Source organism: Paracoccus lutimaris, from assembly GCF_003337565.1.
In the GTDB taxonomy this organism is placed as follows: Bacteria; Pseudomonadota; Alphaproteobacteria; order Rhodobacterales; family Rhodobacteraceae; genus Paracoccus; species Paracoccus lutimaris.
In genome coordinates this window covers 167,562-394,626 of record NZ_QPJL01000001.1, presented here as the reverse complement: position 1 = coordinate 394,626, position 227,065 = coordinate 167,562, and the positions used below count along the sequence as shown (strand labels likewise).

Below are 227,065 nucleotides of genomic sequence, written 5' to 3'. Positions count from 1 at the left end.
GATGCCGCTGTTGCTGGGGGTCCTGACCTCGATCGCGACCGGGGCGCTTTGCGGGCTGATCTCGGGGACCTTCGTTGCCAAGATGAAGATCCCGCCCTTTATCGCCACGCTGGGCATGATGCTGATGCTGAAGGGCCTGTCGCTGATCGTGACCGGCACCAAGCCGATCTATTTCAACGACACGCCCGGGTTTTCGGAAATCGCCCAAGGCTCGCTGATCGGCCGGATCGTGCCGGCATTCCCGGTCCCGAACGGGGTGCTGATCCTGTTCATCGTCTCGGCTGCGGTGGCGTGGATCCTGGGGCGCACGGTGCTGGGGCGCTATACCTTTGCCCTTGGCTCGAACGAAGAGGCCGTGCGGCTGTCGGGCGTCAATACCGACGCCTGGAAAATGGCGATCTATGCGCTGGCGGGCGGGATCTGCGGCATCGCCGGCCTGCTGATCGCCAGCCGCCTGAACTCGGCCCAGCCGGCGCTTGGCCTTGGCTATGAGCTTGAGGCGATCGCCGCGGTGGTGATCGGCGGCACCAGCCTTGCCGGCGGGCGCGGCACCATTCTGGGCACGCTGATCGGGGCACTGATCATGTCGGTGCTGACCAACGGGCTGCGGGTCATGTCGGTCGCGCCGGAATGGCAGACCGTGGTGACCGGCGCCATCATCGTGGCCGCCGTCTATGCCGACCAGCTGCGCCGGGGAAGGGCGGGCTGAGCGGGGGACGACGGGACGACAGACTGAAAAGACGTGAACATAAAGGGAGGAAAATCATGTTCACCAGAAGAACCCTGTTTGGCGCGGTTGCCGCGCTGGCGCTGATCGGTCCCGGTTCGGGGGCGTTTGCGCAGGACAAGATGCTTGTGCCGCTGATCTCCAAGGGCTTCCAGCACCAGTTCTGGCAGGCGGTGAAGGCCGGGGCCGACAAGGCCGGCGCGGAACTGGGCGTCACCGTCACCTTCGAGGGGCCGGATAACGAAACCCAGGTCGACAAGCAGATGGACATGCTGGCGGCGGCTCTGGCCAACAAGCCCGTCGCCATCGGCTTTGCCGCGCTGGACAGCCAGGCGGCGATCCCGCTGCTGCGTCAGGCGCAAGAGGCCAAGATCCCGGTCATCGCCTTTGACTCGGGCGTGGACAGCGACATTCCGGTGGCGCTGGCCTCGACCGACAACGTCGCCGCAGCCGCCCTTGCCGCCGACAAGATGGCGGAACTGATCGGCGATGCGGGCAAGGTCGCGGTCGTGGCCCACGACCAGACCTCGCGCACCGGGGTCGACCGCCGCGACGGCTTCGTCAACCGCATGAAAGAGGCCCATTCCGGCATCGAGGTCGTGGCCATCGAATATGGCGGCGGCGACCACCTGAAATCGACCGAGATCACCAAGGCGCTGCTGGCCGCCCATCCCGATCTGAAGGGCATCTTCGGCACCAATGAGGGCTCGGCCATCGGCGTGGTGAACGGGGTGCGCGAGCTGGGCAGCAAGGGCATCACCATCGTCGGCTATGATTCCGGCAAGGCCCAGACCGACGCGATCCGCGAAGGGCTGATGGCTGGCGCGATCACCCAGAACCCGGTCGGCATCGGCTATGAGACCGTCAAGGCCGCTGTCGCCGCCGCCAAGGGCGAAGCCGTCAGCGCCAATATCGACACCGGTTTCTACTGGTATGACAAGTCGAATATCGACGCGCCGGAAATCGCCGCCGTCCTCTACGAGTGACCGATATCACTGCCGGGGGCCGCGTCCTGTGGCCCCCGGACCTGACCGCCGATCAAGCAGAAAGCAGAAAAGGGGCGCGCATGACACTGAACGGGCTGACCATCACCGGGCTGCGCACGGTCGATGTGCGCTTTCCGACCAGCCAGCATCTGGACGGCTCGGATGCAATGAACCCGGACCCGGATTATTCGGCCGCCTATCTGGTGCTGGAAACCGATGGCGGGCTTGAAGGGCACGGCCTGACCTTTACCATCGGGCGCGGCAATGAAATCTGCATTGCGGCCATTCAGGCGCTGCGGCCGCTGGTCGTCGGGCTGACGCTGGACTGGATCGCCGCCGATATGGGCCGGTTCTGGCGGCATGTGACCAGCGACAGCCAGCTGCGCTGGATCGGCCCCGACAAGGGCGCGATCCATCTGGCCACCGGCGCCGTGGTCAATGCGGCATGGGATCTGTGGGCCAAGGCGGCGGGCAAGCCGGTCTGGCAGCTGGTCGCCGACATGTCGCCCGAGGAGCTCGTGCGTTGCATCGACTTCCGCTATCTGACCGATTGCATCACCCCCGAATGGGCGCTGGATTTCCTGACCCGGCAGGCGCAGGACAAACCCGCGCGCATCGCCACACTGAAGGCCGAGGGCTATCCCTGCTATACCACCTCGGCGGGCTGGCTGGGCTATGACGATGCCAAGCTGCGCCGCCTGTCCCGCGAGGCGGTCGATGCGGGTTTCCGCCACATCAAGATGAAGGTCGGCCGCGATCTGGATGACGATATCCGCCGCCTGACCATCGCCCGCGACGAGGTCGGACCGGACGTCAAGCTGATGATCGACGCCAACCAGGTCTGGGAGGTGGATCAGGCCATCGACTGGGTCCGCAGGCTTTCCTTTGTGAAGCCGTGGTTCATCGAAGAGCCGACCAGCCCCGACGACATCGCCGGCCATCGCAAGATACGCGCCGGCGTCGCCCCGGTGCAGGTCGCGACCGGCGAGATGTGCCAGAACCGGATCATGTTCAAACAGTTCATCATGGAAAGCGCCATCGATGTCGTGCAGATCGACGCCTGCCGTCTGGGCGGCCTGAACGAGGTCCTGGCGGTGATGCTGATGGCGGCGAAACATGACCTGAAAGTCTGTCCGCATGCCGGGGGCGTGGGTCTTTGCGAATATGTCCAGCACATGTCGATGATCGACTATCTGTGTATCGCCGGCACGCGCGAGGGCCGGGTGATCGAATATGTCGATCACCTGCACGAGCATTTCCTTGACCCCTGCACGATCCGCGATGCCGCCTATATGCCGCCCGAAATGCCCGGCTTTTCCATCGAGATGCGGCCGGAAAGCCTGGAAACCTATCGCTTTCGGGGTGCCTGATGGACCTGCATCTGCAAGGCAAGGTGGTGATCGTGACCGGCGGCGCCTCGGGGATCGGGGCGGGCATCACCGAGCTTTTGGCCGAAGAGGGCGCGCGCCCGGTGGTGATCGCGCGCCGTGCGCCCGACCCGGACTGGCTGACGCGGCATGGCGCCGATTTCGTCATGGCGGAGCTGTCGGATGACCGGGCCTGCACCGAGGCGGTGGCGCAGATCCGCGCCCGGCACGGCGCCATTCACGGGCTGGTCAACAATGCGGGCGCCAATGACGGGGTCGGGCTCGACAAGGGGCCAGAGGCCTTTCGCGCCAGCCTGAACCAGAACCTCGTCCATTATTACACCATGGTGCACCTGCTGCGCGACGATCTGCGCCGGACCCGCGGCGCCATCGTCAATATCAGCTCGAAAACCGCGCTGACCGGGCAGGGGGGCACCTCGGCCTATGTGGCGGCCAAGGCGGCGCAGCTGGGCCTGACCCGCGAATGGGCGGCCGAATTCCTGCCCGACGGCATCCGCGTCAACGCCATCGTCGTGGCCGAGGTGATGACGCCGCTGTATCGCCGTTGGCTGGACACGATGGAAAACCCCGAGGCCGCGCTGGCGCGCATCACCGCCCGCATTCCCCTGGGCCAGCGCATGACCACCGCGCGCGAGATCGCCGATTGCTGCGCATTCCTGCTGTCGGACCGCGCCAGCCACATGACCGGCCAATGGCTGTTTCCCGATGGTGGCTATACCCATCTCGATCGCGCTATCATCCATCCGGAACACCATGGGGGCTAAAACATGCTGAAGGGAATCGACCCGCTGATCAGCCCGGACCTGCTGCAGGTTCTGGCGCGCATGGGGCATGGCGACACGATCGCCATTGTCGATGCGAACTTTCCTGCGGCCTCGGTCGGCAGCCGCACGGTCCATGGCCAGCCGCTGCGCATCGATTGCAGCGTGCCGCGCGCCGTGCAGGCGGTGCTGTCCCTGATGCCCATCGACGGGTTTGAGCCGGATTCGGTCGTGAGCATGCAGGTGGTGGGCGATGCCGAGGCCATCCCCGAGGTCGTGGCCGAGGCCCGCCCGCTTTTCGCCGCCGAAGGTCACGGCACCACCGGCGTCGAGCGGTTCGAATTCTATCGTCTGGCCGGCGCCGCCTTCGTGATCCTGCACACGACCGAAACCCGGCTTTACGGCAATTTCATCATCCGCAAGGGCGTGGTCGAGCTTTCCGGCTGACTGCCGGAACACGGCATCAGCGGCGGGCGAGGCGAGGGGCCGCGCAAGATGGCCCTTGCGGTTCCCGGCTCCTGGCCCCGTTTCGGGGGCGGTCTCAGCCCATGCCCAGCGGGTCCTGCCGCTTTCGGGCGCGATTGGCGTCGATGCGCGCGCTGGCGATGGCGATCAGTCCCCAGCTCAGGCAATAGCTGCCGCCGGCCAGCAGCACGAACCAGCCCGGAATCGGCCCGATGGCCGCGCGCTCGAGCAGCTCGCCGACCGAGGAGACCGAGGTCGGATGCACCATCAGCTTGCCCATATAGGCGGCGGTCTGGATCAGCAGGATCCAGAAATAGTTGCGCCGGATCCGGCGCCCGACCGCCGTCCACATGCTGACGTGATAACGCGGATGCAGATAGTCGTCGGCCAGCCGATCCTGCCAGTGCTGGTCCAGATGCAGGTCGCCGTCGCGCAGCAGGGGCGCCACGAAATGCAGCTCGATCCAGCGGCAGCGGGCACGCCAGACGTTGAAGTAACGATAGCGGCGCGCCTCGAGCATCAGGAAGAAGATGATCAGGATGCCGACCAGCACCAGCGGCAGAGGCGAGGCCTGCGGCGAGGAATAGGTGATCGACAGCGCCACGCCCAGCGTCACCACCGACCAGTTGGTGGTGGTGTCGAGCCGCGTGCGCCAGATGGTCGAGCGATAGACCTCGCCCCGGTAAAGATGCGCCATCACGCCCAACTCGGCTGAATCGAGCTGCTTGCGCTCTGTCGCCGGCCTGTCCATCGGCTCCCCTCCTGCCCTTGGGAAAGCTTGCACCCTTGGCGGGCCTTTCGCAAGCCGTACAAAGGCTTGGGCTGATCGGGCATCGGGCCGCGCCTGGCGAGCCGCCCCCGGTATCAGTGGAAGTCGCGCGATTTTGGCAGGATGCGGACCTGGCGCGGATGCGTGCGCCGGGGCGCGGGCAGGCCGGCGGCGCGGTTCCCTTCGGGCAGCGTCGCGGGCACCTCGCCCGAAAGGCGCAGCAGCGCCTCCGAACGGTCGCCAAGCCAGGTCGCGACGATATGGGTCACGCCCTCGGCGCGCTGCAGATGGCCCCTGACCTCAAGCAGGCGGGCCGACATGACCTCCTTGCGGAAGGCGCGGAAGGTCTTTTCCCAGATCACCAGATTGGCGACGCCGGTCTCATCCTCCAGCGTGACGAAGCAGACGCCCTTGGCGCTGCCGGGGCGTTGGCGGATCAGGACGATCCCGGCCATGCGCAGGGCCGCAGCCTGGGGCAGGCGGGCCAGGTCCGTCGCCGCGACATAGCCCTGTGCGCTCATGCTGGCGCGAAGAAAGCGCATGGGATGGGCTTTCAGGGACAGGCGCAGGGTCTGGTAATCGGCGGCGACATGTTCGCAAAGCGGCATGGCGGGCAGGGGGACGGCCGGCTCGCCGCCTTCGTCGCGGGCACCAAAGAGCGGCAGGTCGGGGGCATCGCGCAATGCGCGCGCCTGCCACAGCCCCGCCCGCCGGTCCAGCCCCAGCGAGCGCAGCGCATCCGCCGCCGCGATCAGCCGGATGCTTCGCGCATCCAGCCGCGCGCGGGATTTCAGATCGGCCAGATCGGCAAAGGGCGCATCGCGCGCATCCGTCAGCCGCGCTGACGCGGCGCCGGACAGGCCCTCGATCTGGCGCAGGCCCAGCCGCAGGGCAAAGGTGCCGTCGCAGGGCTCAAGCGTATTGTCGCGCTGGCTGATGCCGACATCGACCGGCAGCACGGTCACGCCATGTTCGCGCGCGTCCCGCACGATCTGGGCCGGAGCGTAAAAGCCCATCGGCTGGCTGTTCAGCAGCGCCGCTGCGAAGGCGGCCGGATAATGGCATTTCAGCCAGGCCGAGACATAGGCCAGATGCGCGAATGCCGCCGCATGGCTTTCGGGAAAGCCGTATTCGCCAAAGCCCTTGATCTGGTCAAAGCAGCGCTGCGCGAATTCCGGCTCGTAGCCGCGCTCGACCATGCGTCCGACCATCAGGCTTTCCAGCTGGCCGATGGTTCCGCGCGACCGGAAGGTGGCCATGGCCTTGCGCAGCATGTTCGCCTCGGCCGAGGAAAAGCGCGCGGCGACCATGGCGATCTTCATCGCCTGTTCCTGAAAGATCGGCACGCCCAGGGTGCGGTTCAGGATGTTTTTCAGCTCATCGGGATCGCCGTCGCGGGGCGAGGGGTAATCGACCGTCTCGATGCCCGCGCGGCGGCGCAGATAGGGATGGACCATGTCGCCCTGGATCGGGCCGGGGCGGACGATGGCGACCTGAATGACCAGATCGTAAAACACCTTGGGCCGCAGCCGTGGCAGCATGTTCATCTGCGCCCGGCTTTCGACCTGAAACGTGCCGATGCTGTCGCCCTTTTGCAGCATGGCATAGGTCGCCGGGCAATCGGCCGGGATATCGGCCAACGTCAGGGCCGGACCGTAATGGCTGCGGATCAGCTCAAAGCATTTGCGGATGCAGGTCAGCATCCCCAGCGCCAGCACATCGACCTTGAGGATCTTCAGCTCGTCGATATCGTCCTTGTCCCATTCGATGAAGCTGCGATCGGCCATGGCGCCATTGCCGATGGGCACGGTCCGGGTCAGCGCCCCCTCGGTCAGGATGAAGCCGCCGACATGCTGCGACAGGTGCCGCGGCATGCCGATCATTTCCTGCGCCAGCCGGATCGTGCGCGCCAGATGCGGATCGCTCATGTCCAGCCCCGCCTGTCCGGTATCGGCGGCCTTCATGCTGTCGCCCCAGCTGCCCCAGACGGTATCGGCCAGCGCCGAGGTGACATCCTCGGACAGGCCCATGACCTTGCCCACCTCGCGGATGGCGCTGCGGGGACGGTAATGGATCACCGTCGCGCAAAGCCCGGCGCGGTGGCGGCCATAGCGGTCATAGATGTGCTGGATGACCTCCTCGCGGCGCTCATGCTCGAAATCGACATCGATATCGGGGGGCTCGTCGCGGTCCTCGCTGATGAAGCGCTCGAACAGCAGCTCATGGGTGTTGGGATCGACCGGGGTGATGCCCAGCACATAGCAGACCGCCGAATTCGCCGCCGAGCCGCGCCCCTGATACAGGATGCCCTGAGCCTCGGCAAAGCGCACGATCTGGTGGATGGTCAGGAAATATTGCGCGATCTTCTTGCGGCGGATCAGCGCGAGCTCTCGCCGGATCGTGGCCGCAACCTTGTCGGGCACGCCTTGCGGATAGCGCCATGCCGCCCCTTCCCAGCTGAGCCTGGTCAGATGGCGCTGGGGCGTGCTGCCCCTGGGCACGCTTTCGCGGGGATATTCATAGCTGAGTTCGTCCAGCGAAAAGCGGCAGTCATCGGCGATCTGGCGCGTGGCGCGGATGGCATGGGGCCAGTCGGCAAAGAGGCGCAGCATTTCGGCGGGCGGCTTCAGGTGCCGCTCGGCATTGGCGGCCAGGCGCAGGCCGGCCCGCGCGATGGTCGTGCCTTCGCGAATGCAGGTCATCACGTCCTGCAGCGGGCGGCGTTCGGGGGTGTGGTAATGCACGTCATTGATGGCGATAATCGACAGGCCCGCGGCCCGTGCCGCCCGGTCCAGACGGTTGATCCGTGCCCGGTCGTCACCTCGGTAAAGCCAGCTTGCCGCGACATGGCTCAACTGGGGCAGGCGGGCGGCAAGCTCGGGCAGGGGCGCCAGATTTTCGCCCGGCAGCCAGATCAGCCGCAAGCCTTCTGCATGGGCAGCAAGGTCATCAAGCCCAAGGTCGCAGATGCCCTTTTTCTGCCAACCGCCATCCAGATCCTGCCGTCGCCCTTTTGAGATCAGCGCCGTAAGCCGTCCGTAAGCCGCGCGATCGGTTGGATAGGCCAGAAATGCCGTGCCATCCTTGAGCACGATCCGCGCCCCGATCAGCGGGCGCAGGCCCAGCTTTCTGGCCGCCGCATGCAGCCGCACCACCCCGGCCAGGCTGTTCAGGTCGGCAATTCCCAGCGCGTCATAGCCAAGCGCCTGCGCCGCCAGCGCCAGCTCATGCGGATGCGAGGCACCATGCAGAAAGCTGAAGGCGCTGGTCACCGCCAGTTCGACATATTCCGCGCGCGGGTTTGGCGCCGGATGCTCGGGCAGGGTCAGGGGGGTGCGGGGATGATGGTCGGGCATCAGGCAAAGATCCCGTGCAGGAACCAGCGCGGGGCGCCGCCGCGGCCGTCATGGACCAGCCCCTCGCGATAGATCCAGAGCCGCAGCCCGCTGGGGTCCTCGACGCGGAAATAATCGCGCAGCCGGGTGCCGGGCCGGTCGCGCCACCATTCGGGCGCGATGCGTTCCGGCCCGGCATGGCGGGCGACGCGCAGGGTCTGGCGGCGCCAGATGAACTGCGCCGGCGGCCCCTCGGGGATGGCGTAAAGGACACGGATTTCCTCGGGTGGGGTCAGCAGGCGCAGGGGGCGGTCGGGGCGTGGCGGCGGCGCGGGCCGGGTGGCCAGCGGCGGGGCGGGGGTCTCGGCGCGTTCGGGGACATGGCTTTCCTGCGGCTCGGGACGGCTGAGGGCATGGGCGCCGAACCGCGCCGTCAGCCGGTCTACCAGCCGCGCCAGCTCCAGTGCCTCGGCGCGGCTGCCGTCAAGACCGGGCTGGGCCTGTGCCAGCGGCTCGACCGCCTCGGCGCTCAGCCGGATCAGGTCAAAGCCATAGCCGGGGTCCAGCCGCTCGAGCTTGCCGTCGAAAAGCCGCAGAAGATGCCCGGCCTCGCGCGAGGGGGCGGCCATGGCGGCGCGGATGTCGCGCCGCTCGCCATCGACGCGGAAGACCGAAAGACAAAGCCGCCGGCAGCCGCGATCTGCCGCCGCCATCCGGGCGCAAAGATCGCCGATCAGCCCGGGCAGCCAGTCCGTCGGGTCCATCACCGGCTCGGCCAGCCGCGCCTCGGCCAGAAATTCGGGTTCGGGTTCGGGTGCGTCCAGCGGTTCGGCCAGATGCCCCAGCGCCTGATCCAGCCGCAGAAGCGGGTTGTCGGCCGGGATCATGCGGGCAAAGCGGCGCATCAGCGACAGGCGCGGGATCGCCGCCAGATCGCCGATGGTCTTCAGCCCCAGCCGGCGCAGCAGCAGCAGGGTCTCGTCCGAAAGCCGCAGCCCCGCGACCGGCAGGGGCGCCAGCGCGGGCAAGGGCGCGCCGGAGCAGATCGCGCGTTCCGGCCCCAGCCGCGCCATGGCCCATGCCGCGCCACGCGTCGGCGCCAGCGCCAGCCGCGCGGCATGGCCGGCAAGCGCCAGGCGGGTCTGGATATCGGCAAGCATCCCGGCTTCGCCGCCGAAAAGATGCGCGGCCCCGGTCGTGTCCAGCACGATGCCGTCATCGCCATCCGGCGCGCTGTAAGGCCCCCAGCGCCGCGCCCAGAAGGCCAGCCGCGACAGCAATGCCGCATCGCCCGCCGGCTCGGCATCCGTGACTCGCAGATCGGGGCAGATGGCGCGGATATCGGTGACGCGTGCCCGAAGCCGCGCCCCGGCTGCAAGGGCGGCGCGGTTCGCGGCATGGATCACCGGGCCATGCGGGCCGGGCGTGGCCAGGGCCAGCGGTGCCTCTTCGGGCCAGGGATCACCCCGCGCGGCGGCGCGGCGCTGCCAGCTCTCGATCGCCAGATGCGGCAACCAGATCGAGACGATCCGCCGCCCGGTCATGGCGTGCCTCCCAGATGGCGGGGCGCACGTCGCGGGCCCGGAACAGCTCGGCTCGCCAGCGCGGATCCCCCGGCGCCTGCGGATCGTCCGGATCGGGGGCCGAGGACAGGGCGGTCAGCCGCCAGCGCATCCGCGCCGCGCTGGCATCCGGGCGGGCAGCATGGCGGATCAGCCAGCAGGGAATGCCCGCCGTCTCGGCGCGCAGGGCAAGGCGGCGGCTGGCGGTGAAATCCAGCGCGCGGGGGCTGCCATGGATCTCGCCGACCACGGCGGCCAGGGCAGGACTGGCCAGCCCGTCCTCGAGCGCGCTCAGCACGTCCGCCGCGCGCACAAGGTCCAGCCGCAGCATCTCGCGGCCCATGCCGGGCAGGAAGGGGGCGCCGGTCTCGATCCGGCTCAGCCGGTCCTGCGCCCAGAGGATGCGCCCCGGCGGCAGGGCGGCACGCACGAATCCGGGCGCCGCCCCGTCCAGAGGCCGGGTGCCAAAGGCTTCGGACAGGATCGGTGCCGCCAGTTGCGGCGCGGCAGGGACCGGCGCCCGTCCGAAAGGCGCCACCCCCGACAGGAAAGGGCGAGCGGACATGGATCAGCCTGAATGTTCTTTATTTGTTCTTATTCTCGGCGGCGCAGATTGTCAATCAGAGCCATATGTCCGATTTGCGGGACGGCCGCGATCTTACGAAAGGATGATGGCCCGCGAAGGACCGGCCGGCAGCGGCGGCACTTCCGAAATGTGACGGGATGCGCAGCCTCAGCCGCGCATCCCGCAATTCATACCGATCATGCCGGCCCGCTCAGTCGAGCGAGACCTGGAACTCGTCCGTGGGCAGGGTGCGCATGAAGCGCTCGGCGATCTGTGAGATGACGATCTGCGGACGGAGCCGCTCGATCAGGTCGAAATCCAGATTGGCGGACCAGACGAAATGCACATCGCGATAGGTTTCGGCCAGCATGGCCGTCAGCAGATGCGGACGGAACTCGCTGTAGGAATCGCCAAAGAGCAGCAGGGTCTCGGGGCGCGCGTCGGGGCTGTCATTGCGCAGATGGACATGGCAGCCGACGAAACGCGGCTTGCCCTCGCGAAAGCCGGTCTGCTCGTTATAGCGCACCGGCTCGTTTTCGGAGACGCGTTGGGCATCGCGCTTGACGATGGTGAAGCGCGCCTCTTCCTGAAGCGGCGGCGCAAGCTTCTGGCCCAGATCCATGGACATCAGCTTGCCGCCGCTCTTGCGGTCCGAGAAGTCGCGGGGCGTGGCCCCCAGGATGGCGCAGAGCCGGCGATAGGCCACCTGGCAGCCAAACGAATTCCAGTGGCTGTCGGTCCGGTAGAAGACCGGCGCCTCTTTCCCGGCCTCGCGCAGATCAGAAAGGATGTCGATATTCAGCCCGTCGCCCGGCAGGCGCGCGGCGATGAGGCTTGCCGGATGGCGGTCGAAATTCGGCAGCGGCACGCCCGCCATGTCGGGCAGCAGCGACAGCTTGTCGGGCACCGTCATATGCCGGTAGGTCGCGCCAAGCGCCTCGATCCGGTCCCGGCGCGCGGTCAGCAGATCGACCCAGTCCTGCACGTCCTTGTCGGTGAAGTAATCCGGCTCGGTGTAATAGCGATGTACCTCGTTCGAGCCGTCCCAGAGAAACAGCCAGTCATCCTTGCCGACCAGCACGCCATTCTCGGTCCGGACGCTGGTGTCCGGGGCGCTTTTGGCGGCGAGCTCTTGCATCCTTGCGCCGCCGCCATGGTCGGAGCTGCCGGTGGGCATGGCGACCGGGGCGGGTTTGGCTGCCGCAGCCGCCTTGACCAGATCGGCATTGCGGTTCCGCAGCCCGGTCAGGTTGCAGAAGGAATTGTAATTGGCGCCGAAGATCTTGTTCAGCCTGGCGATCGTTGCCGGCTCAAGCGGCAGGCCGCTCTTGTCGCCCTGATGGCTGTATTTGCGCTGGTTGAACCCTTCGCTGCGGATCGGATCGACGCCGACATGCCGGAAGACCCGCTCCATGGTTTCCTGCGGCTGCTGCGACAGGTCGTCATTGTCCACGACCATGAAGCGGTCGCCGAAAACCTTCCTGTAGTTGTGGGCCTTGCGGAAATAGAGGCTGAAATCGATGCATTGCATCAGATAGAAATCGATGGGGTTGATCTGGCCAAGCGCCAGTTCCAGATCCCGCGAGAAGAATTCGTCGGCGGACATTTCCTGCAGCGCCGGGATTTTGTTGACCTTGCGGAAATGGTTGAAATGCGAGACCGCGCGCTCGACCGGATCGCGGGCCAGCATGATGACCCGCGCGTCGGGGTTGTAGCTCTCGATCCGGGCCGGCAGGCCCATGCTGGTGGCCATGTCGAAATAGGTGGGGCTGGCATCAAGATAATGCTGGCCGGCGGGCAGGTCCTTGAAATGGTCGTGATACCAGTCAAGCCCCTTGGTCTCGAACAATGTGAAGTAATGGATTTCCTTCTTGGTCCCGGCATGAATTTCCGGGTGCAAGGCCATGAATTCATGCAGGACCGTGGTCCCGCCCTTCATCGTGCCGACGATGAAGATATCGGGCCGGTTCACGGGCGTGGTTTCCGTCATGGGGGTCGCCTTTCCTTTCCGGCTCTCGGTTTCGGGCGCGGTTTCGCGCTGTACGCCGAATTGCTGCTCGAGCTCGGCGATATAGGCGGCGCTGCGGTGGTCGCGCTGCGGGTCCGCCCCGATCAGCGCGCGCGCCTTGCGCTGCATGGCGATGATCTCGTCCAGTTGGAGGGCATTGAAATTCGAGATGGTGACGCTGGACTGATGGCGGCGGTGATAGTTCTTCGACAGCGCCGAATAGGCGATGTCGCCCTTGGCCAGAAGGTTCAGATAAACCGCCCAGTCGCCGGCAAAGCGCAGCCCCTCGATTTCCTCGCGATGCGCGGCAAAGACCGCGCGCAGCGCGTCCGTCCGCATCACCACCGCCGAAGCGTTCAGGATGGTGTTTTTCAGGAACAGCGCCTGTTCGATCTCGGCCTGGCCCGAGGCGAGGTAATTGCGATCCCATTTTCCGGGTGCGACGCCATTGGTGTAATAGCGGTAATCGGCGGCCAGCGGGTTGCCCTTGCCGTCGATCTGCGCCGATTCACAATAGGACAGCACCACGCCCGGCGCCTCGAAGCCGCGCATGACCGTGGACAGGAAGTCCGGCGCGGCCAGATCGTCGGCCTCGGCGATCCAGATGTAATCGCCGCGCGCCAGCTCCAGCCCCTTTTGCCATTGCTTGAAGACATTGCCGGAATTGGCCCGTCCCGGCACGAAGCGGATCGGTGCCGGGCTGGATGCGGCGATCTCGGCGATGATCTCGGGGCTGCGGTCGGTCGAGCAATCGTCCAGAACGATGATCTCCAGGATCGGCATGTCCTGTGCCGCGACGCTTTCGATGCGGTCGCGGATATAGTCCTGATAGTTGTAGCTGGGAACGATGACCGAGATCCGCGGCACCGGCTTGCCGCCCAGCTTCAGAAGGTCAAAGGCATATTCGGTAAAGCTGGTCTCGTCGGCGATATGGCGGGCGGCGGCAGCTACCATCGCCTCGCGCGCGGGGGCATCGACAAGCAGATTTGCGGCGGCCTCGGCCATGGCCTGCGGATTTTCGGCGGTGACGGCCACCGCCAGACCGCGCGCGGCCAGATCCTCGGAGCCGGTGACGCCCGCGAACATGACCACTGGCAGCTCTGCCGCCATCGCCTCCAGCACGACCGAAGGATAGGGGTCCTCGCGCGAGGTCAGCAGGAAGAGATCGGCGGCCGCATAGAAGCGCGCCGGATCGGGCTGGCGGCCGGGGAAGCGGACGTGATCCGCGACGCCCAGCTGTTTCGCCAGCGCCGCGACACGCGGCAGCTCGTCACGGTCGGCATGGCCGATCCAGATCGCCTCGGCGGGGATGCCGGCCTTGCGCATTTCGGCCAGGGCCTGCACGAACAGATCGGCGCCCTTGCGGTGATCGATATAGCCCACGCCCAGAACCAGCGGCGCGCCGGCCGGGATCGCATATTCGGCGCGTAGCGCGTCGCGGGCGACCGGGTCGCGGGGCGCCGGGCGCAGATAAAGACCCTGCGGGCGCAGCGCGGGACGGGTCACGGCCTGTCCCAGCGCCTCTTCAAACTGCGCCTGCACGATGCGGGCCGGAAAGACCAGCGGCGCGTCAGCCACCGCCAGGGCCTGCATCTGCCGCTTGAGGTCCATCTGCGCATAGACCGAGCGCATCTCGTGGATCAGCGCCACCGGGCTGTAGCCGGCTTCTTGCAGCAAGGGCGCGACGCTGCCCGAAACGGTGGTGTTGACCACCGCGACCTCGCCATGTTCCGAGCGTAGTCCGCGCAGCAGCCGCAGCGCCTCGTCGCGCTTGCTGGCCAGATCGGGCAGCTGCGCGACCTGCGCCACTTCGGCATAGTCCTTGACCAGCGAGCCGCCATCCAGCAGCACGATCTTGACCGTCAGCCCGGCCTGCCGGTAGCTGCGCGCCAGATTCAGCAGCAAAAGCTGCGCGCCATGCGGATGCGCGTCATGGCCGATCAGCGTGACATGCCTGGGCGTGGCATGCGGGTCCAGCGCATCGCGGGTGGTTTCGAGCCACGCATAGCCAAAACGGGTGTCGGGCTCGAGATGCGCGCCCTCGGCCCATTCGTTCCAGGCGTTGCAGAAGATGATGCGCTCATCCGGGGTCGGCGCGTCGGCCAGCGTCCGGGTGATCGCATTGCCAAGCCAGGTCGCATATTCGCCGGGCGTGTTGTTGAGAAAGATCGCGCCGCCCTTCTTGCGCCGCGCGGTATTGTCCCAGGCCGGGCAGACCGAGCGGATCAGCCGGTAATCTGGCTGCGGATAGTCGCGGCTGCGATCGACATAGAAATTCCAGTCATAGACGATGCCGTTGAATTCCGGGTCCAGCCCCTCGATCCGGTCGGTCAGCACCGTGGGCGAGGCGTTGTTCGGCGGAAACTCGATCGCGGCGTCGAAACCATAGACCCTGGGATCGGCCAGTTCGAAGGACTGGGTATAGGCCAGATAGATCTCGCCGATGCCGTTCTGCCGGCACCAGTTGCGCCAGCGCCCGGCGGTCGCGGCCGCATCGGGCAGGGCGCTCGGGCGATAGACCAGCACCAGGGGCTTGCCATTGATGCGGATATAGCGCGGGTCGCGCAGATAGGGGCCCAGCTCGGCGATGAAGGCCAGATCATCCGCGGGCGAATGTTTCTGGCCCATGATGATTTCGGAATCCTTGCCGTCCCAGCGCCGGGTCCAGTTCTCATTGGCCCAGCAGACACAGAAGGGGAAATCCAGTTCCGGGTTGTTCAGCCAGTTCTCGACCGGCTTTTCCAGCAGCCGCTTGCCGCCGAACCAGTACCAGTAAAAACAGAAGCCGCCGAGGCCATAAAGCTTGGCCAGCTCGATCTGGCGCTTTTGCGCCTCGATGTCGGTCAGGTCGTAATAGCCCAGGTCCAGCGGTTCATGCGGCTGGTAATGCCCGGGAAACATCGGCTTGGCGGGCCGCACATTGGTCCATTCGGTAAAGCCCTTGCCCCACCATGCGTCGTTTTCGGGAATGGCGTGGAACTGCGGCAGGTAAAAGGCGATCAGCCGCGCCATCGGATCGGTCAGATCGGTCTGGATCCGGCGGGGCACGAAATGATTGGCCGTGTCCACCTCGACCCGGTTGCCGGCCGCCGAGGCGCGGCTTTCGGTCGCGGATTGCGTGGCCGAGCGGAAACGGTCGGCTGATTGCGCGGGCCTGGCGCTCTTGGCCTGCGCCGGCGCGGGCATTTCGAAGCGCACGACCTGAACGGCCTGCCATTGCTGGTAAAGCGCGGTCGAGCCGAACATCCGGCGCCCCAGCGACGAGGAAAAGAGCCGGTTCTTCCACTGGACGCGTTTGCTGGTCGAGATCGGCAGCAGGCGCCAGATGGCCAGCGCGATGCCGCGGGCGATGCCGCGAAGCAGGCGCAGCACCTTGCGGACCGCGCGCCCGAAGAAGCGCAGCGGCCGGGTGATCCGCCACGAACTGCTGCCATAGACCTCGCGCAGCATGTTGGTCAGATTGTCGATTTCGGCCAGACGGTCCTTGACGCCCTGGGCGTAATGGCCCGACTCGATCTGCTTGGCGCGCAGGGCTTCGCGCAGTCGCTCGGCCTCGGCCTGGCGATCCGCCGCGACCGTGGCAAGATCGGCGGCGTCGGTGCGAAGCTCCAGCAGGTCCTGCTCGGTCCGGGTCAGCTTTGCCGTGGCCGCCTCGAAATCGCGGCCCAGTTCGGTGAGCGTCTCGCCAAGCCGCGTGGCCTCGGCCTCGGCCGCGCTGCGGGCGGTTTCGCTGCTTGCCACGCGAAGCTCAAGCCCGCTGCGCGCCTCATTCGCGGCGACAAGCATGTTCTGGCGCTCGGCGACCTGCGATCTGAGATCGCTGATGAACAGATCGTTCTTCTGGTTTAGCTCAGAAACGATGTTATGCAGCTCCCAGATGCCCTGAAGGTTGTGCTGCAGATCGGTGTTGCGGTCGATCAGGCGGGCATTTTCCTGCTTTTGCGTCTCGGCCTCGGTGCTGGCGGCGGCGAGCGCGGCGCGGGTGTCGCGGATCGCGGGCTGGGTCAGTTCGACCAGCTCCTCGAACTGCGCCGAGACGGCATCCATCGTGGCCATGGCCCCGGCATCGGCGGGATCTATGGCGAAGCTCTCGCAGGCCTCCAGCACGCGCAGCGCCAGACCGCGCGCATATGCGGTCTTCTCAAGGTCCTCGGAGGTCCATTTGTTGTGGCGCGCGCCGCGGACGATGGCCTTGTCCGCCTCGGGGGCGATCCGGTCCAGATTGCGCGGCCAGTCGATGCCCAGATCCTTGGACATGCGCTGGAAGTTCCCGCGCCAGTCGTCAAACAGCGCCTCATAGGCGATGAAGCTGCGCTTGCAGCCGCGGCTGTCGCGTTCGGCATCGATGCTGTGGCGCAACCACAGCAGCACCCCCTCGCGCAGGCTGATGCCGTCGCGGGCCAGAAGCGAGCCGGCGACCTCAAGCGGGTTGCGATAGGGAACGACGATCAGCGGCTCGATATCATCGGCGCGCAGCGCGCGCAGGATCGGCGGCAGCAGGCGGCAGGTGCGCGGTTCTTTCAGGACCAGCAGCGCCTCGTCGCCCAGTTCCTTCTGCACGAAGCGCCGCAGATCCGAGACATAGGTGGCGATCACATCGCCCGGCGCGGCCTCAAGGTCGATCCGCGACCATTCGTCCCAGGCCTTGCCCAGATCGCGCAGCAGCCTGTCGTCGCGATCAATCATCCATGTCGATTCGAAATGGCCGAATTCATTGCCCGGATTCGCACCCAGCAGCTCGCTCGGAAGCTTGGCGCCGGCAATGCTGAGAAGCTGTGTCACCACACTGGTTCCTGAACGATGCATCCCCAGAACCAGCAGGCACTGACGGGTGGTTTTCACCTTTTTCGGGGCTCTGGAACGTTTTGTGGCCAATGTATTTCTCGCTGCTCGGGACGGGAGAGTGCTAATCTCTCTGTTCCCGCCGTGCAAGCCGCGATCACCCGCATCGGCAGGCATTCCCGCAGGGAAGGGGCGGCCTGCTCAGGCCCCGGGATCGCGGTATTCGTGGGGAGTGCCCTGCCAGTCGCGGATCAGCCAGCGCCCCGGCGCGGTTTCATCCAGATAACCCGGCCCCAAGGGCACCTTGCCATGGCCGCCCGGCAGATCAAGGACATATTGCGGCAGGCAGGTGCCCGAAATGCGCCCGCGCAGGGCGGCCATGATCGCCTGCCCCTCGGCGATCGAGGTGCGGAAATGGCTGGTGCCGCGCGCCAGATCGCAATGATGCAGGTAATAGGGTTTGACGCGGTTGCGGATCAGCGCGCGGAACAGGTCGGCCAATGTGTCGGCATCGGCATTGACGCCGCGCAACAGCACGCTTTGGGACAGCAGGGGAATGCCCGCATCGGCCAACCGCGCCAAGGCGGCGCAGGCATCGGGCGTCAGTTCATTGGCGTGGTTCGTGTGCAGGACCAGCCAGACCGCCAGCCTTTCAGTGCGCAGTGCCGCGACCATGGCCGCGTCGATGCGGTCGGGGGCGACCACCGGAATGCGGGTATGGATGCGCACCACATCCAGATGCGGGATTTTTGTCAGCCGGGCCATCACGGCGGCGATGCGGCGGGGCGACAGCACCAAGGGGTCGCCGCCGGTCAGGATCACTTCATGGATGGCGGGGGTGCGGGCGATATAGTCCAGCGCCGCGGTCAGGTCGTCTTCGGGCAGGGTGCCGTCCTCGCCCACCACCTCGCGGCGGAAGCAGAAGCGGCAATAGACCTCGCAGGTCTTGGTGATGTGCAGGATCACCCGGTCGGGATAGCGATGCGTCAGGCCGGGGACGGGGCTGTGGATGTCGTCGCCGATCGGGTCCAGCAGTTCCTCGGGGCGGGTGTCCAGCTCGCGCGCATCGGGGACGAATTGCGCGGCGATGGGATCAGCGGCGGTGCCGGGCCGGGCGGCGGCCTGCATCGCCGGCGTCATGCGGATGCGGAATTCCGAGGCGACCTCTTCCAGCACTGCGGAGTCATCGCCGGGGGCAAGGCCCGCCTCGATCATGGCGGAAACACTGGTCAGGGGACGCATTGGGGGACGCTGGGGCACGGCGGCCTCGTTGGGGTGCAAAGGCGGGCGTCTAACGCAAGACGGCCCGCCCTTGCAAGTTTTCTCAGGCGCGGGCGGCGGCGCGCATCGCCGCGCGGCGGGCAACGCGCGCGCGGATCGCCTCGACATCGGTGATCGGGGTCGCGGCGAAAAGTTCGCGCGTATAGGGGTGCTTGGGGTCGGCAAAGACCGCCTCGCGCGTGCCCTGTTCGACTGCCTCGCCCCGGTTCATCACCAACACGTCATCGGCGATATAGCGCACCACCGACAGGTCATGGCTGATGAAGACATAGGCCAGATTGAACTCTTCCTGCAGATCCGCCAGCAGGTTCAGCACCTGTGCCTGCACCGACAGATCCAGCGCCGAGACCGGCTCGTCCAGAACCAGCAGCGTCGGGTTCAGCATCAGGGCGCGGGCGATGGCGATGCGCTGGCGCTGCCCGCCCGAGAACATATGCGGATAGCGGTTGAAATGCTCGGCCGGCAACCCGACCTTGACCAGCATCTCGCGCGCCCGGTCGCGGCGTTCGCTGGCGGGCGTGTCGGTGTTCAGAAGCAATGGCTCCATCAGCACGTCGCCGATCTTCTGGCGCGGGTTCAGCGAACCGTAAGGGTTCTGGAACACCATCTGCACCTTGGAGCGCATCTCGCGGGTCAGCTTTTCCTTGCCGATATCGATGGGCTTGCCTTCGATCAGCAATTCACCGCCGCTGGCCTGATCGATCAGTGCCACGATCCGCGCCAGCGTCGACTTGCCCGAGCCGCTTTCGCCCACGATGGCCAGCGTCTTGCCGCGTTCCACCGTAAAGCTGATGCCCTTGACCGCATGAACGGTCTTTGCCGGCCGCGTCAGCGAACCCGCGATATGGTAATCGCGCAGGATGTTCCGGCCTTCGACGACCACGCTCATGCCGATACCTCGCTGTCCAGAAAGCTGGCCACGGTGGGCAGCCGGTCGCCGGTGGCGTTTTCGGGCAGGGCCGAAAGCAGCGCGCGGGTATAGGGGTTCTTCGGGTTCTCGAACAGGCTCAGCACGTCGGCCTCTTCCATCTTCTTGCCCTTGTACTGGACCTGCACGCGGTCGGCGGTTTCGGCCACCACGCCCATGTCATGGGTGATCAGGATCAGCGCCATGCCAGTTTCCTCTTGCAACCGTATCAGCAGGTCGAGGATCTGCTTCTGGATGGTCACGTCCAACGCCGTTGTCGGCTCATCGGCGATCAGCAGGCGCGGATTGGTGGCAATCGCCATGGCGATCATCACCCGCTGCGACTGCCCGCCCGACATCTGGTGCGGATAGGATTTCAGCTTGCCCTCGGGGTCGGGCAGGCCGACCTGATTGAACAGCTCGATGGCGCGGGCGCGGGCCGCTTTGCGCGAAAGCCCGGCGTTGAAGCGCAGGACCTCCTCGATCTGGTAGCCGGCCGTGAAAGACGGGTTCAGCGAGGCGATGGGTTCCTGAAAGATCATCGTGATCTCGCGCCCGATGATCCGGCGGCGTTCTCGCGGGGTCATGGCCAGCAGGTTCTGGCCGTCAAAGGTCATCTCATCGGCGGTGACGATGGCGGTGTCGGGCAAAAGCCCCATCGCCGCCAGCATCGAGACCGACTTGCCCGAGCCGGATTCGCCCACGATGGCCAGAACCTCGCCCTTGTCGACGCGGACGTCGATGCCGTCCACGGCGGTAAAGCTGCCGGTCGAGGTGGCAAAGCGCACGGTCAGATTGCGGATGGTCAGAATCGACATGGCTCAGCTCCGCTTCAGTTTCGGGTCAAGCGCGTCGCGCAGACCGTCGCCCATCAGGTTGATTGCCAGCACCGAGATCAGGATGGCGAGGCCCGGGAAGGTCACGACCCACCATGCGCGCAGGATGAATTCGCGCGCTTCGGCCAGCATCGTGCCCCATTCCGAGGCCGGGGGCTGTGCGCCCATGCCCAGAAAACCCAGCGCGGCGCTGTCCAGAACGGCGCTGGAAAAGCTCAGCGTCGCCTGAACGATCAGCGGCGCAAGGCAGTTCGGCAGGATGGTTTTGAACATCAGGCGCAGGTTGCTTGCGCCCGCAACACGGGCGGCGGTCACATATTCGCGGGCCTTTTCGCCCATCACCGCGGCGCGGGTCAGGCGGGCGAAATGCGGCTGATAGACGATGGCGATGGCGATCATCGCATTGGTCAGGCCCGGCCCCAGAATGGCCACCAGCACCAGCGCCAGCAGCAGGGATGGGAATGCCAGCACCACATCCATGACGCGCATGATGACGCTGTCCACCCAGCCGCCATAGAAACCGGCGACCAGCCCGATGATGACGCCGCCGATCAGGGCGATGGCGACGACGACGATGCCGATGAACAGCGAATATTGCGCGCCATAGATCAGCCGCGACAGCATGTCCCGGCCGACCGCGTCGGTGCCCAGCAGAAAGCCGGCGCGGCCTCCCTCTTGCCAGACCGGCGGGACCAGCAGGGCGTCGCGATACTGCTGGTTCGGGTCATGCGGCGCGATCAGCGGCGCGAAAATGGCGGTCAGCACCAGCAGCACAAAGACGGCAAGGCCGATGACGGCGCCCCGGTTCTGGCTGAAATAGAACCAGAAGTCCTTGAGCATCTGCCGGCGAATGGCCGCGTCCGAGATTTTGACGGTTGTATCGGTCATTTGTGGCGGATCCTCGGGTTGATGAGACCATAGGTCAGGTCCACAAGCAGGTTCACGATCATCACGATGCCGGCGATCAACAGCAGCCCGCTTTGCACCACCGGATAGTCGCGGCGCGAGATCGAATCGATCATCCATTTGCCGATGCCCGGCCATGAGAAGATCGTCTCGGTCAGGATGGCGCCGGCCAGCAGCACGCCGACCTGCAGGCCGATGGTGGTGATGACCGGGATCATGGCATTGCGCAGCGCATGGACGCCAATGACGCGCGAGGGCGACAGACCCTTGGCGCGGGCGGTGCGGACGTAATCCTCGCCCATGACCTCAAGCATGGCGGAGCGGGTCTGGCGGGCGATGACCGCCAGCGGGATCGTCGCCAGCACGATCGAGGGCAGGATCAGATGGCTGAGCGCCGACATGAACGCGCCGTCCTGCCCCGACAACAGGCTGTCGATCAGCATGAAGCCGGTGACGGGCGGAAAGAAATACATCAGCGAGATGCGCCCCGAGACCGGCGTCCAGCCAAGGATGCCGGAAAACAGGATGATCAGCAGCAGTCCCCACCAGAAGATCGGCATGGAAAACCCGACCAGCGCCCCGGTCATCGAGATCTGGTCGAACCACGAGCCGCGCTTGATCGCGGCCAGCACGCCCACCGGCACGCCGATCAGCGTGGCGATCAGGATGGCGACCAGCCCCAGCTCGACCGTCGCCGGAAACAGCGTCAGGAACTCGGCCAGAACGGGCTTCTTGGTGACCAGCGAATTGCCCAGATCGCCATGCGCGAGCTGGTTCAGATATTGCAGATATTGCTGCCAGATCGGCTTGTCATAGCCAAGCTGGGCGGTGATCTCGGCGTAACGCTCGGGCGAGACGCCGCGTTCGCCGGCCATCAGCAGCACGGGATCGCCCGGCAGCAGGCGGATGAAGCCAAAGGCCACCAGCGTGATCCCGAAGACGGTCGGGATCAGATAGAGAAGTTTCGAGAGGATGAATTTTAGCATCGAGCCCTAACCTAAGGGCCGTGCGGGGGAAGTGCCCCGCACGGCCGCAAGAGTTGATGTCGCTTTGGCCTTATTCGGTCAGGTCGACGGTATCGAAGGTATAATCACCCAGCGGCGACTGCACGAAGCCGGTCACGTTCTTGGCCATCGGCACGTATTGGGTCGAATGCGCAAGCGTGGCCCAGGGTGCCTCTTTCTTGAAGATGACCTGTGCCTCTTCGTAAAGCTTGACGCGCTCGTCATGGTTCGAGGTCGCCTTGGCCTTGGCGATGATATCCGAAAACTCCTTGTTGCACCAGAAGGCGCGGTTGGCACCGCCCGGCTCGGCCGAGGCGCAGCTCAGCAGCACCGACAGGAAGTTGTCCGGGTCGCCATTGTCGCCGGTCCAGCCCAGGATGACGGCGCCCTTGCGGCCCGCTTCCATGGATTTCTTGAGGTATTCGCCCCATTCATAGCTGACGATCTCGACCTTGACGCCGACCTTGGCCAGATCGCTTTGCATCAGCTCGGCGGCGCGGCGGGCGTTGGGCATGTAGGGACGCTGCACCGGCATCGCCCAGATTTCCATGCTCAGGTCCTTGACGCCGGCTTCCTCCAGCATCTTCTTGGCGGCCTCCGGGTCGAAGGCGTCGTCCTCGATGGCGCTGTTATAGGACCACATGGTCGGCGGGATCGGGTTCTTGGCGACCTCGGCATTGCCCTGATAGACGGCCTCGATCAGCGCCTTCTTGTCCAGCGCCATGTTCAGCGCCTTGCGGACCTCGGGCTTGTCGAAGGGGGCGACGGTGGTGTTATAGGCCAGATAGCCCACGTTCAGGCCGGGCTGTTCATCGACTTTCAGGTTCGGATCGGCCTTGATGTCGGCCAGATCGGCGGGCGCCGGATAGGGCATCAGGTGGCATTCGCCGGCCTTGAGCTTTTGCAGACGCACCGAGGCATCGGGGGTGATGGCAAAGACCAGATCGTCGATCTTGGGCGCGGTCCCCCAATAGTCGGCGTTCTTCTGGTAACGGATCACCGCGTCCTTCTGATAGGCCACGAACTTGAACGGGCCGGTGCCGATGGGGGCGTTGTTCAGGTCTTCCTTGGTGCCGGCCTTGTCCAGCGCATCGGCATATTCCTTGGACACCACCGCGACGAAGGGCATGGCGATATTGGCCAGGAAGGGCGCTTCGGGGTGGTTCAGCACGAATTTGACGGTGTTGTCGTCGACCTTTTCGATGGACTTGATCAGCTTGTCCATTTCCATCGACGAATAATATTCATAGGTGATGCCGGCGATATACTGGTGCCACGGATCGTCGGCATTGGCCTGACGATTGAAGGTGAAGATCACGTCATCGGCGTTGAAATCGCGGCTCGGGGTGAATTTCTCGTTCGAGTGGAACTTGACGCCCTTGCGCAGATGGAAGGTGTATTCCAGCCCGTCTTCCGAGACTTCCCAGCTTTCGGCCAGCGCGGGTTCGATTTCGGTGGTGCCGGGCTTGAACTGGACAAGGCGGTTATAGACCGCATGGCCCGAGGCGTCGAAGGTCGTGCCGGAGGTATAGGGCGCGGGGTCGAAGCCCTCGGGCGAGCCTTCCGAGCAGTAGACGAAGGTTTTCGCATGCAGGGGTGCGGCGGCCATCAGGGCCAGCGCGGAAGCTGCAAGGAACCGGGTTGAGAAGATCGACATATTGCCTCCCATGTCTAGATTTATTCTCTGTGCAAAGATGCAAACCAATCCACGCTAAAGGTCAAGCCTTCTGCCATTGGGATAGGCAGATTTGCCCAAGTGACGCGACGAAACGACGAAGCGGCGGCCATGTGGCGCGCGTTCTGCCCGTTTTCGCACCATGCGGTTTCGCTGCGGATGTCCCGGCATCGCGCGGCGCGCGGGTGCTGGACCTTTGACCCCGCAGGATGCAATGGATAGGGCTGTCCGCACAGACGAGGAATCCATGCCCTTTACCATTGCCATCGACGGACCCGCCGCCTCGGGCAAGGGAACCATCGCGCGGGCGCTGGCCCTGCGTTTCAGCTTTCATCATCTGGATACGGGGTTGCTTTACCGCGCCGTGGGCGCGCGCGGCGGCGATCCGATTGCCGCCGCCAACAGCCTTTCGCCCGAGGATCTGGCGCGCGGCGATCTGCGCAGCGCCGAGGCCGGGCAGGCCGCCAGCCGTGTCGCAGCCATCCCCGAGGTGCGCGCGGCGCTGGTCGCGTTCCAGCGCGCATTCGCGCGGCAGGAACCCGGCGCGGTGCTGGACGGGCGCGATATCGGCACGGTGATCTGTCCCATGGCCGAAGTGAAGCTTTACGTCACCGCCAGCGATCAGATCCGCGCCCGCCGCCGCGCGCTGGAACTGGGCGCGGACGAGGCGCGGATGCTGGTCGAACTGCGCGAACGCGACGCCCGAGACGCGGCGCGCGACGTGGCGCCGATGCGCCCGGCGGATGACGCGATCCTGCTCGACACCAGCGAGATGAGCATCGAGGCCGCCGTGGCCCGCGCCGTCGAGACGGTGCGGCAGGTGCTTGCTTGAGCAGGCAGGCGGGGCAGGGCGCCTTGCCGGGGTCGCCGGGCGCGGCGGCTGTCGCGGCGCATGACGATGCCTATGCCCGCTATCTGGGGCGGCGGCATTTCGGATCGCTCGACGGGTTGCGCTGCCTGTGCATTCTGGCGGTGATCTGGCACCACAGCCCGCTGATGGATCCGGCGTCATCCGTGCAACTGCTGACGCGCGGCTTTGTCGGCGTGGACATGTTCTTTGTCCTCAGCGGTTTCCTGATCACCACGCTTTTGCTGCGCGAGGAACGCGACAGCGGCACGATCTCGCTTTCGGCCTTTTACTGGCGGCGGGCGCTGCGCATCCTGCCGGCCTATCTGCTGCTGCTGACCGCGATGTCGGTCTACTGGATCGGCGTCAAGGATCGGCACGAATTGCTGCCACTGGTGCCTTACTACCTGCTTTTCCTGGCGAATTTCCTGCGCGAGCAGATCCCGCTGATGTCGGTCACATGGTCGCTGTCGGTCGAGGAGCAATTCTATCTGCTCTGGCCGCTGACCATGGTGCTGCTGCCGCTGCTGGCATGGCGGCGGATCTTGCTGCTTTTGGGGGTGATCGCGGTTTTGCTGGCATTCGCCCTTGGCGCGGGCGCGGGAGGACTGCCGCGGCTCCAGACCCAGCACGCGGTCTTTGTGCTGCCGGTCATGTCCTTTGCCGCCTTGCTGAGCGGCGCCCTGGCGGCGGTGCTGCTGGATCAAAGGGCGGGCTTCCGGCTCTTATGGGCGGTCTGCGGCCATCGCGCCGCGTCGGCGGTTTTTCTGGCGCTGCTGCTGCTCTGGCTTCACGTCTCGCCTGAAAACCTCAAAAGCTGGCCGGGGGCGGTGATGTGCCTGCTCATGGCGCTGTTTCTGGTGTCGCTGGTGATGCGCGAGGACAATGCGCTGAGCCCGCTGCTGCGCTTTGCCCCGATCCGCCGCATCGGCGAAATCAGCTATGGGATCTATCTCTATCACCTGATCGGCCTGCATGTCGCCAATGAGCTGGTCGCCCGGCTGCTGCCGCAAGGGAACGGTGCCAATGTGCTGACAACGTTGATTTATCTGCCGATCACGCTGGTCATGGCCGAACTGAGCTTTCGCCTGTTCGAGCGCCGTTTCCTGATGCTGAGGCGGCGCCATCGCGGCGGCAGGCGCGGCCCGGTCCTTTAGCTGCGGTGAGCACACGCGGCTTGGGGTAAAACGGGGGTGAAAGCCTTGCAAATCCCCGCGATCACCGCTATACGGCGCCGGTCGGAACAAGAGATGGGGCCAGAACAGGCCGCTTCAGACAGGGTCGGGCCCAAGCCGCGACCCTTTCGCGCTTGACCCGGCGTCTACAAAAAGACCGGCGGAGACAACCGCCAGGCCGGAAAACCATGTAAAGGAAACTGGATATATATGTGCGCTAAAGCGACCATGGAGGAGTTCGAGGCCCTCCTGAACGAAAGCCTCGCCATTGACACCCCGGACGAAGGTTCGGTTGTCAAAGGCCGTGTCATCGCCATCGAAGCGGGGCAGGCCATCATCGATGTCGGCTACAAGATGGAAGGCCGCGTCGATCTGAAAGAATTCGCAAATCCCGGCGAAGACGCCAAGCTGGCTGTCGGCGATGAAGTCGAGGTCTATCTTGACCGCGTCGAGAACGCCCGTGGCGAAGCCTCGATCTCGCGCGAGAAAGCCCGCCGCGAAGAAGCCTGGGATCGTCTGGAAAAAGCCTATGCCGCCGAAGAGCGCGTCGAAGGCGCCATCTTTGGCCGCGTCAAGGGTGGCTTCACCGTCGATCTGGGCGGCGCTGTTGCGTTCCTGCCGGGTTCGCAGGTTGACGTGCGCCCCGTGCGCGACGCCGGCCCGCTGATGGGTCTGAAGCAGCCCTTCCAGATCCTGAAAATGGACCGCCGCCGTGGCAACATCGTCGTGTCGCGCCGCGCCATCCTGGAAGAAAGCCGCGCCGAGCAGCGCGCCGAAGTCATCGCCAACCTGACCGAAGGTCAGACGGTCGAGGGCGTGGTCAAGAACATCACCGAATACGGTGCCTTCGTTGACCTTGGCGGCGTTGACGGCCTGCTGCACGTCACCGACATGGCATGGCGCCGCGTCAACCACCCGTCCGAGATCCTGTCGATCGGCGAAACCGTCAAGGTTCAGGTCGTCAAGATCAACAAGGACACCCACCGCATCAGCCTGGGCATGAAGCAGCTTCAGGCCGATCCGTGGGATACGGTCGCCAGCAAGTTCCCGATCGGCTCGGTTCATTCCGGCCGCGTGACCAACATCACCGATTACGGCGCCTTCGTCGAACTGGAAGCCGGTGTCGAAGGTCTGGTCCACGTCTCGGAAATGAGCTGGACCAAGAAGAACGTCCACCCCGGCAAGATCGTCTCGACCTCGCAGGAGGTTGACGTCATGGTGCTGGAAATCGACGAAGCCAAGCGCCGCGTGTCGCTGGGTCTCAAGCAGACCATGCGCAACCCGTGGGAAGTCTTCGCCGAGACCCATCCGGTCGGCACCGTCATCGAGGGCGAAGTCAAGAACATCACCGAATTCGGTTTGTTCATCGGCCTTGAAGGCGATATCGACGGCATGGTCCACCTGTCGGACATCTCGTGGGATGCCCGTGGCGAGGACGCCATCCAGGACTTCCGCAAGGGCGATGTGGTGAAAGCCGTCGTGCAAGAGGTCGATATCGACAAGGAGCGCATCTCGCTGTCGATCAAGGCGCTTGAAAACGATCAGATGGCCGAAGCCGTCGAAGGCGTGAAGCGTGGCTCGGTCATCACCGTCACCGTGACGGCGATCGAGGAAGGCGGCATCGAGGTCGAATATAACGGCATGAAATCCTTCATCCGCCGTTCCGATCTGGCCCGCGACCGTCAGGACCAGCGCCCCGAGCGCTTCCAGACCGGCGACCACGTCGATGTCCGCGTCACCAACATCGACACCAAGACCCGCCGTCTGGGCCTGTCGATCAAGGCCCGCGAGATCGCCGAGGAAAAAGAAGCCATCGACCAGTATGGCAGCTCGGATTCGGGCGCCTCGCTGGGCGACATCCTGGGCGCCGCGCTGAAAAGCAAGGGCTGATCCCGGGACACGAAGACTTTGCGCCTCCGGCTTGTCCCGGGGGCGCTTTTGTTTTCTAATGGGCGAACTGCCCGGTTTGAAAAAATAACGCAACCATTTCAGAAGGCCAGCGTTCTGTGATTGATTGCTGCGCGCCCCTCATTACAATCGGCGTGGCAGAATGATTGTTGGAACAGCCAAGATTCAGGAACCACAATGATCCGATCCGAATTGATCCAGAAAATCTCTGAGGAGAACCCTCACCTGTTCCAGCGCGATGTTGAGCGCATCGTGAATACGGTGTTCGAGGAAATCATCGATGCCATGGCGCGCGGCGACCGGGTCGAACTGCGCGGCTTCGGGGCGTTTTCCGTCAAGAAGCGCGACTCGCGTCAGGGCCGCAACCCCCGCACCGGCGAATCCGTCAGCGTCGAGGAAAAGCACGTGCCCTTCTTCAAGACCGGCAAGCTTCTGCGTGAGCGGTTGAACGGCGAGGCCGAATAGGCCAGATTGGCCAAAGCGGCTTTTACGGGGTTGAACCATGCGCACGATCCGGATCTTTTTCGTCGTCACTCTGGCGATCGTGCTGATTTTGGTGGCAACGGCGAACCGCGCCCCGGTGACGGTCAGCCTGTTGCCGGAAAATATCGCGGCCTTCACCGGCCGGGCATGGACCGTGACCTTGCCCGCCTTTCTTGCGCTGTTTCTGGCCATGGTCTTTGGTGTCCTAGTCGGGTTGGTCTGGGAATGGCTGCGCGAGGCGCATCTGCGCGCCGAATCAAAGACCCGCGCCCATGATCTGGCGCGGTTGCAGCGTGAGGTGGGCGACCTGCGCCGCACCCATGCCGCCCCCAAGGACGAGGTTCTGGCGATTCTCGACGAGGCGGGGGCGCGCAAGCCTGCCCCGGCCTCGGGCAATACGCTGCCCGCGCCGCGCTGAACCATGTCCACTACCGTCAAGATCTGCGGGCTGACCTCGCCCGAGGGGGTTGCCGCCGCTGTGTCGGCCGGCGCCCGCTATCTGGGCTTTGTCTTTTTTGCCAGATCCCCGCGCCATGTCACGCCCGAACAGGCGGCGGCCCTGGCGGCCGAGGTGCCTTTGGGCATCGCCAAGGTCGGGCTCTTCGTGAACCCCGATGACGCGCTGTTGCAGACCGTGCTGGCGCAGGTGCCGCTGGACATGATCCAGCTTCACGGCAGCGAAAGCCCGGCCCGCGTCACCGAGGTGCGGGCGCTGACCGGCCTGCCGGTAATAAAGGCCGTGGGCGTGGCCGAGCCGCGCGACCTTGATGCGCTTTGGGATTACGGTCTGGTCGCCGACATGCTGCTGATCGACGCCAAGCCACCGAAAGATGCGGAACTGCCGGGCGGCAACGGGCTGGCCTTTGACTGGCGGCTGCTGGCCGGGCGCCAGATCCTCAAGCCCTGGCTGCTGGCCGGTGGCCTGACCCCGGAAAACGTCACCCAGGCGCTGCGCCTGACCCGGGCGCCGGGGGTCGATGTGTCCTCGGGTGTCGAAAGCGCGCCGGGCGTCAAGGACCCCGAGCGCATCCGCGATTTCATCGCCCGCGCCACGGCGCCGCTGCTGTGACCGCGTCAGCGCTGGGTTTTCGCCCGGCCACGCGCGCCGATGTCCCCGCCGTCATCGCGCTTCTGGCCGATGACATGCTGGGGCAGGGCCGCGAAACCGCCGATCTTGCCCCCTATCTCGCCGCTTTTGATGCCATGCAGGCCGAGGGTGCGAACCAGTTGATCCTCGGCGTGATCGGCGCGGAAATCGTCGCCTGCTACCAGATCACCTTCATCTCGGGCCTGTCGCTTTCCGCCGCCCGTCGCGCCCAGATCGAAGGCGTGCGCGTCGCCTCGGATCGTCGCGGCCAAAACATCGGCGAGGCGCTGGTCCATGACGCCGAGACCCGCGCCCGCGCCGCCGGCTGCACGCTTTTGCAGTTCACCACCAATCGCAGCCGCAGCGACGCACATCGCTTCTATGACCGGCTCGGCTTTACCGCCTCGCATATCGGATATAAGAAATCCCTCTGACGGGCTTCTTTCATGCCCAAATATCCATAGGACCGCGCCCGGGGAGAGCCATGGCCGAAGATCTCATCAACAGCTTCATGACCGGTCCGGACGAACAGGGCCGCTTCGGCATTTTCGGCGGCCGCTTTGTCAGCGAGACGCTGATGCCGCTGATCCTTTCGCTCGAGGCGGAATATGAGCGCGCCAAGACCGATCCCAGCTTCTGGGCCGAGATGGACGACCTGTGGGAACACTATGTCGGCCGCCCCAGCCCGCTTTACTTCGCCCCCCGCCTGACCGAGGAGCTGGGCGGCGCAAAGATCTATCTGAAGCGCGAAGAGCTGAACCATACCGGCAGCCACAAGATCAACAACGTGCTGGGCCAGATCCTGCTGGCGCGGCGCATGGGCAAAAGCCGCATCATCGCCGAGACCGGCGCCGGCCAGCACGGCGTCGCGACCGCGACGGTCTGCGCCCGCTTCGGGCTGAAATGCGTGGTCTATATGGGCGCCCATGACGTCGAGCGGCAATCGCCCAACGTCTTCCGCATGAGGCTTCTGGGGGCCGAGGTGGTGCCGGTGACCTCGGGCCGCGGCACGCTCAAGGACGCGATGAACGACGCGCTGCGCGATTGGGTGACCAATGTGCGCGACACCTTCTATTGCATCGGCACCGTGGCCGGCCCGCATCCCTATCCGGCGATGGTGCGCGATTTCCAGTCGATCATCGGCCGCGAAACCCGCGCCCAGCTTGCCGCGCAAGAGGGCGAGGGGCGCCTGCCCGACAGCGTCATCGCCGCGATCGGCGGCGGCTCGAACGCCATGGGCCTGTTCCATCCCTTCCTTGACGATCGGTCGGTGCGCATCATCGGGGTCGAAGCCGGCGGCAAGGGCGTTGACGCGCGCATGCAGCATTGCGCCAGCCTGACCGGCGGCCGTCCGGGCGTCTTGCACGGGAACCGCACCTATCTGCTGCAAGACGGCGAGGGCCAGATCCTTGAGGGCCATTCGATCAGCGCCGGTCTCGATTATCCCGGCATCGGCCCCGAACATGCCTGGCTCAAGGAACAGGGCCGGGCCGAATATGTCAGCGTCACAGATGACGAGGCGCTGGCCGCCTTCCAGACGCTGTGCCGGCTGGAAGGAATCATTCCGGCGCTGGAACCCAGCCATGCGCTCGCGCATGTCATCAAGATCGCCCCCGACCTGCCGCGCGACCATATCATGGTGGTGAACCTGTCGGGCCGGGGCGACAAGGACATCTTCACCGTGGCCAAGCATCTGGGCCACGACATCCAGGGCTGAGCAGAGGCGGGGGCGTGATCGCCCCCGCTTTCGCCTATTCTGTTTTCGCTTATTCTGCGGCGCGTGCCTCGGCCACCAGTTCCGCCAGATCGGCGGTGCTGAGATAGCCAAAGACGGCGCGCTCACCGATGACGAAGCTGGGCGTGCCGACCAGCCCGATCTCATCGGCCAAGGACAATGAGCGGTCGATCTGCGCGGTGATCCGGCGCGATGTCATGTCACGCTGCAGACGCTCGACATCCAGCCCGACCTCGCGCGCGACGCGCAGGACGGATGCCTCTTCGGCCTTGCCCTTCATCGACATCAGCGCCTGATGGAACTGGGGATATTTGCCCTGTTCCTTGGCGGCCAGCGCCGCCATCGCGGCATAGCGCGAGCCCTCGCCAAAGATCGGGATCTCATGGACGACCAGCTTCAGCTTGGGGTCGGATTTCAGCAATGCGGCGACCTCGGGCATGGATTTGCGGCAAAAGCCGCAATTGTAATCCGAGAACTCGACCAGCACCGTCTTGCCCCGGGGATTGCCCATGACCGGGGCATCGGGGTCATTGAAGACCGCATTGCGGACGGCGGCGATTTCCTCGTCGCTGCGATCCTGCGCCGCGACCGGCGCCGGAAAAACGGCATAAAAAAGCGAGGTGGCAACGGCGGCGATTGTGCTGCGCATGCGGCTTCCTTTCCTGTGGCCCCCATTGAAAGCCATCACAGGTCCCGATGGTCAAGCGCCAGCGCATGATATTTCCGTGCCCCGGGTGGCGGAAAGGGCGCATGAGGCGCGCCCCGCCGCAGGGATCATTTCCAGATCGGCGCGTGCCGGTTCACGTCCTTGTAAAGCAGATAGCGGAAATTTCCCGGCCCCCCGGCATAGCAGCATTGCGGGCAGAATGCGCGCAGCCACATGAAATCGCCGGGGCCGACCTCGACCCAGTCGCGGTTCAGGCGATAGACGGCCTTCCCTTCGATCACGAACAGCCCGTGTTCCATGACATGGGTTTCGGCGAATGGGATCGAGCCGCCGGGGGTGAAGGTCACGACCGTGATATGCATGTCATGGCGCATATCCGTGGGGTCCATGAAGCGCGTCGTGGCCCAGCTGCCATTGGTGTCGGGCATCGGTATCGGCGCGATCTCGCGGTCGCTGGTGATGATGACATCGGGCTTATCCAGCCCCTCGACCACTTGCCAGCGCTTGCGCCACCAGTGAAAGCGCGAGGTCTCGGCACCGTTTTTCACCGACCATGCCATGCCCGCCGGGATATAGGCGAAGCCGCCCGGCGTCAGCTCATGGTCGCGGCCGTCGATGGTCAGGGTGATGGCGCCGTCGGTGACAAAGATCGCCGCCTGCACGCCCGCGTCATCCTCGGGGCGGGCTGAGCCGCCGCCGGGGGCAAGCTCGACGATATACTGGCTGAAGGTTTCGGCAAAACCCGACAGGGGCCGCGCGATGATCCACATGCGCATGCCCGTCCAACCCGGCAGGAAGCTGGTAACGATGTCGCGCATCGTGCTGGCGGGGATGACGGCATAGGCCTCGGTAAAGATGGCGGTGTCGGTCGACAGGTCCGTTTGCGGCGGCAGGCCAGCGAAGGGTCCGGCATAGGTTCTGGTCATGGGCTTCTCCATGGCGGTTCAGTTCGTGCCCAGAAGCTGCTGCAGGCGCAGGGTGCCGATGCGGGCCACCTGACGCTCGGCCTCGGCGCGTTCGGTCCGGGTGTCATTGTCGATGCGGGCGCGCATGGCGGCCATGATCCCCGGCTTGTCATGGTCGCGCACGGCGATGATGAAGGGAAAGCCGTGCTTGGCGACATAGGCGGTGTTCAGGCGGTCGAATTCGGCCCGTTCGCCATCGGTCAGGCTGTCGAGCCCGGCGCTGGCCTGTTCCGAGGTGCTGTCTGCGGTCAGGCGCTTGGCGGCGGCAAGCTTGCCGGCCAGATCGGGGTGCGCCAGCAGCACGCCCAGCCGCTCCTGATCGCTGGCCGCGCGGAAGATCTGCGCCATGCGCGCCGCAAGCCCGCCCGCGGTGTCGTGGATGGCGCCCATTTCGGCGTCCCAGACCCGCTCGGCGATCCAGGGCGAATGCTCATAGATGCTGCCGAATTTCTGGACGAAGGCGTCGCGCTCCATCTGCGAGGGCCGCTCGCGCGACTGCCAAGGATGGGTCTTGGCCCAGTGCCGGGCGATATCCAGACGGGTCGCGAACCAGACGCCCTGATGGGCGCGGGCATGTTCGATGAATTTCTGCACCGCGATGGCGCGGCCGGGACGGCCCACCAGCCGGCAATGCAGCCCGATCGACATCATCTTGGGCGCGCCGGCCGCGCCTTCGGCGTAAAGCACATCGAAGCTGTCGCGCAGATAGTCAAAGAACTCGACCCCGGTGCCAAAGCCCTGACCGCTGGAAAAGCGCATGTCATTGGCATCCATCGTATAGGGCACCATCAGCTGCGCCCGGCCCTGATGGACATGCCAATAGGGCAGGTCGTCGGCGATGGTGTCGGCCAGATATTCAAAGCCGCCTTCCTCGCAGCCAAGCGCGACCGTGTTCATCGAGGTGCGGCCCTGATAAAAGCCGCGCGGGCGCTCGCCGGTGACGCGGGTATGCAGATCGACGGCACGGGCGATATGTTCGGCCTCGACCTCGCGGGGGATGTCGCGATAGTCGATCCATTTCAGCCCGTGGGTGGCGATTTCCCAGCCCGCGGCCTGCATGGCGGCGACCTGTTCGGGCGCGCGCTCCAAGGCGGTCGCGACGCCGTAGACGGTGATCGGAATGTCCTTCAAGAGCCGGTGCAGCCGCCAGAACCCGGCCCGCGCGCCATAGTCATAGATGGATTCCATGTTCCAGTGCCGCTTGCCGGGCCAGGGCTGGGCGCCGATGATTTCGGACAGGAACGCCTCGGAGGCGGCGTCGCCATGCTCGATGCTGTTTTCGCCGCCTTCCTCGTAATTCATCACGATCTGGACGGCGATCCGGGCATTGCCGGGCCATTGCGGGTCAGGGGTGTTTTCCCCGTAACCGATCATGTCGCGGCTGTATCGCATCCTTGCGTCCCTTTCCCCAATCTGGCCCTGCTTTCACACATCATCATGCGGGGGTTATAGGCAATGGCGAAATTCTATATACAGAACACGAAATTCATTGAAAATCATGATCTTCAAATTTCAATTGAAACTCTGTCGCCAGACCCGGGATTTGCGTTGAAGATCGATGCCTCTACTCTGTCCGCTGCGGCGCTGTCGTCGCCCAAGGGGAGGAATAATGCTGGAAAAGCAATTCGGGCTAGCGGCCCATGGCACGAGCGTCAGGACCGAGGTGATCGCCGGGATCACCACCTTTCTGACCATGGCCTATATCATCTTCGTGAATCCGGACATCCTGTCCTCGACGGGAATGGACCGGGATGCGGTCTTTGTGGCCACCTGTCTGGCGGCGGCGCTGGGATCGGCGATCATGGCGCTCTGGGCGAACTGGCCCATCGGCATGGCGCCGGGCATGGGGCTGAACGCCTTTTTCGCCTTTACCGTGGTGGGGGCGCTGGGGTTCACCTGGCAGCAGGCGCTGGGGGCGGTGTTCATCTCGGGTCTGGTGTTCCTGTTTCTGTCGGTGACCGGCATCCGGCGCTGGCTGATCGCGGGGATCCCGACCTCGATGCGCAGCGCCATCGCGGCGGGGATCGGCATGTTTCTGGGGCTGATCGCGCTGAAGAATGCGGGCATCGTTGTCGATCATCCGGCCACGCTGGTGGGGCTGGGCGATCTGACCCAGATCGGCACGCTCTTGGCCATCGCGGGGTTCTTCATCATCGCGGCGCTGGACGCGCTGCAGGTGCGCGGCGCGATCCTGATCGGGATTCTGGTGGTGACGGTGCTGTCGATCATGCTGGGGGCGAGTGCGTTCGGTGGCGTGATCTCGATGCCGCCCTCGATCGGGCCGACCTTTCTGCAGCTGGATATCGCCGGCGCGCTGACGGTCGGGATCTTTCACGTCATTCTGGTCATGGTGCTGGTCGAGGTCTTTGACGCCACCGGCACGCTGATTGGCGTCGCCAAGCGCGCAGGTCTTTTGACCGAGGGGCCGGCCCATACCAACAAGAACCTGGGCCGGGCGCTGATGGCGGATTCGACGGCGATCCTTGCGGGGTCGGTTCTGGGCACGAGTTCAACCACCGCCTATGTCGAAAGCGCCTCGGGCGTGCAGGCGGGCGGGCGCACCGGGTTGACGGCGCTGGTCGTCGCCGGGCTGTTCCTGCTGGCGATGTTCTTTGCGCCGCTGGCCGGCTCGGTTCCGGCCTATGCCACGGCGCCGGCGCTTTTGTATGTCGCCTGCCTGATGCTGCGCGAGTTCGAGGAGATTTCCTGGAGCGACGTGACAGAAAGCGCGCCCGCGGTGCTGACGGCGCTGATGATGCCCTTCACCTATTCCATCGCCAATGGTCTGGCCTTTGGCTTTGTCAGCTATGCGCTGATCAAGCTGCTGACTGGACGCGCGCGCGAGGTGCATCTGGCGACCTGGATCGTGGCGGGGCTGTTCGTCATCCGCTTCGCGTTCTTTGTCGAATGAATAAAGCGGGGGCTGTCTGCTGGACGGGAGCCGAATATTCCAGAACGCGGAACGCGATCGACTGGAATGATCCCGGCCAATCAGCCCCCGGTCCCTACCGCGCCAGATCGCGCGGCCGCAGCATCAGCCACAGCAGCGCGCCACCCGCCAGCACCAGAAACGGCAGCATGGCCAGGTTGACCGCGTTCCAGCCCTCTTGCGGCGACCCGCCCATACAGTTCATCAGCCCGCCCGAGGACAGCGAGGCCAGAAACACCCCGGCAAAGACCACGGCGTCGTTCAGCCCCTGCACGGTCTCGCGCTCTTCGGGGCGATAGGCGCGGGTCAGCATCGAGGTCGCGCCGATATAGCCGAAATTCCAGCCCAGCCCCAGCATCGCCATGGCGATGAAGAAATGCGAAAGCTCAACGCCCGCCAGCGCCACCGCGCCGGCACCGGCCAGAATGGCCAGTCCCAGCATGACGATCCGCGCCGCGCCGAAACGCGCGATCAGGTGTCCGGTAAAGAATGAGGGCGCGAACATCGCCAGCACATGGCCCGAGACGATATTGGCCGCGTCCGAGGTCTGGAACCCGCATCCGACCACCGCCAGCGGCGCCGAGGTCATCACCAGGTTCATCAGCGCATAGGACACCATTCCGCAGATCATCGCCACCGCGATCTGCGGCACCCGGATCAGCGTCCCGACCGAGCGGCCCTGCGGCCCTCCGGCGACGGGCGCGGGCGGGCGCGGAATGTCGAGGAAGGCGAACAGGACCGGCCCCAGCAGATTCAGCCCGATGATCGCGGCATAGGTGGGCAGAAACGGGATCGCCGTCAGATCCGAGGTCATCCTGACCAGTGCCGGCCCGGTGATCGCGGCCGCAAGCCCGCCGGCCAGCACCCAGGAAATGGCGCGGGACTGGAATTCCGGCGGCGCACAATCGGTCGCGGCAAAGCGGTAGAAACCCTGCGCCGCCATATAGATTCCGGTCAGCAACCCACTTGCCATGAAAATCCAGAAATTGCCGACCATCAGCGCATAGGCGGCGCTTGCCGCCCCCAGCGCCCCCGCGCCGCAGGCCAGAACGAACCCCGCCCGCCGACCGTGCCGGCGCATGAAGGCCGATAGCGGCCGCGCCGACAGCGCCGAGCCAAGGATGATCATCGACAGGGGCAGGGTGGCGATACAGGGGTTCGGGCTGAGCATCTGGCCAGCCAGCCCGCCGACGATGAAGATCATCGACATCTGCGCGCCCAGGATCGCCTGCGCCAACAGCAGGACGACGACATTGCGCCGCGCCCGGCGCATTGGGTCCTCTTCGGGCGCGGTCATGTCGGACTGGGCTCTCACGGCATCATTTCAGAGCGCGGGCTTCGCGGGCGCGGGCTTCGATCGCGGCCCAGCTTCCGGCGGCAACCTCGGCATCGGGGCTGATCCAGCTGCCGCCGACGCAGATCACGTTCGAGAGCGACAGATAGTCCCGCGCATTCGTGGGCGAGACGCCTCCGGTCGGGCAAAAGCTGACCTGCGGCAGCGGGCCGCCCAGCGATTTCAGCATCTTGGCGCCACCTGCGGCCTCGGCCGGGAAGAATTTCAGCATCGAATAGCCCCATTCCATCGCCCGCATCACCTCGGAGGCGGTGGCCGAGCCGGGCAGCAAGGGCAACTCGGCCTCTTCGCAGGCCCTGACCAGACGTTCGGTCGCACCGGGCGAGACGGCAAAGCTTGCCCCCGCATCCTTGGCGCGCTTGACGTCATCGGGGGTCAGGACGGTGCCGGCGCCGACATGGCCGCCCGGAACCTTCGCCATCTCGCGGATGACATCCAGCGCGGCTTGGGTGCGCAGGGTCACTTCAAGCACCGGCAGGCCGCCCGCGACCAGCGCCGTCGCCAGCCCCTCGGCCTTGCTGGCATCGGCCACGACCAGAACCGGGATCACCGGGGCAAGCTCGCACAGCGCGCGGGATTTCTGCGATTGAATCTCGGGGGTCATGGCAACACCTTCGTGATGGGGAAAGGGGGGCGATTTCGCCCCGCAGATTGCGAAATTTGGGGCGCTAACGCAAGCCGGGTCAAACGCCTGCGCGCGCGTCTTGCGCCGGGTTTCGCCTAGCCGCCAAAGCTGCTGCGGCTGCCCGAACGCGCGGTGGCGCCCGCGCCGAAACCGCCGCGCTGACTGACCTGTGAGGCCGTCATCGGCGGCTTGCCGATGGTCGAGGGCGCGCGCTGGAAGGTCGAGGCCGCGACCTTGCCGGTGCCGCGATTGCTGGCGAAGGTCTGGTCTCCCTTGGGCGTCGAATAGCCGCCCGATGCCGTCCTGACCATCGGCTGCGAGAAGATGCCGCCGCCGCGCGACAGCATCGAACCCATCATGTAACCCACCAGCAGCGGCATGAAGGAAAACCCGCCGCCCGAATTCTGCGCTGCCGGATCGCCTTCGCATTGGCCGGCGCCGTGTTCCTTTTCGCAAAGTTCCTTGGATTCGTAGCGCGGGGCGGTTTCCAGATGCTCCTGTTCGGCGGCGGCGAAGTTCTTGCGGCAGTCTTCCTCGGTGAACCACAGGCCGTTTTCCTTGCTGGCGGCGACGCAGCTTTCCAGATCGGGAAAGCTCTGCGCATCTACGCGGTCGTCCTCGCAGGCGGCCAGGGCCAGCGTGGCGGTTCCGGCCAGAACCAGCGCCACATGGCGCGAGCGTTTGCGGATGGAATGGATCTTGGTCATGACTCAGCCCTCGATGAAATGCGGCTTGAAGCGCGACAGGTTGTGGGTGATGCGCGAGTGATCCTCGCGCAGGCCAAGGCCCCGGCAGGAGCGGCCGATGATCCATGCCCCCAGAATCGGGTGGAAGCCGCCGAAATCGGGCAGCCGCGCCAGCCCCTGCACGATCATCGGATGATGCGAATAACTGTCATCCTGGGTCTGGGCGATCTCGCGGCCGTTTTCCCAGATGCTGACGCCGGCGCCCTCGCGCGAAAAGATCGGCTTCAGCACATGGCCGCGCGCCAGCTCGTCCCGCGCCGCGTCAAAGGCCGCGGCGACAGCGGGGGCAGGGGCGCCGCCTTTCAGCGCCTCGGCGATGTCTTCAAGGAAAAACGCCGGTAACAGGTTCGGGTGGCCGGGGAACATCTGCCACAAAAGCGGCAGCAGGCCCTTGTTCGACAGGATCGCCTTCCATGGCGGTTCGATGAAACGGGTCTGGCTGCTTTGCAGATGCGGCGCGAACTCGTCGCGCAGCATGTCCTCCCACGGATAAAGCTTGAACAGCGTGCCGATGACGCGGGACTGGTCGTCGGCGAACTGCCCGTCTTCGGTCAGGCCGATCTGCGCCAGCGGCGTGAACTGCGCGCCCAGATCCGCCTCGCGCGCGGCCCAGGCCAGGGTCTCGACGGTGGCGTAATCCTCGGGATTGTCGGGGTCGCCGGCGAAATGCACGGTCTCGCCGGGCTGGCAGATCTCGGCCCAGCGTTCGACCAGCGCCTCGTGGATGCCGTTGAACTGGTCGGTCTCGGGGCCGAGCACGCCCGCCTCTTGCTGCTGTTCGAACCACAGCCACTGGAATGAGGCGGATTCGTAAAGCGCGGTCGGCGTGTCGGCATTATATTCCAGCAGTTTCGCCGGGCCGCTGCCGTCATAGGCCAGATCCATGCGGCCATAAAGTTCCGGCTCGTTATGGGCCCAGCTTTGGGCGAGCAGATCCCAATGGGCGCGCGGAATGCCCAGGCGCGTCAGCCAGACCTCGTTCCCGATCACCTTGGCCACGGCTTCGCGGCACATGGCATGCAACTCGGTCGAAGGGTCCTCGATATCCTGTTCGATCTCGCGCAGGGTAAAGCGATAGGCGCTGGTTTCGTCCCAATAGGGCTCGCCCTCCATGTCGGCGAAGGTAAAGCCCAGTTTTTCGGCTTCGTCGCGCCAGCCGGCGCGCTCGGGCAGGTCGATCTTGTCCATGGTCACTCCTTCATTCCGACATGAAGGACGCAGGACCCGCGTGCAAGCCCGGCTAGCAAAATTTGATCCCGCCGGGGCCATGTAGCAAGGGGTTGCGACAAAGAATAGTTCGCGCCCAGCTCTTGTAATTCCAGTCTCGGAAAACCGGGGTAACAACAGGGAAGACCCATCATGCAGAATCGATTCCCGCTTCGCGCGCTGCTTATGGCATCGGCCGTGTCCATGACGGCACCTGTGTCCGCCGCTTATGCCGGGACCCCGGCCGACACGCTGGTCGTCGCGGCGTAGATCGACGATATCATCAGCATGGACCCGGCGCAGAGCTTTGAATTCTCGGGCCAGCACGTCATCAACAACCTTTACGACCAGCTTGTCGATTTCGACCCGATGGACATGCAGGCCGGCATCAAGCCCTCCATCGCCTAGGGCTGGGAGGTCGGCGAGGACGGCAAGACCATCACCTTCACCATTCGCGACGGCGTCAAGGTCCAGTCCGGCAACCCGGTCCGCGCCGAGGATGCGGCTTGGTCATGCAACACGCGGTCAAGCTGAACAAATCCTCCGCCTTCATCCTGACGCAATTCGGCCTGACGCCGGAAAATGCCGAGAAGATGGTGACGTTCGAGGGCAACCGCCTGACCCTGAAGCTGGACCAGCCCTATGCGCAATCCTATGTGCTGAACTGCCTTTTGGCCGAGGCCGCCTCGGTCGTCGACAAGGAAACCGTGCTGAGCCATGCCGAGGGCGAGGATTTCGGCAATGCCTGGCTTTCTACCAATTCCGCAGGCTCCGGCCCGTTCTCGCTGGGCGGCTGGCGTCCCAACGAGATGGTGCAGCTGGCCGGCAATGCCGAATATTTTCAGGGCGCGCCGGCCATGGCGCGGGTGATCGTGCGCCATGTACAGGAAAGCAGCGCCCAGCGGCTGTTGCTGGAGCAGGGTGATATCGACGTGGCGTGGAACCTGACCCCCACCGATGTCGATGGCATCGCCGGCAATGACAAGCTTGCCACCGGCAATGAGCCCAAGGGCCGCATCCTTTACATGGGCCTGAGCCAGAAGGACCCCTTGCTGCAAAATCCGGCAGTGGTTGAGGCGCTGAAATACCTCGCCGATTACAAGGGGATAGAGCAGAGCTTCCTCAAGGGGAAATGGAAGACGCATCAGAACTTCCTGCCCGAAGGCTATCTGGGCGCCTCGGACGAAAATCCCTGGAGCTATGACGTCGAGAAGGCGAAAAAGATCCTCGCCGATGCCGGCGTCAGCTCGGGCACCGTCAAGACCGTCGTTCGCGACATCCCCGAATATGTCAATGTCGCGCAGACGCTGCAGAACGCCATGGCGCAGGCCGGGCTGACGCTGGAAATCCAGCAGATGACCGGGGCGCAGGTGCTGGACGCTTACCGCGCACGGCAGGTGCCGATCTTCCTTGGCGAATGGGGGCCGGACTATGCCGACCCGAACACCAATGCCTCGACCTTTGCCTATAACCCGAACAATGCCGACGATGCCGGCATCTCGCAGCTCGCGTGGCGCAATTCCTGGGCGGTGCCGGATGCGATGAACAAGGCCACCATTGACGCCACGCTGGAGGGCAATACCGACAAGCGTGTGCAGATGTATCTGGATATCCAGAAGGAGTATCGCGAGATCGCGCCGATCATCCCGCTGTTCCAGAAGATCGAACAGGTCGGGATGCAGAAGAACGTCCAGCACTGGACGAGCGGCGGCGCGGTCAGCTCGGCCATGTATCGTCAGGTCACGAAAGGGTAACGGGTGAGCCAGACCGACACAGCCAGCGGCGGGGGGCAGGGTCTGCCCCCCGCCAACACGCCTCCCGCCAACACGCCGCCCAAGGCCGAGGCGCCGTCGCATCGGGGCGCGCGGCTGCGCAGGCGCGCGCGCAGCCTTGGCGGGCTGGTGCTGTCGCTGGCGCTGACGCTGCTGGGGCTCTTGCTGATCACCTTCATCATTGGCCGCGTCATGCCGATCGACCCGGTGCTGAAGGTGGTGGGCGAGCGCGCGACGCAGGCGCAATATGACGCGGCCTATCAGGCGATGGGCCTCGACAAGCCGATCTGGCAGCAATTCCTGCGCTATGTCTCCGAGGTGCTGCGGGGTGATTTCGGGCGCTCGATCTCGACCGGGCATCCGGTGTCTGAGGACCTTAAGCGGGTGTTTCCGGCAACGGTCGAACTGGCCACGCTGGGCACGCTGATCGGGGTCTGCGTGGGCGTGCCCCTGGGCGTGATCGCGGCGGCGCGGCGCGGTGGCTGGATCGACCAGATCGCCCGCGTGCTGGCGCTGGTCGGCTATTCCATGCCGATCTTTTGGCTGGGGCTGATGGGGCTTCTGCTGTTTTACGGCATCCTTGGCTGGATCGGCGGGCCGGGACGGCAGGGCATCATCTATGACGGCATGGTGCCGACGGTGACCGGCATGATCCTGATCGACAGCCTGATCGCTGGCGACTGGGGGGCGTTCCGCGACGCCTTCAGCCATATCGTGCTGCCCGCGAGCCTCTTGGGCTATTTCAGCCTTGCCTATATCAGCCGCATGACCCGCAGCTTCATGCTGGAACAGCTTTCCTCCGAATATGTCACCACCGCCCGCGTCAAGGGCCTGTCGGAAGCGCGCGTGGTCTGGGGCCATGCCTTCCGCAATATCCTCGTGCCGCTGATCACGGTGATCGCGCTCAGCTTTGGCGGGCTGCTCGAAGGTTCGGTCCTGACCGAGATCGTCTTCAGCTGGCCCGGCATCGGCCAATACATCACCAAGGCGCTGCTGGCGGGCGACATGAACGCGGTTCTGGGCGGTACGGTGCTGGTCGGCGCCTGTTTCGTCGGCCTGAACCTGATTTCGGACCTTCTTTACCGCGTTCTGGATCCGAGGGCATCATGACCGATATCCCGACCCGCGAATGGCTGCTTTCCGACGCGCCCCAGACCCGCGCACAGGCGCGGCTGGGCGCGATCTATCAGGGCTGGCTGACATTTCGCGCCAACAAGCTGGCGATGTTCGGGCTGATCATTCTGGTCCTGCTGCTGCTGATGGCGATCTTCGCGCCATGGCTCGCGCCGAAGGACCCGTTCGCGCAGGATCTTGCCGGGCGGCTCAAGCCACCATCGGCGGCGAACTGGCTGGGCACGGACGCGCTGGGGCGCGATATCCTGTCGCGGCTGATCTATGGCTCGCGGATCACGCTGTTCATCGTCGGCACCGTGGCGCTGGTCGCGCCGGTGATCGGACTATTCGTGGGCACGGTCGCGGGCTTTGCCGGGGGCTGGGTCGATCAGGTGCTGATGCGCATCACCGACATCTTTCTGGCCTTTCCCAAGCTGATCCTCGCGCTGGCCTTTGTCGCGGCACTTGGGCCGGGGATCGGCAATGCGGTGCTGGCGCTGGCCATCACCTCATGGCCGCCCTATGCGCGGCTTGCCCGGGCCGAGACGCTGACCATCCGCAATGCCGATTACATCGCCGCCGCGCGGCTGCAGGGGGCGGGCCCCTTGCGGCTGCTGATCGGCCATGTCTGGCCGCTCTGCATCTCGTCGATGATCGTGCGGGTGGCGCTGGACATGGCGGGGATCATCCTCTCGGCGGCGGGTCTCGGCTTCCTTGGCCTTGGCGCGCAACCGCCGATGCCGGAATGGGGGGCAATGATCTCGGACGGGCGGACCTATATCCTTGATTTCTGGTGGGTCGCGGCCATGCCCGGCATGGCGATCTTTATCGTCAGCCTGGCCTTCAACCTCTTGGGCGACGGGTTGCGCGACGTCCTCGATCCGAAAGGGGCCAAGGAATGAGCCCGCTTCTGTCGGTCCGCAACCTGCGCGTGAGCTTCCCGACCCGTTCGGGCACGTTCGACGCCGTGCGCGGCGTCAGCTTCGATCTTGGCCGCGAAAGGCTGGGGGTCGTGGGCGAATCCGGTTCCGGCAAGTCGATGACCGGCCGCGCCATCCTTGGCCTTGTGCGCCCGCCCGGACGGGTGACGGCGGACCGGATGGAGCTTGACGGCCAGCCGATCCTGAATCTGCCCGAACGCCAGATGCGGGCCCTGCGCGGCGCGCGCATCTCGATGGTCATGCAGGACCCCAAGTTCAGCCTCAATCCGGTCATGACCATCGGCCGCCAGATCACCGAGGGCTATCGCCTGCACACCCGCACCACCCCGCAGGCCGCGCGCGACAAGGCGCTTGAAATGCTGCGGGCGGTTCAGATCCGCGACCCCGAACGGGTCTTTGACGCCTATCCGCACGAGGTTTCGGGTGGCATGGGCCAGCGCATCATGATCGCCATGATGCTGGCCCCCGACCCCGAAATCCTGATCGCCGACGAACCCACTTCGGCCCTCGACGTCTCGGTCAGGAACGAGGTCCTGCGCATCATGGACAAACTGGTGCGCGACCGCGGCATGGGCCTGATCTTCATCAGCCATGACCTCAACCTCGTCGCCGAATTCTGCGACCGGGTGCTGATCATGTATGCCGGCCGCGTGGTCGAGGAACTGCCCGCCCATGACCTGAAAAACGCCCGCCACCCCTATACGCAGGGCCTTCTGAACAGCCTGCCGCGCCTCGACCATCCGGTCGAACGCCTGTCGGTCCTGCAACGTCAGGACAGCTGGCGCGACGAGGAAATCGCCACCCCATTCCCCGGAGGCCTCTGATGCATCTTTCATGCCCAAATATCCTCCGGGGGTCCGGGGGTGGAAAACCCCCGGCGCCAGGGCCGATCCCATGCTGAACATCGACCATCTCGACGTCTGGTTCGGCGACCCGCCCGAACGCGTGGACGCGGTGAAATCGGCAGGCTTCACCGTCGCACAGGGCGAAAGCTTCGGCCTTGTCGGCGAATCCGGCTCGGGCAAATCGACGATCCTGCGCGCGATCACCGGGCTGATCGGCACATGGTCGGGCCTGATCGAGGTCGATGGTGAAAAGGTCAGCGGCCAGCACCGTTCGCGCGCATTCCACAAGACCGTGCAGATGGTGTTTCAGGACCCCTATGCAAGCCTGCATCCGCGCCACTCCGTGGACCGCGTGCTGTCCGAGACCCTGCATCTGCAGGGCATGGACCAGATCGACGCCCGCATCACCCGGCTGCTTGACTCGGTGGGCCTCGGCAAGGGGTTTCGTTTTCGCTATCCGCACCAGCTTTCGGGCGGTCAGCGCCAGCGCGTGGCGATCGCGCGCGCATTGGCGGCCGAGCCGCGGCTTTTGCTGCTGGACGAGCCGACAAGCGCGCTGGATGTCTCGGTGCAGGCCGAGATCCTGAACCTGCTCACCGATCTGCGGCGGGAACGCGGCCTCACCTATGTCATGGTCAGCCATGACCTCGCGGTGGTGGCGCATATGTGCGACCGTCTTGCCGTCATGCGCGGCGGCGAAATCGTCGAGGTGATGGAGGCCGCACGCCTGCGCGCCGGGGATCCCGCCTCGGATTATGCGCGTGCGCTTCTGGCCGCCAGCGCCGGTTTCGCGCGCGAAGGTGCGCCGGGATAGGTTCAGCCCGGCAGGTCCAGACTGGCCCGCAGCCCGCCCAGACCAGATGCGCGCTCCAGCCCCAGCCGCCCGCCATGCAGCGCGGCCAGATCGCTGACGATCGCCAGTCCCAGCCCGGTGCCGGGCGGGCCGTTTTCGTCCAGCCGGGTGCCGCGCGACAGGGCCTGCGCATAGTCCTCTTCGGACATGCCCGGCCCGTCATCCTCGATGGCGATGAGCAGCCGGTCCGTGCCCTGCGCCCGGCCCGAGATGCGGATCCGCCCCGTTGCCCATTTCACTGCGTTCTCGACCAGATTGCCGATCATCTCTTCAAGGTCCTGACGCTCCCCGGCAAAGGCGAGGGAGGGCGGCAGTTCGACCTGCACCGTCAGCCCCGAATCCGTGATCGGGCGGCGCAGGACCAGCAGGATATCCTCGACCACCGGCGCGACCGGCGTATGGCTGCCCAGAAGCCGCGCCGCGCCCGAGCTGCGCGCGCGCCGCAGGTGCCAGCCGATCTGGCGGTCCATGCGCGCGACCAGCGCGTGGCCGGGATGATCCGGGGGCAGGCTGTTATCCAGCGCCGCCAGCGGCGTTTTCAGCGAATGCGCCAGATTGCCGACATGCTCGCGGGTCCGCGCCAGCACCTTGCGGTTCTGCTCGATCAGGGCGTTGATCTCATGCGCGACGGGGCGCAGCTCGGCGACGCGGGGCAGGGGCAGCGCCTCGGATCTGCCGGCGCCGATCTCGCGGATGTCGCGGCCCAACCGGTCCAGACTGCGCAGTCCCGCCGCGACCTGAAAGAAGCTCGCCAGCGCCAGCGCCAGCCCCAGCACCGTCAACGAGATTGCCAAGGGACGGCGCAGCCGCGCCATGCTGTCGTCGATCTCGGCCTGCGGGGCAGTGACGGTCACCGCCAGCGCGCCGCTGCTGTCGGGCAGCGTAAAGCGATAACGGGTGACGCGCAGCGCCGCGCCGTCCGGGCCGATCCCCGCCCCGCCGGAAAAATCCGCGTCCGGCGGGTTCAGCACATTGTCAAACAGTGAGGGCGACTTGGCCACCACCCGGCCATCCTGTGCCAATTGCCAGAACCAGCCCGAAAACGGGATCTGAAAGCGCGGATCGCTGGGGGCGGGGCCGGCATTCAGCCGCCCGGCATCGTCGATGGTGGCGCCGGCGATCAGCGTATCGGCCACGGCCGAGGTCTCGGCATCGAAGCGGCCGGCGATGAAATCCTCAAGGATGGCGGCGATGGCCAGATAGCCCGCGACCAGCGCCACGCCCGTCAGCACCATCGCAAGGCCGATCAGCCGCCCCCGGATCGAATCGCGCGGCAGGATCAAGACGCGCTCCGCAGGACGTAACCCTCGCCGCGGCGGGTCTCGATCAGACCCTCGCCGATCTTCTTGCGCAGGCGGCCGATCACCACCTCGATCGATTTGAAATCGCGGTCGGCGGCGGCGTCGTAAAGATGCTCGGACAGTTCCGTGCGGCTGACGATGCGGTTCTGGTGGTGAATCAGGTATGACAGGATCCGGGTCTCGAAGCTGGTCAGCTTCAGCGCCAGACCGTTGCGGGTGATGACGCCCAGCTGGCTGTCCAGCTGCAGCGGCCCGGCCTTGATGACGGCCTGCGCGTGACCGGCGGCGCGGCGCACCAGCGTCTGGGCGCGGATCACCACCTCCTCGAGCCGGAAGGGTTTGACCGCATAATCGTCGGCCCCGGCGCGGAACCCTGCCACCTTGTCGGTCCAGTCGCCGCGCGCGGTCAGGATCAGGACCGGCATGGTCACGCCGCCCTGCCGCCAGCGGGTCAGCACCTCGATGCCGGGCAGACCGGGCAGGCCCAGATCCAGCACCGCCAGATCATAGCTTTCGGTCGCGCCCAGAAACTCGCCTTCGGTGCCATCATGGGCGATATCGCAGGCAAAGCCGCCGTCGCGCATGGCGCCGGCCAGTTGCCCGGCCAGCGCGGGGTCATCCTCGACGATCAGGCATTTCATCGGTCATGTCCTTTCCGCCGCGCCTTGGTCAGCCCGGCACCGGCAACCTCGAGAAAAGCGCCGCTGCGCGCGTCGATGCGGATGCGCAGCACGTCGCGCGCGGGCGTCAGCATCCGCAGCTCATGGACCAGCGCCACGCCGCGATCTCGCTCATGCGGGGTGGGGCCGGTCAGGCGGGCGGCGATGATGCGGCCCTCAAAGCGGGCGCTGGCGATCTCGATCGCGCGCCGCAGCGGGATCAGGCGATATTCGTTGTCGTCAAGCCTGTCGAATTCGGGCGCCCAGCCATGCCCGGGATCGTCCGGGAACTCTGCCCCGCCATCGCGCGGCCCTGCCGCCGCCGGCAGGGCTGCCGGCAGGGCCAGTGCTGCGCAAAGCGCGATCAGGGGCGTGCAGAGACGGGTCATCGTGCCTATCTAATGCGGCAAATCCAAACGAATGCCAAACGGACTGTTGGCCTTTGGTTGGTAGAGGCCGGGGTATTTCCCGATTCGGAAGGGGCACCGAACCAGTCCCCGAGTTTGGAAGGAACCAGAAATGAGCAGAAAACTGACCACCTCGATCGCACTGACGGCATTGCTGGCGGTGATGGGCGCAAGGGCTATGGCGCAGGATGGCGCGCCGGTTCCCCCTCCGGCGGCCTCGACGCCCGCGCCAACCGTGGCGCTGCCGCAGATCTTGCAGGATGCCGGCCTGACCGATGTAAGCCGAGACGAATTGTGGCGCGGCGGCACCCGCATCCAGGCCACGCTGCCCGATGGCGCGAAGATCGGCGCCATGCTGGCCGAGGACGGCACCCTGCGCGGCCTGCGCATGCAAGACGATGCGGCCGTGCTGCCGCAATCGCTGGTCGACAAACTGGTGCCGCAGGCGGTGCGCGACAATGGCGTCTATGCCCAGATCGACAAGCTGGGTGCCGTCTTTACCGATGAGCGCGGGGTGATGCTGGCCGGCACGGACGCGCAGGGCAGCGAAGTGCGCGCGGCCTTCGCACAGGACGGCACGCTGATCCGCTTTGGCCGCGGCGATGGCGAGATGGAACTGGGCAAGGATCGTGGCCGGGGTCGGGATGGCAAGCATGGTCATCGCTGGCACAAGGGCGGCCATGACGACGATCACGGCAGGCATGACAGGCATGGCGCAACGCATGACGGCAACCGTGACTGGGAAGATCACGATGACCATGACGGGAAACGCGAGGGGCGCCGGGGACCGCCTCCGGGCGACATGCCGCCGCCGGACATGCCTCCGCCCGGCGACATGCCTCCGCCGCCGCCCGCGCCTGACCAGCAGGGCGCCGCGCCGATGCCGCCGGTTGACGGCGAGATGCGTCAGGGCGCGGCCACGCCGCTGAGTGTCGATCCGGGCGAGATGCGCATGGCCTTGACCGAGGCCGGCTATAGCGGAATCGGTGAAATCACCCAGAACGGCCCGCGCGTTCTGGCCATGGCCACCAACCCCGAGGGTGAGCCGGTCGCGGTCGAGCTGGATCCGCAAGGCGAAGTGCTGCGCGAAATCAATCGCTGATTGCTCAACAAAACCCCGTCTGGCCGCGCGAAATCCGCATTCGCGCGGCCAAACCGTGCCGACTTGTCCACAGCTCTCGGCAAGAGACTGCCCTTTTGTGGCGAAAAGGCTTGCCTGAGACGTCCTGCAATGCGAAATCCCACGGAAAACCGGGGTCTTCAGACCCCTGCTAATAGGTGGGCCGATGCATCGTCGTGATTTTGTCATTTCAGCCGGGGCCGCCATGACGGCCGTCAGTGCTCTTTCGGCCTCGCTGGGCAGCGCCCTGGCGCAGGAAACCCCTGCGACCGCTGCGCCCGAAGCCGGTGTCGACACCTCCGAGCCCGTAGCCCCGAAACCCTTCGGATTCGAGGATGTCGCCGAGATCGCCCGTGAAATGGCGGCAAATCCGTTCAAGTATCGCGATGCCGAACTGATCGGCACCTTTGGCAATCTGACCTATGACCAGTATCGCGGCATCCGTTTCCGCCGCGACCGCGACCCCTGGGCTGGGGGCGATTTCGCGCTGGACCTGCTGCCGCCCGGCTCGATCTTCCATGAGCCGGTGGGCATCAACCTGGTCGAGAATGGCGTCGTCATCCCGATCAAGTTCGATCCGCGCATGTTCGATTTCGACCCGGCGCAATATCCCGATGGCGTCGATTACGAGACGCTGGGCGACATGGGCTGGTCGGGTTTCCGCATCCGCGCGCCGCTGAACCGTCCCGATGTCATGGACGAGGTCGCGGTGTTTCAGGGCGCGAGCTATTTCCGCGCCGTCGCGCGCGGCACGCTTTACGGGCTTTCGGCGCGCGGTCTGGCCATCGGCACCGGCAGCCCCGAGGGCGAGGAATTCCCGATGTTCCGGGACTTCTGGATCACCAAGCCGGGACCGCGCGAACGCTCGGTGCTGATCTATGCGCTGCTGGACAGCCGCTCGGTCTCGGGCGCGTTCGAATTCCGCATCACAGCGGGCGCCGAGACGGTCTTTGACACCCGCGTCGCGCTGTTCCCGCGCAATGACATGAAGAATGCGGGCGTTGCGCCGCTGACCTCGATGTACTGGTTCGGGCCGACCGACCGCTCGCGCGTCGATGATTACCGCCCGGCGGTGCATGACAGCGACGGCTTGCAGATGCTGACCGGCAAGGAGGAACGGCTGTGGCGGGTGCTGTCGGGGCATTCGACGCTGCAGACCTCGGCCTTTGTGGACGAGAACCCGCTGGGGTTCGGTCTGGCGCAGCGCGCCCGCGACTTTGAAAGCTACAAGGATGCCGAGGCGCGCTATGAGATGCGGCCCTCGGTCTGGATCGCGCCGCAGGGTAATTGGGGCAAGGGCACCGTCAACCTGATCGAGATCCCGGTCGAGAACGAGTTCAACGACAATATCGTCTCGTATTGGCTGCCCGCCGACACGCTGCTGGCGGGTGAGCGTTACGACTTCAACTATGTCATGAGCTTCTCGGCTGAAATCCCTGACAGTGCTCCGATTTCCCGCGTGGTTGAAACCATGTCGGGCATGGCGATCAACAACCCGGCCTCGCGCACCTTCATCGTCGATTTCGATCTGGGCCTGTTCGGCGCCGAGGATCCGGTGCCCCATATCTGGGCCTCGGCCGGACGCATCGGCCACAGCTATCTGCTGCGCCTGCCCGAGCAGCGCCGCATGCGGCTGGCGATCGAATACCTGCCCGAGGGCGCCCAGCTTGCCGATATCTCGGCGGTGCTGAACGGACCCGACGGTCCGCTGAGCGAGACCTGGATTGCCCGCTGGACCCGTGAGTGACCGAGGTGAGTGCGATCGAAAACAATCCGGATGCCGTCATGGTCGCCGTGGATTTGCCGCTTTCGGCCGATGAGGGCTGGGACGATACTGTGCCGCTTTCCGCCGAAAGCGCCGGAACGCCCCCCGAGGCGCCGCTGGAGATGCCCGTGCAGGAGTTGCGCGGCCGTCCGCCCCATGGGCCTGATGCCGGCCTGCCGCGGCTGAGCACCATCGCCGCGCGGGTCCTGGCCTTTGGCGGCGCCGGTCTGATCGGCTGGATCGGCTGGAGCCAGATGGTGCTTGCCTTCGGTGCGCGGATGACCTTCCTGCAGATGGTGCTGCTGGTGCTGTTCGCGCTGACCTTCACCTGGGTCGGATTTTCGTTCTGCTCGATGATCGCCGGGCTGTTTGCGCGGCGGCTGATCACGCCGACAGGGGCGAACGCGGCGCGCATCGCCGTGGTCATGCCGGTCTATAACGAGGATTCGGCGGTCACGGCGGGCCTCCTGGCGGCGCTGGCGCGCGACCTTTACCGCGTGGGGCTGGGCGAGCGGGCCGAGATCTTCGTCATCTCGGACAGCCGCAAGCCAGATGCGGTGCTGCGCGAGATGGCGGCGCTGAGCCGCTTGCGGGATATTTCGCCGGTGCCGGTCTGGTATCGCCGCCGGCGCGACAATCGCGGCCGCAAGGCCGGCAACGTCGCCGATTTCGTGCGCCGCTGGGGCGGGCGCTATGACCAGATGGTGGTGCTGGATGCCGACAGCATGGTCGGCGCCGCCACCATCAAGGCGCTGTCGGCGCGGATGAATGCCGATCCGGCGATCGGACTGATCCAGACCATGCCGATGCTGGTCGGCGGCCAGACCATCTTTGCCCGGCTGACGCAATTCGCCGGCCGCATCTATGGCCCGGCCATTGCCCGTGGCGTTGCTGCCTGGTCGGGCGACAGCGGCAACTTCTGGGGCCATAACGCCATCATCCGGGTCAGCGCCTTCGCGCAATGCTGCGGCCTGCCGGAACTGCCCGGAAAGCCGCCCTTTGGCGGCGCCATTCTCAGCCATGATTTCGTCGAGGCCGCGCTTTTGCGCCGTGCCGGCTGGAAGGTGCGGCTGGATCACGACCTGCGCCAGAGCTTCGAGGGCAGCCCGCCCTCGCTTCTGGACATGGCCGTGCGCGAACGCCGCTGGGCGCAGGGCAACCTGCAGCATGCGCGGCTGATCTTTTCGCGCGGTTTCACCTGGATCAGCCGGGTGCATTTCATCGTCGGTATCCTGGGCTTCCTGATGTCGCCGATCTGGCTGGCGATGATCCTGGTGGGGTTGACGCTTTCGGCCAATGTGCTGCTGTCGCGGCCGGATTACTTCCCGCAGACCTATCAGCTGTTCCCGGACTGGCCGACCTTTGATCCGGTGCGGATGCTGTGGCTGTTCATCGCCGCCATGGCCTTCCTGCTGGTGCCGAAATTCATCGCCACTTTCCGGGCCTGGCTGCGGCCGCTGGCCAAGGATTCGGGCGGCAATGTGCGGGTTCTGACCTCGTCGCTCTTCGAGATCGTGCTGTCGACGCTGATCGCGCCGGTGCAGATGCTGATCCAGACCCGGCAGATCTTCGAGATCCTCGGCGGTCGCGATTCCGGCTGGGAGGCGCAGGTCCGCGCCGGGCAGATGCCGCCTTGGGGCGTGGTGCTGCGCCGCCATGCGATCCATGTCATCACCGGTCTGGCCACGCTTCTGGTGCTGGCGGTGCTGTCGCCCTGGCAGCTGGTGTGGCTGTCGCCGATCCTGGCCGGGCTGATCCTGTCGCCGCTGACCTCGCGCTGGTCGGCCAGCCCGGTCTTTGGCCGCTGGGCGCGCCGTCAGGGCCTGCTTGTCACCCCCGAGGAACGCAACCCGCCGGAAATCCTGACCGCCGCCAACGCGCTTGGCTTCCGCATCGCCGGGAACCTGCCGGCGGACGGGATCGCGGCGCTTGGCCGGGATGAGATCCTGCGCGCCCGCGTCATGGCGCTGTTGCCCGAAGCCTCGCCCGAGCCGGCAGCCAAGCGGCTGGATGCGATTGCCGCCGAGGCCAAACTTGCCTGCGCCACCACCCAGGCCGAGGCGCTGGACTTTCTGTCGGCACCCGAGAAGCTGGCGCTGGTCGAAAGCCGCGCGCTGATCGACAGCTTTGCGAAGCTGACGCGATGAACCGCATCGCGGCGCTCGATATGCTGCGCGGATACGCGCTGGTCTGCATCATGCTGGACCATATGCCGATCGGGGTGCTGCGCAACGTGACGCTGTCGAATTTCGCGGTCTTTGACGCGGCCGAGCTGTTCGTGCTGCTGTCGGGCTTTCTGGTCGGCATGGTCTGGGTCAAGGTCGAGGCCAAGGAGGGCCGCTTTGCCGCGCAGAAGCGCTTTCTGAAGCGGGCGGTCCAGGTCTGGCTGGCGCTGGTCATCGGCGCGGTCATCCTCGCGCTGTTTTCGGCGCTGCTGTTTGCGCTGCACATGAACCACACCGCCGTCTGGTTCCAGTATTCGCAGTGGATCTTCGAGCATCCGCTGGGCTATCTCGCCACGGTCGGGCTGATGTGGATGCAGCCGAACCTGATGGATGTGCTGGCGCTTTACGTCCTGCTGATCGCCACCGCGCCGGTCACCGTGCCGTTCCTTCTGCGTTATCCGCTGCTGGCGCTGACGGTCTCGGTCACGATCTGGTTCTTTGCCGAGCCGCTGAACGCGCTGGTGCCGAACCAGCGCCCGGGGCCGGGTCTGTTGTTCAATCCCTTTGGCTGGCAGCTTCTGTTCTTTGTCGGTGTCGCCATGGGCGCTTTCCGCAGCCGGATCATGCCGGTCCTGCTGCGCTGGCGCGGGCTGATCACGCTGGCCTCGGTCGGCATCCTGCTGTTCAGCCTTGCCATTGTGCTGGCCTGGCGGATCGGCGCCCCGGCGAAAGAGGTCAGCGATTTTCTCAAGCTTATCCACGGTCCCATCGACAAATGGCCGCTGGACGGGCTGCGGCTGATCGCCATTCTGGCCGCAAGCTGGATGGTGGCGGTGCCGCTGGCGCGGCCCTTTGCCTGGATGGCCGCGACCCGTCTGGGCGAGGCGCTGGCCGAGATCGGGCGCGGCGGGCTGTTCTCATTCGTGGTCTGCGTGCTTTTGTCGATCTGGGGCGATGCGGTGCAGATGACCGCGCCGCAGGGCATGGCGGGCCTGTTCGTGCGCATCGGCATCGACATCTGGGTCATGGTGGCGCTTTGGGCGGCGGCGGCGACCTGGATGCGGCGCGAGATCTGGATCGGGGCTTTGCGCAAGCGACTGGGCTGGCGCTGAGGCGCCGGGCCGGTCATTCTGCGCCCGGAAATGACGGAGTGGACATGAAACCGGATATCGAGATCGCGCGCGAGGCCAGAAAGCTGCCCATCGCCCAGGTGGCCGCGCGCCTTGGCCTGAGCGATGCCGATATCCTGCCCTATGGCCATGACAAGGCCAAGATCGCCCATGAGGTCATCGCCGGTCTGGCGGGGCGCCCGCAGGGCAAGCTGGTGCTGGTCACCGCGATCAACCCGACCCCGGCGGGCGAGGGCAAGACCACCACCACCGTCGGGCTTGGCGATGCGCTCAACCGCATCGGCCAGCGCGCCACCGTCTGCATCCGCGAGGCCTCGCTGGGGCCGAATTTCGGCATGAAGGGGGGCGCGGCCGGTGGCGGCATGGCGCAGATCGTGCCGATGGAGGACATGAACCTGCATTTCACCGGCGATTTCCACGCCGTGACCAGCGCCCATAACCTGCTGTCGGCGATGATCGACAACCATATCCACTGGGGCAACGCGCTGCGGATCGACCCGCGCCGCATCACCTGGCGGCGGGTGATGGACATGAACGACCGCGCGCTGCGGCAGGCGGTGATCGGCCTTGGCGGGCCGGCGAACGGCCATCCGCGCGAAAGCGGCTTTGACATTACCGTCGCCTCCGAAGTGATGGCGATCCTGTGTCTGGCCTCGGATCTGGCCGATCTGCAGGCGCGGCTGGGCCGCATCGTCATTGCCGAGACCTTTGACAAGACCCCGGTGACGGCCGGGGATATCGGCGCGGATGGTGCGATGACGGTGCTCTTGCGCGACGCCTTGCAGCCGAACCTTGTGCAGACGCTGGAAAACAACCCGGCGCTGGTCCATGGCGGGCCTTTCGCCAATATCGCCCATGGCTGCAATTCGGTAACCGCCACGCGCACCGCGCTGGCGCTGTCGGATTACGTCGTGACCGAGGCCGGTTTCGGTGCCGATCTGGGGGCCGAGAAGTTTCTGGACATCAAGTGCCGGCTTGCCGGCCTGTCGCCCGATGCGGTGGTGCTGGTCGCGACCGTGCGCGCGCTCAAGATGAACGGCGGCGTCGCCCGCGCTGATCTGGGGGCCGAGAACGTCGCCGCCCTGCAGGCCGGCTGTGCCAATCTGGGCCGCCATATCGAGAACATGCGCGGCTTTGGCCTGCCGGTCGTGGTGGCGATCAACCATTTCACCACCGATACCGAGGCCGAGATCGCGGCGCTGCAGGATTATTGCCGGACGCATGGTGTCCGGGCGGTGCTGTGCCGGCATTGGGCCGAGGGTGGCGCCGGGGCCGAGGATCTGGCCCGCGCCGTCGTCGAAATGAGCGCCACGCATACGAATTTCGCCCCGCTTTATCCCGATGAGATGCCGCTTTGGGACAAGATCGAGACGATCTGCAAGCGCATCTATCGCGCCGACCATGTCGAGGCGGCGCCGGGCGTCTGCGAGCGGCTCGCGGCCTGGCAAAAGGCCGGTTATGGCCATCTGCCGGTCTGCATGGCCAAGACCCAATATTCCTTTTCCGCCGACCCGAAGGCGCTTGGCGCCCCCGAGGGTTTCATGATCCCGCTGCGCGAGGTGCGGCTTGCCGCCGGCGCGGGCTTCGTCGTCGCCATCTGCGGCGAGATCATGACCATGCCGGGCCTGCCGCGCGAACCCGCCGCCCTGCGCATCGGGCTGGACGGGCAGGGGCAGGTGCAGGGGCTGTTCTGAATGCGCGCCGGGCTTCCCATCGCGCTGCCCGGGATGCGGGTGGGCCTTTTGGGCGGGTCCTTTGATCCCGCGCATGAAGGCCATGTCCATATCACCGAAATGGCGCTGCGGCGGTTCCGGCTGGACCGGGTCTGGTGGCTGGTGACGCCCGGCAACCCCCTCAAGGCGCATGGCCCGGCACCCTTGGCCGAGCGCATCGCGCAGGCGCGGCGCATCGTCCATGACCCGCATGTCGAGATCACCGGCATCGAGGCGCAGCTTGGCACGCGCATGACCCGCGACACCCTTGCCGCCCTGCAGGGGCTTTATCCGCGCGTGCGCTTTGTCTGGCTGATGGGGGCCGACAACATGGTCCAGTTCGACCGCTGGGACAGCTGGCGTGAAATCGCCGCGCGTGTCCCCATCGGCGTGATCGCAAGGCCGGGCTGGCGGATGCCGGCGCGGTTTTCGCGCGCCGCGCGCATGCTCTGGCGCGACCGCCAGCCCGAGACGCAGGCCGGGCAACTGGCCGACATGGTGCCCCCCGCATGGGCGCTGATCAACGTGCCGCTGAACAAGCAAAGTTCCAGCGCGATCCGAAAACGCCTGCAAAGGACAAAGACATGAACAGGCTTTCCCGCCGAGGTTTCCTGACGGGGCTTGGACTTCTGGCCCTGACCCCGCAAGTGCTGCGCGCCCAGACTGCGCCACTGGCCGACCCGGCCGTTGAGGGCGTCCTTGCCTATGCGGCTCTCGACCCGGCGACGGGCGAGGTTCTGGCGCAGCGCGCCGCCGATCTGGCGCTGCCCCCGGCCAGCACGCTGAAATCGGTCACCGCGCTTTATGCGCTGGACCGGCTGGGCGAGGGGCATCGCTTTGCCACCCGTGTCATTCGCGCCGGCAACATGCTAATCCTTGCCGGGGGCGGCGATCCGGTTCTGGATACGGATGCGCTGGGGGAACTGGCCGCGCGCGTGGCCGAGGCGGAAAAGGCCAGCGGCCAGCCCGCACCCACGGCCTTCATGGTCTGGGGCGGCGCGCTGCCCCGGATCGAGCGGCTGGATGCGGCGCAGGACGAGCATCTGCCCTATAACCCGACGATCTCGGGGATGATCCTGAACTTCAACCGCGTGCATCTGGACTGGCGGCGCGGCAAGCAGGGCCATGAGCTGTCCTTGCAGGCCCGCGGGACACGGCTGTCGCCGCGCGCCTATACGATCGCGATCGAGCCGGTCAGCCGCAACCTGCCGCTTTTTGCCTATGACGGCAGCGGCAAGCGTGAAAGCTGGACGGTGGCGCGCCCCTCGCTGGGGCGGGCGGGCAGCCGCTGGCTGCCGGTGCGCCGCCCCGAGCTTTATGCGGGCGACGTGTTCCAGACGCTGTGCCGGGCGCGCGGGCTGGTCCTGCCCAACCCGGCGGTGATCGAGATCCTGCCCGAGGGCACCGAGATCGCCCGCCATGACAGCCCGCCCCTGCGCGAAATCGTGGCAGGGATGATGGAATATTCGACCAATATCACCGCCGAGATTCTGGGGCTGGCCGCCAGCGGCGCGGGCGATATCCCGGCCTCGGCGCGGATGATGGAGGAGTGGCTGCGCGGGCAGGGCATCGCCGGCAGCTATGCGTTCCACGACCACTCCGGGCTTTCACCCGCAAGCCGGATGAGCGCGCTGGCCATGGCGCAGACCATTGCCGGGCCGGGCGGCGCCCGGGACCTGCGGGGCGCGATGAAGGAGATTCCGCTGCGCGACGCCAGGGGCAAGCGCATCGACAGCCCGATCCACATTCAGGCCAAGACCGGGACGCTGAATTTCGTCTCGAACCTGGCGGGATATGCGCAAGAGGATCAGCGCCATCTGGTCTTTGCGATCATGGCGACGGATGAGGCGCGCCACAGCGCCAGTCAGGGCAAGGAACTGCCCGAGGGTGTGATGGGCTGGACCAAACGCGTGAAAGCCGCCCAGCAGGGGCTGATCGAGGGCTGGTTCGCCGCCGGTCTGGCGCGGCCCGTCATGCCGGAACCGCTGCTCATTGACGCGCCCTTGCCGCTGAGCATGCCGGACCCGGCCCAAAAATCCGTGCCGCAGGTCATGCAGTTCAGCCCCTCGGTCATTCCGGGGACGGGGATCTTTCGCTAGGTCCTAGAGCACCCGGTGACGTGCGCGGGCGGTGAACTCGATCGCGCCGGCATGCAGGCGGTCGATTTCAAGCTGGTCGCGGATCTCGGCCAGCATCTCGGTCTCGACGCCGCCGGCACGCCCGTCCGAGGCCGCGACATCGCAGGCCAGCACATAGGCGGTGTTGAACAGCTTTTCGGGCAGCGCCTCGCGCACGAGGCCGAACAGCGCGTCCAGCCCGTCCTCTTCCTCGAACAGCGAGATCACCGTCTGCGACACCGGGCGGATGCGATCGATGTCGTAATTGGCAAATACCGGCGTGTGATTGACCGCGCGTTCGATGGCGACCAGCTCGGCCGTGCGCAGGTTCTGGTCCGAGGCCGAAACCGCCACCATCACCGCGATCAGCGCGTCGCAGGGGGTGAATGAAGGAAGGTCTTCGGACATGGCGTCTCTCCTTGGGTTTCAGGGTAATTATTGACCATGCCTCAGGGTTTCAATACGGGGAAGTTCTGAATAACGGAGACCCGAAATGACCGCCCTGCGTGATGCCGCGATGAAATCGAAAGCCTGGCCCTTTGAAGAGGCCCGCCGCGTGCTGAAACGCTATGAGAAAAAGGACCCCGACAAGGGCTATGTCCTGTTCGAGACGGGCTATGGTCCTTCGGGTCTGCCCCATATCGGCACCTTCGGCGAGGTGGCGCGCACGACGATGATCCGCCGCGCCTTCGAGATGATCTCGGATATTCCAACGCGGCTTTTCTGTTTCTCGGACGATCTGGACGGGATGCGCAAGGTGCCCGAGAACGTGCCGCAAACCGAGATGCTGCGCGAGCATCTGCAGGAACCGCTGACCACGGTGCCCGACCCGTTCGGCGAATATCCCAGCTTTGGCGCCCATAACAACGCCATGCTGCGCCGCTTTCTGGACACGTTCGGGTTTGAATACGAATTCATCAGCGCGACCGAATTCTACAAATCCGGCCAGTTCGACGCCACCCTGCTGCTGGCCGCCGAACGCTATGATGCGATCATGGAGATCATGCTGGCCAGTCTGCGCGAGGAGCGCCAGCAGACCTATTCCTGTTTCCTGCCGATCAGCCCGAAAACCGGGCGCGTGCTTTACGTCCCGATCAAGCATGTCGATGCAAAGGCCGGCACCATCACCTTCGACGAGGACGGCGTGGAAACCACGCTGCCGGTCACCGGCGGCCATGTGAAGCTGCAATGGAAGCCCGATTTTGGCGCCCGCTGGGCGGCGCTGGATGTGGACTTTGAGATGTATGGCAAGGATCACAGCACCAATACGCCGATCTATGACGGCATCTGCGAGGTTCTGGGCGGCCGCAAGCCCGAGCATTTCAGCTATGAGCTGTTCCTTGATCAGCACGGGCAAAAGATCAGCAAATCAAAGGGTAACGGGCTTTCCATCGACGAATGGCTGACCTATGCGGCGACCGAGAGCCTCAGCTATTTCATGTATCAAAAGCCGAAGACCGCGAAGCGGATGTATTTCGATGTCATCCCCAAGGCGGTCGACGAATATCACCAGCAGCTGCGCGCCTATCCCGAGCAGACGCCGGACCAGCAGCTTGCCAACCCGGTCTGGCATATCCATGGCGGCGACGTTCCCGCCTCGGACATGGTGGTGCCGTTCCAGATGCTGTTGAACCTTGCCTCGGTGGCGGGGGCCAAGGACAAGACCGGGCTTTGGGGCTTTATCCGCCGCTATGCGCCCGAAGCCAGCCCCGAGACCCATCCGACGCTGGATCAGGCCGCCGAATTCGCGGTGCGCTACTTCAACGATTTCGTGGCGCCGACGCGGGTCTTCCGCGCCCCCACCGAGATCGAGCGTCGCGCGCTCGAGGATCTGGCTGGCCGTCTGGCCGCATGGGACCAGCCTGCGGATGCCGAGGCGTTGCAGACCATGGTGTTCGCCATTGGCCGCGAGCACGGGTTCGAGCCGATGAAGGACTGGTTCCAGGCGCTGTATCAGGTGCTGCTGGGCGCCGATCAGGGACCCCGCTTTGGCGGCTTCATCGCGCTATACGGCGTGACCGAGACTCGCGCCCTGATCGAGCGGGCCCTGGCGGGTGAGCTGGTCGGCGCCGCAGCTGATTGATATCGCAATAAAAAACTGCGTTGCGTGCGGAGCCGTTGCGCCGCACGCATGGTTAACCGCTGATTAACAAGAGATTGCCAAATTCCTAACGGAGCGCGTGGAGTTCTGCCCCGCGGATCTGGATAGGGGAAATTTGGCATGACCATAGCGATTATCGGCAATCAGGCATTGATGCCGCGTCCGTTTCAGGCGGGGCTGAACTTGTGGTCGCGGACCGACGGCAGGGCCGGATCGCCGACCTGGTCGGGCGCGGCAAATGCGGCCATCGTTCCGGCGGACGAGGATTTCAGCACCTGCCTGGAAATCCTCAAGCTCGAGACCACGACCTCGATCCGCTACATGCGGCGCACGCCGATGAACCCGGGCAACTACCTGCGCATCTCGGCCCGCGTCAAGGCCATCGCCGGAAACCTGCCGCAGGTGCGCATCGCCGCCTTTGCGGGCGATGCCAGCGGCGAAAACATCACCCGGGTGAACCAGCTGGGTCCCGTCGTGACCTTGCCGGGCTATGGCCAGGTCGTCGAGGTCACGGCCATTGTCGGCTCGGGGCGGCGCGAAGGCGTCGACATGCCCTGGGGCCGCGACGCCACCTTCGGGCATTTCGGGCTGGACCTGATCGGCGATAACGGCGGTTCGATCCGCATCGAGAACATGGTGATCGAGGATGTCACCGCCGCCTTCCTGCCCAGCATGCTGGACTGGGTCGATGTCCGCGATTTCGGCGCGGTCGGCGACGGCGTGACGGACAACCACGCGGCATTCCTCGCCGCCGACCGGGCGGCCGGCAACAGCACGGTTCTGGTGCCCGAGGGCCAGTATTACATCGGCTCCAGCCTCAGCATTGGCGCCTCGGTCCGTTTCGTCGGCACGCTTCGGATGCCGCGCACCGCCCGGCTGGCACTGATGCGCAGCTTCGATTTCCCGACCTATGCCGCGGCCTTCGGCGACGAGACCGAGGCGATGAAGCGCGCGATACAGGCACTGTTCGGCTATACCGACCATAGCGTTCTGGATCTGGGCGGGCGCTGCGTGCATCTGAGCGAGCCGATCACCATTCCCGGATCGGCACCGGGCCTGACCGCATTCGCCAACCGCCGCGTCATCACCAACGGCCAGATCTCTGCCGTGCCCGGTCCGGCCTGGAATACGACCACCGTCACCTCGAGCGGCACCTATGATCCGGCGCAGGCCCTGACCCTGAGCAATGTCGCCAATGTCGCCAATATCGAGATCGGCGCCCGCATCAGCGGCAATGGCGTCGGGCGCGAGGTCTATGTGCTGGGCAAGAACGTCGCCGCGCGCACGCTGACCCTGTCGCAGGCGCTTTACGGTGGCGCCGGAACGCGCAGCTACACCTTCCAGCGCTATCGCTACGCCTTCGACTTCTCGGACATGGAGCATCTCAGCCGGTTCAATTTCGACGATGTCGAATTCGTGCTGGACGGCAAGGCCAGCGGCGTCATGCTGGCCAAGACCGGCAACATGAACTGCTTCCGCGACTGCTATTTCACCCGGCCAAAGGATCGCGGCATCACCTCGATCGGCTCGGCCTGCCAGGGCCTGCTGCTGGCGCGCTGCGACTTCCTTTCGGACGAGATGGAGGATCTGGCCCAGCACCGCACCACGATCGCGCTGAACATCAACAACAACGACGCCAAGATCCACCACAACCGCTTTGTCCGCTTCGCGCATTTCATGGTGGCGGCCGGCGGCGGGCATATCATCGAGGGCAATCACTGGTTCCAGGGCGACAGAGCCCAGAACGGCGTGCGTTTCGGCGGTCTGGTCCTGACCCAGCCCAATGTCCAGTGCAACATCACCGGGAACTACATCGACAACTGCTCGATCGAGTGGACCAACGAGCACAACCCCTATCCGGATTTCGGCGAGAACGAATATTCCTTTGGCGGTCTGACGATTACCGGCAATACCTTCCTTGTGTCCAACACCACGCTGGGCTTCAGCTGGCTGGTGGTCAAACCCTACGGCACCGGGCATTTCGTCCATGGCATGTCGGTCATGGGCAACGTGTTCAAGTCGCTGAACAACAAGATCCAGCGCATCGAAAAGGTGGATACGACCTTTGCCGACCTGAACTACCAGCGCATGCGCAATATCCAGTTCCAGGGCAATACCTTCAATGGCGTGAACACCTATGTCGCGAACCCCGTGGACATCAGCCATACCCAGGCCACGGCCGCCAGCCGCTGGGTGCTGACGATCAATGCGCAACTGCCGTTCAACGGCCAGGCGCGCAACATCGAATCGGTCATCGCGCGCAGTCCGATCACCAACAGCGCCGGCGCCCGGATCTCGGAAATGCCCTGGGTGCAGACGCAGCTGGGTACGACCGGGCGCCAGGTCGCCTTCAACTGGACCACGCCCACCAAGGGCAGCCTGAGCTTCAGGGTCCGGGTCGACAACCCCGACTGATCCTGACCCGGATCGATGCAGAAAAGCCCCCGGCGGTCATTCCGCCGGGGGCTTCAGCATGTCCGCGGGTGTCAGGCGGTAGGCCTGTCCAAACCCGGCATTCAAAAGCCCCGAGACCGGCTCGATCCGCCAGAAGCTGAAATCGGGCAGGTCGATATAGATCCTGGCCTTGGGGTCATGGGCCAGCCAGCGCGCCTTGCGTTCGGCATCCGCCGCCGCCGACACCGCGCGCCCCATCACCGACAGCCGTGCATGGGTCATGGCATCGCCCCGGCCCGGCTCATCCGCGACCAGCAGCCCGGCGCGCGGATCGCGGGCCAGCGCCCGGCTATGCGCGGCCAGCCCCGACAGCAGCGCCAGCGGCGTGCCATCCGTGTCGGTCTGGACCGCGATGCGCGTCACCAGCGGCAGACCGTTTTCGGCGTCGAGCGTGCCAAGGCTTGCGTGGCGCATCGTGGCAAGCAGGCGCCGCGCCAGCGTGCGTGCCTCGTCGTCGGTCGGTCGGATCGGGTCTGGTTTCATGGTGGATTTCTCATGGCGCCAACGGGTTCATTCGGTATCGTCCTTATAGGGGCGCGCTGACATTCCTGTGAACGATTTACAAAAACCACCTGTGGAAGGTCAATAAATTTACAGAATTCTCGTTGTAAAAAAACAGTTTACGAGAATTATGAAATTGTATTAACTTTCCGCGCAAGATGGTTTCGCAAGCCGTCGCGGGCACTTCAAGACGAGTGCGGGCGCCCCCGGTGAAACCCTGTCGCGAATAGAGGAGGCCAGCCATGTCCGTTGAAAACCTTGCCAAACATCCGATACCGCCCGGTTTCGGGAATGCCCGTGTCCAGCCGGCGGATTATGACCGCCTCTATGCCGAATCGATCTCGGACCCGGTGGGGTTCTGGGGGCGCGAGGGCAAGCGGCTGGACTGGATCGAGCCCTATACCAAGGTCAAGAACACCGATTTCAGCCTGGGCAAGGTCTCGATCAAGTGGTTCGAGGACGGTGTGCTGAATGCCAGCGTGAACTGCGTCGACCGGCATCTGCCGACCCGCGCCAACCAGACCGCGATCATCTTCGAGCCCGATGACCCGAACGCGCCCGCCCGCCACATCACCTATGCCGAGCTGTCGGACAAGGTGAACCGCATGGCCAATGTGCTGCTGTCGCAGGGCGTGATGCGCGGCGACCGGGTGGTGATCTATCTGCCGATGATCCCCGAGGCGGCCTATGCGATGCTGGCCTGCGCGCGGATCGGGGCGATCCATTCCATCGTCTTTGCCGGCTTCTCGCCGGACGCGCTGGCGAACCGCATCAACGATTCCGGCGCGAAACTGGTCATCACCGCCGATACCGCGCCGCGCGGCGGCCGCCGCACCGGGCTGAAGTCGAATACCGACGCGGCGCTCTTGCATTGCTCGGACCGGGTGCGCTGTCTTGTCGTCAAGCATACGGGCGATCAGACCACCTGGGTCGACGGCCGCGACGTCGAAGTGCTGGCGATGATGGAGCAGGTCAGCCCCGACTGCCCGCCGCGCCCGATGAATGCCGAGGACCCGCTGTTCATCCTTTACACCTCGGGATCGACCGGCAAGCCCAAGGGGGTGGTGCATACCACCGGCGGCTATCTGGCCTTTGCCGCGATGACCCATGAATATGTCTTTGACTACAAGGACGGCGACATCTTCTGGTGCACAGCCGATGTGGGCTGGGTCACCGGGCACAGCTATATCGTCTATGGCCCGCTGGCCAATGGCGCCACCACCCTGATGTTCGAGGGCGTGCCCAGCTATCCCGATGCCGGCCGCTTCTGGGCAGTCTGCGACAAGCATCAGGTCAATCAGTTCTACACCGCCCCCACCGCCATCCGCGCGCTGATGGGGCAGGGCCCGGAATGGGTCGAGAAATACGACCTTTCCAGCCTGCGCGTCCTGGGCTCGGTCGGCGAGCCGATCAACCCCGAGGCCTGGAACTGGTACGACAAATATGTCGGCAAGGGCCGTTGCCCGATCGTCGACACCTGGTGGCAGACCGAGACCGGCGGCCACATGATCACCGCGCTGCCCGGCGCCATCGAGACCAAGCCCGGCTCGGCCACGCTGCCTTTCTTTGGCGTCAAGCCGGTGGTGCTGGATGCCGCCAGCGGCGAGATCCAGCAGGGCAACGGCGTCGAGGGGGTGCTGTGCATCGGCGACAGCTGGCCGGGGCAGATGCGCACCGTCTGGGGTGATCATGAACGCTTCATGGAGACCTATTTCCAGCAATATCCCGGCTATTACTTTACCGGCGACGGCTGCCGCCGCGACCAGGACGGCTATTACTGGATCACCGGCCGCGTCGATGACGTCATCAACGTCAGCGGCCACCGCATGGGCACGGCCGAGGTGGAATCGGCGCTGGTCGCCCATCCGAAAGTCGCCGAATCCGCCGTCGTGGGCTATCCGCACCCGCTCAAGGGGCAGGGCATCTATGCCTATGTCACGCTGATGAACGGGGTCGAGCCCAGCGACGAGCTGCGCAAGGAATTGGAAACCTGGGTCCGGACCGAGATTGGCCCCATCGCCAAGCCAGACCTGATCCAGTGGGCACCCGGATTGCCCAAGACCCGCTCGGGCAAGATCATGCGCCGCATCCTGCGCAAGATCGCCGAAGACGATTTCGGCGCCCTAGGGGACATCTCGACGCTGGCCGATCCCGGCGTCGTCGACGACCTGATTGCCAACCGCATGAACCGGGGCTGAACCCCGGTCCGTCGACACCCTCGCGTGGGCATCCCGCCCGCGCGTTCCAACAGGAGCCAAAGAACATAAATGGCAGTTACCGAAGCACATGATATCGACCGCTCGCGGCCGATGACGCGCGAGGAAAAGAAAGTCATCCTCGCGTCTTCGCTGGGCACTGTTTTCGAGTGGTATGATTTCTACCTCTACGGATCGCTGGCGGCGATCATCGGCGCCCAGTTCTTCACCTCGTTCCCGGAAGCGACCCGGAACGTGTTCGCGCTGCTGGCATTCGCTGCCGGCTTCATCGTGCGCCCCTTTGGCGCGCTGGTCTTCGGCTCGCTCGGCGATCTGGTCGGGCGCAAATACACCTTCCTCATGACCATCATGATCATGGGCCTGTCGACCTTCATCGTCGGTCTGTTGCCCGGTTATGAAAGCTGGGGCATGGCCGCGCCGATCATCCTGATCGTGCTGCGCATGCTGCAGGGCCTGGCGCTTGGCGGCGAATATGGCGGTGCGGCGACCTATGTGGCCGAACACGCGCCGATGAACCGCCGCGGCTATTACACCAGCTGGATCCAGACCACGGCGACCATGGGTCTGCTCCTGTCGCTGGTCATCATCCTGCTGGTGCAATCCTATGTGAACGGCAATTACGAACCCGTGCCGCAATTCTCGAATGGCGAGCCGCTTCTGGGTCCGGATGGCGCGCAGGTCATGCTTGAGCCCTTCAAGGCCTGGGGCTGGCGCATTCCGTTCCTGGGCTCGATCTTCCTCTTGCTGATCTCGCTTTATATCCGGCTGCAAATGGAAGAAAGCCCGGCCTTCAAGCACATGAAGGAAGAGGGCACCCAGTCCAAGGCACCGCTGAAGGAAGCCTTCGGCCAGTGGAAAAACGCCAAGATCGCCCTGATCGCGCTGTTCGGTCTGGTCGCGGGGCAGGCGGTGGTCTGGTATTCGGGCCAGTTCTACGCGCTGTTCTTCATCAACAACGTCGTCAAGCTGGACCAGTTCACCTCGAACGTGCTGGTGGCATGGTCGCTGATCCTGGGCACTGCGGGCTTCGTGTTCTTCGGCTCGCTTTCGGACAGGATCGGGCGCAAGCCGATCATCCTGGCAGGTTGCGCGCTGGCCGCGCTGACCTACTTCCCGGTCTTCAAGGCGATCACCGAAACCGCCAACCCGGCGCTGGCCAATGCGCAGGCCAATACCGAGATCAGCGTCAGCGCCGATCCCGAGACCTGCTCGTTCCAGTTCAACCCGACCGGAACCGCCAAGTTCACCTCGCCCTGCGACATCGCCAAGGCGATGCTGGCCAAGTCGTCGGTGAACTATACTTCGGTGGACGCGCCGGCGGGCACGCCGACGACCGTCACCATCGCCGGAACCGCGATCCCGGTCTATGACGGGACGCTGACCGGTGACGAGCTGAAGGCCGCGAAATCCGCCTATGAGAAAACGGTGAACGCCGCCCTGACCACGGCCGGCTATCCGATCGATCCCAAGACCAATACCACGGTCGCCAAGGCGGACCATTTCTTCGACATCTTCAAGGCCCAGAACATGAAGCTGGTGCTGCTGATGACCTATCTGATCGTGCTGGTCACGATGGTCTATGGCCCGATGGCCGCAGCACTCGTCGAAATGTTCCCGACTCGGATCCGCTATTCCGGCATGTCGCTGCCCTATCACATCGGCAACGGCTGGTTCGGGGGTCTGCTTCCGGCGACCGCCTTCGCGATCTCGGCCCAGTCCGGCAATATCTACGCTGGCCTGTGGTATGCGATCGTGGTCGCGGTGATGACGGTGGTGATCGGGCTGATCTTCGTGTCGAACAACGGCCACCGCCGCAGCCTGTTCGGTGACGATCCTGAGCATCAGGTCCACCAATCGGGCTACAAGGACGCACCGGACTCGAAGGGCTGGTGATCGAAACACAAGGCCCCGGCGCGAAAGTGCCGGGGCCTTTTGGGCTTGCCCGTCCCCGCCGCCGGGACCGGGCGCGGCGAACCAAAATGGCGGCGCCTGCAACTGAATGAGGAGGACGAAGGACATGAACGACAAACAGGCCGCAAACGCCTATTGGCGGGCCAATGTGCGGATCATCTGGATCTGCATGGCCATCTGGGCACTGGTATCCTACGGATTTGGCATTCTGCTGCGTCCGCTGGTGTCGGGCATCAAGGTCGGAGGCTCGGATCTGGGCTTCTGGTTCGCGCAACAGGGTTCGATCCTGGTCTTCATCGTGCTGATTTTCGTCTATGCGGCATGGATGAACAAGCTGGACCGCGACCATGGCGTCGAGGAATAGGCCATGGACCAGTTCACGCTTAACCTGATCTTCATCGGCGCGTCCTTCGCGCTTTATTTCGGCATCGCGATCTGGGCCCGCGCCGGCTCGACCGCGGAATTCTATGCGGCGAACCGGGGCGTGCATCCGGTGATGAACGGCATGGCCACCGCCGCCGACTGGATGTCGGCCGCCAGCTTCATCTCGATGGCCGGGCTGATCGCCTTTACCGGCTATGACAACTCGACCTACCTTATGGGCTGGACCGGGGGCTATGTGCTGCTGGCGATGCTGCTCGCGCCTTATCTGCGCAAGTTCGGCAAGTTCACCGTGCCGGAATTCATCGGCGACCGCTTCTATTCCAAGACCGCGCGAATCATCGGCGTGATCTGCCTGCTGATCATCTCGATCACCTATGTGATCGGCCAGATGGAGGGCGTCGGCATCACCTTCGCCCGCTATCTCGAGGTCAGCAAGGAAACCGGGTTGTGGATCGGCGCGGCGGTCGTGTTCGCCTATGCGGTTCTGGGCGGCATGAAGGGCGTGACCTATACGCAGGTCGCGCAATATATCGTGCTGATCATCGCCTATACGATCCCGGCGGTCTTTATCTCGCTGGCTCTGACCAGCAATTTCCTGCCGCAGCTGGGCCTCTTTGGCAGCCATGACGGCTCGGGGATGGAGTTCCTGACCAAGCTCGATCAGGTCGTGACCGATCTGGGCTTCAAGGCCTATACCGAGCATAACGGCTCGACCCTGAACATGGTGCTGTTCACGCTGGCGCTGATGATCGGCACGGCGGGCCTGCCCCATGTTATCATCCGCTTCTTCACCGTGCCGAAGGTGTCGGATGCGCGGTCCTCGGCGGGCTGGGCGCTGGTCTTTATCGCGCTGCTTTATACGGTCGCCCCAGCGGTCGGCTCGATGGCGCGTCTGAACCTTTCGACCACCATGTGGCCCGGTGCCGCGACCGGCGAAACCTATTCGCAGCCGGCCGTGTCGCTGGCCGATATCGAGACGAAACCCGAACTGAACTGGATGCGGACCTGGGCCAAGACCGGCCTTTTGAAATGGGAGGACCTGAACGGCGACGGGTTGATCCAGTATTACAACGACAAGGCCACCGAGGGGCCGGCCGCCGAAATGGCCGCCGCGCAGGGGCTCAAGGGCAATGAACTGCCGACGGTCAGCAATGACATCATGGTTCTGGCCAATCCCGAAATCGCCAACCTTCCCGGCTGGGTCATCGCCATCGTCGCCGCAGGCGGTCTGGCGGCGGCGCTGTCCACGGCGGCGGGCCTGTTGCTGGCAATCTCGGGCGCGGTCAGCCACGACCTGATCAAGGGCGCGATCAACCCCGGCATCTCCGAGAAATCCGAGCTGCTGGCGGCGCGGATCTCGATGGGGGTGTCGATCCTTGTGGCAACGCTTCTGGGTCTGAACCCGCCGGGCTTTGCCGCGCAGACAGTGGCGCTGGCCTTTGGCCTTGCCGCCAGCTCGATCTTCCCGGTGCTGATGATGGGCATCTTCTCCAAGCGCGTGAACAAGCAGGGCGCGATCTGGGGAATGATCGCGGGCATGATCTCGACGCTGGTCTATATCTTCACCTACAAGGGCTGGTTCTTCATCGCCGGCACCAACATGCTGGAAGACACCGCCGCCAACTGGATCTTCGGCATCGCGCCGGCATCCTTCGGCGTGGTGGGCGCGGCGATCAACTTTGCCGTGGCCTATATCGTCTCGGGCGCGACCGAAGAGCCGCCCGCGCATGTGCAGGAACTGGTGGAATCGATCCGCGTGCCGAAAGGCGCCGGCGCGGCCACCCATCACTAAGTCAAAAGGCCGCGCCTTTCGGGGCGCGGCCACCTTTGACCCGAAGGCGAACATGTCCCAGATCGTCAAATTCCTGTCCACCATTCACCCTTACGACGCCCTGTCGCGGGACGAGCTGGCGCGCGTCGCCAGCTTTTTCAGCCGCAGGGACTGGCAGGCGGGCGAAACCGTCTATCGCCATGGCGAGGCGCTGGAGGGCATCTTCCTGATCGAGGATGCCGGGGTCGAGGTGACCGACCGCGCCGGCGCCCCGGTCTCGACCCTTGGCCGCGGCAACAGCTTCGGCGAGCGCGGGCTGATGCGCGACGGCCATGCCGCGACCAATGCCCGCGTCTCGCGCGGCGGTCCGATCCTGATGCTTGAGGCGCGCGAATTCCGCCGCCTGCTGGGCGCGAACGCGGCCTTTTCGCGCTTTTTCAATCGTGGCACCGGGCGCGAGGCGCAGAGCGCGGGCGCGCAATTCGCCGATCTCAGCGTCGCCGACCTGCTGGCGGGGCGCAGGCCGGTGACCTGCCCCCCCGAGACCCCGATTGCCGAGGCCGCGCGGATCATGCGCGCGGCGCATGTCTCGTCTCTGGGGGTGACCGATGGCGACGGCGCGCTTCTGGGCATCGTCACCCTGCGCGACATGTCGAACAAGGTCGTGGCCGAGGGCCGCCCCGGCACCGATCCGGTGCGGGCGATCATGACGGCGGACCCGCTGACGCTGGCCCCGCAGGCGCTTGGTGCCGATGTGCTGGGCATCATGGCCGAGCGCCGCATCGGCCATCTGCCGATCACCGAGGGCGGGCGGCTGGTCGGCATGATCACCCAGACCGACCTGACGCGGGTGCAGGCGGTCTCGGGCTCGGTCCTGATGCGCGAGATCGCCGCTGCGCCCGACAGCAAGGCTCTGGCCGAGGCGACCGCCCGCATCCCCGAGCTGCTGCTGGCGCTGGTCGCCGCCAGCCAGCGTCACGAGATCATCACCCGCCAGATCACCGATATCGCCGATGCCGTCACCCGCCGTCTGCTGGTCTTGGCCGAGGCGGAACTGGGCCCGGCGCCCGGCCCCTGGCTCTGGGCGGCCTGCGGCAGTCAGGGGCGGCAGGAGCAGACCGGCATTTCCGATCAGGACAATTGCCTGATCCTTGGCCCCGGCATGGACCCCGACCATCCGTGGTTTACAGGTCTCGCGCGCTTTGTCTGCGACGGGCTGAACACGGCGGGCTATGTCTATTGCCCCGGCGAGATGATGGCCACCAACCCGCGCTGGCGTCAGCCGCTTGAGGTCTGGCAGGGCTATTTCCGCGGCTGGATCGACCGCCCCAGCCCCGAGGCGCAGATGCTGGCCTCGGTCATGTTCGATCTGCGCGGCATCGCCGGCGACACCAGCCTTTTGCGTGCCTTGCAGGCCGAGACGCTGGCGGCGGCGGGACGCAATTCGATCTTTGTTGCCCATATGATCGCCAATTCCCTGAAGCACCGCCCGCCTCTGGGCCTGATCGGCGGCTTTGCCACCATCCGCTCGGGCGAGCATCGCAACCAGATTGACATGAAGATGAACGGGGTCGTGCCGGTCACCGATCTGGGCCGGGTCTATGCCCTGCAGGCGGGGCTTGCGCCGGTCAATACCCGCGCCCGGCTGGTCGCGGCGGGCGAGGCGGGGGCGATCTCGGCCTCAGGCGCGCGGGACCTGATCGCGGCCTATGACCTGATCCAGTCGCACCGGCTGGAGCATCAGGCCCGCCGCATCCGCGCCGGCTTGAGGCCGGACAATTTTCTGGCGCCATCTGACCTGCCGGATTTCGAACGCAGCCACCTGCGCGACGCCTTTGTCGTCCTGCGCACCATGCAATCGGCCGTGGGCCATGGAAAAGGAGCTCTCGGATGATGAGCGGAATGGCCTGGGATATCATCGGCATGTTCGCCGTCGGGGTGGGCGTCGCGGCGCTGGCCTTTGCGGGCATGCATGCGCTGCGCAAGCTGGGGCTGGAGCTGCCGCGCTGGATCCTGCCGGCGGCGGTCGGGCTGGGCATGCTCAGCTTTACCATCTGGAACGAATACAGCTGGTATGGCCGCGTCACCGGCCAGCTGCCCGACACGGTCGAGGTTCTGGAAACCGGCAGTGGCGGCAAGGCCTGGCGGCCCTGGGCATTCGTGGTGCCGGTGGTGAACCGCTTTGCCGCCATCGACCGCGCCGGCCTCAGCGGTGAGACAGAAGGTCTCAGGCGCGGGCAGGTGCTCTTTGTCGAGCGCTGGCAGCCGACGCGCTATGTGACGCTGGATTTCGATTGCGCGGGGGCCCGGCTGCGCGCCGTGGCCGAGGACCGTGCCAGCGACTGGCGCCCCGGCACGGGCGATCCGGCATTCGCCGCGATCTGCGGCAAGGAGGGGTGATGGCGCGCATCCTGATCGTCGAGGACGAGGACAATATCGCCGTCGCACTGGAATTTCTGATGACGCGCGATGGCCATAGCCACAGCCGCCTTGCCTCGGGCCGCAACGTGCTGGCGGCGATTCGGCAGGACCGCCCCGATCTGGTGCTTCTGGACATCATGCTGCCCGATGTTTCGGGCTATCAGATCGTCGAAGAGATGCGCGCCGATCCCAGCCTGCGCGATGTGCGGGTGCTGATGATGACGGCGCGCGGCTCGGTCATCGAACGCAAGAAGGGGCTGGCGCTTGGCGCCGATGGCTTCCTGGCCAAACCCTTTGAGCTGTCCGAATTGCGCAGCGAGATCGCCCGGCTGCTTGCTCTGCCATGCTGAACCGGCTGTCCCTGCGGTTGCGGGTATTTCTGATCTTTGCCGCGTTGGCTGCGGGGCTGCTTGTGGTCCTGGCGGGGGCGCTGCTGGTCGCGTGGCGGCGGCTGGCCGGGGCGGGCGTCAATTTCATGAGCGATGCCACACCCGGTGCCACCGGAGCGCTGATGGCCGCGGCGGCCATCAGCATTTTTGGCACGCTGGCGCTGGTAGTCTGGGTCTGGTTCCTGTTCGACCAGAACGTCGCCCGGCCGATCGAAACCCTGGCCGGCGGGTTGCGCACCGGCGCCGCCCCCGATGCCGCCGAGGGGCGCTATCTGGCCGATCTGGCCCCCGCCGCGCGCGAGGCGGCCGAGGCCCGCGCCCGTTCCGCCGAGGCCTTGGCTGAGGCGGTTCAGGTCCATGTCGATGAGCTTGCCCGCGACAAGGCGATGCTGGAAAGCGTCCTCTCGGATATCGGGGCGGCGGCGCTGATGTCGGATGCCGACGGGCGGGTGGTGTTTTTCAACGCCGCCGCGCGGCAGGAACTGCCGGGTCTGGTCCTGGGGCGTCAGCTGATGCGCCATTTGCGCCCCGCCGCGCTGAACGCGGCCGAACGCCGGCTGGAATCCAGCACCCATATGGCCACCGATCTGACCGTGCTGACCCGCGATGGCCGGCGGCTGACCGGGCGGATGCGCGCGGCGGGTTCGGGCCGGGTCCTGATCCTGCGCCCGCCCGCCGCGCCGCGTCGGGCCGAGGCGCTGGAAAGCCTGCGCCGCCATGCCGCGACGCTGGTGCCGATGCTGGATGCCGCGCAGGACGCCCTGCCGCCCGAGGTCCGCGCCGCGATCCGGGCCGAGGGGGCGGCGCTGATTGCCGCCCTGCGCGCGCTTGGCCCCGACCATGGCGCCGCACAGGTCGATGCCCGCGCGCTGGCCGCCTCGGTCGAGGGGGTGCTGCTGGGCGAGATCGCCGATCTGTGTCTCAAGGCCGATGGCGGGGCGCTGGCGGCGCTGCTCAGCGATCTGGCGGCGCGGCTGCGCACCAGCGGCCGGCTGGCCTCGCTGGAGATCGCCGCCGGCGAGGGGCTGGCGGGGGGCGAGTCCTCGGGCGAGGCGCTGGTCTCGTTGGTCTGGCAGGGGCCGGCGCTGTCGATGGCGCAGCTGGATCAATGGCTGGCCTGGGCGCCCGACCCGGACCGGCCCGGCGAAAGCGGTACCGCGATCGCCGCCGAGCTGGGCACCGGCCTCTGGACCGAGGCGCAGCGCGGCGGCGGGCGCATCGTCATGCCGCTGCCAGCCCGCGCCGATATCTGCGAGATCGCGCCCGAGCTGACCTATCAGACGCTCATGGCCACGGGCGACGAAACGCTGGCGGGCCTGACCTGCGTGGTCTTTGACACCGAGGCCACCGGGCTTAGCCCGAATGACCGCATCGTCCAGATCGCCGGGCTGCGGATCATGGCCGGGCGCCTGACCGGCGAACGCTTCGAGACGCTGGTCAATCCGGGGCGTCCGATCCCGCCCGGCTCGACCAAAATTCACGGCATCACCGATGCCATGGTCGCTGGCGCCCCGGAGATGACCGAGGCCCTGCGCGCCTTCCACCATTTCGCCGAGGATGCCGTGCTGGTCGCCCATAACGCCCCCTTCGACATGGGCTTGCTGCGGTCGGCCGCGCGCGAAACCGGGATCGAGTTTCCCAATCGGGTGCTCGATACGGTGCTGCTTTCGGCGATGCTTTGGGGGCAATCGGCACCGCACGCGCTGGATGCGCTGGCCGAGCGGCTGGGCGTCGTCATTCCGCCCGACCGGCGCCACACCGCCATGGGCGATGCCGAGGCGACAGCCGAGATATTCCTGCGGCTGATCCCGGCTCTGGCCGCCAAGGGCCTGGGCGATCTGGACCGGGTCCGCGACGAGGCCCGGCGGCACCGGCGCCTGATCGCGGATGCCAACAATATCCCGCGCTAGGCGCTTTGTGCAAAGGACGTCAGTTCCTCGGGTGGCAGCGGGCCGGGGAAATGGCAGGCGGTCAGATGCGCACGGCCCCGCAATGCCGGGCGTTCGCTGGCGCAGATCGCCTGCGCGCGCGGGCAGCGGGTGCGGAAGACGCAGCCCGAAGGCGGGTTCATCGGTGAAGGCAGCTCGCCCTTCAGCGGGATAATCCGCTTTTTGCGCTCCAACTGCGGATCAGGGATCGGGACAGCGGACAAAAGCGCCTGCGTATAGGGATGGCAGGGATTGGCATAAAGCGATTCCGCCTCGGCCAGCTCCATCACTCGGCCCAGATACATGACCAGCACCCGGTTGCTGATATGCTTCACCACCGACAGGTCATGCGCGATGAAGATCAAGGCCAGCCCAAGATCGCGCTGAAGTTCCGCCAGCAGGTTGATGACCTGCGCCTGAATGGATACGTCCAGCGCCGAGACCGGCTCGTCGCAGATCACCAGCTTGGGTTCGACGATCAGGGCGCGGGCGATGCCGATGCGCTGGCACTGGCCGCCGGAGAATTCGTGCGGATAGCGGTTGATCTGGTTGGGCAACAGGCCGACGCGGTCCATCATGTCCTTGACGCGGGTTTTCACCTCGGTCCGGCTTAATCCCTTGTGATGGGTGGTCAGGGGTTCGGCGATGATCTGGCCCACCGTCATGCGCGGGTTCAGGCTGGCCAAGGGGTCCTGGAACACCATCTGGATTTCGCTGCGGTATTTCAGCATCTTGCCGGGCGACAGGCCGATCAGGTCGGTGCCGTCCTGCCAGACCGCCTGACCCGTCGCCGGCACCAGCCCGATCAGCGCCCGCGCCAGCGTCGATTTGCCGGAACCGGATTCGCCCACCACGCCCAGCGTCTCGCCCGGCATCAGGGTGAAATCGACGCCGCCCACGGCGTGAAGCTGGCGCGGCTTCGTCCAGGGCATGCCTCCGGGCGCCGGCAGATCGAATGTCACGCGCAGATCGCGCGCGGTCAAAAGCGGCTTAGCGGTCATGTGCGCTCTCCTCGGGGATGAGGTCGGATAGCTGCTGCGCCTCGTCCAGATCGGCGGCGGCGGGTTCGGGCAGGTCGGGCAGGGGCGCATGGCCGGCCCGCACGACCTCGATTTCGACATGGCAGGCGCGTTCGCGGCCCGGCGCAAAGCCTTGCAGGGGCGGCATGACCTGCTGGCAGATCGCCAGCGGATAGGCGCAGCGCGGGGCAAAGGGGCAACCGGCGGGCGGATGCGTCATATTGGGCGGGCTGCCGGGAATGGCGGAAAGCTTGTCGCCCTTTTGATCGACGCGAGGGATCGCCGCCAAGAGGCCCTGCGTATAGGGATGGGCGGGGTCGGCGAACAGCGGATCGACGGACGCCCGCTCCATCACCCGGCCGCCATACATGACCATGACGCGTTCGGCCGAGCCGGCGATGACGCCCAGATCATGGGTGATCAGCACCATCGCCATGCCGAAATCGCGCTGCAGATCGGCCAGAAGCTCCATGATCTGCGCCTGCACGGTGACGTCCAGCGCGGTTGTCGGCTCATCCGCGATCAGCAGGTCGGGCCGGCAGAGCAGCGCCATGGCGATCATCACCCGCTGCCGCATGCCGCCCGAAAACTCGTGCGGATAAAGCCGGATGCGGCCTTTCGCGTCGGGGATTTTCACCGCGTCCAGCATGGTGGCGGATTCCGCCACCGCCTGCGCCTTGCCCATGCCCTTGTGCAGCATCAGGACCTCGGCCATCTGGTCCGAGACCCGCATATAGGGGTTCAGGCTGGTCATCGGGTCCTGAAAGACCATGGCGATGCGCCGGGCGCGGATCTTGTTCAGAACCGCAGGCGGCGCGTTCAGGATCTCGGTCCCGTCGAAACGGACCGAGCCGGTCGCGCGACCGTTCCTGGCCAAAAGCCCCATCAGCGCAAAGGAAAGCTGGCTTTTGCCCGAGCCGCTTTCGCCGACGATGCCCAGCGTCGCGCCCCGTTCAAGGTCCAGATTGATGCCGTTGACGGCCGAGACCTCGCCATCGGTGGTGGCGAAACGCACGTTCAGATCGCGGATTTCCAACAGGCTCATCTCAGCGATCCTTCGGGTCAAGGGCATCGCGCAAGCCGTCGCCGACGAAGAAAAAGGCAAACAGCGTGATGCAGAAGAAAAACAGCGGAAAGGCCAGTTGCCACAGCGTGCCGTAGTTCATTGTCCCGGCCCCCTCGGAAATCAGCGCCCCCCATGAGGTCAGAGGCTCCTGAACGCCAAGGCCCAGAAAGCTGATGAAGCTTTCCGACAGGATCATCAGCGGCACCAGAAGCGTGGCATAGACCGCAACGACGCCCAGCAGATTCGGCACGATATGGCGCAGGATGATCTTCCATGCCGGGACGCCGGTGGCGCGGGCGGCCTCGATAAATTCCCGGTTCTTGAGGCTAAGGGTCTGACCGCGCACGATTCTGGACATTTCCAGCCATGAGATCAGGCCGATGCCCAGAAACAGCATCGAGAGCGAGCGGCCAAAGACCACCAAAAGCAGGATCAGCACGAACATATAGGGGATGGCCAGCAGGATATCGACGGTGCGCATCATGATCGCGTCCGTCCGCCCGCCGACATAACCGGCGGTGGCGCCGTAAAGCGTGCCCACGATCACGGCGATGGCCGCGCCGATCAGTCCGACCATCAGGCTGACCTGCGTGCCCTGCACGGTGCGCGAGAAGAGGTCGCGGCCCAGATCGTCGGTGCCGAAGTAATGGCCATTCTCAAGGCTGGGCGCGCCCAGTTGCGCGGCCTGACCGATGACGTTGAAGTCCATCTCTTCGTTCGACCAGACAGCAAGGGTGTTGCCGAAAATGGCGAAAAGCGCCACCAGCGCCAGCACGCACAGGCTGACCATGGCGGCCTTGTTGCGGCGAAAGCGGCGGCGGGCATCGGCCCATGGGCTGCGGCCCTTGACCTCGGTCTCGGACATGCGCGCGGCAAGCGATTGCATCTGTTGGCTGTCGATCATGGCTCAATACCTGATCTTGGGGTCGATCCATGCGTAAAGCAGGTCCACCACCAGACTGAAAAGAATGGTCAGCGCGCCGACAAGGATGGTGATCCCCATCATCACCGCGTAATCGCGGTTCAGCGCCGAATCGACGAAGCTGCGCCCGATCCCCCCGGTCGAGAAATACATGTCCACCACGACCGAGCCGGTGATCATGGTGACAAACGCCGGTCCAAGATATGAGATCACCGGCAACATCGCCGGTTTCAGTGCGTGGCGCAGGATCACCGCGCGTTCGGGCAAGCCCTTCGCCCGTGCCGTGCGGATGTGGTTTGAGCTCAGCACCTCAAGCATGGACGAGCGGGTGATGCGCGCAATCGAAGCCATGAAGCTGGTCGAAAGCGCGATCACCGGCATGATCCAGAAGATCGGGCCGCCCCAGCCGCCGCCCGGCAGCCAGCCCAGCCACAGTGTAAAGACCAGCACAAGGATCGGCGCCATGACGAAATTCGGCAGCACCTGCGCCCCGATCGACAGGCCGACGGCGCAATAATCCAGCCAGGTGTTTTGCCGGATCGCAGCGGTGACCCCCAGCGAGACGCCGACCGCGACCGCGACCACAAAGGCGATGCCGCCATAGGTCAGCGTGATCGGGAAACCGGCGGCAATGATCTGGTTCACCGAGCGGTCGGGATAGATGAAACTGGGGCCGAAATCGAAATGCGCGACGATGCCCCAGACGTAATTGACGATCTGGCGCCACAAGGGATCGTCCAGCCCGTATTTCGCGTTCAGATTGGCCAGCACCTGCGGCGGCAGGGCGCGCTCTTGCGTGAAGGGGCCACCGGGGGCGGCATACATCAGCAGAAATGACAGAACGATCAACAACAACAGGGTCGGAATGGCGACGGCCAACCGTCGCAGGATGAAACCGAACATGTACAAGGTCCCGATTAGGTGCCGGACAATCAGTTTCGGCAAAAATTGCCGTAAAGCATAAGCGCATCTGAGCGGACGGCCCCGAAAAGCGGGACCGTCCCCAGAGCTTACATCAGCCGGGCTTACTCGGCCACGCGGTACATGTCCTTGGCGTACCAGTCATTCATCACATTGGCCTTGGGCCAGCCGCGCAGATCGGCCTTGACCATCATCGGCTTGGCATAGTGATAGACCGGGACCAGCGCCATTTCCTTGATCAGCAACTCCTCGGCCGCCTTGTAGATCGGCGCGGGGTCGGCTGCGGTCTTGGCGTCGTTGAGCAGCTTGTCATAATCGGCATTCGAGAACTTGCCGTTATTGTAGCCATCGGTGCGGAAGTAATCCACGAAGGTCGAGGGCTCGTTATAATCCGCGCACCATGCATAGCGCGCGACCTCGAAATCCTGGTTCTGCAGGCGGTCGGTATGGACCTTCCATTCGTAATTCGCCAGCTCGACCTGCACGCCGATCTGTTTCCAGAACTGCTGCACGGCGACCGCCAGCTTCTTGTGGTCGTCCGAGGTATTGTACTGGATCGACAGCTTCAGCGGCTTGTCGGGGCCGTAACCCGCCTCGGCCAGCAGGGCCTTGGCCTTTTCGACGCGCTCGGCCTGGGTCCATTTGGACATTTCGATATCGGGCGCCTGGAAGCCCTCGGTCGCCCAATGCGTCCACCAATAGGCCGGCTTCTGGCCGCCCTGCAGCACCTTGTCGACGATGATGTCGCGGTCCACCGCATAGGACAGCGCCTGCCGCACGCGCAGATCCTTCAGCGCCTCGGGACCCTTGTCCGAGAGGTTGAACAGATAGGCATAGGAACAGGCATCCGGCACCGAGACTGCCTGATCGGGATATTCCTGTTGCAGGCGCGGGAACTGGCCGGCCGGGGTGCGGTCCATCCAGTCCAGCTCGCCCGCCAGAAGGCGGGTCAGGCCGATATTCTGGTCGTTCACGGTGACAAAGCGCACCGTGGTCAGGATGGTATTGGCGGCATCCCAGTAATTGTCGTTCTTGCTGAGCACCGCCTGCACGCCCAGATCATGCTGATCCAGCTTGTAGGCGCCATTGCCGACCAGCTTGCCGGCTTCGGTCCAGTTGTCGCCTTCGGCCTCGATGACCTTTTGCGGGGCCGGGAAGGTCGAGGGATGGGCCAGCGTCTTCAGCAGATAGGGCGTCGGCGCGGTCAGCCTGACCTCGAGCGTCTTGTCGTCGATGGCCTTGATGCCCAGCTCCTCGGGCTTTTTCTCGCCCTTGACCACGGCGGGGGCGTTCTCGACATTCATCAGCTCCATGAACCAGGCATATTCGCTGGCCGTGGCCGGATCGGCGATGCGGCGCCAGCCATAGACGAAATCGCCGGCCGTCACCGGATCGCCATTCGACCATTTTGCGTCGCGCAGATGGAAGGTATAGACCAGCTTGTCGTCGCTGACCTCATAGCTTTCGGCGACACCCGGCACCATGGCGCCGTTGATGTCTTCGTTCATCAGCCCCTCGAACAGCTGGCGCAGCGCGTCCGAGCCCTCGCGGTCGGTATTCTTGTGCGGATCCAGCGACTTCAGCGCGTCGAGAATCCAGTAGTTCATCTCTTGCTTGTCGGCGAGTTTCTCGCCCTCGGCGGGCTTGGCGGCAAAGGCGGGAACGGCAAGACCCATAACAAGGGCGGTGGTGAGGAACAGACGAGTCATGGACACCTCTCTCAATCTCTGGATGCGCGGAGATCGCGCAAGAATGGCCAAAATTGCCGTGGATATGCAGCTTGGGCAAGCGTGATTAACGCTTTCCCCGACGACATGGCTGTGAAAGAACATCCGCCATGATCAGCAATTCACGCATCATTCTTGTCACAGGTGGTGCCCGTTCGGGCAAATCTGTCCTGGCCGAGCGGATCGCCGGTCAATTTGACATGCCGCGCATCTATATTGCCACCGCGACGGCGGGTGACGAAGAAATGTCGCGACGCATCGCCCGGCACCGCGAAATGCGCGGGACGGGCTGGCAGACGGTCGAAGAATCGCGCGATCTGGGTGCGGCGCTGGCCGCGACGGACGGGCAGGGGGTGCGGCTGGTCGACTGCCTGACGCTCTGGCTGGCGAATCTGTTCGAGGCGCATGACCCGGACACGGAAACCGCGCGGCTTTGCGCCGCGCTGGCGGCGCAGAACAGCCCGGTCGTGCTGGTCACCAATGAGCTGGGCCTTGGCATCGTGCCCGAGAATTCCCTTGCGCGGCGCTTTCGCGATGCGCATGGCTTGATGAACCAGGCCGTGGCTGCTGCCTCTGATCAGGTCTGGATGTCCGTCAGCGGTCTGCCGCTGCGGCTGAAACCGGAAAGAGAGAGCCCGTGAAGAATTACGACGAAGCTGCCGCCGAAGCCGCCCGCGACCGTCAGGACGAGTTGACCAAGCCGCCCGGATCCCTTGGCCGGCTGGAAGAGCTGGCGATCTTCATGGCCGGATGGCAGGGCCGCGCCCAGCCCCGGATCGAACGCGCGCAGGCGCTGGTCTTTGCCGGCAATCACGGCGTCACCGCGCAGGGCGTGAACCCCTATCCCGTCGAGGTCACCGCGCAGATGGTGGCGAATTTCGAGAATGGCGGCGCGGCGATCAACCAGCTGTGCCGTCTGGCGGGCGCGGAACTCAGGGTCGTGGCGCTGGATCTGGACCGCCCCACCGCCGATTTTACCCGCGGCATGGCGCTGGAGGTGCCCGATCTGGTCGCCTCGATCCAGACCGGCAAGGATGCCGTGGACCCCAAGGCCGATGTCATCATTCTGGGTGAAATGGGTATCGGCAATTCCACGGTCGCGGCGGCGCTGGCGGCGGCGACTTTTGGCGGCAAGGCCGCCGATTGGGTCGGCCCCGGCACCGGCGCCGACGAGGAGATCATGGCCAACAAGCTGCGCGCCGTCGAGGCGGGGCTGAAACGGCACAAGGGCGCGGCCACGGCGGCCTCGATCCTCGGCTCCTATGGCGGGCGCGAGCAGGCGGCGATCTGCGGCGCGGTGATCCGCGCGCGCGAGCTGGGCATCCCGGTGATCCTTGACGGCTTCATCTGCACGGCGGCCGCGGGCGTTTTGATGGTCAATGACCGCAATGCGCTGGACCATTGCCTGATCGGCCATGAAAGCGCCGAGCCGGGCCATCGCCGCCTGCTGGCCGCCATGGGCAAGGAGCCGGTGGTGACGCTGGACATGCGGCTGGGCGAGGGCTCGGGCGCGGCGGTGGCGCTGCTGATCCTGCGCGCGGCGCTGGAATGCCATAATGGCATGGCGACCTTTGCCGAGGCGGGGATTGGTTAATCCGGTTCACGAACTGGCCACGGCGCTGATCTGGCTGACGCGGCTGCCGGTCGCGCGGCTTCTTCCACGTGATCTGGCGCCATTGGCGCAATCGGCCTGGGCCTTTCCGCTGGTCGGCATGGTGGTGGGGCTGGTCGCGGCATTGCCGCTGGTCGCGGGGCTTTCTCTGGGGATGCCCGCCAGTGTCGCGGCGCTTTTGGGCATCGGTGCGGCCATCCTGACCACCGGCGGGCTGCATGAGGACGGGCTGGCCGATTTCGCCGATTCCGCCGGCGCCACCACGCGCGAACGTAGGCTTGAGATCATGCGCGATTCGCGCATCGGCAGTTACGGCGTGCTGGCGCTTGGCTGTGTGCTGGGGCTGCGGGTTGCGGCGCTGGCGGCGCTGGCCGGGCAGGGCGCCTGGGTGGCGGCGGCTGCGCTGATCGGGGTGGCCGGGGCCTCGCGCACGGGAATGGCCCTGGGGCTGGGGCTGATGCCGCCCGCGCGCATGGACGGGCTGGGGCGGCAGGCCGGACGGCCCTCGCGCGCCGGCATGCTGATCGCGCTGGCGCTGGGGGGGCTTGCGCTGGCGGCGCTGTGCAGCGGGTTTCCCGTGCAATCATGGCTTGTGGCGGGGCTGGCGATCGCGGGCGCGCAGCTTTGGCTGGCCGCCCGCGCCATGCGCACGATCGGCGGCCAGACTGGCGATGTTCTGGGCGCGATGCAGCAGCTGGGCGAGGCCGCCGGGCTGGTTGCGCTCACAGTTTTCGGAGGGCGCTAGAATCTGCTTGGGAACCCCGCTCCAACGGTGCTTTTCCTTGACCAGATATGGCCGATCCTCCATACGAAAGGACTATATGAAGAGGCCGGATCAACGGCCGCCCGCTGCAAAAACCGGCGGGAAACAAGGGGAGGTTGACATATGGGCGCCCTGTTGGGGCTTTCGCGCGGAATCGACCGCGTCAATACATTCATAGGCAGGAATGTCAGCTGGCTGATCCTGGTGGCGGTGCTGGTCAGCGCCGCCAACGCGGTCATTCGCAAGGTGTTCAACATCTCGTCGAATTCCTGGCTGGAACTGCAATGGTATCTTTTCGGCGCGGCCTTTCTTGGCGCCGCCGCCTATACGCTGAAAGAGAACGAGCATATCCGCATCGACATCATCTACGGGATGTGGTCGCGGCGCACCCAGCACTGGATCGACCTGATCGGGCACGTGCTCTTCCTGATGCCCTTCGTCACGCTGATGGTCTACTTCCTCTACCCCTGGGTCATACGCTCGTATGTCAGCGGCGAGGTTTCGACCAACTCGGGCGGCCTGATCCTGTGGCCGGCCAAGGCGATGCTGCTGATCGCCTTTGTCATGCTGTTCTGGCAGGGCATTTCCGAAATCATCAAGAAGATCGCGATCATGAACGGCGTGATCGACGACCCCAACCCCTTCATCTCGCATCACGAGGCAGCCGAGCTTGAAGGCGCGGCGATGGTCCGCGAGATGGAGGCTGGATTGCACACCGGCGACAGCCGCGAGGAGAGCCGTAAATGATGGAATTCATTGCGCTGAACATGGCACCGATCATGTTCGCCTCGCTCGTGCTGTTCTTGCTGTTCGGCTATCCGGTGGCCTTCGCGCTGGCGGCAAACGGGCTGTTGTTCTTCGTCATCGGCGTCGAACTGGCGCCCTTGTCGGGGGGGGCGATCAACCTCAGCTGGCCGCTTCTGAACGCCATGCCGGAACGCTTGTGGGGGGTCATGTCAAATGACACCTTGCTTGCGATTCCATTCTTTACCTTCATGGGCATCGTGCTTGAGAAATCGGGCATGGCCGAGGACCTTCTGGATACGGTCGGCCAGCTTTTCGGCCCGATCCGCGGCGGTCTGGCCTATGCGGTGGTGATCGTGGGCGCGCTGCTGGCGGCGACCACGGGCGTTGTCGCGGCCTCGGTGATCGCGATGGGCCTGATCTCGCTGCCGATCATGCTGCGCTATGGCTATGACCGGCGTATCGCCACCGGCGTCATCGCCGCCTCGGGGACGCTGGCGCAGATCATTCCGCCCTCGCTGGTGCTGATCGTTCTGGCCGACCAGCTGGGCCGTTCGGTCGGCGACATGTATACCGGGGCGCTGATCCCGGGCCTGGTGCTGACCGGCCTTTACATGCTCTACATCTTCGTGATGTCGATCATCCATCCGAACCGCCTGCCGGCCCTGCCGGCCGAGGCGCGGACGCTGGGCTCGGGCGTGACCTCGCTGCTGGTCGCGATCGTGGCGACGGTGGGCCTGTCCTATCTGGCCTTCCTGTGGCTGCACCCGACGCAGGGCAAGGATGCCGACATTCTGGCCCCCGCGCTTGGCGTGATCGTGATCTATGTCTTCGCCGTGCTGGACAAGAGCCTGAAGCTGAACCTGATGTCGCGTCTTGCGCAGCAGGTCATCATCGTGCTGATCCCGCCGCTGGCGCTGATCTTTCTGGTGCTGGGCACGATCTTCCTGGGGATCGCCACCCCGACCGAGGGCGGCGCCATGGGGGCCGTCGGCGCGCTGCTTCTGGCACTGGTCAAGGGACGCCTGAACTATGACGTGGTGCGTCAGGCGCTGCTGGCGACGACGCGGCTTTCGGCCTTTGTCATGTTCATCCTGATCGGGGCGCGGGTCTTCTCGCTGACCTTCTATGGCGTGAACGGGCATATCTGGGTCGAGCATCTGCTGACCACGCTGCCGGGGGGCGAATATGGCTTCCTGATCGCGGTGTCGGTGCTGGTCTTCCTTCTGGCCTTCTTCCTCGACTTCTTCGAGCTGGCCTTCATCATCGTCCCGCTGCTGGCACCGGCAGCCGAGGCGATGGGGATCGACCTGATCTGGTTCGGCGTCCTTCTGGGCGTGAACATGCAGACCAGCTTCATGCATCCGCCCTTTGGCTTCTCGCTGTTCTACCTGCGTTCGGTGGCGCCCAAGGCGCCTTATCAGGACAAGGTGACCGGCCTGACCATGGCGCCGGTCACGACCGGGCAGATCTATTGGGGCGCGGTTCCCTTTGTCTGCATCCAGATCGCGATGATCGCCATCGTGATGTTCTTCCCGGGCATGGTCATGCACTACAAGGGCGCGCCGATCGACACCTCGAACGTCAAGATCGAGATCCCTGCGGGTGGCGGTCTGGGCGGCCTTGGCGGCGGTCTGGATGGCGGCCTGGGTGGGCTTGGCGGCAATCCCTTTGCACCGCCGGGCGCTCCGGCTGCTCCGGGCGCGGCTGCTCCGGGCCTTCCGGCTCCGGGCGGTCTGGGCGGCGCGCCGAATTTCGGCGCTCCGGCAGCCCCGGCCGGTACGGCGCCGGCGACCCCGGCACCTGCGGCAGGCGGGCTCGACCCGCTGGCAGGCCCGCCCCCGGGGCTTGGCGCACCGGCCCAACAACCGGCCCAGGAACCGGCCCAACAACCGGCCCCGCAGCCCTCGAACTGAGACGCGAAACGAAAATGAAGAAAGGCGGCCTTCGGGCCGCCTTTCTTCATTCGTTCACCACCCGATGGAACGCATCCCGGAGGACATGAAAAAGCCGCCGCAAGATGCGGCGGCTTTTCCGGTTCCGTCAGATGCTTACAGCGTGCCGTTGCGCTGCTGGATCATCATGAAGGTGTCATAGGTGTATTCGGCGGTCTGGTTGTAGAGATACCAGTCCGCACGCGCCGTTTTCAGCGAATCCCAGATCTTCTTGAAGGCCGGGTTCGCGGCTTCCATCTCGGCATAGACCTCATTCGCGGCCTTGAAGCAGCCGTCCAGGATCTCGGGGCTGAAGGGGCGCAGCTGCGCGCCAGCAGCCACCAGCTCTTTCAGCGCGATCGGGTTCAGGTGGTCATACATCTGCAGCATGTTCGCATCCGCGGCCTGGGCGGCGGTGTGCAGCAGCGACTTGTAGTTCTCGGGCAGCGCTTCGTATTTTTCCTTGTTGAACAGGAAGTGGACCGTCGGGCCACCTTCCCACCAGCCGGGATAGTAATAGTAGGGCGCGACCTTGTAGAAGCCGAGCTTCTGGTCGTCATAGGGACCGACCCATTCGGACGCGTCGATCGTGCCCTTTTCCAGCGCCGGATAGATGTCGCCGCCGGGGATCTGCTGGGGCACTGCGCCCAGACGCTCGAGCACCTTGCCGGCAAAGCCGCCGACGCGGATCTTGAGCCCCTTCAGGTCTTCAAGCGTGTTGATTTCCTTGCGGAACCAGCCGCCCATCTGGGCGCCGGTATTGCCGCCCGGCAAGCCGTAGAGGTTGTGGGTGGCGAGGAACTCGTTGAACAGGCCGATGCCGCCGCCATGATATTGCCAGGCGTTCATCGCCCGCGCCGACAGCGCGAAGGGCACGGCCGAACCAAGCGCGAAGGCCGGGTCCTTGCCCCAGCTGTAATAAGCGACGGTGTGGCAGGCCTCGACCGTGCCCTGGGTCACAGTTTCCTGTGCCTGCAGGCCGCCAACGATTTCGCCAGCAGGGAAGACCTGAATCTGAAACTTGCCGCCGGTCGCTTCCGAGATGTGCTTGGACAGCACTTCCGCGCCGCCATAGATCGTGTCGAGCGACTTGGGGAAGGACGAGGTCAGGCGCCATTTCACCTCGGGCATTTCCTGCGCGATCGCGGGCGCGGCCAGTGCGGCACCGGCAGCGGCGGTCGCACCGCCGACCGTGGCACGGGTCAGAAACGCGCGCCGGTCAAGCTTGTTGGTCTTCTTCATAAGTTCCTCCGCTTTGATCGACCTTTTTCATGCGGCCGATTGCGGCAGATGTTTGCACGCGTTTTCCGGTCTGTCGAGATGCAAGCGCAGCAATTTCACCCTGATCGGCGTCGGATCGGTGTTGCCCATACGTCAACTTGGCGTTGAAAGCGGCATGGCCGATCTTGTGGTTAACGCAACGCACTACCCAAGTGCTTTGGGGCCGCCTATACTGAGTGCGGTTTGGGGCTTTGAGGGAACAAGGGATGCGCTGCCCGTTCTGTGGAAATGTCGATACCCAGGTCAAGGATTCGCGTCCGGCCGAGGACAATGTGGCCATCCGGCGCCGGCGCTTTTGCCCGGCCTGCGGCGGGCGCTTCACCACCTATGAACGCGTGCAGCTGCGCGATCTGGTCGTGGTCAAATCCAGCGGCCGGCGCGAGGATTTCGACCGCACCAAGCTGGAACGCTCGATCCGCATCGCCATGCAGAAACGCCCGGTCGAGCCCGAGCGCATCGACCAGATGATCTCGGGCATCGTGCGCCGGCTGGAAAGCATGGGCGAGACGGACATCCCCTCGAAGGTCATCGGTGAGATCGTGATGGAGACGCTGGCCCGCATCGACACCGTGGGCTATGTGCGTTTTGCCAGCGTTTACAAGAACTTCCAGGCGGCGGACGATTTCGATAAATTCGTCTCGGAACTGCGCCCGACCGCGCCCGAAGAGTGAGCGACGCCCGCCACATGCGCCACGCCTTGGCGCTGGCGCGCCGGGGTCTGGGCAATACCTGGCCCAATCCGGCGGTCGGCTGCGTGATCCTGCGCGGCGGCGTGGTGGTCGGACGCGGCTGGACCCAGCCGGGCGGGCGCCCCCACGCCGAGGTCATGGCGCTGACGCAGGCGGGGCCCGCCGCGCAGGGCGCCACCGCCTATGTCACGCTTGAGCCCTGCGCCCATCATGGCAAGACGCCCCCCTGCGCCGAGGCGCTGGCGCGCGCCGGAATTGCCCGCGTCGTCAGCGCCTTGACCGATCCCGATCCGCGCGTCACCGGGCGCGGCCATGCGATTCTGCGCGCTGCCGGCATCGAGGTGACCGAAGGCGTCTGCGAGGCCGAGGCGCGGGAATTGCAGCGCGGCTTTCTGACGCGGGTGGTGCAGGGGCGGCCGATGCTGACGCTGAAGCTGGCCAGCAGCTTCGACGGCCGGATCGCCACCCAATCGGGCGAAAGCCAGTGGATCACCGGCCCCGAGGCGCGCCGCCATGTCCATGCGCTGCGCCTGACCCATGACGCGGTGATGGTCGGCGGCGGCACCGCCCGCGCCGACCGTCCGGCCCTGAACGTGCGCGGCTTTGGCGCGGTTCGCCAGCCCGTCCGCATCGTGGTTTCTGGCGGAGCGCTGCCAGATCTGCCCGTCGAGGACGCCGATCACGGCCCGCTCTGGCAGGTTTCGGGCACGCCTGCGGCCTTCATGGCTGAACTTGCCGCCCGGGGCCTGACGCGGGTCTTGTGCGAGGGCGGCGGGGAACTGGCCGCCAGTCTTTTGCGCGCCGGTCTGGTCGATCAGCTGGTCGGCTATACGGCGGGTCTGGCGCTGGGGGCCGAGGGGCGCCCGGCCATCGGCGCACTGGGGCTTGAATATCTGGCCGATGCCCCGCGCTTTCGGCTCGTCGAGACCCGGCGGATCGGTCTCGATCTGATGCATCGCTGGCTGCGCGCCTAGCGCCGCCAGATCCAGGCATAGCTGCTGAAAATCCCCTGCGTCTTGGCCAACAACCGCAAGGGCGCGCCACCCGGCGCAAAGCCGGGATCGGCCAGCCGTGCCAGCGCCACCTCGGGCGGGCAGGGCAGGCGGCTTACCGGATCGAAATAGCGCGGATAGGCGATCAGCGCGGCATGGATCAACTGCGCAAGGCTGGCCTGCGTCAGCCGCCGTTCCGGCACCGGCCCCAGATCCTGCGTCAGCCCCCAGCCGGCATAAAAGGGCGCGCCCAGCGTCGTGACCGGCAACCCGCGCAGCATGGCCTCAAAGCCCATGGTAGAGGTGATGGTGATGATGCCATCCACCCGGGCCATCAGCGCCGCGGCGCTGGCATCGCGCGCGACCACATCGGCCAGCGCGGTCAACTGAGCCTTGGGGATCAGGCCGGGACGCAGGCCGGCCTCGACATCGGGATGCGGCTTGTAGATCAGCACCGCATCTGGAAACTCGGCCCGCGCGCGTGTCAGCAGCGCCAGATTGCTGTGTTCGGCCCCTGCGCCAAGACGGATCGAGGCGTCATCCTCGACCTGACCCGGCACGAGGATGCGGCGGCCCGAGGGCAGTTCGGGCAGCGGGCCGCCGAGGTTGTATTTGGTGACGCCGGCCTTGGTCAAAGCCTCTGCAAGGGCCAGCGCGCGCGCCTCGCCGCCCGGCGGCAGCGGTGCGGCCATCAGCCTCTCGAACCGGCTTTCGCGGCTTGGATCGTAATAGATGCCCAGATCGTCGGCGACCAGCGACAGCGGCGGCACCAGCGCCGCGCCCAGCCCGCGCGAGCGGATGAAGCCATCCTCGACCCGCCTGGCGCCCGGCACCTCGGCGGCGCGATTGGCCCAGGCCAGCGTGACACCGGCTTGGGGACGGTCGGTAAAGCGCACCCCGGTGCCATTGCCGAAAAAGCGCGCGACAAAAGGACGTTTCCACAGCCGCATGCCATAGGCGAGATGACCGGCATGATCCTCGCGCCAGGCGCGGGTTTCGGCCTCAAGCTGGCGCAGGGCGCCCTCGAAATCGGTCAGGCAGTCGCGGCAGGGATCATACCAGATGGGAGCGATCAGGTGGCTGGCGGCAAACAGCGCCTCGATGGGCGCGGATCGGCGGCGGGGCAGGCTGTGCTGATCGTTGCTGAGGCCCCAGCCGGCATAGAAGGGGCGGCCAAAGATGCGCGGGCGGTGGCCGGCCAGCATCGCCTCGTAACCCAGCTGCGAGGACATGACATAGACCCGCGCCGCCCCCTTGAGCAGCGCCCAGGGCGAGGTGGGGTTGGTGCAGAATTCCTCGCCGGGCCGCAGGTCCTCGGGCGCGTAATGGCCGGGGCGCAGATTTGCGGCAGTCTCGGGGTGCGTGCGGATGACAAGGCGTTGGCCGGGGTTTTCCTCCCGCGCCACCGTCAGCATCTCAAGAAATTCGGCGCGCCCTGCGCCCAGCAGCGAGGCATCGCCGCGCGTCTGGTCGATCACCAGCACATATCCCGGCGGGGGCGGTTCGACACCCGGCAGGTGGGCATTGTATTTCGACAGATCCGCCGCGATCAGCCGGGCCATGGCCGCACGCGCATCATCGTGGCGCGCCTGCGCCTCGGGCGAGGTGACAAGGGTTTCGATCAGCGAAGGCCGTTCGGGGTCGAAATGCAGCCCGTAAGGGTCGGCGATCAGGCCGATGGGGCCGCGCCGCGCCACCCGCCCCTGCGCCCGCCCCGGCAGGACCGAGCGCAGAAAGGCATCCTCGACCCGCAGCAGCTGTGCGCCACGCCATGCGGCAAGCGCGGTGCCGCGCCACGCGGTCGGACTTGCGCCCCAGATGCCGATCCAGTCCCCGGGTCCCGGCAGACCGATGCTCGGCACCCATCCGGCCAGCGTCAGGATGCGCCGCAGGCGAGGCCGGGTCAGGAAGCCGCCGTTGCAAATGAAAAGCCGCCGGGTTCCCCCGGCGGCTTCTGTCCTTTCGCCCATCGCTTAGCGGAAGGCGCTGTCGGCCGTGCCGACATCCGTCGCCGTGCCGAGGATCGAGTTCATGATCTTCTGCCATTGCACGAAGGGCGCCTCGGTCACATAGACCGTGTCCTCGTCGCGGATGACAAAATCACGGGCGATGAACATGCCGTCAGGCTTGGCCAGGTTCAGCACATAGGCAATGCGCTGGTCGCCATAGATGTCGTTGCGGCCCAGCACGGCGCGGGCAATCGCCTGCGGCTCGGTGCGCATGATGAACACGCCCTTGGGGTCGGCCAGCAGCGTCGAAAGCCCGCCGACCATGGCCACGGCCTCGATGGCGTTGATCTGATCGTTGCCCAGCGGCACCTTGGTCTGGCCGCCCAATGCACCCAGCGCGGTGAAGCTGCGCTGGTCTTCCTCGACCAGGATCACGTCGCCGGGGCGCAGCGCGATGTCATTGCGGTTGTTCGAATAGAGATCGCGCAGCCAGACCTTGCCGCTGGAGGCGCCGCGTTTGACGGTGACCACCGCGACCTCGGGCTCGATGGTGACGCCGCCCGATTTCGACAGCATGGCCGACAGGGTGCGGGTCGGACGCTCGATCGGATAGACGCCTTGCGCATTGACCTTGCCCATGACCGAGACGGTGGCACCGTCGCCGGCGACGCGGGTCACCATGACCTGCGGGTCGGGGGTCTGGGTTTCCAGCTTTTCCGTGATGATGCGGCGCAGCTCGTCAGGGCTGTTTCCCGCCGCCATGATGCGGCCGGCATAGGGCACGAAGATGTAGCCCTGGCTGTCCACCTGCAATTCGGTCAGCTGGGTCGAGCTGGTGCCCATCGAGGCCAGAAGGCCGTCATCGACGTTTTCCCAGATCGACAGGCCCAGCACGTCGCCGGGACGCACGACATCGGCGCCGACCTGACCGGCATTGCGGAAATCCGAGCCAAAGCCATAGGCGGGCGAATAGTTCGCGGCGCGGTTCACGCGATCATCGACATCGACGATATGGCTGGTGCCCCCCTTGGCGGCCGCGCCCGACATGATCTCGCCCCTCGTCGGACCAGAGCGGGGAAGGCCACATGCGGATACAAGCAGCGCCGCGCCAAGCAGCACCACCGCCGTCATACGCGCGACGATCGGACGCGACGGCAGCATTGCGGCGCCGGTCCCATCGGGCGAAATATGATATTGGGTCAAACTTAATCTCCTGTCCTCGGCCGCGATTCCCGTGTCCGCGGTCATATTTTGCGGGCAAGCTACCGCAGCATGCCACGGTTTTCCATATTATTGACCGCATTATTCATCTTTACTGTCCATCTGTTGCCGATATTTCCCACGTCCGGCGAAAAGCGCCTGATAGGGATCCTCCGGAGCGAGCATCATGTCGACCACGATGCGCAAGGCATGCGTCCGCGAGCGATTCGCGTAATATCCCCCCGGCACCTGGCTGCTTTCCAGCAGAAAATCGCGATAGCGGCGATAGATGGCGGGATCCGGGCGCAATGGTTCCCGCAGGAACTCGGCCAAGCTCTGCTCTGAAACGAGGCCCGGCTTGTCATAGACGGCGCGGCCCATCGCCTTGACCGGCAGCCCGCGCCACAGCGCCTGTTGCGCCGAGGTCGAATTCACCGTGACCGTCGCCCGCGCCTGATTGAGCAGCCGCGCCAGCTTGCCGCCGCGCACGAAATGCACGCGGTCCGCAATCCCCAGTTCCTGCGCCTTGGCCCGGATCGCCGGCCGGATGCCGCCGCGCCCATCCTCAAGCGGATGCGCCTTGAAGACCAGCCGGTGATGGCGAGGTGCCGAGCGGGCGAATTCGGTCAGCACCTCGTCGGTGAAATCGGCCATGCGCGCATAGGGGGAATGGGCGACGAAGTTGGAATCGTGCTCAAGCTGCATGAGCACGAGGATATAGGGAAAGCCGCCGCGCTGGACCTGCGCGGCCTCGACCATGCGTGCCAGCGCGTCGACGGGCGTCATCAGAAGCCGGCGCAGGTTCAGCCGGAATTCCTGCAGCACGCCGATCCGGCGATGGGTGCGATAGCCCGGATAGCGGCCATTCGCCAGCAGGACGAAGAAGTGGTAAAGCGCGCCATAGAACTTGTGCTGGCGCATGTCGCCCCAATGCGCGGGCGGGCGGTTCATCTCGCCGGGGCGGCCGCTCAGGGCGTTGCTCATCTCGGGTAGCGGGATCCGCATCAGCGCCGAATGACCGTTCGAGCCGTTGCGTTCATAGGTGATCCAGAACGGGCGCAGATAGCCCTCCTCGAAGACATGCAGCACCAGCCCGTGATCCTGTGCGGCCTCGCGCGCGGCGGCGTGGATCGGGCGGACATCGCCGTAAAGCACGATATCGGTCACGCCCTTTTCGGCGATGATGCGGCTCAGATGCGCGGGCCATTCCTCGGGCGTGCCCTGATGGCGGATGAAATGCGCCTTGTCCGACCAGAAGAACTCGTCCCCCGCATTGAACCCGACGCGCCACACCTGCGCGCCGGCATCACGCAAAAGCGCGCCGACGCGGCGGAAGAACGGGCCATGCGGGCCTTGCAGCATCAGGAAGACCCGCCGTTCGGCGGGCAGGGCCGCAGCCGCCGGGACCGGGCCGCGCGGACTGTCTGCCGCCACGCCGGAGGGATCAGGCATGTCGGGTGCGTCCGGCAGCGGCGATGGCTCGGCAGAGCTGCGGATATGATGTAGCTTTGGCATGTTCCTGGGTTGCGGAATCAACGGGATGGTTACTCAAAAAGCGCAGCAAGAACGGGGGTGCCGCCATTGTGGTGATTGCATGAAAGCCCTTGACTGTCACGGCAATTCCCCGATTCCGGCTAATGCGCGTTAACATCCGTTGCAGCTTTGCTTGCAGATCGGGGGCCAAGCGCCTAGTTCTCTGCCAACACCGCAAAGGGGGCATCGATGTTCACCGGCATCATCACCGATATCGGCAAGGTCGCGCAGGTCCAGATGCGCGGCGACATGCGGGCGCGGATCGCCTGTCACTATGACATGGCGGGCGTCGATCTGGGGGCCTCGATCGCCTGCGACGGAGTCTGCCTGACGGTGATCGACAAGGGGCCCGACTGGTTCGATGTCGATATCTCGGCCGAGACGATCAGCAAGACCAATATCGACACCCATGGTTGGCACGAGGGCCGGCCGTTGAACCTTGAACGCGCATTGAAGGTCGGCGACGAACTGGGCGGCCATATCGTCAGCGGCCATGTCGATGGCACCGCAGTCATCGAGGAAATGCATGACGAGGGCGACAGCACCCGCATCACCTTGCGCGCGCCGCGCGAGTTGGCGCGCTTCATCGCGCCCAAGGGGTCGGTGGCGCTGAACGGCACCTCGCTGACCGTAAACGAGGTCGATGGCGAGCGGTTCGGGGTCAACGTGATCCCGCATACCCAGCAGGTCACCACCTGGGGCGCGGTCAAGGTCAGCGACCGGGTGAACCTTGAAATCGACACGCTGGCGCGCTATGTCGCGCGGCTGGCTGAAGCGGGCTGAAGCGTGGCGGGGATCGGGCATAATCGCGGTCCCGGCATGGGCAGCAGCTTTCGCGCCCATTGCTGGAGCGTGGCCCGGCGCGAGCTTTTAGGCGCGCGCCTGCCCATCGAGGTGGTGCGGCTGCAGGTGAATCGCGCCAAGGCGCTGGGGCTGGAATACAAGACCTATGCCGGCGTGCGCGCCACCACCGGACGCGATCTGGTGGCGTTTCTGTATTCCTCGAACGCGCTTGGTGTCTTTCGGATGACGCAGCCCGTCGACGCCGCGACGCGCGACCGCATCGCCCTTGTCGCCGCGTCACCGCATCTGGGATGCAGCCCGGGCCTTGCGCCGGATGCGCTGGGGGCGCAGATCGGAGCGGTCTCGGCCCGCGCGCTTGCGCCCTTTGGCACCAGCTGGTCGGCGATGCGCGACGAGATGAAGGGCTGGCTCAGGGCGCAGGGCCTGCCCGGCGATGCGGTGCTGATGATCGGCGAAACCGAGCATGAGCGGGAAATGATGACGGCCGGCGGCCTTGCGGGATTCATCCCCGGCCAGCGGTTCTTTGCAGGAGTGGCGGATGCAATATGAAACCCCGGGCCCGGTCGAGCGTGACTGGTCGGACGTAATCTCCTCGACCGAGGAGATCATCAACGAGGCTCGCAATGGCCGCATGTATATCCTTGTCGATCACGAGGACCGCGAGAACGAGGGCGATCTGGTCATCCCCGCGCAGATGGCCACGCCCGATGCGATCAACTTCATGGCCACCCATGGCCGCGGGCTGATCTGTCTGGCGCTGCCGGGATCGCGCATCGACGCGCTGGGGCTGCAACTGATGAGCCCCAAGAACTCCAGCCGGCATGAGACCGCCTTCACCATGTCCATCGAGGCGCGAGAAGGCGTCACCACCGGCATCTCGGCCCATGACCGCGCCCATACCGTCGCGGTGGCCATCGACCCGACCAAGGGCGCGGTCGATATCGCGACGCCCGGCCATGTCTTTCCGCTGCGCGCCCGCGAGGGCGGCGTTCTGGTGCGCGCCGGCCATACCGAGGCCGCTGTCGATGTCTCGCGCCTTGCCGGGCTGAATGCCTCGGGGGTGATCTGCGAGATCATGAACGAGGACGGCACCATGGCGCGGCTGCCCGATCTGGTCGCCTTCGCGCAACGCCACGGGCTCAAGATCGGCACGATCAGCGACCTGATCTCGTATCGCCGCCGCCATGACAACCTGATCGCCGAGCGTGCGCAGCGCGCCGTCCATTCCATCCATGGCGGCGACTGGATGATGCGGGTCTTTGCCGACGAGACCTCGGGGGCCGAGCATATCGTGCTGACCAAGGGCGACCTGACCGCCGAGGGTCCGGTGATGGTGCGCATGCATGCGCTGGACCCGCTGCATGACGTGCTGGGCATCGGCCGCGAGGATGCGGGCGATCTGTCGGCCGCAATGGGCCTGATCGCCGAAGAGGGCCGGGGGGTCGTGGTGCTGTTCCGCGACCTGGAAAAAGCCCTGCCGGCGCAGGGCGAGGTTTCGCCCCATGTGCTGCGCCAATACGGGCTGGGGGCGCAGATCCTGTCCTCGCTGGGCTTGTGCGAATTGATCGTATTGACGAATTCGGCGCCGGTGAAGGTGGTCGGGCTTGACGCCTACGGACTTTCCATCCATTCCACGCGTCCGATTCCCAAGGGATAAGCCATGGCCGCCAGCATCGAACATTACCAATTGCCGCTTCCCGCCTTCAGGGACGCGGTGCGCCTGCTGATCGTGGTCTCGCCCTATTACCGGCAGATCGCGGACGGCATGATCGAGGGCGCGCGGGCCGTGGCCGCCGCCGCCGGTGCGACGGTCGATCTGGTCGAGGTGCCCGGCGCGCTGGAAATCCCCACCGCCATCGGGCTGGCCGCCAGCCGCAACCTTTATGACGGCTATGTCGCCTTGGGTTGCGTCATTCGCGGCGAGACGACGCATTACGACACGGTCTGCAATGACAGCTCGCGCGGGATCACCCTGCTGGGGCTGCAGGGCCATTGCATCGGCAATGGCATCCTGACGGTGGAAAACACCGATCAGGCGGTGGTGCGCGCCGATCCCAAAGGCCAGAACAAGGGCGGTGGCGCCGCCGCCGCCGCGCTGCACCTGATCGCGCTGAAACGCGGCTGGGCCGGGCAGGGCGTTGCAGCGGCCGCAGTGCCGCGCGACGTGACCCGTCTGGCCGGCGAAATCGACGGGCCGAGGGGCGCATGAGCGGGCAGGGCGACAAATCCCGCCGTTCGGGCGGCGACCGCGAGGCTCGGCAGGCACGCGCCGCCGCGGCCCGGCTTTATGCCGTGCAGGCGCTGTTCCAGATGGAGGCCTCGGGCCAGTCGGCGGACCGTATCCAGCGCGAATTCCTGAACTGGCGCATCGGCCGTGAGGGCGAGGATGACGATATGGTCTCGGTTGACGCCGATGACAAATTGTTCGCCCGCATCGTCGATGACGCTGTGAACTGGCAGGGCAAGATCGACCAGATGACCGACCGGGCGCTGGTGGCGAAATGGCCTATCGACCGCATCGATCCGGTGCTGCGGGCGCTGTTTCGTGCCGCCGGGGCCGAACTCGTCACCCCCAAGACCCCGCCCAAGGTGGTGATCACTGAATATGTGCGCATCACACAGGCCTTTTTTGCCGAGGGCCGCGAGGCGAAATTCGTCAATGCGGTCCTGGACCACATGGCCCATGAGGCGCGCCCCGAGGCATTCTGACGCGCGCGCCGGTTTTTCATTCGGACCCCGGTGATTTGCTGCTAGACTGCCGGGACGTGACCAGTGTCCCGGGGGGTAGCCCATGCCCAAGCTTGTCAGGCTTTACATTCTGAGCATTGCCATCGGGTTCGCGCTGGCGGCGGTATTTACCGGCCTGCTGGTGGCGCTGGATGTGGCCGGGCTGCGGCATCTGATGACCACGACGCATGGCGGCTGGATCGCCGTGCTGATGATGGTCTTTTTCCATGGCATCCTGTTTTCGGGTGTCCAGTTCGCCATCCGTATCATGCTAATGGCCGAGGATGACGGCCCGACGCAGGGCCTGCGGCAGCGGATCTGGCGCTTTTCGACGCCGCTCCGCGTTTCCGCCGCCGCGCGCAAGGACTGACTCTGCGGCGTCAGGGGCAGCGCGCTGTTCGGGCGGGCGTCGCGGCAGGGTCTTGAAAATCATGGGAAATCGGGTGGCGGGAACCGCAGCGACCGTGGCAGCGCTAGTTTCCCCGAAAGCCTGGATGTCCAGGTGGGAGCCGGGTAACGGAACCAGGGCCCCGTCAGAGCCAGCCCCCTCGGTGAAATTATAGGCCAGTGGAAAAAGAGGCCACACACGAGAAGAGCAGAAGCCCGCCAGTTCCGTTAGATAGGACGCAGCCGGCGGTGCTGCAAGGGGCATGCGGGGCGGGTCGGGCTGCTTGCAGGATGTTTCCGTTTCGTTCATCATATGGCGATGCGCCGATCCGACATGCCCCCACCCGGGAACCCGTCCCAAACCCCGGCCGAGATCCTGCCGGCCCAGCCCGGCCAACGTCTCGCAAGGGGGGTGATGCGGATGCTGCATGGCCTTGGCCACGCACCGCTGGCCGAGTTCGTGCCGGCGGGCGGGTTGCGGGTCGATGTCGTCTCGATCACGCCCAAGGGAGAAATCTGGGTGGTCGAGTGCAAAAGCTGCCGGGCGGACTTTGCCGGCGACCGGAAATGGCAGGGTTATCTGGAATTCTGCGACCGCTTTTTCTGGGCGGTGGACAGCGATTTTCCCGATGAGCTGCTGCCGGAGGAAACCGGTCTGATCCGCGCCGATCCCTGGGATGCGGCGCTGGTCCGGATGGCGCCCGAATCGCGGCTGCCCGGCGCCCGGCGCGCGCGGCTTCTGCGCGATATTGCGCGCGTCTCGACGACGCGGCTGATGGCGCTTGTCGATCCGATGGGGGTCAGCGGCGCGGCTTCTTAGCGCCTTTTCCCGAACCGCCGCCCTTGCCCATGCTGCGGGCGGCTTCGGCGGCGGCCAGCAGTTCCTCGGCGATTTCCTCGGCTTCCTCGGGGTCGAAATCCAGCGGCAGATCGACGTTCTCGGCCTCGACATAAATCCTGACCATGCCCTGATCGGTGGGGCCGATCTGCAGGTTTGCGGCAATATCGCTCTGGCTGTTGATGCTCATGCTGGCTCTCCCGGCCTGTGGCGTTCCGATCTGAGGGCTTTCCTTAACGCGCTTGGGAAAAAGCGGCAAGTCGGGCTTGCACCCGCGCGGGGCTGGCGTTAGATAGCCGCCAGTGCCGCCTTAGCTCAGTTGGTTAGAGCGCTAGATTGTGGATCTAGAGGTCCCCCGTTCGAGCCGGGGAGGCGGTACCACCTCCCCCAGACAGCATGACGATCCGGCGGCATCATCGCGCGAAATCGGCCCGCCGATGGAACGATCGCGCCGCTTGGCGGTTTTGTTCGCGAAGACAGAGCTACCCTTGAGAAAGGACATGTCATGGCGAAATACGAAGCCAGTGCCGAGGAACTGAAAGCCCAGGCCCGCGAGGCCGCGGATGAGGTTGGCAAGCAGGCCCGCCGCGTCGCCGACGAGGCCCAGCACGCCGCCGAATCGCTGCGCGAAAAAGGTGCCGAATTCGCCGAAAGCGCCCGCAAGCACAGCCATGAATATGCCGAGCGCGCCCGGGACGAGGCCCGCCGCATCTATCGCGAGGGCGAACGCTATGCCGCCGATCTCGCCGATCATGCCGACGATTATTATGTCGAGGTTTCGCGCGCGGTACGCCGGCACCCGGCCAGGGCGCTTGGCATCGCCGCCGGCGTCGGCTTTCTGCTGGGCCTGATCATCGCGCGCCGCTGAGAGTCCCGCCAATGTTCATCTATGGCAGGAAGATGCAGCTTGCCCTGACGGACAAGCTGCGCCGTGGCGGGCTGATGGCCGGGGCAGGGGCGGTGCTGCTGGTCGGCCTCGGCTTCCTGCTGGCCGCGTTGTGGACCTGGCTTGCAACCTATCTGGAATGGGGGCCGCTTTGGGCCTCGCTGGCGATCGGGGCGGGTTTCGTGTCGATCGGCTTTGTCCTGATGCTGATGGCCGCGCGGGAAAAACACCCGACGCCCAGCACGGACGAGCTGCGCGCCGAGATCGAGGAGCGCGCGAACCTGATGGTGGATGCGGCGCTGGACAAGGCTTCGCAAAAGGCGACGCGGCTTATGGATGCGGCCGGGCAGCGCGTGCAGACGCTTTCGGATCGGGTGGTTTATGGTGCCGACCGTTATGCCGACCGGGCCGAGGCGCAGGCGCAAGCCGCCGCGCAGCGCATCCGCGAGGCATCCGACAGTGGATTGAAGGTAGCGTCCGAGACGCTGGAGGATGTCACGGCGCGGGTAAAGCATTCGAATACCGCGGCCATCGCACCGCTGATCGGGGCCTTCGCGATCGGCCTGACCCTGGCGTCGCGGCTGCGCAACAGGCATCGCGGCGATGACGATTGGGACAATTCCGGCAATGGGGCGTAGCGCCCTCGAATTCAGGTCGGATTTTCGCTTCAACGTCTTGAAATCAAAAAGCCCCGCAGTGCGGGGCTTTGACTTTCGGCTCAGGCGTTCGCTTCGCGGATCTTTGCGGCGGCGTCCTTGTCATAGGCGATGCCGGCCTTGTCGAGCAGCTGGTCCAGCTCGCCCGAAAGGGTCATCTCGGTGACGATGTCGCAGCCGCCGACGAACTCGCCCTTGATGTAGAGCTGCGGAATCGTCGGCCAGTCCGAGAAGTCCTTGATGCCCTGGCGGATGCCCTCATCGGCAAGCACGTTCACGTCGCGATATGCGACATTCATGTAGTTCAGCACGCCTGCGACCCGGCTCGAGAAACCGCATTGCGGCATTTCCTTGGTGCCCTTCATGAACAGGACCACGTCATTGCCGTCGATGGTGTCCTGAATCTGCTGGCGGGTATCGCTCATCTGCTTGGTTCCTTGATTTGGCGGGCAGGGCGTTCCTGCCGCCCTTGTGGTGATTTCAGTCGGGCGCCTTGGTGGTCAGTGCCAGCGCGTGCAGCGCGCCTGAGGGGCCATCCATCTTGCCTTGCAGCGCCGCATAGACAGCGCGCTGTTGCTGCACGCGGTTCTGGCCGCGGAAGCTTTCGTCGATCACCTCGGCGGCATAGTGATTGCCGTCGCCCGCAAGGTCATTGACCGTGATCTGCGCATTGGGAAATGCGGCGCGGATCATTGCTTCGATTTCATGGGCTTCCATCGCCATGGCGCGTCCTTTCGCTGTTGACCCAGATTTAGGTCATGGCCATGCGCATCGCAAGGTCGGGACCGGGGGTGATCGCAGCGATGCCTTTGAAACAGCGGTGGCGACAGGCATGGGTCATCTTTGGCCGGCCAGGGTTTCGCCCGAATTTAAGTTGTTCTGAATCCGTAGCGGATATGAGATTGTCATGGCAGGGACTGCAAGCAGGGAACGCGCTCACCCAAGGATAAAAGCTACAGTTTTTTCATATTTTGGGGGCAAACATGTCCAGTACTTCCACAAGTCCTGCCGGAAGCCATGTCAGCCTGATCCTGAGAGTCCTCGGCGTTGTCGGGGTCGTTTTCGGGCTGTCGCTGGCGCTTCCCGGCGCCTATCTGATCTTTCTGGGGGGCAGCTGGTATTACGCCATCGCCGGGCTCCTGACCGTGTTCGCGGGGATCCATGTCTTCGCCGGCAAGCCGCGCGGCATTGCCATCTATCTGCTGGTCTGCCTGATCACCGTCCTTTGGTCCGCATGGGAGGTCTGGCCGCTCGAGGGCTGGTTCTGGCCGCTGATCCCGCGCCTTTTCTCATTCGCTTTCGCGCTGTGCCTGATTCTTCTGGCGGCGCCCCTGATGCCGGCCTATCGCGGCGATGCCGGGGCAAGGCGCGGCTTTCTGACGGCGGCGCTGGTGGTTTTTGCGGGGCTTGCTGTCACTTTCTGGCAGATGTTTCATCCGCACGACATCGTGCGGAAGGATTTCACCCTGACCCCGGGCGCGGCAAGTCCCGACACGATGGCGGCGGGGGACAACTGGACGGCCTATGGGCGCACCGGCATGGGGACGCGCTATGCCCCGTTTGACCAGATCACCCCCGAGAATGTCGGCCAGCTTGAGATCGCATGGACTGCCCGCACCGGCCATATCGCCGACGACACACAATATCTTGAGGATCAGAATACCCCGCTTTATGCCGATGGGACGGTGTTCCAGTGCTCGGCCGACAGCGCCGTGACCGCCATTGACGGGGTTAGCGGCGAGATCAAATGGCAGTTCGATTCGGGTGCCAAGAACCCCTTTTGGAAGCGCTGCCGGACGCTGGGCTACTTCGATCCCGGACCCGGCGATGCCTGCGGTCCGCGCATCGTTCTGGCCACCGTGGACGTGCGCATGATCGCGCTGAAGGCCAGCGATGGCCAGATCTGCGAAAGCTTCGGCAATCAGGGGACGGTCGATCTGCATCTGGGCATGGGCGATGTCGAGGCCGGCTATCTGACCCAGACCACCGGTGCCATCGTCGCGGGCGACAAGATCCTGATCGGCGGCTGGGTCGCGGATAACGTCAAGGTCGATGAGCCCTCGGGGGTCGTGCGCGCCTTTGACGCAAAGACCGGGGCCTTCGCCTGGGCCTTCGATGTCGGCAATCTGGGCAATCAGGGCCTGCCGCCTGCGGGCGGCGAGTTCACGCGCGGAACCCCCAATGTGTGGGCGCCGATATCGGCCGATGTGGAGCTGGGGTTGGCCTATCTGCCGGTCGGCAATGCCACGCCCGACTATTACGGCGGCAAGCGGCGGCCCTTTGACGATGAATACAACGCCTCGGTCGTGGCGGTCGAACTGGCGACCGGCAAGGAACGCTGGCATTTCCGCACCGTTCACCACGATATCTGGGATTACGACGTTCCCGCGCAGCCGGCCCTGATCGAATTTCCCGATGGCAAGGGGGGCTCTGCGCCGGCGGTGCTGCAACTGACCAAGCGCGGGCAGATCTTCGTGCTCGACCGCCGTACCGGTGTGCCGCTGGTCGAGACTATCGAAAAGCCGGTTCCGGGGGGCGATGGCACTGCCGAGGGCGAATATTACGCGCCGACGCAGCCCTATCCGGTCGTAATGGCCAGCGTTGGGACCGAGCCCCTGACCGAGGCACGGATGTGGGGCGCCACCCCCATCGACCAGCTTCTGTGCCGTATCCTGTTCAAGGGCGCGCATTACAAGGGTGATTTCACCCCGCAATCGACCCGTCCGACCATCGTCTATCCCGGAAATAACGGCGGCCCGAACTGGGGCAGCGGCGGCTTTGACGAAGAGCGCAATATCTTTGTCGTCAGCGACTCGCGGATGCCGGTCTATTCCAATCTGATCCCGCGCAGCGAGTTTCCCGCCGATTTCAAGAGCGACCCGCATGGCGAGATCTCGCCGCAATTCGGACTGCCCTATGCGCAAAAGCTGCAGAACTTCTTCTCGCCCATTGGCATTCCCTGCCTTGAACCGCCATGGGGTACTGTGACCGGGATCGACCTTGCCACGCGGCAGATCATCTGGCAGCGCCCGGCGGGTACGTCAGAGGATGTGACGGTGCTCGGCGCCCAGCCGCATCTGTCGTTCTTCGTCGGAATGCCGCCGCTGGGCGGTCCGGTGATGACCAAGGGCGGCATTGTGTTTCATTCCGGGACGCAAGACTATTATCTGCGCGCCTATGACGTCGAGACGGGCGACGAACTGTGGAAGGGGCGGCTGCCCACCGGCAGCCAGGCCACGCCCATGTCCTATGTCGGTGCGGACGGGCGGCAATATATCGCCCTGACGGCTGGCGGCGCGCGCGACAATCCCAACGACCGTGGCGATTACGTCATCGCCTTCGCGCTGCCGAAAACGAACTGACGGCCCGCAAGGACCGCGACGACATGGGCCGCCACTGCCCGCGTCGGAATGCTGAGGGATCAATCCCCGACCAGCGGTCTTTGGCCAGCCTTGCCGGGCGTTGCAGATGGGGCGCCCGACAAGGCGCCCCATGGACGCGGCTTATGTCAAGGCCGCCAGGATCCGCGCCCAGCTGCGCGCGCCCTTGGCAAAGCTTTGCAGGTCGTATTTCTCGTTCGGGGAATGGATGCGGTCGTCGTCGCGGGCAAAGCCGATCAGCATCGAATCCATGCCCAGGATTTCCTTGAAATCCCCCGCGATCGGGATCGAGCCGCCGGCGCCGATATAGGCGGCCTCGCGCCCCCATTCCTCGCTCAGCGCCTGTTTTGCCGCCGCGAAGGCCGGGTCCGAGATGTTCATGCGGCTGGCCGGGCTGGCGCCGTGGCCGTGGAACTCGACCGTGCAATCGGCGGGGATCGCGGCGCGGATATGGGCGTGGAAGGCTTGCAGGATCGTTTCGGGGTCTTGCGTCCCGGTCAGGCGGAAGCTGACTTTCGCGCGGGCCTCGGCGGGCAGCACGGTCTTGAAGCCTTCGCCGGTATAGCCGCCGGTGATGCCGTTGATCTCGAATGTCGGGCGGTTCCAGACCATTTCCAGCGCGGTGCGGCCCTTTTCGCCGATGGGGTGCTTCAGGCCGACGCGCAACAGGAAATCGGCCGCGTCAAAGCCAAGCGCCTGCCAGTCGGCGCGCAGCTCATCGGTCAGTTCCGGCACACCGTCGTAAAAGCCGGGCAGGGTGATGCGGCCGGTCGCGTCCTTCATGCTGGCCAGCGCATTCACCAGCAGCTGGATCGGGTTCGCGGCCAGCCCGCCGAAACTGCCCGAATGCAGGTCGCGGTCGGCGGCGCGGATGGTGATTTCCTGACCCAGCAGCCCGCGCAGCTGTGTGGTGATCGCGGGGCGGCCATCGGCATACATGCTGGTGTCGCAGATCATGGCGATGCCGGCGCGCAGTTCATCGGCATTCTCGCGCAGGAAGGGGCGCAGGCTGGGCGAACCTGATTCCTCTTCGCCCTCGAACAGCAGCACGAGATCGGTGGGCAGGGCGCCATGGACCGCCTTCCAGGCCCGGAACGCCTCGACAAAGGTCATGAGCTGGCCCTTGTCGTCCGATGCGCCACGGCCGCGAATGACCGGGCCGGCGGGCGTGTTCTCGATGGCAGGCTCAAAGGGCGGGCTGGTCCACAGCTCCAGCGGATCGACCGGCTGCACGTCATAATGGCCGTAAAACAGCACCGGCCGGCGCGTGCCCTTTGGCGAATGTGCCACCACCATCGGATGGCCGGGCGTGTCGCGGATGCTGGCGTCAAATCCCAGCCCGACCAGTTCCGCACACAGCCATTCGGCGGCGGCCCGCACATCGCCCCGATGCGCCGGATCGGTCGAGATCGAGGGGATGCGCAGGAATTCCAGCAGCCGCGCCTGCGCTTGCGGGAATTCCGAATCCAGCGTGGATAGGATATCATCAAGTTTGACGCTCATCGGCATTTCCATATTCCTGACTTATTTTATCGGAAAAAATTCAGCATTTCCGAGGGGATATTGCGACAATTTGGCCCTGTATTTTCCCAAGTTTGATACTTATCAAGTAAAGACCCGCGGGATCGGCGCATGATCCCCCAAGCAAGCAAGTAAAAGCAAGGCAAGGGATCAAGATGGACTACTCTGCCGCCCTCGACCAGGCCATTGGCAAGCTCCACGAGGAAGGCCGCTATCGCACCTTCATCGACATTGAGCGTCGCAAGGGGGCCTATCCTCAGGCGGTCTGGACCCGTCCCGACGGGACCGAGACTGAAATTACCGTCTGGTGCGGCAATGACTATCTGGGCATGGGCCAGCACCCGGCGGTGCTGAAGGCCATGCATGAGGCATTGGATGCGACCGGCGCCGGCTCGGGCGGGACGCGCAATATTTCCGGCACGACCGTCTATCACAAAGAACTTGAGGCCGAGCTGGCCGACCTGCATGGCAAAGAAGCCGCGCTGGTGTTCTCCAGCGCCTATATCGCCAATGACGCCACGCTTTCGACGCTGCGCAAGCTGTTCCCCGGCCTGATCATCTATTCGGACGCGCTGAACCACGCCTCGATGATCGAGGGGATCAAGCGTTTCGACGGCGCCAAGCGCATCTTCCGCCACAATGACGTGGCCCATTTGCGCGAATTGCTGGCCGCGGACGATCCGGCTGCGCCCAAATTGATCGCATTTGAATCGATTTATTCGATGGACGGCGATTTCGGCCCCATCGCGCAGATCTGCGACCTGGCGGATGAGTTCAACGCGCTGACCTATCTGGACGAGGTTCACGCCGTGGGCATGTATGGCCCGCGCGGCGGCGGCGTCGCGGAGCGCGACGGCCTGTCGGACCGTATCGACATTTTCAACGGCACGCTGGGCAAGGCTTTTGGCGTCTTTGGCGGCTATATCGCGGCCTCGGCCAAGATGGTTGACGCGATCCGCTCCTATGCGCCGGGCTTCATCTTCACCACCTCGATCCCGCCGGCGGTGGCTGCGGGGGCTGCGGCCTCGATCGCTTTCCTCAAGACCCCGGCCGGGCAAGAGCTGCGCGACAAGCAGCAGCTGCATGCCCGCATCCTGAAGATGCGGCTGCGCGGTCTTGGCATGCCGATCATGGATCATGGCAGCCATATCGTGCCGGTGCATGTCGGCCATCCGGTGCATTGCAAGGCGCTGTCGGACATGCTGCTTTCGCAGTTCGGCATCTATGTGCAACCGATCAACTTCCCGACCGTGCCGCGCGGGACCGAGCGGCTGCGTTTCACGCCCTCGCCGGTGCATGATGCCCGCCAGATCGACAGTCTGGTGCGCGCCATGGACAACCTGTGGTCGCAATGCAAGCTTAACCGCTCCGTCGCAGTGGCATAACCGGTTTCGGGGTGATCGCCTCTCGCGTCCGTGATAACCTTGCTTTAATCAACTTGTGAGAATCTCCTGATTCGGGGGACGGCAAAGAAGAATGAGGCAGGTAGGATGATCGGGCTGAGGGGGAATTCCCCGTCGCAGAGCCATGACGAGTCGGCGGCATTGCTGCCCGGCTTCGACGATCCGGATATCCGTCTGGGCGACCTGATGCGGGGCGAACGTGCCACGCTCGGCAAGTCGCTGCTGGACGTGCAGCGCGAATTGCGGATTCGCGCTTCCTATGTCGCTGCGATCGAGAATTGCGACATTTCCGCATTCGATACGCCCAGCTTCATCGCGGGCTATGTGCGGTCCTATGCGCGCTATCTCGGCATGGATTCGGATTGGACCTTCCGCCGGTTCTGTCAGGAATCGGGCTTTCAGCCCACGCATGGCATGGCACCGGCCGCGGCCGGGCCAAAGCCGCAGCGCCGCCCCTCGGATCCTGCCGAGGCGCTGGCCAATCCGCATCCGATCTTTCTGCCCAAGCCTGAAAGCATGTGGTCCTCGGTCGAGCCGCGCGCCATCGGTTCGGTCTTCGTGATGATCGCGCTTGCCTGCGGGCTGGGCTATGGCGGCTGGGCCGTGCTGCAGGAAGTGCAAAAGGTCAACCTGACCCCTGGTGAGCAGGCCCCCGGCGTAATCGCCAGCCTTGATCCGGTGCAGGATGCCGCCGCACCCGAGACCGTCGAATCGGCGCAGGTCAATCTGCCGCGCCCCGAGGGACTGGACCGCACCTATCGTCCGCAGGCGCTCGAGGTGCCGGTGCTGGTGGCCCGAGACGGCCCCATCGCGGCCATCGATCCCGGCCTGAATGCTCCGGCCATGCAGCCAGCGGCGCAGGAACAGGCGATCCAGACAGCCGCAGCCACTGCTGTATCGCCGCTGCCGCTGGAGGTGTTTGGTCCCGTCCTGCCGGCCGAGCAGATGACGGTCCGGACCGTGGCCCCCGACGCGCCCGAGGTCGAGATCCTCGCCGCCCGTCCGGCCTGGGTGCGTGTCACCTCGGCCGATGGCACCGTGCTTCTGGAAAAGACCATGGATGCCGGCGAGCGCTTCGCCCTGCCCAAGCTCGAGGCCCCGCCGATCCTGCGCGCCGGCAATTCCGGTGCGGTCTATTTTGCGGTGAACGGCCGTACCTATGGTCCGGCCGCGCCCGGGGCGAATGTGGTCAAGAATGTCGAGCTTTCGCCAACCTCGCTGACGACGAAATACGTCTTTGCCGATCTGGCCAAGGATCCGGAGCTGGCCGGCATGGTGGCGCTGGCCTCGGTCGCGCCGGCGGCAACCAGCGAGACGACCGCGCAAGAGCTGCCAGAGTGACGCCCCGTTAGATCCCGCGGTCACGCCTGCGGCATCGCTGGGCCCAATCGGTCGCCAACGGCTTGCCCGTCGCGGCGCTTGGGCCTATTTCTGGCGGCAATTCCGCGAATAGGGTCCAACCATGTCGCATAACCCGATCCGTCCCTGGCGCAATATCGACCGGCGCAAGTCCCGCCAGATCATGGTCGGCCGTGTTCCGGTCGGTGGGGATGCCCCGATCAGTGTCCAGACCATGACCAATACCGACACCAGCGACGTGCGCGCGACGCTGGATCAGGTGATCCGCGCCGCCGATGCCGGGGCCGATATTGTCCGCATCTCGACGCCGGACGAATCCTCGACCCGCGCCCTGCGCGAGATCTGTCGCGAAAGCCCGGTTCCGATCGTCGCCGACATCCATTTCCACTACAAGCGCGCCATCGAGGCCGCCGAGGCCGGCGCCGCCTGCCTGCGCATCAATCCCGGCAATATCGGCGATGCCACCCGCGTGCGCGAGGTGATCAAGGCCGCCCGCGATCATGGCTGCTCGATCCGCATCGGCGTGAATGCCGGCAGTCTTGAAAAGCACCTGCTGGAAAAATACGGCGAGCCCTGCCCGGATGCGATGGTGGAATCCGGTCTGGACCATATCAAGATCCTGCAGGACAACGATTTCCACGAATTCAAGATCAGCGTGAAGGCCTCGGACGTCTTCCTTGCCGCCGCCGCCTATCAGCAGCTCGCGGATGCCACCGACGCCCCGATCCACCTGGGCATCACCGAGGCCGGCGGCTTTGTCGGCGGCACGGTGAAATCCGCCATCGGCCTTGGCAACCTGCTGTGGATGGGCATCGGCGACACGATCCGCGTCAGCCTGTCCGCCGATCCGGTCGAAGAGGTCAAGGTCGGCTTCGAGATCCTGAAATCCCTGGGCCTGCGCACCCGTGGCGTGCAGATCATCAGCTGCCCCAGCTGTGCGCGCCAGGGTTTCGACGTCATCAAGACCGTCGAGACGCTGGAAAAACGGCTGGAACACATCAAGACCCCGATGAGCCTTTCGATCATCGGCTGCGTGGTCAATGGCCCCGGCGAGGCGCTGATGACCGATATCGGCTTCACCGGCGGCGGCGCCGGTGCTGGCATGGTCTATCTGGCCGGCAAGCAGGACCACAAGATGACCAACGAACAGATGGTCGACCATATCGTCGAACTGGTCGAGAAACGCGCCGCCGAAATCGACGCCGCCGAATCCCAGGCCGCTGAATGAAGAAAAAGGCGGCATATCCCTGATGCCGCCTTCAGAGTTTTCAAACTGAAAGTCGCGGACCAGTTACCGCCTTAGGGGCGCACGAACCGATCCTGAGCAAACTGGGCCCTGACCGCATCCCGTCTGCAATTCGGGCCCGCCGCGATGCGACTGGTCCTTTGATATGCGAACCGGTCCAACTACGGATTTGACGGGTCGCGGCCGCGCTGCGACATGACCCGTTGCCAAACGCTTCATATCCATTCACGTGGACGGGGCATCACCCGGCCATTGGTGACTTGGTCGACCTGCTGGCAATCGACCCGCACCCGAACCGCCGAAAGCGGATCGGCGTGATTATCGGATGGGGGACGAACCGCATGCCCCAGCTTTGCCATGCCCCGTCGACGATGTCCGCAGGATGCCATCCCCATGCGAGGATGGCCGCCCGCGACCATATCAACCCATGACCGGATCGGATTTTGCCAATGCGTCGAAGCGCATGAGGGATGCGATCAGCCCCGGCATCTGGTCAAGATAGATCATGTTCGGCCCGTCCGAGGGCGCGTTGTCCGGATCCTGATGGGTCTCGATGAAGACCCCGGCGACGCCCAGGGCCACGGCGGCGCGCGCCATCACCGGCGCAAATTCACGTTGTCCGCCTGACGATCCGCCCTGTCCGCCCGGCTGCTGAACCGAATGCGTTGCATCCATGATGACCGGCCAGCCGGTCCGCTCCATGATCGGCAGGCTGCGCATGTCTGTGACCAGCGTATTGTAGCCAAAGCTCGCCCCGCGCTCGGTCAGCATGATCCGGTCATTGCCGGTTGAGGCAACCTTGTCGGCGACGTTCGGCATGTCCCATGGGGCCAGAAACTGCCCCTTCTTGATGTTGACGGCGGCGCCGGTTTCGCCGGCGGCCAGCAACAGGTCGGTCTGGCGCGACAGAAAGGCCGGGATCTGCAGCACATCGACGACGGCGCCGGCCATGCGGGTCTGTTCGATATCATGGACGTCGGTCAGGACGGGGCAACCGATGCGATTGCGCACCTCTTCGAGCATGCGCAGGCCTTCCTCGATTCCGACACCGCGCCGACCGCCCAGCGAGGTGCGGTTGGCCTTGTCATAGCTGGCCTTGAAGACATAGCCCGCGCCCGAGCGCTCGCAGGCGTCGGCGACGGTCTGCGCGATCATCAGCGCGTGATCCAGTGTTTCAAGCTGGCACGGACCGGCGATCACCGTCAGCGGAAGGTCATTGCCAAAAGTCGTGTTTCCGATTTGGACATGTTTCATGACGACACCTGTTCGCGCAAGATCGAGGCGGTTAGCGAGAGCATCAGATAGATACCCGAAAAAATCAGAAAAGCCACGATCGTGTTCTGGAAAGCTTTGGGATAGGTCGCCTCGTCAGGCGCGACGGGCGCGACCGACAGCGAAAGATAGCGGACCTGCTTGTTTGCTTCGATCCGGGCCGTTTCCATCTGCGCGGCGGCGGCGGCCAGAAGCTCCTGCCGGGTCAGCAGATCGGATTCGGCGATCCGGATCTCGCCCGAGATGGTGGCAAGCGAGCCGCGGGTCTTGTTGCCCTCGGTCAGCTGGCTTCTGGTTTCTTCAAGCATGGCCTGCAGGCGCGAAACATCCCCCTTGACCCCGGCAACGCGGCTTTGGTTCGGGCGGGCATTGGCCTCGAGCTGACCCAATTCAAGCCGCTTGGTCGCCAATTGCCGTTCAAGCTCGGCGATCTGGTTCATGATGACGGTGCCTTCGGCCACCGGGTCCAGTACCCCCAGTTGCTGTTGCAGCGTCTGGACGCGGCGCTGCGCGTCAAGCACCTTGGCCTCGGCATCCTGATAGCTTTCGATCGCGCCCTTCATCTGGTCCTCGCGCAGGCGCGCGGTCATCTGGTCGACCTGACCTTCGGCATATTCGATCAGGGCGTGCGAGAACTCCTGCGACAGCCGCGGATCGGGGGCAATCACCTCCATGTTGAGCAGCCCCTCGGTCGGATCATAGCCGATCTTCACCGAGTTCTTGTAAAGCTTGTAGGTTTCCTCGTTGCTGGCATCCGGGGAAAGCCGCAGGATCGGGTCGATGGCCGGATCCTGGAACACCCGTTTGAAGCCAAGGTCGGTGTCCAGCCGCAGCATTGCATCGCGCGAGGTCAGGTAGCTTTGCACCGATACGGAATCGGGGTTCGTCGCCAGCTGCGTGCCGCTGAACAGTCCACCCAGCCCGCCCGCGCTGCTTTTCTCGGCCTGCTGGATCTGGAACTGCGAGAAGGTCGCATAAAGCGGGGTCGCTACAACGAAGTAATAATAGGCTGCGACAAGGGTGGGGATACCGACAAAGGCAACCAGCCGTGCCGCCAGCATCATCAGCCGGCGCCGACGGCGGCGGGCGATGTCCTGCTGGATGCGGATGATCTCGGCGGCGCGCCGATCCTCGGTCAGCGTCTCGCGTGAGGGCAGTTTGGTCGAACCCGGGGGAATGGGCACGATCTCGGTACCGCGGCCGCGTTGCGGATTGGGACGCGGCGTTGGAACCGGCATGTTGGTGCGGGCCGGGGCGGCGTCCTGGTTCTGTGCCTGGGCGCGCGCGCCTTCGGCCGAAAGGATCTTGCTGACCGAGGCGCGATGGAACGGATCGATGCCGCGATCGCGCAGGGCGATGACCGCCTCCTGATCTGAGGCGACGTCGATTTCGTGCATGGCCGCGATGCGACGCGCCATACGCAACTGCCGGTCGGTCAGGTTTTCGGCACGGACCGCCGAGATGCGTTCCTCGATGGACATCTGCCCGGGTGCCGGCGGCGTCGGGGTCGCGCCGGGAAAGCGCATGTCGCCGAAACCATCGTCACTGGCGCTGTCCGCGAACGGCATGTCGTCGGGCGCCGGCGCGGCCGCGGTGCTGGTCGTGCGCTTGCGCAACTCAATCTGCACCTTGCGCGCGGTTTCGGCCGAGTCGCCGGCACGGTTGACCGCAAGGACCGATTCCTCACGGCTGGTCCGATAGAGGCGCGCCTTAGGCGGTATAGTCATAATATTGCTTTGCCTCGTCGAGGGTTTCGAACTGATATAGTTTGCCGTCGCGCAGAACGGCAGCAGAATTGCAGAATTTTTCGATGGTTTTGGCCTGGTGCGAGACCACCACGACGGTCGCCGAGCGGAGCCGGTCGTAAAGCACCGCCCCCGCCTTGCGGTTGAATTCGGCGTCGGTCGTCGAGGGCATGCCCTCATCAATCAGATAGACATCGAATTCCAGCGCCAGCAGCAACGAGAATGTGAAACGTGACCGCATGCCGGCACTGTAGGTGCCAACCGGCATGTCGAAATATTCGTCGATTGCGGTCAGCCAGCGGCAGAATGCCTCGACATAGTCGGGGTCGAGCCCATAGACCCGGGCGATGAAGCGCGCATTCTCGTTGGCGCTCAGCGTCGGCGTGATGCCCCCCATGAAGCCCAGCGGAAACGAGACACGGCAATCGGTGCGGATGACCCCCTCGTCAGGTTTTTCCAGCCCGCACATCATGTTGATGATGGTGGTCTTTCCGGTGCCATTCGGTGCGAGAATACCGATCGAACGCCCGAGATCGATCCGAAACGAGGCGCGATCCAGGATCACCTTGCGTTGCGTGCCGGTCCAGAATGATTTGGAAACATTGTCGAATTCGATCATCTGCCCGTTCCGCGCCCCCGGCTCTGGATCCAGCACCGGGATCGTAAGAATAACCATGAACCCCACGATCCGTATGACCGCAGCACAGGCGCGAACCTTATGCCCAGTCCGCCCCGCTGTCCACCATGGCCATAGAATGCTTTATATTTCGTGTATATCCGCACTTTCCGGCCCGGCCATGCGCGCCTATCTGGTGAGCATGAGCCTGACCCGCGACATCACCGACTGCCGGCTATGCGCGCCGCGCTTCGCCGCCACGGCGACGCAGCACAGCCCGCGCCCGGTGGTCTGGTTCACTCCCGGCGCACCGATCCTGATCGTGGGGCAGGCCCCGGGCATGCGCGTGCACCTGACCGGGCGTCCGTTCAACGACCGTTCTGGCGACCGCCTGCGCGCCTGGATGGGCACGTCCGAGACTGTCTTCTACGACCGCAGCCGTATTGCGATCGCGCCGATGGCCTTTTGTTTTCCGGGCTATGACGGCAAGGGTGCCGACCTGCCGCCGCCCGCCCTCTGCGCGCGTACCTGGCGGCGGCGCGTGATGGATCTGCTGCAGCCGCGGCTGACCCTTCTGGTCGGCGGTCATGCGCAGCGCTGGCACCTTGGCGCTGCCGCGACGGGAGGCGTCACCGCAACCGTCGCCGCCTGGCGCGATCATGCGCCGCACATCTTCCCCTTGCCACATCCGTCCTGGCGCAATACCGGCTGGCTGCGGCGCAATCCCTGGTTCGAGGCCGAACTTCTGCCAGAACTGCGCGCCACCATCGCCGGACTGTTGAGAGAGACCGATGACCCCGCTGGATGAGCTTTGCCAGGTTCCGTTTCACCTCGCCGATGCGCCGGGACGCGCGCGCGCCCTGTCGCGTCTGGCGGATACCGAGCTTTTCGCGGCACTCGTCGCCGAACCCGCCACGGATACCGCCGAATTGCAGAGCTTCGATCTGCCCGAGGGGCATTTCGCATTGGCCTGCGACAGTGAGGAGCGGCTTGCCGGGTTTGTCGGCGGGCCGGTGGCCTATCTCGCCATACCGGGTCGGGTCCTGGCGGCGACGCTTGCCGGTGAGGGGCAGGGGGTTCTGATCAATCCCGGCCACCCGTCGCAGATGATGCTGGATGCGGCGACATTGCGCTGGCTGACCGGGGCACTGGCCGCGCGCCCCAGCATCGCCCGCGCCGAAAGCGCGCGCCGCCTGTCGCCGCCGACGCCCGAGGCGGTCAGGCTGCTCTCCGAACCGCTGGGCCAGCGTCTGGCGGATATGAGCGGGCTGGTCGGCCGGTTGACGCTGGTGCAGGCCGAATGGTCGGATGGCCGGCAGGGCCATGCGCTGATGCTGGGGGGCGTCGTCCCAACGCATGAGGATGCCGTGGCCAAGGCCTTCGCGGAATTGCTGGCCTTTCTTCCGCAACTGCCCGGCGGCGTCGATATCGGCTTTTCCGAACGGGAGATGCCGGCGGGCGCGCTGATGCTGGAACCCGCACCGCCGCCCCCTGAACCCCAGCCGCCCCGGCGCGATCCGAAGGCGCCACCAAGATTGCGCTAGGCCCAAACGAAAACCCGCCCATTCGGGCGGGTTTTCGTTTGCATCTTCCTGTCGTCCGGGTCGTCTGTCAGGCACCCCAGTGGCGTACCGGACCGCAATCCATATGGACGAAATTTGAACGCGAATATTTGCCGACGCCACCGGCCTGGCAGGCCGCCGCCGCCTTGTACATCTGCGACACCGAGCGCGATTTCAGGCGCATGTCCGCAGCCTTGCCCACCATGTGCAGCGAGTTGCGCGCCACGCCCGAGGATCGCGACCGCAGCATGGCATTGGTCTTGGGCGAGCGATAGCCCGACAGCATCATGAAGGGCTCTTTGGTTTGCAACAGCCGGTGCGAGGCTGCGGCAATGTCGATCGTGCGTGGATCGATCCCGATCGCCTGACCGGTTCGCCAATCGCGCATGAAGATGTTGATTTCATTCAGGGCACCCCGAATGTATTTGCCATCGATCCAGTAGACCGTATCGATGCTTTCGCCCGTGCGCCCGGAATACATCCGGATGCGGCGGACGTCACCGGCGCCGCGGATCAACCCGAAGGCATTGGCCATAACCGGCGCTGCCGCCACCGTCGTCGCCGCGAACACACCAAGGATGCCCCGACGCGAGATAGATTCAAACGTCATGTCAGATCGCCTGTCCTGCTTTCGTTGTGTCGCCTTTTTGATGCGACATATCCCGGTTTACCCGGAACTGATTAAGAATATGTCACCAGCCCGCAAGTGGATGGAAGCATTTCATTTCGCGCATAGCGAGTTTCCGCCATTATCGGCGTAATTTCGCCGAAACCCAGCATGATTCGCTGTGCAACCCAAGATTTCTGCGGTGCCGTGGTGCCCGCGCATCAGTTTGGCAAGAAAAATCTGACGGACTCTGGCGGAAAAATGGCTGAAATGCGATGCTTTTTGAATGATGACGGAAGGGACGGCCCGGTGAAGGTTTCAAGATTGATTCGCGCAATGGTTGCATTCGCAGCCCTGCTTGGCGGCGCGCAGGCAGGCCTTGCGCAGGCGCTTGAAACCGCGCAGATCGCCGCGCTTCCCGCCCCGCGCCTGGTCTTTTCGGCCCAGGAAATGCAGCTGGCCGAGGCTGCTGCGGGCGATCCGGGTCTGGCCGATTTCTATGGCACCAATGGCTTGCGGCCGATCTTTCTGGGCGCGGAAGGCGCCGCCCGCCGCGCCGCGCTGATCGAGGCGGTGGGGCAGGCGGCCTCACACGGGCTGCCGCCAGCGCGCTATCGGCAAAGCGGCTTGCGCCAGCTGGACGCGGCCGCGCCGGTCTCGGTCGAGGACGAGTTGAAATTCGCCCGCACCTTTGCACGCTGGTCGCATGACATCACCGGCGGCATTCTTGATCCGCGCAAGATCGAGAAGGGCATCAAGCGCGAGGTCAACCGCCCGGCCGTCGGCGATCTGCTGCGCCTTTTCGCGCAAAGCCCGGATCCGTCGGCGGTGCTGGACGAGCTGCCGCTGAAATACCACCGCTATGAGGCGCTGCGCGCGGCGCTGGCCGCGCAGTCAAAACTGGTCGCATCTGTCGATGTGCCCGAGGTCCCCGAGGGGCTTTGGCGCGAAGGCGTCAGCGACCCGGCGATTGCTGCTTTGCGGGTGCGCCTGGCCGCCATCGGCTTTGCCGCGCCGCCCCAGGCCAGCCCGCTGACCTATGATGCGCCACTGACCGGCGCGGTCGCGGCCTTTCAGCAGGCGGCGGGACTGCCGTCGGACGGGGTCGCGGGGCCGCGCACCGTCGCCCGCCTGAACCGCGGCACCGGACCCGAGGCCGACGCCATCCTCGTCGCGCTGGAGCGCATGCGCTGGATGTATGGCCACGATCTGAACGCGCGCCATGTCTGGGTCAACCTGACCGAGTTCAACGCCCGCATCTTCGAGCGCGGCCAGCAGGTCTTTGAGACCCGCACCGTGATCGGCAAGGCCAATGGCGAATTCGACACGCCCGAATTCAGCGAGACCATGAAATATATCGTGGTGAACCCGCGCTGGAACGTCCCGCGCTCGATCACCGTCAAGGAATACCTGCCGCGCCTGCAGGCGAACCGCCATGCCGTAAGCCATCTCGACGTGGTCGACGGCAAGGGCAATGTCATCAGCCGCGACCGGATCGATTTCCGCAAGTATTCGGCCTCGAACTTTCCCTATCGCATGCGGCAAAAGCCCAGCGACGACAATGCGCTTGGCGTGGTCAAATTCATGTTCCCGAACCCCTGGAACATCTATCTGCACGACACCCCGACCAAGCACCTGTTTCAGCAGTCGACGCGCGCCTATTCGCATGGCTGCATCCGCATCGGCAAACCGATCGATCTTGCCCATGAACTGCTGCGCCCGCAGGCCGAGGATCCCGAGGCGATGTTTTCCAAGGCCCTCTCCTCGGGGCGCGAGACCTATCTGAACCTGCGCCCGCCAGTGCCGGTGCATCTGGTCTATTTCACCGCCTTCCCCGACGAGACCGGGCGCATCCAGCGCCACCCCGATATCTATGGCCGCGACGCTCTGGTTCTTACCGCGCTGCGCAAGGCCGCTCTGGATTCTGCCGCCGCGGATGAATAGATGAACCCCGAAGCAAGGGGGTGACGCATGACAACGACGATTGCCGATCTGGCACGTGCATTGAATGGCCGTCTTTGGGGCGATGGCAGCCTGAGCGTGACCGGCGCCGCCGAAGCCGGGCAGGCCGGCGACGGCCAGATCGCGCTTGCGACCACGCCCGCCTATGCCGGGCGCCTCGCCCCCGGCGGCATGGCGCTGCTGGCCGAGGGCTCTGACCCCGAGGCGCTGGGGCTGAAGGCCGCGATCCTTGTCGGGCGCCCGCGTCTGGCCATGGCCGGTCTGACCCGCGCCTTTGATCCCGGCCCGGGCATCGCGGCCGGCATCCATCCCAGCGCTGTGATCGCACCCGATGCCGAGATCGGCGCGGATGCCGCCATCGGCCCGTTCGTGGTGATCGGGGCGCGGGTGCGGATCGGGGCAGGGGCGCGCATCGCCTCGCATGTCTCGATCGGGCCGGACGTGGTGATCGGCCGTGACGCGCTGATCCATGCCGGGGCGCGCATCGCCCATGGCGTGACCATTGGCGACCGCGTGATCCTGCATTCGGGTGCGGTGATCGGCGGTGACGGATTCTCCTTTGTCACGCCCGAGAAATCCGGTGTCGAGGAAATCCGCGAGACCCTGGGCGAGCGCCGGCAGATCCATCAGCAGCACTGGACCCGCATCCATTCGCTGGGTGGCGTCGAACTGGGCGACGATGTCGAGGTCGGCGCCAATTCGACCCTCGACCGCGGCACGATCCGTGCGACCCGGATCGGCCGCGGCACCAAGATCGACAGCCAGGTGCAGGTCGGCCACAATGTCGTGGTGGGCGAGGATTGCCTGCTTTGCGGTCTGGTCGGCATCGCCGGCTCGTCCCGGATCGGCAATCGCGTCGTGCTGGGCGGGCAGGTCGGGGTCTCGGACAATATCTTCGTGGGCGACGACGTGATCGCCGGCGGCGCGACCAAGATCTTTACCAATGCCCCCGCCGGCCGGGTGCTGCTGGGCAGTCCGGCGGTCAAGATGGAAACCCATGTCGAGGCGACAAAGAACATCCGCCGCCTGCCGCGCCTATATGCGCAGGTGGCAGAGCTTCGCGAAACTGTTAAGAAACTGATGGAAAAAGACGGTCGGGACTGATGTCCCGACACCACGCCCAAGGGGCTGAACGGAGGCCGAGATGACAGAAGTCCGCGACCGCATCATCCAGATCATCGCAGAACAGGCGATGCTGGACCCCAGCGAGCTGAAGCTCGACATGTCGCCGCAGGATATCGGCATCGACAGCCTCGGGCTGGTCGAGTCGATCTTTGCCATCGAGGAAGAGTTCGACATCTCGGTGCCCTTCAACGCCAATGAGCCGGAGAAGTCGGATTTCGACGTCTCGAGCCTTGGCGCGATCATTGGCGCGGTGGAAAAACTGGTCGCGGAAAAGGTATGAGCGCAAAGAAGAACAGGGACGACAGGCCAGCCAAGGCGCAACGCAAGCCCGGCAAGGTCAAGAACGCGACCAAGATCGCGCGCACCATGCTGGGCCGGGTCATCATGGGCCGGCATGCCGATGGCATGCGCCGCGTGGCCATCACCGGCATGGGAACCGTAAACGCCCTTGGCCGTGACGTGCCCTCGACTCTTGAGGCGATGCGCGAGGGCCGCTGCGGCATCGGGCCTTTGGATTTTCGCGACGTGGACCGGCTTGCGGTCCGGATCGGCGGGCAGGTCCGCGACTGGGATCCAGAGGTCTATTTCAATCGCCAGCAGATCGTCCTTTATGACAAGTTCACCCAGTTCACGCTCTTGGCGGCGCGCGAGGCGGTCGAGCAGTCGGGTCTGGTCTTCGAGGGCGAGCTGGGCCTGCGCTCGGGGGTGGTGCTGGGCACGGCGGCCGGCGGCATGAACACCTGGGACGAGAATTACCGCACGGTCTATGAAGAGGGAAAGAACCGGGTTCATCCCTTTGTCGTGCCGAAGCTGATGAACAATGCAGCGACCTCGCATGTCAGCCTGGAATACGGGCTGCTGGGGCCGAGCTTCACCGTGGCCACGGCCTGCGCCAGTTCCAACCATGCCATGGGCATGGCCTTCAACATGGTGCGCTCGGGGGCGGCGACGGTGATGCTGGCCGGCGGCTCGGAGGCGATGCTGTGCTTTGGCGGCGTCAAGGCCTGGGAAGGGCTGCGGGTCATGTCCAAGGATGCCTGCCGGCCGTTCTCGGCCACGCGCAACGGCATGGTCCAGGGCGAGGGGGCGGGCGTCTTCGTCTTCGAGGATTGGGAACATGCGGCGGCGCGCGGCGCCGATATTCTGGCCGAGGTTGTGGGCTTTTCCATGTCGGCCGACGCGCAGGACATCGTCATGCCCTCGGCCATCGGCGCGCAGCGCACCATCACCGGCGCCATGCTGGACGCGCATATGCGCCCCGAGGAATTCGGCTATATCAACGCCCATGGCACCGGCACCGCCGCCAATGACAAGACCGAATGCGCCGCCGTCGCCCATGCCTTTGGCCATCACGCCGACCGGTTGATGATTTCCTCGACCAAGTCGATGCACGGGCATCTGATCGGCGGCACCGGTGCCGTCGAGCTGCTGGCCTGCATCATGGCGCTGCGAGACGGGGTGATCGCGCCCACCATCGGCTATGAGGAGCCGGATCCGGAATGCGCGCTGGACGTGGTTCCGAACGAGGCGCGCGAGGCCAAGGTCGGGGCGGTGCTGTCCAATGCCTTCGCCTTTGGCGGTCTGAACGCCGTTCTGGCGCTGCGCAAGGCCTGAGCAAGGCCTGAATAGGGGGCTCTGCCCCCGGCCCGTGCCGGGCCGCCCCCGGGATATTTGGGCATGAAAGAAGGGCGCATCCCGGTTTCCTTTCGTCGGCAGGCTGGATAGGACGGGCGGCGAGTTATTCTGACGCAGGACGGCCATGCCCCATTCGAGTCTGCTTCCCGAGCCGGGGGCGCGCCGCAGTTTCTGGATCGGCATTGGCTGGATGGCGCTGAGCATGGCGTCCTTCATCGGCATGTCGATCGGATCGCGCGAAATGGCGGCGACGCTTTCGATCCGGCAGGTGCTGTTCTTTCGGGCGCTGGTCGGGCTTTTCGTCATCGCCGTCTTCATCCGCGGGCTTTGGCCCGAATTGCGGCAGATGCGGCAGTTCCGTCTGCATCTGCTGCGCAATATCGTGCATTTCACAGGTCAGTATTTCTGGACCATCGGCGTGGTGCTGCTGCCGCTGGCCTCGGTCTTTGCGCTGGAATTCACCATGCCGATCTGGGTGGCGTTCTTTGCCTGGGCGATCCTTGGTGAGCGGCTGACCCGGGCGCGGTTGCTGGCGACGGTCGGCGGGTTTTTCGGCGTGCTGGTGATTGTCCGGCCGGGGATCGGCATTGTCGATCCGGCTGCGGGTCTGGTTCTGGTCGCGGCCATGGCCTATGGCCTGTCGCTGGTGCTGGTCAAGCAGCTGACGCGGCAGAACTCGCCCGGCGCCATCGTCGCATGGATGATCCTGATCCAGCTGCCGCTGGGCCTGGCCGCGGCGCTGACGGATTGGCGTCCGGTCCAGGCCGCCTCTGTGCCCTGGATGCTTCTGGCCGGCATTGGCGCGCTGAGCGCGCATTACTGCATGGCGCAGGCCTTGCGGCGGCTGGATGCCTCGGTGGTGATGCCGGTGGATTTCCTGCGCGTTCCGCTGGCCGCGCTGGCCGGGTATTCCATCTATGGCGAGGTGATCGATGTCTGGGTGTTCCTGGGCGCGGCGATCATTCTTGGCGCCAATCTGCAGGCGATGCGGGCTGAAAGGCGGCGCTGATCCGGCGGGGGTTTTCACGCCAGCCGCAATGACTTATTTGCGGTGATGAAGCGTAAGGAAGGCACCCATGGCCAAGATCACCTATATCGAGCACAACGGCACCGTCCACGAAATCGACGTCAAACCCGGCATGACCGTGATGGAGGGCGCCCGCGACAATGGCGTGCCCGGCATCGATGCCGATTGCGGCGGCGCCTGCGCCTGTTCGACCTGCCATGTCTATGTCGCCGAGGCCTGGGTGGACCGGCTGCCGGCGCGTGACCCGATGGAGGAGGACATGCTGGATTTCGCCTATGAGCCCGATCCCGTGCGGTCGCGGCTGACCTGCCAGATCAAGGTCACGCCGGAACTGGACGGGCTGGTGGTCAATCTGCCGGAACGCCAGATCTGAGGCGGGGCCGCGCAGCGACCTCAGGCGGCGGTCGACAGCCGGCGTCCCGTCAGGCTGTCGAGGAACTCGATGAATATCCGCTCGGCAATTTCGGCCGTCGGGCGGGAATCGTCGCTGAACCAGGGATCGGTGGCGCGGGTTAGGAACATCATGTTTCCGCCCTTCACCAGGCAATGCAAGGTCAGCATCGCCAGCTCGATATCCGTATCGGGTGACAGGATGCCTAGCCGCTGCATCTCGGTCAGCTTGCGGCGGTAGAGGTCGCGCATCGAGATGGTGAAGCGGTGCAGCGTGCTGTCGGGACGGATTTCGCCATTCAGGCCATTCGCGATCAGCCGGAACAGCACCGGATTGTGGTCGGCCCAGCTGAGATAGCTGCGCCCGATCGACAGCATCTGCTTGACCGGATCGTCCGTCGCCGAATCGATCACGCCCTGACGCAGCGCGTCGTTCAGCAGGGTGGTCGCCTGATAGAGCAGGCCCTCATAGATATCGGCCTTGGTCCTGAAGATGTTGCTGACCTGCGCCTCGTCCAGCCCGCTCAGCGCGGCCAGCGCTGCATTTGTTCTGGGCAATTCTCCAGTCTCGTCCAACGCTTGCTGGGCGGCAAAGATGATCGACTGATACGCATTTCCCCGATGTGGCATCTGCCGGTCCTCAGGATCGTCTGATTTCAAATCTAGCAGACTTCCGGAATTTCGGAAGCCTGCAGATCGAAAAAATCAAGCATCGGCACGAGCTTGCCTTTTGCGCTCATGCGGATCGAGGTGGCGCTTGCGCAGACGGATGCTCTTCGGCGTGACTTCGACCAGCTCGTCATCGTCGATATAGGCGATGGCTTCTTCAAGGCTCATGCGCACCGGAGGCGTCAGGCGCACGGCCTCATCCGTGCCCGAGGCGCGCACGTTGGTCAGCTTCTTGCCCTTGAGCGGGTTCACCTCAAGGTCGTTGTCGCGCGAATGCTCGCCGATCACCATGCCCTGATAGACCTGCTCTTGCGCGCCGATGAACATCTTGCCGCGCTCTTCGAGGTTCCACAGCGCATAGGCGACGGAGACGCCGTCCTCCATCGAGATCAGCACGCCCTGGCGGCGGCCCTGGATGGCACCCTTATAGGGCGCCCAGCCGTGGAAGATGCGGTTCAGCACGCCATTGCCGCGCGTGTCGGTCATGAATTCGCCATGATAGCCGATCAGCCCACGCGAGGGGACATGGGCGATGATGCGGGTCTTGCCATGGCCGGCCGGGCGCATGTCGACCATCTCGCCCTTGCGGTCACCGGTCAGCTTTTCGATGACGGCGCCGGTATAGTCGTCATCGACATCGATGATGACTTCCTCGATCGGCTCCAGACGATCGCCGTTTTCCTCGCGGAAGATGACGCGGGGGCGGCTGATCGACAGTTCGAACCCTTCGCGGCGCATGTTCTCGATCAGCACGCCCATCTGAAGTTCGCCGCGCCCCGAAACGACGAATGCGTCGCCGCCGGGCGTGTCCTCGACCTTGATGGCGACGTTCGATTCGGCCTCTTTCATCAGCCGTTCGCGAATCACGCGCGACTGCACCTTGTTGCCGTCGCGGCCCGCCAGCGGGCTGTCATTGATGCCAAAGGTCACGCTGATCGTCGGCGGGTCGATGGGCTGGGCGGGCAGGGCGGTTTCCACCTCGAGCGCGCAAAGCGTGTCGGCCACGGTGGCCTTGGACATGCCGGCGATGGTGACGATGTCACCGGCAACGGCCTCGTCGATGGGCTGCTGGGTCAGGCCACGGAAGGCCAGGACCTTGGAGATGCGGAACTGTTCGATCCGCTCGCCGTCGCGCGACAGCGCCTTGATGGTGTCGCCGGCTTTCGCGCGGCCGGTCTCGACCCGGCCGGTCAGGATGCGGCCGATGAACGGGTCGCTGCCCAGCGTGGTCGCCAGCATGCTGAAGGGCTGGTCCTGACGGGCGATCTGCTTCGGCGGCTCGACATGGCGCAGCACCATGTCGAACAGCGCCGACATGTCCTTGCGCGGCCCGTCCAGCGTCTCATCGGCCCAGCCGCCAATGCCAGAGGCGTAAAGATGCGGGAAATCAAGCTGTTCGTCGCTGGCACCCAGATTGGCGAACAGATCGAACACCTCGTTCAGCGCATTGTCGGGGTCAGCGGCGGGCTTGTCGACCTTGTTCAGCACGACGATGGGTTTCAGCCCCAGCGCCAGCGCCTTCGAGGTCACGAACTTGGTCTGCGGCATCGGGCCTTCGGCGGCATCGACCAGCAGACAGACGCCGTCCACCATCGACAGGATCCGCTCGACCTCGCCGCCGAAATCGGCGTGGCCGGGCGTGTCGACGATATTGATGCGCGTGCCTTTCCATTCGACCGAGGTCGCCTTGGCTAGGATGGTGATGCCACGCTCGCGCTCGATGTCGTTGCTGTCCATCGCGCGTTCGGCCACGGCCTGATTTTCGCGGAACGAGCCCGACTGCTTGAGAAGCTGGTCGACCAGCGTGGTCTTGCCGTGGTCGACGTGGGCGATGATCGCGATATTGCGGATGTCCATGGGGGCGGCCTTTATCAGAAGTCGCGCCCCCGTACCGCAGAGGGGCGCGAAAGGCCAGTATCAATCGCAGATGACGTTCAGCGCAGACCCAGCAGCCCAAGGATGAACAGCACCACGACGACAAGGCCGACGATATAGATTATCGAGTTCATGACGAATTCCTTCCTGTGCCGCCGCGCGGGCAGGGATTGCCCAAGCGGCGTTGCGTTCCCCGGGAAAACGCCTGGAAGCGCCTGAGGTTCCGGGATTTCCCGCGATCAGCGTCCGCGATGGGCCAGGGATTCGATCAGCGGACGGATGCCAGAGATGTCATAGCCGGCACGCGCGCCCGTCGCGATCAGATCATCCGCCGGCTCAAGCCCGGCGCGGGTCAGCGCCCAAAGCACCGTCGAGCGGTTGCCCGAGCGGCAATAGGCGACCTTGGGGCCGGGCGAAGCCAGCGCCCTTGCCTGGGCCGAGATCATCTCGGGCGTGATCTGGCCGGGGGTAAAGGGGTTGTAGTGATATTCCAAGCCGGCGGCCTCGGCGGCGGCGCGCATGGCGGCGTCGTCTTCGTGCGGGCCGACCTCGTCATCGGGGCGGTTGTTGATCAGGACACGAAAGCCGGCCTCGGCCAGCGCCGGCAGGTCCTCGGGCTGGATCTGGGGGGTCACGGCAAGATCCGGGGTCAGTTGGCGCAGGTCCATGGTCGCTCCTTGGGCATTGGCCCGGCAGGCGGGCTCGGGCAAGACGGATCGTTTCCTTTTCGCGGCCTGTCAAGCGCGATACGCTGCGGGCGGCTAGTCCAGCGCCGCCACGCCTTCGACCAGCGCCGGCAATTGCGCGAAATCGTCGAATGCGGCGCGATGCGGCAGATCCTCAACCGCGGTCTTGCGATAGCCGCGTAGGAACAGCAGCATCGGCACGCCGGCATTGCGGGCGGTCTCGGCGTCGAATTCGCTGTCACCGACAAAAATGCCCTGCGGCGCGTCAGGGGCAGAGCCAAGCGCGGCAAAGGCCGCGCGCAATGGCGCCGGATCGGGCTTTTTCTGCGGCAGGGAATCGCCGCCGATCACCGTCCCGAACAGCTGGGCGATGCCGAAATGGTCCAGCACCGCGCGGGTCGGCCCCAGCGGCTTGTTGGTGCAGATGCCCAAGGGGTGACCCCGGTCGGCCAGCACGCCAAGCGCCTCGGTCACATTGGGGTAAAGCCGGGTCAGCGCGGTCGCATCGTGATAGCGCGTCATGAATGACGCCACGAGATCGCGATGCGCCTCGATCGGCAGGTCGGTCGCACCGATCACCCGCCGCCACAGCAGATCGACGCCGCCGCCCACGAAGCCCCGCACCTGATCCAGCGTCAGCGGCCGCACGCCCTGCAGGCGCAGTACCGTATTGACGCAGGCATGGATATCGGGCGCGCTGTCGATCAGCGTGCCGTCAAGGTCAAAGACCACGGGGCAGGGGGCAAAGCAGACGTTCATTCACACCTTCCATTTGATCGAGCAGCCCATCGAGGGGATCTGGTCATGCGGACCCTGCCCGGTTTCGGCGATCAGCGCCATGGCCTCGAACAGTTCGCGCCGCGCATCCGGCGCGCCCGGCGCGCGTCCCGAGGCATCCAGCCGGCCGCGATACTGCAATTCGCGCGCCGCGTTATAACCAAAGAAATCCGGCGTGCATTCGGCGCCAAAAGCGCGCGCGACCTGCTGGGTTTCGTCGTAAAGATAAGGAAAGCTGAAACTGTGACGCTCTGCCTCGATCTTCATCAGCTCGGGCGCGTCCTGCGGATAGGTCGCGACATCATTGGCCGAGATGGCGACCACGCCGATCCCAAGGCGCTGCAATTCGGCCGCGTCGCGCTGGATGCGGTCGATCACCGCCTGCACATAGGGGCAATGGTTGCAGATGAACATGACCAGCGTGCCGCGCGGCCCGGCGACATCTTTCAGCGAAAAGACACGCCCGTCAGGGTCAGGCAACCGGAAATCCGGCGCCTTGGCGCCAAATTCGCAGACAGGCGGACGAACGGCCATCGCATTTCCTTTCCGTGGCGCGGGCATCTTGCAACGTCATTCGGCCGTCGCGCAATCCTGCTTGGATCTGTCACATTCGCCATCGCTGCGCAATGCGTGTATATTACATAAGACAGATTATCATGTATTTTACTACGGAAGCGAAGTCGAGTTGTCGCGAGCTGGCAAGGTTGATTTGTCGCCTCTGCCCTGGTGATTGACGCTGTCGACTTGTGCTGATGAATGAACGCGAGTTGCAGTGCTGCGCCTGATCCGAAACGGCAATCCCGATCGAGAGCCTGCGGCAATGGATGCTGGCGGCGGGCCTATGGCAGTGCCGCGCGCAGCGGCATCGGGTGCTTCAGCCGCGCCTGCGGCGCGAAGCCCTGAATGTGCGCGCTGCGCGTCGAGATCATCTGCGCCAAGTGCATCACGAATAGAGCGCGAGGTATCCGGGCAAGGTCATCATGCCCCTGCCCCCTCGTTTCGTCCGCACCGGCCGTCGCGGTGCGGGACGCTTGGTCAAAAGGAAAGCCGATCTGATCCGACCGTGGCTCAGGCCAGCATCTGCATGTCGCCGCAGACCGAGATCGCCTGACCCGAGATGGTGCGCGCGCGGTCGCTGGCCAGATACAGGATCTGGTCGGCCAATTGGCCCGGGCTGACATAGTGCCGGATCGAGGTATATGAGAACGCCTCGGCCTCGATCTCGGCAAGGGGGCGGCCCTGCGACTGGGCGCGCGCCTCCTGCACGCGGCGCTGGCGGTCGCCGCTGACCAAACCGGGCAGGATGGCATTGACGCGGATATCGTCGGGGCCAAGCTCGATCGCGAGCGACTTGGTCAGCCCGATCACCCCCCATTTCGCCGCCGCATAGGGCGTGCGCAGCCGGAACCCGAACCGCCCGGCGACCGAGGACAGGTTGATGATCGAGGGATTGCCGCTTTTGCGCAGATGCGCCGCCGCCTCGGCGCAGGTGACGAACTGGCTGGTCAGGCAGATGTTCAGGCACTGGTCCCATGCGGCCAGGTCGATATCTTCGACCTTCGCGGTCGGCCCGGCGATCCCGGCATTGTTGACCAGACAGTCCAGCCCGCCCAGCTCGGCGACGGATGCGCGGATAAAGCCGCGCAAGGCATCCGTATCGCCGACATCGACCCGCTGGCGAAAGACCTCGCCGGGCAGGCTGGCCAGCCCCTCCTCGTCGATATCGCAGGTGGCGACGCGCGCGCCCTCGGCCAGAAAGGCCTCGACGATGGCGCGGCCGATGCCGTTCGCGCCCGCCGTCACGATGACCCGGTGGCCATTCAGGTTCAGATCCATATAGTCCCCCAAAAATTGAACAGATCAGTCGCGCAGCACGTCACGCGACAGGATGAAATCGGCGGCCGAGCGGATGTCCTCCGCAAGCGCACGGGCGGCGCCTTCGGGGTCGCGGGCGGCGATGGCCGCGATCAGATCGGCGTGATTGCGCACCGAGGCCGCACTGCGCGAGCGCCGCGAAGCTTCGCCCAGATCCAGATTGATCACCGGGCCGGCTTTCAGCCACATGGTCACGATCAACTCGCGCAGCATGGGCGAGCCGGCAGCCTCATAGACGTGGAAATGCAGGTCCTTGTTGGCGCGCACTGCGTCGCGGCCATCCGTGCTGGACAGCACGTCGCGGAAATTCCGGTCCAACTGGCGCAGCCGGTCAAGTCCGGCAACCGACATGCGCGTCGCCGCCAGCCGGGCGGCATGGGCCTCGTTATGGATGCGGATCTCGGTCAGGTCCTGAAATCCGGCGCGGGTCAGCAGTGGCACCGCCACGGCGCGGTTGGGCCGGACCTCAAGCGCGCCCGCCGCGACAAGCCGGCTGACCGCCTCGCGGATCGGCATGACCGAGACCCCCAGCCGCTCGGCCAGTTCGCGCATCGACATGCGGTCATCGGGACGCAGGCGGCCTGACAAGAGCATCTCGGACAGGATGTCATGCACCTGCCGGGCCAGCGAATCCGGCCGCTCCGGCTGCGTTTCCAATGGGTCGGCAAGCTTCATGCGTGATCTCCGATCTTGGGTCATGCTGCCTTCTGTGATCTCAGTTTGCAACAAGATATGTTGACAATAATTCCATTCCGATAAGCTGTGATCTCAGATCGCAGTGGCTGGGAGCGCCGCACAAGCGATTCATCAGCGAACAATCGGGAGGGAACGTTCGATGAGCCTTGTTTCCAAATTCAACCGTCGCGGCTTTCTGCGCAGCAGTGGCGTCTTTGCCGTCGGCGCCTTGGCCGCACCGACGATCCTGCGGGCGCAGGACGGCCCCATCGTGCTGGGCCACCTGACGCCGCGCACCGGATTTCTGGGCCCCTTGGGCGAATATGCGGTGATGGCCGTCGATCTGGCGGTCGAGGAGGTCAACGCCGCCGGCGGCATCGACGGGCGCGAGCTGCGCGTCCTCAAGGAGGATTCGGTCAATCCGCAGACCGCCTCGACCAAGGCCGAGCGCATGATCGAGCGCGACGGCGTCGCCGCCATCATCGGCGAGATTTCCTCGGCCTCGGCGCTGACCATCGCCCAGACCGCCGAGCGCGCGAAAAAGCTGTTCATCAATACCGGCGCCAATTCGGATGCGCTGCGCGGCGCCGATTGCAAGCGCCACATGTTCCATGTCGAGACCCAGAACGTCATGTATGTGAATGCCGAGGGCCAGCACCTGCTGCAAAGCGGTCTGGTCGAGGGCAAAAGCTGGTATCTGCTGACCGCCGACTATGCCTTTGGCCACGATCTTTCGGCCGGGGCGAAAGCCTTCCTTGAACGCCATGGCGGCAAGCTGGCGGGCGAGGACCTGATCCCCACTGATGCCACCGATTTCTCGTCCTTCATGCTGAAGATCCGCGAGGCCAAGCCCGATCTGGTGGCGCTGAACCTTGCCGGCACTCAGATCACCAGCTTCTTCAAGCAATATGGCGAATTCGGGCTGGATTTCCCGCTGGGCGGCTTCGGTTTCGACACCGCGATGGCATGGGCCGCCGGGGTCGAGAATTTCAAGGGCACCTGGCCTTCGGTCTGGAACCACTTGATCCAGACAGAAAAATCGCAGGCCTTCACCAAGACCTTCATGGACAAATACGGCAAGCCGCCGGAAAATCAGGCCTGGGGCGATTACATGGCGATCCAGATCATGGCGCAGGCGATCCGCGCCACCAAGGGCACCGATACCGCCGCGATCATCGAGTATTTCGAAAGCGCGGATGCGAAATTCGACATGATGAAGACCCGTCAGGGCTATTTCCACCCCGAGACGCATCAGCTCTTGCAGGAAATCTACGCCATCACCGCCCTGCCCCCGGCTGAGGCCAAGAACGAATGGGACATCTTTACCACCGCAGGTCCCCTGCCCGCCGCCGATCAGCCGCTTGAGACGCTGATCGCCGATGCGGTCGGCGGCACCTGCAGCTTCGGGTCCTGATCCCCGGCGCTGACATTTCGACACTTCTTTCGTGACCCGGTCAGGCCATGCGGCCGCCCGCAAAGGCGCCGCATGTCCGACCGCCAAGGAGGGCCATCGGATGAGCCTGTTCCTGTTCCTGTCGCAGCTTCTGAACGGTCTGCTGGACGGGTTTTACTATCTTCTGATCGCCATCGGCCTGTCGCTGATCTTTTCCCTGGGTGGCATCGTCAATCTGGCACATGGCGCGTTCTTCGCCATCGGCGCCTATCTGGCCATCGCCATCTCGCCCTATACCGGCTTTTTCGGCGCGGTCATTCTGGTGCCGCTGATCGTCGCGGGCCTTGGCATGGTGACGGAACGGCTGCTTTTCACCCGCTTTTACCGCGCCGATCCGCTGTATTCGCTGCTGCTGACCTTTGGTCTGGCGATGGTGGTCGAACAGTCCCTGCGATGGGCCTTCGGCTCGGCGCCTCTGGCATATTCCATCCCGGACGTGCTGCGCGGGCAGGTATTTCTGGGCGATTTCATCTATTCGCGCTACCGCATCTTTCTGATCGTCGTCGCCATCGCGGCGGTGGCGGGCCTGTGGTTTTTGCTGAACCGCACCGCCTTTGGCCGGATTGTGCGCGCGGGCATCCAGAACCCCGACATTCTGGCGGCGATGGGGATTTCGCTGCGACCCTATCTGTCGGCCGTCGCCGGCATCGCCATCGGGCTGGCGGGGCTGGCGGGCGTCTTGATGGCGCCAATCGTGCCCGTTCACCCGGCCATGGGCGCCGAGGTCCTGACCGCCGCCTTTGTCGTCGTCGTCATCGGCGGGCTTGGCAGCTTCTGGGGCGTGGTTCTGGCCGCACTGCTGGTCGGTCTGGTCAAGGGGCTGGTCATCGCCATCGGCCTGCCGTCGTGGTCGCTGGCTGCGATCTATCTTCTGATGTTCCTTGTCCTGATGCTGCGTCCGCGCGGTCTGATGGGCGAGCGGATCCTGCGCTTTGAGTGAGGCCATGAAAACCAATCCGCTGTTTCATCCGCTGCTGATCGCAGCATTCGCAGCCCTGCTTCTGCCCTGGCTGATGGGCGTTGTCGGCCTGACCACCACCTCGGCGACCGAGGTCGTCATCTTTGCCTTGGCCTGCATGGGGCTGAACCTGCTGGCGGGCTACACCGGGCTCGTCTCGTTCGGTCATGGTGCGTGGTTCGGCCTTGGCGCCTATATCGCGGCGCTGGTCGCGCTGGCGCTGCCGGGCGATCATCTGCTGGTGCCGCTGCTGGTCGCGGTCGCGGCCAGCGCGCTGATCGCCGCCGGTTTCGGCTGGCTGATGCTGCGCCGGCGCGGGGTCTATTTCTCGCTGATGACGCTGGCGCTGTCGGCGCTTGGCTTCACCATCGCCTTTCGCTGGACTTCGGTCACCGGCGGCGAAAACGGCCTTGGCGGGGTCGAGCGTCCGGTGCTGCTGGGGATCGACCTGAACGACAACCTGCACTTCTACATCCTTGTCGCGTTGATCGCGCTGCTGGCGGCGGGGCTGATGTGGCGCTTTGTCAACTCGCCGCTGGGTCACGTGCTCGAGGCCATCCGCGAGAACGAGACCCGCGCCACCGCGCTTGGCTATGACACCCAGCGCTATAAACTGGCGGCTTTCGTGCTTTCGGCCAGCATCACCGCGCTGGCAGGCGTGTTGCTGCTTTACAAGAACCGCCTGACCTCGGCCGAGCCGATGTCCATCGTCTTTTCCGGCGAATTGCTGGCGATGACGGTGATCGGTGGCATGCGCGGCTTTCTGGGGCCGGCGCTGGGGGCGGTGTTCTATATCCTCTTCCGGGAATATCTCTCGATCTATACCGAGAACTGGCTCTTGTGGTTCGGCCTTGTCTTCATGGGCTTCGTGCTCTTCGCCCGCGACGGTCTGATCGGCATTGGCCGCCAGATCGCGGCGCGGCTTTTCCCCGGCCCCGATACCACCGCCGCCATGTCCGACCGCCGGGTCGAGGCCCTGCCCCTGCCCCAGATGCTGCGCGCCAAGGGTGAGGCCGCCGGATCGGTCCTGAAGGCGCAGGAGATGGTGAAAAGCTTTGGCGCCTTTCGCGCCGTCGATGGTGTCAGCATCGACGTGCAGGACCGCAGCCTGCATGCGCTGATCGGCCCGAACGGGGCTGGCAAGACCACCGCCTTCAACCTGCTCAGCGGCATGCTGACCCCAGATAGCGGGCGGGTCACCTTGTCGGGGTCCGAGGTCGCGGGCCTTTCCGCCGACCGCATCGCCGGGCTGGGCATGGGCCGGTCCTTCCAGATCACCAGCCTGTTCCCCGATCTCAGCGTGCAGGAAAACGTCCGCCTTGCCATTCAGGCCGGCGACCCCGCCCGCATGAACCCCTGGACCAGCGCCGCCGGCATCACCCGCATCAACGACAAGGCGGCCGAGATCATCGCCTGGGTCGGGCTGGCGGGGATGGAGGAGGCCAAGGCCGGCTCGCTCTCCTATGGCGGGCAGCGGCTTCTGGATCTTGGCCTTGCGCTGGCCAATCACCCGCGTGTCCTGCTGGCGGACGAGCCGCTGGCCGGGCTGTCGGTCGCCGAGCGCGAGCGGGTCGGCAATCTGATCAAGCAGGTCTCGGCCGATATTCCGGTGCTGCTGGTCGAACATGACATCGACCGCGTCTTCAGCCTCGCCGACCATGTCACCGTGATGAACGAGGGCAAGGTGCTGCTGGATGGCACCGTCGATGACGCTCGCAACTCGGATGCCGTGCGCGAGATCTATATCGGCTCGGGCACCGCCGAGGTCGCGGCCTCCGCCCATCACGGCGAGGTCGGCGCACCGATCTGCACCTTGCAGGGCGTGAACGTCCATTACGGCAAAAGCCATATCCTGCATGACGTGGGCTTTGACATCCGCAAGGGCGAGATCCTTGCCCTGCTGGGCCGCAACGGCGCCGGGAAATCGACGCTGCTGAAATCGGTGATCGGTATCGCCCCGGTCAGCGCCGGCTCGATCAATCTTGACGGGATGGAACTGGCGGGGCTGGATCCGGCGACCATCGCCCGTGCCGGCATCGGCTATGTGCCGCAGGGGCGCGGGCTTTTCGCCGGCATGACCGTGCGCGAGAACCTTGAACTGGGGCGCATGAAACGCCGCACCGGCGCCGGCAGCCATTGGAGCGATGAGCAGATCCTTGAATTCTTCCCCCGCCTTGGCGAGCGGATGGAGACCGAGGCCGACCGCCTGTCCGGCGGCGAACAGCAGATGGCCGCCGTCGCGCGCGCTCTCTCGGGCGACACCCGCGTGTTGCTGCTGGACGAGCCCTTCGAGGGGCTGGCCCCGGCGGTGGTCGAGCAGCTTTTCCACAGTTTCGACAAGCTGCGCGATCACCTCTCGATCGTCATCGTCGATCACAATCTGGACCTTGCGCTGGCGCTGTCGGACCGTACCGTGGCGCTGGAAATGGGCCGCGTCTTCCATGACGGGCCGTCGCGGGCGCTGGCGACCGATCTGGAGCTGCGCCGTCAGGTGCTGTGGCTTTGAAGGGGACAACATGACCACAATCGCAATCATCGGCGCCGGGCTGATCGGCCGCTCATGGGCCTTTGTCTTTGCCCGCGCCGGGCTGCCGGTCCGGGTCTGGGACGCCGATCCCGCCGTTCTGGACCGGCTGGCCAGCGACATCGCCACCATGATCCACGATGCCGGGGGTGATCCGGCCATTGCCGGGCGGATCAGCGCATTCCCGACCCTGGCCGAGGCGTTGGAGGGCGCCGATTGGGTGCAGGAAAACGGCCCCGAGAATGCCGGGATCAAGCGCGCGCTCTTCGTCGATCTTGACCGGCTGGCGGCGCCGGAGGCGATCCTTGCCTCGTCCAGTTCGGCGCTGATGCCCTCGGTCTGGTCGCAGGATCTGCCGGGGGCGGCGCGCTGCCTTGTTGCCCATCCGGTGAACCCGCCGCATCTGGTGCCGATTGTCGAGTTGTGCCCCTCGCCCGCCACATCGGCTGAGGCGATGGACCGGGCCGAGGCGCTGTTCCGGCAGGTCGGTCAGGTGCCCGCGCGCCTGACCCGCGAAATCGACGGCTTCGTGCTGAATCGCTTGCAAGCCGTCCTGCTGGCGGAATCGCTGAAACTGGTCGCCGATGGCGTGGTCAGCGTGCAGGGGCTCGACGATACGATCAGGCACGGGCTTGGCCGCCGCTGGGCCTTCATGGGCCCGATGGAGACGATCCTTCTGAATGCGCCGGGCGGCGTGCCCGACTATATCCGCCGCTATGGCCCGATGCTGGCGCGGCTGACCGACAGCGCTGCCCGCGGCGAAGCCTTCACCGAAGCCGCCGGCCAGATCGTGGCCGAGGCCTTCCCCCAGACCGATATCCGCGCCCGTCAGGACTGGCGCGACCGCGAATTGTCAGCATTGGACGCGCATCTGCGCGCCCGCAGCGAAAGGACCGACTGATGGCCAAACCCCGCAAGACGATCATCACCTGCGCCGTGACCGGCGCCATCCACACGCCCTCGATGTCGGAATACCTGCCGGTCAGCGCCTCGGAAATCGCCGAGGCCGCCATCGGCGCCGCCGAGGCCGGCGCGGCCATCGTGCATCTGCATGCCCGCGACCCGCAGGACGGCCGCCCCGACCAGACCCCCGAGGCATTCGAGCCCTTTTTGCGCGTGATCAAGCAGCGCTCGGATTGCGTGGTCAACATCACCACCGGCGGCGCGCCGACCATGACCATTCAGGAACGCATCCGTCCCGCCGCGACATGGAAGCCCGAGGTCGCCTCGCTGAACATGGGCACGATGAATTTCGGCCTGTTCCCCATGCTGGCGCGGTTTGAAAACAGCCTGAAACATCAATGGGAACGCGATTACCTCTCGAATCGCGACATCGTCTTTCGCAACACCTTCGGCGATATCGAACATATCCTGACCACGCTGGGCGCCAATGGCACCCGGTTCGAGTTCGAATGCTACGACACCGCGCATCTCTACAACCTCAAGCATTTTTTCGATGCGGGCATCGTCAAGGGGCCGCTGTTCATCCAGACCGTGTTCGGGCTGATGGGCGGCATCGGCGCCCATCCCGAGGACGTCATGCACATGAAGCGCACCGCAGACCGGCTGTTTGGCGACAATTACCGCTGGTCGGTTCTGGGCGCCGGCAAGAACCAGATGGCGATTGCGGCCATGTCGGCAGCGATGGGCGGCCATGTCCGCGTGGGGCTTGAGGATTCGCTGTGGAACGGTCCCGGCCAACTGGCGAAATCCAATGCCGAGCAGGTCAACCGCGCCCGCCAGATCATCGAGGGGCTGGGGCTTGAGATCGCATCCCCCGACGAAGCGCGCGAGATTCTGGCCCTGAAAGGCGCCGATCAGGTCGAGTTCTGATCCCGGACAAGGAAAGGCGCGCCCGGGACAGCCCGGACGCGCCTGTTTTGCCTGTATTGTAAATTCACCCAGAAATTGACCATTCTGGGCACAGAAAACAATCGCTTATCGTGCTGCACGCCGGATAGTTGACCATTCTTGCCCGGAAAGCTTGTCCACAATCTGGACTTGCGCAAGAAAAAACCGCGCTCTTTCAAGCGCGGTTTAGCCTTTTCGACACCTTTGGGTCAAGCGTTACGTATCGCCTCGAAGAAGCGCGGTTCGCGCCGGTAAACTCTTGCGCGAACACGCTTCGCGGGAAATGCCGGCGAGATGTCGGCCGCATCGAGCCTCCGGACGGCCTCGGACGGGAAAAGCCTGAGGATTCGCACCTCGTTGCTAAGGAAGACGTATGCCTCGGCGAAGTTTTCCAGATCTCGCCGCCGGAAAACGGGGCGTTCCCCGCCGTTCCAGCGGACACGTCGGGCAGAGGTCAATCCGGCCGGAGCCATCTCAGACGAGGCGAGCCTGACCACCACCTCAGGGGAGGTTCTCAGAAACGCGGCGGCAGAACTGACGCAGATCTCATCAGGATCTTCATACGATGTCAGCGCCTCTCGCACGGCCTCGCTGCGGAACCGTAAGACGTCGAGGCGACAGACGTTCGCAGCTACAGACCGAATATCGGAAAGGCTGCCGTTCAGAACGGCCGCAATGATACGCCCGCTGGAAAGGCTGGTTTGTCGAGATACCGCCGACAAATCTGCCCATCCGGTGACCTCCGCGTCTTGCGCCGTGGCACGCACTGCCACGTCTCGCAGGAGCATGTCCATATCGGATCGTCTATATCCGGTGCGGCGCAGGCCCGCGCGACCGTTCCCGATCGGGGCTATGACACCGGCCTTCAGGAGCGAGATGGCCACGCTGCGGGAGCATCCGAGGTAGGAGGGCAGATCGATGAAGCGCAGCGCGCTGCGCAGATCCTTGGCCAATATTTCCGCGCCCGCCGAATCCAGGAGAATGAAGTTCGGCGGGCGGTCATCCCCGGCCGAGATCAGGCCCTCGGCTTCCAGCGCACGCCGGAACCGTTTCGGGTGCGCGGCCGAGGCCCGCGCCGCACGATAAAGCGTCACTCCTGACGGCGCGGGCGCGGGATCCCCGGCGACGTTGGCACCCTCGTCATACGGGAACACCCTGAACACGGCGTCCCGGAAGACGCTCCGAGAGGGTTCGGCCGCCGCACCCGGCCCGGACCTGGCGAAGAAATCGTGCAAAGCGCCGAAGGTTTCGCGTGGTGCGAACCGCTTCATCCCCCGCCTTCTCGCGTCACTGGCGATCTGGCCAAGGAACGCAAGAAGTTCCTCTTCTCCTCCGGTCATGATCTCGAACCCGGCATGCGCTTGTTCAGCCGTCGCAGAAGCCGCCTCCACGTGATTGACGTTGACGCCGCGCGTCGCGACCAGACCGATCAGTTCCGTCACGTTGATCGCGTCCCTGAGGCCGTGGGCGTCCAGGAAGGGTTGGCCTCGGGCACCATTCAGCCGAGCCTCAACATAGGTCTGGAGGGGCCCCCCCTCCGTGACCAGCCTCGGGGCCCGTGAGATCAGGCCCGGATCCCGACCGATTAGCGCGTGAAAATCGGCCATGGCCGAACGTGCGCTTGGCGCAGCGATTTCGGCAAGCGCCAGACCATGACGCGAGCAGACGCGACATGTCCTGATCTGCCATAGCGTCCGGTGAGCCCAAGGGGCGCCCAAGCGATGCGGATGGTCCGACGCGTCCTCCTCCAGACAGGCCGGACAGAAGCGCGCAGGCCCCGTGACAACGGTGCGGGAGCAGAGGGAATGCCCGCGGAACAGGTATGTTGATCGGGCCGTGCGGATCAGCGCGTCATGGGCAAGCGTCTCGACGGGCTCGCCGCCCGCCTCGGCGAGCACGGCAAGCGCCGTCTTTTCGCCGCGGTAAACGCCCGCGCGGGAAAGACCGACCAGTCTGCAAAAATCTCGCGTCGATGCCCCGATGTGAAAGCTCGCCAGCCGCGAGAGCCATGAGATGGGGGACTCGCCGGCCCGTCTGGGCAGCGTCGGGAAGAGCCTTTTGGGGTCGGTCATTCTTAAAACCTCCCCAGAAACGGGTTGGCATCGAACGACACCCCCTCCCGGAACCCCCAGGACTCGGCGAGGTGCTGGCGGTCGACCGAGGCGGCTCTTTCCTGGCAGGCGAGTTCGATCGCGTCGAGAACGCCCTCGATCACGCGGCCGAACCCGTAATCGGCCGCCCGGGCCAGCGCCAGCAGATCAGCATCGACCATGTCGGACGCGAGCCCCGCCCTGTCGCAATACCCCATCGCCAGATCCATCAGGTCACGCCCGTCTCGCTCCCAGATCACCGGTCGGAGCGAGAGCTTGGCCATCCTGCGCGACACCTGCTCGTCGGAACGAACAGCGTTCTCAAGCATGGGAAGGCCCGAAAGCACCGGGACGACAGCATGATCCCCTTTCATAAGGGTCTTGATCGTGTTCAGGATGCCGTGGCACTCCTTCGGCGTGCCGGTCCGGAACACGTCATGCGCCTCGTCGATCCAAAGGACGGTGACCTCCAGCAGGGCCATCCGGTGCCTCACACGCCCCCAGATCTTGTGTTGAGGATCACGGGCGCCATTCAAGTCGAGCCCGGTCACACGGATGATCTCCGCGCCGAGGCTTTTGAGCGTCGCGGGGCTCGGCACGTCGGCGGCGAGAACCGGCATCACGTTGGGCCCGTTTCCCGATCCGAGCAGATCACGAAGGCCGCGCGCAACCAGAGAAGTCTTGCCCTGCCCGGGTGCGCCGGTCACTACGAGCCCCCGCGTCTCGCGCGTGGCGCCAAAGAGCCTGGGGCGAAGTGGCCGGTCAGGATCCTCACCTGACGTCAGCAACAGATCCATGTGCCGCCGGAACTCAGCGTCACGATCCGTCTCGACGTAAAGCGATCTTAGGCCGTCAATGCGGGAACGGGAAACATCACTCATCTTCGCTCTCCCGCAAACGCCATGCGCCGGCTCTGCCAGGATCGTCTCGCAAGACCGGTGCCCGCCGCCCGCCCGCCACGAAGCCCCCGGCGAGAATATCTTTCGGCCGAGAATCGTCGGCGTCGTGGTCGGCCAACGGGAAACCGATGAAAAGGCGCGCCTCCGCGCGAGCCACCGTTTCCGTCGTCCATCTCCTCGACGAGATCCCGGCGGCACGGCAGGCGTCGTCGTTGACGCGTTCAATGTCTTCCAGCGCCTCATGGACAGCTACGCCGGCCGCGGCCGCGCTGCGGAGCCCGGAGGCACGAATGCGCCCGAGCAGGATTTCCCACGCGGCGGCGGATACGCCCCGGAACCGGGAATCGATCGCCGGGATCGCGTCCCAGCCAGTTCCGAAGTCCACCTCGATCTGGCCAATATTTTCAGGCGACCACCTGATATCGAGAGCGCGCCCCGGGTTTCGGACACGCCAGGCTGCGAGATCGCTGCTCTGATAGCGGACCCCCATCACGGTGACACCGGAACTCTGCGGCAGGCGCGAGAGACGCGTGCCGAAGACAAGACGGCGCAGCCTCGCGTCGGGCGGAGGGATCACTCCGAACTGGTCGTCGGCGCTCAGCGCGCGCCAGACCTGAAGAGGGGTGCGGCCCCCGAGTCCCGCGTGCGGGCGATTATGATAGACATCGACCACCCACCGGATCAGGGCGCGACCGAGATCGTCCGCCGTCAGGGCGGCAGCGGTCTCACGATCCGCGTCGCCGCGTTCGAGAACGTTGCCGAAGGTGCGGCCCGTAAGCCTTGCCATCAGATCCGTGCCGATGCTGCGAAACACCCGCTCGATATAGGGCCGCATCCAAGGGGTGCCTGCCGGCGCCCGCTCCACCGCGATCCGCAGATCATGGCAGGCGGCCCGGAACTCGGCGGACTTGTAGGCCGCGCCGCAATCGGTAACGACCAACTCCGGCGTGCCATGCATATCCCAGGGCGAGAGGGCGCCGACCGCATCGGCCCAAGGACCCTTATCGAGCGTGACCAGCTCCAGGGTGCGCAACGCCGTCGCGGCGGTGGGGGACTTGTCGAGCTTCATCGCAACGATGCAGCGCGACGTCGCGTCAATCGCCACCGAGAGCCAGAGCCGTTCGCTCTTCGCACGTTCACCGCCCCCCGTTTCATCCAGAAGATCGTCAAGTCCCATCTCGGAAACCAAAGTCAGAAGATCAACCCGCCACTCGTCCATCTCAACCCGTTCGAGTAGCCGGGTCGGCGCAAGGCCGGTGGAGACGGCGCGATGCTTGCGAAGCGCCGCCGCCTGTCCGATCCGCTTCAGGTCGATTTCGAAAGGGTCAAGCCGAGAGATTGCGAGTCTGGTGGCTTTGCGGGACGGGACCGGCAACTCGGGGGCTCCCGCCGCGCGCAGTTCATCGTTTCTTCGCGCGAACGCACGGACCATCCTGCGGTGGATCTCCTCCTTGCTGGGCCGCAGCGGATCGCCGTATTCTGCGGCAACGGCCGCAAGGATGGCGCGCGCCTCTGTCGGAAAGTGCGAGCCGTGTCGGCCGGACCGGTTGCGGCCGTCGATAAGCGCGGGCAGCCCGCCGCCGCGTTCGAAATCGCGCACCCAGCGCCGTAGGGTCCTGGGCGAGGGAGGGACATGGCACCTGCGGTCCCCGGTGTATCCGGCTTCTCCGCGCACGATCTCGTTCGCCGCCCGGGTGATCCGGCCCATCGCGGCGCAGAGAGCGGTATCCGTCCGGCACAGTTTGCCAGCCGCCTCCATGTCGAGGAAGGCCTGGACGTAGGCGTTGCGCCGCCTGATGACGTCCATCTGTCGACCGCCGAGCCGGGACAGGCAGGCCGCGTCGATATTCGCAGCGGCGGCAGGCGCGTAATGGTCGCGACGGATCTCGACGTCCGAGGAAAGTCGCCGGGCGAGATCGTGGTGCGAGATCTGGACGGACAGCCCGTCCCGCCCGGGGCGAACGAGGACGTAGCCGCCCTCCGTCGCGTGTCCGACCTCGTGGGGGACGCCGCCGATCAGCACGCAGTCATGTCTGGAGAGCCGCCACGCGGGGACGGTGCGCGAAATGGTGTTCATGCGGCCGCCCTCCTCAGTTCCACCACGGTTTCGGGCGTGATCAACGAGCGTTCTCGCTGCACGAGGGCGCCGTCCCGAACCAGACGCAGGACCGCCCGCGCCCCGGCACCGCCCGCGCCCGAGACTTTGGCGATGGCGCCGATGGACGACGCGCCGCCCATGCCCTGGGCGACCCGAAACACCGCGGACAGCGCGTCAGGACAGACCGGGCCGATCCTGTTGAGCAAGATCGCATTGCGCACGACGACCGGGTCAAGGTCACGATCAGTCACCAAAACGACACGGGTTGCGAAAGCGGGATCGAGTTGCGCCGCGATCTCGGCCAGCGCCACCCGGACACCGCTGCTGATGACGCGCGCCGCCGGCTTCACCGCCACCGCGACCCTCTCACCGGAGCGGAACGCGACAAGGAAGTCGAACGTGTGGTGCCGCACCCGCCCGAACCCGTCCCGCCAGGCCACCCGCGGCGGTTGTTCAGCAATGTCCGCGACGTCAGGGCGGGCGCGAAGCACCTCAAGCACCTGCATCTCAAGATGGCTCTCGAAGTAGACGACGCGGGCGCCGCCGAAGTCTGCGACAAGCTCCCCGGTGAAATGATGCTTGCCGACGACCCCTCCGCGGGATGCCCGAGACGGCGCGGGCGGCACGATTGTGCCGCCCGTAAAATGAGACTGAGTCATGCGAAATACCCCCGAGACATGCGCAATAAGACCGTTCCGAAGCCGGAACGGGACGATAAGCCACCTGTCTGGGGTTTATATCTCCCGGAACGCGCCTACGACGTGGCCTGTGTCAGGAGCAGGTCTGGCGTGCAACACGCCCTTCCGCCCCGAAACGAGGCGGCATGATAATCGGGCGCGTTTCTTGTGGAGCATCGCGTCGACCATGTGCTGTTATGAAGGACTGCCAACATAAGCGAATCACCCGTTCGAATCAAGTGTTCCAAAAACAGGTAAGTGATTCGATGGTATGCGCATCCTATAAATATCATGTATTTCATAGGCATAATGATTTCTAAGAAATCGGTTTAATGCCTCCTTCCAGGATTTTCGCATTTCGGGTTTGGTCACCCCCAGAGCCGATTCGGAGAATCTGACCTTGTTGACCGGGCTGCTTTCCCGATTTTCAGTTTGGGCAAAGCCGAGCCCCCTTTTCGGTTCGGTGCGCGGCTTCTTCGGCTTTGAAAGTAACCGTTGGCTATTCGCAACCGAATGGGGGCGGACGGGATCCGTGCAGGTTCCGGTTCGGCTTTCTCGTCGAGTTATTGTATTTCTCTCGCCATGGCTTCCGCCTGTTGCACGACATGTTTGATTGCCTCAGCTTGAAGGTCAGGCGGGAACCCGTGTTTTTTCAGGATCCGTTTCACCGTCACTCGCATCTTTGTGCGGACGTTATCCTTTCTCCACCAGTCCACAGACGCACTGCCGCGCACCGCATTCACGAGCTCGGCGGCAATGACCCGAAGCTCCTCGTTACCCATCAGGTTCAGAGCGCTTTCGCTGCGAGCGAGCGCGTCATAGAACGCGGCCTCCTCCGGAGACAAGCCGTCTGCGGGCTGGTCACGAAGATCTCGCGCCAGGTCCAGCAATTCCTGGATCACTTGTAGCGCATCGATGCTGCGATTGTGGTAGCGTGCGATAGCGTCGCTCAGTTTTGCCGAGAACGCTTCCTTCTTGGCCAAGTTCGTTCGGGTGCGCGAAGCTATCTCTCCGTTTAGAAGCCGTCTCAGCGCCTCGACCGCGAGGTTCTTCTGTCGCACCCCTTTGATCCCGAGCAGGAACGCCTCGTCCAGAACGCCAATGTCGGGCCTGTCGACGCCGCAGGCTTGCAAGATATCGATGACCTCCGTCGATCCGACGGCCCTGTTTATCAGTTGGGAGATTGCGAATTCCGTCTCTTCAATCGCCCGTCCCGCCGGGGTGGCGGCGTCCATCTTGCGGATCGCGCTTTGCACCGCTGCAAAGAAACTCACCTCATCCTTCGCCTCCTCCGCTTCGATCGTGCCTGAAGCGATCCGGAAGGCGGTAATCAGCCGCGACGCGGCGTCCATGAACCGTTTTTTGCTGAGCTTGCGGTTTTCGCCCTCAACCGGCTTGCCGCCCTTGTCCACGACCGGCAACGTCAGCGCGTGCTCGATCGCCACCGGGAGGATACGGATACGATCAGCCGCAGAACCGTTGAGCGCAGCAGGGTAGTCAATCGGGCTGAACATGCAGCGCATTACGTCGAGCGCCGTTTCCAACGCATCGATCGCCTGGCGCTGATCCACGCCGGTTCGGTTCTGATCCGATTCCGAATAATGCGCGAGCGCGTTTTTCAGTTCTGCTGCCAAACCGATATAGTCCACGACCAATCCGGAAGGCTTGTCCCGAAATACCCGGTTCACCCGGGCGATCGCCTGCATAAGCCCGTGCCCTTTCATCGGCTTGTCAACATAGAGCGTATGCATGCATGGCGCGTCGAACCCGGTCAGCCACATGTCGCGAACGATCACCAGCTTGAGCGGGTCGTTGGGGTTGCGATACCGGTTGCGCAGCGCTTCCTGCCTGGATTTGGATCTGATATGCGGCTGGAATTCTGCGGGGTCCTGTGCGGCGCCGGTCATGATCACCTTGACCTGGCCGTCAGCGTCATCGTCTGAACGCCAGTCTGGAAAAATCTTGACGATCCGATCATAGACCTCGACGCAAATCCTTCTGGACATGCAGACGATCATGGCCTTGCCGCCGCCCATCGCTTCGAACCGAGCGTCGAAATGGCGCAAGATGTCTTCAACGACTTTGTCGAGCCGTTCGTCCGCTCCGACCAGCGCCTCGACCCTGCTCCACCGGGATTTCAGCGCGGCGACCGAACGGTCATCCAAATCCGCCCCCGCGTCCTCCGCCTCCTCGACAATGTCAGCGAACTCGTCGTCGATGTCCGCCATGACTGACGCCGAAGGTTTGATTCGAGCGACACGTCCCTCATAGTAGATGGGCACGGTAGCGCCGTCCTGGACGGCCCTGGTCACGTCATAGACGTCTATGTAATCGCCAAACACGGCTTGCGTGTTGGCGCCGACGAGAGAAACCGGTGTGCCGGTGAACCCGACATGCACGGCGTTCGGAAGCGCCTGTCGAAGGTGATGAGCGAAGCCGTATCTGGTTTCTCCGGTCGCGGTGTCAAGTTTCGCCTCGAAGCCGTATTGCGACCTGTGCGCCTCGTCTGCGAATACGATCACGTTGTCCCGATCTGTGAGCAGGCCGAATTCGGTCTCGCCTTTTTTCGGGCGGAACTTCTGGATCGTGGCGAAGATCACCCCGCCCACCTTGCGGTCAAGCCTCTGACGGAGGTCATCGATATCGTCTGCCTGATCCGGCTTTTCGCCGAACAGGGCCGAACAGCGCGAAAATGTCGCAAAAAGCTGGTTATCCAGATCGTTACGGTCGGTGATGACGACCAGAGTCGGGTTGGCGAGCCGCGGGTCACGCATCAGCCGCCCGCCGAGGAACGCCATCAGCAACGACTTGCCCGAGCCTTGCGTGTGCCACATCACCCCGCCGCGCCCGTCACGACCACGCGCGGCAAGAACCGCGGCGACGCCTTTTCGAACGGCATGGAACTGGTGATATCCAGCTATTTTCTTGATCGGGCCTTTACCCTCGTCCTCATAGACGGTGAACCAACGCAGCATTTCCAGTATTGTCTCAGGGGCGAGAAGCCCGCGGACCAGGGTCTGCAACGCCAACGCTGAAACGTCATCGACGACGTTTTCCCCGTCGACCGTGCGCCAGCGCATGAACCTGTCGAAATCGGCAGAGATCGAGCCGTATCGGGCCGTAACGCCCTCGGAGATGACCGAGAAGGCGTTCGTTCGGAACAGATCAGGGATCTGAGACTTGTAGGTTTCGATCTGGTTACAGGCGCCGCGCAAGGTTCCGTTCTCGGTGCCCTTCAGTTCGACCACCACAATCGGCAATCCGTTGAGGAAGATAACGATATCCGGTCGACGGACGGATTTTCCTGCTATTTCAAACTGGCTGACAACCAGCCAGTCGTTTTGCCGATTCTCCCAATCGACAAGCCGGGCAAGATCGGGACGCTGCTCGCCGCCTTCAAACCACGAAACCTTAACGCCGCTGACAAGCGACTCGTGGATGCGGCGGTTTTCCTGAACCATATCCCCGGAAAACGCCGTGTCGCGCAGCGTATTGACCGTATCACGGACCGCATCGTCCGGCAGGCCAGGATTGAGCCGGCGGACCGCCGCTTCCAGGCGCGGCAAAAGGATCGTGTCCCGGTAGCTCTGCCGTAAGGCGTGCGGCGCATCCGGCTCGGTCGCCGCGCCGGACATGAATACGTGACCAAGAGATTGCAGTTCTTCGAGCGCCCAGCTTTCCAGATCCGCTTCGGATGCAAAGGCCATCAGGCGAACTCCTCGTCGTGTGTGAGAATCTGGCGGTTCAGGCGGGCCAGTGGTTCCTTGAATGCGGCTTCAAGCTTGCGGATGTGGGTGGATAGCCAATCCTGCAAATGCCCGCGTTCGCGCAGTTTCAGGTCGGAGAACCGCTTCTGGGTCAGGCGGGAAAGACGGTTTTGTGAGCGATCAACGCGGAACATCAGGCGACCTCCTCGACCAGTTCGCGGGCTTCGCCAACGCGGAGTTCGCCGGACATGAGGCGCGGCAGGAGGGTGTCACGCAGGGCTGCGAGGGTTCTGTTCTCATGGACGCCAGCGACGATACGATCACGCCAAGGCTTCGTGGTCGCGTCATACGCCGATGCGACGATCCCCGGGGGCATCGTGATCTCATAGGCTCCCATGTCCGACCAGTTGGTCCGCGGCATCCGCGTGCCAGAGGAACCGGCGTTGGTATGCTCTACAAATTCATCGGTCGAGATTATCGAAAGCACGAAGCCCGCCCATTCGGGTGTTTTGGGACGCACGACAATGATGTCGGTGGAACATATCCCGTCGACCGGCGCGATGCCTACCTTATGAAAATATGGCCGAAGTTTGCCAAACAGGAAGTCCCCGGCGCACATCCCGGACTTCTGACTGCCGACATCCGCCGCCGTGCCCCAGTCGGGGAGCGTGATCGAGCGCCGGGGCATATGTTCAAGCCCGATATAGGCGGTCTCGGGGCTGATTTGCTCCGGTTTGACGCCATTGCGCGGGTTGACCGCCACGTCAGACAACTTGCCCGAGCGCCACCCCAGCGGCAGCCCGTCATTATCGAAGCTGTCGGGGAACAGCGCGGCGGTGGCGGCGTCCATATGGGCGGGCTGGCCGCCTTCAAGCTTGGCCCAGACCGGGTCGAAATCCACGAACCATGAGCGATAGAGCGCCCGCGCCATCTCCTCCAGCGTGGCCGAGGCCTTGCGGTTCACCTCGATCTTGTCATCTAACCCATCAAGAACAGTGCTGATTTCACGTTGAATTTCAAGCGGCGGAAGTTCGATTTGGATCTGCCGCAGATTCGAAGCTGGTCGTGAAATAGAAGGCACTCCAACCTGCGAAGCGTGAACCATCAAGCGATGATGACCGCAGGGCGCATGGAACCATCTCGTAATAAATGCGGGGTCAGCCAGATCACGATTCACGCGGAGATAAAATTGCCGTTGAGAGATGATATACTGGGCATAGGTTGCGCTTTCGGGAATCAGCGCCACTTGGCCGATTGTTCCGGCATGAGTGAAAATTATATCCCCGGTCTTGACGCAAGAATTTCTTAGTCGCTCAGCGTGTTCCGCTGTTACGTAATTGAAGCCGGGCGCATCGTTTAGCCGGGTGCCGTGGAGATGTTGGCCGCTAATCACTGGCACGCCCTGCGGGACAAACGTCTCGACCTTGATATTGGAGCCGAACGGACCCATTGCGATCTTTTCGGCAATACTTTCGATAGAAACAGTCGGCCAAACGCTCATCCCAATGCCCCCAACCGCTTCTCGATCTCGGCTTCCAGTCGCCGCCCTTCGGCGAAATGCCCGCGCAGCTCGCTCATTAGGCGATCAAACTTCTCCTCGAAGGGCTCGCCGTCCTCCTCCGCAGCCCCAGCACCGACATAGCGGCCCGGGGTCAGGACAAAGCCGTGTTTCTCGATCTCGGCCAGATCGACCGAGGCGCAGAAGCCGGGTTCATCGGCATAGGGCGCCGACACAGGCTCGCCCCGCCAGGCGTGGTAGGTATCGGCGATCTTGGCTATCTCGTCTGGCGACAGCTCCTTTTGCTTGCGCGAGCCGGGCACCAGCGCGCCCATCTTGCGGGCGTCGATGAACAGCACTTCGCCGCGCCGGTCGCGCAGCTTGTGGCCCGCCGCATGGCCGTTCGATTTGTCCTTGGCTAGAATCCACAGGCAGGCCGGGATTTGCGTGCCAAAGAACAACTGCGTCGGCAGCGCAACCATGGCATCAACCGCGCCCTGCTGCACCATCGCGCGGCGGATATCACCTTCGCCCGATTGCATAGACGACATCGAGCCATTGGCCAGCACCACGCCCGCGATCCCATTGGCCGAGAGGTGGTGGTGGATATGCGAGAGCCAGGCGAAGTTCGCGTTCCCCACCGGCGGCGCGCCGAATTTCCAGCGGATATCCTCGCGCAGCCGCTCGCCTTCCCATTCCGAGACGTTGAAGGGCGGGTTGGCGAGGATGAATTCAAACCGCTCATCGGGGAAGGCATCGCGCACCAGAGTGCCTTCGTGGTTCCAGGCGATATTGCCGAAGATCCGCCGCATGGCGAGGTTGACGCGGGCGAGCTTGTAGGTGGTCGGGTTGCTTTCCTGACCATAGACCGCGATGTCGTCGACCCGGCCCTGATGGGCGCGGATGAATTTTTCCGACTGCACGAAGAAGCCGCCGGTGCCGCAGCAGGGGTCGTAGACCCGGCCCGAAACCGGCTCCAGCATCTCAACCAGGACCGAGACGATGGATTTGGGCGTGTAGAACTCGCCGCCGCGCTTGCCCTCGTTCGAGGCGAATTCACCGATGAAATATTCGTAGACGCGGCCGATCAGATCGAAGTCATGGCTGGTGCCGTCGAGGGTGAGGTCGTTTGTGAAAAGCTCGATCAGACCCGAGACGACATCGCGTGACAGTTCGGCCCGACCGTAGACTTTGGGCAGCGCGTCCTTCAGCGTCTCGTTGCTGCGCTCGATCTCGCGCATGGCGTTGTCGACCTGAATCCCGATGTCGGACGACTTTGCGGTCTCCGCCAAGCTGTCCCAGCGGGCAGGCTCGGGCACCCAGAACACGTTTTCGGCGGCGTATTCCTCGGGGTCGTCAGCATCGGCGAGGTCGTCGGCCAGGAATTCGGCCCGCTTGGCCTCGAACGCGGCAGAAACGTAGCGCAAGAACAGAAGGCCGAGCGCGACATACTTGTATTCGCCAGGATCCATTTTGCCGCGCATCTTGTCGGCAGCCGCGAAAAGGGTTTTCTCAATCTGTTTCGCTTCGGTCATTATTCCTCACCTGGCACGGACCTTAGCCGGAGTTGCGTCAATACCGCCCCTGATCGCCGGCATCAAACCGGCTCTAGTCGCTGATACGTTGATCAATCAAGATAAATATATGTCGCATCACTCACTTAGGCCCCTGTTCGCGATGCGAACAGGTCAGGCGTAGCGTTCAGCGTTTTCTTCGCAGTGCTTCAGGACGACTGCAATCCAGCTATCGAACCATACCCAAGCGCCCTCGTAATCCCCGGCGCATCCGAAGCCCTTCTCAGGCCGCTTGGCGTCCAGCTTTTTCCACAGCAGGCCATGCTCCCGTTTGGTGAAACGCGGGAACCCCGAGGCCTGGATCTTCGACACCACCTTCATCGCCGGGTAGCGGTTCTTGCTCACCTCCTTGAAGATGATCTTCTCAACCTCTGCCGCCTCGGGGCTGCCCGAATCGACGATCTGCACCGCGAGATCAGCCGCCCCGGCCCGCTTGGCCGCGACCGGCACGAAACCGTAGGTGATGCGATAGGCCGGGTCGCGCTTTTGATCGTCGGTCAGCCCGTTCTCGAACGCGTTTATGACGCTCTCGACATGCGGAGGCAGACCGGAGGCGGATTTCAGCGCCGATCTTTGCGCGGCGTCGAACGACACGAACTGCAACGCGATGGGTAGCCGCTTCTCAAGCCCGAACCCGGGGCCGAACTCGGATCTGAGAACGTGATTGAAGTTCAGCGCACAGGCCTGAAGCTTGGCGCCCAGCGACTCGTCGATACGACTGGTCATGCGGTGCTCGATCTCGTGCCGGATCTCAAGCAGGAAGCGGATATTCGTGGCAACCCCGCCCGTGGCCGGGCATCTAGGATGGTCGAGACACTTCTTCAGGTCCCAGTATCGCTCCTCGCCACCCCTCGTCCGACTGTCGGGATACCGATAATCGATGCCTTCGCGTCGGAACCAGGCGTGCAGCAGATAGGTCCAGCCGATCATGGCGGTGACGATGAAGAGTTCGGCCCTGAAGGTCAGGCCCGCGCCGTTGAATGTATGAACGGCGGCGATCATCGCCTCGCGCGCCTTTATGAGCAGCTCGTCGCCCCGCCGGTTAAGGCCGGTCTCGGGGTCATGATCCGGCCAGGCGCTGATGAATGCGTCCAGCTCCTCTGCCGTCGCGGCCCTGACTGCCTTGTGCTTTTCGTCTTTTCGGATCTCGCCTATCAGGCGATGATTGACCGAGCGGCTGGGCCGGGTGAACCAGGCGAGGATGTCCTGCTCATTGCCGAACTCCGACTTCCGCGCCAGCATCGCCTTGACGATGGCCACCTCCCAGCGGGCAAGCGTGTTGCCTCGGCGCCTCCTCACGCGCCTCTCGTCAACCTCGCCTTGTGCGGCCTTCTCTTCGCCCATCTGCCCTGCTCCTGATGTTCCATCCGAAACATAGACTTGCGGCAAGGAAAGAGAAGGCTTGGCTCAGCAATCTCGTTGAGGGAGGCGAGTGGTCAACCTTTAAGGGCAAGAATGGACAACTCGCCTTCCGGAATGGCCAATTTATGGGTTACGCTACATGTATTCTTCTTCTGCCTCAGCTACACCCCGACGTTCCGCCGCAGGTATTGCACTTCATGCAGGTGCCATTGCGCACCAGCGTGTAATTGCCGCATTCGCCGCAAGGATCGCCCTCATAGCCCTGCATCTTGGCCTTGGTGCGCGCGTCCATGCCGGTCGCAGTGACCGCGGCCACCTGATAGCTGGCCGCCGCCTCGGCCATGCCGGTCGAGACCGCCGCCGTCGAGACCCCGCCCTGCAGGACCATCAGCTCCTGCGGCAGGCGCTTGCGCAGATAACCGGCGCTGCTGATCTGCTTGAGCATGGTCAGCGATTTCAGCTCGGCCTGATCGCTGACCGGGGCGACATTGGCGCCCTCGGCCTCGCCGCCGCCCAGATCGTCAAAGGCTGCGCCCTGCGGCTTCACATGCGCCAGATCGGTGCGGTCCAGATAGCTGACCGCCAGTTCGCGGAACACATAGTCCAGGATCGAGGTCGCGTTCTTGATGCTGTCATTCCCTTGCACCATGCCCGCCGGCTCGAACCGGGTGAAGGTGAAGGCGTCGACGAATTCCTCCAGCGGCACGCCGTATTGCAGCCCGACCGAAACCGCGATGGCGAAGTTGTTCATCATCGCGCGGAAGCCCGCGCCTTCCTTGTGCATGTCGATGAAGATCTCGCCAAGCGCGCCATCGTCATATTCGCCGGTGCGCAGATAGACCTTGTGACCGCCGACAACTGCCTTTTGCGTATAGCCCTTGCGGCGCTGGGGCAGCTTTTCGCGATGGCTGCGCACGGCCTCCTTGACGATGATCCGCTCGACGATCTTTTCGGCGATGACGGTGGCCTTTTCCTGCGGCGTGCCGCTGGCCAGGATCTCTTCGGCCTCTTCGTCGTCCTCGACCAGCGCGGCGGCCAAGGGCTGGCTCAGCTTGGAGCCGTCGCGGTACAGCGCATTGGCCTTGATGCCCAAGGACCAGCTCAGCTCATAGGCGGCCAGCGCATCGGCGATGGTGGCGCTGTTGGGCATGTTGATGGTCTTGGAGATCGCGCCCGAGATGAAGCTTTGGGCCGCCGCCATCATGCGGATATGGCTGTCCACGGTCAGATAGCGCTTGCCCTTGCGCCCGCAGGGATTGGCGCAGTCAAAGACCGGCAGATGCGCGGGGTCCAGATGCGGCGCGCCTTCCAGCGTCATGGTGCCGCAGACATGATCGTTCGCCGCCTCGATCTGCGCCTTGGTAAAGCCCAGATGCCGCAGCAGGTCAAAGGTCGGGTCGTTCAGCTTTTCGGCCGGAATGCCCAGCGTCTCGCGGCAGAAACTCTCGCCCAAGGTCCACTGGTTGAAGACAAAGCGGATATCAAAGGCCGAGGCCAGCGCCGCATCGACCTTTTCCAGCTCGCGCGGGCCAAAGCCGTGGCCGATCAGGCTGGCATGGTTGATACCGGGGCAATTGCCAAGGCTGGCATGGCCGACGGCATAGGCGACGATTTCCTCGATCTGGGCCGAGCCATAGCCCAGCGTCTCAAGCGCCGAGGGAACCGAGCGGTTGATGATCTTGAAATAGCCGCCGCCCGCCAATTTCTTGAACTTGACCAGCGCGAAATCGGGCTCGATCCCGGTGGTGTCGCAGTCCATCACCAGACCGATGGTGCCGGTCGGCGCGATCACCGTGGCCTGCGCATTGCGATAGCCGTGCTCTTCGCCAAGGCTCAGCGCCTCGTCCCAGGCGCCCTGGGCCAGCGCGACCAGCCGCAGGTCGGGGCAATTGGCCATGTCCAGCTCGACCGGGCGGACGTTCACGTCCTGATAGCTGCCGGTGCCATGGACAGCAGCGCGGTGGTTGCGGATGACGCGCAGCATGTGGCGGGCGTTCTTCTTGTAGCCGGGGAACGGCCCCAGCTCGGCCGCCATCTCGGCCGAGGTCGCATAGGCCACGCCGGTCATGATCGCGGTCAGCGCGCCGCAGACCGCCCGGCCCTCGATGCTGTCATAGCCATAGCCCATGTTCATCAACAGGCCGCCCAGATTGGCGTAGCCCAGACCCAGCGTGCGGAAATCATAGCTGCGCTGCGCGATTTCCTTGCTGGGGAACTGCGCCATCAGCACGCTGATTTCCAGCGTGATGGTCCACAGCCGGCTGGCATGGACATAGCCGTTCGCGTCGAATTCCTCGCCATCCCAGAAACGCAACAGGTTCATCGAGGCCAGATTGCAGGCGGTATCGTCCAGGAACATGTATTCGCTGCAGGGATTGCTGCCGCGGATCGCCCCGTCCTCGGGGCAGGTATGCCAGGCGTTCACGGTGTCATGGAACTGGATGCCCGGATCGGCGCAGGCCCATGCGGCATGGCCGATCTGGTCCCAAAGTTCGCGGGCCGAAACCGTCCGCGCGATCTTGCCATCGGTGCGGCGCACCAGCTCCCACGGCATATCTTCGCGCACGGCGCGCAGGAAGCTGTCGGTCACCCGCACCGAGTTGTTCGAATTCTGCCCCGAGACCGAGATATAGGCTTCCGAGTCCCAATCGGTATCGTAGGTCGGAAACTCAATCGAATCGAATCCCTGCCGCGCATATTGCAGAACCCGGTTGACATAGGTTTCCGGGATCATGGCGCGTTTCGCGGCGCGGATCGCCGATTTCAACGCCGCGTTCCGGGTCGGGTCGGTCGCATCCTCGATGCTGCCATCCCAGCCACGGATCGCGGCGAAGATCTCGTTCAGCTTCTGTTCGTGCATCTTGGAGCCAGCCACCAGCGAGGCGACCTTCTGCTCTTCGATGACCTTCCAGTTGATGAACTGCTCGATGTCGGGGTGATCCATGTCGCAGATCACCATCTTTGCCGCGCGCCGGGTCGTGCCGCCCGATTTGATCGCACCGGCTGCGCGGTCTCCGATCTTCAGAAAGCCCATCAGCCCCGAAGATTTGCCGCCACCCGACAGTTTCTCGCCCTCGCCACGCAGGGACGAAAAATTGGTGCCCGTGCCCGAGCCGTATTTGAACAGCCGCGCCTCACGCACCCACAGGTCCATGATGCCGCCTTCGTTCACCAGATCGTCGCTGACCGACTGGATGAAGCAGGCATGGGGCTGGGGATGCTCATAGGCGCTGTCCGAGCGGACCAGCTTGCCCGACTTGTAATCGACATAGAAATGGCCCTGCCCCGGACCGTCGATACCGTAGGCCCAATGCAGCCCGGTATTGAACCATTGCGGGCTGTTCGGGGCCGCCATCTGCCGCGCCAGCATGTGGCGCATCTCGTCGTAATAGGCGCGGGCGTCGTCTTCCTTGGTGAAATAGCCGCCCTTCCAGCCCCAATAGGCCCAGGCGCCGGCCAGACGGTCAAAAACCTGCCGGGCCGAGACCTCGCCCACGTAACGCGCATCCTCGGGCAGTTTCGCCAGCGCGTCCTCATCAGGGACCGAGCGCCACAGGAATTCGGGCACGCCCTTTTCCTTGATGCGCTTGAGCCGCGCGGGCACGCCCGCCTTGCGGAAGTATTTCTGCGCGATCACGTCCGAGGCGACCTGGCTCCAGCCCTGGGGCACCTCGACCGCATCATTGTGAAAGACGACGCTGCCATCGGGATTGCGGATTTCGCTGGTGGTGGTGGTAAAGGCAAGATTGCCGTAGGCCCCGCCCTCAGCCGTGGTGAAACGCCGTTCGATCCGCATATCCCTGAAGCCCCTCGTTTTTGTCTGGGTGCCGGGGCAAGCGCATGACGCCTCGTCCTGCGCCCTTGGGCGCAAGCCGGGCTGCCCTGCTGGCCGCCCCCGATCACCGTATTTCTGAACCTGTCTGCCGCCGACCGCGCCGCTGGGTGAATATCGTTCATCACACCAAATGTTGTGGCCATGCGGGCTTGTGACACAAACTGCCGTGATATCACGCGCATTTCAACATAAATTTTATCGATCCCGGGGACGGGATTCGGCAGGAAATACCGGCAAAACCTCATGCTGCATCTGCACCGTTAATCCTGGGGACAACTTGCTCTGTGACGAAATTGCGAATGATCCGGCGGATTTCCGCGCAGCAATACACCCGGTTTCCACAGGCTTATCCACAGGGGTAGTTGCGGCTTCGTTCCGGCCCAAAGGGCTCAGGTTTTTTTCGCCTGCGGCAGAATGACGTCCCGGTCGGTCACGATCAGGTCCAGAATCTCGTCCGTAACCTCGGCGGGAATCGCGCGAATCTCTTGCACGCTATAGGAGAATCCAACGGCCGTGACCTGTCCCGTGGCGCGCAAAGCCGCCAGCGTGCGGTCGTAAAAGCCGCCGCCATAGCCCAATCGGTTGCCGGTACGGTCGAAACCGGCCAGCGGCACGATCAGCACATCGGGGCGCAGTTCGGGCGAATCGGCGGGCGGATGGCTGGTGCCGAAACCGCCCGGCTCCAGCCGGCCGTCATAGCGCCGAAAGACCAGCGGTCGCGCCGGACCGATCACGACCGGCAGGCAGACCGGCCCGTCATGCGCCGCCATGGCCGGGCGCGGATCGGCCTCGTCGCGCATCGGCCAGTATCCGGCGAGAACCTTGCCGGCATGGGGCGCCAGCACCGCGACCAGGTTGCGGGTCAGCGTCGCGTCGTCACCGCCCTGCCCGCGCGCCTTCAACGCCGCCTTGCGCAGATCGGACTTCACAGCAGGATCACCGAGGCCAGACCCAGGAAGGTGAAAAAGCCCACCACATCGGTCACCGTGGTCACGAATGTCCCCGAGGCCAGCGCCGGATCCGCCCCGGCCTTTTCCAGCCCCAGCGGGATCAGGATCCCCCCCAGCGCCGCGGCCGACAGATTCACGATCATCGCCATGCCAATCACCAGACTAAGCTTGGGATCGTGGAACCACAGATAGGTCACGATCCCCATGGCCAGCCCGAACAGCACGCCATTCGCCAGCCCCACCGCCATTTCGCGGCGCACGATGCGCAATGTATTGGCCCGGTTCAGGCTTTTCGTCGCCAGACCGCGCACCGCCACAGTCAGCGTCTGGGTGCCCGCGTTCCCGCCCATCGAGGCGACGATGGGCATCAGCACCGCCAGCGCGACCAGCTGGGCGATGGCGCCCTCGAACAGCGCGATGACCGAGGCCGCGACCAGCGCCGTCACGATATTGATGGCCAGCCATGGCACGCGCTGGCGCACGGTCTCGATGACACTGTCGGTGATCGAGCTTTCCAGACCAACCCCCGCCAGACGCAGAATGTCTTCCTCGTGTTCCTCGTCCAGGACGGACATGGCATCGTCGATGGTGATGACGCCGACCAGCCGGTCATGTTCGTCCACCACCGGGGCCGAGATCAGGTGATACTTGTTGAAGGCATGCGCGACATCGCCTTCGTCCTGCATGACCGAGATGGTGCGAAAGCTGTCCTCGGTGATGTCGCGCAGCGCGATATCCCGGCGCGAGGCCAGCAGCCGGCCCAGCGTCACATAGCCGATGGGATGGCGGCGCGGATCGACCAGAATGACGTGATAGAACTGGTCGGGCAGCCATTCCTCGCGGCGCAGAAAGTCGATGGTCTCGCCCACGGTCCAGTATTCGGGCGCGGTCACCACCTCGGATTGCATGAGGCGGCCGGCCGAATATTCGGGATAGGTCAGCGACTGCTCGACCGCGGCGCGGTCGGATTCGTCCAGCGCCGCCAGGATTGCCTGCTGCTCGGGCGCCTCCATGTCCTCGATCAGGTCGACAACATCGTCGCTGTCCATCTCGCGCACGGCCTCGGCCAGCACCTCATGGGGCAGTTGCTCGATGACCTCGTCGCGAATGGCCTCGTCGATCTCGGACAGGATCTCGCCGTCGATCTCGCCTTTATAGAGTTGCAGGAACTCGCGCCGGCGCGCGGGCGTAAGCTGTTCGATCAGGTCGGCGATGTCGGCGGCATGGACCGGGTCCAGCAGCGCGTCCAGCGCCGGGGCGTCATCCTCGTCGATGGCCTTGCCGATGGCTTCCAGATCCTGCTGGCTCAGCCGGAAATCATCCTCGGTCGCGTTGGTTTCAGCGTCGCGCGGCTCGGTCATGGGCTGGCTCCTGTCGGGCGTCTTTACCAATTGCGGCAGGTGGTTCGGCGGCACCATAAGGCCAGCGCGCCGGGGCCTCAATCGCCCTTGTCAGTCTCGTCAGTCTCGTCAGTCTCGGCCGAGAAGGGCCAGCGCCTCGGCATGCAGCTCGGGCGAGCCGGCGGCCAGAATGGTGCCGCCGTCATGGGCGGGACCGCCCCGCCAGTCGGTCACGATGCCGCCCGCCGCCTCGATCACGGCGATGGGGGCAGCAACATCATAGGATTGCAGGCCGGCCTCGATCACCAGATCGACATGACCCGCCGCGAGCAGCGCATAGGCATAGCAATCCAGCCCGTAGCGCACCAGTTGCACGCGCTCGGCCACGCGACGGAAGGCGGCATGCTGGCTTGGAGTACCAACCTCGGGATAGGTGCTCATCAGTGTGGCCTGCGCCAGCCCGATGCCGCGCCGCGTCGCCAAGGGCTGATGCTGGCCGCGCCCGATCAGCGCGGCACGGCCAAAGCCGCCCTCGAAGCGTTCATCCAGATGCGGCTGGTCAATGATGCCATAAACCGGCCCCCGCGCATCGGTGACACCGATCAGCACGCCCCAGCTGGGGGCACCCGACATGAAGGCCCGGGTGCCATCGATCGGGTCAAGAACCCAGGTCAGCCCGCTTTCGCCGGGCTGAGCGCCGTATTCCTCGCCCAGGATCGCGTCCTCGGGGCGTTTTTCGCCCAGAATGCCACGCATGGCGCGCTCGCTCGCGCGATCGGCCTCGGTCACCGGATCGAAGCCGGACACAGCCTTGTTGTCGGGCCGAAGTCCGGGGCTGCGAAACAGCTTCAGCGTCTCGACCCGCGCGGCATCGGCCAGTTCATGGGCCACTGCCGCGATCCGGTCCTGCAATTCGATCGAAAGCCCGTTCCTGTCGCTTGCCATGCCCTGCCCCGCTGTCAAATTTCTGGGGCAGGTTTAGCCGCATGCGGGTGAAAGCGAAAGGCTTTCAGCCGCAGCGCGTGCTTCAGGCGGCGTCCGACAGAACCCGTGCCAGTTCGAAGATCTGACGGCGCTGCGCCTCGGGCATGGCGTAATAGGCACGCACCAATTGCAGCGCCTCTTTGTCGGCCAGAATATCGCCCTCGACCGCATCATGCAGATGTCCGTCGTCCAGCCCTTCAAAGAAGAAGCTGACCGGCACCTCGACCGCCTGGGCAATATCCCAAAGGCGCGAAGCCGAGACGCGGTTCATTCCGGTCTCGTATTTCTGGATCTGCTGAAACTTGATTCCAACTTTTTCGGCAAGCTGCTGCTGGGTCATTCCGATCATCCAGCGGCGATGACGAATACGCTTACCGACATGAACATCGACGTTATGTTTCATGGTAACACCTCACTCAATTTAAAGTGGTGCTACATCAGATTGGCGCAATTTTCGAGCTTGATCGTGACGACCTGACGAAAAAGACAATAGTATGGCGGGTGTCGCGGACGAGAACCTGACTTTGCGCCGCTCTGGAGCGCCCAAACGCAACTTTGACGTGAATCGAGGGAAGCCGCTGTTTTGCAGCGATTCTGTCATGCCGACCCGCAGAGTTCGGGATTCCGGAGCCCGCCGATCGCCGCCAGATCGCGAACAGGGGCCGATTTTCGCCCCAAAGGGGCGGAAACCCGACCAGATCGCATTGAAAATGCCGCCGTCTCTGCCAATATCTGCGTGGATGGTGGGCCGTTCGGGCCGCACCGCGAATTCTGACCGGGGAGTACCCATGCAAGATTACAATACGATCCGCACGGCCGGGACCGCGACGCGCTCGGCTGCCGTGGACGAGGGCCTGCGCGCCTATATGAACAAGGTTTACGGCCTGATGGCTGTGGGCATGCTGGTCACCGCCGGCGCCGCCTGGGGCATGTCGGGCCTGACCCTGTCGGAGGTCCCGACCCAATACGCGCTGGGGAACGGCAAATACCTGACCGAGATCGGCGCCAGCCTGTATCTGTCGCCGCTGAAATGGGTGGTGATGTTCGCGCCGCTGGTCATGGTCTTTGCCTTTGGCGCCGCGCTGAACCGCCTGTCGGTGCAGGCCGCGACGACGCTGTTCTATGCCTTCGCGGCGGTGATGGGCGTTTCGATCAGCTGGATCTTCGTGTCCTATACCTCGTTCTCGATCATCCAGACCTTCCTGGTCACGGCCATCGCCTTTGCCGGTCTGTCGCTTTACGGCTACACGACCAAGCGTGACCTGTCGGGGATGGGCACCTTCCTGATGATGGGCCTGATCGGCCTGATCGTCGCCTCGATCGTGAACATCTTCCTGAAATCCGGCGCCATGCAATTCGCCATCTCGGCGATTGGTGTGCTGATCTTTGCCGGCCTGACCGCCTTTGACACGCAAAACATCAAGAACACCTATCTGCAACTGGCCAATTCCGACCGCGACTTCCTTGGCAAGGCCGCGATCATGGGCGCGCTGCAGCTTTACCTCGACTTCCTGAACCTGTTCATGTTCCTGCTGCAGTTCATGGGGAACAGGGAATAACGCGCAAAGCGATCCGCGCTTCGATTTGGCCCCGCCGGTACAGAACCGGCGGGGCTTTTTCTTTGCCGCGGCGCGAATGTCGCAGTACGGCCGGCCACGTCGCCATTGCTGTTTTGCACGGGCGGAATAATCTGCGGATATTCCAGTTGCGCGCATCCCGCACGCATTCACGCCTTGTGGATCAAGTCAAATGATCGAGTATCTTTACGAGATTTTGCAGACCAGCCAGACGCTGTTCTTTGTCACGTATCTTGCGTGCCTGCTGTTTGCAATCGCATTGGGGCGGCGCGTGGGTCAGCACCGGCGCAAGGTGATCGGCGACCGCGCCGATGAGGGGGCCAATCTGGTCGTTGGCAGCCTGCTGGGTCTGATGGCCTTCGTGCTGGCGCTCAATCTCTCGGCTGCGACCTCGCGCTATGAAATGCGGATGGGTGCGACCCTGGAAGAGGTCAACGCCATCGGCACCGCGATGATGCAGGCCGGTGCGGTGGGGGGCGATCAGGCTGAAAGCATCGCGGCCGATCTGGGGCAATATCTGCAACTGCGCTATCGCTATGTGCGGGCGACCCGGCTCACCGGCGAAATCCAGGATATCAACGCCCAGACGAATGCGCTGCAGAACAAGATCTGGGCGGATGTCACGCGGCGCGTTCAGGAAAGCCAGACGCCGGCGACCAGTTCGATGATGAATGCCGTCAACAACGCCTTCGATTCCTCGACCGCGATGCGGCTGGCGATGGAATACCGGATGCCGCTGCAGGTGATCGGACTGCTGTTGCTGATGAGCGTGCTGGGCGCGGCGGCGGTCGGCTATCAGTTTGGCCTGACCCAGCGCAAGGGACGTTGGCCGGGCATCCTGCTTTCGATATTGTGGTGCGTGGTGGTGACCGAGATCATCGATATCGGCTCGGCCCGGATCTGGGCGTTCCGGACCGATACCCGGGTCTATGAATGGTCGATGGAAAGCGCGGGGATCCCCCTGCCGCCCGATGTCGAATAGCGCGGCGACCACCCCGTCCCGCATCGCCGCAACCGATCGGGGCCGGAGCCCCGATCATGACGCGCGATCGGGCCGCCAGAGCGCCCGTTACGCGGCCTGAAGGTTTTCGGCGCTTGCAACCGCCAGCTCGGCCATGCGCAAGATCGCCTCGCGGCTGTCGGCGACGGCGATGAACCGTCCATTGTGGCAGAACCTTGCCCCCCTGACACCCGACGCCTCTTCCAGGGCTGCATCGGTCAGGCCTGCCCAGGCCTCCGGCAGATCGGCGCGCAGGGCAAAGCCGTCCTCGTCACGGCGGATGCCGGTCAGGGTCCAGTCGGTGTCGCGCGGGTGGATGACGAAAAGCAGCTGGTCGGCCCCGGCTTTGACCACCGCCGAACGGAAGGGCATACCCATCGGCAGCTCAAGGATCCGGCCTTCGCCCGCGGCTGCGATTGCCGCCAGAACCATGCCTTCGGCCCGACGCTTTGCGGCCTTGTGGGCAATCGCGGCCTCGACGAAGGCGCGGGCGACCGACAGCGCAAGCCCGAAGGCGCGATCATCGGCATCGGGGGCGCGGTCATCGAAGACCGGCTTCAGGCTTTCAAGCAGCATCGGCAGGGTCAGGTCGGCCAGCAACGGACCGGCCGCCGCCGGGTTCAGCGCACCATTGTCCATCAGATCCACCGGCAGCACGAAATCGCTGTCGAACGCGGCGTGGATGCCTTCGACATCGGGCTTGGGCACATCCAGCGCGGACAGATAGTCGCGGCCGAAATGATGCCAGACCAGGCCGAACGAGCTGTAGGGCTGGCCGTCCGGACGCAGCGGCGCGTCCTTCTGATGGTGGTCGAAAATCTGGCGGCCGGCATCGTAGTCGCGGCCAACGTCATAGATCACCCGATCGGCGGCGGGGGTAAGCCAATCCGCGTCGCGCGTGCGGATCAGGCGGGCCTTTGGGTAAAGGCGCGTCAGGACGACCGAGGACAGCAGCTCATCGGCATGGAAACCGCCGGAATGGGTGATCAGAAAGTCGATGGCCATCTGCGGTCTCCGGAAAAAGAGATGACCGCCCGGCGGGCGGTCACGGAAATCTGGCACCTTGCGGGGCCCGTGCTGGAAACCGGACGAGGCTTGCGGATCACGCGAAACCGCCCCGGTCGGGCAAGCCGCATCAATGTGTCCAGGGCGCCCGACGGTCGGTGGCGAAATTCTCGCCATAGCCGCGGGGGCGGATATTGGCGGCGCGGGCATGGGGCTCGGTCACCTCAAAATCCAGTCCCATCTCGCGCGCGTAATCCTCGGCCTGCTTGCGGGTCTCGAAGCGCAGGCGGACCTGGCTTTGGGTGTCGTCGCTGCTGGTCCAGCCCATCAGCGGGTCGATCTCGCGCGCATCGGCGGCGGGATAGACCAGCACCCATTCCTTGGTGCGCGCGATGCCCGATTGCATGGCGTTGCGGGCAGGCTTGTAGATGCGGACTCGCATGGCGGGAACCCTCTGTTCTTGCTTGGCGTGTTATCCCCGATGGCGCGGCCCGGATCAAGACGGGGCATTGCCGCAGCGCGCGTTTTTCACCCCCGCCATGGCGCGAATGCATCGCGAAGGGCTTGCATCACGTCCCGAAAGCGCCAGATTGAGGGCCAGAACAAAGGTGAAACCATGGGCCATAACAATACCGGCGCCCCCGTCGCCCGCTTTCCCGAGGTGACCCGCCCCAAGCTTGAGGGCGGCAAGCGTTTCGTCATGCATTCCGAGTTCCAGCCCGCCGGCGACCAGCCCACCGCCATTGCCGAACTAGCGCAGGGCGTCAGGGATGGCGAGCGCGATCAGGTGCTTCTGGGCGCCACCGGCACCGGCAAGACCTATACCATGGCCAAGGTGATCGAAGAGACGCAGCGCCCGGCCATCATCCTTGCCCCGAACAAGACCCTGGCCGCACAATTATACGGCGAATTCAAGGGGTTTTTCCCGGAAAATGCGGTAGAGTATTTCGTCAGCTACTACGACTATTACCAGCCCGAGGCCTATGTGCCGCGCTCTGACACCTATATCGAGAAGGAATCCCAGATCAACGAGGCCATCGACCGGATGCGCCACTCGGCCACGCGGGCGCTGTTGGAACGCGATGACGTGATCATCGTGGCTTCGGTCAGCTGCATCTATGGCATCGGCTCGGTCGAGACCTATTCGGCGATGACCCAGGACATGATCGTCGGCCAGCTCTACGATCAGCGCGAATTCCTGGCCGAGCTGGTCGCCCAGCAATATCGCCGCCTTGACGCCGCCTTCCAGCGCGGCGGCTTCCGTGTGCGCGGCGATGTGGTCGAGGTCTGGCCCGCCCACCTCGAGGATCGCGCCTGGCGCTTTGACTTCTTCGGAAACGAGCTTGAATCTATTACGGAATTCGACCCTCTGACCGGGGCCAAGACCGACAGTTTCAAGCAGATCCGCATCTATGCCAACAGCCATTACGTGGCGCCGCGCCCGACCATGCAGCAGGCCACCAAGGGCATCCGCGCCGAATTGCAGACCCGGCTGAAACAGTTCAACGACGAGGGCAAGCTGCTGGAAGCCCAGCGGCTGGAACAGCGCACGAATTTCGACCTGGAAATGCTTGAGGCAACCGGCGTCTGCAACGGCATCGAGAACTATTCGCGCTATCTGACCGGCCGCGCGCCTGGCGAGCCGCCGCCGACGCTTTTCGAGTTCATCCCGGACAATGCCATTGTTTTCGCGGATGAATCCCATGTCAGCGTGCCGCAGATCGGCGGCATGTATCGCGGCGACTTCCGGCGCAAATCGACGCTGGCCGAGCATGGTTTCCGCCTGCCGAGCTGCATGGACAACCGGCCGCTGAAATTCGAGGAATGGGACGCCATGCGCCCGCAATCGGTCTTTGTCAGTGCCACGCCCGCGCAATGGGAAATGGACCAAAGCGGCGGCGTCTTTACCGAACAGGTCATCCGCCCCACCGGGCTGATCGACCCGCAGATCGAGATCCGCCCGGTCGAGATGCAGGTGGACGACCTGCTGGACGAGGTGCGCAAGGTCGCCGCCGCCGGCTATCGCACCCTGGTCACCACGCTGACAAAACGCATGGCCGAGGACCTGACCGAATACCTGCATGAACAGGGCATCCGCGTGCGCTACATGCATTCCGACATCGACACGATCGAGCGGATCGAGATCCTGCGCGACCTGCGGCTGGGCGCATTCGACGTCCTGGTCGGCATCAACTTGTTGCGCGAAGGTCTTGATATTCCTGAATGCGGCCTTGTCGCCATTCTGGATGCCGACAAAGAGGGCTTCCTGCGTTCGGAAACCTCGCTGATCCAGACCATCGGCCGCGCGGCGCGCAATGCCGAGGGCCGCGTCATCATGTATGCTGACAAGATCACCGGCAGCATGCAGCGCGCCATGGCCGAGACCGAGCGTCGCCGCGACAAGCAACAGGCCTATAACGAGGTTCATGGCATCACCCCGCAGACCGTGCGCAAGAATGTCGATGACGTTCTGGCCGGGCTTTGGCAGGGCGATACCGATCAGGCGCGGATCACCACCAAGCTGGACCGGCCGATGGTCGGCGCGAACCTTGCCGCGCATCTGGACGGCTTGCGCGCGCAGATGCGAAAGGCTGCCGAGAATCTGGAATTCGAAGAGGCGGCAAGGCTGCGCGACGAGGTCAAGCGGCTTGAGGCGGTCGAGCTGGCGGTGGCTGACGATCCGCTGGCCCGGCAATCGGCCATCGACGAGGCCGCCGAGGCGGCCGTCAACGCCTCGGGCCGCTCCAGCGCGGGGCGGGCCGGGCAGCGCGGCGGCAACAAGCGATCCAGGCGACAGCGCTGATATTCCAGATGATCCGACCTGTCCAAACTGACAGGCGAGGCCGGTTTCCTTTTATGCGAAACTGGCGCTGTCGCATGACGCTCAGCTGATTTTGGAGGTTATTATGTCCGTTCTCGCGATGGATCCCGATACACTTCAACTGGATCCCGAGGTTGCAAAGGCTGTTGGAAAGAGCGCATCAGAATCTTATCGCAACAAGCAGCCATATCCCTATGGCGGATTTGATGATTTTCTGCCGCCAGAGATTCTGGACCGGGTCATTTCGGAACTGCAGGCGCTGCCCGAGGCTGAAACCAGCTTTAACCGTCCGCAGGAAAAGCTGAAGACCAGTTACGTGCCTGAGCGGCTGCCCCCGTATACGAGAAATCTGTTTTATGTCCTGAACTCAAGGCCATTCGTGCAATTTCTTGAAAACCTGACCGGCATCAAGGGGCTGATCCCGGATCCCTATTTTGCTGGTGGCGGTGTCCATGTCGTCGGGAATGGCGGCCATCTGGATATTCACGCCGACTTCAATCACAACGCTATATTGAATCTTGAAAGACGTCTTAACGTTCTGATTTATTTAAACAAAAATTGGAGCAAGGACTTTGGTGGCTCATTCGAGATCTGGAACCACGAGATGACCGAGATGGTCGAGAGCTTTGTCCCCCAGTTCAACCGGATGGTTTGCTTCAACACCGGTTCGACCACATGGCATGGCAATCCGACTCCGGTGAATCACCCCGAGGGAAAACCGCGCATGTCGCTGGCGCTGTATTATTATACCGCAACATGGGATGGCACGAAACGCTCGCATACGACGCTGTTCAAGCCGCGCCCGGGCAGCATTGACCAGGCGGATCGCGAGACCCGGCGCAACGAGCTTTTGCAGGATATCGTCCCGCCGATCATGTATCGGCGTCTGATCGGCCCGCTGCGCCGGTTGGGGTTCTGAGGCCTAGCCGCAGGTCACACGCAGCAGCTTGCCGCTCCGGTCATATTCGAAGTTCAGCCGTTTGAGCGAGAAATCCGAGGTGACGGGATCGCCGGTGCGATAGGTGCGATAAGGCGTGCCCTCGGCGACCCTGATCGTTGGGTTGGTCTGACCGACCAGACCGGCATAACCCGCAGCGCCACAGCTATCGACGCTGGTGGTGCCGTCGGCATTGGTGACCTCTTCGCCCAGGACGGCATCGCGGCCGCCCGGCGCATCGGCACAGGCGGCCAGCAGCAACGGCGCCGACAAGATCAAGGGCATAAACGATTTCATCGCGGAATATCTCCTGTTAGCAAACATCGTGGACAAAACCCGCTGCAGCGCCGCGGGTTCCGCGCCGGCCGGACTGCAACCTGAGGATCGGCGAAACCTAGCCGAGACGGCCCAGAACCTCGTCGAGAAGCGCCTCGATCTCGGCGCGGGCGGTGGTATTGCGCGCGCTTTCGCCCGCGCCCTGCCCCTGCCCCAGCGATTCCGCATAGGCCACCCGGTTCGCCAGCTGCGCATCCGCCACCTCGGCGCCCAGATCGGCGGCGCCCTGGGCCACCTCGCCGGTCAGGCGGGTATGGGCGCGGGTACGGTTCAGGACGATCAGCGTGTCGCATTTCTCGCGCCGGGCCAGATCCAGCACGCCCTCGGTCGCCCAGAGATCCACCTGGCTTGTCGCCACCGGCACCACGACCAGATCGGCCACCCGCAAGGCCGGGCGCAGATCGCTGTCGATCTTGGGGGGCGTGTCGATGATGACGTAGTCGAAGCGCTTTTTCAGCTTTTCGGATTCGTAGCTGGCCCCCCAGGCCGAGGAGGTGCCGAATTCCAGCGCCTCATCCTCGCCCCGCCGTTCCAGCCGCTCCAGATACCAGCGCCCCATGCTGCCCTGCGGATCAGTGTCCAGAAGCGCCACCGACTGCCCCCGTCCGCGCAGCGCCACCGCCAGATTTACCGCCACCGTAGTCTTTCCCGAGCCGCCCTTTTGCTGGGCGACGGTGATTACCCGTCCTGCCATGTCCCCCTCCGTTCCGGTCTGCGCCAGTCTGTTTCACAGGCAGACTAGGCAGTATATGCGGGTAATGCACGGCTTTTTCGCAACCGCAGCATGCGCTGCGACATCAGCGCTGCCAGGTGTCGATGACCTCGTACATCACCGGCTCGAAATGGCGGCACATCGAGTGGATGACGCGGTTCCTTTCGCGCATTTCAGCGCTGCGCAGCATCGCCTGATAGTCGCGCCGGTCGCGCCATTGCGAATAGGTGGCGATGCGGGTCTGGGCGTCGTTCAGGTGGATCGCGCCCGAGACATAGCCCGGCTGGCGGCTGATGACCTGATCATAGGCCTCTGCCAGCGCGTCGACCACGTCCTGCGCAGATCCGGGGGTGACGTCAAAGGTGCAGATCACGGTCTGACCATCGAAATCCTTGCTGATGCGGGTCATGGCGGGGCCTCCTGCTTGCCTGGCTTCACATCAAGCTTACGACGAAGCCGCGCAGGTTGCAGCGATTTTCCTGCTGGGCCATGGTTGCGGCCAACAAGCGAAAGGACAGCCCATGATTCCCGTTTTCGACGGCCATAACGACTTTCTGCAACGTATGGTCGAGGCCGGCCCCGCGCGCGACGCGCTGTGGCTGGAAGGCGACGGGACCGGCGATATTGACCTGCCCCGGATGCGGGCGGGCGGCATGGCGGGGGGATTCTTCGCGATCTGGGTGCCCTCAAGCCCCGACCCCGATTCCGCCATCCATGCGCTGATGAAGGAAAACCCGCCCTTTGCCCTGCCTTTGCCGGAGGAGGTGCAGCTTTCCGTGGCCCTGCCCCATGATTTCGCGCAGGCCGGGCAGTTGATGGCGATGGAGCGGACCGGGACGCTGACGATCTGCAAGACCGCAGCCGATATCCGCAGCGCCATGGCCGCCGGCCGCATCGCCGCGATCATGCATATCGAGGGCGCCGAGCCGATTGCCGATCTGGACGCGCTGCATGTCTGGCACGCGATGGGCCTGCGCTCGCTGGGGCCGGTCTGGTCGCGCCCGACCCGCTATGGCCATGGCGTGCCCTTCGCCTTCCCCTCATCGCCCGATACCGGGCCGGGGCTGACCCCCGAGGGCAAGGCTTTGGTGCGCGAATGCAACCAGCTGCGCATCATGCTGGACCTGTCGCATCTGAACGAAAAGGGCTTTGACGATATCGTGGCGCTCTCGGACGCGCCGCTGGTCGCCACCCATAGCTGCGCCCATGCCGTCGCGCCCAGCTCGCGCAACCTGACCGACCGGCAGTTGCAGGTGATCGCGGAAACCAAGGGGCTGGTCGGGCTGAACTATGCCATCGGCTTCCTGCATCCCGAGGGCTTGCGCACGCCGATGCATGGCTATGACATCATGCTGCGCCATCTGGACCATTTGCTGGCGCATCTGGGCGAGGAGGGCGTGGCGCTGGGGTCAGACTTCGACGGTGCCGAGATGCCCGCCGATCTGGCCGATGCCAGCGCCCTGCAAGGGCTGATCCAGGCGATGCTGGACCATGGCTATGGCCGCGAGCTGACCGAAAAGATCGCCTGGCGCAACTGGCTTGGCGTGCTTGAACGCAGCTGGGGGGGCTGACGGGGGAGAAGGTAGCGGGAGGTAGCGATCCGTTACAATCAACAGGAACTCGTTATTGGATCACTCCTCCCGTAAGCAAAAATCTGCCACAACTTGTGCGAGAAAAGAACCTGTCCGTTTGGACATCAGTAAAGTTGCCCATGCGGCGCGCCCCCGGGGCTGGCGGGGGTGCTAGACGATCACCGGCTCAAGCTCCATCGCGGTCGCCAGCGCCCGGAACCGGGCCTCGGCCACCTCGCCCATCAGCGCGCGGCCGGTCTTGGTCAAGCGCAGCTCAAGCACCTTCTTCTTGGGATGCAGCAGCAATTCGCCCGCCTCGGCCGGATCCTTGACCGAAAACATGGCGCCAAAGCGCATGGCCTTGCCCAGCACCTCGGCGTCACGGGTTTCCTGATCGGTCAGCAGCGCGAAAAGTGGCGCCATGGGCGAATTCGAGTGGCTGTTCTTATAGCGGTGCAGCAGGGACAGGCCCAGAAACACCCGCTCGGGATGGGACAGCGCCGCCATATTGGCGCGCGTGACGTTATCGAAGCAGGCATCCGCCCGGTAATCGGGATGGGTGCGCCAGGTGGTGTCATGGAGCAGGCAGGCCGCACGGATCAGCCGGTCGCGCCCGGGCGGGACCTTGGGAAACAGCGGCAGCAGGAACTGATAGAGCTTCTTGCCAAAGCCCGGCATCCGCGCCATCTGCCGCTCCGAGAACCGCGCCGCCTCGATCAGCGGGTCGCGCAGACGCAGGGTTTCGGGCATCTGTTCGTATAGCAGCCCTTCGCGGATGCCATAGGACGATACCGCCAGCGATTTCGGTTTCAGGCTTTCGACCAGCTGTTTCAGCACCAGACTGGCCAGCGGCACCAGCTCCATCCGGCTTTGCGAAATGCCGGTGGCGGCGCGCATCTCGGCCACGGTCTTGCCGCCGATCCATTTCACCGTCTGCACGACGGCCTCGGGGCTCATGCGGTATTCGTGCAGGACCGTCATCGGATAGTCGGTGCGCAGCATGTCAAGCCGCCCGATCGCCCGCCACGAGCCGCCGACCAGATAGATCTGCTCATGCCCCCGGCCCAGCTTTTCGGCGGCCTCTTCCATGATCTTGCGGATATGGTCGCGCAACCCTTGCTCGCCGCCCTTGACCTGTTGCAGCCGGAACGGGCCCAGCGGCGTGGTGATGCGGCGGCCGACCTTGCCATTGGCGACCTCGGCCAACTCCATCGAGTTGCCGCCGATATCGCAGACCAGCCCTCTGGCCTCGGGCCAGCCCAAAAGCACGCCCTGCGCCGAAAGCCGCGCCTCTTCCTCGCCGTCGATGACCCAGAGCTTCAGCCCGGTTTCCTTTTCGACCGCCTTGCGAAAGGCCGGGCCGTCCTTGGCCTCGCGCACGGCAGCGGTGGCCACGCAGGTCAAGGGCTTGATCCCCATGCCCTCGGCCAGTGCGGCAAAGCGCTTGAGCGCCGCCATGCCGCGGACCGCGCCTTCGGGGTTCAGCATGCCGGTCGCGGCCAGCCCCTGCCCCAGACCCGCCATCACCTTTTCATTGTAGAAATAGGCGGGCGAGCGCGCGGCCCCGTCAAAGACCACCATCCGGATCGAGTTCGACCCGACATCGACCACGCCCACGCGGCTCAGCGCCCGCTCCGAGGCGCGCTCGAACAACGAGCGGCCAAAGGGCTCGATGGTTTCTCCGCTTGCGGTCACGACACCGTTCATCGGGTTCCTCTCGATTCCGTTACCGCATCGGGCGGTAGAAGCTGGATGGGGCAATTCGCCCTTTGCGTCAATCCGTCGAATGCGTCAGCGCCGGAACGTCGCGGGCTCCGGCCGTCCCACGCCCCGAAAGAGACGGGTTTTCCATGAAGAACCTGTGACATGAAAACAGATCGTCCCGCCCTGCGGGCAAATAGCGCAGGTAGCGCCCGTCGGGCTGCAAAAGCCAGCTTTGCGCCTCGTCAGCCATGTTGGCGGCCATGATCTGGCTGGTGATCTGCGCCTTGACCGTCTCGTTGAAGCATTCGATCAGCGTCTCGACCCGGCGCGACAGGTTGCGGCCCATCCAGTCGGCCGAGCTGATGAAGACCCGCGCCTTTTTCGAGGGCAGGCCAAAGCCGTTGCCGAAACAGACGATGCGGGAATGTTCCAGAAACCGGCCGACGATGGATTTTACGCGGATGTTTTCCGACAGGCCCTTGATGCCGGGGCGCAGCCCGCAAATGCCGCGAATGACCAGATTGATGCGCACCCCGGCCTGGCTGGCGGCGTAAAGCGCGTCGATCACGTCCTTTTCGATCAGGCTGTTCATCTTGGCCCAGATCGCGGCGGGGCGGCCACGGGTGGCGAAATCGGCCTCGCGGGCGATCAGCTCCAGCAGGCGTTCCTTCATGTCGATGGGCGAGATCGCCATGTTTTCCAGCCCGTCCGGCTGCACATAGCCCGACAGGAAGTTGAACACCTTGGACGCATCGCGCCCCAGCGCCGCATCGCAGGTGAAGAGCGACAGGTCGGTATAGACCTTGGCGGTGATGTGGTGATAGTTGCCGGTCCCGAAATGGGTATAGGTGACCAACTGGTCGCCCTCGCGCCGGACGACCGCGCTGATCTTGGCATGGGTCTTGTAGTTCACGAAGCCATAGACGACATGCGCGCCCGAGCGTTCCAGCCGCCGCGACTGACGGATATTGGCAGCCTCGTCGAAGCGGGCTTTCAGTTCCACCAGCGCAGTAACCGACTTGCCCGATTCGGCGGCCTCACACAGCGCGTCCACGATCGGGCTGTCGCGCGAAGTGCGGTAAAGCGTCTGCTTGATCGCCAGCACATCGGGGTCGCGCGCCGCCTGCGCCAGAAACCGCACCACCATGTCGAAGGTCTCATAGGGGTGGTGCAGCAGCATGTCCTTCTGGCGGATCGCCGCGAACATGTCGCCGTCATGGTCCTGAACCCGCTCGGGCACGCGCGGGGTAAAGCTGGGCCATTGCAGGTCGCGGCGGCTGTCGAGGATCAGCTCGCGCAGATCGGCCATGCCCAGCAGGCCCTCGACCTCGACGACCTCTTCGGGATTGACCTGCAATTCCTCCATGATCAGGCCGCGCAGCCGGTCGGGGGCGCCGGAAGTGATCTTCAGCCGGATGACCGAGCCACGGCGGCGGCGCTTCAGCGCCGTCTCGAATTCGCGGACCAGATCCTCGGCCTCTTCCTCGACCTCAAGGTCGCTGTCGCGCAGCACCCGAAAGGCGCAATGGCCGATGTCGCGATAGCCGGGGAACAGGCTGGGCAGATGCATCAGCAGCAGGTCTTCCAGCCGCAGGAAGCGCTTGCCGCCCGGCAGCGGGATAAAGCGCGCAACCTGCTGGGGGATCGGCAAAAGCGCCTGCATCCGCCGCCCGTCGCTTTCTCGCGCCAGTTCCAGCGCCAGCGAAAAGCCGGTATTCGGGATGAAGGGGAACGGATGCGCCGGGTCGATGGCCAGGGGCGACAGCACCGGGAACACCTGTTCGACGAAATGCCGGCGCAGGAATTCCTCTTCGGCGCGGGTCACGCGCGAGCGCGACAGGATGGTGATATCGACCAGTTCCAGCTCGCGCCGCAGCCCGTTCCAGACCGCCTGCTGCGCGCCCATCAGGCGGCGGGCATCGGAATTGACCAGCGCCAGTTGCTGGGCCGCCGTCAGCCCGTCATCAGAGAGGGTGGTGTTCCCCTCGCGGACCAGTTCGCGCAGGCCGGCGACGCGGACGGTATAGAATTCGTCAAGGTTCGTGGCCGAGATCGACAGGAAACGCAGCCGTTCCAGCAGCGGCACCCGCGGATTGCGCGCCTCGTCCAGCACCCGCCAGTTGAACGCCAGCCAACTGATTTCGCGGTTGAAAAAGCGCGAGGGGCCCTCGGGCGGGCCTTCGGCCAGTTTGGTGGGAACGGGGAACGGGAATTTCAGGAAATCGGATTGGGTCATGTCGCTCGGGTCGGGAAAGGCGCGGGGATCATGCGTCAGGCGGGGCCAGCTTGTCCAGAAGCTCGGCGGCAAGGCGGCGGGTGATGGCACGGCGATCCGCCAGCGATTCCCGGTCCATGGCCGCGACAAGACGCCGCGCCAGATCCAGATCGCGGTCCATGCGCAGCGCCAGCCAGTCGACCACCTCGGGCGCGACCTGAATCTGGCGGTCGGCAAACAGCTTGACCAGTACGGCGGGCAGCAGCGCCTCGTCCGGGGGCGGCAGCACCGCCTGCGCCGCCGTGTCCAGCCGCGAGCGCAGGTCGGGCAGCACGATCCCCCAGTCGCGCGGCGGCAGTTGCGCGGTGATCAAAAGCAGCCCCTGCCGGGCGCCGGTCAGGTTCCACAGGTGAAACAGCCCCTGTTCCGCCGCCGGATTGCCGCCGATTTCATGGCCGTCCTCGACCACCACGGCGCCGCCCATGGGCATCAGCTCATCGACATTGCCAGCATTCAGCGTCCAGCCCTGCACGATCTGGGCGTCACGCTCGGCTGCCCAGAAACCGGCCAGATGCGACTTGCCCGCGCCGGGGCCGCCGATCAGCATCAGCCGTCCCTGCGGCCAGCGCTCCGGCGCGTCCAGCATCGCCAGCGCGTCGCGATTGGCGCCGGTGGTCAGGAAATCGTCCCGAGACGATGCTGGCGGCATCGTCAGGTCCAGGGTCAGCTGGCGTGCCAAGGGTCAGGCGCCCTTGCCAGCCGGCCCCTGCCCATCCTCGGCCCAAAGCTCTGCGGGCGAAGGCGGCCCCTCGGCATCGGGCAGAGCCCCCATCTTCTGGCGGCGCTGATGCTCGTCCAGAAGCTCGGAGAGATGTTCCTCGCGGTGCAGCTCGGCCAGGGCCCGTTCATGCGAGATCTGCGCCTGCTGGCGTTCCTGCGCGGCGGTGCCGCGCGCGACCAGCTCGACCCGCGTCGGCGGCGCGGGCGGCGCAGGTATCTCGCGCCCGGTATAGATCGAGCTGTCCTTGTAGCGCCCGACCCCATAGCGGACCAGCACCCCCAGCGCCGCCGAGACCGGCACCGCGACCAGCAACCCGACAAAGCCGAAGACCGTGCCAAAGACCGACAAAGCCAGCATCAGCCAGATCGGATGCAGCCCGATGCTGGAGCCGACGATCTTGGGTTGCAGGTAGTTGCCCTCGACCATCTGGCCGATGGCAAAGATCGCGACGACGGCCCCGATCCAGATCGGCTGGTCCCAGAAACTGAACATCGCGACCCCGATGGCAGTGGCGCCGCCGATGATCACGCCGACATAGGGAATGAACGAGAGCGACGCCGCCATCACCCCGATGGCGATACCAAAGGGCAGACCCACCAGCCCCAACCCGACCGAATAGAAGGTGCCAAGGATCAGGATGACCAGCCCCTGTCCGCGCACGAAACCCGAAAGCGCCCGGTCGATATCGGTGGCGATGCCCCGGATCGCGGGGGCATGCTCGCGCGGCAAAAGCTCGTCCAGACGGGCCACGATCCGGTCCCAGTCCAGCAGCAGATAGAAGGTCACGACCGGCACGATGACGACCAGCGCCAGCATGCTGACGACGCCCATGACCGAGCCCAGAACGGTGCTGAAAAGCTGCCCCGCCCGCGACGACAGGTTATGCGCCGCATCGGTCAGCGCATTGTTGATCGTGCTGCCCTCGGTAAAGACCTGCGGAAAGCGCGTGCGCAGGAACTGCATCAGCTGCTCGGCCATGGCCGGCGCGGTCTCGATCAGGGCCGAGGTCTGGCGCACCAGGACCGGCACCACGACCAGAAACACCATGACCACGATCAGCGCCGCGATGATGGTGATGACCACGACCGACAGCGTGCGCGAAAGCCCCATCCCCTCAAGCCGGTCGGCGACCGGATCCAGGAGATAGGCGGCGGCCGCGCCCAGAATGAAGGGCATCACCGCATTGCCCACCAGCCAAAGCAGCAGGAACAGGATTGCAAAGGTCCCGCTCCAATACCAGACCTGCTTCTGTGTCGTCAGCCGCATGGCCGGTTCTCCCCGTCGATATGTCGCGTCCTATTTGCCGCCTTGGCACGGCAGTTGCAAGGAAGCCGTTGCCCCGTCAGCCGCTCTGCGCTAACCCGTGCCGACCAAGATCGAGGATTTCGCCATGCGGCTTTCGCGCTACTTCATGCCCGTCCTGAAAGAAGACCCCAAAGAGGCCCAGATCGTCAGCCACCGGCTGATGCTGCGTGCCGGCATGATCAAGCAGCAGGCGGCGGGCATCTATTCCTGGCTGCCGCTGGGCCACAAGCTGCTGCGTCGCATCGAGCAGATCGTGCATGAGGAACAGCAGCGCGCCGGCCATATCCCGATGCTGATGCCGACGCTGCAACCCGCCGATCTGTGGCGCGAATCCGGCCGCTATGACGATTATGGCGAGGAGATGCTGCGCATCACCGACCGCCACAAGCGCGACATGCTTTATGGCCCCACCAACGAGGAGATGATCACCGACATCTTCCGCAGCCATGTGAACAGCTACAAGGACCTGCCGCTGACGCTTTACCACATCCAGTGGAAGTTCCGCGACGAGATCCGCCCGCGTTTCGGCGTCATGCGCGGCCGCGAATTCCTGATGAAAGACGGCTACAACTTCGACCTGACCAAGGAAGACGCGCTGCATGCCTATAACCGGCATCTGGTCAGCTATCTGCGCACCTATGAGCGCATGGGCCTGCAGGCTATTCCGATGCGCGCCGATGGCGGACCGATCGGCGGCGACTATACCCATGAATTTCTGGTGCTGGCCGAAACCGGCGAATCCGAGGTCTTCTATGACAGCGAGATCACCGATCTGAAATTCGGCAACCGCCAGATCGACTATGACAGCGTCGAACAGTGTCAGGCCGTGCTGGAGGAATTCACCAGCCGCTATGCCCGCACCGACGAGACCCATGACGAGGCGATCTTCGACAAGGTCCCCGAGGAACGCCGCCGTTCGGCGCGCGGCATCGAGGTCGGCCAGATCTTCTATTTCGGCACCAAATATTCCGAGCCGATGGGCGCCACCGTCGTCGGCCCCGATGGCAGCCGCGTGCCGGTCCATATGGGTAGCCACGGCATCGGCGTCAGCCGTCTGCTGGGCGCCATCATCGAGGCCAATCACGACGACAAGGGCATCATCTGGCCCGAGGGCGTCACCCCCTTCCATGTCGGCATCGTCAACCTGAAACAGGGCGACGCCTCGACCGACAATGCCTGCGAGGCGCTTTACCGCGATCTCAAGGCCGCGGGGCTGGATCCGCTTTACGACGACCGCGACGAGCGTGCGGGGGCGAAATTCGCCACCATGGACCTGATCGGCCTGCCCTGGCGCATCACCGTCGGGCCGCGCGGGCTGGCCAATAACAAGGTCGAGCTGACCTCGCGCCGCAGCGGCGAGTCGGTCGAAATGTCACCCGCCGAGGCGGTCGAGCGGCTGCGCGAGATCTATCGGCCGGTTTTCGAGGCCGCGTTCCAATAAGCATCTGGCCGCGCCGGTGGCGCTGTTCCATGGATATTTGAACATGGAAGATGGCATGATCCGCGCCACCATGCGGCGTTGACATCTTGTGGTTGCGCGGCTTGGCTGTCGCGCGACACAGCGCAGGGGGGAAGTGGTGGCCAAGAAGGCTCTGATCACCGGGGTGACCGGGCAGGACGGCTCGTATCTGGCCGAGTTCCTTCTGGACAAGGGCTATGAGGTCCATGGCATCAAGCGCCGCGCCTCGTCCTTCAACACCCAGCGGGTCGATCACATCTTTCAGGACCCGCATGAGGCACAGCCGCGCTTTTTCCTGCATTACGGCGATCTGACCGACAGTTCGAACCTGACCCGGATCATGGCCGAGATCCGCCCCGACGAGGTTTATAACCTTGGCGCGCAATCCCATGTCGCGGTCAGTTTCGAGGCGCCCGAATATACCGCCGATGTCGATGCGCTCGGCGCCCTGCGCCTGCTTGAGGCGATCCGCTTTCTGGGGCTTGAGGGGCAGACGCGCTATTATCAGGCCTCGACATCCGAGCTTTACGGTCTGGTGCGCGAGACGCCGCAGACCGAAACGACGCCCTTTCACCCGCGCAGCCCCTATGCTGTGGCCAAGCTTTACGCCTATTGGATGACGGTGAATTACCGCGAGGCCTACGGGCTGTTTGCCTGCAACGGGATTCTTTTCAACCATGAAAGCCCGCGCCGGGGCGAGACCTTCGTCACCCGCAAGATCACGCGCGGGCTGGCCAATATCGCGCAGGGGCTGGAGGGGTGCCTGTATATGGGCAATCTGGACGCGTTACGCGACTGGGGCCATGCGCGCGATTATGTGCGCATGCAATGGCTGATGCTGCAATGCGAGCAGCCCGACGATTATGTCATCGCCACCGGCGAGCAGCATTCCGTGCGCCAGTTCCTGATCTGGGCGGCGGGCGAACTGGGGATCGTGCTGGAGTTTCGCGGCGCGGGCATCGAGGAGATCGCCGTGGTCGCCTCGGTCAGCGGCGACAAGGCGCCGGCCTTGAAGCCGGGCGATGTGGTGATGCGCGTCGATCCGAAATATTTCCGCCCCGCCGAGGTCGCCACCCTGCAAGGCGATGCCGGCAAGGCGCATCGGCAGCTGGGCTGGAAACCCCAGACCACCCTGCCCGAGATGATCGCCGAGATGGTCGCCAATGACCTGCAGATCGCGCGACGCCACGCGCTTTTGCGCCATCACGGCTTGGCCGAGCCGGTCGCGGCCGAGGGGAAATAGGTGGCGCGGCTGTTCCTGACCGGCGGGCAAGGCATGGTCGGCCGCAATCTGCGCGACCATCCCGGCCTGTCCCGCTGGGAGGTTCTGGCGCCCGCGCGGACCGAGCTGGATCTGTCCGATGCCCGCGCCTTGCAGGACTGGCTGGCACGGTATCGCCCCGATGCCGTCGTCCATGCCGCGGGGCTTGTCGGCGGCATTCAGGCCAATATGGCCGAGCCGGTCCGCTATCTGGCCGAGAATGCCCGCATCGGGCTGAACGTGATCGAGGCCTGCCGGGCAGCGCGGGTGCCGGTGCTGATCAACCTCAGCTCAAGCTGCGTCTATCCGCGCGATCTGGACGACGGCCTGACCGAAGACCGCATCCTGACCGGCCCGCTTGAGCCCACGAACGAAGGTTATGCGCTGGCCAAGATCATGGCCATGCGGCTGATCGAATATGCCACGCGCGAGGATCCGGACCTGGCATGGCGCACGCTGATCCCCTGCAATCTTTACGGGCCGCATGACAAGTTCGACCCGCGCCATTCGCATCTGGTCCCGGCGATCATTCACAAGCTGCATCAGGCGAAACAGGCGGGCGAGGGCACGGTCGAGATCTGGGGCGATGGCGAAGCCCGGCGCGAATTCATGTACGCGCCCGATCTGGCCGGCGCGATCCTGCGAGCGCTGGACGATCCAAGCGCCTTGCCGCCGGTGATGAATGTCGGCCCCGGTAAGGATCATTCCATCAACGACTATTACCGCATCGCGGCCGAGGTGATCGGCTGGAAGGGCCGCTTTACCCATGACCTTGACCGGCCCGTCGGCATGCGCCGCAAGCTGCTTGACGTGGCGCGCCAGACCGCATGGGGCTGGGCGCCGCAGACCCCTTTGCGCGACGGCATTGCCGCGACCTATGCCCATTACCTGAAGGACGCGCGATGATCCGCTTTCCGCTGGCAACCTCAAGCTGGGACGACGCCGAACAGGCGGCCTTGCAGCGCGTCATCGCCTCGGACCGCTATTCCATGGGGCCCGAGGTCGCGGCATTCGAGGCCGATTTCGCCCGCTTCACCGGCTCGCGTTACGCGGTGATGGTCAATTCCGGCTCATCGGCCAATCTGGCGATGGTGGCGGCGCTGCGCTATACGCAGAACCCCGATCTGCGCCTGATGCCGGGGGACGAGGTGATCGTGCCCGCCGTCTCGTGGTCCACGACCTATTTCCCGCTGCACCAATACGGGCTGCACCTGAAATTCGTCGATATCGACGCCCATACGCTGAACTATGACCTGACCGCCTTGGAAAGCGCCATCAGCGACCGCACCCGTGCGATCATGGCGGTGAACCTTTTGGGCAATCCCAATGATTTCGACGCGATCCGTGCCCTGATCGGCTCCCGCCGCATCACCCTGATCGAGGATAACTGCGAATCCATGGGCGCCATGTTCGGCGGCCGCCAGACCGGGACCTTCGGGGTGATGGGGACGTTTTCGTGCTTTTTCTCGCATCACATCTCGACCATGGAGGGGGGGCTGATCGTCACCGATGACGAAGAGCTTTACCATATCCTTCTGGCGCTGCGCGCCCATGGCTGGACCCGCAACCTGCCGAAATTCAACCGCCTGACCGGCGAGAAAAGCGACGATCCGTTCGAGGAAAGCTTTCGCTTTGTCCTGCCCGGCTACAACCTGCGCCCCCTGGAAATGTCTGGGGCGCTGGGGGTCGAGCAGCTGAAAAAGCTACCCACGCTGATCGCGGGGCGGCGCGCGAATGGCGCGCTGTGGGCGCGCGAGATGGCGGACCATCCGCTGTTTCGCATCCAGCGCGAAACCGGCCATAGCAGCTGGTTCGGCTTTGCGATGATCCTGCGCCCGGATTGCGGCCTGACCCGGCGCGAGGTGCTGGCGCGCCTTGATAAGCTTGGCTTTGAAACCCGCCCCATCGTCAGCGGTAATTTCACCAAGAATCCCGTTCTGGCGATGATGGATCACAGCCTGCACGGCGCCATGACTCATGCCGAAGACATCGACCGCAACGGCTTTTTCATTGGCAATCATCACTATAATATTGCCGAAGCGATCGGAATCATCGCAAGGTTTCGGGGATAGCAGCGAAGCCGGGGGAAATGCGGCATCGGCGGATCAGAAGTTGGGCGCTGGGTCTGTCCGGTGCGACCTTTGCGGTTGCGCTGGCGACATTTGCATGGCCGCAGCCACCCTTTCCCGAGACCCCGGTCCCTGCCCTGCGCCTGACCCCGGACGCACCCTTTGCCGCGCGGCTGATCGCGCCGCAGCCGGGCCTGACCGCCCTGCCCGCGCAGATCACCGGGCGGGTGGCGGCGGGGGATGCATCTGGCAGTCTTTTGCACGAATGGCCGGCCCTGCGGGCCGAGGCGCGCTTTCAGGGCAGCGCCATCACGTTGCGGCTGAACGATTCTGTCGACCGCTGGCGCGTCACGCTGGATGGCAGCGCGGTCGAGATCGCCCGTCCCGGCCAGAAGGATCTGCGCATCGAGGGCCTGCCCTCCGGTCCGCACCTGATCCGGGCCGAGCGGATCAGCGAATGGCATGGCCCGGCCGAGTTCGACGGGTTTTTCCTGGATGCCGGCGCGACACCCTTGCCGGCACCCCAGCCACCGGCCCGGCTGATCGAATTCATCGGCGATTCCGACACGGTGGGCTTTGGCAACACCTCGCAGCGGCGCGATTGCGACAGCGAACAGGTCTTTGCCGCGACCGATACCAGCCGCGCCTTTCCGGCCCGGCTGGCGCAGGATCTGGGCACGGATTACCGGGTGATCGCGCGCTCCGGGATCGGGCTTTTGCGCAATTACGGCGGGGTCGAGCCGCAGCGGACCATGCGCCAGCTTTACCCGCTGGCTCTGCCCTCGCAGCCTGAGGCGGCGCGGCTGCCCGGACGCAAGGCGGATCTTCTGGTGATCGGGCTGGGCTCAAACGATTTCGGCTCGGGTTTTGCCACGGGCGAGCCCTGGCAGGACAAGGCCGCGCTGTCACGCGATTTCGGCCCCGCGCTTGCGGAATTCGCCCGCGCCCGGCTGGCCGAGAACCCGGATGCGCAGCTGATCCTGCTGGCATTCGGCGAATATGGCGAGGAACTGATCGCTCCCTATCGCCAGACCGCCGAAGCCCTGGCCGCGGATGGCGTCGGGGTCAAGCTGGTGGTCCTGCCCGATCTGCAGCGCAGCGCCTGCCTGTGGCATCCCTCGATGGCCGATCACGCGATGATCGCCAAGACCCTTGCCGGCACGGTCCGCGACACTTTGCCGGGCTGGGGCGGCTGACGCCCCTTGTGCCCCCGGCTCATCGCCATAAACTCGGGTCCAACAACAAGGCCGAGCATAGATGCATTCCCTGCGACCGATCACAAATCGTCTCGCGCGCCTTGTCGGCGGCGGGCGCAAAGAGTTCCTCGACACCGCCGTCGAGCGCTGGGAAATCAGCCCGGCGGAAAAGGTCGAGATCATTCCGGGGATCTGGCTGCCTGACCAGATCGAGCATGTCGCACAAACGGAATTCGGCGCGCTCAGCGATATCGTGGCATGCATGCTGGGCGATCCACAGGAGCCGATCGCGGCGACCATGGCTTACCGGCTGCGCGACGTGGATTACATCGACGGCGCCCTATATGCGCGCGGCGCCGAGATGCATCTGCGCGATGGCCGGCACGAGGGCCGGCGCCTGTCCTATCCCCGCCCCGAGCGCAGCATTTCGGGGGCGATCTATGAAAGCTGGATCGGCAATCGCTGGTTCGGAAACTGGCTGTTGAACGACTGCATGACCTATCGGCTGGCCGAGACCGCCGGCCATCCCGTGACCACGGCCCCGCTCCGCGGCGGCCATATCGCGCGCTATGAGGAAGTGCTGGGCATGACGCCCGAACGCATCGGCGATGTGCATTTCGACGAGCTGGTGCTGTTTGACGATCTGCACAACAATGCCAGCCGTCAGGCCCGCGCAAGCGAGAACCGCGCCCGTCTGCTGGCGGGGCGCGTCTGCAAGCCTCTGCCCGGTGTCTTCATCTTTCGCGGCACCAGCGGTGCGACGCGCATCCTGGAGAACGAGGCCGAGATCGCCGAGCGGCTCGAGGTGGAATACGGCTTTCGCACGCTCTATATCGACCGCCACAGCGTTGACGAGATCGCCCTGGCCGTCGGCGGCACTGATCTGGTCGTCGGGGTCGAGGGCAGCCAGCTTGCCCATGGCGTCATCGCGATGCGCGCGGGCGGCGCGCTGCTGACCATCCAGCCCCCGGACCGGGTCACCTCGGCGCTGAAGCTGCTCACGGATTGCTGGCGGCAGCACTTTGCCATGGTCGTGGGCCATGGAACCATCGGCGGTTTTCGCCTGGAATGGGACGATCTGCGCCGCACGCTTGACCTGATCGCGGCCCGCAACCCGCAAAACCCGTCCTAACAGTCAGGTTGAGTTTTCCCTTTCATCTGAGATATTGGAAGAGAACCGTTTTGGACGCCTTTTTCGAATATGTAAGTGTATGGTGATGTTTGAAAATCTGCGTGGTGATTACCGGCGCCATGGCCGTTCGCTGACCGAAACCGCATTCATCTCGCTTGCGGTCTATCGCTATGGTCGCTGGGCGATCGGCATTCACAATCCTGCATTGCGCTGGATCGCCACCAAGTTCTATGGGCTGCAGAAATTCCTGATCCTGAACGTCACCAAAGTGTGGATCCCCCCCCAGGTCACCATCGGCAAGGACTTCCACATCATCCATGCCGAGGGCTCGCTGTCGATCCACCCCGAGGCGGTGATCGGCGACCGCTGCGGCGTCATGCACAATGTCACCATCGGCACCAATATGGGACCGGGGGCGCCGGTCATTGGCGATGACGTGTTCATCGGCGTGAACTCGACCGTGCTGGGCCGCATCAAGATCGGCGACCGGGTGCGGATCGGTGCCAATACCGCCGTGACGACCAATGTCCCCTCTGATTCGATCGTCTTCGGCTCGCCCGCGAAGATCTATCCCAGCCTGCCGATCTTTGCGGCCAAGAAGAAAAAAGCCGCCGGCGATGGATGAGCGTTTCGACCGTCGCATGTGGCAGCTCTTGGCAGACAACCTGCCGGAACGCGCCGGCAAGATCGCGGCCATCGACCGCACGCACCGCGCGACCTATGCAGAGCTGGTGGCCGAGGCCGGCCGCATCGCCGACTGGCTGGTCGCGCGGGGGATCCGGCCGGGTGACCGGGTGATCGTGCATCTGCGCAAGGGCATCGACGAGGTCGCCGCCATGTTCGGCGCCTGGAAGATGGGCGCGGTGGTCGTGAATGTGAATTTTCGCTGGACGGCGGCGCAGCTGGCCTATGTCGCCCGCGACAGCCGTGCGCGGGCGGTGATCGGGCCGCGCAATGCGCTGGTCAGGCTGACCGGCGACAATGCCCTGCCCGAAGGCACGGCATTTCTGTTTCAGGGTAAGGCCGAGGGCCTTGCCCAGGGCGCGGACCCGTGGACGGCGTTGCCCGCCGATACCGGCTCCGCGCCCGACGAATCCGACCCGCGCGGCCTGGCGATGATCATCTACACCTCGGGCTCGACCGGGGCGCCCAAGGGGGTGATGCTCAGCCATCGCAATATCCGCGTCGGCGCGATCTCGGTGGCCGAATATCTGCGTCTGGACGAAACCGACCGGCTGCTTTCCGTGCTGCCCTACAGCTTCGACGCCGGTCTCAACCAGCTGACGACGATGCTGCTGACCGGCGGCACCGTCGTCCACCAGCCGCTGGCCATGCAGACCGAGATCATCCGCATGGCCCTGGACGAGAATGTGACGGGCATCGCCGGGGTGCCGCCGCTGTGGAACCAGATCGTGCGGTTGCTGCAGGACAGCCCGACCGAGCTGCCGGCGCTGAAACGTATCACCAATACCGGCGGCAAGATCCCCCCGAATATCCTTGAGGTGCTGCCGCAGGTCTTTCCGGGCGTCGATATCTACCTGATGTACGGGCTGACCGAATCCTTCCGCTCGACCTATCTGCCGCCCGAAAAATATGCCGCCAAGATGGGTTCGATCGGACGCCAGATCCCCAATGCGCGCGTCTTTGCGATCAAGCATGGCCAGGGCATCGCCGGTCCCGGCGAACAGGGCGAACTGGTCCATGCCGGCCCCCTGGTCAGCATGGGCTATTGGGAACAGCCCGAGGTCACCGCCCGGAAGATCCGCCCCTGCCCCGAGCTTGCGCATATTCTGGGCGACGAGCCGGTGGTCTGGTCGGGCGATCTGGTGCGGGTCGATGACGATGGCGACATGTGGTTCGTCAGCCGCATGGACGAGATGATCAAGACGCTGGGCTTCCGCCTGTCGCCGACCGAGGTCGAGGACATCATCTCGCAAAGCGGGCTGGTCAGCGATGTCGTGGCCTACGGCGTCGAGGACCCCGAACTGGGTCAGGCCGTTCATGCCGCCGTGACCTATCTGCCGCAGGCGGATGAAAGCGCACTTGCGTTGCATTGCACCAGAACGATGGCGCATTACATGCGTCCCAGCTATTTTCATGCTTGGGACGGCACCATGCCCCGTACAGCCAGCGGCAAGCTGGACCGCCCCGCCATCATCGCGACCGCCAAGGCGGCGGCCGCTGCACAGGTTTGACGGAAAGCAACGGACCATGAGCCTCAACAAAGACGATCTTATCACTTATGTTCAGACCGAACTGAACGTCGACGAGCCCATCGCGGGCGACACAGAGCTGTTCTCGACCGGGATGCTCGATTCGGTCTCGATGGTGGGGCTGATCGCCTTCATCGAGGACAAGGGCGGCGCGCATGTGCAGCCTGCCGATGTGACGCTGGACAATTTCGATACCATCGACGCCATCCTAGACTATGTTACCAAGCAAAATTGACCCGGTTGCGCTTGACCAGCACCTGACCGAGGCGGCGGACCGCCTTGGGACGCCGGCCTATGTCTATGCCACCGACATCGTGGAGGCGCGGCTGGCCGATCTGCGCGCGCATCTGGGACGCTGGTTCGCGATCAGTTTTGCCGTGAAAAGCAACCCGAACCCGGCGCTGCTGGGCTGGATGCGCGACCGGCTGGACTATCTGGACATTTCCTCGGGCGGCGAGCTGGTGCTGGGACGGCAGGCCGGATGGGACCCGGCCCGGATCAGCTTTACCGGCCCGGCTAAGCAGGAATTCGAGCTGCGCGACGCCATCGATTGCGGTCTGGGTGAGCTGGTCCTTGAAAGCCTGCGTGAGGCCGAGCTGGCCGACCGCCTTGCAGCCGAGGCCGGACGCATCCAGCCGGTGCTGATCCGCATCGCCCCCGACCGCGTGCCCAAGGGCTTTGGCGACCAGATGGCCGGACGGCCCAGCCCCTTTGGCATCGATGTCGAGGATGCCGCCGAAATCCTGCCCCGGATCGCCGCCCTGCCCAACCTGCGCATCATCGGGCTGCATATCTATTCCGGCACGCAAAGCCTGAAGCCTGACGCGATCTGCGAGAACTGGCGCATCTTCATGCAGGTGTTTTCCCAGACCTGCGCCGCGCTGGACCTGCGCCCCGAAAAGCTGATCTTCGGCGCGGGGCTTGGCATTCCCTATCACCCTGGCGATCAGGCGCTGGACCTTGCCGCCATCGCCGCCGAGATCGGCCCGGCGCTGGACACCTTCCGCGCCGATCCGCGCCTTGCCGGCACGAAACTGGTGCTGGAACTGGGCCGCTATCTGGTCGGACCGGCGGGCTGGTTCGTGACCCGCGTCGTCTCGGTCAAGCAATCGCGCGGCAGCCGCATCGCGATCTGCGATGGCGGGCTGAACGCGAATCTGGCGGCCTCGGGCAATTTCGGCATGGTGCTGCGCCGCAACTATGTCATCCACCGTATTGGCGGTGACGAAGCCGGCACCCGGCCCGAGGAAAAGCACGACATTTCCGGCCCGCTCTGCACCTCGATCGACAAGCTGGGCGGCGGGGTCATGCTGCCCCGGCTTGACGAGGGCGACCTGATCGCCATCCATGCCTGCGGCGCCTATGGGCCAACGGCCAGCCCGCTTTACTTCATCAGCCACCCGCTGCCGCGCGAGGTGCTGCTGACCGGCGGGCAGTTGCAGGACGCGACCCGGATCACCGCCCGGTGACCGCGCCTGTGCCGCATCGCGCGGCAGGGCGATAACATATTGCTGAACGGCATCTTTCCTGCGGGTTTTTCGTGGCTGCGCGGTTGTCATTCCGGCTCCGGCGCGGCTAACATCGGCGCAGTTTCCCCGATCTGACAAGGTTGCCGATGGTCGCACAGAACCTGTTGCTCTTGCTTGTTCTGGCGCCATTCGTGTCGGCCGCTCTGGCGGCCACCCTGCCCATCGGCGCGCGCAATGGCGAATGCTGGCTGGCCGGGCTGACCATGGTGCTGGCGCTGGTGGTGCTGGGCGTGCTTTACCCCGATGTCGCCGAGGGCGGCCGGGTGATCGCGCGGGTCGACTGGATCGACTCGGTCGGGTTGGAGCTGGCCTTCCGCATCGACGGGTTTTCGTGGCTGTTCATGGTGCTGGTGGCGGGGATCGGCTTTCTGGTGATCCTTTACGCGCGCTATTACATGTCGCCCGAGGATTCCGCCGCGCGGCTTTACGCCTGCCTGCTGGCCTTTGCCGGCGCCATGTCGGGGCTGATCCTGTCGGGCAATATCATCATGCTGGTGGTGTTCTGGGAACTGACCAGCCTCGTCTCGTTCCTGCTGATCGGCTATTGGTATCACCGTCAGGATGCCCGCGACGGCGCGCGCATGTCGCTGATCGTGACTGCCTCTGGGGGGCTGTGCCTGCTGGTGGCGATGATCCTGATCGGCCAGATCGCCGGCAGCTATGACCTTGAAACCGTGCTGATCTCGGGGCCGCAGATCACCGGGCACAAGCTTTATCCGGTGGCGCTGATCCTGTTCGTGCTGGGCGCCTTCACCAAATCGGCACAGTTCCCGTTCCATTTCTGGCTGCCCAATGCCATGGCCGCGCCGACCCCGGTTTCGGCCTATCTGCATTCGGCGACCATGGTGAAGGCCGGGGTCTTTGTGCTCCTGCGCTTTCACCCGGCGCTGGGGGGCACGGTGGAATGGTTCCAGATCGTCACCGGCATCGGCCTTGCGACCATGCTGCTGGGTGCGGTGATCGCGCTTTTCAAGCATGATCTCAAAGGGCTGCTCGCTTACTCCACCATCAGCCATCTGGGGCTGATCACCGCGCTGGCCGGGATCGGCACGCCTCTGGCGCTGATCGCCGCCGTCTTTCACATCGTCAATCACGCGGTCTTCAAGGCCTCGCTGTTCATGGCCGCAGGCATCATCGACCACGAGACCGGCACCCGCGACATGCGCCGCCTCTCGGGGCTGGCGCGGGTCATGCCGATCACCGCGACGCTGGCGATCATCGCCTCCGGCGCCATGGCGGGCGTGCCGCTACTGAACGGTTTCCTGTCCAAGGAAATGTTCTTCGAGGCGACCTATGTCTGGAACAATGGCAGTCCTCTGGACAATGCCGCGCCCTATATCGCGGTGCTGGCGGCCTCGTTCAGCACCGCCTATTCGCTGCGCTTCATCGTCAAGGTGTTCTTCGGCCCGCCCGCGACCGACCTGCCCCGCCACCCGCATGAGCCGCCCCTGCTGATGCGCCTGCCGGTCGCGGTGCTGGTCGCGATCTGCGTCAGCATCGGTCTTTTCCCGCAGTTCGTGCTGGGCAACCTGCTGGAAACCGCGGGACTGGCGCTGATCGGTCCGGACCTGCCGCATTTCAGCCTGAAGATCTGGCACGGCGTCAACGCCCCCCTGATCATGAGCCTGATCGCCATGGGGCTGGGCATCATGATCTATTGCCTGCCGCGACGCACCATCAACTCTGGCGAGGACGGCACCCGGCTGATGCGCAAGCTGGATATCGCGCGCATTTACGAACGCGCCATGCGGGTCCTGACCCAGCGCCTGCCCCGCGCCGCGCTGCGCATCCTGTCGGCGAACGGCTTGCAGGCGCAGTTGCGCGCGGTGGTGCTGCTGACCCTGGCGGCGGGCTGGTTCGCGCTGCGCCATCTGGACTGGAACGTGCCCTTGCCCGAGATGCGCTCGCGCGAGCTGGTCTTTGCGCTGTTGTGGATCGTCGGCGGGGCCTGCGCCATCGGCGCGGCCTGGCAGGCCAAGTATCACCGCTTTGCCGCGCTGATCCTGATGGGCGGCGCCGGTCTGGTCACCTGCGCGACCTTCGTGTGGCTGTCGGCCCCCGACCTTGCCGTGACGCAATTGCTGGTCGAGATCGCCACCACCACGCTGCTGCTTCTGGGCCTGCGCTGGCTGCCCAAGCGCGACGAGGAAATCGCCGGCGACCGCAACCTGCCCGCCCGCATCCGCCGCTTTCGCGACCTGCTGATCGCGCTGACCTGCGGCGCCGGCATGACCGCCATGGCTCTGGCGGTGCTTTTGACCACGCCCGGCGCCTCGGTCGGGGACTGGTTCCTGCGCAATGCCTATGTCGAGGGCGGCGGCACCAATGTCGTCAACGTCATTCTGGTCGATTTCCGCGCCTTCGACACCTTTGGCGAGATCACCGTGCTGGCCGTCGTGGGCCTGACCGTCTATGCCCTGCTGCGCCGTTTCCGCGCCGCCCCCGAAAGCACCGAACGCCCGCGCCCGCAGCTTGACGCCGAGGAACAGGCGCTCGAGGCATATCTCTTCGTGCCCGCCGTACTGATGCAATGGATGTTCGCGCCGATCATCACGCTGTCGGCCTATCTGTTCTTTCGCGGCCATGACCTGCCGGGCGGCGGCTTTGCGGCGGGGGTCACGCTGGCCGTGGCGATCCTCTTGCAATATGTCGCGGCCAATGTGCGCTGGGTCGAGGCGCGGCTGACCGTGCTGCCGATCCGCTGGATGGCGACCGGGTTGACGGTCGCTGCGGCTGTGGGGGCCGGCTCGTGGCTTTTCGGCTATCCGTTCCTGACCGCGCATGCGCAATATCTGGACCTGCCGGTGATCGGCAAGGTGCCCTTCTCGACCGCGATGCTGTTCGATTTCGGGGTCTTCGCGCTGGTTCTGGGCGCGATCGTGCTGATGTTGATCGCGATTGCCCACCAGTCGCTGCGCGTGGCCCCGCGCCCGCGCCGTCCCGCCAGCAAGGAGGCCAACTGATGGAGATCATCCTTGCCCTTGCCATCGGCGTGCTGGTCGGATCGGGCGTCTGGCTGATGCTGCGCCCGCGCTCCTATCAGGTGATCGTCGGGCTGTGCCTGCTGGCCTACGGCGTCAACCTGTTCATCTTTGCCATGGGGCGGCTTTACATCGGTGCCGCGCCGATCATGCCCAAGGGCGGCTTTGTCGATCCGACGGCCTATGCCGATCCGCTGCCGCAATCGCTGGTCCTGACCGCCATCGTCATCAGCTTTGCCACCACGGCACTATTTCTGGTCGTCATGATCGCGGCGCGCGGCGCCACCGGCACCGATCACGTCGACGGAAAGGAGCGCGGCCGCGATGAATGACGCGCTGAGCCCCGATCACCTGATCATCGCCCCGATCCTGATCCCGCTGGTCGCCGGCGCGATCATGCTGTTTTACAACGACCAGAACCGCCAGACCAAGCTGATGATGGGGCTGGCGGCGGTGGCGCTGACCTTCATCGCCTCGCTGGAACTGGTCGCGGATGTGAAATCGGTGACCGAGCAGGGCGGCACCGTGGTCGGGCTTTACCCCTTGGGGAACTGGCCGGTGCCCATCGGCATCGTGCTGGTGCTGGACCGGCTGTCGGTGATGATGGTGATGCTGACCGCGCTGCTCGCTGGCCCGTCGCTGATCTATGCCGCCGCAGGCTGGCACGGCAAGGGCCAGCATTATCACAGCATGTTCCAGTTCCTGCTGGCGGGCGTCAACGGCGCCTTTCTGACCGGCGACCTGTTCAACCTGTTCGTGTTCTTCGAGGTGATGCTGGCGGCCTCATATGGCCTCATGCTGCATGGCTCTGGGCCGGAACGGATCAGGGCGGGCTTGCATTACATCGCCATCAACCTGGCCGCCTCGCTCTTGTTCCTGATCGGGGTCGCGCTGATCTATGGCACCACCGGCACCCTGAACATGGCCGATATCGGGCGGGCGCTTTACTGGCTCGATGGCACTGACCGGCTGCTGTTTCATGCCGCGGCCGGGTTTCTGGGGCTGGCCTTCCTGATCAAGGCGGCGGTCTGGCCCCTGTGCTTCTGGCTGCCGCCGACCTATGCGGCGGCCTCGCCCCCGGCGGCGGCGATCATGGCGATCATGACCAAGGTCGGCATCTATGTGATCCTGCGCCTGTCGCTGCTGGTGCTGGGGCCCGATGCCGGGCCCTCGGCCGGGTTCGGGGCACCGGCGCTGATGATCGCCGGCGTCCTGACCATGGCTTTCGGCATGATCGGCATTCTGGGCACGCCGGAGCTGGCCCGCAAGGGCGGGTATCTGGCGATCATCTCCTCGGGCACGGTGCTGGCGGCCATCGGCTTTGCGCAGGCCGGCGGCGGGCCGATGATGCTGGGCGGCGCGCTTTACTACATGGTCGGCTCGACCGCCGCGATCTCGGCCTTTTTCCTGATCGCCGAACCGGTCAGCCGGGGCGATCAGGGCAGCGATACCGCGCAGACGCCCGAGACCGAGCCCGACCCGCTCAGCGAAAGCTGGGCGCCGATGGGCCTCGATACGGTCGAGGATGTCGCGACCCCCGCCAGCACCCGCACCGTGAGCTGGCTGACCATGGCGGTCTGCTTTGGCCTCGTTGCGGCGATGCTGGCCGGGCTGCCGCCGCTGCCGGGCTTTATCGGCAAATTCGCCATCCTACGCGGCGCGGTCGAGGACAACCTGTCCCATACCGGCGCGCTGCCCGCGATCCTCTGGGTCTATGCCGCCATGCTGATCCTGTCGGGGCTTGGCGCGCTGATCGCGCTGATGCGCTTCGGCATCCGCCGCTTCTGGGCCGAGGCGGGCCCGACCCCGCGCATCCTTGCGCTTGAGGTGGTGCCGGCGGTGATCCTGCTGGCGATGATCGCGCTGCAGACGCTGCGGGCGGACGCGCTGCTCAGCTATACCCGCGCCACCGCCGTCGCCCTGCTGGAGCCCGCCACCTATCGCGATGCGGTCCTGAAAAATGCGCAGGACGTGCGCGCGGCGCCGGTGGTGAACCTTGCCCCCGAACAGCCCGGCAACGAGGTCGAGGTGGATCCATGATCGGCCGCGTGATCCCCCATCCCGTACTGTCCGCCGCGCTGGTCCTGATGTGGCTGTGCCTGACCGCATTTTCGCTGGGGCACCTGCTGCTGGGCACGCTGATCTCGCTGGTGGCGGGCTGGGCGGTCAATTACCTGCATCCGCCGCGCCCGCGTTTCCGGCGCTGGTCGGCGATCCCGCAACTGGCCGGGATCGTGCTCATTGATATCATCCGCTCGAATATCGCGGTGGCGCGCATTCTGACCCTGGGGCCGGACCATCCCAGCTATCACTCCGGCTTTATCGAGCTGCACCTGCGCCTGCGCGACCCCAATGCCATCGCCGTTCTGGCGATCATCCTGAACGGCACGCCCGGCACGGCCTGGCTGGAATACGAACATCAGGACGGCCGGCTTTTGCTGCATGTCCTTGACCTGCGCAGCGATGCCGACTGGCAAAGCCTGATCCGCGACCGTTACGAGACCCTGCTGATGGAGATTTTCGAATGAGCGCCGATATCCTTCGCTTCGCGCTGGCCTATGCCCAGATCGCACTGATCCTCGCGCTGGCGCTGGCCTGCTGGCGGATGCTGCGCGGCCCGCGCGCGCAGGACCGCGTGCTGGGGCTGGACACGATGTATATCAACGCCATGCTGCTGTTTCTGGTCATCGGCATGGGCAATGGCAACGTCTTCTTTTTCGAGGGCGCACTGGTCATCGCGGTGCTGGGTTTCGTCACCACCGTCAGCGCCGCCAAGTTCCTGATGCGCGGCGAGGTGATCGAATGAGACATCTGGAAACCCTGCCGCCCTGGGCTGCCATCCTCATCGCCGTTTTCGTCATGATCGGCGCCACGATGACGCTGCTGGGCGGGCTCGGGATCGTGCGGCTGAAAGGCTATTACCAGCGCCTGCACGCGCCGACGCTGGGCTATAGCGGCGGCACCGGGCTGATCATTCTGGCCTCGATGCTGATGTTTTCGCTGCTCGAGGGGCGCTGGATCGTGCATGAGCTGATGATCGGCACCTTCATCATGATCACCTCGCCGATCACGCTGCTGATGCTGGGCCGCGCGGCCCTGCGCCGCGACCGCGACGCGAAGCTGGGCCATGACGAGATCGTGCCGCCAATGCTGCGCGCACCCGTGATGCCGCAGCCGGACGAAGCTAGCGCGACTGCGCCAGCACCTGCCGCAGCACCGCCGGATCGACCGCATCGGTGACAAAGGCGCGGCCGATGCCACGCGCGAGGATAAAGCGCAGCTTGCCGTCCTGCACCTTCTTGTCCTGCCCCATCAGCGCGATCAGCGCCTCATCGTCCGGCAGATCGCCCGGAATGTCACTGATGCGCGATGGCATGCCCATGGCGGCGAAATGCGCCGCGACGCGCGAGGGCGCCTCTTGGCTACAAAGTCCCATCTTCGCCGACAGCTCGAACGCCAGCGCGCAGCCGATCGCCACCCCTTCGCCATGCAGCAGCCGGTCGGAATAACCGGTCGCCGATTCCAGCGCATGGCCGAACGTGTGGCCAAGGTTCAAAAGCGCGCGGTCGCCCTGTTCGGTTTCGTCGCGCTGGACGATATCGGCCTTCATCTGCACGGAATGGCGCACGGCGCACTGGCGCAGGGCGGCATCCGAGGCAAGCCCGGTTGCATTCCCCTCAAGCCATTCGAAAAAGCCCTCGTCACCCAGCAGCCCGTATTTCGCCACCTCGCCATAACCGGCGCGGAAATCGCGGGGGGTGAGCGTATTCAGCACGTCGATATCGGCCAGAACCAGTGACGGCTGGTGAAAGGCGCCGATCAGGTTCTTGCCCTGCGGGCTGTTGATGCCGGTCTTGCCGCCGACCGAGCTGTCCACCTGCGCCAGAAGTGAGGTCGGGATCTGCACGAAACGCACGCCACGGCGCAGGATCGCGGCGGCAAACCCCGCCAGATCGCCGATGACGCCGCCGCCAAGCGCGATCACCAGATCCTTGCGCTCGATCTTTTGCGCCAGCAGCCATTCGGTTGCTTGGCCAAGGGCGGTCCAGTTCTTGGTCGCCTCGCCCGCCGGCAGGGCCAGCGCCGTGGCCTCGATCCCCTCGGCGGCCAGCGCCTCGCGCAGGGCGGGCAGATGCAAAGCGGCAACCGTCTCGTCGGTCAGGATGGCGACGCGGCGCGGGCCTGCAAGCGCGGTGATTTCCTTGCCGGCGCGGGCCAGCAGCCCCTGCCCGATCCGCACGTCATAGGAACGCGCGCCCAGATCCACATGAACGGTCTCTATGCTCATTCTGCCTCCAGGATGGCGGGATCATGGGCGTTGATGGCCGCGATCACGCGATTCGTCGTCTGTTCGATGCTGTCGCCGCGCCGGGCCGAGACGCGGATATCGGCCAGGGCATAGAACGGCTCGCGCTCGGTCAGCAGGCGTTCCAGCGTGCCGCGCGGGTCGGCGGTCTGCAAAAGCGGCCGCGTCGGGCGCTGGCGGACGCGGTGCCATAACGTTTCCAGATCACAATCCAGCCAGACCGCAACGCCATTCTGGTTGATGCGCTCGCGGTTTTCCGGGCGCAGCCACGCGCCCCCGCCGGTGGAAACCACGCTGTTTCCCAGCGCCAATACCCGGCCCAGCACCTCTGATTCGCGGGCGCGAAAGAACTCCTCGCCGTCACGGGCAAAGATTTCGGGGATGGACATGGCGGCGGCGCGCTCGATCTCGGCATCGGTATCCGCGAAGGGGCGTTGCGTCCGGCGGGCCAATTCGCCCCCGATCGCGGTCTTCCCCGCCCCCATCATCCCGATCAACACGATGTTTCGCCGCATCACCCGCCAAATCCCGCCATCCGAAACCGGTGTGACTGATGGCGTGATCTTTCGGGAAATGCCATATATATTCCGCACCAACCGGCGAAAGACCGGTATTAAGACCGAATTCGAGGCTGAAAGGGCATTTCATGCGACTTCTTAAGGTGGTGGTTATTCTGGTCATCCTGATTCTGGCGGGACTGGCTGGCTACGCCTATTTCGGGGACATGAGTTCCGACCCGCAGGAAATGCGCATGCCGGTCCAGCTGGATCTGGGCGCGGCACCGCCCAGCCCCACGGCCGCAAGCGACGCCCCGGCCAGCGCCTCCGCACCTGCGGCTGCGCCCGAGACACCCGAGGCGGCAGCGCCGGCCACACCGGCCGCCACGCCCGCCGAGGGCACGACAACGGATGAAGATGATCTCGACTGACCTTTCCCGGCCTGGCGCGGGGCTTGGCCCCAGATTCGGCGCCCTTTTGCTTGCCACATTCGGCCTGACGCAGCCCGTGGCCGCCAAGCCGCCGCTCTCGGCCAGCGACTGGCTGTCGGGCAGCGTGCAGCAGCCTGACAATATCTCGGGCTGGCGCCCCGGCGACAAGCGTCCGCCCGAGCTCAAGCGCCGCACCAAGCGCGAGATCGCCGCCACCGGCGCGGTCGAGCCGGTCGGCGTCACCCGGCTGGGCGAGGGCAATCCCGACAGCAAGGGCACCGTCTCGCCGCGCACGGCGGGCCTGCCGGGAAACCTTTGGGGGGCAAGCGATTCCCAGACGCTGATACGGCTTGTGCAGGCCTCAAAGCCGCGCCTGTCGGTCCTGCGCCGGCTTGAACGCCGGTTGCTGGCCGCGCAGTTGCAGCCCCCCGCGACCGCCCCGGGGACCGAGGGCAAGCTGTTTCTGGCGCGGGTGGACAAGCTGCTTGACATGGGCGCCACCGGCGCCGCCAAGGAATTGCTGCTGGTCGCCGGCCCCGGCGACCCTGAGCGCTTCCGCCGGCTGTTCGACATCGGCCTGCTGTCGCGCGACGAGGTTCAGGCCTGCGATGTCATGGACCGTACCCCGGGCGTCGCGCCCAGCTTTCCCGCCCGCATCTATTGTCTGGCGCTCGGGGGTGACTGGTCGGCTGCCGCGCTGGTCTTTCACGGCGCCGAGGTGATGGGCAAGATCGATCCGGGCATGGCGACGCTGCTCGCGCATTATCTGGACGACGCCTATACCGACAGCGCAACCGAACTGATGCCGCCACAGGTGGTGACACCGCTTGAACTGCGCCTGCATGAGGCGATCGGCCAGCCGCTGCCCTCATCCAGCCTGCCCTTGCCCTTTGCCCTGGCCGATCTGGACGAGAATGGCGGCTGGAAGGCACGGCTGGACGCGGCCGAGCGGCTGGCCCGTGCCGGCGCCATCCCCGCCTCGCAACTGCGCCGCATCTACCTGGAGCAGCGCCCGGCCGCCTCGGGCGGGGTCTGGGACCGCGCCTCGGCGGTGCAGGCGCTGGATGCGGCGCTGGCCGCGCGCGACACCGATGCTGCGGCGACATCCCTGCCCTCGGCTTTTGATGTCATGGTTGCTGCCGGGCTGGGCGTCGCGCTGGCCGAAATGGTCGGCGCCGAGCTGGGCGCAATGGGGCTGGACGGGCGGCCGGGCCAGATCGCGCTGGGGCTGGCCTTGCAGGCCGCGCAGCCGCAGGTCGTGGCCGATCCGCCCACCGATGCCGCGCCCTTTGATCTGTGGCTTCTGAACTTTGCCTCGGGTGAGCCGGAATCCGCCCCGCCCCCGGGACGCGGCGAGGCGCAGGCGGCGATCCTGTTCCCGGCCTTTCTGGGCCCTTCGGAAAGCAATGTGCCCCCGGCCACCGCCGATCTGATCCTGTCGAACAAGCGCGGCGAGGCATTGCTGGCTGCCATTGCCGATACCGATGCCGGGCTGGACGGCGATCTGGCACGCGCGGCGCAGGGGCTGCGCAGCCTGCGCGCATTGGGCCAGCAAGAGATCGCCCGGCAAGCCGCGGTCGAGCTGATCCTCGCGCCGGCGATCATGCCCCAGCCGCAGCGATGAAGACGGAGGGCGGCAGCGATCAGGGCCGCATCTCGGCCTTTCTGGACGCGCAGGCCGCCGAATCCGGCGCGGCGCGCAACACGCTTCTGGCTTATGGCCGCGATCTGCTGGATTTCAGCGACTGGCTGTCCGGCCAAGGCGCTGATCTGATCGGCATGAGCCGCGAACAGGTCGAGGATTACCTGACCCATTGCGACGATGCCGGCCTGTCGCGGGCAACGCGGGCGCGGCGGCTGTCCTCGATCCGGCAATTCACCCGGTTTGCACTGGATGAGGGCTGGCGCGAGGACGATCCGGCCGGGCGCATCAGCGGTCCCGGCCGCCAGCAGCGCCTGCCCAAGACCCTGGACCGGGCCGAGGTTCAGGCCATGCTGGACGCCCTGCCCCAACTGGGCCGCAACGCTGTCGAACGCGCCCGCAATCTGGTGCTGGTCGAGCTGATCTATGCCACCGGCATGCGCGTCAGCGAATTGGTCGAGCTGCCGGTCAGCGCCTGCCGGGGCAATCCGGCGCTGCTGCTGATCCGAGGCAAGGGCGGCAAGGAACGCATGGTGCCGCTTAGCGCCCCGGCCCGGCAGGCGCTGGCGGGCTGGCTGAAACTGCGCGACCATGCCCCCGCCGACAGCGCATTGGGGCGGCTGGTCAATGGGCGCGGCGGGCGCTGGCTGTTTCCCGCGACCAGCAAGGAAGGCCACATGACCCGGCAGGCGATGAATGCGCTGCTGGATCAGTTGGCCGTCGCCGCCGGGATCGATCCGGCCCGCGTCTCGCCTCATGTCATCCGCCATGCTTTTGCCACCCACCTGCTGGAAGGTGGCGCCGATCTGCGCGCCATCCAGACGCTTTTGGGTCATGCCGATCTGGGCACGACGGAAATCTATACCCATGTCATGGATGCCCGGATGCGTGATTTGGTCCTGAACCATCACCCGCTGGCCAGCCCCCCGGCAAAGGGAAAAGACGAATGACCAGCCTGCCCGCCGCCATTCAGATCGCCGCCCAGACCGCCACCGAGGCTGCCAGCAATACCGCCCCCGGCGGGGTTGCTGGCGGGCACAGTTATGACCTGACCTTCTGGGGCACGCTGGGCGCGATCCTTGTGCTGTTGGGGCTTTCGGCCTTTTTCTCTGGCTCGGAAACCGCGCTGACCGCCTCAAGCCGGGCCAAACTGCGATCCCGCGCCGACAAGGGCGATCCGGGCGCGCAAAAGGCGCTGGAGGTGACCGAGGACAGCGAAAGCCTGATCGGCTCGATCCTTTTGGGCAACAATGTCGTCAACATCCTTTCGGCAAGCCTTGCCACCGCACTTTTTACCCGCGCGCTGGGGTCCAGCGGGGTCGCGGCTGCGACGCTGGTGATGACGGTGCTGGTCCTGATCTTTTCCGAGGTCCTGCCCAAGACCTATGCCATCCTTGGCCCCGAGGATCTGGCCAGCCGCGTCGCCCGCCCGATCAGCATCCTGACCCATATCATGTCGCCCATCGTCGCCGTGGTGCGGCTGATCGTGCGCGGCATCCTTGCGATCTTTGGCATCCGCGCCGACCAGTCCGAGCATCTTTTCTCGGTGCAGGAGGAAATCGCCGGCGCGCTGGCCATCGCCCAGTCCAGCGGCACCGTGCAGAAAGAGGAGCGCGACCTGTTGATGGGGGCCCTGGACCTTGGCGAACGCTCGGTCGAGGAGATCATGCTGCACCGCTCGGAAATCGAGATGATCGACGCCGATCTGCCCGCCGACGAGGTGCTGGAGCGGGTGCTGAAAAGCTCGCATACCCGCCTGCCGGTCTTTCGCGGTGAACGCGAGAATGTCATCGGCGTCATCCATGCCAAGGATCTGCTGCGCGGCGTGCGCAAGGCCATCCGCGAGGGCGGCCCCGAGGCGATGGACACGTTCGACGTCCTCAGCACCGCCATGCCGCCCTATTTCGTGCCCGACACCACGCCGCTGGACGAGCAGATGCAGGAATTCATGTCCCGGCGCACGCATTTCGCGCTGGTCGTGGACGAATATGGCAGCCTGCGCGGGCTGATCACACTGGAAGATATCCTTGAGGAAATCGTCGGCGAGATCACCGACGAGCATGACACCGATGCCGCCCGCGCGCTGGTGCCCAATCCCCAGGGCGATTACCTTGTCGATGGCGCCATGACCATCCGCGACCTGAACCGGGCGCTGGACTGGTCCCTGCCGGACGACGAGGCCAATACCATCGCCGGGCTGGTCATCCACATGGCGCAGTCGATCCCGACGCAGGGGCAGGTCTTCTCGTTCCAGGGCTATCGCTTTGAAATCGTCACCCGGCGCGAGAACCGCATCACCCGGCTGAAGATCAGGCCGCTGGGCGAGGCTGTCGTCGCGCCCAGCAGCGAAAGCGCCGCCTCGGGTCAGTGATCGGCCATGCTGGCGGCGCGCTTGGCGTCCTCGACGCTGCCGCCGGTGCCGTTGAAAAAGGCGTTCAGCACCACCGCCGCGATGGTCGCCAGCAGAATGCCCGATTCGATCAGCGGATGGATGGCATGGGGCATCCATTGCTTGAAGTCGGGCGCGATCAGCGGGATCATCCCGAAGCCAAGCGCCACCGCCACCACGAACAGATTGTTGCGGTTGCCGGCGAAATCGACCGTCGACAGAATGCGGATGCCGGTCGCGGCGACCATGCCGAACATCACCAGCCCGGCGCCGCCCAGCACCGCCGTGGGCAGCGATTCCACCGCCGCCCCCATCTTGGGCACCAGTCCGAACAGGATCAGGATCACGCCGCCCGCCACGCAGATGAAGCGGCTCTTGATGCCGGTGACACCGACCAGCCCGACGTTCTGCGAAAACGACGTATAGGGGAAGGTGTTGAAGATGCCGCCGATCAGCGTCCCCAGCCCGTCGGTGCGCAGGCCCGCGCCAAGACGCTCGGGGGTGATCTTGCGGCCGGTCATGTCGCCAAGCGCCAGAAACATGCCGGTCGATTCGATCATCACCACGATCATCACCAGCACCATGGTGACGATCAGCACCGGATCAAAGATCGGCATGCCGAAATGAAACGGCGTCACGATGCCGAACCAGGCCGCATGGGCGACCTTGTCAAAGGTCATCTGCCCCAGAAGGATGGTCAGCGCCGCGCCCACGAGCATTCCCAGAAGCACGGCGATATTGGCGACGAAACCGCGCCCGAAACGCGCGATCATCAGGATTGCCACCAGCACCACGCCCGAGATCGCGATATTGACCGGCCGCGCATAGAGCGGGTTCTGCACGCTGGGCGCCACGCTGATATTTTCCGGCATGGCGGGGATTTCTCCGGATCCGGCCATCTCGCGGATATGGTTCAGCCAGCCCTGCGCGACCGGGTCGACCATCTTCGGCGCGGTCGGCCCGACGGGGTTGCCGAAAATCCAGTTGATCCCCACCCGCATCAGCGTGACCCCGATCACCAGAATGATGGTGCCGGTGACCAGCGGCGGAAAGAATTTCAGCATTCGCCCGATAAAGGGCGCGATCAGCATGGCGATGATGCCGGCGCCGATGATGGCGCCAAAGATCATCCGCGCGCCATCCGGCCCCGGATAGGCATTGGCCATGGCGACCATCGGCCCGACCGAGGCGAATGTCACCCCCATCATCACCGGCAACTGGATGCCGAACCAGCGCGTCACCCCCAGCGACTGGATGATGGTGGCGATGCCGCAGCAGAAAAGATCGGCCGAGATCAGGAAGGCCACGTCCTCGGGCGACAGTTTCAGCGCCCGGCCGACGATCAGCGGCACCGCGACGGCGCCGGCATACATCACCAGAACATGCTGCAGCCCCAGCGTGGTCATGCGCAGGGGCGGCAGGATTTCATCGACCGGATCGACCGGCGTCTGTGCATGACGTGCCATGTTCTTCCCTCCGACGTGACAGCTCTTGCCCAGATGAAACTCTGCCGCGCCAAGGGGATATTGGCAAAGCCTTTCTGCCGAAGGTTGCGCGCCGCCCGTCACATCGGGGCGCGGGCGGGCATATGCCGAAAACTACGGCAGGCGCGGCTGGAAATCGCGACGGACGGTCGCGATCAGGCCAAGCCCGGGCCAATGCTCGGCAGCCTTGGCCAGATGGCGCTCGGCCGTGGCCGTGTCGGCCTCCTGCGTGGCCCGGATCGCTGCCGACAGCCGCAGCATCGCATTCGCTCCGGAGAGCTGCTGGGCCGAGTTCAGCCAGCGCCACCCCGCCTTGCGATTGCCTGCCGCAAAACAGGTATCGGCCAGCCGCTTGTGGGTCATCGGCTGATCGGGATGCGCGGCGTCCAGCCAATGCAGCAGCGCGAAGGCCCGTTTCAGTCGTCCGTGCAGCCGCAGCACCGAGGCGCAATGCCCGAACCGCGCCGCATCCGCCGCCGTCACCGCCGGCGTGTCGCCAGCCGCAAGCGCCGCCTCGATCTCGTCCAGACCATCGGCCGCCGGCTTGATCTTTTGCCACATGCCGACCGCTTGCAGCAATTCGCGCTGAAGTGCCGGATTGCCAAGGAACTCCGCCCAGTCGAGCCGCAGGAGCCACAAAGGCAGCGTCTCGCCCGAGCGCGCGCCCTCGGGCGCGGGCTGGGTGTAAAGCGGCAAGATCACCGGCGCGACCTGCATTGTCCGCGCCACCGCATTGTCCGGTTGCGACAGCAGACGATGGGCCAATGTCGGGATGATCGGCCCCTCGGCGGCCCGCCCGGTCAGCAGCATGGTCAGGAACTGCGCCTCGGTGTCTTGCGCGATGGTGTCCTTGTCGCCGGATTCGGTGACCAGCAGCACCTGCCGGCATTGCGGCTTGTCGCGGTTGCGCATCAAGGGTGCGGCCAGCCCATCCTGCGCCAGCCGCCGGGCCTTCTGCATGCGGCCCGACGCCCAGGCCATGACCGCCAGCTCGCGATACAGAAACGGAAAGCGGTCGAGAAACCCGTCCCGCCCGGCCAGCATCTCGATCAGCTCGTTGCTGCGCCCGGTGGTCACGGCATGTTTTGCGGCATAGCCGAGGCTTTGCGCCAGATCGCCCGGCCCGTGGAAACTGTCCGGACAGGCGATCGCCCGGTCAAGAAGCGCGTCATAGGCGGCGATACGGGTCTCGGGGGAGAGGGCCGCAGGCAGTGCCGCGATCTGGCACGGGCCCATGATCGCGGCCGCGCGCGAGAACGCGCTCTGGCTGGGGGCGCCGACCTCGGCGCATTCCGACATCAGCATAAGCTCCAGCAGATCGCGCGCGGCGGGCGAAAGGCTGTCGCCGTCAAACAGCGCGCCTGCGGGAACCACGCGCGGATTGCCCTGCGCCAGATGGGCAACGGCGGCGGGGGTATCGCTGAAGGCAATGACCGGGCCAGTGCTTTGCGCGATGAAGGCGCGGAAGAATTCGTCGGGAACGTATTTCGAGGGCCAGCTGCTGTAAGACCAGGGATCGCCGTCCAGAATATCGCCACGCCGGACATGGATGGCGATCGGGTCGCCGCCGCCCACGCGCGCGATCGCCGCGCGCGCATGCGAAAGCGCCGCCGCCAGTCGCGGCGCCAGCCTAAGGCCGGCGGCGACATCGCGCATCCCGGCCTCGGCCTCGATGGCGGGCTCGTCCATGACCCGCACGATTTCGGACATTGAATCGCATTCATAGCGCCGCCCCTCGGCCAGCGTGGCCGCGAAGGCGGCGGCACTCAGGCCGGGCACGACCGCACTTGCATTCCGCCGCGCGCCAAGATCGGGCGGCCCGTCCACGACACGGATGTGGCGGGCGACAAACTCGGCGGTCAGAAAATCGCGCGGATCGGCCAGCTCGGGATAGGGGCCGCCCGGCTCGCTCAACCACAGGTATTTTCCATTGACGCCGAACTTGCGCGACAGGCGCATGACATTGAGCAGGCATATCAGCCGCGCACCAATCCGGTCGCGCCGGAATCCGATGATCTGGTCCTGCATGGTCATTGAAAACCGCCATGCCCGATCCCGTGGCGGGTTGCAACCACGCCACGCTCTGCCTATCAGGGCTTGCCGCCCCCAACAGCAGGGAAACCCGATATGGACATCGCCGACCGCCGCAAGGCCGACCCCGCACATTGGCGCCTCGCCTCTGCCATCCGCGCCCTTTCCATGGATGCCGTCGAGGCCGCGAATTCCGGCCATCCGGGCATGCCGATGGGCATGGCCGACGTGGCCACGGTCCTGTTTCAGAAACATCTGAAATTCGACGCCGCCAGCCCGCATTGGTTTGACCGCGACCGCTTCGTGCTGTCGGCGGGCCATGGCTCGATGCTGCTCTATTCGGTTCTTTACCTGACCGGCTATGAGCAGATGACCATCGACCAGATCCGCAACTTCCGGCAATGGGGCGCGATCACGGCGGGCCATCCCGAATACGGCCATGCCGAGGGGATCGAGACCACCACCGGCCCGCTGGGTCAGGGCATCGCCACCGCCGTCGGCATGGCCATCGCCGAAGAGGCGATGCGCGCGCAATTCGGCGCCGATCTGTGCAACCACAAGACCTGGGTCATCGCCGGCGACGGCTGCCTGATGGAGGGCATCAGCCAGGAAGCCATCGGCCTTGCCGGCATGCAGCAGCTGAAAAACCTGATCGTGCTGTGGGACCACAACGACATCACCATCGACGGCCGGGTGTCGCTGTCGGACAAGACCGACCAGCTCAAGCGTTTCGAGGCCTCGGGCTGGCGGGTGCTGAGCTGCGACGGCCATGACGCCGCCGATATCGACCGCGCGCTGACCGACGCCGCCTCGGGCAAGGATGACCGCCCGGTCATGGTTGCCTGCAAGACCATCATCGGCTTTGGCGCCCCGAACAAGCAAGACAGCTCGGGCGTGCATGGCTCGGCCCTTGGCGCCAAGGAAATCGAGGCCGCCCGTGCCGCAATCGGCTGGGACGCGCGCCCCTTCGTCATCCCCGAGGACATCCTGACCGACTGGCGCGCCATCGGCGCCAAGGGCCGCGCAACGCGCGAGGCCTGGAATGCCCGCGTCGATGCCGCCCCGAACCGCGACGAATTCGCCCGCCGCATCTCGGGCGAGGTCAACGACAAGCTGGCCCCGGTCATCGCCGCGCTGAAGGAACAGGCGCTGGACGCCAAGCCCAAGGTCGCCACCCGCAAGGCCAGCGAGATGGTGCTTGAGGTTGTGAACCCCGAACTGCCCGAGACCATGGGCGGCTCGGCCGACCTGACCGGCTCGAACAACACCCGCACCAAGGATCTGGGCACCTTCTCGCCCGAGAACCGCACCGGCCGCTATATCAACTATGGCATCCGCGAACATGGCATGGCGGCAGCAATGAACGGCATCTGGCTGCATGGCGGCTTCCGCCCCTATGGCGGCACCTTCATGTGCTTTGTCGATTATGCCCGCGGCGCCATGCGCCTGTCGGCGTTGATGGGCCTGCCGGTGACCTATGTCATGACCCATGACAGCATCGGTCTGGGCGAGGACGGCCCGACCCATCAGCCGGTCGAGCATCTGGCGATCTGCCGCGCGACGCCGAACACGCTGATGCTGCGCCCTTGCGATCTGATCGAGACCGCCGAGGCCTGGGAAATCGCGCTGTCCAGCGAGTCGACGCCCTCGGTGCTGGCACTGTCGCGCCAGAACCTGCCTTTGCTGCGCGAAACCGCCGGCGGGAACCTGACCGCCAAGGGCGCCTATATCCTGCGCGAGGCCTCGGCCGCGCCCAAGGTGATCCTGATGGCCTCGGGCTCCGAGGTCGAGATCGCGGTCGCCGCGCGCGAGGCGCTTGAAGCCTCGGGCGTGCCGACCCGCGTCGTCTCGGTCCCGACGATGGAGCTGTTCCGCGAACAGGACGCCGCTTACCGCGAATCCGTCCTGCCCGGCGACACCGTCCGCGTCGCCATCGAGGCCGGCATCCGCCAGCCCTGGGACTGGCTCCTGCTGGGCGAGCGCGGGCGCGAGGAACGCTCGGGCTTCATCGGCATGACCGGCTTTGGCGCCTCGGCCCCGGCGCCGACGCTCTACAAGGAGTTCGGCATCACCCCCGAGGCGACCGTCGCCGAGGCCCGCCGCCTGCTGGGCTGAGCCCGATCACAGATGAAACGGCCGCGCCCCAAGGCGCGGCCGTTTTTCTTTTGGCCCATGGACCCTGCTGTCCCGCGCGGGCATAACAGCCCCGAAGGAACGCCGACATGACCACGCCTGAGACCGATCCCGACGCCTTGCCACCGATCATCGCCCCTGCGGGCGACCCGGCGCGCAAGACGCAGATGCGGGGCATCGCGCTGTTGCTGATGGCGATCGTGATCTTTTCGCTGATGGATGCGACGGCGAAATATCTGGGCCAGAACTACCCTCCGGCGCAGATCGTCTGGGCGCGTTTCGTCGGCAACCTGCTGATCGTCTTGGTGATCTTTGGCCCGCGCCTGCGCAGCACGCTGGTCAGCACGCGGCCGGGGCTGCAACTGGCGCGGGGCCTCTCGCATATCGCCTCATCGGGGTTGTTCTTTACCTCGCTGCAATTCATCGGCCTGGCCGAGGCGACGGCGATCATGGACATCAACCCGGTGCTGATCACCCTTGCCGCGGCGATATTTCTTGGCGAATCCATCGGCTTGCGGCGCATTCTTGGAATCGCGGCGGCGCTGGTCGGGGCGCTGATCATCATCCGCCCCGGCGCGGGCGTCCTGCATCCCGCCGCCATCCTGCCGCTGATCGGCGCCTTTACCTATGCGGCGGGCGCGGTGCTGACGCGGATGACGCGCGGCGATTCCACGGCCACCTCGGTCCTGTGGTCGGCGCTGGTCGGCTCGGTCCTGTCCTCGTTCGTGGTGCCGTTTTTCTGGCAGCCCATAGATCCCGGCCATCTCTGGGCCTTTCTCCTGATCGGGTTTCTGGGCGCCGTCTCGCAGGCGCTGCTGATCCGCGCATTCGCGCTGGCCGAGGCCTCGGCCATCGCGCCTTTCGGCTATACCGGGCTGGTCTGGGCGGGCTTGTGGGGCTTTCTGTTCTGGGGCACCATCCCGGACCTGTGGACCGTGACCGGGGCGTTGATCATCGTGGCCGCCGGCATATATGTCTGGATGCGCGAGGCCCGCGCGATGCACCGGGCCGCATGAGCGGGAGCCGCATGAGCGAGACCGAAACCCCGGAAACCGAACCCGTTGCCCTGCGCGACCGCATCGCCAATGGCGCGTTTCTGGCGATCATGGGGCTGGCACGCATCCTGCCCTATAACCGCCGCATCCCGCTGATGGGCTGGTTCTTTGCCCATGTGCTGGGGCCGCTGGCCGGCTGGCGGCAGCGCATCCGCGACAATCTGGCCATGGCCCGGCCCGACCTGCCCGCGCATGAGGTGCGCCGCCTGACCCGCGCCGTTCCCGCCAATGCCGGCCGCTCGCTGGCGGAAATCTATTCCGGGGCCGAATTCACCGACCGCATCCGCATGGCCGATCCCCTGACCGGGCCGGGCCTGCCGGCGCTGGAACAGGCCGCACAGGCCGGGCGCCCGGTCATTCTGGCGGTGGCGCATTTCGGCAATTACGACGCCATGCGCGCGGCGCTGTCGGGACGCGGCTGGCCGGTCGGGGCGCTGTACCGGCCGATGAACAACGAGGCCTTCAACCGCCATTACATTCCCGCCATGCGCGCCATCGCCGAGCCGATGTTCCCGCGCGGACGCTCGGGGCTTGCCTCGATGCTGCGCTTTCTCAAGGGCGGCGGCTGGATGGCTTTGGGCTTCGATCAATATGACGGCCACGGCGCCGAGCTTAAATTCTTCGGCCTGCCCAGCAAGACCGTCCTGACCCCGGCCGAGCTTGCCATCCGCTATGACGCGCTGATCGTGCCGGTGGCCGGAATCCGGCAGCCCGACGGGCTGAGCTTTCGCGTCGAGGTGGGCGCGCCGATCCCCCATAGCGACGCCGCCACCATGATGCAGGCGCTGAATGACGACCTTGAACGGCTGGTCCGCGACCATATGGAACAGTGGTTCTGGGTGCATCGGCGCTGGAAACGCAGGCGCTAGGCGGCGAATCCCTTTCCCTTGGGTTGTGGGACGGTCTATAAGCGCTGAAACGCCGCCGCGCAGAGAACGCGGCCCCAACAATGACAATCAGAGGACAGCATGAGCGACGATTCCAAACACGCTGGTCACGACAAGCGCCTTCACGAGGGTGACGTTGCCTTCATCCAGGCGCTGGCCGAATTGCTCAATCGCAACGACCTGACCGAGTTGACCGTCAAACGCGAATATGACGAGAACGACCGGCTGACCGTCAGCCTGTCCAAGCAATCCAAGCAGGTCGTTCAGGCCTATGCCCCGGCCCCGGCCATGGCCGCAGCGCCCGCCGCCGCCCCTGCGGCAGCAGCCCCCGCCGCCGCGCCGGCAGCCAGCGAGGACCCGACCAGCCTGCCGGGCATTGTCACCTCGCCCATGGTCGGCACCGCCTACCTGTCTGCCGAGCCGGGCGCGACGCCCTTTGTCGCCATTGGCCAGCAGGTCAAGGAAGGCGACACGCTGATGATCGTCGAGGCGATGAAGACCATGAACCACATCCCCTCGCCGCGTTCGGGCACCGTGAAACGCATTCTGGTCGATGACGGCAATCCGGTCGAGTTCGGCTCGCCCCTGATGGTCGTCGAGTGAGGCAAGCGCCATGTTCGACAAGATCCTGATCGCCAACCGTGGCGAGATCGCGCTGCGCGTGATCCGCGCCTGCCGCGAGATGGGCATCGCCACGGTCGCGGTGCATTCCACCGCCGATGCCGACGCCATGCATGTGCGCATGGCCGACGAATCCGTCTGCATCGGCCCACCGCCCTCGCCCGAAAGCTACCTGTCGATGCCCTCCATCATCTCGGCCTGCGAGATCACCGGCGCGCAGGCCATCCATCCGGGCTATGGCTTCCTGTCGGAAAATGCCGGCTTCGTGCAGATGCTCGAGGATCACGGCATCACCTTCATCGGCCCTTCGGCGGAACATATCCGCATCATGGGCGACAAGATCACCGCCAAGGAAACCGCCAAGGCGCTTGGCATCCCGGTGGTGCCCGGCTCGGACGGTGGCGTGCCGGATGTGGATGCGGCCAAGCGGGTCGCGAAAGAAATCGGCTATCCGGTCATCATCAAGGCCACTGCCGGCGGTGGCGGGCGCGGCATGAAGGTGGCGCAGGACGAGGCCGGTCTGGAAACCGCCTTCCGCACCGCCCGCGCCGAATCCAAGGCTGCCTTCGGCAATGACGAAGTCTATATCGAGAAATACCTGCAGCGCCCGCGCCATATCGAGATTCAGGTCTTTGGCGACGGCCGTGGCCGCGCCGTGCATCTGGGCGAGCGCGACTGCTCGCTGCAGCGCCGCCACCAGAAGGTGCTGGAAGAGGCTCCCGGCCCGGTCATCACCCCCGAACAGCGCGCCGAGATCGGCGGCATCTGCGCCAATGCCATGGCGAAGCTCGGCTATCGCGGCGCCGGCACCATCGAATTCCTGTTTGAGGATGGCGAGTTCTATTTCATCGAAATGAACACCCGCCTGCAGGTCGAACATCCCGTGACCGAGGCAATCTTCGGCGTGGACCTCGTGCGCCAGCAGATCCTGGTCGCCGCAGGCGAGGAAATGGAATTCAAGCAGGAAGACCTCAAGATCAATGGCCATGCCATCGAGGTCCGCATCAATGCCGAGAAGCTGCCGAATTTTACCCCCTCTCCGGGGCGGATCAGCCAGTATCACGCGCCGGGCGGGCTGGGTGTGCGCATGGACAGCGCCATCTATGACGGCTACCGCATCCCGCCCTATTACGACAGCCTGATCGGCAAGTTGATCGTACATGGCCGCGACCGGCCCGAGGCACTGGCGCGCCTGCAACGCGCCCTTGGCGAGTTGATCGTGGACGGTGTGGACACGACGATCCCGCTGTTCCGCGAGCTTCTGGAAAATCCCGATATCCAGAGGGGCGATTATTCGATCCATTGGCTGGAAAAATGGCTGGCCGCCAAGGCTGCCCAGAACGCCGGCTAAGCCCGGTGCGCGCAGCCAGAAAAACGCCCCGCGCATGGCTGGCGGACTGACGGCGCGAACCATGCTTGAGGCCTATGCCATGGGAATCTTTCCCATGGCTGCCTCGGCCAGCGGATCCGATCTTTACTGGTTCGAGCCGCCCCAGCGCGGCGTCCTGCCGGTGGGCGGTGTCCATATCTCGCATTCGATGCGAAAGCTTTTGCGCCACAGCCGCTGGCAGGCCCGCATCGACGGCGATTTCATCGGCGTGGTCAAGGGCTGCGCCGATCGCGACGAGACCTGGATCAATGCCGAACTGCTAGCGCTTTACGCCGAACTCTTCGCTTTGGGTCACGCCCATTCGCTGGAAATCCGGGAGGATGACGCACTGATCGGCGGGGTATTTGGCCTGTCGCTGGGCGGGGCCTTTTTTGCCGAAAGCATGTTCTCGCGCCGGGACAACACCTCAAAGGCGGCGCTGATCTGGTTGTCGGGGCATCTGGCACGCTGCGGCTTTGTGCTGTGGGACACGCAATATCCCAATCCGCATCTGGCCTCGATGGGTGGGCAGACCATCCCGCGCGGCGAATATCGCCGGCAACTGGCCCAAGCGCTGAAGCAGCGCGCCGATTTCACCGCCCATGCCCTGCCAGCGGCTCAGGCCTTGGTGCAGGACACCACCCACACATCGTAGCGCGGGTCGTCCAGCGCCGAAAGCGCCGGTGACGAGGCAATCATCCAGCCGGAAAACACCCGCGCATTGGCCTTTTTGTCAGTGATCGTCATCTCGGCAAAGGCGTCCGCGCTGGGATCACCCGCCGGAAAGCGGCATTCCGCCAGGAGGACCTCAAGCCGGCCGAATTCGACCGACTCGCCCACGGCCAGCGTCAATTCCCGCGTCTGCCCCGTCACCTTGTCCAGCCCGCGCAGCAAAGCGCTGTTGCCACGCGCGGTCTGCGGGCCGCGCGCCGCAGCCACGGCCGCCTCGCGCTCGGCCGCCGAGGGTTCGGCCGGCACCACGGCATTGGGGTCGTCGCTGAAGGCCGGATCAACCATCAGCTGGCTTTCCTCCTCGGGGACTTCCTCCAGATCCTGCGCAAGGACCGGGGTTGCGGCCAGCAGCAGGCACAGGCCAGCGCGGGTCAGATGCTTATTCATTGCCATCCTCGGAGGCTTGCGAATCCACGAACTTCATCATCAGCGAGATCAGGCTGACAGCGCCCTGCACATCCTCGATCTCATCGCCCGGCTCAAGGTTCTCGGGCGCGCCACCCGGCTGCAGCTCGATATACGAGCCGCCCAGCAGCCCGTCCGACTGGATCAGCGCGGCGCTGTCGCTGGGCAGGCGGATGCTGTCGGGGATGCGTAGCCGCGCCTCGGCGAAATAGGTCTGCGGGTTAAGTTCGACTGCGGCAACGCGGCCGACCCTGACCCCGGCCACGCGCACATCGGTGCCAACCTCGATGCCATCCACATTCGGGAATGCCGCGCGCAATTCATAGCCGCCGCTGAGCTGTGCGGCAAAGCCGCTGCCTGCGCTGGACCAAGCCAGAAAGCTGCCGGCAACGGCCAGAACGGCCGCGCCAACCCAGAGCTCGGCCCGTTCGGCGGCGCTGTTCATCACCTTACTCGGGCTGCCAGGCGTCGTAATCGCGGCGCTTGGCCGGATCGGCACGATAAAGCGAGCCCTGGGGGTGATAGGCCTCGGGGGTGCCGGTCTGGTTCGGCGCATGCGGCTTTTCCCAAGCCTTGTGGGTCAGCGGATCGCGGGTCGGCGGTTCCTTATAGGTGTGGTGCAGCCAGCCATGCCATTCGGGCGCGACGCGGCTTGCCTCGGCCTCACCATTATAGATGACCCAGCGCCGCTTGCCGCCATTCGACTGGTAATAGATGTTGCCCTGATCGTCCTCACCGACCTTTTCGCCGTAAAGCTTGGTCCAGACCTGCGTGTTCAGGGTCTGGCTGTTCCACCAGGTCAGAAGACGGATGAAGAGCGACATGGCTGAAACCTCATGGTCAATATCATAGCGGGTATCGCAAATCTTTGCGCCGCGGTCCAGTAGGATGCGCCCTGTCAGGCATGCTGCGGCGATATTGCCGTGCGGGGACTGGCTGAGTTGGGCATGTGATCCGCAAACCTGTGGATCATTGGTCTGAAGGGCCAGCACGCCAAGGCGCAATGATCATCTTTCGCTGGCTCCCGACATGCACCGTATCTGCGCCACTAGACAGATCAGCGTCGCAATCTCGCGTCTTATCGAGCAATCAAATGAGGACCAAGCATCAGAGATGTCTCCAGTCGATCGCTCTTCGGGGGACACCCCGCCTGGTCAGCTGGCGGATATATCCCTAAAATCCAGCCGAAAGCAGCGTCCAAAAGCATGAGCCGTCCCAATGGGACGGCTCAGGAATGTCGAGTGCCAGCACGGAAATCAGCTTGCCGTTGCTGTCTCTTTCTTGGCATCGGCATGGATCAGCAGCGGCTTGGCGGCGGGATTATCCACGGCCTCATCATTGACCACGACCTCTTCGACGCTGGTCAGGCCGGGCAGTTCGAACATGGTATCCAGCAGGATATCTTCCATGATCGAACGCAGCCCGCGCGCGCCGGTCTTGCGCTTGATCGCCCGCTTGGCGATGGCAACCAATGCGTCCTCGGTGAAGGTCAGCTTGACATCCTCAAGGTCGAACAGACGCTGATACTGCTTGACCAGCGCGTTCTTGGGCTGGGTCAGGATGGTGATCAGCGCGCCCTCGTCCAGATCGCCCAGCGTGGCGATGACCGGCAGACGGCCGACAAATTCCGGGATCAGGCCGAATTTCAGCAAATCCTCGGGCTCGAGCTGCTTGAACAGCTCGCCCACGCCCTTGTCATCGTTTTCCTTGACCGAGGCACCAAAGCCCATCGCTGTGCCCTTGTTGCGTTGCGCGATGATCCGGTCGAGGCCAGCAAAGGCACCGCCGCAGATGAACAGGATATTGGTCGTGTCCACCTGCAGGAATTCCTGCTGCGGATGCTTACGCCCGCCCTGTGGCGGCACCGAGGCCACGGTACCCTCCATGATCTTCAGCAGCGCCTGCTGCACGCCCTCGCCCGAGACGTCGCGAGTGATCGAAGGATTGTCGGACTTGCGGGTGATCTTGTCGACCTCGTCGATATAGACGATGCCGCGCTGCGCACGCTCGACATTGTATTCGCTGGCTTGCAACAGCTTCAGGATGATGTTTTCCACATCCTCGCCGACATAGCCGGCCTCGGTGAGCGTGGTCGCATCCGCCATGGTGAAGGGCACGTCAAGGATACGCGCCAGCGTCTGCGCGAGCAGCGTCTTGCCGCAGCCGGTCGGGCCGATCAGCAGGATGTTCGACTTGGCCAGCTCGATATCGGATTTCGAGCTGTGGTTCAGCCGCTTGTAATGGTTGTGCACCGCGACCGAGAGCACGCGCTTGGCGTGTTCCTGACCGATGACGTAATCGTCCAGAACGTTGCAGATCTCGCGCGGGCTGGGAACGCCGTCGCCGGATTTCAGCGCCGAGGTCTTGGTCTCTTCGCGGATGATGTCCATGCAAAGCTCGACGCATTCATCGCAGATGAACACGGTCGGCCCGGCGATCAGCTTGCGCACCTCGTGCTGGCTCTTGCCGCAGAAGCTGCAATAGAGCGTATTCTTGCTGTCGCCGCCGGTCGGATTGGCCATTACTTCGATCCTCGCATTGCTCCAGAGGCCCGGCCTGACTGCCGGGCGACCGTCCTTTTTGGTGCAGGACCTGCGCCCTACGCGTTTCGACACTATGTTACGAGCGCTGTCAGCCCGTCACAATCCCCAAAACATCCTGCATTCGTCGCAGTTGGCGGGGTTTACTTCTCGGGTTCGGCCTTGCCGCGCGCGACGAGAATGTCGTCGATCAGGCCCCATTCCTTGGCCTCTTCGGGCGACATGAAGCGGTCGCGTTCCAGCGCCTGTTCGACCTCTTCCAGGGTGCGGCCGGTGTGCTTTACATAAATTTCGTTCAGGCGCCGCTTGAGCTTTTCGGTTTCGCGGGCGTGAATCAGAATATCGGTGGCCTGGCCCTGAAACCCGCCCGAGGGCTGGTGGACCATGACGCGGGAATTCGGCAGCGAGAAGCGCTGCCCCGGCTGGCCGGCGCAAAGCAGCAGCGACCCCATCGAGGCCGCCTGCCCCACCACCAGCGTCGAGACGCGCGGCTTGATATATTGCATCGTGTCATAGATCGACAGGCCCGCGGTCACGACACCGCCGGGGCTGTTGATATACATGCTGATGTCCTTGGTCGGGTTTTCCGCCTCAAGAAACAGCAACTGCGCCGAGATCAGCGTCGCCATGCCGTCATGGACCGGACCGGACAGGAAAATGATCCGTTCCTTGAGCAGGCGCGAGAAGATGTCATAGGCGCGTTCACCCCGGCTGGTCTGTTCGACGACCATGGGGACGAGGGTGTTCATGTAGAATTCTGCCGGATCGTGCATGTCAGTCCTTGTTTTTGCCCTGCCTCGCCTGCCCTTGTCGCGATTCGCCCGTCGGGCACGGTCCGATAGGACTGCTTTTAGACGCCAAAGGTTGACAGAGTCTTAGTAACGCCGGGCTGCGAGGACAAGAGAGTGATAAAAATTGCCCCTATCCCCGCAAGCCGGTAATCTGCCGCTCAGCGACGGAGAAACGCATGATATTGATCGTGGGTCTGGGCAATCCCGGGCCGAAATACGCAGAAAACCGGCATAATGTGGGATTCATGGCGGTGGATCGCATCGCCTCGGACCACGCTTTCGGGCCGTGGCGGGCGCGTTTTCAGGGCGAATCCGCCGAGGGGCGGCTGGGGGAGACGCGCGTCACGCTGCTCAAGCCGGCGACCTTCATGAATCTGTCGGGGCAATCCGTGGGCGAGGCGATGCGCTATCTGAAACTGCCCCCGGCCGAGGTGATCGTGCTGCATGACGAACTGGATCTGGCGCCGGGCAAGGTGCGGCTGAAGACCGGCGGCGGCCATGCCGGGCATAACGGGTTGCGCTCGATCCACCAGCATATCGGCGAGGATTACCGCCGGCTGCGCATCGGCATCGGCCATCCCGGCCACAAGGATCGCGTCGCGGGCTATGTGTTGTCGGATTTCGCCAAGGCCGAGGAAGCCGGGCTGGACGATCTGTTGCGCGGCATTTCGGACGGCGCCCCCGCGCTGGCGGCGGGCGAGGATGCGCGTTTCACCAATGCCGTCGCGGCCCGCACCGCGCCAGCGCGCAACAGCGGCACAAGGCTGCAGGCCCCGGTGGCCGATGCGCTCGAAAAGCCCAGGTCGCAACCTGCGCCGGGGCCGCAGCAGCCCGATGAGCCGCCCAGCTTTGCCGACCGTCTGCGCGCCTTGGGCGAGCGGTTCCGATGAGCGGCTGGCAGGACGCCTTCGCCCTGCAGACGCGGGCCTGCCGCGAGTTGGGTTCGGGCCTGACCGCGCGCGTCTGCGAGGCATTGACCCGTATCATCGCCGCCGATCAGGGCCCGGTCGGGCGGCGCGTCAAAACCTGGCAGGGCGATCCCCGACCGGGGGCCGATTCCGTGCCGCTGCGGCTTTGCGGCGCGTTGCACGCGCTGGTGCTGTCGGATCGCGCGCCCAAGCTGGCGCAAGCCTATGCCATGGGTGGTGGCGCGCATCTGGATCAGGAAATTCGTGATGCTGTTCAGTCGCATGACCGATATATTCTGGAATGGCTGGAGCTTCCGCCGCAGACCAATGAGGTCGCGCGATCCGGTCCGATCATCGCGGCCGCGTGGTTTCTGGGCAACCAAACGCCGGGGGTCACATATGATGCGCTGGAGCTGGGCGCGAGCGCCGGCCTGAACCTGAACTTTCCTCATTACAGCCTTGCAGATGATGATGGATTTCAGCCGGCGCTGGCCGGAGACGGGATCTCGGATGTGCGGCTGGTGCCGCGCTGGCAGGGCGCCTCGCCTGCGCCGCAGCCCCTGACCATCGCCAGTGCGCGCGGGGTCGATCTGAACCCGCTGGACCCAGGCCGCGACGGGTTTCGGCTGATGGCCTATGTCTGGGCCGATCAGCGCGACCGGCTGGGGCGGCTGCGATCGGCGCTGGCGATTGCGGGGGGGCACCGGCCTGCGCTCGACCAAGGCGACGCCGCAGACTGGCTCGAGGCGCAGCTTGCCCCGCCCGCCACTCATGGTCGGCTGGTCTATCACACGGTTGCCGCGCAATATTTCCCGGATGCCACGCGCGCACGCATCGAAAAGGCCCTGCTGGCCGCCGGGCAGCAGGCGAGTGCCGAACGACCCCTGGCGCATTTCTCGATGGAGGGCGACGGTGGGGATGGTGCCGCCTTGAGGCTGCGGCTCTGGCGTGGTGGGCCGGTGCGGGAATGGGATCTGGGCCGCGCCGATTTCCATGGCCGCTGGATCGACTGGACCCCAAGGGAGATCGGCTGATGGACCCGTCCCTGAATGTACTGGGCGGCAAGCTTGTGCCCTGCTCGACCGCGCCGCTGACCGGGTTTTTTCGCGATGGCTGCTGCAATACCGGCCCCGAGGATCGCGGCCGCCATACCGTCTGCGTCATCGTCACCGCCGAATTTCTGGCGCTGTCGAAATATCTCGGCAATGACCTTAGTACCCCGCGCCCCGAATACCGCTTTGCCGGGCTGAAACCGGGCGATCGCTGGTGCCTTTGCGCCGCGCGCTTTCTGCAGGCGGCGCAGGAATTCGCCGCCCCGCAGGTGGTGCTTGAGGCAACGCATGCCCGCACGCTGGACATCGTGCCGATGGAGCTGCTGCAACGCCATGCGGAAGGCATGGACGGTCCCGAGGGTTAGTGCCCCACCTGCGCCAGATAATGGCGCACCGCATCGACGACATGGCGAAACCGGTCGCCCCCCAGATGCTTGCCGCCATACCAGCGGGTGACGATGATCATGTGATCATCAAGGCCCGCGCGCTCAAGCATCTGCAGGATGATCTGCGCGGCGCCGCTTTCGCCGTCATCGTCGCGAACTGCCTCACCCGACAGGATCGCGGCCCAGGTATTATGCGTGGCCTTGGCGAAGCGCTTGTTTTTCTTCAGTTCCGCCAGCAGCGTCTCGGCCTCGGCGCGGGTCGTGGCCGGCCCGCCCGAGACGGCATAGCGCGAGCCGCGATCCGAGATGATCTTGTCGAATGTGGTCAGGCTCATGTCCGGCGCCGGACGTAAAGCTCCAGCCGGTGACGGACGATTTCATAGCCCATTTCGGCGGCTATCTCGGCCTGCAGGCGCTCGATACGCTCATTGACGAATTCGCGCACCTCGCCGGTCTCGACATCGATCATGTGATCGTGATGGCTGCCGTCTGCCGGCTCGAACCGCGCCGGCTCGCCGGCGAATTCCAGTTTCAGGATGACGCCCTGTGCCTCAAGCGCGGCCAGCGTGCGATAGACCGTCGCCAGGGACACCGCCGCGCCCGCCTCGGTCGCGCGGGCATGCAGCTGGGCCGCGTCGGGATGGTCCTCAGCGGCGGCAAGGACGCGCAGCAAGGCCGCCCGCTGGCGGGTGATGCGCACGCCAGCGCGGCGCAGGGCTTCCTCGAATGACTGGGCGCGGGCCTCGATATTCATCTTTCTTTCATGGCGCGGATGCGCCCGCTTGGCAACCGGCGGACCGGCTCAGATCGTGCGCCCACCGTCCACCTCAAGGATGGTGCCGGTCACGAAATCCGCCTCGTCCGAGGCCAGATAAAGCGCGGCATTGGCGATGTCCTGCGGCGTCGAAAGCCGCCCCAGCGGAATCGTCGCCAGAAAGCGGGCGCGATTCTCGGGCGTGTCGGGGCAGCCCATGAAGCGCTCAAGCATCCCGGTTTCGCCCATGACCGGGGCGATGGCGTTGACGCGGATGCCGTCGGGCGCCAGCTCGACCGCGAGACTGCGGGTCATCGTGTTCACCGCGCCCTTCGAGGAATTGTACCATGTCAGCCCCGGCCTTGGCCGCAGGCCGGCGGTCGAAGAGACATTGATCATCACCCCCTGCCCGGCTTCGCGCCAGATCGGCAGGACGGCATGGCACATGTGAAAGATCGACAGCACATTGATGTCATAGATCTTGCGAAAATCAGCCTCATCCGTGGTCAAAAGCGGCCCGTTCGGCGTGGTCCAGCCAGCATTGTTGACCGCGATATCGATGCCTCCAAAGGCGGCGCGCGCCTGTGCGATCGCCGCCGCGACCTGATCGCCCCGGCTCACGTCGCAGGCAATGGCGATGGCGGCCGGGCCGATGGCGCGGGCGACCTCATCGGCGCCTTCGGCATTGATGTCCAGCACCGCGACGCGCGCGCCTTCGCGGGCGAAGGTCTGGGCGATGCCGCGCCCAAAACCCGAGGCCGCCCCGGTGATGACTGCCGTCTTGCCCTGCAACCTCATGCGCTTTTCCTTCCCTATCCGAAACGGTGAACGATGGTTTTCAGGCGCGAGAATTCGTAGAGCGCCACGAATCCCTTTTCGCGGCCATGGCCGGATTTGCGTACCCCGCCAAAGGGCAGCTCGATGCCGCCGCCCGCGCCATAGGCATTGATATAGACCTGTCCGCAGCGCATGGCGCGCGCGACCCGCGCCTGACGGTCGCCGTCGCGGGTCCAGATCCCGGCGACCAGCCCGTATTCGGTGCCGTTCGCGATGGCGATGGCCTCGGCCTCGGTATCAAAGGGAATGGCGGCAAGAACCGGGCCAAAGATTTCCTCCTGCGCCAGCGGGCTTGCCGGATCGACCGGACCGAAGAGCGCCGGCGCGACGTAAAAGCCGCCCGGCGGCGCATCCGCCGCCACCCCGCCCTGCGCGATCAGCGGCGCGCCGGCCGCATCGATATAGGCTTCGACCCGCGCCTTTTGCCGGGCCGAGATCAGCGGCCCCAGCACTGCCCCCTCGCCCGAAGGCTCGGCCACCACGGCGCAAAAACGCTGGGCCAGCATGGCGGTCAGCCGGGCCCAGATGCCGCGCTGGATCAGCACCCGCGAGCCAGCCGAACAGGTCTGGCCGCCATTCTGGACGATGGCATTGACGATCACCGGGGCCGCCGCGTCCAGATCGGCATCGTCAAAGACGATCTGCGGCGACTTGCCGCCCAGCTCCAGCGTGCAGGGAATGTGGTTTCGGGTCGCAGCGATCTGAATTGCCTGTCCGACCGCGGGCGAGCCGGTGAAGCTGATGAAATCGACGCCGGGATGTTCGGAAAGCGCCCGGCCCGCCACCTCGCCGCGCCCGGTGACGATGTTGATGGCGCCGGGCGGAAAGCCGGTTTCCGTCGCCAGCTCGCCGATGCGCAATATGGTCAGGCAGGCATCCTCGGCCGGCTTGGTGACCGTGGCGTTGCCCATGGCCAGCGCAGCCCCGACCGAGCGGCCAAAGATCTGCACCGAATAATTCCACGGGATGATATGGCCGGTGACGCCATGCGGCTCGCGCAGGGTTTTCGCGTCATGGCCGTTCAGGAACGGGATCACCTCGCCATGCAGCTTGTCGGCGGCACCGCCGTAATATTCGAAATAGCGCGCGAGCGCCGCCATATCGGCACGCGACTGGGCGATGGGCTTGCCATTGTCGCGGGTCTCCAGCCGGGCCAGTGCCTCGGCCTCGGCCTCGATCCGCAGGGCAAGGCGCAACATCAGCCGGCCGCGTTCCGCCGCCGTCAGGCGCCCCCATTGGCCATCCAATGCGGCGCGGGCGGCGGCAATGGCGGCATTCACGTCCTCGGGGCCGGATTCGGCGATGGCGGCAAAACGCACGCCATCGATGGGCGAGATCATCGCCATCTCACGCCCCGATACCGCGGGGTGCCAATCGCCGCCAATCAGGTTCAGCGGCCGGGGCAAAGTCAGGGGCAGGGTCGAAGCGCGATCCATCATCACCTCCGGTCGGCGGGATTCGGCCCCCTCAGCGTGACAATGCCGAAGCCGCAACGCAAGGCTGGCAATACCGGCATCAGACGCTAATGTGCCGGCAAAATACCAGGAGGTCATGATGCAACAAGATCCCAGCGCCCATCCCGACGACCCGCATTACGTGAACCGCATGAGCTGGCTGCGCGCCGCGGTCATGGGGGCGAATGACGGCATTGTCTCGGTCGGGGGGCTGATCGCGGGGGTTGCGGCGGCCGATCCCGCGCCGGGCACGATCCTGATCGCCGGCACCGCCGGGCTGGTTGCCGGGGCGATGTCGATGGCGGCGGGGGAATATGTCTCGGTCAGCTCGCAGACCGATATCGAGCGCGCCGACATCGCCCGCGAACGCATCGCGCTGAAACACATGCCCGAGGAAGAGTTGCACGAGCTGGCCGCGATCTACGAGTCGCGCGGCATGTCGCCGGGCACCGCACTGCAGGCCGCACGCGAGGTCAGCGCCCATGACGCGCTGGCCGCCCATGTCCGCGACGAGCTGGGGCTAAGCGAGGCCTCCAGCGCCAATCCGATCCAGGCGGCGCTGGCCTCTGCGGTGACCTTCAGCGCGGCGGCGGCGGTGCCGCTGCTGGCGGCGATCTTTGCCCCCGGAGGCCAGGTCATCCTGAGCGTGCTGGTCGCCGTGGTACTGGCGCTGGCGCTGCTGGGCGCGCTTGGCGCCTGGGCAGGGGGCGCGCCGCCCGCCCGCGCGGTGCTGCGCGTCATTGCCGGGGGCGTCTTCGCGCTGGCGGTGACGGCGCTGATCGGCAAGGTCTTTGGCGTCGCGGTCGCCTGACCTAAAGCGCCGCGTCCAGCCCCGCCTTCAGCCGCGCCACGGTGCCATCCACGTCCTTGAGCTTGTCGAGCCCGAAAAGCCCGATGCGGAAGCTGCGAAAGCCTTCGCCCTCGCCGATCTGCAAGGGCACGCCCGAGGCGATCTGATAGCCGGAATTCAGGAATTTGCGGCCATTCTGGATATCAGGATCGTCGGTATAGCAGACGACGACGCCCGGCGCGGCAAAACCATCCGCCGCGACCGAGCGCAAGCCGCGCCGCGCCAGCTCCGCCCGCACGGCATTCCCCAGCCGCCATTGCGCTTCCCGCGCCGCCTCAAAGCCCATCTCACGGGTCTCGGCCATCGCGTCGCGCAAGCCGATCAGCGCATCGGTCGGCAGGGTGGCGTGATAGGCATGGCCGCCATCCTCATAGGCTTTCATGATCGCGCGCCATTTCTTCAGATCCAGCGCGAAACTGTCGCTGGTGGTCGCCTCAAGCCGCGCCATGCCCCGCGCCGACAGCATCACCATCCCGGCCGAGGGCGAGGCGCTCCAGCCCTTTTGCGGGGCCGAGATCAGCACATCGACGCCGGTGTCGCCCATATCGACCCAGATCGCCCCCGAGGCGATGCAATCCAGCACCATCAGCGCGCCCACCTCATGCGCGGCATCCGCCAGCGCACGGATATAGTCGTCGGGCAGGATCATCCCCGAGGCGGTCTCGACATGCGGGGCAAAGACCGCATCGGGGCGGGTTTCGCGGATGCGCGCGACAACCTCGTCAATGGGTGCGGGGGCAAAGGGCGCCGCCGCTTCATTGCCGGCCGGGCGCGCCATCATCACCGTGGTTTCGCGGGCAAAGCCGCCGGCGTCAAAGATCTGGCTCCACCGAAAACTGAAAAAGCCGTTCCTGACGATCAGCGCATGGGCGTCGCGGCCGAACTGGCGGGCGACCGCCTCCATCGCGCAGGTGCCGCCGCCGGGGATCAGCGCCACAGCCTCGGCGCCGTAAACCTCGCGCAGCGTGGCCGAGATCTCGCGCATCGCGGCCTGAAACTTCTGCGACATGTGGTTCAGCGAACGGTCGGTAAAGACGACCGAGAATTCCTGCAACCCGTCAGGGTCGATATCGGGGCGAAGTCCGGGCATGACCTGATCCTTGTCCTTCAATGCTTTGCACCAGCCTAGCGCGCAGTTGACGCGACGGCCAGAGGGCGCGCCGCAAACACAGCCCCCTTGTCGGACCGCACGCGCCCGACTAGCTTTCAACTTGGACAATCAACAGGCCAATCATGCGTATCGGCATTCTCAAATGCGGCCAGTCGCCCGAAATCCTTCGCGGCGAACTGGGCGACTACGACTCCATGTTCGAGCGATTGCTCGCCGGGCGTGGCTTTGACTTTTCCAGCTATCACGTCGAGGACATGGAGTTCCCCAAGGATATCCACGCGGCGGATGGCTGGCTGCTGACCGGCTCGCGCCACGGCGCCTATGAAGATCATCCCTTCATTCCCCCGCTCGAGGATTTCATCCGCAAGGCCTATGCGGAACATGTGCCGATGGTCGGCATCTGCTTTGGCCACCAGATCATCGCGCAGGCGCTTGGCGGCACCGTCATCAAGCATCCCGACGGCTGGGCCATTGGCCAGCAGGATTACGATTTCGACGGTGACCGCATCACCCTGAACGCCTGGCATCAGGATCAGGTCGTGACCCTGCCCGAAGGGGCCGAGGTCGCCGCGACCAACGAATTTTGCGAAAACGCCGCGCTGGTCTATGGCGACCGCGCCTTTACCGTGCAGGCCCATCCCGAATTCGCCGATGAATTCGTCGACGGGCTGATCGAGCACCGCGCCAAGGGCAAGGTCCCGCCCGCGCTTCTGGATCAGGCCCGCGCCCGCATGGGCGGCACGCTGCAATCAGGCAGCATCGCCGACCGCATCGAAACCTTCTTCAAGGCCCCCCGCAATGTGGCGGCCCAAACCCGCCAAGGTGCCGCATGAAACCGCAATGGATCGAGGAAACCCCGCAGGCCGCGCAGGATTACGTTGCCGGCCGCCGTCTGGACGAGGTCGAATGTATCGTCGGCGATATTGCGGGCGTGGCGCGCGGCAAGGCCATGCCGGCTTCGAAATTCGCGCATCAGGAACGCTTCTATCTGCCGAATTCGATCTTTCTGCAGACGATCACCGGCGACTGGGCCGACAACCCCAGTGGCGCGTTCACCGAACCCGACATGATCCTGACGCCGGATTTCTCGACGGCGACGGCGGCGCCCTGGACGGCGGATGTGACCTTGCAGGTCATCCATGACGTCATGGACCAGTCCGGCAACCCGGTGCCGGTCGCGCCGCGCAATGTGCTGAAACGCGTGGTCGATCTTTACCGCCAAAAGGGCTGGCGCCCCATCGTCGCCCCGGAAATGGAATTCTTCCTGGTCGCCCGCAATATCGACCCCAACCAGCCGATCATGCCGCCCATGGGCCGCTCGGGCCGCCGCGCCGCCGCCAAGCAGGCCTATTCGATGTCGGCGGTCGATGAATATGGCAAGGTCATCGACGATATCTACGACTTCGCCGAGGCGCAGGGCTTTGAAATCGACGGCATCCTGCAAGAGGGCGGCGCCGGTCAGGTGGAGATCAACCTCAACCACGGCGATCCGGTGGTGCTGGCCGACCAGATCTTCTACTTCAAGCGCCTGATCCGCGAGGCCGCGCTGCGCCACGACTGTTTCGCCACCTTCATGGCCAAACCGATCGAGGGCGAGCCGGGCAGCGCCATGCATATCCACCATTCGGTGGTCGGGCTTGAAGATGGCAAGAACATCTTTTCGGATGCGCAGGGGCGCGAGACCCCGGCCTTCATGCATTTCATCGCCGGGATGCAGAAGCACCTGCCGGCGGCGGTGGCGCTGCTGGCGCCTTACGTCAACAGCTATCGCCGCTATGTCCCTGATTTTGCTGCGCCGATCAATCTGGAATGGGGCCGTGACAACCGCACCACGGGCCTGCGGGTTCCGATCTCAGGTCCCGAGGCGCGGCGGGTCGAGAACCGGCTGGCGGGCATGGATTGCAACCCCTATCTGGGCCTCGCCGCCAGCCTCGCCTGCGGCTATCTGGGCCTGATCGAGGCCGAGAACCCCCGCGCCGAATGTCTGGGCGACGCCTATATCTCCGAGGACGAGTTGCCCCTGACGCTGGGCGACGCGCTGGACCTGATGGAGGAAAGCGCCCCCATGCGCGAGGTTCTGGGCGAGGAGTTCATCGCCGTCTATCAGGCGGTCAAGCGCAACGAATACAAGGAATTCCTGCAAGTGATCTCGCCGTGGGAGCGTGAGCATCTGCTGCTGAACGTCTGAGAGATGCGCGGCGAAATCCCCGTCGCGGATGGCCTGACGGGATCCCGAACGCGCCCATGTCGCCCGCCGAATGGCCTTTGGCGGGCGATTTTTCTTTCGCATTTTCCGCTGGGTCCATCCGGCATGCGTCACGGGACCGAATCGCGTCGGATCCTGCGTGAAACATGGACCAGGCGAGCTTTGCGACTTGCCGCTTGCAACAGATTGTCCGCCATGACGCCCTGATCCGGACTTCGCGAACGGGGCGAGGGCAGCACATGGATTCAACGCCGAAGCGGCATGAACTGCACGGCGTGATTCACTGGTTCAGAACGGGTTGCGGGAAGTTGGCGGACCCGGAAGGGCTCGAACCCTCAACCTTGGACTTAGAAGTCGGCACACTGTAACCCTTTTCAACCCTCAGGTCCACCCTAAACAGTAGCTTTTTCAGGCGTTTGGCGGTAGTCTCCCCCTAAGCTGCCCGTTCCCACCCGTTCCGCCCCCGGTTCGTTGACGGTTCGCAGGCAGGCTGTCACACGGTTCGCAGGAAGACGCGCGATGCCAGAGAAGTTGACTGAGGCCAAGATCAAGGCGCTGACCTATGAGGGCAAGCCCGCCGTTGTGCGGGATGCGAAGGTGACGGGCCTCCTCGTTGCGGTGAACAAAACGGGAAAGTCCTACAAGGTGCAGCGCGACCTCTGGCAGGGCCAGCGCGGGCGCAAGGTGCTGGTCAAGACCGTGCGCCACACCTTGGGCGGCACAGAGGAGATGACGCTGGACGATGCCCGCAGCAAGGCCACGGCGATGCTGGACCTCATCAAGCGCGGGATTGACCCGAACGCCCCGCCGCCGGAGCCCAGCGCGGACGCGGGCGGCTGGACCGTGCGGCGGATGTATGAGGAGTATGGGGCGGACATGCGGACCCGCGACTGCGTGGAGCGGTCCATCACCGACATGATGGAGCGGCTGGACCGATACCTGCCCAAGTGGTGCGCCCTTCCCGTGACCGACATCAAGCGCAGCCACGCCCGGGAGGAACACCGCCGGATCACGGCTGACCACGGCGCGACGGTTGCGAACAAGGCCATGCGCGACTTTTGGGCGGCATACAACTTCGCCCTGAAGGTGGTGGATGACCCGGACGCCCTGCCCGGCAACCCGGTGGAGGCCGTGACCTTCAACAAGGAGCGGGCCAGCGGGAAGGTGCTGATGCCTGATGACCTTGAGGGCTGGTGGAAGAAGGTGCAGGCCATCACCAACCCGCTGCGCCGCGACATGCACGAGCTAGGCCTGCTGTCGGGGCTGCGCCCCGGCACCCTTGTCGGGCTCCGCCGCGAATGGATCCAGCTTGACAACCGGGCCATCTCCATTCCCCGGATGAAGTCGGGCCGCTCCTTTGACCTCCCCCTGTCCGACCGGATGTTGGGCGTCGTGCGCCGGGCGATGGCTGTCGGTGACGTGCTGTTCCCGGGCTCCCCTTGGCTGTTCCCGTCGCGGTCCACCAAGACCTTTGAGGTGATCGCAACGCAGGTCTGGCGGGAGAAGTCGCTGCCCAGCGAGACGGGCCACATCCTGCGCCACACCTACCGCACTGTTGCCCAGCGCGCCGGCATCGACAAGGTGAACGCCCGGCTCCTTCTGGACCACACCGTGCCGGGGATTGATGGCGTCTACATCCATGAGCGGGCGCTGTTCGACACCCTGCTTGCCGACCAAGAGCGGATGACGGCGGCGCTGGTGGCGCTCCTTGAGCCGGGAAGCGTTGGTGCCGGGGCAGCTTAGGGTTTACCGGCTGCCCCTCCCGCGCTATGGTGGCTCACTGACTATCCATCCGCGTCGGTTCACCGGGAAGTGCCGCACGCGGGGAGCGCCCACAGCAGGGGGCGCGGGCTCCCCCGGAAACTGAGCCTGTCACCAACCGACCGCCGCCGCAGGCAGTCAGGACTGGTGACGCCAGATGACTGAACACATTGACGACCTTGCTGCCGCCGTCGCGGCGCGTGTGATTGAAGCACTGCCCCGGGGGCGGCTGCCGATTACGCCCGAATACCTGTCTGCCGACCAGGTGGCGCAGATGACGGGCTTCTCCCCGAAGTGGCTTGAGGCCCGCCGGGCTGACCGCACCGGCCCGCCCTACATCAAGATCGGGCACAAAGTCCGCTACCGCACCGCAGACGTGCGCGCCTTCATGGAAGCGGGCGAGGTGTCGGAATGAGCGGGGTGGAAATGGAAAGCGCCCCCCGCCGGGAAACGGGGAGCGCTCAGGAGATCAACGACCGTGACCCTTGCAAGGTCCCCGAAGTTATACCCGGAGAGGCCAGCGCGGGCGACCAGAATTGCTTGTTGCCGTTCCTCCGGGGTTGGTCTGAGGGTGGCCCATGGTGGCCCACGGCAATCCCGCGCGAGGGTTGCGGGACTGAGACCCGGACCTTCACCGACCTTGATGCACTGGCCGCATGGGTGGCCGGGCTCGTGGGCGTCAAGAACCTCTACTTCTCTGTCAACGACCTGTCGCCCAACACGCGGGAGAAGGCCAGCAAGGATGGGGTCACGTGCGTCAGGGGCCTGCATGTTGACATTGACCCGCGCGCGATTGACGGCGGGGTGAAGGGCAAGACCCCTGAGCAACTGACTGCGCACTTTCAGGCTGAACGCGCCCGCATCTGTGCGATGTTTGATGACTGGGAGGTGGGCGGCAGGAAGCTGCCGTTTCCCCGGCCCACGGCCATCATCGACAGTGGCGGCGGCTATCAGGGCTTCTGGCTGTTTGCCGAGGGTGAGAAGGTCGCGCCCAATCTGGCTGGCCGCGCTGGTGGGCCTGTTCCTCCCCAAGCCGCCCGCCCCGCCGCCGCTGGCCGATGCAGACCACCCCGCTGTCACCGTGCTTGTCCCCCTGTTCCGGGAGGCCAGCATCTTCCCGGACCTCGCGGCGGCGCTCGCCCGGCTGGACTACCCCGCGCACCTGCTTGAGGTCATCATCCTGTTGGAGGCCTGCGACACCGCGACCATCGCCGCCGCCCGCACCCATGCCCCGGCGGGCTGGCGCATCGTCGTTGTGCCGCCCGGGAAGCCCCAGACCAAGCCCCGGGCCTGCAATGTCGGGCTGGCACTCGCCACTGGCGACCTCGTTGTGGTGTTCGACGGGGAGGACCGGCCCGAGGTTGGACAGTCCCGCCTTGCCGCCGCCGCGCTGGCCGCAGACCCCCGCCTTGCCGTGGTTCAGGCGCGGCTTGGCTGCGATCACGCCGGGGCGGGCTCCCCCATCGTCACCCGCCTCTGGGCGAGGGAGTATCAGGCCCTGTTCGGGGCCATCCTTCCGCTCTTGTCGCGGCTGGGCCTGCCTTTCCTCTTGGGCGGGACAAGCAACTGGTTCAGGGTCGATGCCCTGCGGCAGGCGGGCGGCTGGGATGCCCACAACGTCACCGAGGACGCGGACCTTGGGGTGAGGCTGGCCCGGCTGGGCTGGCGGTCTTCCGTGATCGACTCAACCACCTGGGAGGAGGCCCCGCTCAGCGTCAATGTCTGGCTGCGCCAGCGGGCGCGCTGGTTCAAGGGCTTCGCCGTGACCGCCATCGTCCACGCAAGGGAACCCCGGCAGACCCTCCGGGAGCTTGGCGCGCCGGGCTTCATCGCCCTGCTGGCGCAGCTTCCCGTGTCGCTCCTCTGCACGGCGGCGCACCCGCTGGGCATAGGGCTGGCGCTGGGCGGGGACCTGTCCGGCCCGCTGGCCGCGCTCCTCCTGCTGGGCTATGCCAGCGCCGTCGCCCTCCATGCAGCCGCCGCCCCCCGGGCACGCTGGGTCGCACTCCTGCTGCCGTTCTACTGGCTCCTGCACTGGGCCGCGCTCGTGCTGGCCCTGTCAGACCTCGTGCGCGACCCCGCCCATTGGCGGAAAACGGAACATGGCAAGGCGGAGCGTGCGGAGGCTGCCTGAGAAATTCGCCGCGTCCGCTCAAAACTACACGAGTTTGTTTGCCAGAATCTCAATCTCGTCCTTGCGGTCTTTGATCTGTTGAGCGTCAATTTGAATCCGCCGACCGCCAACGGATCGCTTGCCAGGCCTCAATGCAAAGAAGGGAGTGCCTCGCGCGAAGGCGACCACACCCGTTGTTTGAAAGTCCCGAACCTCAATAACGCCATCTGTGGCCGAGGTGAAATTGAGGAACTGTGGACTTCCCTTGATGATGGCGCTGATGTCGCTGTCTATACTGTCCAGAACCGCGCGATAGCCTGATGCGGCTCCCATATATTGCGTGATCCGGTTTTTCACAATTAGATGAGCTTTTGGAAGCGCCAATCCTGCCGCGTCCATACGTGTAGCGAACATGTGCTGCGCGTAGATTTCGCTTGGCAGTTTAAGGCCATAGATGAGCGAGAATGCATTCTGGATCGCTCGCCGTGACGAGTCATCAGCCATAACCGGAAGCACAACACGGTCTGCTGCTGCCATTGCGATTTGCGTATAGATCGAAAAACTTGGATTCGCATCAAGAAAAACGCAATCAAAATCTCCGCCAGTTGCGGCGATGAAGTCCCGTATCCAACTGACGATCTTCGCCCAAGTATCGGTTCCCGGAATCTGGTTGTTTGCGAGGGTCGACATTGCGTTGGACTGCAACTCCAAGAGAGGATCGCCTGCCATCAAGGTAATGTTGGCCGGGATGGTAGAGTTGTAGTCATGAGGTTTGGTCAAGAAGTCTGTCGGAGCTATAGGAGCCACGCTATACGGAGAGGGCAATCGCATCTGAAAGTAGCCGCCGATTGTGGCGCGAGGCGTCTTTCCCTGAATCTTGAGGAGGTTTTCGCTACCATTGCCTTCCAGCCCTCCGAGCAGCAGTTCGGAGAGGTTTGCCTGCGGGCACACGTCGATTACAAGAATTTTTGATGCGGGGTTGAGCTGCGCAAATGAACTGATGGCTTGAAAGGCGAGGCTGGTTTTTCCCGTGCCGCCTTTGTTGTTCCAGAAGATGGTTGAAGTTGGAGACATTGCTCAAATCCTTTGGTTGGGGCTGCCGTAAAATATGCGTCATAATTGGACACGTCAATGTCTAATTATGACATATCTGTGTCTTTTCGCGCCGTGACGGGGGTGTCAACAATCGCGGAAGCCATCCTCTCTCACCTTGCCCACACTGGACTGGAAACCCAATTGCTTGCAGGGGCGGCAGCAAGCCTCTGGGCTCCCCCGGCACCACATCGGCGCGGTATCCTCCGCCCATGCAAGCCGTGATCTACATCTTCAGGTGCCCGAAGGGCCGCGTCTATGCCGGGCGGCGCACTGTGTCGCCGGAGGCCCTCCGCTGCTGGCCGAGCAGGGGGACGGGCGCGCTGCCAGACGGATATGCAGGATCGGGGAAGGCGTGGCAGGCTGTGGCACGGAAACACAGGGACACCCTCATTTGGCGCATCCTTGCCCGTGTGGACGGAACCAGCCAAGATGCTGACATGGCCGAACGCCGCGCCGTGGCGCTTGTCCGCGCCCTGTTTGGGCGACGGTGCCTGAACCTCCGGGATGGTGGGCAAGGGATGACCAGCCGGGATGCGCGGGCTCTCTGGGCTGACCCGGCCTATGCCGAGCGGACAGGTGCTGCGATCCGGGAGGCGTTCGCGCGCCCTGAGGTAAGGGCGAAGCTCAACGCGGCTGCCAACACGCCCGAGGCGCGGCAGCGCCGCAGCGCGACGAGCAAGGCGGTTGCACAGACGCCGGAGGGCCGTGGCCGACTGGCGCGGGCGACAGAAGCAAGCCTCACGCCAGAGGCAAGGGCGAAGCGCAACACTGGCCAGTCAGAGGACGCCCGGGCGAAGCGCCGGGAATCACTCCGGGCGGTTGCCGCGACGGATGAGGGGCGAGAGGTCCTGACGCGGGCCGTTGCTGCCAGCACGTCACCTGTTGCGCAGGCGCGGCGCCTGCTGACACGGACGGTCAACCAATATCGGCTGTTCGCGGCGGCGCATCCAGAGTTGTTTCAATAACAAGGGGTTGGCGATCCCGGCGTGACTCGAACACGCAGCCTAGCGCTTAGAAGGCGCTTGCTCTATCCGATTGAGCTACGGGACCGTAGTTTCACCTCAGTCACTTCCTCTGATAGCGGTTCGGAAAACGGTTCGCAACGCCGCCCTCTCCGCCTAGTGTATTGTTACTCCATCCGTTTTCTGGTCCAGAGCTGCCGCTTAGAAGGTCCCTGCTCTATCCAGTTGAGCTACGGGTCCACACCGGCGCTTTCATGGCAAAGAGCGGACGCTGAATCAACCGCTCAATCGGCCTGCACAAGGTCCATGGTCATGAAAACGCTGTTCGGGTCCGGACGGTAGCCACCAAAGGGGCCGCATTCGACAAAGCCCGCCCGCGCATAAAGCCCACGCGCGGCGATAAAGGTCGGCTGCACCCCGGTTTCAAGGCTCAGCCGCGCCAGCCCCTCGGATCGCGCATATGCGATCAGCGCCTCAAGCAGGCGGCGCGACAGGCCCCGGCCCCGGGTTTCGGTCAGGACATGCATGGACTTGATCTCGCCATGATCCGGGGCGATGCGCTTAATCGCGCCCATGCCGATCGCCACCTCGCCATCGCGCAGCACGAAGAATGCAATCGAGGGATCGACCAGCGCCGTGCGCGGCAGCATGTGGATCGACTCGGGCGGGGTATCGGCATGCATGTCGGCGGTATGGCGCTGGAAAAGCAGTCCAAGATCCTCGCCCAGCGGGCTTTCACGTTCGATCCGCACTGTGCTTTCCGTCATTCCTGCCCCCTGTGACTTGCGTGGACGCTAGCAGCCGGGTTCGGCAAAGCGAAGGGTCCGCGCATCCACGGCAATGAAAAATAAGGATGATTGCCGATTTTCGCGCCACGCTGCCCGGACGCTGTTCGCGGGTGCCACCGGCGCGGCGAACAGCGGACCAGAGCCGGCGGCAGATCGGGAAATCATTCGCCCCTGCCGGTCGCCGGACAGGCCCCCATGCCTTGCCGCAGTCGGGCCCCGTCGCTAACTCGGCTGGGAAACCCGGAGGCGCGCATGTCCATCGTCATCGACAACATGACCAAAAGCTTCGGCGGCACCCCGGTGCTGCGCGGCATCGACCTGACCGTCGAGTCGGGCGAGTTGGTGGCGCTGCAGGGGCCATCCGGCTCGGGCAAGACCACGCTTTTGAAGATCGTCGCCGGGCTGGAATGGCCCGATGCCGGCGCGTTGGACGTTCACGGCACCGACTGGCTGCGGCTGGCGGCGCAGGATCGCCGCATCGGCTTTGTGTTCCAGCATTACGCGCTGTTTCCGCATATGAGCGTGCGCGACAATATCGCCTTTGGCCTGACCGTGCGGCCCCGCGCCAGTCGCCCGGGCAAGGCCCAGATCGCCGCCAAGGTCGATGAGCTGTTGCAATTCCTGCAGATCGCGCATCTGGGTGACCGCTATCCCGCGCAGCTTTCGGGCGGCCAGCGCCAGCGGGTGGCACTGGGGCGGGCGCTGGCGATCGAGCCTTCGGTCTTGCTGCTCGATGAGCCCTTTGGCGCGCTGGACGCCGCCGTGCGCCGCGACCTGCGGGCATGGCTGCGCAATGTCCATGAAGAGACCGGCTCGACCACCATCTTCGTGACCCATGATCAGGAAGAGGCGTTCGAACTTGCCGACCGCGTCGTCGTCATGGGCGATGGCCGGATCGAGCAGATCGGCAATGCCGACCAGATCCACGATCATCCAGCCTCGCCCTTTGTCGCCCGCTTCATGGGCGCGACGGTGGAACTGCCGGTGACGCTGCATGCCGGCCGCGCCGAGGCTGCCGGGCTGGACGCAGGCCGTCTGCCCCGCCGCGCCCAGCCCGACGGGCCGGCGACGCTGTTCCTGCGCCCCGCCGACATCACCCCCGTCGCCGATCCGCATGGCCGCTGGCATGTCGCGCGCTGCGACAGCAATGGTGCGGCGCTGCGCATCGACCTGACGGATGGCGCCACCACGATCCCCGTGGACCTGCCCCGCCGCGCCCCCGAGGCGCGCGGGCTGGAACGCGGCGCCCGTGTCCTTTTGCGCGCCGAGGCGGGTGCGCTTTTTGCCGCGCCGCGCCGGGCACAACCCGCCCCCGCCGTCCGGACCGAATATCCCAAGGAGAAAGCCGTATGACCTTCCCGAAACTTCGCATCGCGGCCCTGGCGCTGCTGATCGGCGCCAGCCCGGCTTTGGCGCAGGACAAGATCCTGAATGTCAGCTATGACATCGGCCGCGAGTTGTTCGAGGCGCTGAACCCCGAATTCCAGACGCATTGGAAGGAAAAGACCGGCCGCGACGTGACCGTCGATCAAAGCCATGCCGGATCCTCGAAACAGGCGCGCGCCATCCTCGAGGGGCTGCCGGCCGATGTGGTGACCTTCAATCAGGAAACCGATATCGACGTGCTGGCCAAAGGCGGGCTGGTCGCCGAGAACTGGCGCGAGGCTTTCCCGAACGGCGCCTCGCCCTATTATTCGCTGCCGTCCTTCCTCGTGCGCAAGGGCAATCCCAAGGGCATCAAGGACTGGTCGGATCTGGCGCGCGATGATGTAGAGCCGGTCTTTCCGAACCCCAAGACCAGCGGCAATGCGCGCTATACCTATCTGGCGGCCTATGCCTATGCGCTGGCCCAGAACAATGGCGACGCCGCCAAGGCGCAGGAATTCGTCGGCAAGATCTTTGCCAATGTCCCGGTTTTCGACACTGGCGGGCGCGCCGCGACCCCGACCTTTGCCGAGCGCGAGATCGGCGACGTTCTGGTCACCTTCGAGGCCGAGACGAAATCCATCGCCAAGCAATATGCCGATCAGGGCTTTGAGCCGGTAACGCCCTCGATGAGCCTTTTCGCCGCCTTCCCGGTCGCCGTGGTGGCCGAGAATGCCGAAAAGAACGGCTCGACCGAGGTTTCGACCGAATATCTGAACTGGCTCTATACGCCCAAGGCGCAAGAGATCATGGCCCAAAACAACTATCGCAGCACCGACGCGACCGTCACCGCCGCCCATGCCGCCGATTTCCCCGAGGTGAAGCTGGTCACCGTGGACGAGGTCTTTGGCGGCTGGGAAAAGATCAAGACCGAGCATCTGGCCGAGGGCGCCATTCTTGACACGGTCTTCGTCAACCAATGAGCCACAGGCCCATCAAGCCGAAACGTGTCCTGCCGGGGTTCTCGCTGAGCCTCGGCACGACGCTGCTTTACGTGGCGCTGGTCATCCTTTTGCCGGTGATCGCGCTGGTGCTGAAAGGCGCCGAGATCGGCCCCGGCCAGTTCTGGTCCATCGTCACCGCGCCCCGCACGCTGTCGGCGCTGCGGGTGACGGTGACGGCGGCGCTGGTCGCGACGATCTTCAACGCCTTTTACGGGCTTTTGATGGCCTGGGTGCTGACCCGCTATGAGTTTCCCGGCAAGCGCATTCTGGACGCGCTGATGGACGTGCCCTTTGCCCTGCCGACCGCCGTCGCAGGCATCTCGCTGACCGCGCTTTATTCCGCCAATGGCTGGTTCGGCGCGCCCCTGCAGGCGGCCGGGATCGAACTGGTCTATACGCTGGGGGGCGTCATGCTGGCCATGGCCTTCACCTCGACACCCTTTGTCGTCCGCGCCATCCAGCCCGTGCTTGAGGATCTGGACCCGGCGCTGGAACAGGCGGCGATGACGCTGGGCGCGCGGCCCTTTGCCATCTTCCGCCGGGTGGTCCTGCCCGCGATCCTGCCCGCATGGCTGGCCGGTTCCACCGTGGCCTTTGCGCGCTCGCTGGGCGAGTTCGGCGCGGTGGTCTTCATCGCCGGCAACCTGCCCTTCAAGACCGAGATCGCCGCGCTGCTGGCCTATATCCGGCTTGAGGAATATGACTATCAGGGCGCCGCCGCCATCGCGCTGGTGCTGCTGGCTTTCGCGCTGATCCTGCTGGTCGTCTCGAACCTGCTGCAATTCCGCGCCGCCCGCCATCTGGAGGCCAGCGCATGACCGCCGCCGCCCTGCTGCCCCATGCCCCCGGCCAAAGCCGCACTGTCCCGCGCCTGCTGATCGGGCTGGCCTTCGTCTTGACGGCGATCTTTGTGGTGGCGCCGCTGGTCTTCATCTTCTGGCGCGCCTTTGCCGAGGGCTGGGCGGTCTATCTGAAAAACATCAGCGACCCGATGACCCTGCATGCGATCTGGCTGACCAGTCTGGTCGCGGTGATCGTGGTGCCGGTCAATATCGCCTTCGGCATCGCGGCCGCCTGGGCCATTGCGCGGTTCCGCTTTCCGGGGCGCAAACTGCTGATGGTGCTGATCGAGATCCCCTTCTCGATCTCGCCGATCATCGCCGGCATCTGCTATCTGCTGCTTTATGGCCGCCAAGGGCTGCTGGGACCGTTTCTCGCCGAGCATGACCTGAAGATCATGTTCGCCCTGCCCGGCATCGTGCTGGTCACCATGTTCGTCACCGCCCCCTTTGTCGCCCGCGAGGTGCTGCCCCTGATGCAGGCGCAAGGCTCCGAACAGGAAGAGGCCGCCGTCACGCTGGGCGCGCGCGGCTGGCAGGTGTTTTCGCGCGTGACCCTGCCCAATATCCGCTGGGCGCTGCTTTACGGTGCGGTGCTGGCCACGGCGCGGGCGGTGGGCGAATTCGGCGGGGTCTCGGTCGTCTCGGGGGCGATCCGGGGGCAGACGAACACCCTGCCTTTGCAGATCGAGCTGATGTTCAACGACCTGAACACCACCGGGGCATTCGCCGCCGCCTCGACGCTGACCGTGATCGCGCTGGTGGTTCTGGTGGTCAAGGCCGCGCTGGAAAGCCGCAGATAGCATCTTGCAACACGCGGGAATGTCAGTGGACTTGGCTTTCCCCGGACTCTAGGTTGTGCCGATGGACGCCGCGATGACCCCCAAAAGCACCTGCCCGGAACTGCCGAAGCCGCGCAGTTTCTGGCAGCGCATCGCCGACCGGC

At 65.0% G+C, this 227,065-nt stretch carries 202 protein-coding genes and 2 tRNA genes (2 of these 204 only partly in view); 117 read left to right on the top strand and 87 right to left on the bottom strand.

Annotated features, from left to right (window positions below; all coding sequences use genetic code 11):
• From DFP89_RS01820 to DFP89_RS01800, 5 genes are all read left to right on the top strand, one after another.
• Window positions 1-709 carry the 3' portion of an ABC transporter permease gene (locus DFP89_RS01820; protein WP_245948565.1) on the top strand. 269 nt of this gene lie to the left of the window's left edge, so the window shows 709 of its 978 coding nt (coding positions 270-978); its start codon lies beyond the left edge, outside the window; its stop codon occupies window positions 707-709.
• A gap of 56 nt (window positions 710-765) precedes the next feature.
• Window positions 766-1,713: an ABC transporter substrate-binding protein gene (locus tag DFP89_RS01815; protein ID WP_114347661.1), complete on the top strand. Its 948-nt coding sequence runs from the start codon at window positions 766-768 to the stop codon at window positions 1,711-1,713.
• A gap of 80 nt (window positions 1,714-1,793) precedes the next feature.
• Window positions 1,794-3,083, top strand: a complete 1,290-nt coding sequence (locus DFP89_RS01810) for an L-fuconate dehydratase (protein ID WP_114347808.1) — start codon at window positions 1,794-1,796, stop codon at window positions 3,081-3,083.
• The gene (locus DFP89_RS01805; protein ID WP_114347660.1) at window positions 3,083-3,865 is read left to right on the top strand and encodes an L-fucose dehydrogenase; all 783 of its coding nucleotides are present in this window, start codon (window positions 3,083-3,085) and stop codon (window positions 3,863-3,865) included. Before DFP89_RS01810 ends, DFP89_RS01805 begins: the two co-directional genes overlap by 1 nt.
• Before the next feature lie 3 nt (window positions 3,866-3,868).
• Complete coding sequence (locus DFP89_RS01800) at window positions 3,869-4,309, top strand: RbsD/FucU family protein (protein WP_114347659.1); 441 nt, start codon at window positions 3,869-3,871, stop codon at window positions 4,307-4,309.
• Window positions 4,310-4,403: 94 nt separating this feature from the next.
• Here DFP89_RS01800 and DFP89_RS01795 read toward each other — a convergent pair whose 3' ends face one another.
• The 11 genes from DFP89_RS01795 to DFP89_RS01745 form a co-directional block, all read right to left on the bottom strand.
• Complete coding sequence (locus DFP89_RS01795) at window positions 4,404-5,078, bottom strand: DUF2270 domain-containing protein (RefSeq protein WP_114347658.1); 675 nt, start codon at window positions 5,076-5,078, stop codon at window positions 4,404-4,406.
• A gap of 113 nt (window positions 5,079-5,191) precedes the next feature.
• Entirely contained in the window at window positions 5,192-8,452 is a 3,261-nt protein-coding gene (locus tag DFP89_RS01790) for an error-prone DNA polymerase (protein ID WP_114347657.1), read from the bottom strand.
• The gene (locus DFP89_RS01785) at window positions 8,452-9,975 is read right to left on the bottom strand and encodes a Y-family DNA polymerase (RefSeq protein WP_114347656.1); all 1,524 of its coding nucleotides are present in this window, start codon (window positions 9,973-9,975) and stop codon (window positions 8,452-8,454) included. The genes DFP89_RS01790 and DFP89_RS01785 overlap by 1 nt, the downstream gene beginning before the upstream one ends.
• The gene (locus DFP89_RS01780) at window positions 9,893-10,558 is read right to left on the bottom strand and encodes a hypothetical protein (RefSeq protein ID WP_114347655.1); all 666 of its coding nucleotides are present in this window, start codon (window positions 10,556-10,558) and stop codon (window positions 9,893-9,895) included. Before DFP89_RS01780 ends, DFP89_RS01785 begins: the two co-directional genes overlap by 83 nt.
• Window positions 10,559-10,769: 211 nt before the next feature.
• Complete coding sequence (locus DFP89_RS01775) at window positions 10,770-17,348, bottom strand: glycoside hydrolase family 99-like domain-containing protein (RefSeq protein WP_114347654.1); 6,579 nt, start codon at window positions 17,346-17,348, stop codon at window positions 10,770-10,772.
• Between the two features lie 201 nt (window positions 17,349-17,549).
• Window positions 17,550-18,590: a lysine-2,3-aminomutase-like protein gene (locus DFP89_RS01770; RefSeq protein WP_114347653.1), complete on the bottom strand. Its 1,041-nt coding sequence runs from the start codon at window positions 18,588-18,590 to the stop codon at window positions 17,550-17,552.
• Between the two features lie 82 nt (window positions 18,591-18,672).
• Window positions 18,673-19,518, bottom strand: coding sequence for an ATP-binding cassette domain-containing protein (locus DFP89_RS01765; protein WP_114347652.1), 846 nt, complete (start codon window positions 19,516-19,518; stop codon window positions 18,673-18,675).
• Complete coding sequence (locus DFP89_RS01760; RefSeq protein WP_114347651.1) at window positions 19,515-20,354, bottom strand: ABC transporter ATP-binding protein; 840 nt, start codon at window positions 20,352-20,354, stop codon at window positions 19,515-19,517. Before DFP89_RS01760 ends, DFP89_RS01765 begins: the two co-directional genes overlap by 4 nt.
• Window positions 20,355-20,357: 3 nt before the next feature.
• Window positions 20,358-21,260, bottom strand: a complete 903-nt coding sequence (locus DFP89_RS01755) for an ABC transporter permease subunit (RefSeq protein WP_114347650.1) — start codon at window positions 21,258-21,260, stop codon at window positions 20,358-20,360.
• Window positions 21,257-22,264 (bottom strand): ABC transporter permease subunit, encoded by a 1,008-nt coding sequence (locus DFP89_RS01750; RefSeq protein ID WP_114347649.1) that lies wholly within the window; start codon window positions 22,262-22,264, stop codon window positions 21,257-21,259. The genes DFP89_RS01755 and DFP89_RS01750 overlap by 4 nt, the downstream gene beginning before the upstream one ends.
• Before the next feature lie 70 nt (window positions 22,265-22,334).
• Window positions 22,335-23,939, bottom strand: a complete 1,605-nt coding sequence (locus tag DFP89_RS01745; RefSeq protein WP_114347648.1) for an ABC transporter substrate-binding protein — start codon at window positions 23,937-23,939, stop codon at window positions 22,335-22,337.
• A 265-nt stretch (window positions 23,940-24,204) separates the two neighbouring features.
• On the opposite strand from DFP89_RS01745, the gene DFP89_RS01740 reads away from it, so the two are divergent.
• The 8 genes from DFP89_RS01740 to trpB all read left to right on the top strand — a co-directional run bounded on the left by DFP89_RS01740 (window position 24,205) and on the right by trpB (window position 31,174).
• Window positions 24,205-24,789 carry a (d)CMP kinase gene (locus DFP89_RS01740; RefSeq protein ID WP_114347647.1) on the top strand — a complete coding sequence of 195 codons (585 nt, stop codon included), beginning with the start codon at window positions 24,205-24,207 and terminating at the stop codon, window positions 24,787-24,789.
• Window positions 24,786-25,961: an acyltransferase family protein gene (locus DFP89_RS01735; RefSeq protein WP_114347646.1), complete on the top strand. Its 1,176-nt coding sequence runs from the start codon at window positions 24,786-24,788 to the stop codon at window positions 25,959-25,961. Before DFP89_RS01740 ends, DFP89_RS01735 begins: the two co-directional genes overlap by 4 nt.
• A 228-nt stretch (window positions 25,962-26,189) precedes the next feature.
• Entirely contained in the window at window positions 26,190-27,869 is a 1,680-nt protein-coding gene (gene rpsA / locus DFP89_RS01730; RefSeq protein ID WP_114347645.1) for a 30S ribosomal protein S1, read from the top strand.
• 195 nt (window positions 27,870-28,064) lie between these two features.
• Window positions 28,065-28,352 (top strand): integration host factor subunit beta, encoded by a 288-nt coding sequence (gene ihfB / locus DFP89_RS01725; RefSeq protein ID WP_114347644.1) that lies wholly within the window; start codon window positions 28,065-28,067, stop codon window positions 28,350-28,352.
• 37 nt (window positions 28,353-28,389) lie between these two features.
• A complete protein-coding gene (locus tag DFP89_RS01720) occupies window positions 28,390-28,788 on the top strand; it encodes a lipopolysaccharide assembly protein LapA domain-containing protein (RefSeq protein WP_114347643.1) in 399 nt (132 codons plus the stop codon).
• Between the two features lie 3 nt (window positions 28,789-28,791).
• Window positions 28,792-29,439, top strand: coding sequence for a phosphoribosylanthranilate isomerase (locus tag DFP89_RS01715; RefSeq protein ID WP_114347642.1), 648 nt, complete (start codon window positions 28,792-28,794; stop codon window positions 29,437-29,439).
• Window positions 29,436-29,891, top strand: a complete 456-nt coding sequence (locus DFP89_RS01710; RefSeq protein ID WP_245948564.1) for a GNAT family N-acetyltransferase — start codon at window positions 29,436-29,438, stop codon at window positions 29,889-29,891. Before DFP89_RS01715 ends, DFP89_RS01710 begins: the two co-directional genes overlap by 4 nt.
• A 50-nt stretch (window positions 29,892-29,941) precedes the next feature.
• Window positions 29,942-31,174, top strand: a complete 1,233-nt coding sequence (trpB, locus tag DFP89_RS01705) for a tryptophan synthase subunit beta (protein WP_114347641.1) — start codon at window positions 29,942-29,944, stop codon at window positions 31,172-31,174.
• Window positions 31,175-31,223: 49 nt separating this feature from the next.
• Here the strand turns inward: trpB and DFP89_RS01700 are convergent, their stop codons facing one another.
• The 3 genes from DFP89_RS01700 to puuE all read right to left on the bottom strand — a co-directional run bounded on the left by DFP89_RS01700 (window position 31,224) and on the right by puuE (window position 34,216).
• The gene (locus tag DFP89_RS01700; protein ID WP_114347640.1) at window positions 31,224-31,841 is read right to left on the bottom strand and encodes a DsbA family protein; all 618 of its coding nucleotides are present in this window, start codon (window positions 31,839-31,841) and stop codon (window positions 31,224-31,226) included.
• 125 nt (window positions 31,842-31,966) lie between these two features.
• Window positions 31,967-32,785 carry a bifunctional allantoicase/(S)-ureidoglycine aminohydrolase gene (locus DFP89_RS01695; RefSeq protein ID WP_114347806.1) on the bottom strand — a complete coding sequence of 273 codons (819 nt, stop codon included), beginning with the start codon at window positions 32,783-32,785 and terminating at the stop codon, window positions 31,967-31,969.
• 18 nt (window positions 32,786-32,803) lie between these two features.
• Window positions 32,804-34,216, bottom strand: coding sequence for an allantoinase PuuE (gene puuE, locus DFP89_RS01690; protein ID WP_114347639.1), 1,413 nt, complete (start codon window positions 34,214-34,216; stop codon window positions 32,804-32,806).
• 217 nt (window positions 34,217-34,433) lie between these two features.
• Here puuE and DFP89_RS01685 point away from each other — a divergent pair, with 217 nt between their 5' ends.
• The gene (locus tag DFP89_RS01685) at window positions 34,434-35,735 is read left to right on the top strand and encodes an NCS2 family permease (RefSeq protein ID WP_114347638.1); all 1,302 of its coding nucleotides are present in this window, start codon (window positions 34,434-34,436) and stop codon (window positions 35,733-35,735) included.
• A gap of 94 nt (window positions 35,736-35,829) precedes the next feature.
• Here the strand turns inward: DFP89_RS01685 and DFP89_RS01680 are convergent, their stop codons facing one another.
• From DFP89_RS01680 to DFP89_RS01665, 4 genes are all read right to left on the bottom strand, one after another.
• Complete coding sequence (locus DFP89_RS01680) at window positions 35,830-37,050, bottom strand: MFS transporter (RefSeq protein WP_114347637.1); 1,221 nt, start codon at window positions 37,048-37,050, stop codon at window positions 35,830-35,832.
• Window positions 37,051-37,072: 22 nt separating this feature from the next.
• On the bottom strand, window positions 37,073-37,711 hold the full coding sequence (gene eda / locus DFP89_RS01675) for a bifunctional 4-hydroxy-2-oxoglutarate aldolase/2-dehydro-3-deoxy-phosphogluconate aldolase (protein WP_114347636.1): 639 nt from the start codon (window positions 37,709-37,711) through the stop codon (window positions 37,073-37,075).
• Between the two features lie 116 nt (window positions 37,712-37,827).
• The gene (locus tag DFP89_RS01670; RefSeq protein ID WP_114347635.1) at window positions 37,828-38,439 is read right to left on the bottom strand and encodes a DUF1190 domain-containing protein; all 612 of its coding nucleotides are present in this window, start codon (window positions 38,437-38,439) and stop codon (window positions 37,828-37,830) included.
• Window positions 38,440-38,442: 3 nt separating this feature from the next.
• Window positions 38,443-39,666 (bottom strand): glutathionylspermidine synthase family protein, encoded by a 1,224-nt coding sequence (locus DFP89_RS01665; RefSeq protein WP_114347634.1) that lies wholly within the window; start codon window positions 39,664-39,666, stop codon window positions 38,443-38,445.
• A 456-nt stretch (window positions 39,667-40,122) separates the two neighbouring features.
• Between DFP89_RS01665 and DFP89_RS21080 the strand changes: the two genes are divergently transcribed.
• From DFP89_RS21080 to DFP89_RS01640, 6 genes are all read left to right on the top strand, one after another.
• Window positions 40,123-40,218: a hypothetical protein gene (locus DFP89_RS21080; protein WP_342770931.1), complete on the top strand. Its 96-nt coding sequence runs from the start codon at window positions 40,123-40,125 to the stop codon at window positions 40,216-40,218.
• Window positions 40,197-41,438 (top strand): ABC transporter substrate-binding protein, encoded by a 1,242-nt coding sequence (locus DFP89_RS01660; RefSeq protein WP_342770930.1) that lies wholly within the window; start codon window positions 40,197-40,199, stop codon window positions 41,436-41,438. Before DFP89_RS21080 ends, DFP89_RS01660 begins: the two co-directional genes overlap by 22 nt.
• Before the next feature lie 114 nt (window positions 41,439-41,552).
• A complete protein-coding gene (locus DFP89_RS01655) occupies window positions 41,553-42,566 on the top strand; it encodes an ABC transporter permease (RefSeq protein ID WP_114347805.1) in 1,014 nt (337 codons plus the stop codon).
• Window positions 42,563-43,471 (top strand): nickel transporter permease, encoded by a 909-nt coding sequence (gene nikC / locus DFP89_RS01650; protein ID WP_114347633.1) that lies wholly within the window; start codon window positions 42,563-42,565, stop codon window positions 43,469-43,471. The genes DFP89_RS01655 and nikC overlap by 4 nt, the downstream gene beginning before the upstream one ends.
• A complete protein-coding gene (locus DFP89_RS01645) occupies window positions 43,468-44,334 on the top strand; it encodes an ABC transporter ATP-binding protein (RefSeq protein ID WP_114347632.1) in 867 nt (288 codons plus the stop codon). The genes nikC and DFP89_RS01645 overlap by 4 nt, the downstream gene beginning before the upstream one ends.
• A 70-nt stretch (window positions 44,335-44,404) precedes the next feature.
• Window positions 44,405-45,169, top strand: coding sequence for an ABC transporter ATP-binding protein (locus tag DFP89_RS01640; RefSeq protein ID WP_114347631.1), 765 nt, complete (start codon window positions 44,405-44,407; stop codon window positions 45,167-45,169).
• Between the two features lie 2 nt (window positions 45,170-45,171).
• Here the strand turns inward: DFP89_RS01640 and DFP89_RS01635 are convergent, their stop codons facing one another.
• The 3 genes from DFP89_RS01635 to DFP89_RS01625 are packed head-to-tail and all read right to left on the bottom strand — an operon-like array spanning window position 45,172 to window position 47,557.
• A complete protein-coding gene (locus tag DFP89_RS01635; RefSeq protein ID WP_114347630.1) occupies window positions 45,172-46,491 on the bottom strand; it encodes a sensor histidine kinase in 1,320 nt (439 codons plus the stop codon).
• Window positions 46,488-47,150 carry a response regulator transcription factor gene (locus DFP89_RS01630; RefSeq protein ID WP_114347629.1) on the bottom strand — a complete coding sequence of 221 codons (663 nt, stop codon included), beginning with the start codon at window positions 47,148-47,150 and terminating at the stop codon, window positions 46,488-46,490. Before DFP89_RS01630 ends, DFP89_RS01635 begins: the two co-directional genes overlap by 4 nt.
• The gene (locus tag DFP89_RS01625; protein WP_114347628.1) at window positions 47,147-47,557 is read right to left on the bottom strand and encodes a PepSY domain-containing protein; all 411 of its coding nucleotides are present in this window, start codon (window positions 47,555-47,557) and stop codon (window positions 47,147-47,149) included. The genes DFP89_RS01630 and DFP89_RS01625 overlap by 4 nt, the downstream gene beginning before the upstream one ends.
• 130 nt (window positions 47,558-47,687) lie before the next feature.
• On the opposite strand from DFP89_RS01625, the gene DFP89_RS01620 reads away from it, so the two are divergent.
• From DFP89_RS01620 to DFP89_RS01590, 7 genes are all read left to right on the top strand, one after another.
• Entirely contained in the window at window positions 47,688-48,677 is a 990-nt protein-coding gene (locus DFP89_RS01620) for a hypothetical protein (protein WP_114347627.1), read from the top strand.
• A 223-nt stretch (window positions 48,678-48,900) separates the two neighbouring features.
• A complete protein-coding gene (locus DFP89_RS01615; protein ID WP_245948563.1) occupies window positions 48,901-50,442 on the top strand; it encodes an OpgD/OpgG family glucan biosynthesis protein in 1,542 nt (513 codons plus the stop codon).
• Complete coding sequence (mdoH, locus tag DFP89_RS01610; protein WP_245948562.1) at window positions 50,439-52,607, top strand: glucans biosynthesis glucosyltransferase MdoH; 2,169 nt, start codon at window positions 50,439-50,441, stop codon at window positions 52,605-52,607. Before DFP89_RS01615 ends, mdoH begins: the two co-directional genes overlap by 4 nt.
• Entirely contained in the window at window positions 52,604-53,737 is a 1,134-nt protein-coding gene (locus tag DFP89_RS01605; RefSeq protein ID WP_114347625.1) for an OpgC domain-containing protein, read from the top strand. The genes mdoH and DFP89_RS01605 overlap by 4 nt, the downstream gene beginning before the upstream one ends.
• A 38-nt stretch (window positions 53,738-53,775) precedes the next feature.
• On the top strand, window positions 53,776-55,449 hold the full coding sequence (locus DFP89_RS01600) for a formate--tetrahydrofolate ligase (protein WP_181870208.1): 1,674 nt from the start codon (window positions 53,776-53,778) through the stop codon (window positions 55,447-55,449).
• Entirely contained in the window at window positions 55,450-56,055 is a 606-nt protein-coding gene (locus DFP89_RS01595; RefSeq protein WP_114347623.1) for a nicotinate-nucleotide adenylyltransferase, read from the top strand. It begins immediately after the preceding gene.
• Complete coding sequence (locus DFP89_RS01590) at window positions 56,052-57,566, top strand: D-alanyl-D-alanine carboxypeptidase/D-alanyl-D-alanine-endopeptidase (RefSeq protein WP_114347622.1); 1,515 nt, start codon at window positions 56,052-56,054, stop codon at window positions 57,564-57,566. The genes DFP89_RS01595 and DFP89_RS01590 overlap by 4 nt, the downstream gene beginning before the upstream one ends.
• Before the next feature lie 3 nt (window positions 57,567-57,569).
• Here DFP89_RS01590 and DFP89_RS01585 read toward each other — a convergent pair whose 3' ends face one another.
• Window positions 57,570-57,992, bottom strand: coding sequence for a tellurite resistance TerB family protein (locus DFP89_RS01585; protein WP_114347621.1), 423 nt, complete (start codon window positions 57,990-57,992; stop codon window positions 57,570-57,572).
• A gap of 85 nt (window positions 57,993-58,077) precedes the next feature.
• On the opposite strand from DFP89_RS01585, the gene DFP89_RS01580 reads away from it, so the two are divergent.
• Window positions 58,078-59,667 (top strand): lysine--tRNA ligase, encoded by a 1,590-nt coding sequence (locus DFP89_RS01580; RefSeq protein ID WP_114347620.1) that lies wholly within the window; start codon window positions 58,078-58,080, stop codon window positions 59,665-59,667.
• Window positions 59,668-59,805: 138 nt separating this feature from the next.
• Window positions 59,806-62,100, top strand: a complete 2,295-nt coding sequence (locus DFP89_RS01575; protein ID WP_114347619.1) for a glycosyl hydrolase family 28-related protein — start codon at window positions 59,806-59,808, stop codon at window positions 62,098-62,100.
• A 36-nt stretch (window positions 62,101-62,136) separates the two neighbouring features.
• Here DFP89_RS01575 and DFP89_RS01570 read toward each other — a convergent pair whose 3' ends face one another.
• Window positions 62,137-62,622: a HugZ family pyridoxamine 5'-phosphate oxidase gene (locus DFP89_RS01570; RefSeq protein ID WP_114347618.1), complete on the bottom strand. Its 486-nt coding sequence runs from the start codon at window positions 62,620-62,622 to the stop codon at window positions 62,137-62,139.
• 260 nt (window positions 62,623-62,882) lie between these two features.
• On the opposite strand from DFP89_RS01570, the gene acs reads away from it, so the two are divergent.
• From acs to DFP89_RS01530, 8 genes are all read left to right on the top strand, one after another.
• Window positions 62,883-64,838 (top strand): acetate--CoA ligase, encoded by a 1,956-nt coding sequence (acs, locus tag DFP89_RS01565; protein ID WP_114347617.1) that lies wholly within the window; start codon window positions 62,883-62,885, stop codon window positions 64,836-64,838.
• Between the two features lie 69 nt (window positions 64,839-64,907).
• A complete protein-coding gene (locus DFP89_RS01560) occupies window positions 64,908-66,749 on the top strand; it encodes an MFS transporter (RefSeq protein ID WP_220269791.1) in 1,842 nt (613 codons plus the stop codon).
• Window positions 66,750-66,873: 124 nt separating this feature from the next.
• Window positions 66,874-67,131, top strand: a complete 258-nt coding sequence (locus tag DFP89_RS01555; protein WP_114347616.1) for a DUF4212 domain-containing protein — start codon at window positions 66,874-66,876, stop codon at window positions 67,129-67,131.
• Window positions 67,132-67,134: 3 nt separating this feature from the next.
• Window positions 67,135-68,943, top strand: a complete 1,809-nt coding sequence (locus DFP89_RS01550) for a sodium:solute symporter family protein (RefSeq protein ID WP_114347615.1) — start codon at window positions 67,135-67,137, stop codon at window positions 68,941-68,943.
• Between the two features lie 52 nt (window positions 68,944-68,995).
• Entirely contained in the window at window positions 68,996-70,816 is a 1,821-nt protein-coding gene (locus DFP89_RS01545; RefSeq protein WP_114347614.1) for a putative nucleotidyltransferase substrate binding domain-containing protein, read from the top strand.
• Window positions 70,813-71,322: a hypothetical protein gene (locus DFP89_RS01540; protein ID WP_114347613.1), complete on the top strand. Its 510-nt coding sequence runs from the start codon at window positions 70,813-70,815 to the stop codon at window positions 71,320-71,322. The genes DFP89_RS01545 and DFP89_RS01540 overlap by 4 nt, the downstream gene beginning before the upstream one ends.
• On the top strand, window positions 71,322-71,693 hold the full coding sequence (locus tag DFP89_RS01535; RefSeq protein ID WP_114347612.1) for a response regulator transcription factor: 372 nt from the start codon (window positions 71,322-71,324) through the stop codon (window positions 71,691-71,693). The genes DFP89_RS01540 and DFP89_RS01535 overlap by 1 nt, the downstream gene beginning before the upstream one ends.
• Complete coding sequence (locus DFP89_RS01530; RefSeq protein ID WP_114347611.1) at window positions 71,687-73,642, top strand: 3'-5' exonuclease; 1,956 nt, start codon at window positions 71,687-71,689, stop codon at window positions 73,640-73,642. Before DFP89_RS01535 ends, DFP89_RS01530 begins: the two co-directional genes overlap by 7 nt.
• Here the strand turns inward: DFP89_RS01530 and DFP89_RS01525 are convergent.
• The 5 genes from DFP89_RS01525 to DFP89_RS01505 form a co-directional block, all read right to left on the bottom strand.
• A complete protein-coding gene (locus DFP89_RS01525) occupies window positions 73,639-74,661 on the bottom strand; it encodes an oligopeptide/dipeptide ABC transporter ATP-binding protein (RefSeq protein ID WP_114347610.1) in 1,023 nt (340 codons plus the stop codon). The genes DFP89_RS01530 and DFP89_RS01525 overlap by 4 nt on opposite strands.
• The gene (locus DFP89_RS01520) at window positions 74,651-75,724 is read right to left on the bottom strand and encodes an oligopeptide/dipeptide ABC transporter ATP-binding protein (protein ID WP_114347609.1); all 1,074 of its coding nucleotides are present in this window, start codon (window positions 75,722-75,724) and stop codon (window positions 74,651-74,653) included. Before DFP89_RS01520 ends, DFP89_RS01525 begins: the two co-directional genes overlap by 11 nt.
• A gap of 1 nt (window position 75,725) precedes the next feature.
• On the bottom strand, window positions 75,726-76,649 hold the full coding sequence (locus tag DFP89_RS01515; protein WP_114347608.1) for an ABC transporter permease subunit: 924 nt from the start codon (window positions 76,647-76,649) through the stop codon (window positions 75,726-75,728).
• A 3-nt stretch (window positions 76,650-76,652) separates the two neighbouring features.
• Entirely contained in the window at window positions 76,653-77,570 is a 918-nt protein-coding gene (oppB, locus tag DFP89_RS01510; protein ID WP_114347607.1) for an oligopeptide ABC transporter permease OppB, read from the bottom strand.
• Window positions 77,571-77,692: 122 nt separating this feature from the next.
• Complete coding sequence (locus DFP89_RS01505; protein ID WP_114347606.1) at window positions 77,693-79,297, bottom strand: peptide ABC transporter substrate-binding protein; 1,605 nt, start codon at window positions 79,295-79,297, stop codon at window positions 77,693-77,695.
• A 128-nt stretch (window positions 79,298-79,425) separates the two neighbouring features.
• Here DFP89_RS01505 and cobU point away from each other — a divergent pair, with 128 nt between their 5' ends.
• The 5 genes from cobU (at window position 79,426) to DFP89_RS01480 (ending at window position 84,350) form a co-directional block, all read left to right on the top strand.
• Entirely contained in the window at window positions 79,426-79,956 is a 531-nt protein-coding gene (cobU, locus tag DFP89_RS01500) for a bifunctional adenosylcobinamide kinase/adenosylcobinamide-phosphate guanylyltransferase (RefSeq protein WP_114347605.1), read from the top strand.
• Complete coding sequence (gene cobT, locus DFP89_RS01495) at window positions 79,953-80,909, top strand: nicotinate-nucleotide--dimethylbenzimidazole phosphoribosyltransferase (protein WP_114347604.1); 957 nt, start codon at window positions 79,953-79,955, stop codon at window positions 80,907-80,909. The genes cobU and cobT overlap by 4 nt, the downstream gene beginning before the upstream one ends.
• Window positions 80,902-81,672, top strand: a complete 771-nt coding sequence (gene cobS, locus DFP89_RS01490) for an adenosylcobinamide-GDP ribazoletransferase (RefSeq protein ID WP_114347603.1) — start codon at window positions 80,902-80,904, stop codon at window positions 81,670-81,672. Before cobT ends, cobS begins: the two co-directional genes overlap by 8 nt.
• 141 nt (window positions 81,673-81,813) lie before the next feature.
• Window positions 81,814-82,437, top strand: a complete 624-nt coding sequence (locus DFP89_RS01485; RefSeq protein ID WP_114347602.1) for a TRAP transporter small permease subunit — start codon at window positions 81,814-81,816, stop codon at window positions 82,435-82,437.
• The gene (locus tag DFP89_RS01480) at window positions 82,434-84,350 is read left to right on the top strand and encodes a TRAP transporter large permease (RefSeq protein WP_114347601.1); all 1,917 of its coding nucleotides are present in this window, start codon (window positions 82,434-82,436) and stop codon (window positions 84,348-84,350) included. The genes DFP89_RS01485 and DFP89_RS01480 overlap by 4 nt, the downstream gene beginning before the upstream one ends.
• Window positions 84,351-84,485: 135 nt before the next feature.
• Here the strand turns inward: DFP89_RS01480 and DFP89_RS01475 are convergent, their stop codons facing one another.
• Window positions 84,486-85,610: a TRAP transporter substrate-binding protein gene (locus DFP89_RS01475; protein WP_114347600.1), complete on the bottom strand. Its 1,125-nt coding sequence runs from the start codon at window positions 85,608-85,610 to the stop codon at window positions 84,486-84,488.
• Window positions 85,611-85,855: 245 nt separating this feature from the next.
• Between DFP89_RS01475 and nrdR the strand changes: the two genes are divergently transcribed.
• Together nrdR and ribD are read left to right on the top strand one after the other, a co-directional pair.
• Window positions 85,856-86,320, top strand: a complete 465-nt coding sequence (gene nrdR / locus DFP89_RS01470) for a transcriptional regulator NrdR (RefSeq protein ID WP_114347599.1) — start codon at window positions 85,856-85,858, stop codon at window positions 86,318-86,320.
• Between the two features lie 14 nt (window positions 86,321-86,334).
• Window positions 86,335-87,312, top strand: a complete 978-nt coding sequence (gene ribD, locus DFP89_RS01465; RefSeq protein WP_114347598.1) for a bifunctional diaminohydroxyphosphoribosylaminopyrimidine deaminase/5-amino-6-(5-phosphoribosylamino)uracil reductase RibD — start codon at window positions 86,335-86,337, stop codon at window positions 87,310-87,312.
• Here the strand turns inward: ribD and DFP89_RS01460 are convergent.
• From DFP89_RS01460 to DFP89_RS01450, 3 genes are all read right to left on the bottom strand, one after another.
• The gene (locus tag DFP89_RS01460) at window positions 87,309-89,300 is read right to left on the bottom strand and encodes a capsular polysaccharide biosynthesis protein (protein WP_114347597.1); all 1,992 of its coding nucleotides are present in this window, start codon (window positions 89,298-89,300) and stop codon (window positions 87,309-87,311) included. The two genes, ribD and DFP89_RS01460, sit on opposite strands and share 4 nt — an antisense overlap.
• Before the next feature lie 3 nt (window positions 89,301-89,303).
• The gene (locus DFP89_RS01455; RefSeq protein ID WP_484216262.1) at window positions 89,304-90,440 is read right to left on the bottom strand and encodes a polysaccharide biosynthesis/export family protein; all 1,137 of its coding nucleotides are present in this window, start codon (window positions 90,438-90,440) and stop codon (window positions 89,304-89,306) included.
• A gap of 141 nt (window positions 90,441-90,581) precedes the next feature.
• The gene (locus DFP89_RS01450) at window positions 90,582-91,931 is read right to left on the bottom strand and encodes a capsule biosynthesis protein (protein ID WP_114347801.1); all 1,350 of its coding nucleotides are present in this window, start codon (window positions 91,929-91,931) and stop codon (window positions 90,582-90,584) included.
• Between the two features lie 270 nt (window positions 91,932-92,201).
• On the opposite strand from DFP89_RS01450, the gene DFP89_RS01445 reads away from it, so the two are divergent.
• From DFP89_RS01445 to DFP89_RS01415, 7 genes are all read left to right on the top strand, one after another.
• Window positions 92,202-92,795, top strand: coding sequence for a riboflavin synthase (locus DFP89_RS01445; protein WP_114347596.1), 594 nt, complete (start codon window positions 92,202-92,204; stop codon window positions 92,793-92,795).
• Between the two features lie 36 nt (window positions 92,796-92,831).
• Window positions 92,832-93,365: a hypothetical protein gene (locus DFP89_RS01440; RefSeq protein WP_245948561.1), complete on the top strand. Its 534-nt coding sequence runs from the start codon at window positions 92,832-92,834 to the stop codon at window positions 93,363-93,365.
• Window positions 93,355-94,473 carry a 3,4-dihydroxy-2-butanone-4-phosphate synthase gene (ribB, locus tag DFP89_RS01435; RefSeq protein ID WP_114347594.1) on the top strand — a complete coding sequence of 373 codons (1,119 nt, stop codon included), beginning with the start codon at window positions 93,355-93,357 and terminating at the stop codon, window positions 94,471-94,473. Before DFP89_RS01440 ends, ribB begins: the two co-directional genes overlap by 11 nt.
• 3 nt (window positions 94,474-94,476) lie before the next feature.
• On the top strand, window positions 94,477-95,025 hold the full coding sequence (locus tag DFP89_RS01430) for a 6,7-dimethyl-8-ribityllumazine synthase (RefSeq protein WP_114347593.1): 549 nt from the start codon (window positions 94,477-94,479) through the stop codon (window positions 95,023-95,025).
• Complete coding sequence (nusB, locus tag DFP89_RS01425) at window positions 95,022-95,525, top strand: transcription antitermination factor NusB (RefSeq protein ID WP_114347592.1); 504 nt, start codon at window positions 95,022-95,024, stop codon at window positions 95,523-95,525. Before DFP89_RS01430 ends, nusB begins: the two co-directional genes overlap by 4 nt.
• An 82-nt stretch (window positions 95,526-95,607) precedes the next feature.
• Window positions 95,608-95,913: a hypothetical protein gene (locus DFP89_RS01420; protein ID WP_114347591.1), complete on the top strand. Its 306-nt coding sequence runs from the start codon at window positions 95,608-95,610 to the stop codon at window positions 95,911-95,913.
• A 351-nt stretch (window positions 95,914-96,264) separates the two neighbouring features.
• Entirely contained in the window at window positions 96,265-96,750 is a 486-nt protein-coding gene (locus DFP89_RS01415) for an MmcB family DNA repair protein (RefSeq protein ID WP_114347800.1), read from the top strand.
• On the opposite strand, the gene DFP89_RS01410 is transcribed toward DFP89_RS01415, so the two are convergent.
• Entirely contained in the window at window positions 96,731-96,958 is a 228-nt protein-coding gene (locus DFP89_RS01410) for a DUF6324 family protein (RefSeq protein ID WP_114347590.1), read from the bottom strand. The two genes, DFP89_RS01415 and DFP89_RS01410, sit on opposite strands and share 20 nt — an antisense overlap.
• Before the next feature lie 114 nt (window positions 96,959-97,072).
• Here DFP89_RS01410 and DFP89_RS01405 point away from each other — a divergent pair.
• The 3 genes from DFP89_RS01405 (at window position 97,073) to DFP89_RS01395 (ending at window position 98,292) form a co-directional block, all read left to right on the top strand.
• Window positions 97,073-97,149 (top strand) — tRNA-His (locus DFP89_RS01405).
• A gap of 124 nt (window positions 97,150-97,273) precedes the next feature.
• Window positions 97,274-97,636, top strand: coding sequence for an ElaB/YgaM/YqjD family protein (locus DFP89_RS01400; RefSeq protein ID WP_114347589.1), 363 nt, complete (start codon window positions 97,274-97,276; stop codon window positions 97,634-97,636).
• Window positions 97,637-97,668: 32 nt separating this feature from the next.
• Window positions 97,669-98,292, top strand: coding sequence for a phage holin family protein (locus tag DFP89_RS01395; protein WP_245948560.1), 624 nt, complete (start codon window positions 97,669-97,671; stop codon window positions 98,290-98,292).
• Between the two features lie 80 nt (window positions 98,293-98,372).
• Here DFP89_RS01395 and grxD read toward each other — a convergent pair whose 3' ends face one another.
• Window positions 98,373-98,735, bottom strand: a complete 363-nt coding sequence (gene grxD, locus DFP89_RS01390) for a Grx4 family monothiol glutaredoxin (RefSeq protein WP_114347587.1) — start codon at window positions 98,733-98,735, stop codon at window positions 98,373-98,375.
• Between the two features lie 55 nt (window positions 98,736-98,790).
• Window positions 98,791-99,033 carry a BolA/IbaG family iron-sulfur metabolism protein gene (locus tag DFP89_RS01385; RefSeq protein ID WP_114347586.1) on the bottom strand — a complete coding sequence of 81 codons (243 nt, stop codon included), beginning with the start codon at window positions 99,031-99,033 and terminating at the stop codon, window positions 98,791-98,793.
• A gap of 260 nt (window positions 99,034-99,293) precedes the next feature.
• Here DFP89_RS01385 and DFP89_RS01380 point away from each other — a divergent pair, with 260 nt between their 5' ends.
• On the top strand, window positions 99,294-101,672 hold the full coding sequence (locus DFP89_RS01380) for a membrane-bound PQQ-dependent dehydrogenase, glucose/quinate/shikimate family (RefSeq protein ID WP_220269790.1): 2,379 nt from the start codon (window positions 99,294-99,296) through the stop codon (window positions 101,670-101,672).
• A 141-nt stretch (window positions 101,673-101,813) separates the two neighbouring features.
• On the opposite strand, the gene DFP89_RS01375 is transcribed toward DFP89_RS01380, so the two are convergent.
• A complete protein-coding gene (locus DFP89_RS01375) occupies window positions 101,814-103,193 on the bottom strand; it encodes a dipeptidase (RefSeq protein WP_425452624.1) in 1,380 nt (459 codons plus the stop codon).
• 173 nt (window positions 103,194-103,366) lie between these two features.
• Here DFP89_RS01375 and hemA point away from each other — a divergent pair, with 173 nt between their 5' ends.
• From hemA to ispG, 3 genes are all read left to right on the top strand, one after another.
• Window positions 103,367-104,596 carry a 5-aminolevulinate synthase gene (hemA, locus tag DFP89_RS01370; protein ID WP_114347584.1) on the top strand — a complete coding sequence of 410 codons (1,230 nt, stop codon included), beginning with the start codon at window positions 103,367-103,369 and terminating at the stop codon, window positions 104,594-104,596.
• Window positions 104,597-104,701: 105 nt separating this feature from the next.
• The gene (locus tag DFP89_RS01365; RefSeq protein WP_114347583.1) at window positions 104,702-105,955 is read left to right on the top strand and encodes a helix-turn-helix domain-containing protein; all 1,254 of its coding nucleotides are present in this window, start codon (window positions 104,702-104,704) and stop codon (window positions 105,953-105,955) included.
• Between the two features lie 121 nt (window positions 105,956-106,076).
• Window positions 106,077-107,201, top strand: a complete 1,125-nt coding sequence (ispG, locus tag DFP89_RS01360) for a flavodoxin-dependent (E)-4-hydroxy-3-methylbut-2-enyl-diphosphate synthase (protein WP_114347582.1) — start codon at window positions 106,077-106,079, stop codon at window positions 107,199-107,201.
• Window positions 107,202-107,639: 438 nt separating this feature from the next.
• Here ispG and kdsA read toward each other — a convergent pair whose 3' ends face one another.
• Genes kdsA through DFP89_RS01345 form a run of 3 tightly spaced genes read right to left on the bottom strand, consistent with a single transcriptional unit; the run spans window position 107,640 to window position 110,855 of the window.
• On the bottom strand, window positions 107,640-108,473 hold the full coding sequence (kdsA, locus tag DFP89_RS01355; protein ID WP_114347581.1) for a 3-deoxy-8-phosphooctulonate synthase: 834 nt from the start codon (window positions 108,471-108,473) through the stop codon (window positions 107,640-107,642).
• On the bottom strand, window positions 108,470-110,218 hold the full coding sequence (locus tag DFP89_RS01350) for a KpsE/RkpR family capsule polysaccharide export protein (protein ID WP_114347580.1): 1,749 nt from the start codon (window positions 110,216-110,218) through the stop codon (window positions 108,470-108,472). Before DFP89_RS01350 ends, kdsA begins: the two co-directional genes overlap by 4 nt.
• The gene (locus DFP89_RS01345) at window positions 110,202-110,855 is read right to left on the bottom strand and encodes an ABC transporter ATP-binding protein (RefSeq protein ID WP_114347579.1); all 654 of its coding nucleotides are present in this window, start codon (window positions 110,853-110,855) and stop codon (window positions 110,202-110,204) included. The genes DFP89_RS01350 and DFP89_RS01345 overlap by 17 nt, the downstream gene beginning before the upstream one ends.
• A gap of 178 nt (window positions 110,856-111,033) precedes the next feature.
• Between DFP89_RS01345 and DFP89_RS01340 the strand changes: the two genes are divergently transcribed.
• Together DFP89_RS01340 and DFP89_RS01335 are read left to right on the top strand one after the other, a co-directional pair.
• On the top strand, window positions 111,034-111,660 hold the full coding sequence (locus DFP89_RS01340; RefSeq protein WP_245948559.1) for a uracil-DNA glycosylase family protein: 627 nt from the start codon (window positions 111,034-111,036) through the stop codon (window positions 111,658-111,660).
• Window positions 111,644-112,396 (top strand): SseB family protein, encoded by a 753-nt coding sequence (locus tag DFP89_RS01335; RefSeq protein ID WP_114347578.1) that lies wholly within the window; start codon window positions 111,644-111,646, stop codon window positions 112,394-112,396. Before DFP89_RS01340 ends, DFP89_RS01335 begins: the two co-directional genes overlap by 17 nt.
• Window positions 112,397-112,463: 67 nt before the next feature.
• On the opposite strand, the gene mepK is transcribed toward DFP89_RS01335, so the two are convergent.
• The gene (mepK, locus tag DFP89_RS01330; RefSeq protein ID WP_114347577.1) at window positions 112,464-113,024 is read right to left on the bottom strand and encodes a peptidoglycan L,D-endopeptidase MepK; all 561 of its coding nucleotides are present in this window, start codon (window positions 113,022-113,024) and stop codon (window positions 112,464-112,466) included.
• A 333-nt stretch (window positions 113,025-113,357) separates the two neighbouring features.
• Here mepK and DFP89_RS01325 point away from each other — a divergent pair, with 333 nt between their 5' ends.
• From DFP89_RS01325 to DFP89_RS01300, 6 genes are all read left to right on the top strand, one after another.
• Window positions 113,358-114,965: a L,D-transpeptidase family protein gene (locus DFP89_RS01325; protein ID WP_114347576.1), complete on the top strand. Its 1,608-nt coding sequence runs from the start codon at window positions 113,358-113,360 to the stop codon at window positions 114,963-114,965.
• Window positions 114,966-114,992: 27 nt separating this feature from the next.
• Entirely contained in the window at window positions 114,993-116,087 is a 1,095-nt protein-coding gene (locus tag DFP89_RS01320; RefSeq protein WP_114347575.1) for a UDP-3-O-(3-hydroxymyristoyl)glucosamine N-acyltransferase, read from the top strand.
• A 40-nt stretch (window positions 116,088-116,127) separates the two neighbouring features.
• The gene (locus DFP89_RS01315) at window positions 116,128-116,388 is read left to right on the top strand and encodes an acyl carrier protein (RefSeq protein WP_114347574.1); all 261 of its coding nucleotides are present in this window, start codon (window positions 116,128-116,130) and stop codon (window positions 116,386-116,388) included.
• 125 nt (window positions 116,389-116,513) lie between these two features.
• Window positions 116,514-117,722 carry a beta-ketoacyl-[acyl-carrier-protein] synthase family protein gene (locus tag DFP89_RS01310; RefSeq protein WP_114347797.1) on the top strand — a complete coding sequence of 403 codons (1,209 nt, stop codon included), beginning with the start codon at window positions 116,514-116,516 and terminating at the stop codon, window positions 117,720-117,722.
• A gap of 145 nt (window positions 117,723-117,867) precedes the next feature.
• A complete protein-coding gene (locus tag DFP89_RS01305) occupies window positions 117,868-118,752 on the top strand; it encodes a DMT family transporter (protein ID WP_114347573.1) in 885 nt (294 codons plus the stop codon).
• A gap of 67 nt (window positions 118,753-118,819) precedes the next feature.
• Window positions 118,820-119,143, top strand: coding sequence for a 2Fe-2S iron-sulfur cluster-binding protein (locus tag DFP89_RS01300; RefSeq protein ID WP_114347572.1), 324 nt, complete (start codon window positions 118,820-118,822; stop codon window positions 119,141-119,143).
• A 20-nt stretch (window positions 119,144-119,163) separates the two neighbouring features.
• On the opposite strand, the gene DFP89_RS01295 is transcribed toward DFP89_RS01300, so the two are convergent.
• The 7 genes from DFP89_RS01295 to DFP89_RS01265 form a co-directional block, all read right to left on the bottom strand.
• On the bottom strand, window positions 119,164-119,790 hold the full coding sequence (locus tag DFP89_RS01295; protein WP_114347571.1) for a hypothetical protein: 627 nt from the start codon (window positions 119,788-119,790) through the stop codon (window positions 119,164-119,166).
• A gap of 75 nt (window positions 119,791-119,865) precedes the next feature.
• A complete protein-coding gene (gene typA, locus DFP89_RS01290; RefSeq protein ID WP_114347570.1) occupies window positions 119,866-121,686 on the bottom strand; it encodes a translational GTPase TypA in 1,821 nt (606 codons plus the stop codon).
• A 257-nt stretch (window positions 121,687-121,943) separates the two neighbouring features.
• Window positions 121,944-122,372: a protein tyrosine phosphatase family protein gene (locus DFP89_RS01285; RefSeq protein WP_114347569.1), complete on the bottom strand. Its 429-nt coding sequence runs from the start codon at window positions 122,370-122,372 to the stop codon at window positions 121,944-121,946.
• A gap of 93 nt (window positions 122,373-122,465) precedes the next feature.
• Window positions 122,466-123,149: a phosphoglycolate phosphatase gene (gph, locus tag DFP89_RS01280; RefSeq protein ID WP_114347568.1), complete on the bottom strand. Its 684-nt coding sequence runs from the start codon at window positions 123,147-123,149 to the stop codon at window positions 122,466-122,468.
• Window positions 123,150-123,701 carry a thioredoxin family protein gene (locus DFP89_RS01275; protein ID WP_114347567.1) on the bottom strand — a complete coding sequence of 184 codons (552 nt, stop codon included), beginning with the start codon at window positions 123,699-123,701 and terminating at the stop codon, window positions 123,150-123,152.
• A gap of 534 nt (window positions 123,702-124,235) precedes the next feature.
• A complete protein-coding gene (locus DFP89_RS01270) occupies window positions 124,236-125,003 on the bottom strand; it encodes an SDR family oxidoreductase (protein WP_114347566.1) in 768 nt (255 codons plus the stop codon).
• 24 nt (window positions 125,004-125,027) lie between these two features.
• Entirely contained in the window at window positions 125,028-125,717 is a 690-nt protein-coding gene (locus DFP89_RS01265) for a GntR family transcriptional regulator (protein WP_114347565.1), read from the bottom strand.
• Between the two features lie 160 nt (window positions 125,718-125,877).
• On the opposite strand from DFP89_RS01265, the gene DFP89_RS01260 reads away from it, so the two are divergent.
• The 5 genes from DFP89_RS01260 (at window position 125,878) to kce (ending at window position 132,485) form a co-directional block, all read left to right on the top strand.
• Window positions 125,878-127,131, top strand: coding sequence for an ABC transporter substrate-binding protein (locus DFP89_RS01260; RefSeq protein WP_114347564.1), 1,254 nt, complete (start codon window positions 125,878-125,880; stop codon window positions 127,129-127,131).
• Between the two features lie 100 nt (window positions 127,132-127,231).
• Window positions 127,232-128,110, top strand: coding sequence for a branched-chain amino acid ABC transporter permease (locus DFP89_RS01255; protein ID WP_114347563.1), 879 nt, complete (start codon window positions 127,232-127,234; stop codon window positions 128,108-128,110).
• A gap of 4 nt (window positions 128,111-128,114) precedes the next feature.
• Window positions 128,115-130,634: a branched-chain amino acid ABC transporter ATP-binding protein/permease gene (locus DFP89_RS01250; RefSeq protein ID WP_114347562.1), complete on the top strand. Its 2,520-nt coding sequence runs from the start codon at window positions 128,115-128,117 to the stop codon at window positions 130,632-130,634.
• Window positions 130,635-130,644: 10 nt separating this feature from the next.
• Entirely contained in the window at window positions 130,645-131,553 is a 909-nt protein-coding gene (locus DFP89_RS01245; RefSeq protein ID WP_114347561.1) for a 3-hydroxyacyl-CoA dehydrogenase, read from the top strand.
• Window positions 131,553-132,485 carry a 3,5-dioxohexanoate:acetyl-CoA acetone transferase gene (gene kce / locus DFP89_RS01240; RefSeq protein WP_114347560.1) on the top strand — a complete coding sequence of 311 codons (933 nt, stop codon included), beginning with the start codon at window positions 131,553-131,555 and terminating at the stop codon, window positions 132,483-132,485. The genes DFP89_RS01245 and kce overlap by 1 nt, the downstream gene beginning before the upstream one ends.
• 227 nt (window positions 132,486-132,712) lie before the next feature.
• Here kce and DFP89_RS01235 read toward each other — a convergent pair whose 3' ends face one another.
• The 14 genes from DFP89_RS01235 to DFP89_RS01170 all read right to left on the bottom strand — a co-directional run bounded on the left by DFP89_RS01235 (window position 132,713) and on the right by DFP89_RS01170 (window position 153,920).
• Window positions 132,713-134,575 (bottom strand): TniQ family protein, encoded by a 1,863-nt coding sequence (locus DFP89_RS01235; RefSeq protein ID WP_114347559.1) that lies wholly within the window; start codon window positions 134,573-134,575, stop codon window positions 132,713-132,715.
• 2 nt (window positions 134,576-134,577) lie between these two features.
• Entirely contained in the window at window positions 134,578-135,474 is an 897-nt protein-coding gene (locus DFP89_RS01230) for a TniB family NTP-binding protein (protein WP_181870207.1), read from the bottom strand.
• Window positions 135,467-137,569: a DDE-type integrase/transposase/recombinase gene (locus DFP89_RS01225; protein ID WP_114347557.1), complete on the bottom strand. Its 2,103-nt coding sequence runs from the start codon at window positions 137,567-137,569 to the stop codon at window positions 135,467-135,469. Before DFP89_RS01225 ends, DFP89_RS01230 begins: the two co-directional genes overlap by 8 nt.
• Complete coding sequence (locus tag DFP89_RS01220) at window positions 137,566-138,249, bottom strand: TnsA endonuclease N-terminal domain-containing protein (RefSeq protein WP_114347556.1); 684 nt, start codon at window positions 138,247-138,249, stop codon at window positions 137,566-137,568. Before DFP89_RS01220 ends, DFP89_RS01225 begins: the two co-directional genes overlap by 4 nt.
• 581 nt (window positions 138,250-138,830) lie before the next feature.
• On the bottom strand, window positions 138,831-141,974 hold the full coding sequence (locus DFP89_RS01215) for a type I restriction endonuclease subunit R (protein ID WP_114347555.1): 3,144 nt from the start codon (window positions 141,972-141,974) through the stop codon (window positions 138,831-138,833).
• Window positions 141,974-142,168 (bottom strand): hypothetical protein, encoded by a 195-nt coding sequence (locus tag DFP89_RS01210; protein ID WP_114347554.1) that lies wholly within the window; start codon window positions 142,166-142,168, stop codon window positions 141,974-141,976. The genes DFP89_RS01215 and DFP89_RS01210 overlap by 1 nt, the downstream gene beginning before the upstream one ends.
• On the bottom strand, window positions 142,168-143,475 hold the full coding sequence (locus tag DFP89_RS01205; RefSeq protein ID WP_114347553.1) for a restriction endonuclease subunit S: 1,308 nt from the start codon (window positions 143,473-143,475) through the stop codon (window positions 142,168-142,170). The genes DFP89_RS01210 and DFP89_RS01205 overlap by 1 nt, the downstream gene beginning before the upstream one ends.
• Window positions 143,472-145,007 carry a type I restriction-modification system subunit M gene (locus tag DFP89_RS01200; RefSeq protein WP_114347552.1) on the bottom strand — a complete coding sequence of 512 codons (1,536 nt, stop codon included), beginning with the start codon at window positions 145,005-145,007 and terminating at the stop codon, window positions 143,472-143,474. The genes DFP89_RS01205 and DFP89_RS01200 overlap by 4 nt, the downstream gene beginning before the upstream one ends.
• Window positions 145,008-145,160: 153 nt before the next feature.
• Window positions 145,161-146,390, bottom strand: coding sequence for a DUF3644 domain-containing protein (locus tag DFP89_RS01195; protein ID WP_114347551.1), 1,230 nt, complete (start codon window positions 146,388-146,390; stop codon window positions 145,161-145,163).
• Window positions 146,391-146,565: 175 nt separating this feature from the next.
• Entirely contained in the window at window positions 146,566-150,204 is a 3,639-nt protein-coding gene (locus tag DFP89_RS01190) for a vitamin B12-dependent ribonucleotide reductase (protein WP_114347550.1), read from the bottom strand.
• 428 nt (window positions 150,205-150,632) lie between these two features.
• Window positions 150,633-151,172 (bottom strand): 5-formyltetrahydrofolate cyclo-ligase, encoded by a 540-nt coding sequence (locus DFP89_RS01185; RefSeq protein WP_245948558.1) that lies wholly within the window; start codon window positions 151,170-151,172, stop codon window positions 150,633-150,635.
• The gene (gene mgtE, locus DFP89_RS01180) at window positions 151,169-152,554 is read right to left on the bottom strand and encodes a magnesium transporter (protein ID WP_114347549.1); all 1,386 of its coding nucleotides are present in this window, start codon (window positions 152,552-152,554) and stop codon (window positions 151,169-151,171) included. Before mgtE ends, DFP89_RS01185 begins: the two co-directional genes overlap by 4 nt.
• 108 nt (window positions 152,555-152,662) lie before the next feature.
• Window positions 152,663-153,478 carry an inositol monophosphatase family protein gene (locus tag DFP89_RS01175; protein ID WP_114347548.1) on the bottom strand — a complete coding sequence of 272 codons (816 nt, stop codon included), beginning with the start codon at window positions 153,476-153,478 and terminating at the stop codon, window positions 152,663-152,665.
• Between the two features lie 82 nt (window positions 153,479-153,560).
• Complete coding sequence (locus tag DFP89_RS01170; RefSeq protein ID WP_114347547.1) at window positions 153,561-153,920, bottom strand: helix-turn-helix domain-containing protein; 360 nt, start codon at window positions 153,918-153,920, stop codon at window positions 153,561-153,563.
• A gap of 385 nt (window positions 153,921-154,305) precedes the next feature.
• Between DFP89_RS01170 and DFP89_RS01165 the strand changes: the two genes are divergently transcribed.
• Entirely contained in the window at window positions 154,306-155,076 is a 771-nt protein-coding gene (locus DFP89_RS01165; protein WP_114347546.1) for a Bax inhibitor-1/YccA family protein, read from the top strand.
• 190 nt (window positions 155,077-155,266) lie between these two features.
• A complete protein-coding gene (locus DFP89_RS01160; protein ID WP_114347545.1) occupies window positions 155,267-156,076 on the top strand; it encodes a hypothetical protein in 810 nt (269 codons plus the stop codon).
• Window positions 156,077-156,163: 87 nt separating this feature from the next.
• On the opposite strand, the gene DFP89_RS01155 is transcribed toward DFP89_RS01160, so the two are convergent.
• On the bottom strand, window positions 156,164-157,099 hold the full coding sequence (locus DFP89_RS01155; RefSeq protein WP_114347544.1) for an MYG1 family protein: 936 nt from the start codon (window positions 157,097-157,099) through the stop codon (window positions 156,164-156,166).
• Between the two features lie 130 nt (window positions 157,100-157,229).
• A complete protein-coding gene (locus tag DFP89_RS01150; RefSeq protein ID WP_114347543.1) occupies window positions 157,230-157,541 on the bottom strand; it encodes an ETC complex I subunit in 312 nt (103 codons plus the stop codon).
• A gap of 174 nt (window positions 157,542-157,715) precedes the next feature.
• Between DFP89_RS01150 and uvrB the strand changes: the two genes are divergently transcribed.
• Entirely contained in the window at window positions 157,716-159,902 is a 2,187-nt protein-coding gene (uvrB, locus tag DFP89_RS01145; protein ID WP_114347542.1) for an excinuclease ABC subunit UvrB, read from the top strand.
• 103 nt (window positions 159,903-160,005) lie between these two features.
• Window positions 160,006-160,839 carry a 2OG-Fe(II) oxygenase gene (locus tag DFP89_RS01140; protein WP_114347541.1) on the top strand — a complete coding sequence of 278 codons (834 nt, stop codon included), beginning with the start codon at window positions 160,006-160,008 and terminating at the stop codon, window positions 160,837-160,839.
• A gap of 3 nt (window positions 160,840-160,842) precedes the next feature.
• On the opposite strand, the gene DFP89_RS20230 is transcribed toward DFP89_RS01140, so the two are convergent.
• The 3 genes from DFP89_RS20230 to DFP89_RS01125 all read right to left on the bottom strand — a co-directional run bounded on the left by DFP89_RS20230 (window position 160,843) and on the right by DFP89_RS01125 (window position 162,314).
• Window positions 160,843-161,154, bottom strand: a complete 312-nt coding sequence (locus DFP89_RS20230; RefSeq protein WP_181870206.1) for an I78 family peptidase inhibitor — start codon at window positions 161,152-161,154, stop codon at window positions 160,843-160,845.
• Between the two features lie 97 nt (window positions 161,155-161,251).
• The gene (parA, locus tag DFP89_RS01130; RefSeq protein WP_114347539.1) at window positions 161,252-161,887 is read right to left on the bottom strand and encodes a ParA family partition ATPase; all 636 of its coding nucleotides are present in this window, start codon (window positions 161,885-161,887) and stop codon (window positions 161,252-161,254) included.
• A 103-nt stretch (window positions 161,888-161,990) separates the two neighbouring features.
• Window positions 161,991-162,314 carry an antibiotic biosynthesis monooxygenase family protein gene (locus tag DFP89_RS01125; protein WP_114347538.1) on the bottom strand — a complete coding sequence of 108 codons (324 nt, stop codon included), beginning with the start codon at window positions 162,312-162,314 and terminating at the stop codon, window positions 161,991-161,993.
• Window positions 162,315-162,426: 112 nt separating this feature from the next.
• On the opposite strand from DFP89_RS01125, the gene DFP89_RS01120 reads away from it, so the two are divergent.
• Entirely contained in the window at window positions 162,427-163,476 is a 1,050-nt protein-coding gene (locus DFP89_RS01120; RefSeq protein WP_114347537.1) for a dipeptidase, read from the top strand.
• Between the two features lie 171 nt (window positions 163,477-163,647).
• Here the strand turns inward: DFP89_RS01120 and DFP89_RS01115 are convergent, their stop codons facing one another.
• From DFP89_RS01115 to DFP89_RS01100, 4 genes are all read right to left on the bottom strand, one after another.
• On the bottom strand, window positions 163,648-165,183 hold the full coding sequence (locus DFP89_RS01115; protein WP_114347536.1) for a Ppx/GppA family phosphatase: 1,536 nt from the start codon (window positions 165,181-165,183) through the stop codon (window positions 163,648-163,650).
• Window positions 165,184-165,250: 67 nt separating this feature from the next.
• Window positions 165,251-167,416, bottom strand: coding sequence for an RNA degradosome polyphosphate kinase (locus DFP89_RS01110; RefSeq protein ID WP_114347535.1), 2,166 nt, complete (start codon window positions 167,414-167,416; stop codon window positions 165,251-165,253).
• A gap of 28 nt (window positions 167,417-167,444) precedes the next feature.
• Entirely contained in the window at window positions 167,445-168,134 is a 690-nt protein-coding gene (locus DFP89_RS01105; RefSeq protein WP_114347534.1) for a P-loop NTPase family protein, read from the bottom strand.
• A 3-nt stretch (window positions 168,135-168,137) separates the two neighbouring features.
• Entirely contained in the window at window positions 168,138-169,442 is a 1,305-nt protein-coding gene (locus DFP89_RS01100; protein WP_114347533.1) for an AI-2E family transporter, read from the bottom strand.
• A 124-nt stretch (window positions 169,443-169,566) separates the two neighbouring features.
• Between DFP89_RS01100 and proS the strand changes: the two genes are divergently transcribed.
• The 16 genes from proS (at window position 169,567) to mnhG (ending at window position 186,561) form a co-directional block, all read left to right on the top strand.
• The gene (proS, locus tag DFP89_RS01095) at window positions 169,567-170,922 is read left to right on the top strand and encodes a proline--tRNA ligase (protein ID WP_114347795.1); all 1,356 of its coding nucleotides are present in this window, start codon (window positions 169,567-169,569) and stop codon (window positions 170,920-170,922) included.
• Window positions 170,923-171,058: 136 nt separating this feature from the next.
• On the top strand, window positions 171,059-172,183 hold the full coding sequence (gmd, locus tag DFP89_RS01090) for a GDP-mannose 4,6-dehydratase (protein WP_114347532.1): 1,125 nt from the start codon (window positions 171,059-171,061) through the stop codon (window positions 172,181-172,183).
• The gene (locus DFP89_RS01085) at window positions 172,184-173,107 is read left to right on the top strand and encodes a GDP-L-fucose synthase family protein (RefSeq protein WP_114347531.1); all 924 of its coding nucleotides are present in this window, start codon (window positions 172,184-172,186) and stop codon (window positions 173,105-173,107) included. It begins immediately after the preceding gene.
• On the top strand, window positions 173,104-174,273 hold the full coding sequence (locus tag DFP89_RS01080; RefSeq protein ID WP_114347530.1) for a DegT/DnrJ/EryC1/StrS family aminotransferase: 1,170 nt from the start codon (window positions 173,104-173,106) through the stop codon (window positions 174,271-174,273). Before DFP89_RS01085 ends, DFP89_RS01080 begins: the two co-directional genes overlap by 4 nt.
• A gap of 17 nt (window positions 174,274-174,290) precedes the next feature.
• A complete protein-coding gene (locus tag DFP89_RS01075; RefSeq protein ID WP_114347529.1) occupies window positions 174,291-175,466 on the top strand; it encodes an SGNH/GDSL hydrolase family protein in 1,176 nt (391 codons plus the stop codon).
• Window positions 175,467-175,527: 61 nt separating this feature from the next.
• Window positions 175,528-176,598: a glycosyltransferase family 61 protein gene (locus tag DFP89_RS01070; RefSeq protein WP_114347528.1), complete on the top strand. Its 1,071-nt coding sequence runs from the start codon at window positions 175,528-175,530 to the stop codon at window positions 176,596-176,598.
• 85 nt (window positions 176,599-176,683) lie between these two features.
• Entirely contained in the window at window positions 176,684-177,223 is a 540-nt protein-coding gene (locus DFP89_RS01065; protein ID WP_245948557.1) for a serine O-acetyltransferase, read from the top strand.
• Window positions 177,216-178,793 carry an AMP-binding protein gene (locus tag DFP89_RS01060; RefSeq protein ID WP_114347526.1) on the top strand — a complete coding sequence of 526 codons (1,578 nt, stop codon included), beginning with the start codon at window positions 177,216-177,218 and terminating at the stop codon, window positions 178,791-178,793. Before DFP89_RS01065 ends, DFP89_RS01060 begins: the two co-directional genes overlap by 8 nt.
• Window positions 178,794-178,809: 16 nt before the next feature.
• Window positions 178,810-179,046: an acyl carrier protein gene (locus tag DFP89_RS01055; protein ID WP_114347525.1), complete on the top strand. Its 237-nt coding sequence runs from the start codon at window positions 178,810-178,812 to the stop codon at window positions 179,044-179,046.
• The gene (locus DFP89_RS01050; RefSeq protein WP_114347524.1) at window positions 179,027-180,280 is read left to right on the top strand and encodes a type III PLP-dependent enzyme; all 1,254 of its coding nucleotides are present in this window, start codon (window positions 179,027-179,029) and stop codon (window positions 180,278-180,280) included. Before DFP89_RS01055 ends, DFP89_RS01050 begins: the two co-directional genes overlap by 20 nt.
• 146 nt (window positions 180,281-180,426) lie before the next feature.
• Window positions 180,427-183,303, top strand: coding sequence for a monovalent cation/H+ antiporter subunit A (locus DFP89_RS01045; protein ID WP_114347523.1), 2,877 nt, complete (start codon window positions 180,427-180,429; stop codon window positions 183,301-183,303).
• Window positions 183,303-183,653 (top strand): Na+/H+ antiporter subunit C, encoded by a 351-nt coding sequence (locus DFP89_RS01040; RefSeq protein ID WP_114347522.1) that lies wholly within the window; start codon window positions 183,303-183,305, stop codon window positions 183,651-183,653. Before DFP89_RS01045 ends, DFP89_RS01040 begins: the two co-directional genes overlap by 1 nt.
• On the top strand, window positions 183,646-185,361 hold the full coding sequence (locus tag DFP89_RS01035) for a monovalent cation/H+ antiporter subunit D (protein WP_114347521.1): 1,716 nt from the start codon (window positions 183,646-183,648) through the stop codon (window positions 185,359-185,361). Before DFP89_RS01040 ends, DFP89_RS01035 begins: the two co-directional genes overlap by 8 nt.
• Window positions 185,358-185,849 (top strand): Na+/H+ antiporter subunit E, encoded by a 492-nt coding sequence (locus DFP89_RS01030; RefSeq protein WP_245948556.1) that lies wholly within the window; start codon window positions 185,358-185,360, stop codon window positions 185,847-185,849. Before DFP89_RS01035 ends, DFP89_RS01030 begins: the two co-directional genes overlap by 4 nt.
• Window positions 185,846-186,127: a K+/H+ antiporter subunit F gene (locus tag DFP89_RS01025; protein ID WP_114347520.1), complete on the top strand. Its 282-nt coding sequence runs from the start codon at window positions 185,846-185,848 to the stop codon at window positions 186,125-186,127. The genes DFP89_RS01030 and DFP89_RS01025 overlap by 4 nt, the downstream gene beginning before the upstream one ends.
• Window positions 186,124-186,561 (top strand): monovalent cation/H(+) antiporter subunit G, encoded by a 438-nt coding sequence (mnhG, locus tag DFP89_RS01020; RefSeq protein ID WP_114347519.1) that lies wholly within the window; start codon window positions 186,124-186,126, stop codon window positions 186,559-186,561. Before DFP89_RS01025 ends, mnhG begins: the two co-directional genes overlap by 4 nt.
• Here mnhG and aroB read toward each other — a convergent pair.
• Both aroB and DFP89_RS01010 read right to left on the bottom strand, forming a co-directional pair.
• Window positions 186,506-187,609 (bottom strand): 3-dehydroquinate synthase, encoded by a 1,104-nt coding sequence (gene aroB / locus DFP89_RS01015; RefSeq protein ID WP_114347518.1) that lies wholly within the window; start codon window positions 187,607-187,609, stop codon window positions 186,506-186,508. The genes mnhG and aroB overlap by 56 nt on opposite strands.
• Window positions 187,606-188,142, bottom strand: coding sequence for a shikimate kinase (locus DFP89_RS01010; RefSeq protein WP_114347517.1), 537 nt, complete (start codon window positions 188,140-188,142; stop codon window positions 187,606-187,608). The genes aroB and DFP89_RS01010 overlap by 4 nt, the downstream gene beginning before the upstream one ends.
• 131 nt (window positions 188,143-188,273) lie before the next feature.
• Here DFP89_RS01010 and DFP89_RS01005 point away from each other — a divergent pair, with 131 nt between their 5' ends.
• The 4 genes from DFP89_RS01005 to DFP89_RS00990 are packed head-to-tail and all read left to right on the top strand — an operon-like array spanning window position 188,274 to window position 192,568.
• On the top strand, window positions 188,274-188,555 hold the full coding sequence (locus DFP89_RS01005; RefSeq protein ID WP_114347516.1) for a hypothetical protein: 282 nt from the start codon (window positions 188,274-188,276) through the stop codon (window positions 188,553-188,555).
• A complete protein-coding gene (locus DFP89_RS01000; protein ID WP_245948555.1) occupies window positions 188,542-190,179 on the top strand; it encodes a hypothetical protein in 1,638 nt (545 codons plus the stop codon). The genes DFP89_RS01005 and DFP89_RS01000 overlap by 14 nt, the downstream gene beginning before the upstream one ends.
• A complete protein-coding gene (locus tag DFP89_RS00995) occupies window positions 190,176-191,147 on the top strand; it encodes a site-specific tyrosine recombinase XerD (RefSeq protein WP_114347515.1) in 972 nt (323 codons plus the stop codon). The genes DFP89_RS01000 and DFP89_RS00995 overlap by 4 nt, the downstream gene beginning before the upstream one ends.
• Entirely contained in the window at window positions 191,144-192,568 is a 1,425-nt protein-coding gene (locus tag DFP89_RS00990; RefSeq protein ID WP_114347514.1) for an HlyC/CorC family transporter, read from the top strand. Before DFP89_RS00995 ends, DFP89_RS00990 begins: the two co-directional genes overlap by 4 nt.
• Here the strand turns inward: DFP89_RS00990 and DFP89_RS00985 are convergent.
• Entirely contained in the window at window positions 192,562-194,052 is a 1,491-nt protein-coding gene (locus tag DFP89_RS00985; RefSeq protein WP_114347513.1) for a nucleobase:cation symporter-2 family protein, read from the bottom strand. The genes DFP89_RS00990 and DFP89_RS00985 overlap by 7 nt on opposite strands.
• Before the next feature lie 132 nt (window positions 194,053-194,184).
• Window positions 194,185-196,104, bottom strand: a complete 1,920-nt coding sequence (locus DFP89_RS00980) for an O-fucosyltransferase family protein (RefSeq protein WP_114347512.1) — start codon at window positions 196,102-196,104, stop codon at window positions 194,185-194,187.
• A 93-nt stretch (window positions 196,105-196,197) separates the two neighbouring features.
• Between DFP89_RS00980 and tkt the strand changes: the two genes are divergently transcribed.
• The 6 genes from tkt to aat all read left to right on the top strand — a co-directional run bounded on the left by tkt (window position 196,198) and on the right by aat (window position 202,821).
• Window positions 196,198-198,216 carry a transketolase gene (gene tkt / locus DFP89_RS00975; protein ID WP_114347511.1) on the top strand — a complete coding sequence of 673 codons (2,019 nt, stop codon included), beginning with the start codon at window positions 196,198-196,200 and terminating at the stop codon, window positions 198,214-198,216.
• 107 nt (window positions 198,217-198,323) lie between these two features.
• Window positions 198,324-199,250, top strand: a complete 927-nt coding sequence (locus tag DFP89_RS00970) for a DMT family transporter (protein WP_114347510.1) — start codon at window positions 198,324-198,326, stop codon at window positions 199,248-199,250.
• 11 nt (window positions 199,251-199,261) lie between these two features.
• Complete coding sequence (locus DFP89_RS00965; RefSeq protein WP_114347509.1) at window positions 199,262-200,158, top strand: lysophospholipid acyltransferase family protein; 897 nt, start codon at window positions 199,262-199,264, stop codon at window positions 200,156-200,158.
• A gap of 99 nt (window positions 200,159-200,257) precedes the next feature.
• Window positions 200,258-200,779, top strand: a complete 522-nt coding sequence (gene accB / locus DFP89_RS00960; RefSeq protein WP_114347508.1) for an acetyl-CoA carboxylase biotin carboxyl carrier protein — start codon at window positions 200,258-200,260, stop codon at window positions 200,777-200,779.
• Between the two features lie 10 nt (window positions 200,780-200,789).
• Complete coding sequence (gene accC / locus DFP89_RS00955; RefSeq protein ID WP_114347507.1) at window positions 200,790-202,148, top strand: acetyl-CoA carboxylase biotin carboxylase subunit; 1,359 nt, start codon at window positions 200,790-200,792, stop codon at window positions 202,146-202,148.
• Window positions 202,149-202,182: 34 nt separating this feature from the next.
• Complete coding sequence (gene aat / locus DFP89_RS00950; protein WP_114347506.1) at window positions 202,183-202,821, top strand: leucyl/phenylalanyl-tRNA--protein transferase; 639 nt, start codon at window positions 202,183-202,185, stop codon at window positions 202,819-202,821.
• Here the strand turns inward: aat and DFP89_RS00945 are convergent.
• From DFP89_RS00945 to DFP89_RS00925, 5 genes are all read right to left on the bottom strand, one after another.
• Window positions 202,785-203,285: a DUF2155 domain-containing protein gene (locus DFP89_RS00945; RefSeq protein ID WP_114347505.1), complete on the bottom strand. Its 501-nt coding sequence runs from the start codon at window positions 203,283-203,285 to the stop codon at window positions 202,785-202,787. The genes aat and DFP89_RS00945 overlap by 37 nt on opposite strands.
• Complete coding sequence (gene mlaD, locus DFP89_RS00940) at window positions 203,278-203,748, bottom strand: outer membrane lipid asymmetry maintenance protein MlaD (RefSeq protein WP_114347792.1); 471 nt, start codon at window positions 203,746-203,748, stop codon at window positions 203,278-203,280. Before mlaD ends, DFP89_RS00945 begins: the two co-directional genes overlap by 8 nt.
• 4 nt (window positions 203,749-203,752) lie before the next feature.
• Window positions 203,753-204,127, bottom strand: a complete 375-nt coding sequence (locus tag DFP89_RS00935) for an NADH:ubiquinone oxidoreductase subunit NDUFA12 (protein WP_114347504.1) — start codon at window positions 204,125-204,127, stop codon at window positions 203,753-203,755.
• A gap of 432 nt (window positions 204,128-204,559) precedes the next feature.
• A complete protein-coding gene (clpX, locus tag DFP89_RS00930) occupies window positions 204,560-205,825 on the bottom strand; it encodes an ATP-dependent Clp protease ATP-binding subunit ClpX (RefSeq protein ID WP_114347503.1) in 1,266 nt (421 codons plus the stop codon).
• Between the two features lie 161 nt (window positions 205,826-205,986).
• Complete coding sequence (locus tag DFP89_RS00925) at window positions 205,987-206,616, bottom strand: ATP-dependent Clp protease proteolytic subunit (protein ID WP_114347502.1); 630 nt, start codon at window positions 206,614-206,616, stop codon at window positions 205,987-205,989.
• A 194-nt stretch (window positions 206,617-206,810) separates the two neighbouring features.
• On the opposite strand from DFP89_RS00925, the gene pth reads away from it, so the two are divergent.
• Genes pth through DFP89_RS00910 form a run of 3 tightly spaced genes read left to right on the top strand, consistent with a single transcriptional unit; the run spans window position 206,811 to window position 208,959 of the window.
• Window positions 206,811-207,524: an aminoacyl-tRNA hydrolase gene (gene pth, locus DFP89_RS00920; protein WP_114347501.1), complete on the top strand. Its 714-nt coding sequence runs from the start codon at window positions 206,811-206,813 to the stop codon at window positions 207,522-207,524.
• Complete coding sequence (locus DFP89_RS00915) at window positions 207,521-208,576, top strand: DUF2332 domain-containing protein (protein WP_114347500.1); 1,056 nt, start codon at window positions 207,521-207,523, stop codon at window positions 208,574-208,576. Before pth ends, DFP89_RS00915 begins: the two co-directional genes overlap by 4 nt.
• Window positions 208,576-208,959 carry a DUF2237 family protein gene (locus DFP89_RS00910; protein WP_181870205.1) on the top strand — a complete coding sequence of 128 codons (384 nt, stop codon included), beginning with the start codon at window positions 208,576-208,578 and terminating at the stop codon, window positions 208,957-208,959. The genes DFP89_RS00915 and DFP89_RS00910 overlap by 1 nt, the downstream gene beginning before the upstream one ends.
• Here DFP89_RS00910 and DFP89_RS00905 read toward each other — a convergent pair.
• The 4 genes from DFP89_RS00905 to DFP89_RS00890 are packed head-to-tail and all read right to left on the bottom strand — an operon-like array spanning window position 208,956 to window position 212,010.
• Window positions 208,956-209,315: a YigZ family protein gene (locus DFP89_RS00905; RefSeq protein ID WP_181870204.1), complete on the bottom strand. Its 360-nt coding sequence runs from the start codon at window positions 209,313-209,315 to the stop codon at window positions 208,956-208,958. The genes DFP89_RS00910 and DFP89_RS00905 overlap by 4 nt on opposite strands.
• Window positions 209,312-209,734, bottom strand: coding sequence for a Fur family transcriptional regulator (locus DFP89_RS00900; RefSeq protein ID WP_114347499.1), 423 nt, complete (start codon window positions 209,732-209,734; stop codon window positions 209,312-209,314). Before DFP89_RS00900 ends, DFP89_RS00905 begins: the two co-directional genes overlap by 4 nt.
• Window positions 209,735-209,782: 48 nt before the next feature.
• Window positions 209,783-210,532, bottom strand: a complete 750-nt coding sequence (locus tag DFP89_RS00895) for an SDR family oxidoreductase (protein WP_114347498.1) — start codon at window positions 210,530-210,532, stop codon at window positions 209,783-209,785.
• Between the two features lie 14 nt (window positions 210,533-210,546).
• Window positions 210,547-212,010 (bottom strand): aldehyde dehydrogenase family protein, encoded by a 1,464-nt coding sequence (locus DFP89_RS00890; protein ID WP_114347497.1) that lies wholly within the window; start codon window positions 212,008-212,010, stop codon window positions 210,547-210,549.
• A 115-nt stretch (window positions 212,011-212,125) separates the two neighbouring features.
• On the opposite strand from DFP89_RS00890, the gene DFP89_RS00885 reads away from it, so the two are divergent.
• Entirely contained in the window at window positions 212,126-212,836 is a 711-nt protein-coding gene (locus DFP89_RS00885) for a VIT1/CCC1 transporter family protein (RefSeq protein WP_114347496.1), read from the top strand.
• 1 nt (window position 212,837) lies between these two features.
• On the opposite strand, the gene DFP89_RS00880 is transcribed toward DFP89_RS00885, so the two are convergent.
• A complete protein-coding gene (locus DFP89_RS00880) occupies window positions 212,838-213,965 on the bottom strand; it encodes an aminotransferase class V-fold PLP-dependent enzyme (RefSeq protein WP_114347495.1) in 1,128 nt (375 codons plus the stop codon).
• A gap of 143 nt (window positions 213,966-214,108) precedes the next feature.
• Here DFP89_RS00880 and DFP89_RS00875 point away from each other — a divergent pair, with 143 nt between their 5' ends.
• The 5 genes from DFP89_RS00875 to DFP89_RS00850 all read left to right on the top strand — a co-directional run bounded on the left by DFP89_RS00875 (window position 214,109) and on the right by DFP89_RS00850 (window position 220,087).
• The gene (locus tag DFP89_RS00875; RefSeq protein WP_114347494.1) at window positions 214,109-214,819 is read left to right on the top strand and encodes a type 1 glutamine amidotransferase; all 711 of its coding nucleotides are present in this window, start codon (window positions 214,109-214,111) and stop codon (window positions 214,817-214,819) included.
• Window positions 214,816-216,174 (top strand): glutamine synthetase family protein, encoded by a 1,359-nt coding sequence (locus tag DFP89_RS00870; RefSeq protein WP_114347493.1) that lies wholly within the window; start codon window positions 214,816-214,818, stop codon window positions 216,172-216,174. Before DFP89_RS00875 ends, DFP89_RS00870 begins: the two co-directional genes overlap by 4 nt.
• A 537-nt stretch (window positions 216,175-216,711) precedes the next feature.
• Window positions 216,712-217,935 carry a tyrosine-type recombinase/integrase gene (locus DFP89_RS00860; RefSeq protein ID WP_114347491.1) on the top strand — a complete coding sequence of 408 codons (1,224 nt, stop codon included), beginning with the start codon at window positions 216,712-216,714 and terminating at the stop codon, window positions 217,933-217,935.
• A gap of 175 nt (window positions 217,936-218,110) precedes the next feature.
• A complete protein-coding gene (locus tag DFP89_RS00855) occupies window positions 218,111-218,368 on the top strand; it encodes a helix-turn-helix transcriptional regulator (protein WP_114347490.1) in 258 nt (85 codons plus the stop codon).
• Between the two features lie 597 nt (window positions 218,369-218,965).
• Complete coding sequence (locus DFP89_RS00850; RefSeq protein ID WP_181870203.1) at window positions 218,966-220,087, top strand: glycosyltransferase family 2 protein; 1,122 nt, start codon at window positions 218,966-218,968, stop codon at window positions 220,085-220,087.
• A 24-nt stretch (window positions 220,088-220,111) separates the two neighbouring features.
• Here the strand turns inward: DFP89_RS00850 and DFP89_RS00845 are convergent, their stop codons facing one another.
• Window positions 220,112-221,140 carry a ParA family protein gene (locus DFP89_RS00845; RefSeq protein ID WP_114347488.1) on the bottom strand — a complete coding sequence of 343 codons (1,029 nt, stop codon included), beginning with the start codon at window positions 221,138-221,140 and terminating at the stop codon, window positions 220,112-220,114.
• Window positions 221,141-221,598: 458 nt separating this feature from the next.
• On the opposite strand from DFP89_RS00845, the gene DFP89_RS00840 reads away from it, so the two are divergent.
• Window positions 221,599-222,126, top strand: coding sequence for a hypothetical protein (locus tag DFP89_RS00840; protein ID WP_147273257.1), 528 nt, complete (start codon window positions 221,599-221,601; stop codon window positions 222,124-222,126).
• 8 nt (window positions 222,127-222,134) lie between these two features.
• Here DFP89_RS00840 and DFP89_RS00835 read toward each other — a convergent pair.
• Together DFP89_RS00835 and DFP89_RS00830 are read right to left on the bottom strand one after the other, a co-directional pair.
• Window positions 222,135-222,211, bottom strand: a tRNA-Arg gene (locus DFP89_RS00835).
• A gap of 196 nt (window positions 222,212-222,407) precedes the next feature.
• Complete coding sequence (locus DFP89_RS00830) at window positions 222,408-222,890, bottom strand: GNAT family N-acetyltransferase (RefSeq protein WP_114347486.1); 483 nt, start codon at window positions 222,888-222,890, stop codon at window positions 222,408-222,410.
• Window positions 222,891-223,163: 273 nt separating this feature from the next.
• Here DFP89_RS00830 and DFP89_RS00825 point away from each other — a divergent pair, with 273 nt between their 5' ends.
• From DFP89_RS00825 to DFP89_RS00805, 5 genes are all read left to right on the top strand, one after another.
• Window positions 223,164-224,264 (top strand): sulfate/molybdate ABC transporter ATP-binding protein, encoded by a 1,101-nt coding sequence (locus tag DFP89_RS00825; RefSeq protein ID WP_114347485.1) that lies wholly within the window; start codon window positions 223,164-223,166, stop codon window positions 224,262-224,264.
• On the top strand, window positions 224,261-225,259 hold the full coding sequence (locus tag DFP89_RS00820) for a sulfate ABC transporter substrate-binding protein (RefSeq protein ID WP_114347484.1): 999 nt from the start codon (window positions 224,261-224,263) through the stop codon (window positions 225,257-225,259). Before DFP89_RS00825 ends, DFP89_RS00820 begins: the two co-directional genes overlap by 4 nt.
• Complete coding sequence (gene cysT / locus DFP89_RS00815) at window positions 225,256-226,098, top strand: sulfate ABC transporter permease subunit CysT (RefSeq protein ID WP_114347483.1); 843 nt, start codon at window positions 225,256-225,258, stop codon at window positions 226,096-226,098. Before DFP89_RS00820 ends, cysT begins: the two co-directional genes overlap by 4 nt.
• On the top strand, window positions 226,095-226,922 hold the full coding sequence (gene cysW, locus DFP89_RS00810; protein WP_114347482.1) for a sulfate ABC transporter permease subunit CysW: 828 nt from the start codon (window positions 226,095-226,097) through the stop codon (window positions 226,920-226,922). The genes cysT and cysW overlap by 4 nt, the downstream gene beginning before the upstream one ends.
• A gap of 61 nt (window positions 226,923-226,983) precedes the next feature.
• Window positions 226,984-227,065, top strand: partial view of a molecular chaperone DjiA gene (locus DFP89_RS00805; protein ID WP_114347481.1) — the 5' end (the start) only. 641 nt of this gene lie beyond the right edge of the window; only the first 82 of its 723 coding nucleotides appear in the window; its start codon is at window positions 226,984-226,986; its stop codon lies off the right edge, out of view.

What these genes read in the sequence shown, in the direction of transcription:
- DFP89_RS01815 (WP_114347661.1), top strand. Translation starts at nt 766, where the DNA reads ATGTTCACCAGAAGAACCCTGTTTGGCGCGGTTGCCGCGCTGGCGCTG.
- DFP89_RS01810 (WP_114347808.1), top strand. Translation starts at nt 1,794, where the DNA reads ATGACACTGAACGGGCTGACCATCACCGGGCTGCGCACGGTCGATGTG.
- DFP89_RS01805 (WP_114347660.1), top strand. Translation starts at nt 3,083, where the DNA reads ATGGACCTGCATCTGCAAGGCAAGGTGGTGATCGTGACCGGCGGCGCC.
- DFP89_RS01800 (WP_114347659.1), top strand. Translation starts at nt 3,869, where the DNA reads ATGCTGAAGGGAATCGACCCGCTGATCAGCCCGGACCTGCTGCAGGTT.
- DFP89_RS01795 (WP_114347658.1), bottom strand. Translation starts at nt 5,078, where the DNA reads ATGGACAGGCCGGCGACAGAGCGCAAGCAGCTCGATTCAGCCGAGTTG.
- DFP89_RS01790 (WP_114347657.1), bottom strand. Translation starts at nt 8,452, where the DNA reads ATGCCCGACCATCATCCCCGCACCCCCCTGACCCTGCCCGAGCATCCG.
- DFP89_RS01785 (WP_114347656.1), bottom strand. Translation starts at nt 9,975, where the DNA reads ATGACCGGGCGGCGGATCGTCTCGATCTGGTTGCCGCATCTGGCGATC.
- DFP89_RS01780 (WP_114347655.1), bottom strand. Translation starts at nt 10,558, where the DNA reads ATGTCCGCTCGCCCTTTCCTGTCGGGGGTGGCGCCTTTCGGACGGGCG.
- DFP89_RS01770 (WP_114347653.1), bottom strand. Translation starts at nt 18,590, where the DNA reads ATGCGTCCCCTGACCAGTGTTTCCGCCATGATCGAGGCGGGCCTTGCC.
- DFP89_RS01765 (WP_114347652.1), bottom strand. Translation starts at nt 19,518, where the DNA reads ATGAGCGTGGTCGTCGAAGGCCGGAACATCCTGCGCGATTACCATATC.
- DFP89_RS01760 (WP_114347651.1), bottom strand. Translation starts at nt 20,354, where the DNA reads ATGTCGATTCTGACCATCCGCAATCTGACCGTGCGCTTTGCCACCTCG.
- DFP89_RS01755 (WP_114347650.1), bottom strand. Translation starts at nt 21,260, where the DNA reads ATGACCGATACAACCGTCAAAATCTCGGACGCGGCCATTCGCCGGCAG.
- DFP89_RS01750 (WP_114347649.1), bottom strand. Translation starts at nt 22,264, where the DNA reads ATGCTAAAATTCATCCTCTCGAAACTTCTCTATCTGATCCCGACCGTC.
- DFP89_RS01745 (WP_114347648.1), bottom strand. Translation starts at nt 23,939, where the DNA reads ATGTCGATCTTCTCAACCCGGTTCCTTGCAGCTTCCGCGCTGGCCCTG.
- DFP89_RS01740 (WP_114347647.1), top strand. Translation starts at nt 24,205, where the DNA reads ATGCCCTTTACCATTGCCATCGACGGACCCGCCGCCTCGGGCAAGGGA.
- rpsA (WP_114347645.1), top strand. Translation starts at nt 26,190, where the DNA reads ATGTGCGCTAAAGCGACCATGGAGGAGTTCGAGGCCCTCCTGAACGAA.
- ihfB (WP_114347644.1), top strand. Translation starts at nt 28,065, where the DNA reads ATGATCCGATCCGAATTGATCCAGAAAATCTCTGAGGAGAACCCTCAC.
- DFP89_RS01720 (WP_114347643.1), top strand. Translation starts at nt 28,390, where the DNA reads ATGCGCACGATCCGGATCTTTTTCGTCGTCACTCTGGCGATCGTGCTG.
- DFP89_RS01715 (WP_114347642.1), top strand. Translation starts at nt 28,792, where the DNA reads ATGTCCACTACCGTCAAGATCTGCGGGCTGACCTCGCCCGAGGGGGTT.
- trpB (WP_114347641.1), top strand. Translation starts at nt 29,942, where the DNA reads ATGGCCGAAGATCTCATCAACAGCTTCATGACCGGTCCGGACGAACAG.
- DFP89_RS01700 (WP_114347640.1), bottom strand. Translation starts at nt 31,841, where the DNA reads ATGCGCAGCACAATCGCCGCCGTTGCCACCTCGCTTTTTTATGCCGTT.
- DFP89_RS01695 (WP_114347806.1), bottom strand. Translation starts at nt 32,785, where the DNA reads ATGACCAGAACCTATGCCGGACCCTTCGCTGGCCTGCCGCCGCAAACG.
- puuE (WP_114347639.1), bottom strand. Translation starts at nt 34,216, where the DNA reads ATGCGATACAGCCGCGACATGATCGGTTACGGGGAAAACACCCCTGAC.
- DFP89_RS01685 (WP_114347638.1), top strand. Translation starts at nt 34,434, where the DNA reads ATGCTGGAAAAGCAATTCGGGCTAGCGGCCCATGGCACGAGCGTCAGG.
- DFP89_RS01680 (WP_114347637.1), bottom strand. Translation starts at nt 37,050, where the DNA reads ATGACCGCGCCCGAAGAGGACCCAATGCGCCGGGCGCGGCGCAATGTC.
- eda (WP_114347636.1), bottom strand. Translation starts at nt 37,711, where the DNA reads ATGACCCCCGAGATTCAATCGCAGAAATCCCGCGCGCTGTGCGAGCTT.
- DFP89_RS01670 (WP_114347635.1), bottom strand. Translation starts at nt 38,439, where the DNA reads ATGACCAAGATCCATTCCATCCGCAAACGCTCGCGCCATGTGGCGCTG.
- DFP89_RS01665 (WP_114347634.1), bottom strand. Translation starts at nt 39,666, where the DNA reads ATGGACAAGATCGACCTGCCCGAGCGCGCCGGCTGGCGCGACGAAGCC.
- DFP89_RS01660 (WP_342770930.1), top strand. Translation starts at nt 40,197, where the DNA reads ATGCAACACGCGGTCAAGCTGAACAAATCCTCCGCCTTCATCCTGACG.
- nikC (WP_114347633.1), top strand. Translation starts at nt 42,563, where the DNA reads ATGACCGATATCCCGACCCGCGAATGGCTGCTTTCCGACGCGCCCCAG.
- DFP89_RS01645 (WP_114347632.1), top strand. Translation starts at nt 43,468, where the DNA reads ATGAGCCCGCTTCTGTCGGTCCGCAACCTGCGCGTGAGCTTCCCGACC.
- DFP89_RS01640 (WP_114347631.1), top strand. Translation starts at nt 44,405, where the DNA reads ATGCTGAACATCGACCATCTCGACGTCTGGTTCGGCGACCCGCCCGAA.
- DFP89_RS01630 (WP_114347629.1), bottom strand. Translation starts at nt 47,150, where the DNA reads ATGAAATGCCTGATCGTCGAGGATGACCCCGCGCTGGCCGGGCAACTG.
- DFP89_RS01625 (WP_114347628.1), bottom strand. Translation starts at nt 47,557, where the DNA reads ATGACCCGTCTCTGCACGCCCCTGATCGCGCTTTGCGCAGCACTGGCC.
- DFP89_RS01620 (WP_114347627.1), top strand. Translation starts at nt 47,688, where the DNA reads ATGAGCAGAAAACTGACCACCTCGATCGCACTGACGGCATTGCTGGCG.
- DFP89_RS01615 (WP_245948563.1), top strand. Translation starts at nt 48,901, where the DNA reads ATGACGGCCGTCAGTGCTCTTTCGGCCTCGCTGGGCAGCGCCCTGGCG.
- DFP89_RS01605 (WP_114347625.1), top strand. Translation starts at nt 52,604, where the DNA reads ATGAACCGCATCGCGGCGCTCGATATGCTGCGCGGATACGCGCTGGTC.
- DFP89_RS01595 (WP_114347623.1), top strand. Translation starts at nt 55,450, where the DNA reads ATGCGCGCCGGGCTTCCCATCGCGCTGCCCGGGATGCGGGTGGGCCTT.
- DFP89_RS01590 (WP_114347622.1), top strand. Translation starts at nt 56,052, where the DNA reads ATGAACAGGCTTTCCCGCCGAGGTTTCCTGACGGGGCTTGGACTTCTG.
- DFP89_RS01585 (WP_114347621.1), bottom strand. Translation starts at nt 57,992, where the DNA reads ATGTCCGAAGACCTTCCTTCATTCACCCCCTGCGACGCGCTGATCGCG.
- DFP89_RS01580 (WP_114347620.1), top strand. Translation starts at nt 58,078, where the DNA reads ATGACCGCCCTGCGTGATGCCGCGATGAAATCGAAAGCCTGGCCCTTT.
- DFP89_RS01575 (WP_114347619.1), top strand. Translation starts at nt 59,806, where the DNA reads ATGACCATAGCGATTATCGGCAATCAGGCATTGATGCCGCGTCCGTTT.
- DFP89_RS01570 (WP_114347618.1), bottom strand. Translation starts at nt 62,622, where the DNA reads ATGAAACCAGACCCGATCCGACCGACCGACGACGAGGCACGCACGCTG.
- acs (WP_114347617.1), top strand. Translation starts at nt 62,883, where the DNA reads ATGTCCGTTGAAAACCTTGCCAAACATCCGATACCGCCCGGTTTCGGG.
- DFP89_RS01560 (WP_220269791.1), top strand. Translation starts at nt 64,908, where the DNA reads ATGGCAGTTACCGAAGCACATGATATCGACCGCTCGCGGCCGATGACG.
- DFP89_RS01555 (WP_114347616.1), top strand. Translation starts at nt 66,874, where the DNA reads ATGAACGACAAACAGGCCGCAAACGCCTATTGGCGGGCCAATGTGCGG.
- DFP89_RS01550 (WP_114347615.1), top strand. Translation starts at nt 67,135, where the DNA reads ATGGACCAGTTCACGCTTAACCTGATCTTCATCGGCGCGTCCTTCGCG.
- DFP89_RS01545 (WP_114347614.1), top strand. Translation starts at nt 68,996, where the DNA reads ATGTCCCAGATCGTCAAATTCCTGTCCACCATTCACCCTTACGACGCC.
- DFP89_RS01540 (WP_114347613.1), top strand. Translation starts at nt 70,813, where the DNA reads ATGATGAGCGGAATGGCCTGGGATATCATCGGCATGTTCGCCGTCGGG.
- DFP89_RS01535 (WP_114347612.1), top strand. Translation starts at nt 71,322, where the DNA reads ATGGCGCGCATCCTGATCGTCGAGGACGAGGACAATATCGCCGTCGCA.
- DFP89_RS01530 (WP_114347611.1), top strand. Translation starts at nt 71,687, where the DNA reads ATGCTGAACCGGCTGTCCCTGCGGTTGCGGGTATTTCTGATCTTTGCC.
- DFP89_RS01525 (WP_114347610.1), bottom strand. Translation starts at nt 74,661, where the DNA reads ATGACCGCTAAGCCGCTTTTGACCGCGCGCGATCTGCGCGTGACATTC.
- DFP89_RS01520 (WP_114347609.1), bottom strand. Translation starts at nt 75,724, where the DNA reads ATGAGCCTGTTGGAAATCCGCGATCTGAACGTGCGTTTCGCCACCACC.
- DFP89_RS01515 (WP_114347608.1), bottom strand. Translation starts at nt 76,649, where the DNA reads ATGATCGACAGCCAACAGATGCAATCGCTTGCCGCGCGCATGTCCGAG.
- oppB (WP_114347607.1), bottom strand. Translation starts at nt 77,570, where the DNA reads ATGTTCGGTTTCATCCTGCGACGGTTGGCCGTCGCCATTCCGACCCTG.
- DFP89_RS01505 (WP_114347606.1), bottom strand. Translation starts at nt 79,297, where the DNA reads ATGACTCGTCTGTTCCTCACCACCGCCCTTGTTATGGGTCTTGCCGTT.
- cobU (WP_114347605.1), top strand. Translation starts at nt 79,426, where the DNA reads ATGATCAGCAATTCACGCATCATTCTTGTCACAGGTGGTGCCCGTTCG.
- DFP89_RS01485 (WP_114347602.1), top strand. Translation starts at nt 81,814, where the DNA reads ATGGGCGCCCTGTTGGGGCTTTCGCGCGGAATCGACCGCGTCAATACA.
- DFP89_RS01480 (WP_114347601.1), top strand. Translation starts at nt 82,434, where the DNA reads ATGATGGAATTCATTGCGCTGAACATGGCACCGATCATGTTCGCCTCG.
- DFP89_RS01475 (WP_114347600.1), bottom strand. Translation starts at nt 85,610, where the DNA reads ATGAAGAAGACCAACAAGCTTGACCGGCGCGCGTTTCTGACCCGTGCC.
- nrdR (WP_114347599.1), top strand. Translation starts at nt 85,856, where the DNA reads ATGCGCTGCCCGTTCTGTGGAAATGTCGATACCCAGGTCAAGGATTCG.
- ribD (WP_114347598.1), top strand. Translation starts at nt 86,335, where the DNA reads ATGCGCCACGCCTTGGCGCTGGCGCGCCGGGGTCTGGGCAATACCTGG.
- DFP89_RS01460 (WP_114347597.1), bottom strand. Translation starts at nt 89,300, where the DNA reads ATGGGCGAAAGGACAGAAGCCGCCGGGGGAACCCGGCGGCTTTTCATT.
- DFP89_RS01455 (WP_484216262.1), bottom strand. Translation starts at nt 90,440, where the DNA reads ATGCTGCCGTCGCGTCCGATCGTCGCGCGTATGACGGCGGTGGTGCTG.
- DFP89_RS01450 (WP_114347801.1), bottom strand. Translation starts at nt 91,931, where the DNA reads ATGCCTGATCCCTCCGGCGTGGCGGCAGACAGTCCGCGCGGCCCGGTC.
- DFP89_RS01445 (WP_114347596.1), top strand. Translation starts at nt 92,202, where the DNA reads ATGTTCACCGGCATCATCACCGATATCGGCAAGGTCGCGCAGGTCCAG.
- DFP89_RS01440 (WP_245948561.1), top strand. Translation starts at nt 92,832, where the DNA reads ATGGGCAGCAGCTTTCGCGCCCATTGCTGGAGCGTGGCCCGGCGCGAG.
- ribB (WP_114347594.1), top strand. Translation starts at nt 93,355, where the DNA reads ATGCAATATGAAACCCCGGGCCCGGTCGAGCGTGACTGGTCGGACGTA.
- DFP89_RS01430 (WP_114347593.1), top strand. Translation starts at nt 94,477, where the DNA reads ATGGCCGCCAGCATCGAACATTACCAATTGCCGCTTCCCGCCTTCAGG.
- nusB (WP_114347592.1), top strand. Translation starts at nt 95,022, where the DNA reads ATGAGCGGGCAGGGCGACAAATCCCGCCGTTCGGGCGGCGACCGCGAG.
- DFP89_RS01420 (WP_114347591.1), top strand. Translation starts at nt 95,608, where the DNA reads ATGCCCAAGCTTGTCAGGCTTTACATTCTGAGCATTGCCATCGGGTTC.
- DFP89_RS01415 (WP_114347800.1), top strand. Translation starts at nt 96,265, where the DNA reads ATGCCCCCACCCGGGAACCCGTCCCAAACCCCGGCCGAGATCCTGCCG.
- DFP89_RS01410 (WP_114347590.1), bottom strand. Translation starts at nt 96,958, where the DNA reads ATGAGCATCAACAGCCAGAGCGATATTGCCGCAAACCTGCAGATCGGC.
- DFP89_RS01400 (WP_114347589.1), top strand. Translation starts at nt 97,274, where the DNA reads ATGGCGAAATACGAAGCCAGTGCCGAGGAACTGAAAGCCCAGGCCCGC.
- DFP89_RS01395 (WP_245948560.1), top strand. Translation starts at nt 97,669, where the DNA reads ATGCAGCTTGCCCTGACGGACAAGCTGCGCCGTGGCGGGCTGATGGCC.
- grxD (WP_114347587.1), bottom strand. Translation starts at nt 98,735, where the DNA reads ATGAGCGATACCCGCCAGCAGATTCAGGACACCATCGACGGCAATGAC.
- DFP89_RS01385 (WP_114347586.1), bottom strand. Translation starts at nt 99,033, where the DNA reads ATGGCGATGGAAGCCCATGAAATCGAAGCAATGATCCGCGCCGCATTT.
- DFP89_RS01380 (WP_220269790.1), top strand. Translation starts at nt 99,294, where the DNA reads ATGTCCAGTACTTCCACAAGTCCTGCCGGAAGCCATGTCAGCCTGATC.
- DFP89_RS01375 (WP_425452624.1), bottom strand. Translation starts at nt 103,193, where the DNA reads ATGAGCGTCAAACTTGATGATATCCTATCCACGCTGGATTCGGAATTC.
- hemA (WP_114347584.1), top strand. Translation starts at nt 103,367, where the DNA reads ATGGACTACTCTGCCGCCCTCGACCAGGCCATTGGCAAGCTCCACGAG.
- DFP89_RS01365 (WP_114347583.1), top strand. Translation starts at nt 104,702, where the DNA reads ATGATCGGGCTGAGGGGGAATTCCCCGTCGCAGAGCCATGACGAGTCG.
- ispG (WP_114347582.1), top strand. Translation starts at nt 106,077, where the DNA reads ATGTCGCATAACCCGATCCGTCCCTGGCGCAATATCGACCGGCGCAAG.
- kdsA (WP_114347581.1), bottom strand. Translation starts at nt 108,473, where the DNA reads ATGAAACATGTCCAAATCGGAAACACGACTTTTGGCAATGACCTTCCG.
- DFP89_RS01350 (WP_114347580.1), bottom strand. Translation starts at nt 110,218, where the DNA reads ATGACTATACCGCCTAAGGCGCGCCTCTATCGGACCAGCCGTGAGGAA.
- DFP89_RS01345 (WP_114347579.1), bottom strand. Translation starts at nt 110,855, where the DNA reads ATGATCGAATTCGACAATGTTTCCAAATCATTCTGGACCGGCACGCAA.
- DFP89_RS01340 (WP_245948559.1), top strand. Translation starts at nt 111,034, where the DNA reads ATGCGCGCCTATCTGGTGAGCATGAGCCTGACCCGCGACATCACCGAC.
- DFP89_RS01335 (WP_114347578.1), top strand. Translation starts at nt 111,644, where the DNA reads ATGACCCCGCTGGATGAGCTTTGCCAGGTTCCGTTTCACCTCGCCGAT.
- mepK (WP_114347577.1), bottom strand. Translation starts at nt 113,024, where the DNA reads ATGACGTTTGAATCTATCTCGCGTCGGGGCATCCTTGGTGTGTTCGCG.
- DFP89_RS01325 (WP_114347576.1), top strand. Translation starts at nt 113,358, where the DNA reads ATGGTTGCATTCGCAGCCCTGCTTGGCGGCGCGCAGGCAGGCCTTGCG.
- DFP89_RS01320 (WP_114347575.1), top strand. Translation starts at nt 114,993, where the DNA reads ATGACAACGACGATTGCCGATCTGGCACGTGCATTGAATGGCCGTCTT.
- DFP89_RS01315 (WP_114347574.1), top strand. Translation starts at nt 116,128, where the DNA reads ATGACAGAAGTCCGCGACCGCATCATCCAGATCATCGCAGAACAGGCG.
- DFP89_RS01310 (WP_114347797.1), top strand. Translation starts at nt 116,514, where the DNA reads ATGCGCCGCGTGGCCATCACCGGCATGGGAACCGTAAACGCCCTTGGC.
- DFP89_RS01305 (WP_114347573.1), top strand. Translation starts at nt 117,868, where the DNA reads ATGCCCCATTCGAGTCTGCTTCCCGAGCCGGGGGCGCGCCGCAGTTTC.
- DFP89_RS01300 (WP_114347572.1), top strand. Translation starts at nt 118,820, where the DNA reads ATGGCCAAGATCACCTATATCGAGCACAACGGCACCGTCCACGAAATC.
- DFP89_RS01295 (WP_114347571.1), bottom strand. Translation starts at nt 119,790, where the DNA reads ATGCCACATCGGGGAAATGCGTATCAGTCGATCATCTTTGCCGCCCAG.
- typA (WP_114347570.1), bottom strand. Translation starts at nt 121,686, where the DNA reads ATGGACATCCGCAATATCGCGATCATCGCCCACGTCGACCACGGCAAG.
- DFP89_RS01285 (WP_114347569.1), bottom strand. Translation starts at nt 122,372, where the DNA reads ATGGACCTGCGCCAACTGACCCCGGATCTTGCCGTGACCCCCCAGATC.
- gph (WP_114347568.1), bottom strand. Translation starts at nt 123,149, where the DNA reads ATGAACGTCTGCTTTGCCCCCTGCCCCGTGGTCTTTGACCTTGACGGC.
- DFP89_RS01275 (WP_114347567.1), bottom strand. Translation starts at nt 123,701, where the DNA reads ATGGCCGTTCGTCCGCCTGTCTGCGAATTTGGCGCCAAGGCGCCGGAT.
- DFP89_RS01270 (WP_114347566.1), bottom strand. Translation starts at nt 125,003, where the DNA reads ATGGATCTGAACCTGAATGGCCACCGGGTCATCGTGACGGCGGGCGCG.
- DFP89_RS01265 (WP_114347565.1), bottom strand. Translation starts at nt 125,717, where the DNA reads ATGAAGCTTGCCGACCCATTGGAAACGCAGCCGGAGCGGCCGGATTCG.
- DFP89_RS01260 (WP_114347564.1), top strand. Translation starts at nt 125,878, where the DNA reads ATGAGCCTTGTTTCCAAATTCAACCGTCGCGGCTTTCTGCGCAGCAGT.
- DFP89_RS01255 (WP_114347563.1), top strand. Translation starts at nt 127,232, where the DNA reads ATGAGCCTGTTCCTGTTCCTGTCGCAGCTTCTGAACGGTCTGCTGGAC.
- DFP89_RS01250 (WP_114347562.1), top strand. Translation starts at nt 128,115, where the DNA reads ATGAAAACCAATCCGCTGTTTCATCCGCTGCTGATCGCAGCATTCGCA.
- DFP89_RS01245 (WP_114347561.1), top strand. Translation starts at nt 130,645, where the DNA reads ATGACCACAATCGCAATCATCGGCGCCGGGCTGATCGGCCGCTCATGG.
- kce (WP_114347560.1), top strand. Translation starts at nt 131,553, where the DNA reads ATGGCCAAACCCCGCAAGACGATCATCACCTGCGCCGTGACCGGCGCC.
- DFP89_RS01235 (WP_114347559.1), bottom strand. Translation starts at nt 134,575, where the DNA reads ATGACCGACCCCAAAAGGCTCTTCCCGACGCTGCCCAGACGGGCCGGC.
- DFP89_RS01230 (WP_181870207.1), bottom strand. Translation starts at nt 135,474, where the DNA reads ATGAGTGATGTTTCCCGTTCCCGCATTGACGGCCTAAGATCGCTTTAC.
- DFP89_RS01225 (WP_114347557.1), bottom strand. Translation starts at nt 137,569, where the DNA reads ATGAACACCATTTCGCGCACCGTCCCCGCGTGGCGGCTCTCCAGACAT.
- DFP89_RS01220 (WP_114347556.1), bottom strand. Translation starts at nt 138,249, where the DNA reads ATGACTCAGTCTCATTTTACGGGCGGCACAATCGTGCCGCCCGCGCCG.
- DFP89_RS01215 (WP_114347555.1), bottom strand. Translation starts at nt 141,974, where the DNA reads ATGGCCTTTGCATCCGAAGCGGATCTGGAAAGCTGGGCGCTCGAAGAA.
- DFP89_RS01210 (WP_114347554.1), bottom strand. Translation starts at nt 142,168, where the DNA reads ATGTTCCGCGTTGATCGCTCACAAAACCGTCTTTCCCGCCTGACCCAG.
- DFP89_RS01205 (WP_114347553.1), bottom strand. Translation starts at nt 143,475, where the DNA reads ATGAGCGTTTGGCCGACTGTTTCTATCGAAAGTATTGCCGAAAAGATC.
- DFP89_RS01200 (WP_114347552.1), bottom strand. Translation starts at nt 145,007, where the DNA reads ATGACCGAAGCGAAACAGATTGAGAAAACCCTTTTCGCGGCTGCCGAC.
- DFP89_RS01195 (WP_114347551.1), bottom strand. Translation starts at nt 146,390, where the DNA reads ATGGGCGAAGAGAAGGCCGCACAAGGCGAGGTTGACGAGAGGCGCGTG.
- DFP89_RS01190 (WP_114347550.1), bottom strand. Translation starts at nt 150,204, where the DNA reads ATGCGGATCGAACGGCGTTTCACCACGGCTGAGGGCGGGGCCTACGGC.
- mgtE (WP_114347549.1), bottom strand. Translation starts at nt 152,554, where the DNA reads ATGACCGAGCCGCGCGACGCTGAAACCAACGCGACCGAGGATGATTTC.
- DFP89_RS01175 (WP_114347548.1), bottom strand. Translation starts at nt 153,478, where the DNA reads ATGGCAAGCGACAGGAACGGGCTTTCGATCGAATTGCAGGACCGGATC.
- DFP89_RS01170 (WP_114347547.1), bottom strand. Translation starts at nt 153,920, where the DNA reads ATGAAACATAACGTCGATGTTCATGTCGGTAAGCGTATTCGTCATCGC.
- DFP89_RS01165 (WP_114347546.1), top strand. Translation starts at nt 154,306, where the DNA reads ATGCAAGATTACAATACGATCCGCACGGCCGGGACCGCGACGCGCTCG.
- DFP89_RS01160 (WP_114347545.1), top strand. Translation starts at nt 155,267, where the DNA reads ATGATCGAGTATCTTTACGAGATTTTGCAGACCAGCCAGACGCTGTTC.
- DFP89_RS01155 (WP_114347544.1), bottom strand. Translation starts at nt 157,099, where the DNA reads ATGGCCATCGACTTTCTGATCACCCATTCCGGCGGTTTCCATGCCGAT.
- DFP89_RS01150 (WP_114347543.1), bottom strand. Translation starts at nt 157,541, where the DNA reads ATGCGAGTCCGCATCTACAAGCCTGCCCGCAACGCCATGCAATCGGGC.
- uvrB (WP_114347542.1), top strand. Translation starts at nt 157,716, where the DNA reads ATGGGCCATAACAATACCGGCGCCCCCGTCGCCCGCTTTCCCGAGGTG.
- DFP89_RS01140 (WP_114347541.1), top strand. Translation starts at nt 160,006, where the DNA reads ATGTCCGTTCTCGCGATGGATCCCGATACACTTCAACTGGATCCCGAG.
- DFP89_RS20230 (WP_181870206.1), bottom strand. Translation starts at nt 161,154, where the DNA reads ATGAAATCGTTTATGCCCTTGATCTTGTCGGCGCCGTTGCTGCTGGCC.
- parA (WP_114347539.1), bottom strand. Translation starts at nt 161,887, where the DNA reads ATGGCAGGACGGGTAATCACCGTCGCCCAGCAAAAGGGCGGCTCGGGA.
- DFP89_RS01125 (WP_114347538.1), bottom strand. Translation starts at nt 162,314, where the DNA reads ATGACCCGCATCAGCAAGGATTTCGATGGTCAGACCGTGATCTGCACC.
- DFP89_RS01120 (WP_114347537.1), top strand. Translation starts at nt 162,427, where the DNA reads ATGATTCCCGTTTTCGACGGCCATAACGACTTTCTGCAACGTATGGTC.
- DFP89_RS01115 (WP_114347536.1), bottom strand. Translation starts at nt 165,183, where the DNA reads ATGAACGGTGTCGTGACCGCAAGCGGAGAAACCATCGAGCCCTTTGGC.
- DFP89_RS01110 (WP_114347535.1), bottom strand. Translation starts at nt 167,416, where the DNA reads ATGACCCAATCCGATTTCCTGAAATTCCCGTTCCCCGTTCCCACCAAA.
- DFP89_RS01100 (WP_114347533.1), bottom strand. Translation starts at nt 169,442, where the DNA reads ATGCGGCTGACGACACAGAAGCAGGTCTGGTATTGGAGCGGGACCTTT.
- proS (WP_114347795.1), top strand. Translation starts at nt 169,567, where the DNA reads ATGCGGCTTTCGCGCTACTTCATGCCCGTCCTGAAAGAAGACCCCAAA.
- DFP89_RS01080 (WP_114347530.1), top strand. Translation starts at nt 173,104, where the DNA reads ATGATCCGCTTTCCGCTGGCAACCTCAAGCTGGGACGACGCCGAACAG.
- DFP89_RS01075 (WP_114347529.1), top strand. Translation starts at nt 174,291, where the DNA reads ATGCGGCATCGGCGGATCAGAAGTTGGGCGCTGGGTCTGTCCGGTGCG.
- DFP89_RS01070 (WP_114347528.1), top strand. Translation starts at nt 175,528, where the DNA reads ATGCATTCCCTGCGACCGATCACAAATCGTCTCGCGCGCCTTGTCGGC.
- DFP89_RS01065 (WP_245948557.1), top strand. Translation starts at nt 176,684, where the DNA reads ATGTTTGAAAATCTGCGTGGTGATTACCGGCGCCATGGCCGTTCGCTG.
- DFP89_RS01060 (WP_114347526.1), top strand. Translation starts at nt 177,216, where the DNA reads ATGGATGAGCGTTTCGACCGTCGCATGTGGCAGCTCTTGGCAGACAAC.
- DFP89_RS01055 (WP_114347525.1), top strand. Translation starts at nt 178,810, where the DNA reads ATGAGCCTCAACAAAGACGATCTTATCACTTATGTTCAGACCGAACTG.
- DFP89_RS01050 (WP_114347524.1), top strand. Translation starts at nt 179,027, where the DNA reads ATGTTACCAAGCAAAATTGACCCGGTTGCGCTTGACCAGCACCTGACC.
- DFP89_RS01045 (WP_114347523.1), top strand. Translation starts at nt 180,427, where the DNA reads ATGGTCGCACAGAACCTGTTGCTCTTGCTTGTTCTGGCGCCATTCGTG.
- DFP89_RS01040 (WP_114347522.1), top strand. Translation starts at nt 183,303, where the DNA reads ATGGAGATCATCCTTGCCCTTGCCATCGGCGTGCTGGTCGGATCGGGC.
- DFP89_RS01035 (WP_114347521.1), top strand. Translation starts at nt 183,646, where the DNA reads ATGAATGACGCGCTGAGCCCCGATCACCTGATCATCGCCCCGATCCTG.
- DFP89_RS01030 (WP_245948556.1), top strand. Translation starts at nt 185,358, where the DNA reads ATGATCGGCCGCGTGATCCCCCATCCCGTACTGTCCGCCGCGCTGGTC.
- DFP89_RS01025 (WP_114347520.1), top strand. Translation starts at nt 185,846, where the DNA reads ATGAGCGCCGATATCCTTCGCTTCGCGCTGGCCTATGCCCAGATCGCA.
- mnhG (WP_114347519.1), top strand. Translation starts at nt 186,124, where the DNA reads ATGAGACATCTGGAAACCCTGCCGCCCTGGGCTGCCATCCTCATCGCC.
- aroB (WP_114347518.1), bottom strand. Translation starts at nt 187,609, where the DNA reads ATGAGCATAGAGACCGTTCATGTGGATCTGGGCGCGCGTTCCTATGAC.
- DFP89_RS01010 (WP_114347517.1), bottom strand. Translation starts at nt 188,142, where the DNA reads ATGCGGCGAAACATCGTGTTGATCGGGATGATGGGGGCGGGGAAGACC.
- DFP89_RS01005 (WP_114347516.1), top strand. Translation starts at nt 188,274, where the DNA reads ATGCGACTTCTTAAGGTGGTGGTTATTCTGGTCATCCTGATTCTGGCG.
- DFP89_RS01000 (WP_245948555.1), top strand. Translation starts at nt 188,542, where the DNA reads ATGATCTCGACTGACCTTTCCCGGCCTGGCGCGGGGCTTGGCCCCAGA.
- DFP89_RS00995 (WP_114347515.1), top strand. Translation starts at nt 190,176, where the DNA reads ATGAAGACGGAGGGCGGCAGCGATCAGGGCCGCATCTCGGCCTTTCTG.
- DFP89_RS00990 (WP_114347514.1), top strand. Translation starts at nt 191,144, where the DNA reads ATGACCAGCCTGCCCGCCGCCATTCAGATCGCCGCCCAGACCGCCACC.
- DFP89_RS00985 (WP_114347513.1), bottom strand. Translation starts at nt 194,052, where the DNA reads ATGGCACGTCATGCACAGACGCCGGTCGATCCGGTCGATGAAATCCTG.
- DFP89_RS00980 (WP_114347512.1), bottom strand. Translation starts at nt 196,104, where the DNA reads ATGACCATGCAGGACCAGATCATCGGATTCCGGCGCGACCGGATTGGT.
- tkt (WP_114347511.1), top strand. Translation starts at nt 196,198, where the DNA reads ATGGACATCGCCGACCGCCGCAAGGCCGACCCCGCACATTGGCGCCTC.
- DFP89_RS00970 (WP_114347510.1), top strand. Translation starts at nt 198,324, where the DNA reads ATGACCACGCCTGAGACCGATCCCGACGCCTTGCCACCGATCATCGCC.
- DFP89_RS00965 (WP_114347509.1), top strand. Translation starts at nt 199,262, where the DNA reads ATGAGCGAGACCGAAACCCCGGAAACCGAACCCGTTGCCCTGCGCGAC.
- accB (WP_114347508.1), top strand. Translation starts at nt 200,258, where the DNA reads ATGAGCGACGATTCCAAACACGCTGGTCACGACAAGCGCCTTCACGAG.
- accC (WP_114347507.1), top strand. Translation starts at nt 200,790, where the DNA reads ATGTTCGACAAGATCCTGATCGCCAACCGTGGCGAGATCGCGCTGCGC.
- aat (WP_114347506.1), top strand. Translation starts at nt 202,183, where the DNA reads ATGGCTGGCGGACTGACGGCGCGAACCATGCTTGAGGCCTATGCCATG.
- DFP89_RS00945 (WP_114347505.1), bottom strand. Translation starts at nt 203,285, where the DNA reads ATGAATAAGCATCTGACCCGCGCTGGCCTGTGCCTGCTGCTGGCCGCA.
- mlaD (WP_114347792.1), bottom strand. Translation starts at nt 203,748, where the DNA reads ATGAACAGCGCCGCCGAACGGGCCGAGCTCTGGGTTGGCGCGGCCGTT.
- DFP89_RS00935 (WP_114347504.1), bottom strand. Translation starts at nt 204,127, where the DNA reads ATGTCGCTCTTCATCCGTCTTCTGACCTGGTGGAACAGCCAGACCCTG.
- clpX (WP_114347503.1), bottom strand. Translation starts at nt 205,825, where the DNA reads ATGGCCAATCCGACCGGCGGCGACAGCAAGAATACGCTCTATTGCAGC.
- DFP89_RS00925 (WP_114347502.1), bottom strand. Translation starts at nt 206,616, where the DNA reads ATGCACGATCCGGCAGAATTCTACATGAACACCCTCGTCCCCATGGTC.
- pth (WP_114347501.1), top strand. Translation starts at nt 206,811, where the DNA reads ATGATATTGATCGTGGGTCTGGGCAATCCCGGGCCGAAATACGCAGAA.
- DFP89_RS00915 (WP_114347500.1), top strand. Translation starts at nt 207,521, where the DNA reads ATGAGCGGCTGGCAGGACGCCTTCGCCCTGCAGACGCGGGCCTGCCGC.
- DFP89_RS00910 (WP_181870205.1), top strand. Translation starts at nt 208,576, where the DNA reads ATGGACCCGTCCCTGAATGTACTGGGCGGCAAGCTTGTGCCCTGCTCG.
- DFP89_RS00905 (WP_181870204.1), bottom strand. Translation starts at nt 209,315, where the DNA reads ATGAGCCTGACCACATTCGACAAGATCATCTCGGATCGCGGCTCGCGC.
- DFP89_RS00900 (WP_114347499.1), bottom strand. Translation starts at nt 209,734, where the DNA reads ATGAATATCGAGGCCCGCGCCCAGTCATTCGAGGAAGCCCTGCGCCGC.
- DFP89_RS00895 (WP_114347498.1), bottom strand. Translation starts at nt 210,532, where the DNA reads ATGAGGTTGCAGGGCAAGACGGCAGTCATCACCGGGGCGGCCTCGGGT.
- DFP89_RS00890 (WP_114347497.1), bottom strand. Translation starts at nt 212,010, where the DNA reads ATGATGGATCGCGCTTCGACCCTGCCCCTGACTTTGCCCCGGCCGCTG.
- DFP89_RS00885 (WP_114347496.1), top strand. Translation starts at nt 212,126, where the DNA reads ATGCAACAAGATCCCAGCGCCCATCCCGACGACCCGCATTACGTGAAC.
- DFP89_RS00880 (WP_114347495.1), bottom strand. Translation starts at nt 213,965, where the DNA reads ATGCCCGGACTTCGCCCCGATATCGACCCTGACGGGTTGCAGGAATTC.
- DFP89_RS00875 (WP_114347494.1), top strand. Translation starts at nt 214,109, where the DNA reads ATGCGTATCGGCATTCTCAAATGCGGCCAGTCGCCCGAAATCCTTCGC.
- DFP89_RS00870 (WP_114347493.1), top strand. Translation starts at nt 214,816, where the DNA reads ATGAAACCGCAATGGATCGAGGAAACCCCGCAGGCCGCGCAGGATTAC.
- DFP89_RS00860 (WP_114347491.1), top strand. Translation starts at nt 216,712, where the DNA reads ATGCCAGAGAAGTTGACTGAGGCCAAGATCAAGGCGCTGACCTATGAG.
- DFP89_RS00855 (WP_114347490.1), top strand. Translation starts at nt 218,111, where the DNA reads ATGACTGAACACATTGACGACCTTGCTGCCGCCGTCGCGGCGCGTGTG.
- DFP89_RS00845 (WP_114347488.1), bottom strand. Translation starts at nt 221,140, where the DNA reads ATGTCTCCAACTTCAACCATCTTCTGGAACAACAAAGGCGGCACGGGA.
- DFP89_RS00840 (WP_147273257.1), top strand. Translation starts at nt 221,599, where the DNA reads ATGGCCGAACGCCGCGCCGTGGCGCTTGTCCGCGCCCTGTTTGGGCGA.
- DFP89_RS00830 (WP_114347486.1), bottom strand. Translation starts at nt 222,890, where the DNA reads ATGACGGAAAGCACAGTGCGGATCGAACGTGAAAGCCCGCTGGGCGAG.
- DFP89_RS00825 (WP_114347485.1), top strand. Translation starts at nt 223,164, where the DNA reads ATGTCCATCGTCATCGACAACATGACCAAAAGCTTCGGCGGCACCCCG.
- DFP89_RS00820 (WP_114347484.1), top strand. Translation starts at nt 224,261, where the DNA reads ATGACCTTCCCGAAACTTCGCATCGCGGCCCTGGCGCTGCTGATCGGC.
- cysT (WP_114347483.1), top strand. Translation starts at nt 225,256, where the DNA reads ATGAGCCACAGGCCCATCAAGCCGAAACGTGTCCTGCCGGGGTTCTCG.
- cysW (WP_114347482.1), top strand. Translation starts at nt 226,095, where the DNA reads ATGACCGCCGCCGCCCTGCTGCCCCATGCCCCCGGCCAAAGCCGCACT.